This window comes from Amycolatopsis rubida, from assembly GCF_900115345.1.
Classification (GTDB): domain Bacteria; phylum Actinomycetota; class Actinomycetes; order Mycobacteriales; family Pseudonocardiaceae; genus Amycolatopsis; species Amycolatopsis rubida.
Genome location: NZ_FOWC01000001.1, coordinates 568,374 through 791,332, shown reverse-complemented (window position 1 = coordinate 791,332; position 222,959 = coordinate 568,374). Strand labels below are relative to the sequence as shown.

The following is a 222,959-nucleotide window of genomic DNA, read 5'->3' as shown; positions in this document are numbered from 1 at the left end:
CTGCTGGCCGACAGCCGAGGACAGCACCTGATCACGCCGGATGCGATAGTCGTCCGCGGAGAGTCGCCCTGACGCGAGCTCCTCGTCCAGCCGGCGCAGCTCCTCCTGCCAGGACACCAGGGCCCCCCTTATCTGTCGGCATGGCGACGGTCAATGCGTCGTCGCTACCCGATTGTGTGTGACGACGTGGACATTGTGCACGGGTGCGACCCCGCGTGACCTGGCGGGTCGCCTTGGGCGCCGGGTGCGTTCAGCCGGCGGGCAGCGCGGCCGCGACCTTCGCGCGGATCTCTTCCATCCGCGACCGCAGCGCCGCCGGATCCTGGCCGACCGGGCCCGACACGCCGATGCCGACCGACACGCCGCCGGAGGTGTACCAGAAGGCCATGACGCGTCCGGCCGGGCTGCTCCCGGTGTAGAGCAGGTCGGTGGCCGCCGGGCCGAGCGGGCTGCTGTCGAACCCGCCGGTGACGAGGTTCTGCCGCAGTCCCTGGACGAGCTGACCGGCCTGCGCCTTGGACGGCGCCGGGACGGCGATGAGCGTCGTGCCGCCGTCGGTGCCGGCGTAGGCGTGGTAGACGAGCTGGTCTGCGCCCGCCGCGCGCATGAGGTTCGCGTCGGCGTCGGAGACGGCCTTGGCCTGGACCGCCTTGTCCAGAGCCATGGTCGAGTTCTCCGGGTTCGGCGTGCCCGCCAATGTGGGCAGCTTGTCCTCGAGCGAGGCCGGCTGGGTGTTCGGCGCGGACGAGGTGGCCGGCGGCGGGGTGGCGGTGTCGTTCGGGTCGTTCCTGTTGCCGAGGAACCAGATGCCGCCGACGACCAGCGCCAGCACCACGAGCACGGCCAGCGAGAGGAACAGCCAGGTCGGCTTCCCTCGGCGAGGTTTGGCGTCGTCCTCCCAGAGCCGGCGCGGCTCCGGCTGGCTGCCGTTCGCCGGGATCGCGCCGAAGACCGCGGTGGGCCGGTCGTCGGCGGGGCTCGGCGCGGTGGTCTGCCGGTCGGTGGAGAACGGGGTGCCCGGGGTGTGCGGGAAGGCGGGCTGGGGCTTTTCCGCCGACGGGACCGCGGCCCCGGAGTTCAGGAACGATTCGACCGCGGGCGGTTCCGGCGCGGGCATCGCCGGGTTGGTGCTGGCCCATCCGACGACCGGCTGGCTCGGCTGTTGCTGCTGGCTCGGTTGCTGCTGCGGGCCAGGGGTGTGCCACTGCACGGGAGCGACGCCCGGCCAGGTTCCCGGCTGCGCGGGCATCTGCGGCTGCGGCTGGTGCGGCGGGGGCGGGGTCGCCTGGCTTGGCGGAGCGGGCGGCGGCGTTGCCGGGGTCTGCGGTGGCGAGAAGAAGGGTGCGGCCGGGTTGGCAGCGGGCTGCTCCGGTGCCACGGTGCCTCCGGGCGGGGTGGTGTCCAGCCGGAGCGTGGTCGTCGGGTCCTGCTCCGCCATGGTCGCCACGACCTGCGTAGTGCTCGCGCTGCTGTCGGCGGAGGCGCTCGGCTCCGCTGCTGGCTGGCTGTCCGATTCGGCAGGCGGTGCAGTCGCCTGGGCGGCCGGTGTGCTCCAGGTGGGTGACTCGCTGGCCGAAGGCGCGTCCTGCCGCAACGGCGACGCCACTGGCGAAGCCGCCCCGCCGCCCGACGCCTCGGCGAGCAGTTCGTCGCGCTGGCGGCGGTGTTCGGCGTGGCCGAGGCGGCCGGCGGCCAACTCCGCGTCCAAGCGCCGGAGCTCTTCCTGCCAGCTCATCACGCAACCCCCTGTCACCGGTTCGGGCGACAGTGTTCCACGCGCCCCGGCTCCGTGGGGCTCAGGTGCACAAGATCAGCCCAGATCTGCCCAGATCAGGCACCCGCTTCGCGCGTCCGCCGGGAAAACGCGACGTCTCCTACGATCGGGAGCATGTCCTCCGCGCGCGGTGCGCTCGCCGCCCTTGCCGTGGATCGGCTCGCCGGTCTCGACATCACCGCTGCCGAACTCGTCGAGGCCGGGGCGCGGGCCGTCGGCGCGGGTCTCGACGCGCCCTCCCTTCCCGGACTGGCCGCTCTCGACCACCGGAACCACCAGGCGGTTTCCGACGCGTTCTCGCACGTGGTCGAGGAGCTGGGCATCGAACTGCCGGCCGACGCCACCGCGGCCCAATGGCAGCTGCTCGGCGACCATCTCGGCGAGATGGTGCGCGGCGACGTCCGGCTCGCGGAGGCCGCGAAGAGCGTCAAAGCCCTCGACGGACGGCTCGGCCACCCGGCCGCGCTCGCCGAGCTGCGTCAGTGGCTGGCGATGCTCGCGACCTGGATTCCGACCGACGTCACGCCGGTCAGCTACTGCGAGCAACAGGTTCTGCAGCAGGCGCGCGCGGTACTGGCGGGTCCGTGGCCGCCGGTCACCCGTTAAGCGGCAAAAACTGTCGTACATATGTTCTAAAATTGGCCGGGTACTGGGGAAACCATCCACCGGAAGGCGGCCGCCCATGACCAGTTCTCAGTCGGCATACGTCACGCTGCCCACGTTCGTCGGGTACAGCGCCAGCAAGGGCCCGTCGCGCTCCTCGTTCGTCCGCAGGCAGCGCCGGTTGTACGAGGACCCGGCCCGGGCGGCGTTCAACTACTACCGGCGCGCGGCGAACGCGGTCCGGGCGGGCCGGGCGGCGCGGCAGGACGAGGTGGCCATGCGCGCGCTGGTCAACAACGCCGACGAGCGCACGCGTCCGCATTACGCCGCCATCGCCGAGGGCTGGCTGCGCTACCTCGGCAGGCGCGATCCGAAGCTGATCGAGGTCGGGCGGGCGAGGTTCGCGCTCGGCGAGCTGGAGATCGGCGTCAGCCCGCAGCTGGGGCTGCGGAAGTCGAACGGCCGCCGGTTCGCCACCTGGCTGTACTTCAAGGAGGAGCCGCTCACCCGGGATGCCGCGCAGCTCGCGTTGTGGCTGCTCACCGAGGGCATGCCGGATCTGCTTCCGGGCGGGGAGGCGCTGGTCGTGGACGTGCGCCGGGCGAAGGAGTTCACCTTGTCGGCGCGCGACCGGGAGCGGCTGCGGCCGTGGGCGTTCAGCGAGGCGTCGGCGTTCGTCACGCTGTGGCGCGCCGCATAACTGCTCCGTGCATGACTGGCGGGGGTCTCGGGTAAGGAACCTGCGGACCGGGCGCTGTTTTCCCGGTCCGCGGGCCACCCGGTCGAGTGACAGCTTGGCGCTCGGCTCCGGTGGACTGGACAATCCCGGCCCCGGACACGAAGCTTTCGGCAGTTTCGAGCCCGGTCGATGACTTCGAGGTCGACAAGTGAACGCTGCTGCAGCCTGGGAGCCGCTCTCGCGAGTGGCCGACGAACCCGCTTGGTATTGGGTGCACGACAAGCTCAGGTTCTGGCCGAGCACCTTCGCGCACGATTGGCCCGGCTTCCATGAGCCGCGTCCCTCGGCTGCCTGGGATCTGTCCACCGGCGAGTACGACCGCGCCTCGGCGGAGTTCCGCCTCGGCCCGTACGCGGTGGAAGAGCACGACGTGGCCCGCGCAGTGCTGGCCGCCCTCCAAGAGACGACCGCCGAAGACGACTGGCTGTGGGTCCTGCACTGGCAGCACCAGTCGTTCAAGTTCTGGCCGCATCGCATGCGGCAAAACGCGCCGTGGCCGGTCTCAGTCTTCCCGCGCGGCGACTACCACCTGTTCCTCGCCGCGGACTTCAGCTACGGCACGCTCGGCCACCCGTGGGAACGCACTCTGTGCGTCTTCGGCGAAAACTTGCTCCCCGCAGTCGAAAAGCACGCCGACGGCATTCTCACGACCAAGCTCCGCCGAGACGGCCAGCCCTCTGCGCTGACCCGCTGAACACGGCCGCTGCTACCGTCTCGCACGTGTTCGAATACCACGGCTGGGTGACCATCGCCGCCACCGCGACCGGCGACGACGACGCAGCTCTGCTGGAGCGCCTGGTCGAGCGCGTCGGCCGGTCACTGCGCGACGTGGGCATGCTGGACCTGGTCGATCTGCGCTGGAGCGCCGGGCTGCCGATGCTCCATCTGGGTGGTCTGGACAAGCACGGCGGCGCGATCGGGCCGCAGTTGCTGGAAACGTTCGCGCGGGTCGGCGAACTGGCCCCCGGTTCCTATGGGCTGCTGCACGTCTGGGACGACCAGGACGCCGAGCACGACAACGATTTCCGCGTGTACCGGATGGCGCGCGGCCAGGTGAGCGACCATAGCGATCCGCATCTTTCCCCGGTCGCGCCGACGTTACTGGACGGCTACGAGCTGTGAGCCCCTGCCCGTGGACAGGGGCTCACTCGGCAGGTCAGTGCGGCGGGGTCTGCGGGCGGTGCCCGCGCTCCTGACGCGGCGGTTTCTGGTCGGTGCCGGGGAATTTCGGAGCGGGCAGGTGCGCGGCCTCGTAACGGGAGAGCGTCAGCGGCCCGGAGGTGTCGGGCAGGGTCGGCGGTTTCGCCCTGTGGTCGCGGAACCGGAACGCTGAGGTCAGGTCGCCGAAGGTGGCGCGCCGCCAGCCGGAGATGTTGGGCTCGGCCACACCGGTGACTTTTTCCAGGAACCGCAGGGTCGAGGTGTGGTCGAAGGGCTCGGTCGCGACCCATCCGCCCGCGGTCCACGGCGAAACGATGACGCAGGGCACCCGGTAGCCGGCTCCGACGGACAGGCCGTTGCCTTTGGTGCCGCCGGGCGAGGTTTTGGTGACGAACTCGTGCGGGGTGCCGGGGTTCGGCGTGGGCGGGATGACGTGGTCGAAGAGCCCGTCGTTCTCGTCGTAGTTGAGGATGAACGCGGTTTTGGCCCAGACGTCGGGGTTGGCGGCGATCGCGTCGATCTTGGACGCGACGAACGCGGCACCCTCGGCGGGGGTGTAGTCGGGGTGCTCGGACGCGGTCGAGGTGCAGATGATCCACGAGACGGTGGGCAGTTTGTCGTTGCGCGCGTCGTACTCGAACTGGCCTTCGGCTCCGTGGGTGGTGCCGTTGAGCACGAGCGGGGAGTCGGCGGCCGCGTTTTTGAAGTTCGCGAAGTTTTCGAGCATGTTGCAGCCGTAGGTGTCGTTCTGCTCGTACACCTTCCAGCTCACCCCCGCCGCCTGGAGCCGCTCGGCGTAGGTCGTCCAGGTGTAGCCGCCCGCCGGGGCTTTGTTGTCGAGGATGGGCCCGCCGTGTTCCCCGTCGGGGTCGATGGTGCCGGTCATCCACATCATCCGGTTGGGCCAGGTGGGCCCGAGCACTGAGCAGTGGTAGGCGTCGCAGATCGTGAACGCCTCCGCCAGCGCGAACTGAAACGGCAGGTCAGCCCGGGTGTGGTAGCCCATCACGTAGGGCCCGTTCTTACCGTCCGCCTTGCGGTGCGCGGGCAGCCAGTTGTCCATTTTGCCGCCGTTGAGGGCGTCGTGCTGGACCTGCCAGGCGTGCGAGGTGGACGGGATCTTCTGTGCGTTGGTCGCATGGGTGTCCAGATGGAACGGCAAGGCGTACCCGGCCGGGTTCTGCGGGTCGGGCTGATAGAACACCGACCGTCCATTGGGCAACCGAGCCGCCTCGGGGTCCGCGAATCCCCGGACCCCGGACAACGTCCCGAAGTAGTGGTCGAACGACCGGTTCTCCTGCATCAGCAACACCACGTGCTCGACATCTGCCAGCGACCCCCGCCCCGGCACCCCCCGAGCCAACGCCTCCCGCACACTGCCCGGCAACAACGAAGCCGAAGCCGCGGCGGCCCCAGCCCCGGCAACCCCAAGAACCCGCCGACGAGTCAACTCAGTCATGCGGCCACGTTCCCCCGCCACTCGCGCGTCAAGAACCAACCGAACCGGAACAACTCATGAACGAGTCCAGCAAGTCAGACACACCCCGCCAAAGCCCCCCTCCGGGCGCCTCTCCCGCTCCGCCCCCACGCCCTCTCCGCTTGCTCCGCGCGCTACGAAGCCCCCCACCCACCCAACCGCCACCGATGGCACCGCGGGGGTCCGGGGGCTCGGCCCCCGGGGCAACACAACGAAGGCCCTGTATCCACGCTTTCCGTGGATACAGGGCCTTCAGGACTGAGCGGATGACGGGATTCGAACCCGCGACCCTCACCTTGGCAAGGTGATGCGCTACCAGCTGCGCTACATCCGCGTTAACCGCTTGGTGCTCGGTGTTGTGGACACTCTATACCGTCGGCCCGGTGACACTTTTGGGGGCCCCGTTAATTGGCGTGGACCTGCTGAGATGTGGTGCTTGCGCGTCACGTCGAGCGCACAAGGGGTGACGACGGGCGCTCTGCTCCGTATGGTGTCCCCCATCGACTTCAGTGGTGAGTCCTTCGGGGGAGGAGGTGCCTTGCCGGATGACCGAGCTGGGCACGGCGCCGCCACCAGCGGCCTCGGAATCCGACGAGCAGGCACTTTTGAAGCGGCTGCGCGATGGCGAGGATGCCGCGTTCGGGGAGTTGTTCGAGCTGCATGCCGCAGCCGTGCGCAGATTGGCGCAGAGCCTCGCGTCGGATCGCTCCGAAGCTGAAGACATCACCGCGGAGACCTTCTTCCGCGTGCTGCAGGCGTTGCGCCGCGGTGCGGGTCCGCGGGATTACGTGCGGGCTTATTTGCTGACGGTCGCGCGCCGGGTGTCGTGGGAGTGGCACGGGGCGCGGCGCGATGTCCCGGTGACTGACGACGAGCTGACGTTCCGCGCGGGAGCCGGGGTGGACACGCCTGCCCGGACGGCCGAGCACACGTTGATCACGACGGCGTTCACGAGTTTGCCGGAGCGGTGGCGGACGGTTCTGTGGCAGACCGAGGTCGAGGGCGAGCAGCCGGCGATGGTGGCTCCGCATTTCGGGTTGTCGGCGAATGCGACGGCGGCGTTGGCGCGGCGGGCGCGGCAGGGGTTGCGGGCGGCGTATCTGCAGGCGCATTTGTCGGTGAACCGGGGTCCGGAGACGTGCCGCGCGGTGGTGGAGAAGCTCGGCGGGTTCACCGCGGGCAGTGTCACGGGCGCTGAGGCGGAGCGGATCAAGGCGCATTTGCTGGGATGTCCGCCGTGCCGGGCGACGCAGGACGAGCTGCGGGATGTGTGTTCGTCGTTGCGGGCGCATGCCGGGGTGCTGGTGCTCGCGGTTCCGGCGCTGGCCGGGGCCGGGAAGGTCGCCGGTGCGGTCGCGACGGTGAAGAGCGTGGTGTTCGGCTCGAAGGTGAAGGTCGGGCTGGCGCTTGCGTCGACCGCGGCGGCGGGCGCGGTGAGCTTGACCGCTGGTCCGCTGGTGTTCGGGTCGCATCCGGTGCAGAACGTCGGGTTGGGCGGTGGTGCGCCGGAGCTGGCGTTGCAGCCGCCGGAGCAACCTCCGCCGCCGGCGCAGCAGGGTCCGCGGGTCATCTCCGGGAAGCTGTACGGCAGCGCGCGGCCCGCGCATGCGGCGGTCCGGCCGGGCGCCTCGCAGCATTTGGGGGTGGCCGAGGTGCCGCATTTGCCGCCGGTGGGTCAGGCGGCGTCCGGGGAGCAGTCGTCGTCGACGTCGGACTCGGCTGGTTCGACGCCGCGGGATGATCTTCCCGGCCAGGACGGCGACCATTCGGAGTCGCCGATGACGAGCCGGTCGTCCAGCACCGAGTCGCGGTCGGATCTGGATACGTCCACGTACTCGTCGAGCCCGAGCGTGCTGAGCACGACGGCGGACGACACCACTCCGTCGTATGTTCCGCCGCCCTCGTCGTATGTGCCCTCGCCGGATTCGTACGTGCCGCCGTCGGTCACGACCGCTCCGCGGTCTTCCAGCTCGGCTGAGTCGTCCGGCTGCCCGAAGTCCGCCAAGTCTTCCAAGCCCGTTGAGCCGGCCAAGTCGTCGAGGTCCGCCGAGCCCGCGACGTCGGCCAGAACGGACTCCACGTCCGGGAACGATGTCACCGGTTCGGCCGATTCCTCAACGGACGCAAGCTCTCGAACAGCCAAAACCCGGCAAACCGCCAGTAACTCTCAGTGAGCACCTCGCGCTCGACGGCACGGTCACGGTAACGTTGACCGAGCTCGACGTCGCCCGGGAGGCAACAGGATGAACCGGCTGGTGCGCGGCGAAGACGGTCGCCATTGGGTGGTCCGTGCCCAGATGGAGTGGCGGGCTCCCGCCACCGCTGACGATTTCGAACACGACGTCGCAGGCAGTTACGGACCTGGCATCGCGATGATCGTGGTCATGGTGTTCCTGGTGATCGCGCTGGTGGTCTGGACGCCGGATGTCGTGAAGGTGCCCGCGTGGGTGCTGCTGGCGTTGCTGCTGGTGGTGTTGTTCTTCCCGCTGCGGTGGATCCTGCGCCGTCCGTGGACGGTGGTCGCCGAGACCGAGGGCGACGTCGCGGGCGACCGGCCGTCGGAGCGCTGGGTCGGCACGATCCGCGGCATGTTCACCGTGTCCGGCGAGGTGAAGCGGATCTCGAAGACGATCCAGAAGCACTCGCTGCCGGACTTCGACGGTCCGCTGCACCCGGTCGAATAGACCTGGCCGGAACCGGGCCGGCGCGCGAGACTGGTGCCATGCCCGAGTTGCCCGAGGTCGAAGCACTGGCCCATCACCTGCGCGAACACGCCGTGGGGAGCACTGTTTTCCGGCTTGACGTCGCCTCGTTGAGCGTGCTGAAGACCGCGGTGCCGCCGTATACCGAGCTGCATGGCCGCGAAATCACCGACGCGACTCGGCACGGCAAGCATCTGGATGTCGTGCTGGGAGATCTGCATCTGGTGGTCCATTTGGCGCGCGCTGGCTGGCTGCGCTGGTCGGACGCGCTGTCCCCGGCTCCGTTGAAGCCGGGGAAGGGGCCGATCTCGCTGCGGGTGCATCTGGAGTCGGCTTCCGGTCCTGGCTTCGATCTCACTGAGGCGGGGACGAAGAAGGGGCTGGCGGTGTGGATCGTCGCGGATCCCTCCGAGGTGGCGAGCGTGGCCCGGCTGGGGCCGGATGCGCTGGCGATCGATGCTTCGCAGTTGCGGGAGTTGTTCCGGGGGAAGGGAACCCGGCTGAAGTGGGCGTTGACTGATCAGTCGTTGATCGCGGGGATCGGGAACGCTTATTCGGACGAGATCATGCATCGGGCGAAGCTGTCGCCTTATGCGACTGTGGGGAAGCTCGACGAGGGGGCGTTGGAGGTTTTGGCCGAGGCGATCCGTGCGGTGGAGACGGACGCTGTTTCGCGGTCAGTGGGGCAGAAGGCTGCGCGGTTGAAGGGGGAGAAGCGGTCTGGGCTGCGGGTGCATGCTCGGACCGGGCTGCCTTGTCCGGTTTGCGGGGATACTGTTCGGGAGATTTCGTTCGCGGACAAGTCGTTTCAGTATTGTGCGACCTGCCAGACCGGGGGGAAGCCGTTGGCTGATCGGCGGATGTCTCGGTTGTTGAAGTAGTTCGGCTCGCCGCCTGGCGGCGACATTGCTCCCCGGTGCTGGGGCGGCCCCGAAGCTTGATTGTGCAGTCGGGCTTCGTATCGGGGTGTGGGTGGGTTGGCTGCGGGTGGCTCTCTGATTTGCCGACGTCCGCATCGCGGACCGTGGCCATCGCTTTGCGGAAAATCTGAACGCTGTCGGCGCTGCACCGGCCTCGTTGGGGGACCTCAGCGGGGATTCTCGGTTGCACGGTGTGCGGTGGCTCCGCGTGCGAGAGTGGCTCCTCTCCCTTCACGGACCTCGCCACCGCGCGCCGGCCGGGGCGAGAACCCCGCGTGCCCACTGCGCGAAGCTGCCGCTGCCCGCTGGCCCCAGTCGGGCTGGGGTGAACGTCTGTGAGGGGAACCCGGAGCGAATCAGACTCCCTCAGGGTTCCCCTCACAGCACTTGGTCTAGCCCCGCTGGCGGGCGGGCAGGACCGGTCTTGCCGGGAGCGGTCCGGGTCGCGGGTGCCAAGAACCCTCATCCGCACTAGCCAAGCAATGAAGGGTCCCGTCACCCTTAACCGTCCGTAGTAATGAAGGGTCCCTTCACGCCATCCATTGGCGACTCACAGCCACCGCTACCACCCGAATGGCGCAAGATTCTCACGCTCACCGGGAGTGACGGCAGGGTTTGCCCACTCTCGGCGTCGCTACTGGACAGAAAGTGGGGAGCAGACCTTGCACCCGGTCGGTCGAGCGCAGAGCATGGACGTCGTGTCCGACTTCCCCTATGCGCTGGTCGTCCCGTGGGTTCTGGTCGGCATCCTGGTGATCGTGGTGCTGGTCCTCGCCTTCCGGGCGCGCCGGCCCAAGGGGGTCATCCAGGACGCCGTGCTCCAGGCCGTCCACCGGATGTCCAAGGCCACGCCCAACTTGCGGGCGGGGCTCGACGAGGAGGCCGCCAACCGGATGACGGCGGAGCTGCTTGAGGTGCTCGACTGTCTCGCCGTCGGCATTACCGACAGTGAAGGTACGCTGCTGTCCTGGGCGGGCGAGGCCACCGACCATTATCTGGACGTCGTCGAGGACATCGGGACCGCGTTGCGCAAACACCGTCGCGCCGTTGCCGATCACAACAAGATGCCGTGCAATCACCGTGGCACTTGCAAAATGAAGACCGCCGCGATTGTTCCCATTCTCGTTGAGGGCGAGGCCGAAGCGACGCTGATCGTCGTCGGGCGCACGCGCGGCAAGTTGGTGCAGATGGCTGAGGCGGTGGGCCAGTTCGTCTGCACGCAGTTCGAGCTCGCGCGGCTCGAAGAATCGCGCAATCAGCTGCAGCAGGCGGAAATCAAAGCACTGCGCGCGCAGATCTCGCCGCACTTCGTTTACAACGCGCTCAACACGATCTCCGCGCTCATCCGCACCGACCCGGAGGAAGCGCGCGAACTGCTTCAAGACTTCGCGGACTTCACGCGCTACTCGTTCCGCACGTCCGGCATGTACACCACGCTCGCCGAGGAACTGCGCAACATCGACCGGTACCTGACCATCGAAAACGCTCGTTTCGGGGGCAGGCTCGAGGTGCGGATGAAGATCGCGCCCGAGGTGTTGAGCGTCGTGGTGCCGTTCCTGATCATTCAGCCGCTCGTCGAGAACGCCGTCAAACACGGGCTGGCCAGCAAGCCGAGCGGCGGCTGCGTCACGGTGATCGCGCGGGACGACGGGCACGAAGCGCTGATCACGGTCGAGGACGACGGCATCGGCATGGACCCGCGGCAGCTCACGGACCTGCGCAACGCGCACCGCACTGGTGCGCACGTCGGGCTCGGCAACATCAACCAGCGCATGCGGCAGGTCTTCGGCGAGGACTACGCGCTCACCGTCGAAACCGCGCCGGGTGCGGGCATGAAGGTCGCGTTGCGGGTGCCGAAGTTCAAGCTCGGCGTGCGGCCGAACATGCCGGACTACTCCGCCGATGTCCCGCAGCAGCCGCTGGCTCCGGTCGAGCCGGAACCGGAACCCGACGGAGTGCACGGCTCGCGTTCGGGGATGCTGCCCGCGCACTGAACTGGTTAGCCTGGGCAGATGAGCGTGACCGACAAGCTGACTTCCCGCCTTCCCGTGCTCGGCGACCGGGGCGACCGCAAGGACGTGGTCGCCGTCGTGAAGCTGCACGGCGTGATCACGCCGACGCCGTCGCCGCTGGCCCGCGGCGCGATCAACCTCGGTGCCGTCGAATCCGCGCTCACCAGGGCGTTCGCGCACGACCGGCTCAAGGCCGTCGCGTTGCAGATCAACTCGCCCGGCGGCGCGCCGACGCAGTCCGGTCTCGTCGCGGAGCGGATCCGGCAGCTGGCCGACGAGAAAGGCGTGCCGGTCCTGGCGTTCGCCGAGGACGTCGCCGCGTCCGGCGGGTACTGGCTGGCCTGTGCGGCCGACGAGATCTACGCGCACCGGACGTCCATGGTCGGCTCGATCGGCGTCATCAGCGGCGGCTTCGGGTTCACCGGGCTGCTCGAACGCTTCGGCATCGAGCGCAGGCTGCACACCGCGGGCGCGAACAAATCGCGGCTCGACCCGTTCAGCCCGGAGAAGCCCGAGGACGTCGAGTGGCTGAAAAACATGCACAGCCAGTTGCACGAACTGTTCGTCGAATGGGTCAAGGAACGTCGCGGCGACCGGCTGACCGATTCCGCCGATCTGTTCACCGGGGACGTCTGGCTCGGGCAAAAAGCCGTCGACCTCGGACTGGTCGACGGGCTCGGTTCGCTGCGCGAGATTGTCCGCGAGCGATACCCGGAAGCCGAGATTTCCGTGGCGGAGCCGAAGAAACCGCTGCTCGCCCGGCTCGGGATCGGGGCGCCCGCGGCGGCGAGCGCGCTGCTGGACGCGGTGACCACGAAGGCGGCCTGGTCGCGCTTCGGACTCTGACCCCGAGGTGAGCGGCGACTCCGGTACGCCACTCACAAGCGGTACTCTCGGCTGGGGTCTGGACAATGCACCTCGCAATCGGCAGGATGCGTCTCACTGTGAGTGCTCACGACGACACCCGGAAACTCATCGTCCTTGCCGTGGACGACGAGCTGGCCGGGCTGGACGAACTCAGCCACGGACTCCAGAACAACCCGCACATCCACCGCGTTTTCCAGGCCTCGGACGCCTCCGACGCGCTGCGGCTGTTCTCGCACGACGACCCGGAACTTGCTGCCCGGCGGGCAAACGGCCTGCCGACGGTCGACGCCGTGTTCGCCGACATCGACATGCCCGGCCTGTCCGGCATGGAGATGTCGCGCGTGATCGCGGCGATGAACCCGTCGCCGGTGCTGGTGTTCGTCACCGGGCACGCCGAGGAAGCGGTGAACGCGTTCGACCTCGGCGCGGTCGACTACGTCCTGAAGCCGTTCCAGCAGGACCGGCTCGACCGGTCGGTCGCGCGGGTGCGCGAAAAGCTGGCCACGGCCGCGAGCCCGCCCGCCGGCCAGGGCGGGGCCGAGCCGGTGAAGAACGACGACGAGGTCATCCCGGTCGAACTGGCGGGTACCACGAAACTGATCCCGCGCTCGTCGGTGCGCTGGGTGGAAGCGCAGGGCGACTACGCGCGGCTGTTCACCACCGAGGGCAGCCACCTCGTCCGGATTCCGCTCGCCCAGCTGGAAGAACGCTGGGAGAAGGCCGGATTCGTGCGGATCCACCGGTCGTTCCTGGTCGCGCTGCCGCTGATCACCGAAATGCGGATGGGCCAGGGCGGCTACCAGGTCGTGATCGGCAACGAGGAGAAAGTGCTGCCGGTCAGCCGGCGGCACACCCGGGCGCTGAAGGACCGCATCGTCGGCTCCGGCCGGGGCGGCTAGCCGTCGATGTCCTCGCCCGAAGACCCCTACCACCGGCTCGAGAACGGAGTCCGCAAACCGGACCCGACGCTGGGCGTGCGGCCGGAGGACCGCGCGGTGGTCGAACCGGTGCCGCCCGCCCCCGAACCGGTCCCGCGTTCCAGCGAACCCGCGCACGTGCGGCCGAAACGGGAACGCGTGGTGCTCGCCGATTCGCGGCAGTCGTCGGCGCGGATGCGCGGGCGGGTCGAACTGGAGGAACAGACCAGCTGGGGAAAACTGCTGGTCCGCGACCTGGTGAAGGTCCAGCTGCGCACGTCGGTGTGGCTGGCGGTGCTCGTGCTGGTCGTGCTCGGGATACTGCCCGCGCTGTTCTATTTCCTCCCGGCGGTCGCGCGGTTCACCGTGATCGGCATCCCGATCCCGTGGCTCGTGCTCGGCCTGCTTCCGTTTCCGTTCCTCTTCGCCGTCGGCCTCTGGTACAACCGGCTCGCCGAGCGGCACGAACGCGACTTCGTCGACATGATCGAGAACTGACCCGCGCGGGGGATGCGTTCGCTGGTGGCGGCGCATCCCGGAAGCGTGTGGTCGTGCGAGGATGCACGCCGTGCAGCTGACCCCGTGGACGTTGACCGGCCTCGCGCTGGTCGCCTTCGCGACTTACTACCTTGGCTTCCGTTCGTCGCGCGGGGCCACCAGCACGCACGACTTCCTCGTCGCCCGCCGAACCGTGCGCTCCAGCCGCAACGCCGCGGCGATCTCCGGCGAATACCTGTCCGCGGCGTCGTTCCTCGGTGTCGCGGGCATGGTGCTCAAACAGGGTGCCGACGCGACCTGGTATCCGATCGGCTTCACCGCCGGGTATCTCGCGCTGATGCTGTTCGTCGCCGCGCCGTTGCGCCGATCCGGTGCGTACACGCTGCCGGACTTCGTGGAAGCCCGGCTCGGTTCGCGAGGCCTGCGCCGCTTCGCGACCGCGGGAGCGGTGTTCATCGGGATTCTTTACATGGTCCCGCAGCTGCAGGCCGCCGGTTTGACGCTCGCGCAGATCGTTCCGGTACCGGCGTGGGCGGGCGCGCTGCTCGTCATCGTCCTGGTCGCGGTCAACGTGGTCTCCGGCGGGATGCGCGCGATCACCGTGGTTCAGGCGTTCCAGTACTGGCTGAAACTGTTCGCGATCGCTGTACCGACTTTTGTGCTGTGCATGGTTTTCTTCGCCGGCGGTGGCCCGGGCGGCGTGCGCGCGCTCGGTGCGCCCGCACCGCCGGTGTTCCCGGCGGACACCAAGGTGACGGTGCAAACCGACGTGACCGTGAAGGTCACCACCGAGACGTTCTTCTACGCGCACGGCCGCATCGACGACGGTCCCGCGGGCGGTATGGCGCGTTGGTCGCCGCTCATTCCGCACAAGGTGTCCTCGGGGACCACGCTGGAGTTCGCCGCGGGTACGCCGGTGCCGATCGTGAGCGACGCGCCCACGTCGAACGACGCGTGGCTGCATCCGGCGTCGAGCGGCATCAGCGATCTGCTGCAGACGTACTCGCTGATTTTCGCGCTGTTCCTCGGCACCATGGGCCTGCCGCACGTGCTGGTCCGCTTCTACACCAACCCCGACGGCAAGGCCGCGCGCCGCACCACCGTGCACGTCCTACTGCTGCTCGGGCTGTTCTATTTGTTCCCGACGATGCTGGGCGCGCTCTCGCGGATGTACGTGCCGCAGTTGCTGCTCACCGGCAACACCGACGCGGCCGTGCTGCTGCTGCCGACCGCGGTGTTGCCGGGCTGGCCAGGGCAGATCCTCGCCGCGGTGACGGCCGCGGGTGCGTTCGCGGCGTTCCTGTCCAGCTGCTCGGGGCTGCTGGTGAGCGTGGCCGGGGTGGTGTCGACGGATCTGCTGCCGGGCCGGGTCAAGGACTTCCGGGTCGCGACGCTGCTCGTCGCGATATGCCCGATGGCGCTCACACTGATCTTCCGTACCGAGGACATCTCGCTCTCGATCGGGATGACCTTCGCGCTCGCCGCGTCCACGTTCAGCCCGCTGCTGCTGCTCGGCATCTGGTGGCGCAAGCTCAGCTGGCCGGGCGCGCTGGCGGGGATGGTCGTCGGCGGCGGGATGGTGCTCGGCGCACTGGCGTACAACATCGTGTGCGAGTACACCGGAGACAAGATGCCGTGGTTCACCGTGCAGCCCGCGCTGATCTCGGTGCCCTCGGCGTTCCTGGCGACCTATGTGGTGAGCCGGCTGACCAGGTCCGGCCGCCCGGACCTGGTGAACGACATCATGCTGCGCCTGCACGCCCCCGACCCGCTCGGCCTGATGCGCGACCGCGCGGTCGCCCGGTTCGGCCAGGCCGACGAGAAGCTGCGGGCCGGCCGGGGACGCCACCGCAAGGCCTAGCGGTTAGCGTTCCTCACACGCGTACAACGTCATGACATGGGAGCATGGAACCTGTGGTGAGCCCAGCTGAAATTCCGACCGCTGAAGTCCGCGACCTGCCTGCGGACGTCGCACTGCTCGACGTCCGCGAGGACGACGAGTGGGCCGCCGGGCACGCCCCCGCCGCGGTGCACATCCCGCTCGGCGAACTGCCCGCGCGGGTCGGCGAACTCGCCGAATTCCCCGAGGACAACCCGGTCTACGTCATCTGCCGCTCCGGCGGCCGCTCGGCGCGCGCCGCGGCCTGGCTGAACGCGAGCGGCTGGGACGCGGTCAACGTCGCGGGCGGAATGGGAGCCTGGGCTCGCGAAGGCCGCCGCATGGTGAGCGAAAACCCCGACGCTGAACCCGAGGTTCTCTGACGGATGCCTGCCCAGTCTGTTCCCGAGCCGCCGGAATCCTCGGATCCGGCGTCGTTCGTTCCTGGCTTCGGCCGGGGCGAAGGGGACGGTTCCCGGCCGGTCGGCGCTGAGCGGGATTCGAGTGGGCCGGGGCCTGCTGATGCCGGGACCGGGGCGTCCGGTCCGGGCCACCCCGGATCGGCTGGGGTGCCGCCGGTGAATGGGCCTGTTCCAGGCTGGGCTCCGCAGACTGGAGCGCAGTCGTATGCCGGGCCACAGCCTGGCGCGCAGCCCTATCCCGCGCAGCCGGGCATGCCGCCGCCTGGCCACTGGGCACCGCCGCAAGCCGGGCCGGTACATCCTGACCAGCAGTTCGCCAATCCGAACCAGCCGCAGTACCCGGCGCAGGCCTACCCGCACCCGGCGTACGCGCGTCCGTTCACTGCCGCTCCGCAAGGCGCGATCCATCGGCCCGCTCCCCAGCAACCGCAGCCGAGTCCGCCGAAGCGAGCGGCCAAGCTGCGCTGGGTCGCGTCCCCGCCGCCGAGCGCCGTCCGCCGTCGTCGTGCCGTGCCCGCGACGCCCTATTCCGGCCCGCCGTCCTATCCGGTGCCGCCGCGCTGGGGCTTCCCGAATCTGACCTGGCGCCGGCCGACGAACGTGCCCGGCACCGCGTCCGGAGAAATCCGGCCGATCGACCGGATCCCGGTGCTCGCGCGGAGTCTCACCACCATCCTCTGGACGTTCGCCGTCCTCGCCGTGATCGCGGCGGGGGCGGAGAGCTGGCGGTACGCGCTCCTCGTGGAGAGCCGCGATTCCGCGCTGAACAGCAGCGTCGTCGGGTTCTCCGACGCGTTCGTCATGCTCGCCGGCCTGCTCACCACGATCTTTTCGCTGCTGCCCGCCGGACTCTCGATCTGGTGGCTGCTGGTCGCGCGGCAAGCGGCCGCCGACGAAGCCGAGGTAGCGCCGCCGCGGCCGGTCTGGCAGGTGCTCGTGGGCGTGCTGGTGCCGATCGCGAATCTGCCGCTCGCGTTGTCCGTGGTCAGCGAGCTGGAGCACGCCGTGCTTCGCCGTCCCCGGGACGAGCGGCCGAAGCCGTCGCGACTCGTGCTCGGCTGGTGGGGCGCGTGGGTGGCGAACTGGGTCCTGCTGAGCGTCACGATCATCTGGCGGATCCGGCCGGGCGTGCAGGCGATGGCGGACAGCGTCCTGCTGGTCGCGCTCACCGACCTCGCCGCGGCCGCGCTCGCGATCGTTACCGCACTGGTGATCCGGCGGTTCTCGCATCTGCTGATGCCGATCGCTCCGGGACGCCTGCGCGACTTCCGCGTGCTCAGGATCGAGGGTGCGCCGGAGCCGGAGCTGCGGACCGCGCGTCCGGTCGGCGCCGCGCGCTAAAGGTCGCCGAGCGCCGGTTCCAGCTGGCCGAACGCGACTGCCGCGGAATCCCGGATCTGCTCCACCAGATCGGCCAGCTTGACGTCCCGCCAGGTCAGCTGCCAGACGTCGTCGAGAAGCAGCCGCAGTACTGACGTGAGGTGCGCCCCGGCCGTCCGCGACAGCATTTCCCGGTCCGGATGCCGGTCGAGCAGCGCGGCGACGAGCTCGAATTCCCGGTCGACGTGCATGTCCCGGAGCGCGGACGTGAGGCGTTCGCTTTGGCGCACCATCCGCACGAAGGACACGTCCGCGAACCCGAGCATCGCGCTCGCCTTGTCCAGCTCCGCGAAGCACCCGTCCCGCACGGCGACCAGCGCCGGAGTCTCCGGATTGGCCCGGACGAGGTTCGCCGGCCAGTCCACGAAGTCATTCCGGATGTCGAAGACCAGGTCTTCCTTCCGGCTGAAGTGATTCGTGACGGTCATCTTGGCGACCCGCGCCGCCTCCGCGACCTCGGCGATCGTCACCTGGTCGAACCCGCGCTGGATGAACAGCCGCGTCGCCACCGCCGAGATCGTCTGCCGCGTCTCCAGCTTCTTCTGCTCCCTGAGGCTCACCCCGGCCAGTGTACTAGGTCCGACCTAAATTTGTGCTTGACCCATTAACTAGGTTCGACCTAATCTCAGGTCCGACCTAACGAAGGGGGTGATGCGATGACCACGCGGCTTCCCGAGGTTCCGGTCTCCGATTCCGGGCTTCGCCGGCTCGGCGGAGTGCTGATCCTGGGCGCGGTGCTGTCGATCCTCGACGCGACGATCGTGTCGGTCGGGATCGGCGTGATGGCGCGTGACCTGGACAGTTCGCTGCCGACCGTGCAGTGGGTGGCCAGCGCGTACCTGCTGGCCGCGTCGCTCACCATTCCGCTGTCCGGCTGGCTTGCCGACCGGTTCGGCGGCGCTCAGGTGTGGATCGCGGCCGTCGGGCTGTTCACGCTGGGGACGGTGTTGTGCGGGTTCGCCTGGTCAGCTCCGGCGTTGATCGCGTTCCGCGTGCTGCACGGCCTCGGCGGCGGTCTCATGCAACCGATCGGCCAGGCGATTTTCGCGCAGGCGGCCGGTCCTCGGCTCGGCCGGATGATCGGTGTCGTCACGCTGCCCGCGACCGTCGCGCCGGTACTCGGCCCGATGCTCGGCGGCGTGCTCGTCCAGGACCTCGGCTGGCGCTGGCTGTTCTTCGGGATCGTGCCGTTCGGCGTCGCCACTTTGCTGCTCGCCGTCCGGGTGCTGCCGCGCGAGGAACCCGCTGGCACGCGCGATCCGCTCGACGTCCGCGGCCTGCTGCTGCTCCCGCCGGGGCTCGGCGCGCTCGGCTACGGCCTAGGCGAAGGTTCCAACACGTTCGCCATCGCCGGTGCCGTGCTGCTGATCGCGTACGCCGGGCACGCTCGTCGCGCGCAAGCGCCGCTGCTTGACCTGAAATTGTTCGCGCACAAGGCTTTCACTGTCGCGAGCGCGAGTACTTTCTTGCTGGGCGCGTCGCTGTACAGTTCGATGCTGTTGCTTCCGCTTTACTACCAGCAGATTCAGCACACGTCCGCTCTCGCCGCCGGACTTCTGCTCGCGCCACAGGCCCTCGGGTCCGCCGTCGTCCTCATCGCAGGCGGAAAACTGCTGGACCGCTTCGGCTCGCGAACAGTCATGCTCACCGGCATCGCGTTGTCGCTCGGAGGCACGATCGCCTTCACCCAACTCGGCGGTTCCCCCAGCCCGACCCTGTTGACAGTTTCGCTGCTGATTCGTGGGTTCGGCCTAGGCGCGACCACCACGCCCGGTATGACGATGCTCTACACCTCGTTGGAGCGCAGCCAAATCCCGCGTGCGGCGAGCGCGATCAACGTCGTCAACCGCATCGGCGGCTCGCTGGGTACGGCGCTTCTGGTGGCTGTCCTGCACGCGCAACCTCCGGGTGCAGCTGCGTTCGGCACTACGTTCACCTGGGCACTCGGCCTTTCCCTGCTGAGCTTTGTCCCCGCTCTCTTCTTCCCGAAAGGAAGCCGCGCATGACGCTCCGCCTCTTGGCCGTACACGCCCATCCCGACGACGAATCGAGCAAGGGCGCCGCGACTCTGGCCCGCTACGCAGCCGAGGGCGTCGACGTCCTGGTAGCCACCTGCACCGGCGGCGAACGCGGCGATGTGCTCAACCCCACTTTGGACCGAGAGGACGTCCGACGGGATCTGCCTGCCATCCGTCGCCGGGAAATGGCCGACGCGGCAAGGATTCTCGGCATCCGGCAGACGTTCCTCGGCCACGTCGACTCGGGTTTGGCGACGCCTTCGCCAGCTGGCAGCTTCGCGGAGATTCCGTTGGCTGAAGCGGCAAAGCCGTTGCTGGAGCTGATGCGGGAATTCCGTCCACAGGTGGTGGTCACCTATGACGAGACCGGCGGTTATCCACACCCCGACCACATCCGCACACATGAGGTCACCACCGCGGCGTTCGACGAATCCGACGACGGCAGCCCGCGCAAGCTCTACTACCTGGCCACGCTCAGCCGATCCTGGTTCGAAGCCATGCACGAGGCGACCATCGCCGCTGGTGAAGAGTCGTTGATGGGTCCGGTTTTGGAGGAATTGCCGCCTGCCGACGTGCTCACCGTCACCGCCCGCATCCGCTGCGAGGAACACTTCGCGACCCGGGATGCGGCGTTGCGCGCGCATGCCACGCAGATGGACCCGGGGCATCCGTTCTTCGCCCACTCGCGCGAGATCGAGCGAAAGGCCTGGCCATGGGAGGACTACCAGCTGGCCCGCACGAACGGTCCCGTCGCGCCAGGTGCTGGAGTGGAGGACGACTTGTTCGCGGGGTTGCGCTGATGCGGCGGCTCGTTGCTGGGCGGTGCGCGGGTTTCGCGGTGAGGTGGGCTAGCGGCGGAGTTGCGGTGCGGGCACGGCGGCCAGTGCTCCTAACGTCGTGAGTGGCGTTGCCGGTGAGAACCGCAACGCCACTCACGAGTCCCCCCGGGCGGGTTGCGGGCGATGCGCGGGGTTGCGGCTCGTTCCTGGGCGGCGGTCGCAGATGTGCGACGGGCTGCCGTTCGTCCCCCAGCGGCTAGCTCCCCGGTGGTTCCTCGGGCTATTCGCGGAATTCCAGTGAAACCGCAGCGCACTCCCACGCGACACGGCGGGCGGTCCTGCGAACCAGCCAGGCACCCCGCTTGGTTCCGGGCGGTCGGCCCTGTCCGCCGACCAGCGCCGCCCTGTTCTCGGCCGTGCGTGATTGTGGGGCGCTTGCCACCTGGCTTGGTTCCGGGTATCGGCCCTTCCGGCCGACCAGCGCCGCCCTGTTCTCGGCCGTGCGTGATTGTGCGGCGCTTGCCACCCGGTTTGGTTCCGGGTATCGGCCCTTCCGGCCGACCAGCGCCGCCCCTGCCCTCGGCCGTGCGCGATTGTGCAGCACCCACCACCCGGCTTGGTTCTCTTCCGGCCGACCAGCGCCGCCCTGTTCTCGGCCGTGCGCGATTGTGCGGCACTCGCCACCCGGTTTGGTTCCGGGTATCGGCGCTTCTCGCCGACCAACGCCGCCCCTGCCCTCGGCCGTGCGCGATTGTGCGGCACCCACCACCCGGCTTGGCTCCGGGTATCGGCCCCCCGGATCAACCCCGCCCCTGCCCGCGACCGCGCGATTATGCAGCACTCACCACCCGACCCCGCAGGACTCAGGCAGTCACCGGCAGAGTGCGCAATCCCCGGATCACGAACTCCGGCCTCCGCTCCGGCTGCGCGGCCAGCCGCAACGCCGGGAGCCGGTTTGTCAACGCCGTCAACGCGGCCGCGATCTCCACTCGGGCCAGCGGTGCCCCGACGCAGTAATGGATCCCCATCCCGAACCCGAGGTGCGCGTTCGGCGAGCGGCCCACGTCCAGGGTGTCCGGGGCGTCGAACACCTTCGGGTCGCGTGCCGCGGCACCCAGCAGCGCACCGATCTTCGAGCCCTTCGCTACCCGGTGACCAGCGATTTCCACCTCCTCAGTCGCCGTGCGTTCGAACAACTGCAACGGGGAGTCGAAGCGGATCAGTTCTTCCACAGCCGAGTCCAGCAACGTTGGGTCGGACCTAAGCCGCTCCCATTCCGTGCGGTGGGTGAGCAGCGCGGTCACCCCGTTGCCGAGCACGTTCACCGTCGCCTCGTGGCCGGCCATCAACAACAGCACCGCGGTGGCGACGACCTCGTCGGGAGTCAGTTCGCTCGCGGACAGGTCCCGGACGATCCCGCGCGGCGAGCCCGCGACGACCTCGCGCAGGTACGCCACGAAATCGGCCGCGGCCTGTTCGGCGGCGTCGCGGCCGTCCTCGGACAGGCCGTATTCGTACATCTTCACGATCGCGTTGCTCCACGTCACCAGCTGCGCGCCGTCCGACGTCGGGACGCCGAGCAGTTCGGCGATGACCGCGACCGGCAGCGGTTGCGCGAGGTGTTCGAGCAGGTCCGCGCTGCCGTCGGCGGCGATCTTCGCGGCCAGGGTGTCCACCATGGACTCCGCGAGTTCCGCGACCATCGGACGCAGCCGCTGCACGTGGCCCCGGCCGAATTCGCCCGCGATGACGCGGCGCAGGCGGGTGTGCGCGGGCGGCTCGTTCTCCAGCAACGAGTTGCGGTGCAGCAGGTTGAACGACGCGAACCGTTCGAGCGGCTGCGCGTCGGTCCAGATGCGGCCGAGTCCGCGGTGCCGGAGCACGGCGGCGGACGCGGCGTGCGAAACCGTGATCGCGATGCCTAGGTCGTCGTGCTGGTGCACCTCGCCTTCGGCGCGCAGCGCGGCGAACGCGGGATACGGGTCGGCGAGGAAGGCGGGATCGCGAGGGTCGAACACGAGCCGACTCTAACCCGCGAGCCCGGACGGCCAGTCCCTTCGATAGCGTCTGACCTTGATTTCGCTAGGAGGCTGAAATGGGTAAGGGCGCGCGTAAGAAGGGTCCCAAGCCGGACCGCAAGCCGAAGGTGCGCGACGTCTTCGTCGGGCAGCCGTTCGAGGGGCTGGCGGCGGAGCCGGAGCTGATCGCGCTGCGCGAGTTCGTCCCGTCCGCCACGGCGAAACTGACACTCGCCGACGGCGGCGACGTCACGCTCGGCACGGTGCTGCCCATGGCCGCCGCGGCGTTCGTCCGCTCGGACGGCGAGCGCTTCCTCGGCCTTCAGGTGCAGACGCGGTCTTCCGACATCAGCCGCGACCTCGGCCGCGCGCTGCGCTGGCTGCTCGACGCCGAACCGGGCGACGTGCTGTCGGTGCCGGACACGACGTCGCCCACCGACCCGGACGAGCACAACCGGCTCCAGGATCTGCTCGTGCCGAGCGCGGAGCTGGAGGTCGCCCTCCACACCGACTTCGCGTGGTGGCTGCCCGAGGACGCGGACGCGACCGGCGACGTCGCGGTCTCCCTCGAGCGCGCGAACGCCGCGATCATGCCCACCGACCGGCTCGGCTCCGGCGCGTACTGGGTGCTCGCCGGCGAGAAGGCGCACCTGCGCTGGGTCCGCCCGGAACCGGAGAACCTGCTGCTGCAAGCGCTTGCGCGACTGTCCGCGGCTGGCACGCTCGGGCTCGGCGAGGGCACCCGGTACGCCGGGTCGTTCCGTGCGCACGGCCTGCTCGTCCCGGTGTGGGACCTCGACCCCGAGGCGCACGCGCGGGAGTGGGCCGAGCCCAAGGACCAGCTCGGCTCCCGGCTGGACGACGCGCTCAAGTCGCTCGACTCCGAGCCGCTCAACGCCACCGAGCGGCGTGCCCGCGACGGGCTGATCGGACGTCAGCTCACCATCCGCTGAGTTGTCCACCTGTGGACAAGTCGACCTGAGTTGTCCACAGGTGGATGATCACCAGGTGATCCTCCACATCTGCACCCGCGACGAGTGGGCCGCGGTGCCCGCCGACGGCGAATACCGCGCGTCCTCGCTCGACGACGCCGGATTCATCCACTGCTCGGACCCGGGCACGGTCGCCCTGCCCGCCAACGCGCTCTACCGCGGCCAACCCGGCCTGGTCCTGCTCGAAATCGACCCCAAGCTGGTCGACGCGCCCGTTCGCTGGGAGGACGGCGACCCGCCGGACCCGCGCGGAATCCAGTTCCCGCACATCTACGGCCCGCTCCCGCGAAACGCCGTGGTCGCGGTACACGATTTCCCCCCTGACGCGGATGGCGCCTTGAAGCTGCCCGAGTCGCTTTCCGTGCGCTGACCTCAGTTGTCCACAGCTACGGAAAGTAGCGATGGAGACGGGACAACCCTCGGGGGCGCTCATGCGTGGTGGGGATGACGAGGAATCGTCGCTGGACGCGGTCATCCGGGGAGGGGGCGATACGGTGACGGCAGCCGCATTGCCCCTGACGAGCGGGGATCCGTCCTGGGCCGGCCAGCAGGCAGAAGCCGTCACCACCAGCACGGACTTCGGCGACTTCGTACGCGAGGCCCTGCCCGGGCTGCTCCGTTACGGCCACGTGCTCACCGGAAACCCGCACGACGCCGCGGACCTCGTCCAGACCGTGCTCGAAAAGATCGGCGCACGCTGGTCGTATGTGCGGCAGAAGACCGGCGACCCGCTGGCGTACGTGCGGCGTTCGATGGCGAACGCGCACGTCAGCCGCTGGCGCCGGACGCGCCGGGAGAATTTGGTCGCGGACCTGCCCGACACCAGCCCGAGTCCGGCGAAGGATCCGTTCGAGCACGAGCCGCTGTGGCAGGCGCTGCGCGACCTCCCGCCGCGGCAGCGCACGGTGATGGTGCTGCGGTACTACGAAGGACTTTCCGAAGCGGAGATCGCCAAGGCGCTGGACATCAGCCAGGGGACGGTGAAAAGCCAAGCGAGCAAGGCGATCGCGTCCCTGCGGGCGAAACTGAGGAACCAGGAAGGAGGCGACGCCGGGTGAGTCAGCCCGACGATCTGGAACAGCGGCTCCGCGCCCTCCTCGCCGACGATCGGCTAGCCGTCGAACCAGCCGAGGATGCCACGTCGGCCATCGTGGCGGGCGCGCGCAGGCGGCGGCGTCGGCAACGGATCCTGACGTCCGGGGCCGGGGCGGCGTGCGTCCTCGCGGTGGCGTCGGCCGGACTGGTGGCGATCCAGCTGCGCGCCCAGCCCGCCGGGACCGATGTCGCCGCCCGGCAGGTCGCTTCGGCTCGGCCCACGCCGCCTTCTGCGGTGCCCGAGCCCCCGTCGAGCGCCGAATCGACGCAGGCGCAGGCACCGTCCGTGCCGATGGAGACCAGCGTGGCCGACCCGCCGGTGCCGCCCGCGCATCCGCACCACACGAAGCCTGCGCCGCCGCGGACGTCACCGGCGAAAGCCGCGTCCGGAGCGTTGGTGACCGCGGACGGCCTGGGCGCGGTGAAGCTCGGCATGACCGAGCAGCAGCTCACGGACCAGGGCATGAAGCTCACGACGGTGAAAGAGTCGGCGGGCTGCACTTACTACGACGTCAGCGGTGCCGGGGTGCCCGCCGCGACGGCTGTCGTGTCGGCGGAGAACGGCGTGGTCGCGGTGAAACCCGACGGTGCCGCGCACACCCCGGAAGGCGTGGGCGACGGGTCGCCGAAGGCCCAGGTCACCGCGACCTATCCGGGCACGTCGGAGTCGGGGAGCGCGCTCGTGTCGCCGACCGGTGACCAGGGCGCGTATCACTTCACGCTGAACTCGGACGGCGCGGTCCAGGACATCGAGGTCCGGGCGAAGACACAGGACTGCGCCGGCTGAAAAATTTCGCGAGCCGATGTCGATCTGGCGCCGCGCCGCTCGTGTAGCGGGTGACGGGCCGGCCGGCGGCCCGCGGAAGCGGAAGGACCTCCCCGATGCGTTCGATCAGCGTCACCCTGAGCGTCACCCTCGACGGCGTCACCCAAGGCCCCGGCCGCAAGGACGAGGACCCCCTCGGTGGGTTCGACCTAGGCGGATGGGCGATCGGATACTCCGACGAAGTCATGACGCGCGAGATGGGCAAGGGCCTGAGCCGGCCGGGGGACATGCTGTTCGGCCGGCGCACCTGGGAGGACTTCGCCGCTGTCTGGGGGCCTCAGACGGACGGGAATCCCTACACCGCGCACCTGAACGCGGCCACGAAGTACGTCGTCTCCACCACGCTGGACAACGCGGACGCCTGGCAGAATTCGGTGTTGCTGCGCGGCTCCGCGGTGGAGACCGTGGCTGAGCTGAAAGCCTTGCCGGGCAAGGATCTTGCGATTATCGGCAGCGTTTCGCTCGTGCGTGCGCTGCACGCCGCCGGGCTGGTCGACAGCTATACCTTGCTGATCCACCCGCTGACGCTCGGCCGCGGCGCGCGGCTGTTCGAGGGACCGGCTCCGCTGACCGAGTTTTTGCTCGTCAGCAGCGTCGCGACCACCACCGGCGTGCTCATCGCGCAGTACGAGCGGCGCTGAAGTTATCCACAGGGGGAAGCCCGGTTGTCCACAGTGGGGACAACCGGGCTTCCGGGCCTGCTTCGAGCGTTACAGCGCGCCACCCGCGACCGGGGGCATGCCGGAGTCCGCGCCGGCGTCGCCGACGGACTCGCGGTGCAGGAACTTCTCGATCTCGTAAACGCTGTCGCCTGCCCGGCGCGCGACCGTGACGAGCGTCGACATCTGGGAGATCTCCTCGACCTGCTCCTTGAGGAACCACTGCGTGAACTGCTCGCTGATGTAGTCCTCCTCGGCCCGCGCGGCCTTCGCCATCGCGGAGATGTCGGCAGCGACCTCCTTCTCCTGCTCCAGCGCGAGCTCAAGCAGCTCAAGCGGGGCGGAGAACTCGTTGCGGACTTCGCCGGTGCCGGGGACCTCGACGTGGTGGTCCCGGTCGAGCATGTACTGGAGAAGCGCCATCGCGTGATTGCGCTCCTCGACGGACTGCTTGTAGAAGTGCTTCGCGAGCTGCGGCAGGTCCTCGTTGTCGAACCAGACCGCGAGCGCGATGTACTGCTGGGAGGCGTTGAACTCGTTGTGGATCTGCGCCTGCAGCAGTTCGTAGAACTTGGAGCGCGGTTCTTTCTTCGTAGCGGCCATGTTCATCACGGTACGTCAATATCGGATTGTTTTCCACTTTTAGCTGGTGATCTCCACCCCATTAGGGTTACCATTCCTTAAGAAGGAAACACTTATTTCGGTTAGCCTTCCCTTAATGTGTTTACCCTTATTAAGGGAAGGCTAACTTCACCTCGGTGGGGTTTCTCGGCAGCGCGGTGTGCGGCGGGTTCCTGCGGAAGTCCGTGTGGACAACCCCGAGGGAATCAGACTTGTCAGGGTTCCCCGCACGACTGCGGCATCGCGCGGCGAGGGGGTGAGAACCCCCGGGCGCTCTTGAGAAAAGCTCAGCGGGTCAGTGCCGCCTGGCCGGCGGATCGCGGCGCACGGGGCACGACATGCAGCGCGGGCCGCCGCGGCCGGACCCCAGTTCGGACCCGGTGATCGCCAGCACCTCGATGCCCGCCGCGGCGAGCCGCTCGTTGGTCTCCGCGTTCCGTTCGTACCCCACGACCACGCCCGGGGCCAGTGCCAGCGTGTTGTTGCCGTCGTCCCATTGCTCACGCTCCGCGGTGACCGGGTCGAGACCGGTGTCGATCACCCGCAGCCGGTCGATCTCCATCGCTTCCGCGGCCGCTTCGAGGAAAGGCGTCGGGCCGGCCACTTTCACGCCGCTGTCGCCGGTCGGCTTGAGGGTGAACGCGGTCAGGGAATCGCGGGCGAGCGGATACATCACGACTGCATCGACATCGACCATCGTGCATACGGTGTCGAGATGCATGGTCGCGCGTGATTGTTCGATCGGCACCGCGACGACGGTATGCGCGAGCCCGTCGGCGAATACGGAGCGCGCGAGCGATTCGGCACCGGCCGGAGTCGTCCGTTCGCCGACGCCGATCGCGACGACGCCGGGAGCCAGCAGCATCACGTCGCCGCCTTCGATCGGCGCGGAATGCGCGCCGTAAGCGCGGGCGGCGTGGCGGAATCGCGGATGGTAGGCGTAAACGAGGTCGAGCAGCGCCGTTTCCCGCCGCCGTGCGGGCATGGTCAGCGACGAGATCGCGACGCGGTCGCCGATCCACGCCGACGAATCGCGGGTGAAGAGCAGATTGGGCAACGGATCGACGGCGAAGTCGCGCGGATGGTGCATCATCCGCACCAGCGACGCGCCTTCGGCGGACGGCAGCTCCTCGAACGTCATGCCCGCCATCAGCACCTCGGCGAGCGTGGGCGCGTCGACGCTCGTCAGGTGCGACCTCAGCGAATCCGCGAGGTCGCTGCCGAGCCGCCGGTCGTCGACGGCGGCGTGGACCCCGGCGGCGTGCGCGCGCTGATCTTCCAGCGCGGCGCGGAGAACGTCGGCCAGCAGCAGCACTTCGACGCCGCGGCCGCGCAGAACGTCGGCGAACGCGTCGTGTTCCTGCTGCGCCCGGCTCACCCACGGGACGGAGTCGAAAAGAAGCTTGTCGTTGTTGCGGGGCGTGAGCCGTTTCAGCTCGTTTCCCGGCCGGTGCAGCAGTACTGCCCGAAGCGGCCCGACTTCGCTGTCCACCCTGGGAGGTGCGGTCATCTCGCTCGTCTCGCTCACGAAGTGCGAGCCTAATGAGCGGGCATCACGGGAGCCAGGAAAGACGGCCTTTCAGCAACGAATAGCCGACGAAGGACACCACATCGAACAAAGTATGCGCGGCGATGAGCGGCCACAGCCGGTTGGTCCGCTGCCACACGCGGCCGAACACCAGCCCCATCACGAAGTTGCCGACGAACCCGCCGAACCCTTGGTACAGGTGATAGGAACCGCGAAGCACCGCGGCGCCGAACAGCGATGCGTTCTCGCGCACGCCGAGTTGCCGCAGCCGCGTGAGCAGATAGCCGATCACGAGCACTTCCTCGGCGAAAGCGTTGCCGAACGCGGAAAGCGTCAGTGCGATCGGCCGCCACCAGGTGTCGCCCAGAGCGGACGGTTGCACCGCGAGGCTGAACCCGAGGTGATACGAGAGGAAATACAGCGCGAGCCCGGGAACGCCGATCAGCGCGGCGAGTCCGATGGTGACGAGCGCGTCGGAACGGATGCGCAGGCTCAGTCCGATTTCGCGCAGTTTCATCCCGGCCCGCCACAGCAGGTACAGCCCGAGCCCGCCCCAGCCGATCAGCTGCGCGGCGCTCAGCAACTGCTGGAGCAGGTCCAGCAGGCTCGCGGCGGCCTGCGGAACGTTGAGCTGCACCTGCTGCTGCGCCAACGGGGTCGGGCGCAGCAGAGAGTCCACAAGGGACAACAGGCTGCGCGCGCCGGACAACCCGAGCGTGATGCCGAAAACGAGGACCAGTTCGATCTTGGCCGCTCGCCGCCGCACGGGATCGGTGAGCTGAGCCGGGAACGCCGGAAGTGCCGGGTTGAGCCAGGATCGCAGGCCCGAGGGCCTCCCGGAACGCTCTGTGGTGCGCATGAACGCACGCTACCGTCGGGGTATGCCGAGGACTATCGCCACCAACACGAAGGTCGAGCGCGCCGAACTGGTCGCGTTCCTGAAGCCGCGTCACCGCGCGATCCTGGTGACCACCCGCGCCGACGGGCGGCCGCAGCTGTCCCCGAACAGCTGCGGTGTCGACGACGAGGGCCGCATCGTCATCGCGACCTACCCGAAGCGGGCGAAGGCGGTCAACCTCCGGCGCGACCCGAAGGTGTCGGTGTGCGTGCTGTCGGACGAGTGGAACGGCCCGTGGGTGCAGGTCGACGGGACCGCGGAGGTGATCGACCTGCCGGACTCGGTCGAGCCGCTGGTCGACTACTTCCGCAGCATCTCCGGCGAGCACCCGGACTGGGACGAGTACCGCGCGGCGATGCGCAAGCAGGGCAAGAGCCTGATCCGGATCACGATCGACCGGTGGGGGCCGATCGCGACCGGCGGCTTTCCTCCGGAGCTGGCCGAGGACTGAGGTCCTTCGCGGCCGGTCAGTCCTCGCCATGCTGGTGGCGCAGGAACGGGCAGCCGAGCAAACGGCGCAGTTCCGCGGCCAGCTGCGGCGGGCTGTCGACGGTGCGGGAGAAGGCGAGGCGGACGTCGTGGTCGCCCGCCGTTGATTCGACGCGCAGGCGCAGGCCGTACCGGTCGAGGCCGAGCGGGCGGATCCGGCCGCCGCGCAGGTCCGCGGGCAGGTGCCGGGCCAGCTGTTCCACCACGTCCGGATGGTCGCTTTCCAGGTGCCGCAGCCATTCGGCCTCGTAGTCGTGGAACGGGTCCGGCGGGGCCGCGCTGAACATGTGCGGCCGGAGCGAATGCGTGCCCTCCGCGTCGGCCAGCACCAGCGACGCCGGGGTCAGCCGGAGCAGCGTGAGGCCGTGGCCGACGTCGAGGAGCCGGTGGTCCGGCCGATGTTCGGCGATCGACACCGCGCGGGCGCGGGCCGACACCTCGGTCAGCGGCCGGAGCCATCCGGTGATCCACAGCAGGCCGCGGACCGGTTCCCGCAGCGCCACTGGGGCGTGGTCGGCGAGCTCGACCATAACGGCGAGCTCGCCGCGTTGAGCCTGCCGGGACGCGCGCACCATCGGGTGCTCGTCCGGCAGAAGAATGCTGACGCTTCCGCTGTGGTGCACGTGATGCAGGACTGGCTCGACGCGTTCGGCTTCGCAGCCGGCGCTCTCGACGGTCGGCATGATCGTCGCCGGGCCGCCGCGCGTCGCGATCGTCTTGGCGCGTTCGGCGGGGTTCGGCGCGGGCGGGCGGCGCACGGATACGGGTGCCTCGGTCACGGCTCACCTCCTACTTAGGTGAGCCTAACCTGAATTGGCACGCTAAGGGAAGAGCGCGCGGGAAGATCACCCATGGGGCGGGAAACTGCTGGTCAACGGATCGGCTGAAGGGCGGGACCGGGTGGATTCGGTCCATGGGGCCGGGTGATCTCCTCTGGGGAGGGCCGCGAAAGGCGTCCGCAGAGCGAACGATTTTGTCCCCTTGCCGTACGCTACTAGCGTGTCAGTCGTGTCAAGCGCTGTGGAACTCACGCCACCCGGCCCCCGTGGAATTCCTCCCCTGTTCGCGCGGCTCGTCGACGACTCGGCGCTCTTCCCGCCCGCGGACGTCGCGATGCCGGAGGCGCTGCGCGCGCACTTCGAATCGCGCGGCGGGGAACACGCCGGGGTGCTCGGGGTTTTCCTGTGCCAGGCCTCGCGGCTGCCGGAGCTGATCACCGAGCTGATCAAGATCAAGCCCAAGGAGCCGCTGCCGCTGTCGCTGATCATCGACACCGGGCTCGGCGGCGTTCCGAAGGCGATCTCGATCGTCGAATCGCGCAGCGAGCTGCTGTCGCTGCGGATGGTGGAGATGCCTGCCCCGTCCGACGTCGACGAGGTGTGGCTGGAACGCGTTTCGGAGTTCGTGCCCGAGGACGTCATCCGGGTCGTCGAACCGCGCCGCGGCGTCGGCTGGCTCGACGGCGTCCGCAACGTGATCGAGCACGGCAGCTGGCCGAAGATCCGCTGCGGCGGCAAGGCGGGGGAGAACTTCCCCAGCGTGGACGAGGTGGCCGACTTCCTGTCCGTGGTCAGCGGCTCGCCGGGGGCGTCGTTCAAGGCGACGAACAGCCTGCACCGCGCGGTCCGGCACGTCGACCCGGAGACCGGCTTCACGCATCACGGCTTCCTGAACCTGCTCGTCGCGTCGGCGCGCTGCCTCTCCGGCGGAGACGTCCGTGCGGCGCTGGAATCGACCGACGGCAAGGCGCTCGCGGACGAAGCACGCGCGTTGCCGGAGCCTGCCGCGAAAGCGGTCCGGGAGCTTTTCGGTTCGTACGCGGCGGCGTCGTTCGCCGAGCCGGTGGCCGACCTGGGTGAACTCGAGTTGCTGTGAGCACGGAGGGGTCACTGACCCTCGACCGCGGTCTGGCGCTGCTGCAAGCGGTGGCCGATTCGGGCGAGCAGGCGGCGACCATCTCCGAACTCGCGGTGACCATCGGTGCCAGCCGCGCGGCGGTCTACCGGCTGCTGGTGCCGTTGGCCGAACGCGGCCTGGTCTGGCGAGACGGCACGAAGGTGCGGCTCGGCGTCGGAGTGCTGCGGCTGGCCGGTCAGGTGCTGCCACAGCTGCGCGAGGCCGCGCGGCCGGTGCTGCGCGAACTGGCCGAGAAGGTCGGCGCTACGGCGCATCTGACGGTGGCGCAGGGCGATCACGCGCAGGCGGTCGCGGTGGCGGAGCCGTCGTGGACGAGCTACCACGTGGCGTACCGGGTCGGCAGCAGGCACGCGCTCGCCGCGGGTGCCGCTGGGCGGGCGATGGCGTTGCGGCCGGGCGGCACTGACCGATGGGTCGTCTCGACCGGTGAGATCGAGGCTGGTGCTTCAGGCGTCGCTGCGCCGGTGCGCGGGGTTCCTGGGCTCAAGGCGAGCGTCGGGGTGATCTCGTTGGAGCCGTTGGTTTCGGACGAAGCCGGGCCGTTGACAGTGGCGGCGGCTTTAAAACTTGCCGAGGTGCTGCGGACCTAGCGGCGGGACGCGGCGACCAGCGGCCGGACCATGGTCAGCAGCAGCGCCAGGTCGACCGTGAACAGCAGCCGCTCGAACAGCCCGAGCGTCACTTCCTGCTGCGCGGGCCCGGTGACCAAGGTGAACACGAAGCCGCCCAGAACTACCGCCACGCTGGCAAAGCTCGCGACGGCCAGCCAGCGGATGGTCGTGCGGCGCGGCTCCCACGGGCACGATCGGCCGCCGCGGCGGGTCAGCAGCCAAGCGGCTGTGGGGAGCGCGAGGAAAGCGGTGAGGGCGGCGGCGTTGTGCAGCTGGCCGTCGAAGGACCGGGCTTCGCCATGGGGGTCGACCGGGACCGTCGCGCAGATCGTGAGGCCGGCGCACCACCCGCCGAGCAGGATGACGACCGCGGGCGAGCGGCGGGCTTTGACGAGCCCGGCCAGCAACGCCAGCGAGCCCAGCGCGAGCGCGAGGCACATGACGGTGAACAGCCGCGCGGCCGAGTGGCCGCCGAGCCTGCCGTAGACGTACTCCGACAGCGTCTGCCAGATCGGGCTGATTTGCGCGGAGAGCCGCAGATGCAGGTCCGTGGCGATAAGCACGGCCGCCCCGATGCCGACCAGCGCGAGCCTGCCGTGCACCGGCGACACCGGAGACACGGCGGCGCGGGAGGTGGTCGGCACGGGCGCTCCTCGGCGGTCATGGCGGAGGCCATGGCGTCACCGGGGGTTCACCTGGTCCTCGTTCGGGGGTTCCGAAGAGGTTACCTGGCGTTCCTGTGAAGCGGCGGTTACCAGAGCAGCTGGGCCAGCGCGAACGCGGCGAACCCGGCGAACACGAACCCGGCGACCCGCTGGATCAGCTTCGGCCGGATCCGGTCGCGGATCTTCGCGCCGATGAACACCGCCAGCCCGGCGACCGACACCAGCGCGACGAACGCGCCGACCCCGACCGCGAACGGGTTGCCGAGGCGCGCGACGAGGCCAGCCGTCGCCAGCTGCGAGGCGTCGCCCCACTCCGCGGCGAAGAGCACGCCGAACGATGTGAGCGCGGAGCGCAGGAACGAAACCGGCGTGGGACCGGACCGCGACGCGTCCTCGCCCGCCTCGCTGCCTTCGCTGAAGCCCTCGCGCAGCAGCAGGAACGCGCCGACGCCGAACATCGCGGCGACGAGCACCGAAACAAGGGTTTCCGGCAAGAGGGTGAGCAGGCTTCCGAAAGCGACCGCGATCACGCATTGCACGGCGAACGCCACGCATACTCCGGCGAATACCGGCCAGGCGCGGAAACGGGTGGTGAGCACGAGGGTCGCGACGAGCGTCTTGTCCGGCAGTTCAACGGCCAGTACCAGGCCGAACGCGCTGAACAGAGCGATCAATGCGGGAGACATGGGTTCGTGCTCACCCCTTTCGCTGCAACGATAAAGGGGAGATTCAGAAAATCGCAAGCTGATGGGTTTCGCGAATTGCCTGATAAGGGCGACAGAATGCTTGTCGCCGGTCTGCCGGATAATTTTTTTCGGTGCGCCGAATTCTGTTTTCCGGCTGCGGTACGGTTCGGGTCATGTCTGCTGACCATGTCGTCGTGACCACCACCGTCGACTCCGAGGCCGCCGCGCGCACCATCGCCGCGAGCGCCATCGAGGCCCGGCTCGCCGCGTGCGCCCAGATCGTCGGGCCGATCACCAGCGTTTTCCGGTGGGAGGACGAGGTGCAGACGGCGGCCGAATGGCGGGTCGAGTGCAAGACGGCCGCGGACCGGTCCGGCGCGCTGGAGGAGTTCCTGAACGTGCGGCATCCCTACGACCTGCCCGAGGTCATCGTCACGCCGATCGTCGGCGGCAGCCCGCGGTACCTGTCGTGGCTCGTGGAGGAGACCCGCTAGCCGCCACCTGATCGGGGGTAGCTCCGGCGTCGTGCGGCACCGGGTTTCAGCAGGTCGGCGGGACGTTGGTCCCGGCTGGTTCAGGACGTGTTGAACTAGCCGGAGCCGGGGCGCGCGCGGAGGATCGAACCCGTGGATGTCCTTGAGCTCGCGCGGTGGCAGTTCGGCATCACCACCGTCTACCACTTCCTGATGGTCCCGCTGACCATCGGACTTTCGGTGCTGGTCGCGGCCATGCAGACGGCATGGGTGCGCACCGGCAAGCTGCGGCACCTCAAGATGACGAAGTTCTGGGGCAAGCTGCTGCTCGTCAACTTCGCCATGGGCGTGGTGACCGGGATCGTGCAGGAGTTCCAGTTCGGGATGAGCTGGAGCGCCTACTCCCGGTTCGTCGGCGACGTGTTCGGCGCGCCGCTCGCGATGGAAGGCCTCCTCGCGTTCTTCGTCGAGTCGGTCTTCCTCGGCCTGTGGATCTTCGGCTGGGACCGGCTGCCCAAGAAGATCCACCTGGCGTGTGCGTGGGCGTTTTCGCTGGCCACGATGGCCTCGGCGTATTTCATTCTCGCCGCGAACTCGTGGATGCAGCACCCGGTGGGCGTCGAGTTCGTGAACGGCAAGCCGACGATGAACTCCATCGGCGCGGTGCTCACGAACAACACGGCGCTCGCCGCGATCCCGCACACGCTCGCCGGCGCGTTCTCGGTGGCGGCGGCGTTCCTGGTCGGCGTGGCCGGATGGCACCTGTGGCGGCGGCGGTCGTCGTCGGACGCACACCGCGAGGTCTGGCGCTCGTCGCTGCGCCTCGGCGGCTGGGTCGGCGTGGTGGCGTTCGCGGTACTGGCGATCACCGGCGACATGCAGGGCAAGCTGATGTTCGAGCAGCAGCCGATGAAGATGGCGTCGGCGGAAGCGTTGTGCCACACGGAAAAGCCGGCGAGCTTCTCGATCATCGCGGTCGGCGACGTGGCCAACGCGAACTGCGAGGACGTCAAGACGTTCAACGTGCCCGCGCTGCTGTCCTTCCTTGCGCACAACGACTTCTCCACCGAGGTCAAGGGCGTGGAGAACCTGGTTTCGGGATACCAGGCGAAATACGGCACGAACTACCCGGACGACCCGGCGCTCGGTTCGCTTGCCGGCAAACCGATCGACTACGTGCCCAGCCTGCCGGTGACGTACTGGGGCTTCCGGATCATGATCGGCTTCGGCGCGATTTCCGCGGGCATCGGCCTGCTGGCCCTGTGGCTCACCCGGCGCGGCCGGATTCCCGGCGGACGCTGGTTCCCGCTGATGGTGCTCGGCGGCATCGCGACCCCGTTCATCGGCAACAGCGCGGGCTGGATCTTCACCGAGATGGGCCGGCAGCCGTTCGTGGTGGCCCCCAACCCGACCGGCGTCGAGGGCATGTGGATGTTCACAGCGCAGGCGGTGTCGAAGCTGACGGTCGGCGAGGTGCTGACGTCGCTGATCTCGTTGACAGTGCTGTACGCGGTGCTGGGCGTGGTGGAGCTGTACCTGATGCGCAAGTACATCCGAGGCGGGGTGGACGCGGTGCTGCCGCCCGCTGCCTCTTCAGCCAAGGATTCGGACGGTTCGGATGATTCCGATGACCAGGCGCTTTCGTTCGCCTACTGACCCGGTGGAGCGGGCCGGGGTGCCGCCAGAGGACCCGGAGGGCCGGGTCTGGGCGCGGCCCGCTCCACTGGCCTGGACCGCCGGTGCTCCCGCTGCGATGGCCATGACGGAGGTGGAGATGAACGCGACGCTGAGCAGGCCCGGCGCGGCCCCGGCGGAGTCGGACGGAGCCGTCGTGCTGGATCGTTCCGCCGGCGCGGTGCGGGACCTCGCGTCTTTGGTTGTGCTGGGCGGGCGGGCCGTCGTGCCGGATCGTTCCGTGGTGGCGCACGCCCTGACGTCCTTGGTTGTGCTGGGCGGGCGGGCCGTCGCCCCGGATAGCTCCGCCGCGACGAACAACCTCACGTCCTCGGCTGCGAGCGACCTCACCCCAGCTCACCCGAACCCGCCGCACCAGCCGACGCGAACCTTTGCCCCAACCCCCTCCCGCGCGTACGCAGCCCCCACCCTCACCGGGGGGACGCCCCGTACCCAGCGTAATCGTGTGGTGGCTCTCGCGGGTTACCCACAGCAAATCTGTGGACAACTCGACGGGTTGTGGATAACTCAGGGCCATCGTGGGGACAACCCGGTGGCCGACCGGATGACGCAGGCAGGTGCCGGACGAGGTGAGTGGGCATGACACTCGAAACGCTGTGGTTCGCGATCGTCGCGTTGTTCTGGCTGGGGTATCTCTTCCTCGAAGGATTCGACTTCGGCGTCGGGATGCTGCTGCCGGTGCTCGGGAAGACGAACACCGAGCGGCGCGTCCTCGTCAACACGATCGGGCCGGTCTGGGACGGCAACGAGGTCTGGCTGATCGTCGCGGCCGGTGCGACCTTCGCGGCGTTCCCCGGCTGGTACGCGTCGCTTTTCTCCGGCGCGTACCTCCCGTTGCTGCTCGTCCTCATCGCGCTCATCGGACGCGGCGTCGCGTTCGAGTACCGCGGCAAAGTCGACTCCGAACGCTGGCGGCGCGTCTGGGACCGCGTGATCATCATCGGTTCCTGGATCCCGCCGCTGGGCGTCGGGCTGCTGCTCGCGACCACCGTGCTCGGCCTGCCGCTCGACGCACAAGGCAACCGCGTCGGATCGCCGTTCGAGTCGGTCCGGTGGGACACGTTGCTGGGCGCGGTGGCGATCGTCGGGTTCTCGCTCGTGCACGGCGCGGCGTTCCTTGCCCTGAAAACGACCGGTGACCTGCGGGAACGTGCGCGCACCATCGCGCTGCGCTTCCTCCCGGTCGGGCTGCTGCCGTTGGTCGCGTTCCTGGTGGTCGTCCAGGTCCGCGAAGGCAAACTGTGGACGCTCATCTCGCTGGCGATCGTCGTCCTCGCCGCGGCGGTGGCGTGGCTGCGGCTCTACGTCGACCGCGACGGGCAGGCGTTCGCCGCGCTCGCGGTAGTCATCACGGCCGCGGCGGTGACCTTCTTCGGCGCGCTCTACCCGAACGTCCTGCCCTCCACCCTCGACCCGGCGCACTCGCTGACCATCATGAACAGCGCGGTCAGCCACTACACGCTGACGGTGATGACCTGGGTCGGCGCGTTCGGGGCGCCAGCTGTGCTGATCTATCAAGGCTGGACCTACTGGGTGTTCCGCAAGCGGATCGGCGTCCAGCACATCCCGGCGGTGCACGCACCATGACCGAGCTTCCCGGCCGCGCACCCCTTTCCGCCACCGGGTCCCCCATGGACCCTGTGCGGCCGGGCAAGGGTCCGCTCGGCGCGCTCTCGGCCTTGGGGCCGGCCGCGCGCCGAGCGCTGATCCTGGTCGCGGTGCTGTCGTTCGGGAACGCGGTTTTCCTTGTCGGACAAGCTTTTCTGCTGGCGGACATCCTCGCGGACGTAGTCTCCCGGGGGCTGGGGGAAGGGGGCCGCACCGTCCAGCTGACTGTTCTGTTCGCGCTCGTCGTGGGCCGCGCAGGCACCAGCTGGGCGGTGCGGGTGGTCTCCGCCCGCGCCGCCGCGACCGCGCAACGCGACCTGCGCGCCCGCGTCGTCGACCACGCGTTGCGCCTCGGCCCGGAATGGCTCGCCCGCCGCGGCCACGGCGAACTCACGACCCTCGTGACACGCGGCCTCGACGCACTCGATTCCTATTTCCGCGAGTACCTGCCCGCGCTTGTCACTGCCGCGGTCGTCCCGGTCGCGGCAGGCGCGGCGATCCTGTGGACAGATTGGCCGTCGGCGGTGATCATCGCCGCGACGGTCCCGTTGCTGCCGATGTTCGCGGTCCTGGTCGGAAAATTCACCGCCGACCGCGTTTCCGGCGCCACGGACGCGGTGCACCGGATGTCCGGCCTGCTGCTTGAACTGGTGCGGGCGTTGCCAGTGCTCACCGCGTTCCGGCGGGCTGAGGCACAGGCCGAAACCGTGCGGAAACTGTCGGACCGGCATCGTCGCGCGACACTCAAGACGTTGCGAGTCGCGTTCTCCTCGGCGTTCGTGCTCGAACTCGCGGCGACGCTGTCGGTCGCCTTGGTGGCTGTCGTCATCGGCGTCCGGCTGGTGTCGGGATCGCTCCCGCTGGCGATCGGGCTTGGCGTGCTGATCCTCGCTCCCGAGTGCTACCAGCCGATTCGCGCGGTCGGCGCGGCATTCCACGCGAGCGAGGACGGCGTGGAAGCGGTCCGCCGGGTGAGCGCGGTGCTCGCGGAGCCAGTCCCGACCGAAGGAACGCGGACCGCGCCTTGTGGATCGTTGGTTGTGTCTGACCTAAAAGTCGCCCGACGCGGCGGATTCGCTCCCGACGGCGAGAGTTTCTCCGTCCGGCGCGGCCAGATCGTGTGGCTGCGCGCGCCGAGCGGTGGCGGCAAATCGACCACGCTCGCGACTCTGCTGGGCTTCGTGCCGTCCTACGATGGGTCGGTGCGGGCCGGTGACGTGCCGCTCGCCGAAGCCGACCTCGAACGGTGGCGTGCTGGTATCGCATGGGTCCCGCAGTCGCCGGTTTTCAGCGGCGGCACAGTGCGGGAAGAGCTTGCCGTCGCTGGATCGGACATCGACACCGTGCTCGGCGAACTGGGCCTGCACGGCCTCGCCGACCGTCCGGTCGACCGGCTTTCCCAGGGACAACGCCAGCGCGTCGCCGTGGCTCGCGCGTTGCTGCGCGTTCAGTCGGGCGCGTGGTTGCTGCTGCTGGACGAGCCGACCGCGCACCTGGACGACGTCAACGCGCGGCGGGTCATCGACGCCGTCGAGCGGGCCGTCGAAAACGGTGCGGCGGCGGTAATCGCTGCGCACGAACGTTCTGCCGCAGTTACTGTTTCGGACTCGTCTCCCGCGGCGGTAGTTGAGTCCACCTCGGACACTGTCGATGCCCGACCGCTTCCCTGGCGGATGTTGCTCGACCGACGGCTGTTCTCCGGTGCCCTGCTAGGCGCATTGGCGCTCTTGGCAGGGATTGCGCTCACCGCGACCTCTGGCTGGCTGATCGCCAAAGCGTCGTCGCAGCCGCCGATTCTGACCTTGACGGTCGCGGTCGTCGGGGTGCGCGCGTTCGGGCTTGGCCGGGCCGGACTCCGGTATGTCGAACGGCTCGTGACGCACGACGCCGCCTTCCGGATCGCCGGACGGTTGCGGGTCCGGCTGTGGAATGCGTTGGTGCGCTTGGGTCCAGCACGAAGCCTCGAAGCCGGAGAGAGCCAGCGCCGGTTGGTGACGGACGTCGACACGGTGCGGGATCTGTTGCCGCGGGTCGTGTCGCCGCCGATCGTGGTCGGGTTGGTCGCGGCCGGGGCTATCGCGGTACAGACGTTAGTGCTGCAGTCGGCCGGTTTGGTGCTGGCCTTGACTGTGCTGGTCGGCTTGGCAGCGCCGGCGGTCGCGTTGCGTTTGGAGCGCCGGGCGACTTCGGCCCTCGCGGCTGGACGGCGTGACGTCGCGGCTCAGGTGCTGGTGCTGTTCTCGTCGGCGGCGGAACTGCTCGCTTATGGCCGGGCGGCTTCGCGTCGCCGTGACCTGGCCTCGACGGACACGCAACTGGCTGCCGACACTCGACGGCAGGCCTTCGGAGCGGGCGCGGCGGATGCGCTGATCACGCTGGCGACCGGGGCAGCCGCGGTGGTCAGCACGATGCTGGCTGCGAGCGCGGTCGGCCGTGGGGAGCTGGCGGGAGTGATGGCTCCGCTGCTGGCGTTGGTGCCGTTGGCTCTGGCCGAGGTGTTGGCGCTGTTGCCGCAGGCGGCGGTGCATGGGGACACGCTGCGAGCGGCTCGGGTTCGGCTCGGCGCGGTGGTCGGCGAGTCGACGGCGGAGAACTCGCAGGGTGCGGCTGGTTCTGCCGGGGGCTCGTACGAAGCAGCTGGCAGCGTGCTTGTTGAGTCGGAAGCGGGGCGTTCGCGCGGTGTGTATGAAGCAGCGGGCAGTGTGATTGTTGAGTCGGAAGCGGGGCGTTCGCGCGGTGTGTATGAAGCAGCTGGCCGCGTGATTGCTAAGCCGGTGGTGGGGCGTCCGCGTGGTGCGGCTGGTTCTGCCGGGGGCGCGTACGAAGCAGTACGCCGCGCGAGTGCTGAACCGGTGGACGAGGCGGGCCACGTTGTCGCTCGGTCCACAGGCGAGCCGGACCGCAATCTCGCGGACGCGGTCCGGTTGCGGGGTGCCGAGCTGGGGTGGCCCGGCGGCGAGGCGGTGCTGAAGGACGTCGAGTTGAGCGTGCCGACCGGGGCTTATGTGGCGGTCGTCGGGCCGAGTGGGGCTGGGAAGTCGACGTTGGTGGCGGCCTTGCTGGGGTTCCTTCAGCCTCGCCGCGGGGAGATCGTCGTGCCGGGGAAGGTGGCTTGGGCACCGCAGGAGCCGATGCTCGTGTCGACCACTGTGGCGGAGAATTTGCGGCTCGCGGATCCGATGGCGGAGACGTCCGATTTGCGGCGGGCGCTTGATCAGGCGCAGTTGCCGGAGCTGGATTTGGCGACGGTGCTCGACAGCGCCGGGGCCGGATTGTCCGGCGGACAGGCGCAGCGGGTGGCGTTGGCACGGGCGTTGCTGGCGGCTCCCTCGGCGGAGTTGGTGTTGCTTGACGAGCCGACGTCGCATCTCGACGAGCCGACGGCGCGGGCGCTGCGCGCGATGTTGCGTACAGAACTCGCTGGACGGACGGTTGTGCACGTCACGCACAATGCGGATGAAGAGCTGCAAGCGGACATCGTTTTCGAGGTCCGGGACGGGCACGTCGTGCGGCGGGCGTTGCCGCGGGTGGCGGCGTGACGGGGGGTTGTTGGTGACGGTCACGATTTCGGGTCTGGGGCAGGGCTCCGCGCTAAGGTCGGAGTTGCTCATGGACCCGACACTCGCCGCGCGTGCCCTTTCCGCGGCCACGGAGATCACCAGCACCGCGCTGTCCGGGGACGAACCGGAGGGGGTGCTGGAAACAGTCGTGGCCAGAGCCGTCGAACTGGCGGACGCCGACCTCGGCCTGGCGATGGTCAGTGCCGATGACGGGCGCGTCGTGGTCGAGGCGGCGTATGGGGTCGACGGCTTTCTCGCCGAGGTGCCGACGGGCGACGGTGAAGGCGGCCCGGTCGGCGAGCTGCGCGGGCTGACGCTCGAAATGGATTCCGCGGCAGGCCAGGTCGCGCGCGGCAGCGAGCCGATCGCGGCGGAGGACTTCATCGTCGATCCGCGCACGGCACCGTACGTGCCGGACGAACTGCGCGGGTACGGACCGTTCGCGGCCGCGCCGTTCGGCTCCGGCGGGCGAGTGCTTGGCGCGCTCACCGTGTACCGACGGCAAGGTCGCGAGCCGTTTTCCGCGGGCACGGTCGAGATGCTCGCGGCGTTCGCGGCGCAGGCCGGGGTGGTGCTCGCGCTGGCGGAGGGCGCGAACGCGCGGCATCGCGTGACCCTCTACCAAGAGCGCGAACGCATCGCCCGCGAGCTGCACGACGTGATCGTGCAACGGCTCTACGGCACCGGCATGCAGCTGGACCGGGTCCGCCGCAACATGCGCAAACGCTTCGCCCAGGCCGATGGGGCCCGGCTGTCCGACGCGATCGACCAGCTGGACCAGACCATCGAGGAAATCCGCGGCACCGTGCGCGCACTGCGCTCGCCGGAGCCACGCCACGACCCGGGAGCCCCGACCGACCTCGCCGAATCCGCGCGCGGCGAAGTGCGCATCGCAGGCGAGCTGCTCGGGTATCCGCCGACCCTGGAGCTGTCGGGCGAGTTCGCCGACATCCCGGCCGAGCGGGCCGACCACATCCGCGCCGCACTGCGCGAGGCACTGTCCAATGTGGTCCGCCACTCCGGCGCAAGCGAGACCCGCGTGACGCTGACCCGCGACGCCGAGGGCGTGAAGCTTCGCGTGCGCGACAACGGATCCGGGGTGCCGCAAGGGGTCGCGACCCGGGGGCTGCGGCATCTGGCCGAACGTGCTGATGCCGCTGGTGGCCGGTTTTTCCTCAATTCTTCGCCGAGTTTGGGGACTTTGGTCGCGTTTGATCTGCCGCTTGAGTGAGCGTTTCGGTGGTCGTGGTGCTGCGCAAGGGTTTCGGTAGCTGCGTTGTGGTGGCGAGTGATGCAGTCCAAGCGCGTCGCGGTGAGCGACGGTAAGACGGCCATGCCGCAACGTTGATACTGCGGCGCGACGGCTCTCATTGCAGTGGTGACGGGACTTCCGCCACGACGAGGCCGCAGTGGTAGTGCGATGATGCCGCGCTGCGACGCGACCACATTGCGCAGTGGCGCACGCCGCCGCACCGCACTGTGCCACGGCGACGCCGCCGCATCGTCGCCGACGCGACTGTGCCGCGCCGCCGCAGCGGGATGCGACCGCACTGCCGACGTCGCCGCACTGTGCCGCCGCGACGCCGCGACGCCGCACTGTGCTGCGACGCCGTAACACCACACCACGACGCCGCGGCCACGCCACACTGAGCTGCGCCGTCGCCCCGCGCCGTCGCCACGCCACAGCCACAGCGCGATGCCGCCGCATTGCGCCGCGCCTCCGCCACGCGACCGCACTGCGACACCGCCACGTTTGCGACGACGCTGCGCCGATGCCGCATCGCGAAACCGCATCGCCGATGCCGCCGCCGCACCGCCGCAACGTCTAAACGCTGCCGCTAGGTCGCAACGCCGCCGTGCCGCAACGTCGCAACGCCGCCGCAACGCCGCCGTGCCGCAACGTCGCAACGCCGCCGTGCCGCGACGCCGCCGTGCCGCAACGCCGCCGTGCCGCAACGCCGCCGTGCCGCAACACTTCGCGTTACACCGACCGCGGTAACAGCATTGCCATGGCATGCAAGGCAATAGCCCACTCAGCCGCGAGCCGAAGCGGCAGTTACCGTGCCGCGCGCACGTCGCGGTAACCGCATCGCATCAAGCTGACATTGCATCGGACTCGTCACGTCAGCCGCGTGGCATTGCTTCGTTCTGCACTGTGTCGTCGACCCCGCGTTGCGGCGACCTAGTGTCGTGAAACAGCGCCACGTTGGCCTTGTGCCATTTCGGGATTGCCGCCTCGAACCCGTCGCTACGCCACCGTCGCCTCGAACCCGCCGCCTTGGATCGCAGTGAACGTGCTGCCTCTGCGTTGCCCTGAATCGTTGCCCTGAATCGCGTTCGTCCCGAATCGCTCGCAGCAAACACGCTGCATCAACCTCGCGCCGCTGTGAACCCACCGCTGTGAACCCACCGCTGTGAACACACTGCGCACCAAGAGATTCAGCCTTCACGAGTCATCGAACACGCTCCTTCCTCGAATTCTCTCGTCTGCCACCGAGCTGTTCCCCATGGTAGCGAAGAATCGAACATCCATTCGGCACTCAATTGGGTGAACCAATCCACGCAAGTCGGCTACCCACAGCTCTGTCCTGGATGCCGAGAACCCCGTCCGCAGCAACGCGGGCGGGGTTGGGACGCGGATTCAGCAGGGGTCAGTCGCGGTTAGCGAAGAAAGCGCGAATATCGCCGGCGAGGAGGCCGGGGCGTTCCATCGCCGCGAAGTGTCCGCCTTCCTCGAAGCGGCTCCAGTGCACGATGGTGGTGTTGTCGCGTTCGGCGAAGGTTCTGATGGTCTGGAAGTCGTCCTTGAACACCGCCACCCCGGTGCGCGCGTCGCTCACCCGCGGCTCGGCCTGCGCGCGGGCGTTCTCCAGGTAGCTGCGGCTCATCCCGGAAGCGGCGTTGGCGAACCAGTTCACGCTCACCTCCAGCAGGATCGTTTCCAGCGGCACGAGCGAGGTCCCGTTGCCGAAGGAGTTGAACAGCTCGCTGTAGGCGAGTAATCCGATCGGGGAGTCGCTGAGGCCAACGGAAACCGTCTGCGGGCGCGAGGCGTTCATCGTGTTGTAGCCACCGACTGATTGAAACCATTGCATGTGCGCGAGGCCGGCGTGGTCGGCCGGTTCGAGGCGTTCGAACTCCGCCGGGTCGCCGGAGGGGAACGAGAACAGCTGCAGAACGTGCAGGCCGAGGAAACCGTCCGGGTTCAGCAGGCCTAGTTCCCTGGCGACCATCGCGCCGTTGTCCGAGCCGTGGATCCCGTAGCTGCCGTACCCGAGGCCGCGCATCAAGCGGTCGTACGCGGCGGCGACGCGGGCGACTGTCCAGCCCGGCTCGGCGACGGGCTGGGAGAAGCCGTAGCCGGGCGCGTCGGGGATGACGACGTCGAAGGCGTCCTCGGCGCGGCCGCCGTGCGCGACCGGGTCGACGAGGCGGTCGATCAGATCTAAGTAATCGACCGACGAGCCGGGGTAGGTGTGCGCGAGCAGCAGCGGTGTCGCGCCGGGGTGGGCGGAGCGGAGGTGGATGAAGTGGAACGTCTGGCCGTCGATCTCGGTGGTGAAGTGCGGGACGGAGTTGATCCGCGCTTCGGCGGCGCGCCAGTCGAAGGCCCGCCACGCTTCGAGCGCTGTCCGCAGGTAGGCGTTCGGGGTGCCGGCGTCCCAGTCGTCGGTCGGCGACGGCTGCGGCAGGCGGGTGCGGGCGAGGCGGTCGTGCAGGTCCGCGAGTTCGGCGTCGGTGATCTCGACGGTGAAGGGGCGGAGGGCGAGGGAGGCGGTCGCGTTCGTCATGAGAAGAACACTAGGAGGCTATTAGGTAGGATTAGTTCCTAATAGAACAGGGAGTTTCGATGGCCGATCCGACGGCGCGGTTGCTGGCGCTTCTCGCTCTCCTGCAGACCGCCGCTGGGCGGAGCGGCAGGGAACTGTCGGAGCGCCTGGGCGTTTCGGCCCGCACGATCCGGAACGACGTCGAACGGCTGCGTGACCTGGGTTATCCCGTCGAGGCGACGCGCGGGAACGTCGGCGGCTACCGGCTCGGCTCGGGCGGGAAGCTGCCGCCGCTCCTGCTGGACGACGAGGAGGCGGTGGCGGTCGCCGTCGGGCTGCGGGCCGCGGCGGGCGTCTCCGGGATCGAGGAGGCCGGCACGCGAGCGCTCGCGAAGCTCGAACGGGTCCTGCCGTCGAGACTGCGTCCGACGGTCGCCGCCCTGCGCTCGACCATCGACCGCGGTCCGGAGAACACTGGCACCGATGCGCCCGATCCGGAGGTCGACGGTGGCGTGCTGCAGGAGGTCGCGCGGGCGATCCGGCACGTCGAATGGCTCCGGTTCGCCTACGCGGACGAGTTGCGGCTGGTCGAGCCGTACCGGTTGCTGAGCTGGCAACGGCGGTGGTACCTGGTCGCTCGCGACCCGCGGGACGGCGACTGGGCGACTTACCGCGTCGACCTGATGCAGCCGCGGATGCCGACCCGTCGCCGGTTCGAGCCGAATCCCCTGCCCGGCGGGGATTACACCGCCTTCGCGATGCGCACGATCGCGGCGAGCGGCTGGCTCGTGCACGCGCGCCTGCGCATCGACGCCCCGGCGGACCAGGTGCTGGCTCGGATCAATCCGACGGTCGGCGTCGTCGAACCCATCGACGAACACCACTGCGTGCTCGTCACCGGCGCGGACAGTTTGGACACCGTGGCTGTCTACATTGGAATGCTAATGATGGACTTCACCGTCGAATCGCCGCCGGAGCTGATCTCGCGGCTGCAACAGCTGTCCGAACGCTACGGCCGCGCCGTCGCGGGCAGCTGATTCACTTGCCGCGCCGGGCAATCCACGCCGCGGCCTGGGTGCGGCGCTGCATGCCGAGCTTCGCGAGCACGGACGTCACGTAGTTCTTCACCGTTTTCTCGGCGAGGAAAAGACGTTCGGCGATTTCGCGGTTCGACAGTCCCTGTCCGATCAGCTCCAGGACGTCGCGCTCGCGGTCGGTGAGGGCGGCCAGCTCGTCGGTCGGTGGATGGCGCAGTTTGTCGAGCACACGAGCGGTGCTGACCGGGTCGAGCAGCGACCGGCCGGCGGCGACCTCGCGGACCGCGTTCACTACGTCCTGGCCGCGAACCTGCTTGAGCAGATAGCCCGAAGCACCCGCCATGATCGCGCCGACCATGGCTTCCTCGTCGTCGAACGCGGTGAGCATGAGGCAGGCCGGCGGATTCGGTTTGGACCGCAGCTCGCGGCAGAGCGTGATGCCGTCGCCGTCCCCGAGCCGAACATCGACGACCGCGACGTCCGGCTCGACGTGCATGGCCACCGCGAGCGCCTCCTCGACGCTCCCGGCCTCGGCGACCACTTCCAGGTCGGCCTCGTCGCTGAGCAGGTCGCGCAGGCCCCGCCGGACGAGTTCGTGGTCGTCTACTAGCAGCACCTGGATCGGCATATCTCCAGGTTACGGGCTGTGCGGCGGTTCGTCTGCCGGTGGTGCCGCAGGACACCAGGAGTTACCGCTCGCAGGCCACGCCGTCGCCGTCGCGGTCCAGTCCGGGACGGTAGCCCGGTTCGCCGCGGTGGAGCGGAGCCGCGTGTGCAGCTTTCGCTGCCGCACAGTTCTTGTAATACACATTGCTCGGCTGCTCAGGTTCCGGCTCGTCCTCGACCGGTGGCGGGGCGGCTTGTTCAGACGTGCGCGGCGGCGGCGGAGGAGCGGGCGTTTCCTTCTGCGGAGTAAAAGTCGGCACCGGCGTCGGCGCAGTGATCATGCCTTTGCACGGTTCCGCCCACACTCCGGTCGCAGCTTGCTGGGCCGTGTCCGCCGCGTTGCGCAGCGAATCGGAGACGACATTGCCGGACAGCCGGGCGTATCCGGCCGAGAGCGCCGCGGTCGCGTAGTCGGTGCCGTCGCTCAAGGCCAATGCGACGCCGTCAGTGGTGTCCGTGGTGATCTTCACCGCCGTACTGGCAAGCTTGTTGTTGGCCCAGACAGTCGTTTCACTTGCGTAGCAGTTGTTTCCGGTCGCCACCTCGATGCCGAGGATGTGCACGGTGCGATGGCTGCCGTCGGAACCGGTCAATTCGACATTGGCCGCGTCGGTGATTTTGTCCACGGTGTAGGTCACCGGCACCGGGCTGGCCGACGTGGTTGCCGGAGCCGAGGTCGGGAACGAGGCGGCTGGTGCGGCGACCGGCTTCGGCGTCGGTGCCGGCTTTCCGAAAACCGCGCCGAGAATGAAGAGAACCGCGAAGACGCTGAGGACGACCGCCAGCCAGGTCGGGGGCTTCAGCTTGGGCCGCGACGGCGGCGCGGGCGTGGAGTGCATTCGGAATTCCTCTTCCTGAGGCGGGTGCCGAATGGTGTTCGCAAAAACGATGGCAAGTGTTACGCGGCAGGGCGGCCAGATTGTCCAGAGCCAAGAAAGAGTCACGGATCTGTCACAAAGACAGCGTTTTCCGTCCGGCCTGTGACGATTCGCCGGCTTCTCGCGATGGTCAGGGGAACTGTCCAGGAGAAAGCGCATCCACGATGGCCGAGCTGATCGAACGACTGTCCCTGTCCTCGACCGGGCAGGTGCCCGCGCGCGACACGGAATTCACCGCACTCGACGTGAAGACGACCGGACTGCACACCGGCCGTGTCCTGGAGGTCGCCGCGATCCGGTTCCGCGGGGACGGGACGTTCCTCGGCGAGTTCGCGACGGTCGTCGCCGCGGACGCGAACCGGCGCAACCCGCACCGCATCACCGCGGCGGAACTGGCTGACGCGCCGGCCTTGGGAGACATCCTCGGCCAGCTGTTCGACCTGTGCCGGGGCGCGGTCGTCGTGGCGCTCGACCTGTCCTCGGTGGAAGGACTCCTGGTCGAGATCAGCCAGTCAGGCGTCCGGCTGCCTCGGCTGCCGGGGATCTCGCTCAAGGACACGGCGAGGGCGGTATTGCCGCTGCCCAACTACCGTCTCGCCACCGTCGCCCGCGCCTTCGACATCGAGGACTTCCCCGGTTACCTCGCCGAACCGGCCGCCCGGGCGTGCGCGCAGGCGATGATCGCGCTCGTCGGTACGCACGGCTTGCGGTTCGCGCAGCCGGTGCGTTTTCCGGAACTGCCGCGGTACGCGTCCCAAACGGCAGCTCTGCGCCGGTCGGCGGCAGGCGCGGAGAAGGGCTGGATGGCCGAGGCCGTGGACCGGGTTCCCGCGGCAGACGGCGGACCGGTCGCGCAGGCTTACCTCGACCTGCTCGCCGAAGCGGTCGGGGACCAGTTCCTGACCGACGAGGAGATCTGGGCGCTCGCTGCTCTCGCGGCCGAAGCCGGGATGGCCGCGGCAGAGGTACAGCGCATCCACACCGGCTTCGTCGCCGAGCTGCGCCGGGTCGCGGAGGCCGACGGAGTGGTGACCTCCGCCGAGTACCGCGAACTGCGTCAGGTCGCGGACGCACTCGGGGCGCTGGAAGTGGTGGTGGACCTCAAGGTCACCGCGACCGGCGACAAGCCGACGAGGGTACTGGTGCTCGGCACGACGGCGGACGCGGACCAGTTGCGCGCGCGGGTGCTGTCGGAAGGGTTCCAGCTCGCGAAAAAGCTGACGGGTTCGGTCACACACCTGGTGTACGACGCGGGGGTGCGCGAGTCCGAACCGCGGCTCTCCCGGGCGCTCGAACTCGGTGCGCACGTCGTCCGGCTGGACCAGGCCGCGGCGCTGTGGGGATTCGTTCCGGCCCCGGAGCCGAGGCGCCCGAAAACGCCGTCGAGCCGTGACCGGCTGATCGGGCGGGTGCTGATGGGGGCCGGACTGATCCTGATGATCATCACGGTGATCGCGATGTTCGGCGGCACCGGGGTGGGTCCGGGGATCGTGCTGGCTGTTCTCGCGGCCGGTGCGCTGGTCGGCGGGTGGTACCTCGACGAGACGAAGCGGGCGACGGCCGGGTCAGCGGGCTAGCGGAGGGAACCTCTTCTCGTTCCGGTCCACCTTCGCGTTCGCTGCTTCCAGCAGGTCGATCCCCAGCACATCCGCCAGCCGGACCAGGTACAGCATTACGTCGGCGATTTCGTCTTGGACGTTGAACTCCCGGACCGGGTCCGCGCGCCAGTCCGCGGCTTCCTCCGGGGTCAGCCACTGGAACAGGGCGATCAGCTCGCCTGCTTCGCCGGACAGGGCCATCGTCAGGTTTTTCGGGGTGTGGAACGGTTCCCAGTCCCGGGCGGCGGCGAAGTCGCGGAGGCGCTGGGTGAGCTCGTCTAGGGTCACTGGACCTGACTATCACGCGGTGCTCACCTGGGGTGTCCGGGTTGGGCCGAAAAGAGTACGCCGTTGGCCCACACGCTGGTTACGGGCCATACGGCAGACTGTTCGCGTGAGCGTCCCCGACCCGGTCGAGTACACCGCCAAAATCGGTGCGGTTCTCGATACTGTGCGGCGGCTGCTCGACTCCGGCAGCCGCGCTGATCTCGCGCCGCTCGCCCGGCGGGCGGTGGATGACATCGTGGGCATGCTTGAGCAGCACGGTGCGCTCGCGGCGGACCTCGAGGTGCGGCTTGACCAGGCTGTCGCGTTGTACGCGCGGGCTTGTGCGGCTCGGCCGCCGGATCCGGAGCAGCTCGCGGACTGGGTGCTGGAGGCGGCGTTCAGCGGGCGGGCGGTCGCGGTGGCCGACTTCGCGGCGGCACTCGGGGACGCCGGGCTCGCGCGGATGAAGTCCATGGTGGACGAAATAGCTGGCGCGCCGGGAGAAAAGCTTGAGATCGCGGAGCGGCTGCGGGAGGAGATCGCCGAGGCCAGCGGGGACGTGGACGGGCTGGTCGCCATTCTCGCGGCCAAACCGCCGCGAGTGGACGTCAGCCTCAGGATCGTCCGGGTGTTGCGGGCGGCTGGGCGGCACAGCGAGGCGATCGCGTACGCGGCGCGGATGTTGACTCCACAGCGGACAGCGGCCCCGCGAGAAGAAGAGTCCATTCCGGAATACCGCGACCGCATCGAGCAGCTGATCGCGCACAAAGAAGCCAGCGCGTACCGGGAAGCGGCGCAGTGCCTCAAAAAACTGCGCACCCTGCACAAGCAAGCGGGCACGGCGGAGGAGTTCACCGGCTACGTCGCCGAGCTGGTGAACGTCCACCGCCGCAAGACCCGGTTGCTCGCGGAGATCCGGTCGGCCCGGATCGCGCTTCCGAAGGGCTAGAGTTCGGCCAAGGCGGCACGGTAGGCGTCCAGGTCGTAGTCGAGCTGGTTTTCTTCCTCGGTTTCGGTCAACTGTCCTTCGAGGACGGTTACCAGGCGGTCGAGGACGTCGGTGCGGGAAAGGTCCTGCTGCAGCAGGTTCTGCGCGGCGGTCCACACTTCGGCGGGCTCGTCGTCCCACAGCTGGTCCACAATGGACGTCTCAAGGGCGAGGCGGAGGCCGTCCGCGCCGTCGAATTCTTCCGCGGCCAGCGATTCGTGGTACTCCGGGTGTGCGCCGATCACCAGCAGCCGACGCTGTTCCGGGTCGCCGGGGTCGAGGTCGGCCAGTTCCTCGTCACCGATCACTGTGGACAGTTCGGGCACCGCGAACTGGCGGCGGGCCACCACTTCCAGTGCCTCGTCGGCGGATTCAGTGCCGTCGAGGTAGTCGCTGAAGTCCTCTTCCTCGTCGTCGTCCGAGAGGTACTCGCCAAGATACTCGGTGACTTCTTCCAGCAGCGCGGCCGTGGCGACTTCGGACAGTCCGGCGCGAGCCGCGGCCCAGCCTGCCCAGGACAGCACCACCGGGGCGACGGCGTCCTCGTCTTCCAGCTCGTACTCGCCCTCCAGCAAGGATTCGAGGAACCGCGCCAGCTTTTCCGGGCCGACGCGCAGCGGGTTCGCCGGTTCGGTGCGGCAGCCGTGCTCGACCAGCAGGTTGGCGATTTCGCGGGCGGCGTCGGCGTCGGGCAGGTTCGTGCCGGCGAGGAACCGGGTGACCGCTTCCTCGCGTTGCGCGGCAGTCCATTCGGCGACCGGCGGAACCTCGGCCGGGTCCGGCAGTGAACGCGCCCAGGCCAGCGCGATGGCGTGGAACCGCGGGTAGTCCTCGCCGACGTCCGGCTCGTCCAGCGCGTCCGTGGCCGCGATCCCGGACACCAGCAGCCGGTGCGCGTCGGCGGGCTCGATTTTCTCCAGTACGACCAGTTCGCCGTCATCCTCGACCTGCGAGCGCATTTCGGCGAGCACCTCGTGCGGCTCCTCGATGACCACCAGGTCGCGCACCCGGCCGCCCTCGGTGAAGTCCAGCAGCGCGAGCAGGCCGAGCGCGTGGTCGCCGCGGGAAAAGACGCACAGCAGCGACGACTCGTCGCCGTAGACATCCCCGGTGCGCCAGCATTCCCCGACGCTGACCTGCCCGACCTCGGCGGCCCACTCCGGCTCCGGGATGCCCCGGCCGAGCACGACGCCGAGCGCCTCGGCCGCCGCCGAACGCTCCTCTTCGGACTCGGCCAGCACCTTCAGCGCGGCCAGCAGCGCCGCCGCGCCGGGCGTGATCTTGCGCTGCGCGAACGCGATCAGCTCCAGTCCGAGCTGGCTTTCCGGTTCGTCCGCCACGACGACGTCCCGCCACTGCCCGACGACCTCGGAACCGAGCAGGTCGATGTCGAACGGACCGGGCTCGGCCGCGACCGCGGAGAAGTCCCGCAGCACGTCCTTGAACAGACCGTTGACGCTGGGGGCGGTGGGTAGGGAACTCTTCTTGCGCGCGCGGCTCACCGGACTCATGCCGCACATCTTGCCTGGACCCGAAGCTCGGGCCTCAGCTGGTCGGCTCCGCCGTGCCGCGTGCCTTCACGCGCCGTTCGCGCAGTGCGTCGTCGAAGTCGACGACGAACGCCCCCGCGGCCATCGCGACCAGCAGCGTCAATCCCAATACCGCGCCGACCCAGGTCAGGACGATAGTCAACATCGTGGCCTCCTTCGCAGGTCAAGTGCGACTTCCTGCTGCTTTCAGGGTCGCTTGCGGACCGAGGCGCTGGTATCGGCCAAGTGGTTACGAAGACTCTGGCTGATTGGTCAATTACTCCGGCCGCTGTGCAGAACGAGGCCGGAGAGACGCGTGTGGGTGAAAGTCAGAGTTTCCGCAATCGAACACGGTTGATGGCGTGGTCGGCGTCCTTGCGGAGCACGAGAGTCGCACGGGGCCGAGTCGGCTTGATGTTCTCCATCAGATTCGGCTCGTTGATGGTGCGCCACAGGTGCCGCGCCTCTTCGCGGGCCTCGTCGTCGGGCAGGCCGGCGAAGTGGTGGAAGTGCGAGGCGGGATCGGCGAACGCGGTGTGCCGCAGCTTCAGGAATCGCTCGACGTACCAGTGCTCGATGTCGTCGATGTGCGCGTCGACGTAAATCGAGAAGTCGAACAGATCCGAGACGGTCAGGCTCGGGCCGGGCTGCAGGACGTTCAGCCCCTCGATGATGAGGATGTCCGGCCGCTCCACGACCTGTTCCTGGTCCGGGAGGATGTCGTAGGCCAGGTGCGAGTACACCGGCGCGGACACCCGCTCGGCCCCGGACTTCACCTCGGTGACGAACCGCAGCAGCGCGCGCCGGTCGTAGCTTTCCGGGAAACCCTTGCGGTGCATGATCCCGCGCCGGGTCAGCTCGGTACGCGAGTAGAGGAACCCGTCGGTCGTCACGAGGTCGACGCGCGGGTGGTCGGGCCAGCGGGCGAGCAGGGTGCGCAGGATCCGGGCGGTGGTCGATTTGCCGACCGCGACGCTGCCCGCGATGCCGATCACGAACGGCGCCTTGGTGCCCCGGCAGTCCTCGCCGAGAAATGTCGTGGTGGCCTCGTACAGCTGCTGCCGGGCCTTCACCTGGAGATTGATCAGCCGCGAAAGCGGCAGGTACACGTCGGCGACCTCGGCGAGATCGATCTGCTCCCCGAGCCCGCGGAGCCGGACCAGCTCGTCCGCGGTCAGCGGCAGCGGAGTGGAGCTGCGCAGCTCCCGCCACTGTTCCCGATGCAGCTCTACATAAGGGCTGAGTTCACGGACCCGTGTGGGCATCGCACACTCCTCGGCCGTCGCCTGCGCTGGCTCCGTCTGCGCTACTTCCGTAACGCCGTATCAACGGTAGGGCTTACCGCGCGTGAACGCGCTGTGATGTGATGCACGCACCCTTGAGCCGGCAGATATTCGGTCACCGAAGGTGACCGTCGGCCCCGAAAACCTCCTGCCACGCGGCGGCGACCTGCCGGGCGCACGTGGCCGGGGCCACGCCGCCGACGCCGGTGCCGAGCCCGGGCATCGCGATCGTCCGCACGGCCGAGGCGACCGGGCCGGAATCCAGCTGTCCGCGCTGCCATTGCAGGAACACCGCGCGCGCCGCGAGATACGGGTGGACGGTGTCGGCGGGCAGCCGTTCGCCGGGTTCGCGCATGGTCGGCGCGCTGATCAGCCACGCCGGTTCGGATTCGCCGGTCGGGACGATCACCGACTCGCCGATCGGCAGCTCACCGCCGTAGGAAGCCAGTACCGCGCTGCGCACGCTCTGCTCGATGCCGGGGAACGCCCGCGCGTAGACGGCGTCGATCCCGCCGCGCATCCAGCCGTAGGAGTTGGCCGGGCTGACCACCGCCTGGGCGGAGATGTCGAGCACCGAACCGCGGTGCACCCGGACGGAGCCGCCGAAACCCGCCACGGCGGAGGTCCACGCCGCGGCCAGCGGTTCATCGACGGCGCACAGCACTAATTCCGGCGTTCGGGGAGAACCCGGCGAAACGGCTTCCCCGTGCCCGGCGTGTGTGCCTGAGTCGGCGGTCACCCTTCCAGCATGGCAAAAAACGCCACCCGGCGTAACTGGTTTAGCCACCGGCTGTCCGAGTGAAAAGCGCCACGCGCGCGGTCGCTAGCCTGACCTTCGTGTTGCGGATCGCGTATTTCGGCCCTCAGGGCACGTTCACCGAGCAGGCCGCCCGCGCGCTCGCGCCGGGCGAGGACCTGACCCCCTACGAGACCGTCCGGCTGGCGTTGCAGGCCGTCCGCGACGGAGCCGCGGACGCCGCGTGCGTGCCCATCGAGAATTCCGTCGAGGGCGTGGTGCCCACGACACTCGACGGGCTCAGCGACGGGGACCCGCTCGTCGCCACGGCCGAGACGATCCTGCCCATCCACTTCAGCGTGCTCAAACGGCCGGGCAGCGGCGAAATCCGCACCGTCGCGAGCCATCCGCACGCGCTCGCACAGGTGCGCGAGTGGCTGGAGGCGAACCTGCCGGACGCCACCCCGGTCGCCTCGTCGTCCACCGCGGCGGCGGCGGTCGGCGTGGTCGAGGGCGATTTCGACGCGGCGGTGTCCGCGCCGGTCGCGATCGAGCACTACCCGCTGGAGGAGCTGGCGACCGGCGTCGCCGACGTCCGCGACGCGCAGACCCGGTTCCTGATGGTGCGCCGCCCCGGCGAACTGCCCGCGCCCACCGGCGCCGACCGCACCTCGATCGTCGCGGCCGCGGTCAACCGCACCGGGACGCTGTCGGATCTGCTGGTCGAACTGGCCGGCCGCGGGATCAACCTGACCCGGATCGACGCCCGGCCGACCCGCAGCAACTTCGGCGAATACCGGTTCTTCATCGACTTCGAAGGCCACGTCGCCGAACCCCGGATCATCGACGCGATGACCGCCCTGCGCCGCCGCTGTCACCTGCGGTTTCTTGGCTCGCACCCGCGGGCGGACGAGGTCGCGGCCACCATCGAGGAGGGCGCGGGGAACCAGGATTTCCTCGACGCGCAGGCGTGGGTCGACGCGGTTTTGAAGGGAGAGGGCGCATGAGCGCAGCTTGCCAGCGAATCATCGCTGTTCATGCCGTTGGCTCCAGGCTTGCCAGCGTGAAACTCCTCAAGAAGGCGACGGCATGAGGCTGCTGCTGGTCCGGCATGGACAGACCGAGGGCAACGTCCGCCGCGCGCTGGACACCGCGTTGCCCGGTCCGCCGCTCACCGAACTCGGCCGCGAGCAGGCTGCGGCGCTCGCTGAGCAGCTGCGAGCCGAGCCGATCGTGGCGGTGTACGCGTCGGAAGCAGTGCGTGCGCAGCAGACCGCGGCTCCGCTGGCCGAGGCGTTCGGGTTCGAGGTGCAGGTGATCGAAGGTGTCAAGGAGGTCGACGCCGGCGATCTAGAGGGCAACACCGATACAGACTCGATCGGCGTCTACCTGCGCGTGGTGAAGGCGTGGACCGAAGGCGACTTCGACGTCCCGATCCCCGGTGGGGAGACCGGCACGCAGGTGCGCGAGCGGATGCTCGGCGCGGCGAACGAGCTGCGGGCCAAGCACGAGCAAACTTCGCCGGATGGGGTGATCGTGCTGGTCAGCCACGGTGGGGCGATCCGGCTCGCGGGGGAGTGGCTGGCCTCGAATGTGCCTGTTGAGCTGGCGAACGAGGCTTTGATACCGAATACGAAGTTCGTTGAGCTGGAGGCGACGGAGAGCGGGTGGGAGTGCCGTCGCTGGGTGGACACGCGGCTCTCGTGAGGGCTTGATCACTCGTGCGGGGAAACGCTGAGTGAAGCCGGGCCGGGCGGGGAAGTCATCCGAGGCGGGGCAACCTGACCTGGACGTGAAACGTCCACCGGATGAGGTTCCACCTAGTTCGGCGTTCACCAGCACAGCGAGGCGAGTGAGATGGCAAACACGAAGAAACCGTGGTTTTCCCTGGTCTTCCTGTCCGCAGTGGGCGCGTCGGGGGCGCTGCTGCTTTCCGCGTGCGGCCAAGGTTCCCCCGCCGCGAGCGGGCCGGCGAGTTCGGACACCCCGTCCAGCGCCCCGATGTCGTCGGCACCGTCCGCCGCGTCGTCCGCTCCTTCTTCCGCGTCGTCCGCCCCGAGCGGAGGTACGGCGCCCGTGGAGAAGCCGCCAGCCGACAACGGCCTGTGCAAGGCCGGGGACGTGTCCCTGTCGCTGGGCGGCGGCGACGCCGGCGCGGGCTCGGAGTACCGGTCGCTGCTGATCAAGAACACCAGCGGCAAGCCGTGCACCATCCAGGGCTTCCCGGGCGTGTCCTACGTCGGCGGCGAAAACGGCACCCAGATCGGTCCGGCCGCCGAGCGCGACGGCACCAAGGGCGCGCCGGTGAAACTGGCTCCCGGCCAGGCCGCCGCGGCCGACGTGCAGTTCGCACAGGTGCGCAATTTCGACCCAGGCGTCTGCAAGCCGACGCAGGTCAAGGGCCTTCGCGTGTACCTGCCGCAGGAGACCGCGTCGAAGTTCGTGCCGCTCGACGGCCTTGGCTGCGCGGGCACGAGCATCCCGGGCAAGCAGCTCGGCGTGAAGACCGTGCACAAGGCCTGACCGGGTGCTCTGCGCGTGGGGTCAGCCCCGCGCGCAGAGTTGTTCCGCCTGGACGACGGCGGCCTGCCCGTCGCGGTTGTCGAAACGGCTGCTGAGCACCATCTTGTTCACCGCGTCGAGGGCTTTGGCCAGCGGCTGGTAGTTGCCGTCGAAGGTCGCCGCCGCTGTGGCCAGCTCCATCGAGCCGGTGACCCGGTGCACCGCGTCGTCGGACATGCGGGTGAACTGCGCGGCGTCGACGCCGCCGGTGGTGTCCGGGATGTGCCCGGCGCGGGCGAACGCGGCGCAGGCGGCCGCGGCGTCGACATTCGCTCCGGCGCGCTGGCCGGACAGCCCCCACAACAGCCCGAGCACGCATCCGCCGAGCACGAATCCGGCGACCGCGGCGAGGACGAGCGGCCGACGGGAGGCGGGCGGGGGCGAGTCCAGCTCGGTGTCGCGGTCATCGTCCGGCAGCGGCGGGGTGTCGAGCGCGGTCATCACGTACCTCCGGCGGCCGGGGTGAGGTGTTATTTCAGCACCAAAACCGTGCCGGATCACTGCTGCGAACGGACTCCGTCGCCGGTCGAGGCCGTTTTGTCATCGAGCGGGTGCCCGCGCAGCGCGAACAGTGCATAACCGGTCACGAACAGCAGCAGCAGGCCGGACGCGGCGAAAGTGTCGCCCGCCGAACCGAGCAGCTTGGTGAGCAACCCGCCGAGCAGCGCGCCGAGCGGGATCGCGCCCCAGACGACGGTGCGCCAGACCCCGAGCACACGGCCAAGCAGTTCGCCCGGCACGAGGGTGTGGCGCGCGGTCGCGAGCACGACGTTGACCGCCACCACCGCCGCCGCGAACACGCCGAACAGCACCGCGGACACCGCCGGCTGGCGCACCAGGCCCATGCCGCCGAAGCCGAGCGCGCAGAACAGCACCCCGCCGACCAGAACCGCCCGCCGTCCGACGCGCCGGACCAGCCGCGGCGTCAGCCCAGCACCGAGCAACCCGCCCGCACCGCCGACGAACGCGAAAGCGCCGAAGGTCGCGTCGGACAAATGCAGGTCTTCCAGCGCGTACAGCACCAGCTGCGCCTGGGCCAGCTCGCTGATCAGGCTGAGCAGACCGGCGATCGCGAGCAGCCGCGGCAGCAGCGAATGCCGTCGCAGCCAGCGGAAGCCGTCCGCGAAATCCGCCCGGATGTGCGACTTGGTTTCCTGCCGCGGCCGGTAGCTGCCCGCCATGCCCAGCAGCACCGCGGCGCCGACCGCGAACCCGGCCGACGAGAGCAGGAACGGGAAGACCGCGAACATCGCGAAGGTAGCGCTGCCGACCGGGCCGCCGAGGAACGTCTGGCCGACGATCTCGCACGCCTGCAGCTTGCTGTTCGCGCTCTCCAGCCGGTCCGCCTCGACCAGCGCGGGCGGCAGCACGTTCGCCGCGCTCTCCGCGACCGTCTCCGCGATGCCGACGAGCAGCGACGCGACGTAGATCGTCCAGATCTCCACCGAACCGAACGCGAGCAGCGCGGTGACCGCGGCGACCACGAGCGCGCGCATCGCGTTCGCGGCGATCATCGCCTTCTTGCGGTCGATCCGGTCGACGAGCGTGCCCGCCGGGATGGCGAACAGCAGCCACGGCAGGAACTGCACTGCCGACAGCGCGGCGATCTCCACCGGATCGCGGGTCAGCGTGGTGGCCAACAGCGGGAAAGCGACCTTGGCGATGCCGTCGGCGAGGTTCGACGTGCCGCTTGAGGCGAGCAGCCAGCGAAGCCGGCTGTCCGTCTGGCGATGCGACACGAACCACCTCACAAGGAAAGGAAACGCCCTGGTGAGGCCAGTCTAGGGAGATCGGCCGCGTTCTGTGATGCTTCGGTGACCTTCGGTGGTTTCCGCAGTTGCGGCGCGGTGTCGATCAGGGAACAGCAACGGGTTGGCGGGGTGCCGCCGGAATCAGCCCCAGCCGAGCTCGTGCAGCCGCTCGTCGTCGATGCCGAAGTGGTGGCCGAGTTCGTGCATCACCGTGATCAGCACTTCCTCGACGACGTCGTCCTCGGTGTCGCAGATGTCGAGGATCGGCTCGCGGTAGATCGAGATCCGGTCCGGCAGCGCCCCGCTGTAGTGGCTGGTGCGCTCGGTGAGCGCGATGCCGTGATAGAGCCCGAGGATGTCCGGTGCTTCCTCGTTGAAGTCCTCGACCAGCACCACGACGTTGTCCATCGCCGCGGCGAACTCCGCGGGCACCTGGTCGAGCGCGTCGGAGACCAGTTCCTCGAACCGCGCCTGGCTCATCTCGGCGGGCACGGCTCAGTTGCCTCCGCCGGAACCGGAGCTGGAACTGGGCGGCGGGCTCTGCTGCTGGCCGGAAGAGTTCGACGCCCCGCTCTTCACGCTTCCGGTGACGGCCTGGAATCCGCTGCCGTCCTGCAGCGTGGCCGCGACCTTGCAGTTGACCTTGGTGGACCCGGCGTCCCAGCTCTCCTGCTCGCGCGAGTCCCAGCCCAGCGTGAGCTTCTTCGCGGAAAGGTCGGCGCTGCCGGTGTAGTCCTTCGCGGCCTTGTTGCATTCGGTGTCGAGCCAGGACTTCTGGTCGTCCAGCTTGGGGTAGCCGTCCTTGAAGTGCGCGGCGAGGTCGAGCGTCGCGATGATCTCGTACGAGTGCGGCTTGCCGCAGTCGATCGGGTCGCCGACGCCCTTGCCCGCGAGCGCGAGACAGGTGCCCGGGGCCCACACCATCGACTGGTCCTGAGTCTTCGCCGCGCCGGTGGTGAGCTGCAGCGTTCCGCCCGGACCGGCGAACTGCAGGCCGCAGCGCAGCTGGCGGTCGCCGTCTGACCACTGCGCCGACGTGGGCCGCAGCAGGTTGGTGGTGAGCTTGCCGTACGGGTCGAGCGGGTGGCCGAGATACGGCCGCACATCGGCGTTGCACTGCTGCTGCGCGATGTCCTGCCACTGGTCGAGGCTCGGGAACGGAGCCTGCTGCGGGTACTTCGCGCCGATGTCGACCACGGTCGTGACCTCGAACAGGTGCGGCTGCGTGCACGGCACCTGGTGCGCGTCGGAGGCGTCCTTGGCGCTCCAGGTCAGGCAGGTGCCCGGCGGCGAGTGGAACGCCTGCTGGGCGGCTTCGCTGAGCTTGCCCTCGCCGCCGCCCGCGCCGCCGGCGAGCGTGTCGGTCCAGGAGAAGGCGACGCTCAAGGCCAGCGCGATGACCGCGCCGAAGAACACCCCGGCCATCACCACGCGGGTGGTCAGGGTCTGCATGCGCGAAGGGAACCGCTCGGAGCCTGGGGACATCAATACCCATGATGCCCGCGCCGCATGAACCGCGCGTGTGCCGGGTCGATTAGGGTGGAACGCGGGGTATGCAGTGCTGGGGGATTACGGAGCGCACATGACGCAGGACGACAACAGCGGCGTGCAGCCGCCCGAGGAGCCGAAGAAGCCGGGTTCGATGCGGTTCCAGGACGCGAACACGCAACCGCGGCAGCCCTCGGTGGCCGAACAACGGGCCCGCAAGCAGGCCATCGCCGACCAGGAACGCGAACGGCAGGCAGCGGTCGCGGCACGGGAGGCGGCGGATGCGAAGGCGGCCACCAAACGCAAGATCCTGATCGGCAGCGGGGTCACCGTCGGTCTCGTCGGGCTGGTCGCGACGTTCTACACGATCGCGAAGCCCGCCGAGGTCACCGCGTCCTGCGTCACGTCCGACGGGGTCATCCAGGACGACAAGTACTGCGACGAGAGCTACGCGAGCAGCCACGGCGGGCACTACAGCGGCGGGTTCTGGTTCATCCCGATCCCGGGTGGCGGGTACACCCAGTACCGCTACAACTACGGCGGTACCGGCACGCTCGGGCAGCGCGTCTCCGGCGGCAGTTACACCGCGCCGTCGGGCAACACCAACGTTTCGACCAAGTCGGGCACCAGCGTCCAGCGCGGCGGGTTCGGCATCAGCGGCAAGAGCGGCACCTCCGGAGGCACCGGCGGGACCGGCAAGAGCGGAGGCTCGTAGGTGTATCGGGATCGGCGGGAACCGCGCCGCGACTGGCAGCGGATCGTCGAAGAGCAGGGCCTGGTCTACGGCACCCCGGCGCGCGACGGCACCGGCAAACCGCGGCCGTACTGGGACGAGTCGGTGCACTACGTCTTCGACATGGACGAGGTGCTCTCGCTTGAGGCGGACGTCGAACTGCTGCATTCGATGTGCCTGGAGGCCGTCGACAACGTCGTGACCACCGAGCAGTACCAGCGCTTCGGCATTCCGGAGTGGGTGTGGCCGCACATCGCGGAGTCGTGGAAGCGGCAGGACCCGCACGTCTACGGCCGCTTCGACCTGCGCTACGACGGCAAATCGCCCGCCAAGCTGCTGGAGTACAACGCGGACACGCCGACCACGCTGCTGGAGGCGTCGCTGCTGCAGTGGCACTGGAAGACCGACGTCTTCCCGGAAGACGACCAGTGGAACTCCATCCACGAGAAGCTGGTGGAGCGCTGGGCGGAGATCGGCGGCAAGCTGCCGTCGAACGAACTGCATTTCACCTGGTCCGCGGCCGATCCGAGCGGCGAGGACCACGTGACCACGGCGTACCTGCAAGAGACCGCGGCCGAGGCCGGGCTCGACACGGTCGGGCTCGCGATCGAGGAGATCGGCTGGGACCCGGTGCTCAAGCGGTTCGTCGACCTCGCCGAGGGACAGATGTCCACGGTGGTGAAGCTGTACCCCTGGGAATGGGTGGTCGACGAGGAGTTCGGCAAGTTCGCGATCGAGACCATGCCGCGCACGCTGTGGGTCGAACCGCTGTGGAAGATGCTGCTGTCGAACAAGACGCTGCTCGCCGTGCTGTGGGAGAACTACCCCGGGCATCCGAACCTGCTGCCCGCCTTCGCCGACGACCCCGGCCTGCTCACCGAGTACGTGCGCAAGCCGAAGCTCGGCCGCGAGGGTGCGAACGTGCAGATCGTGGCGACCGGGTACGAGACGCAGACGGACGGCGTCTACGGCGCGGAAGGCTACGTCTACCAGGCGTTCGACCCGCTGCCGGAGTTCGACGGGTACCGGCCCGCGCTCGGCGCGTGGATCGTCGGGGACTCCTCGGCGGGCCTTGGCATCCGCGAGACCAGCGGACTCGTTACCGACGACGGCGCGGCGTTTGTGCCGCACCGGATCCCGGAGTCGTGATACAACCCTGGATGTCCGATTCAACAGGCTGAATTGGCCATTCAGGGAGACCCCGTGACCTCGACGCTCGCGTTGCCCGCAACGTTTGGTTCCGACCTCGTGCGCGGAATCGGCGCGATCCTGCTGTACGGCATCGTCGGCCTGCTGCTGATGTTCGCCGGCTTCTACGCGATCGACTTCACCACGCCGGGCAAGCTGTCGAAGCTGGTCACCCGCGGGCTGCCGAACGCGGTGATCGTGACCGCGTCCGGGCTGCTGTCCATGGCGTTCATCGTGGTCGTGGCGATCTACAACTCCGCGAGCGACCTGACCGCCGGGCTGATCACCTCGCTGGTCTACGGCCTGATCGGGGTCATCGTGCAGGTGCTGGCCGTGCGGCTGCTGGAGTGGGCGACCCGGATCGACGTCGGGTCCACGATCCAGAGCGAGACCTTCGCGCCGGCGAGCGTCGTCGTCGCGGCGGCACACCTCGGCCTCGGGCTGGTCGTCGCGGTGGCGATTTCGTAGCGTTCGCGCACTGCCGCGCGGTCCCGTTCCCACTAACGTGGGAAGCGTGCGACTCCTCAGGACGCCGGAAGACCGGTTTGCGGACCTGCCCGACTTCGCCTTCGAACCTCAGTACACCGATCTGTCCGACCCGGACGGCGGGCTGATCAGGGTCGGCTACGTCGAGGCCGGGCCCGCGGACGGCCCGCCCGTCCTGCTGCTGCACGGCGAGCCGAGCTGGTCGTTCCTCTACCGGAAGATGCTTCCGGTGCTGGCCGACGCCGGGCTGCGGGCGATCGCCCCGGACCTGGTCGGATTCGGCCGGTCGGACAAGCCCGCGGAGATCGTCGACCACACGTACGCGCGGCACGTCGAATGGACGCGGCGGTTCGCGTTCGACGTGCTCGGGCTCGAAGGGGTCACGCTGGTCGGACAGGACTGGGGCGGGTTGATCGGGCTGCGCCTGGTCGCCGAGAATCCGGGCCGGTTCGCCGGGGTGGTGGCGGCCAACACCGGATTGCCGACCGGGGACGCGGACATGCCGTCGGTGTGGCACAAGTTCCGGGAAGCTGTGGAGGGCGCGCAGATTCTCGATGTCGGGCGGTGTGTGCAGGCCGGCTGTCAGACGCCGCTGTCGGAAGACGTCCGGGCTGCTTACGACGCGCCGTTCCCGAACGAGATGTACAAGGCCGGGCCGCGGGCTATGCCCGGGCTGGTGCCTACGCGGCCGGATGATCCGGCGTCGGAAGCCAATCGGGCGGCTTGGGCGACTTTGACGGAATTGGATGTGCCGTTCTTGTGCGCATTCTCGGACGGGGACCCGATTACCGGGGCGATGGGGCCGATTCTGCGGCGGTCGATGCGTGGGGCGGCTGGTCTGGACCATCCGACGGTGGCGGGGGCTGGGCACTTTGTGCAGGAGGATGCGGGGGAGGAACTCGCCGAGCACGTGGCGCGGTTGGTGCGGCGGTGACTCTCGCCTTGAGCGCCCCACTATGGCATTGGGTGCGCCGCACCGAATGCCATAGTGGGGTTTCTCGGTAGCGAGACGCGCGGGGCGGCTTCCGCTGAGGTTCGCAGGCGCAGTTGCGTGCGAAGCTGGTCCTGATCACAGACGTCAGCGGGGGCGGAGAAGCTTGCGCGTCGCACCACGTGGCATTGGGGCGCAAGCAGGTTCAGGACAGGGCGGCCAGCGAGTCGAGCAGGATCTGCAGTCCTTCGGCCGCCTCGGCTTTGGTCAGCGTCATCGGCGGGCCGATGCGCAGCACGTTTTTGTGCAGCCCGCCCTTTCCGATGAGCAGCCCGCGCTTTTTCGTTTCTTCCAGCATTTGCTTGGCGGCAGCGGTATTCGGCGTCGTGGTGCCTGGTTCGATCAGTTCGACGCCGATCATCAGCCCCTTGCCGCGTACTTCGCCGACAACGGGGCTGTTGGCCGCACGCAGGCCTCGCATCAGCTGGTCGCCGCGGGCTTTGCAGTTGGCTTGCAGGTCGTGCTCGTCGATGTAGTCGAGGACGGCCAGCGCGCCCTGCATGGACACCGGGTTGCCGCCGAAGGTGGAGAAGGACTCCGCCTGAAAGCAATCCATGACGTCGCCCCGAGCGACCACGCCGCCTACCGCCAGGCCGTTGCCCAGTCCCTTGGCGAAGGTCATCATGTCCGGCACCACGTCGTGGGCCTGGATGCCCCAGTAGTGGTCGCCGGTGCGGCCCCAGCCGGTCTGGACCTCATCGGAAACGAAGAGGATGCCGTGGTCGTCCAGGACTTCCTTCATCGCCTTGAACAGGCCGTCCGGCGGGGAACTGAAGCCGCCTACACCCTGGATCGGCTCCGCGATCAGGCAAGCCACGTCGCCTGCGGTGGCGGTTTCCAGCAGTTCCACCAGATCGGCGACGCAGGCGTCGATGTAAGCGGTGTCGGGCAGGTCGCGGAAGGGGCTGCGGTAGCGGTAGCCGCCGTGGACGTAGTTGACCTTGATCGGGCTCAGCGAGGACGCTGACCAGCCGCGGTTGCCGGTGATCGCGACCGTGCCGAAGGACCGGCCGTGGTAGGAGTTCCGCATCGCCAGCACCTGGTTGCTGCGGCGGTACTGGGTGGCGAGCATCAGCGCGGTGTCGTTGGCCTCGCTGCCGGAGTTGGTGAAGAACACCTTGGCGTCCGGGATGCCGGAGCGTTCCGCGATCCGTTCGGCCAGTTCGACCTGCGAACGGATCAGATACAGCGTCGAGGTGTGCAGGACGCCGGTGTCCAGCTGCTTGCGGACCGCGTCGCTGATCGCGGGGACGTCGTAGCCCATGGCGTTGGTGAGCACGCCCGCGAAGAAGTCGAGGTAGGTGCGGCCGGTGGAATCGGTCAGACGGCGATCCTGCGCGTGCACGATTTCGATCGGCTCGTCGTACAGCAGGGACATCCAGGACGGGAGCACCGCGCGGTGGCGCGCGAGCAGGTCGTCGGTCATGTGAGTTCCCTCCGCTCCGGGTTCTAGCGAGTATGGGGAGCGCGGGAAACGGGCGACAACGATCAGACTGTCGGGTTGTCTTCAGCGCGCCGCACAGTGTGTACGGGAAACCGCGTCGAAGTCGTGGCTGGCCTGCGACTACCCTTCTGTCCGTGATTGACCCCAGGACTCTGCGCGAAGACCCGGAAGCCGTGCGCGCGTCGCAGCGTGCCCGTGGCGAGGACGAGGGAGTGGTCGACAAGCTGCTCGATCTCGATCAGCGCCGCCGCTCTGCGATCGCGACCGCCGACAAGCTGCGGGCCGAGCAGAAGTCCGTGTCCAAGCAGGTGCCGAAGGCCTCCGCCGAGGACAAGCCCGCCCTGCTCGCCCGCGCCAAGGATCTGTCGGCGCAGGTCAAGGCCGCCGAGGTCGAGCAGAACGAGGCGTCGGAAGAGTTCGACAAGCTGTTCCGGATCCTGCCGAACCTGGTGCACCCGGACGCGCCGATCGGCGGCGAGGACGACTTCGCGGTGCTGAAGACCGTCGGCGAGGTGCCGTCGTTCGACTTCGCCCCGCGCGATCATCTCGACCTGATGGAAGGCCTCGGCGCGCTCGACATGGAGCGCGGCGCGAAGGTGTCGGGCTCGCGGTTCTACTTCCTGTCCGGTGTCGGCGCGCAGCTGCAGCTCGCGCTGCTGAACATGGCCGTGGCACGCGCGACGGCGAACGGCTTCACGCCGATGATCACGCCGTCGCTGGTCCGCCCGGAGATCATGGCCGGCACCGGCTTCCTCGGCGCGCACTCGTCGGAGGTCTACCGGCTGCGCGACGACGACCTGTACCTGGTTGGCACGTCGGAGGTCCCGCTCGCGGGTTACCACTCGGACGAGATCCTCGACCTCGCCGCCGGTCCGCGCCGCTACGCCGGCTGGTCGTCGTGCTACCGCCGCGAGGCCGGGTCGTACGGCAAGGACACCCGCGGCATCATCCGGGTGCACCAGTTCGACAAGGTCGAGATGTTCGTCTTCGCCAAGCCGGAGGATGCCGAGGCCGAACACGAGCGGCTGCTGGGCTGGGAAGAGGACATGCTCGCCGCGATCGAGGTCCCGTACCGGGTGATCGACACCGCGACCGGCGACCTCGGCACGTCCGCCTACCGCAAGTACGACTGCGAGGCGTGGGTCCCGACGCAGGAGACCTACCGCGAGCTGACGTCGACGTCCAACTGCACCACCTTCCAGGCCCGCCGGCTGTCCGTCCGCTACCGCGACGACAACGGCAAACCGCAGACGGCGGCCACCCTGAACGGCACGCTGGCGACCACGCGCTGGATCGTCGCGATCGTGGAGAACCACCAGCAGCCCGACGGTTCGGTCCGGGTGCCGGTGGCGCTGCGGCCGTTCCTCGGCGGGCTTGAGGTGCTGGAGCCGGTCAAGCGCTGAACTTCGCGAAGGCGAGACAACCTCAGATGGAATCCGGCAGAGCCCTGTTCCCTGCGCAAGGCGGGCCTGCTGGCAGCTGCGGACTACGTGCGGGCCTTCGCGGCCGCTTGCTGGTTGCTGGTCACCGCGAAGCCGCGCACGCATCCGTCGTTCCAGTTCGGGCTGATGCTGATCGCCGCAGCGGCGATCAGCGGGGTCATGCTGCTTCGAGGACGGACCGGCGACCGTTTTTTCCGTTCTGCTGACGCGAAATTCAGCACCACGCTTCGCCAGGGCTCGCTGCCGAACTCGTACCCGAACCGGCCGCAGGTGAGCGGGGCCACGATGGCGATCGTGCTCGTCGCGGCGGCAGCGGTCGCTTCCGGGGTGAGGGCGGCCGTCCTGCGCCGCGCCGCGGGCGAACCGTGATTGCCGGGTTCTTCCTTCCGGTTCCGCAGGTGCGGAACCGGACTGGTCAGTAGGGTGCGGAGCGGAGGAGGCAGCTGATGAGGTTCAACGGAGCGGCGCTCGCCCTGGCGGCGGCCGCGATGCTGCTCGCCGGGTGCACGCAGCAGGTGAGCGGCGTGGCTTCGCCGGTGCCGGGCCAGGGACCGGTCACGCCGGTCGTCGAACCGTGCAAGCTTCTCGACGCGAAGCAGCTCGCCGGGCTCGGCTACAAGCCGCAGGGCAGGTCAGTGCAGGCGCGCAAGGAACAGCGCGCGCCCGCGATGTGCTTGTGGACCGCGACGGACACCGAGCACACGGTGGTCATGTCCGTCGGCTGGTCGGTGGACCTGAGCCTCGACGACTACCTCCAGGGCGCCCTCAAGAAGGCCGGCCCGGTGCAGCTCGGCGGGTTCCCGTGGACGCGCTACGCCGGGTTCATGGGCGGCAGCTGCGACCTGTACACGACGCTCGGGCCGAAATCGTTCGCCTTCGTGAGCGTGTCCTATCCGGACGACGCGCAGGCGTGCGAGCGGGCGAAGAAGGTCATCCCGCAGGTCGCCGCGCATCTGCCGGGCGGGCAGCCCGCGCCGCCGATCGCGCCGAGCACGCCGCCGGAGGGCACCGCGCCGACCGGGCCGCTCGCGTCGGTCAACCCGTGCCAGCTGCTGAAGCCGGAGCAGGCGCAGCAGCTGACCATGGTGCCGAACGGCGAACTGGACAGCTCCAAGGTCATCTCGCCGAACGTGACCTACTGCCTGTGGAAGGACACCGACGGCGACGGCGGGCAGAAACCGTTCGAGGTCTGGCTCGGCCCGGACGTGCCGTTGAAACGCTGGCCCGGCATGGACGTCGCGCCGACCGAGCAGATCGACGTGAACGGCCGGAAGTGGTCGCTGTTCCCGAACTTCAACGATTCCGGCGGCGTGATCTGCGCGGCCGGGCTCCCGGTTTCCGACACCGCCTCGATCCAGATCGTCAGCGGGCAGCTGGCCGACAAGACCAAGGCGTGCGACGCGATCAAGGCCGGAATCCCGATGGTGTCGGGGAATCTGCCTTCCTGAACCGGCCGCATCGGACTGCACGGCACTTGGCCGGGCGTCAGTCGGTCACCCGGTCGGCGATGTACTTGGCGATCTCCAGCGCGCTCGTCGCCGCCGGGCTCGGTGCGTTGAGCACGTGCACCTGGTCCTTTGTGGACTCGATGAGGAAGTCGTCCACCAGCGAACCGTCCGGGCGCAGCGCCTGTGCCCGCACGCCGGAACCGTGGCGCACGATGTCGTCCTCGGTCACCGCGGGCACGAGCTGCGCGAGGCTGGCGGCGAACCGCTTCTTCGAGAACGACCGCAGCACCTCTTCCAGGCCGGTCGGGTACGCGTATTTGCGCGCGAGCTTCCAGGCACCGGGGAAGCGGGCGACGTCGGCGAGGTCCTTCACCGACACGTCCGCCCAGCGGTAACCCTCACGGCGCAGCGCGAGCACGGCGTTCGGGCCCGCGTGGACGCTGCCGTCCAGCATCCGGGTCAGGTGCACGCCCAGGAACGGCAGCGTCGGGTCGGGCACCGGGTAGATCAGGCCGCGCACGAGGTGGCGGCGCTCCGGCTTCAGCTCGTAGTACTCGCCGCGGAACGGCACGATGCGCGCGCTCGGCGTGATGCCGGCCATTTCGGCGACCCGGTCCGCGTGCAGACCGGCGCAGTTGACCAGCGCGTCCGCGTGCAGCACCGCAGAGCCGGTGGCCACCTCGACACCGCCGCCGCGAGCCGGGCGGATGCCCAGCGCGGGCGTGTTCAGCCGCAGGTCCGCGTCCGCCTCGTCGAGCAGTCGCACGAGCGCCGCGCACACCGCGGGGAAGTCGATGATCCCGGTCGACTCGACGCGCAGCGCGGCGACGCAGGACACCTCCGGCTCGTACTCGCGGGCCTCCGCGGGGGTGATCCGCTTGGCCGGCACGCCGTTGGCCTCGGCTCGTTCGGCGAGCGTGTCCAGCGCGGGGATCTCCTCCTCGCGAGTCGCCACGACGAGCTTGCCGCACACCTGCACCGGCACCCCGTACTGCCTGGCGAAATCCACAATGGACCGGTTGCCGCCGACCGACATCCGCGCCTTGAACGAGCCGGGCTTGTAGTAGAGCCCGGCGTGCACGACATTGGAGTTGTGCCCGGTCTGGTGCGCCGCCCAGCGAGCTTCCTTTTCGAGCACCGTCACGTCCTGGCCGCGCTGGGACAGCTCCCAAGCGACCGACAGCCCGACGATTCCCCCACCGATCACAACTACGTTCCGCACGGCAGGGAAGGCTACGCGCTCCGGTGCGGCGCTGCGTACCCCCCGACGGCGTGGTAGCTGTTCACTGAACCGGGGACAATCCGGCCAACGCGAGGCGTCGATGCGGTTCCAGCTGCTGACCGGCGGTGTACGCGGCGGTGAACCCGTCCGGTCCGAGAGCCTTCTCCGCGGCCGCGGTGACCTGCGCGACATCGTGCTGGCCGGGCACGGCGGTCCCGCGCACCGCGGCCGCCGCGCCGAGCAGGGCGGCGGCGTCGGCGAAGCGGCCCTCCTCGGCCAAGACCCCGGCGACGCCCTCGAACGCGGTGGCCAGTGACCCGTGGTCATGCCAGCGGTGCGCGGTTTCGACGCCGAGTCGCATCCGCCGGTGAGCGTCCTCCGGGCGGTGTTCGGCCACGTCGATCCAGCCGAGCGCGATCGACGCGGCTGCTCGCACGATGGCGGCCGAGAACGAGTCCGCCGCGCATTCGGCGAGCGCCTGCTCGGCGAGAGCCCGCGCGCCGGCCAGATCTCCAGAGCGGCGGGCGAGACCGGACAGGCCGACGTGACCGCTGCCTCGCGTCTCGGGCATCCCGGTGCGGTGGGCCAGCTCGACGGTCCGCTCGTAGTCGGCCTTCGCGCCGTCGAGGTCGCCGCGCAACGCTCGGCTGTCGCCGCGACGGCACAGCAGGTCCGCGTAGTCGTCGGTCGCCCCGAGCGTCTGCATGAGCGACAGGGACTCGGTCATCACGGCGAGCGCTTCCTCGTGACGGCCGCGCAAAACCAGCAGCTGCGACAGGTGGTCGAGCGCCATCGACAGCCCCCAGCGTTCGCCGAGCGCCCGGTAGCGCGCCTCGCCTTCGCGCAGACCGCGTTCGGCTTCGTCGAGTTCCCCGGCGAGCATCGAGCGCAGACCGTCGCCCGTCGGCACGAGTGCGGTGAGCCATGGGTCGGCATGCTTTTCGAGCCCGGACAGGCGGAGCCGCGCGTCGTCGTCCTCCGGCGGCCCGAGCACAACGCCCGACAGCATGAGCATCATCGGATGCTCCGGGGTCCAGGAGCTGTCTACTAGGTACTGCTCCACATAGGACCGATAGTTCGCTGTCTCGGCGGCTTCCGGGGCACCGGCCATCGCGGTCAGCAGGCACATGAGGAATTGCTCGCGGTGCCCTTCCGGTGGCTCCGCTTGGCAGTGGCGCACGATTTCCATCGACAGCGCCGCGCCTTCGTAGCGTCGTCCGCGCAACCACCAGTACATCGACAGCGCGGTGGCGATCCGCAAGGCGGTCGACGGATCTGCCCCGGCCGACCACCGGAGCGCGGCCACGATGTTGTCGTACTCAGCGTCGATTTTTCGCAGCCAGTCCAGCTGATCCGCAGTACGCAGCTTCGGGTCGGCTTCCTCGACGAGCCGCAGAAACGCCTGCGCGTGGGCGTGCCGGAAGCGTTCGGTCTCGCCTGCGGCGTCGAGCTTTTCCGCACAGAAAGCACGGATTGTCTCCAGCATTCGGTAGCGTCCGTTCGACGGTTCGGCGAGCGACTTGTCGGCGAGTTCGGGGAGCAGGTCGACGGGCACGTCGCACACCTGCTCGGCGTACGCGAGCGTCGCGCCGCCGGTGAAGACGGTGAGCCGACGGGCGAGGCGGCGTTCGTCGTCATCGAGGAGATCCCAGCTCCATTCGACGACGCCGCGGAGCGACCGGTGCCGCTCGTCGGCGGTGCGGCTGCCGCGGGCCAGCAGCTGGAAACGGTCGCCGAGCCGCGCGGCGATGTCGGCGACCGGCAGCGTGCGCACGCGGGCGGCGGCCAGTTCCAGCGCGAGCGGAAGGCCGTCGAGCGCGGTGCAGATCCGGACGACGTCGGCCGCCGTTTCGTCGGTCAGCCGGAACGCGGGGTCGCTCGCCCGGGCACGGTCGAGGAACAGCCGGACCGCGGGGTAGGTCTCGACGGTCTCGGCACCCGGCGGCGGAACGGCGAGGCGGGGGATCGGCGCGAGCTGTTCGCCGGTGATGCCGAGCGGTTCCCGGCTCGTCGCCAGCACCCGCAGACCGGGGCAGGCGGGCAGCAGCCGCGCGACCAGCCTCGCGGCTGCGGCGATGACGTGTTCGCAGTTGTCCAGCACCAGCAACGTCGCCTGGTCGTGCAAGGCCGAGACAAGGCGGTCGACCGGGTCCTGGCGACCGCGGGCCCCCTCGCGCAGGCCGAGCGCGGTGAGAACGGCCTGCGGAACGTCGTCGGCGACGTGCGGGGCCAGCTCCACGAAGACGCACGGTCCCGCGTCCGCCGCGGCTTCGACGGCCAGCCGGGTCTTCCCGGTCCCGCCCGGACCGAGCAGCGTGACGAGCCGGGCCTGCCGCAGGAGATCCGCGACCTGCCGCAGCTCGCCGTCCCGGCCGACGAAGCTGGTGAGCTGTGCGGGCAACGGCGTCGCTGCGTCCGCCGGCTCGCCGCGCAAGGCGGCCAGATGCGCCTCGGTCAGGTCTGGACCAGGGTCCGTGCCGAGTTCGTCGGCGAGCGTGCGACGGGCGTCCTCGAACGCGGCCAGCGCCTCGGCGGTCCGGCCAGCCGCGTGCAACGCCCGCACCAGCTGGGCGCGCGGCCGCTCGCGCAGCGGGTGCTCGGCGATAGTGGCGCGCAACTCGTCGAGGACACCAGCGGCGCGGCCGAGCGAGATCTCCGCGTCGATCCGGTCGGCGGCTGCCTCGGCGCGCAGTTCGGTCAGCCGGGTGGCCTGGACCGCTGCGGCCGGGATGTCGGCGAACGCTGGTCCGCGCCACAGCGCGAGCGCCTCGCCGAGCAGATCGCTGGCCCGCGTCGGGTCGCCCTCGGCCCGTTCGCGACTGCCCTCGCCGGCCAGCCGTTCGAACCGGTGTGCGTCCACTTCGTCCGGTTCGATCCGGAGGCGGTACCCCGCCGAGGTGAGTTCGATCGGGAGTTTCAGCGCGCTGCGCAGCCGCGAGACCTGCGATTGGAGCGCGTTGGCCGCGCCGTCCGGCGGTTCCTCGCCGTAGAGCCCGTCGATGAGCCGCTCGGCGGACACGAACCGTCCGGCGTCCGCCGCGAGCAACGCCAGCAGCGCCCGGCCTCGCGGGCCGCCCACGGCGACCGTCCCGCCCGCGCCGTCCCACGCGACGACGGCCCCCAGCACCCCGATCCGCATCCCGTGAGCCTATGCCCGGAACGGGTGCTTACCCGTGGGTTCTGTCCCCGAAACAGGAGGCGAACGCGACTTCTATACACTTTGGCGCGACCCCGCGCAATGCGGGACACCCCGATGCACAGGAGATCTACAGTGGGCGAACCCGTCCTGCTCGGGAAGCCGACCGTCGGCGACGAAGAGCTCGCAGCCGTCGCCGAAGTGTTCCGTTCTGGCTGGCTGGCCGGCGCGGGCCCGGCGTGCCGTCGCTTCGAGGAGCGCTTCGCGCAGCTGACCGGCACCGCGCACGCGTTGACCACCAGCAACTGCGGATCCGCCCTGTTCCTGGGCTTGAAGGTGCTCGGCGTCCAGCCCGGCGACGAGGTGATCGTCGGCGACTACACCTTCCCGGCGACCGGCCACGCCGTGCTGCAGGCCGGCGCGAAGCCGGTCTTCGCCGACATCCGCCCGGACATCTTCAGCGCCGACCCGGCCGCGATCGAAGCGCTCATCACGCCGCGCACGGTCGGCATCCTGGCCGTCGACGTCGCGGGCCAGCCCGGCGACTTCGACGAGTACCGCGCCATCGCCGACAAGCACGGCCTGTGGCTGTTCGAGGACGCCGCCTGCTCCGCGGGCGCGACCTACCGCAACCGCCCGGCGGGCAGCCTCGCCGACCTGGCCGCGTTCTCCTTCCACGGCCGCAAGGGCATCACCGCGGGCGAGGGCGGCGCGCTGGTCTCGAACCGCGAGGACCTGATCGCGCACGCGCGCAAGATCCACACCTACGGCATCGAGCCGGCGATCAGCCGCGAAGGCTCGGACACGCTGCCGATCCCGTCCTTCCACGAGCTCGGCTGGAACTTCCGGCTCTCGGACATCCAGGCCGCGATCATGGGCGTCCAGCTCGACCGGCTGCCCGACCTGCTCGCCGCCCGCCGTTCGGTGGCCAAGCGCTACCACGAGGCGTTCGAGGACGTCGACGCGCTGACCGTGCCGGTCGAGGCTCCCGACCGCGAACACCCGTGGCAGGCCTACCTGATGACGGTGGCCCCGGAGATCAGCCGCGACGCGCTGGCCCTGCGGATCCGCGAACAGGGCGTGCAGTGCAACTTCGGCACCTACGCCTCCCACCTGCAGCCGGTGTACGGCGAGCAGCAGCCGCTGCCCGTCTCCGCCGACGCCTTCCGCCGCCAGCTGGCCATTCCGATGCACGCGGAACTCACCGACAGCGAAGTCGAGCGCGTGGTCACCACCGTGCGCGAAGCCGTGTCCGCTCTTTCCTGACCCGCCGAGCTCTCTGAGGAGAACCCATGTCCGACAAGAAAGTTTTCTTCACCGGCGCCGGCGGTTTCATCGCCTCGCACGTGATCCCGATCCTGCTGGAGAAGGACTACACGGTCCGGATCTTCGACAACATGACCCGCGGCGACCGCGACCGCGTCAACGAGTTCGTCGCCACCGGCAAGGTCGAACTGATCGAGAAGGACGTGCGCTACGGCGTCGGCGTCCGCGAGGCCATGCGGGGCTGCACGCACGCGATCCACTTCGCCACCGTGTCGATCAACAAGTCGATCGCGGACCCGGGCGAGTCGATCGACATCAACATGGTCGGCAACAACAACGTCTTCGCGGCCGCGGCCGACGAGGGCGTCGAGCGTCTGGTGTTCGCCTCCAGCGCCTCGGTGTACGGCGAGCCGGAGAAGCTGCCGATGCACGAGGACGACAAGCTGAACCCGCTCACCCCGTACTGCATCTCCAAGCGCGCCGGCGAGGACCTGCTCGGCTTCTACGAGCGCACCAAGGGCCTCTCCTGGAACGCGCTGCGGTTCTTCAACGTGTACGGCCCCGGCCAGAAGATCGAGGCGTACTACACCTCGGTCATCAACCACTTCATCCAGCGCCTGCGCGCCGGCCAGCCGCCGATCATCGACGGCGCGGGCGACCAGTCGATGGACTTCGTGCACGTGACCGACCTCGCCAAGGGCGTCGTCGCCGCGCTGGAGTCGGAGCAGTCGAACCTGCCGATCAACATCGGCACCGGCATCGACACCTCGATCGCCACCCTGGCGAAGATCCTCATCGAGGCGGTCGGCGTCGACGTCGAGCCGGTGTTCAACAAGCGCGACGTCCTCGTGTCCCGCCGTGCCGCGGACATCACCCGGGCCCGCGAGGTGCTCGGCTGGGAGCCGCAGATCACCGTCGAAGAGGGCATGCGCGCTTTGGTGCGGGACTCCGAGTGAGCCTCGCCGTCGGCGCGTCTTCCGAGGGGAATGCGTAATGAGCACTGCGGGCCCGGCCGAAGGAAAACCCATGCGGATCGTGGTGGTGAACAACTTCTTCCCGCCGCGCGTGGGCGGGAGCGCGCACATGTCGGCCTCACTGGCCGCCGAGTACGCGGCAGCCGGACACGAAGTGCTGGCGATCACCGCTGCCTACGGTGACGCGCCGGCGGAGGAGGAGCGCGACGGATACCGCGTCGTGCGCCTCCCCGCGGTGAAAATGCCGCAGCTCGGCCTGTCGATCGACTTCGACATGACGTTCGCGTCGATGCGGCCGGGCAACTGGCGGCGGCTGTGGAAGCTGCTGAACGAGTTCAAACCGGACGCGGTGCACCTGCACGGGCAGTTCTTCGACCTGTCCTGGATGGTCGGCATCTACGCGCGCCGCCGCGAACTGCCCGTTCTGCTGACCATCCACACGCTGCTGACCAGCGAGAACAAGATGTACGGCCGCGTGTTCCGGGTGCTCGACGCGATGCTGGTGAACCCGGTGCTGAAGTACCTGCGCCCGCGCTTCGTCATCCTCGACAAGCTCGGTGTGGACTACTGCGTCGAGCGCTACGGCACGAGCGACGACAACTCCGAGTACTTCCCGATCGCGGTCGACACCGGGCATTTCGCCAAGCCGGTGACCAAGGACGTGCGCGCGGAACTGGAGATCGGGGACGCGCCGCTGATCGTGTCGCTCGGGCACGTGATCCCGCTGCGCAACCGGCTGCCGCTGATCGAGGCGCTGCCCGCGATCCTGGAGCGGCACCCCGGGCTGCGCGTGGTGATCGTCGGCCGGGTGTATCACGACGCGTTCCAGCAGCGCGCCAAGGAACTGGGCGTGGCCGACGCGCTGATCGTCACCGGCGCGGTGCCGAAGGCGGACGTGCCCGCGTACTTCGCGGCCGCGGACATCGTCACGCACGACCTCAACGGCGGCTGCGGTACCGCGTCGCTTGAGGCGATGCTGTCCGGCACGGCGACCATCGCGTCGGTCGCCGAGGACAACTACCCCGGCATCGAACTGCACAATGGCGAGAACATCCTGCTGGTGCGGCCGAACGATTCCGAAGCGGTCAAGTCCACCGTGCTGTCCCTTTTGGACGATCCGAAGGAGCGCGCGCGGATCGCCGAGCGGGAAGCCTCGATGGTCCGGGACAACTTCGGACTGGACGTAGTGGCCGAGGAACACCTGCGGGTGCTCACGAAACTGGTGGCGGACAACTGATGTTCTTCGACGACGAGCGCAGCAACCGGCTGCGCCCGATGATCCTGAACGACCTCGTTTCGCAGTACCTGAACGACGCCGAGCGGGCCGCGTTCTACGGCCTGCCGGAGTCGTGCCGGGTGCGGGAGCGAGTCAAGATCGTCAGCCCGGGCAACCTCACGATGGGCGAGCACTGCTGGGTCGGCGAGGGCGCGGCCCTCGACGCCAGCGGCGGGCTGGAAATCGGAGAGCACACCAGCATCGGGCTGAACACCCTGGTGTTCACGCATTCGAGCTGGCTGGCGAACATGGCGCTGGAAAATCATTCCGGCAGCGATTTGATCGAACGCAAGCCGGTGAAAATCGGCAAGGGCTGCTTTATCGGCGGCCTCGTGGTGATCATGCCGGGCGTCACGATCGGTGACTTCGCGACGGTGCAGCCGAACTCGGTGGTCGCGAAGGATGTTCCGGCGCGTTCGTTGGTGGCGGGCAACCCGGCGCGGGTGTTCCAGCGCTACGACGAGGAGTACATCGAGGCGGAGGTGAAGCGGGTCCGCGAGGAAAACGCCCGCCGCCGCGCCTTGTCGGACGACTCGTCGGGGTGGGGTTCTCCGTCAGGCGACTTCACGGAGAAGTAATTCGGACACGGTGCGTCACGCGCTGGCGGATGCTGTCCTTGAATGGCCTCATCACCTCCTGACCCTTGCCGGCTGGGCGGACCTTCCGGAGAACCCGAGGGTTCGGATCGAGGTTGTCGAAGGAGTTCCGTCCGTGTCGCCGGGTCCGATGTGGTTCCAGCTCTGCCCGGAGATGAGCGCCGATGCCGGTATCGAGCACTACTGGATCGTAGATCTGGATCCGCCGGTCAGCATGATCGCTGACCGGCTCATGGACGGCGATTACGCGCTCATCGACCCGTGTGCGCAACGCTGACACCAAGCACCTCCCTGAACACCATGCGTCGCGTCATTGAGACAAGACTGACCAGCCATTACGTCGACGCACGTCCCCCGCCCCCGTAACCTGGACCGCAAGGCAACCAGGAAACAGAGGTGGGGATGGTGCGCGGGGACGACGAGTTCGCCGACTTCGTGCGGTCCTGTTCTGCCCGGCTCACCCACGCGGCCTACCTGCTCACCGGCGATCGCCACCAGGCCGAGGACGCCGCGCAGACTGCCTTCACCCGTACCTACGCCGCCTGGCCCCGGGTGCGGCGCAAGAACCCGTACGCCTACGCCCGGCGCGTGCTCGCCAATCACGTGATCGACATCTGGCGCCGCCCGATCCGCGAATACGCCACCGAGGAGATGCCGGAACCGCCGAAGGTGCCGGACATTTCGCACGCCGTCGCCGATCGGGAATGGCTTTCCAGCGCCTTGGCCCGGCTCACCGCGAAGGAGCGGGCCGTGGTCGTTCTCCGGCATTTCTTCGATTTGCCGGAACACCAAGTCGCCGAGGAACTGGGCGTGTCGGTCGGCACGGTCAAGAGCACCAATTCCCGTGCACTGGCGAAGTTGCGCGTGGACGGCGAAGCGCTGGTCGGGGAGGTGAGCGCGTGACTGACGAACTTGACCGGTTGCGCGCCGCGCTTCAGGAAGCGCCTGCGGAACCCTTCGCGGAGCCCGATCTCGACCGGATTTTCAAAGACGGCGCGCGGATCCGGCGTCGACGGCGGTTTCTGACCTCCTCGGGGGCGGCGCTGGCTGTGGTAGCCGTGGTCTTCGGCGCGGCTTGGCTACGGTCGCCGGGCGGCGCGCCGGAGCAGGTGCACGCGGCCGCGTCGCCGCCGATGGTGACGAACGTGTCCTCGTCGACTTCGGTCCCGGCCCCGACGTCGGCGGAATCCCGGCCGCTCGGCGAGGTGATCTCCACCGGCACCTACGCCGACGGCGCGGAACTTGTCTTCTACGCGACGGAAATCGACGATCCGGACAACCTTCCGACTGTCCAATTCGGAGTGATGGCCAGCCTGTACGAGCCGGACGGCGACCTGCGTCCGCTGTACCTCGCCAACGAATCCGAAGGCAAGGACCGCTCTTTCGGCTTCCACGCCACCTCGGGCGGCACCACCGTGTCCGATGTCTGGGTGCCGGTGTACGGCTACTTCAGCGGACCGGCCGCGCGCATCGAGACCACAGTGGACGGTCGCACGATCCCGGCGCACACTGCGCGCTGGAGCGAGGATCCCGACGTGGTCGTCTTCTGGTTCGACCAGGACGACGTACCGTCCGCGGAGAGCGCGACCCCGCTGGTCGCCTACTCCGCGGACGGCAAACGCCTCACCAGGTAATCAGGCGGCTTCGGCCAGCACCTGCGCCACGACCTCGTGCGAGGGCAGGATCAATGCCCGCTCGACGTCCGCGTCGACCTTGCCCTCCAGCAGGTCGACGAACCGGTCCAGCTGGGTCGCCAGCGGTTCGCGCGCGGTGACCAGTTCCGGGATCTCGATGACGGTCTGCTGCCGGTAGCCGAGCCCGTCCGGGGTGACCGAATCGTGCGAGACGTGCCGGTAGATGGTCACGTCGCGGCGCAGCAGGTCGATCTCGATCATCCGGTCCAGTTCGGACACCATCAGCGACCGGACCTTGCGCTGCGCCAGCCGCGAAGCCGACACCGTGGCCAGCCCGGCGGGGAACGACAGCACCGTCTCGATGGTGTCCTCGGCCCCGGTGACCGACTGCGGGTGGAAGTACCCCGCGCTGGAGGTGACCCGGCTCGGGGTCGCCCCGCCGAAGAACTGGATCGCCAGGTCGACGTCGTGCACCAGCAGGTCCCACGCGACGCCGGTCTTGATCCGCGGCGCGTACGGGCCGTGCCGGCGCGCCATCAGGTGCACCGGTTCGTTCACCAGCGCCCGCGCGGTCATCACGGCCGGGTTGTAGCGCTCCAGGAGCCCGCACATCAGCGGGACGTCCTTCTTCGCCGACAGGGCAACGATTTCCTGCGAGAACTCGAGGCTGTCGCACACCGGCTTCTCGACCAGCATCGGCTTGCCCTGGCCGAGAATCTCCTGCGCCAGCTCGTAATGCACCTCGGTGGCCGAGGCGAGCACTACCGCGTCCACATCGGACAGCGAGCCGATTTCCGGTGTCCACTGGGTTTCGTAGCGTTCGGCGGCCGCGCGGCCCGCTTCCTCGCGCGGGTCGATCACGCGGGCCAGGTCCACCCGGTCGTTCTGCGACAGGACGCGCGCGTGCAACGAGCCCATGTTGCCGGTGCCGACGAGTGCGATGCGGTGTGTCATGCGCCCAGTACCTCGCGAACGGCCTCGATGATGCGGTCCAGTTGGGATTCGGTCAGATGCGGGTGCACCGGCAGCGAAAGTGCTTGCGCGGCAACGGCGGACGCCGCTGGGAAGTCCTCGACGCGAGCATCCGGGATCAGCGGGTGCCCGCGGTAGCAGTCGTAGTCGAAGACGATCTTCGGGTAGTAGATCCCGTTGCCGATGCCCTTTTCGGTCAGCGCGGAGGCGAATTCCTCGCGCGAGAGCATCGCGTGCGGGCCGACCAGCACGGTGTACTGGTGCCACACGTGCTCACGGCCGGGCAGCACCTGCGGAATTTCGAGACCCGGCGTGCCGGCGAGCCCCTCGGACAGCCGCTTCGCGTTGGCCTGGCGGGCCGCGGTGAGCTGGTCGAGCTTCTCCAGCTGCGGGATGCCGACCGCGGCGTGCAGGTCGGTCATCCGGTAGTTGTGCCCGGCCATCTCGTACTGGTAACGGGCCTTCATGCCCTGGTTGCGCATCACGCGCAGCTTGTCGGCCAGCGCGTCGTCGTCCGTGGTGATCACGCCGCCCTCGGCGGTGGTCACGTTCTTCGTCGCGTACAGCGAGAAGCAGCCGATGCCGTACGACCCGGCCTGCTTGCCCTCGAAAGACGCGCCGACGGCCTGCGCGGAGTCCTCGATGACCCGCAGCCCGTGCTCGGCGGCGAGCGGCGCGAGCTTGCCCATGTCCGCGGTCTGGCCGTACAGGTGGACCGGCATCAGCACCTTGGTGCGCGGGCCGACCGCGGCGGCGACGGCGTCGGGGTCGAGCGCGAAGTCGTCGCGCCGGATGTCGGCGAACCGGACGGTCGCGCCCGCCTCCAGGATGGCGTTCAGCGTCGCGACGAAGGTGAACGGCGAGGTCACCACCTCGTCCCCGGGCTGAAGGTCCAGCGCCTGCAGCGACGCGACGAGCGCGGTCGTCCCGTTGTTCACGGCGATGGCGTGCTTCGTGCCCGCGACTTGCGCGAAAGCGTCCTCGAAGCGCTTGACCATCGGCCCCTGAGCGATGGCGCCGGATCGCAGCACCTCGACGACCAGGTCCTCCGCGTCTCGGACGTCGACCACGGTAATGGGGATCATCGGCAGTCTCTCTCGGCTGGGGATTTCTATGCGTCCGGTACAGTGCTAGGCGCTCCGGCCGCGAGGCCGGAAAGCCGCCGGTTCTGCGCCCGGCCACCCTGCATGCACGCGGGCCACACGTTACCGGGCGCCGCCGCCAGCCCTTGACCCCAGGCCGTCCAGGCCGGAAGCGACGAAACGGATCACCGACTGTGTCACCTGCGGCACCCAACCGGATTCACCCCACGGCAGTCGTCGGCGAGGGCGTGGAGCTGGGCGAAGGCAACGTCATCGGCCCTTACACGGTCATCGTCGGCCCGGCTCGCATCGGCGACGGGAACTGGATCGGACCGCACGTGACCATCGGCACGCCGGGCGAGGACCGCGGGCGTCCGCATCCGGCGGCCTGGGAGGAAACGCCGACCGGTGATCCGGACCAGGACGGCTACGGCGTCGTGATCGGCGACCGCAACCGCATCCGCGAGTACGTCAGCGTGCACCAGGGCACCTGGCGCACCACCACTCTCGGCAGCGACGGCTACTACCTGCGCGGCAGCCACATCGCGCACGACTGCCTGGTCGGCTCGGGCGTCACCGTCGCATCGAACGTGATCACTGGCGGGCACTGCCACATCTGGGACGGCGCGAACCTCGGCATGGGCACTGTGCTGCACCAGCGTGTCGTGATCGGGCCTGGCGCGATGGTCGGGATGAGCTCGGCGGTCCGCCGAGAAGTGGGCGCTTTCACGATCGCGGTAGGCAACCCGGCAAGGGTGACCGGCGTCAATGTGGTCGGGCTGTCCCGGCGCGGCCTCGACGAGACCATGATCGAGGCGCTCTCGCCGTGGCTGAAGGGCAAGGGCGAACTGCCGGACGACGGGCTGGCCGATCGCCTTCCCGGGGACCTCTCTACCGTGGTCAAGGCGTGGGACGCCCGCCCCCGCGACGAACACTAGGAGCTGTGAATGTCGGAAATCGCCCCCAAGCTGCGAGAGGTCTTCGTCGAGGCGCTGGACCTCGACGGGGACGTTGACGTCGAGAACCTCAAGTACCGCGACATCGAGGCGTGGGACTCGGTCGGCCACATGGCGCTGGTCGCCGCCATCGAGGACGAGTTCGACGTCGAGTTCGACACCGACCAGGTGATCGACATGTCGAGCTTCAAGGTCGCGGTCGACATGGTGACCGAGCTGAAGTCGAAGAATGACTGATCTGTCCGGACGCGTCGCGCTCGTCACCGGCGGGACTCGCGGGATCGGCCTCGCCACGGCGAAGGCCCTGGCCGAGGCCGGGGCCACCGTGGTGCTGACCGGTCGCGACGAATCGCGCGCGAAGGAGGCCGCGGCCGCCGCCGGCGCTTCGGCCGGGCTTGCGCTCGACGTGACCGACGCGAAGGCGGTCTCCACGCTGGTGCGCGGCGTGGCGAAGGAACACGGCAAGCTCGACATCGTCGTGGCCAATGCCGGGATCATGGAGGACGCGCTCCTCGGCATGATCAAGGAAGACCTGGTCGACACCACGCTGAGCACCAACGTCGCCGGCACGCTGCACACCGTGCAGGCCGCCGCGAGGGCGATGATGCGGAAGAAGACCGGCGCGATCGTCGTGCTGGCCAGTATCGTCGGCGAGTACGGAAGCGCTGGTCAGACGGTGTACGCGGCGTCAAAGGCGGCGGTGGCGAACATCGCGCGTTCGGCGGCGAAGGAACTCGGCCGCTCCGGCATCCGCGTGAACGCGGTCGCGCCGGGCGTGATCGACACCGATCTCACCGCGGGTCTCGCCGAGGACGCGAAGGCGGACAACATCGCGCGCACGCCGCTGGCCAGGCTCGGTGCGGCCGAGGACGTGGCGAAGGCGATCCGCTTCCTGGTGAGCGACGAGGCGTCGTTCGTGACCGGTCAGGTGCTTGGCGTCGACGGCGGCTTGGTGCTGTGAAGTGCGCTCGCGAGGGCGAGGAGGTTCGGTGAATCTGGTTGGCGAAGGGTCCCGGCTGGTCGATGTGGCCGGGGGCCGCACGCTGGCGGGCGACGAGCTGACAGCGGAGGTCGAGCAGTCCGCGGCCGCGCTGGCGGAGCTCCCGCCCGGCGTGCTGTTCGCGCGGATGTCGCTGGACCTGGACAGCGTGCTGCGGTACCTCGGCGCGTTCGAGGCGGGACGGGCGATCGCGCTGATCGACCCCGCGCTCGACGCCGAGGTGCTCGAAGGCCTGATCACCCGGTTCCGGCCCGCCGCGGTGCTGGCCGCTCCCGAAGCGGACGCGCCTGAGGGCTACCGGGCCGAAGACGGGCACTGGGTGCGCGCGGCCGCCGACGGCGCCGTCCCGCATCCCGACCTCGCCGTGCTGCTTCCGACCAGCGGTTCCACCGGCAATCCGAAGCTCGTCCGGCTGTCCCGGCAGGGCCTGCTGGCCAACGCCGACGCCATCGCGCAGGTGCTGGCGATCGACGCGGAGGAGGTCGCGCCGACCTGTCTGCCGCTGCACTACAGCTACGGCCTTTCGGTGCTGAATTCGCACCTTTTGCGTGGTGCGACTGTGGTTATCGAATCTTCTGGCGTGCTTGGCCGCGGATTCTGGGACTCGGTGAAGGAATACGGCGTGACTTCGCTGTCCGGCGTGCCCTATCACTACGAAATGCTGCGCCGGCTGAAATTCGACCCGGCGAAGTACCCGACCCTGCGCACCCTCACCCAGGCCGGGGGAAAGCTGCGGGACGAGCTGGTCGCCGAGTTCAACGACAAGATGCTCGCGGTCGGCGGCCGGATGTACGTCATGTACGGCCAGACCGAGGCGTCCCCGCGCATGACCACGGTGCCCGCCGAGCGGCTCGCGGACAAGATCGGCTCGGCCGGTCCGGCGCTGCCCGGCGGTTCGTTCGCCATCCGCCGCGACGACGGCGAGGAGACCACGCATCCCAAAATTGTCGGTGAGGTCCTTTACCGTGGACCTAACGTGATGATGGGTTATGCCGAGGACGAAGCAGGGCTGAGCGCGGGCGACGAATACGGCGGAACGCTGGCCACCGGGGATCTCGGGTACCTCGACGACGAGGGGTACCTGTACATCACCGGCAGGCTCAAGCGGATCGGCAAGGTGTTCGGCAACCGGGTCAGCTTGGACGACCTGGAGCAGGCCGTGCGCACGGCGGCGGTGGGCATCGACGTGGTGGCCGCGGTGCCCGCGGGCGACAAGGTCGTGCTGTTCGCCGAACTGCCCGAGGGCGACGGCGCGAAGGCGATCTGCAAGGACGCGGCGCGGGCGCTGGCCGAGCGGCTGCACCTGCACGCCAGCGGGTTCGACGTGCGTCCGATCGACACAGTGCCGCTGCTGGCCAGCGGGAAGATCGACTACCGGTCGCTGGAAGGACGGGTATGAGTGTGTTCACGCGCTCGCAGGCGGAGCGAGAGGCGGCGCTGCTCCCTGAGCTCGCCGAGCTGACCGCGCACCACCGGGCGAACTCCGCCGGGTACGAGCGCATCCTCGCCTCGCTCGGTTTCGCGCCGGACGCGGCGTTCGCCACGATCGCCGACCTGCCGTGGCTGCCGGTGCGGATGTTCAAAACGCACGATCTGAAGTCCATTCCGGACGCCGAGGTCTTCAAGACCCTCACGTCCTCGGGTACCACCGGGGCCGGTGCCTCGCGGATCTACCTGGACAAGGAGGCGGCGGGCGCGCAGACGAAGCAGCTCGGTGCCACCTTGCAGGAGGTGCTGGGCGGCGAGCGGCTGCCGATGCTGATGGTCGACACCATCGGCATCATCAAGAACCGCCGTTCGTTCTCCGCACGCGGCGCGGGCGTGCTCGGCATGGCGAACTTCGGCCGCAAGCACACCTACGTGCTGGACGAGAACGACAAGCCGGACGTCGAGGCCGTGCGGAAGTTCCTCGCCGAGTACGGGGACAAGCCCTTCCTGATCTTCGGCTTCACCTTCATGGTGTGGCAGTACCTCTACGAGGTCGCCCGCGAGCACAAGCTCGACCTGTCGAACGGCATCCTCATCCACTCCGGCGGCTGGAAGAAGCTGATCGACCGCGCGGTCGACAACAGCGAGTTCCGCAGGCGGTTCAAAGAGGACACCGGGCTCACCCGGATTCACAACTACTACGGGATGATCGAGCAGATCGGCACCGTGTTCCTCGAAGGCCCCTCCGGGAACTCCCTGTACTGCCCCGATTTCGCCGACGTTGTGATCCGCGACCCGGAGACCTGGGAAGAGCAGCCGGTCGGCAAGCCGGGCGTCATCGAGGTGGTGAGCACGCTGCCGCGGTCGTATCCGGGACACGTGCTGCTCACCGAGGATCTGGGCGTCTGCAACGGAATCGACGACGGCGACTGGCCGGGCAAGCACTTCTCCGTGCTGGGCAGGCTGCCGAAGGCCGAGGCCCGCGGGTGCTCGGACACGTTCCAGGGAGCTGCCGCGTGAGTGGTTTGGAACAGCGTTTTCCGCTCGGCGACTCGGTTTCGGCCGGCGCGCTGCTGGACGAGCTGCGCGAGGAACCGCCCGGCGGACGGCTGACGGTCGGCGACCCGCGGGTGGTCGAGTTCGTCACCAAGTTCGCGCGGAAGCTGCTCGCGCCGGCGCTGGCGCGGCGCTTCCCAGAGCTGGCCTCGCTGGGTTTCTTCCTGCGCAAGGGAGAACTCGCGAAGTCACTGTCCACTTTGGAAACCAGCGGTGCCTCGCTGCGGTTCCCGCGCGGGCTCGTTTTCCACGTGCCGCCGGCCAATGTGGACACCATCTTCGTGTACTCGTGGGCGCTGTCGGCGTTGGCGGGCAACAGCAACGTCGTGCGCGTGTCTTCGCGTTCGGCCGGTGCTGCGGAAGCCGTGCTGGAAGCGCTGAACGCGGCGATGGAAGACGTCTCGCCGGAGACCGCGGCGACCATCCGCGCCACCCAGCGCATGGTCACCTACGACCGCAGCGACGAGATCAGCGGCGCGTTGTCGCTGGCCGCGGACCTGCGGGTGATCTGGGGCGGCGACGCTTCCGTGGCCGCGCTGCGGAAGTACCCGCTGGCCCCGCACGCGCGGGACCTCACCTTCCCGGACCGCTCGTCGTTCGCGATCGCGTCGGTGCGCGGCTGGCAGGAGGCAGCGCCGGAGCAGCGCAAAGCGGCCGCCGAGGGCTTCTACAACGACTCGTACTGGTTCGACCAGGCCGCCTGCTCGTCGCCGCGCGCGGTGTTCTGGGTCGGCGAGGAGACGGGTGCGCAGGCCGCCGGACAGGAGTTCCGCGAGTTGCTCGCCGCGGTGCTGGCGGCGAAACAGCACGTCACCGAACCGGCAATGGCCGTGCAGAAGCGGGTGTCGGCGTACGGCGCGGCGGTCGACGGTCTGGTGTCGTCGATCCACTTCGACGGCAACGCGCTGGCGACGCTCGAGCTGGCCGACGCCACGGTGATGCCGCGCGAATGGCTGGGCGCGGGCACGTTCGCGAACGCCTCGGTGGCGTCGCTGGACGAGCTGGTGCCGATCGTGCAGCGCAAGGACCAGACGGTGAGCCAGTTCGGGTTCACCCGCGAGGAACTGACCGGATTCGTGACGGCGCTCGGCGGACGCGGGGTGGACCGGGTCGTGCCCTTCGGCTCGGCCCTCACGTTCGCCGGGGTCTGGGACGGCTACGATCTGCTGTCCGAGTTCAGCCGGCTGGTCACGGTACAGGCCTGAGGAGCTGAGAGGCAGTGACGACCGTTCGTACGCAGAGCCCGGGGGACGACACCCCGTCCACTGAGGACGCCCCGACCACCGGAAAAGCCCCCAAGTCCACCAAGGCGCGGGTGCTCGACGTCGTGCGCTGGGTCGCCATCCTCCTGGTGATCGGCTTCGCGGCGAAGAGCCTGGCGTCCAACTGGGACGAGTTCTGGCACACGCTGTCCGACGTCGCCTGGCAGTCCTCGGCCCTGAGCCTGGTGGCGCTGATCCTGGCGATCATGGTGTCCACCTGGGGCTGGCAGGTCCTGGTCGACCACCTAGGCAAGCCGATCGGCTACGCCCGCGGCGCGCAGATCTGCTTGGTCGGCTCGCTCGGCAAATACGTGCCGGGTTCGGTGTGGGCCTACCTGCTGCAGATGGAACTGGGCCGCAAGGCGGGCCTGGCGAGGGCCCGGATTTTCACCGGCTCGCTGATCCAGCTGGGCGTGAGCGTGGTTTCCGCGCTGGTCGTGTCGCTGCTCGCGGCACCGGCGGTGTTCAGCAACAGCCCGCGCGCGATGTGGCTGTTCGTGCTGATCCCGGTCGGTCTCGCGCTGCTGCACCCGCGCATCCTGACCTGGGGCACGTCGCTGGTTCTGAAGCTCCTGCGCCGTCCACCGCTCGCCGAATCGCTGGGCTGGGGCGTGGTGCTCAAGGCGTTCGGCGCCTCCACCGGCGCGTGGGCCCTGCAGGGTGTGCACCTGTGGCTGCTGGCAAACTCGGTCGGCGCGCCGGGCTTCAACGGTTTCATCCTGTGCGTGGGCGCGATGGCCGTCGCGATGACGGTCGGCACGTTCGCCTTCATCTTGCCCAGCGGGGTCGGCGTCCGCGAGGTCGCGCAGGTCGCGGTTCTCACGGCAAGCGGACTGACGGTCGGCCAGGCGACGGCGTTCGCGGTGGCGTCGCGGGTCATGTTCACCGTGGCGGACCTGCTCACAGCCGGTTTCGCCGCGCTGGGCGCGAAGATGGCGGCCCGGCGGCCGGTTCCGGTCGACGCCGCCTGAGTTCTCGCGTACTGAGGGGGCCGCCCGGGTTCGGGTGGCCCCCTCAGTCGTTGAAAGAGAGCTCAGCTCACGGAACGAGCCGGCACGAGTCCGGTGCGGCCGTCGCGTGGAGGTCGGTGTTCCAACCGGAACCGACGCTCGTGCCGCTGGTGCCTACCGGCAGCCAGGTGTCGGTGTTCGCGGAGTATCGGTACCAGCGCAGAACCGGGCCGTCCTTGCCGTCCCACGGGCCCGGACCGTAGGCCCCGCGGCCGTACAGGATGTCAGCTCCAGGCGAGAAGATGCCGCTGAAGATATTCCATCCGGTGCCAACCAGCTTCTCCCCGCTGAGTCCACTTCGCCGCGCCGAAGTCGTACTGGAAGCGGTACAGATTGCCGTTCGGCGTCCGGGCGTAGAGCACGCCGTCGCCGGCAGCGGTGATCGAGTCGTACTTCGTCCAGCCGGTGTCGACGAGCTGGCCGTTGCCGTCGCCCCACTTGTCGGCAGCGTCGTCCCAAAAGTAGGCGCGCAGCTCGCCCTGGTCGTTGACCATGAAAATGCGACCGGACTGGTCGACGGTGATGCGATCCTTGAACTCCGGCGTGAGGTACCGGGCCCAGCCGTCGCCGACCGCCTTGCCGCCGGTCAGGTTCGCGCCGTCCCACTTCCAGAGCTTGAGCACGCCGTCGCCGTACGGATCGCCCGCGCCGTACGAACGGTGGACGTCCCACATCGCGCCGTTCTTGCCCGCGACCGGTCGCCCGAACCAGCCGTTGCCGCTCGATTTGGTCGGTTCGGTCCAGCTCGCTGTGCCGTTCACCGGTCCATTGTGGATGTGCCGCCACAGGCTGCCGTCTGCCATGTCGTCCCAGACGACCGCGCCGTTCGGGCAGCTCACCGGCGTCGGGACGGTGTTCTGCCGGACCCAGTCGGCGAGGTCGTCGACCCGGGCTTCGGTGTCGCCCTGCTGGGTTTCGGTGACCGCGAGACAACCGTGCTGCCAGGACCGGCTGTTGACCGCCACGACCTCGACCTTGTCGCCCGCCGTGCGCAAGGCGGGGCCGCCAGCGTCGCCGAGGCAGGTGTCCGAGCCGCTGGCCGAGGTCACCGCCACCTCGGTGGCGTTCACCGACGAGACAGCGAACGAGGCGACGGACGGCCGGGCAGGCACCCATTCGGTCGCGGTACGGCCAAACCCGGCCAGTTGGAGGGTCTCCCCGCTTGTCGGAGCGGTCGTGGCCAGCGCGACCGGCGTGATCCCGGTTGCGGGCTTGTCGAGTTTGGCCAGCGCGACGTCGCGGTCGTTTCGTCCGATCACCTTGACGACCTTGGCGTTCGTCCCTGCTCCGGTGCTGACGTCGACCGCACCGACGCTCACCGTCGCATTCTCCGTGGGAGCACCGGTGGCGCTCGCGGTCAGGCAGTTCGCCGAGGTGATCACCCACGACGGATCGATCAGTGCGGCTGAGCAGGCTTTGGTGGGCGTCGTGATGCGAGCAAGGTAGCCCGACGTTCCGGAGGGCACGACAGTACCGCCGGAAATCGCGTGCGCTGGGACTGCGGTGAGCACGCCACCGGTGACCAGAGTGGCGGAGAGAGCCAGGATTCTGCGGGTTTTTCGAGGCACGGACGTTCTTCCGTCGAGATCCGGCGGAGTGCTGGCCTTTCGCTGGCTCAAGGGCTGACCGTGAGCTGGAGGAGCGTGGTGGGAGCGTTGTTCGGATTGCTGCCGATGCCGACCGGGGTGCTGCCGTAACCGGCGACGTCGACCGTCGAGTGCTGGCCGGCGTCGGTGGTGAGGTCGGCCTTCATCTTGTGGCCGGAGCCGGAGACCCGGCCGTCGCCGCGGATCTCGAAGACCGCGGGGATCCGAAGCTCGAGGCGTCCGGTGGCCGCGAGAACCTTGAAGCAGACAAGCCCGTCCTTGCCTACGTTTTCCGTAGAACGGACCTGGAGCACGCCGACGTTTCCGTCGGGCGGGGTCGCACAGTCGGCGAAAACAATGTGTCCGTCGCCGGAGGTGAGGACCACGTTGTACTTCTGCTGAATTAAGGCGGCACCCGGGTACGAATAGTCCTCCACGAGAGAACCTGGTTCGTCGGCCGCAGCCTGCGGAGTATCAGTAGAAGCTTCCGCGGTCCATAGGCTGAATGAAGTAATTGCTGCCGCCGCGGCGACAGTGCTGATCCCCAGTTTCCTGATGTGCATGTCAATCCGTTCGATTGATCGCTACCGCTCGTCTGCATTGCTATCGCTGGTGAAATGCGGGTATTACTGGGCATTGCTGTGAGGAGAGTCACAGCTATCTCGGTTCCTGTTGATTGCTAACCTGACGTGGCCGCGTCTTGTTCGCGGCTTATCTGTGGTTTAGTGCCAGGCTTTCGCAGACTTGTTCGCCGATCTCGATTCTGCTGACTCGGCTTTCTTTGTCATGTCCTTTTGACAAAACAAGACATTCTCGAGAAGAGGGTCATGAAACTGGTTCGAAGAACGTGGCGGGCATGGCGCGCCAGCCTGATCGCCATCCTCGTGATGGCCCTGACCATGCAACTCGGCGTCCGGCAGGCAGCGGCCGAACCGGCGCGGCAAGCCGCACCCGCGGCCACCGGCTCGGCCAGCCCGATCTTGAGCCCGCGGGGCAAGGTCCTGATCATCTGGCGGGACGCCGGATCCCAGACGAAAGCGGCCGCAGAGCGTGCGTTGACCGGATCGGACGCCGAGGTCAACGCGTTCCTGACGGACAATCTAGACCGGCTGACCACTCTGGACGACCGGATCGCGGTCGACCAGCTTCTCGCTTCCGGCGGACCCGCCGTGAAGAGTGCCGCTCAGCGGGCACTCGACGCCGCGGACACGGATCCCAAGGCGTTGCGGAATTTCCTGGACGCGGGCTGGGGCACCGCGTCGACCACCGACCTTCGGGTCAGGGTCAACCAGGTCCTCGCGGCCGGCGGTCCGCAGGTGCGCAAGGCCGCCCAGACCGCCTTGGACGACGGCAGTTCAGACGCACTGCACGAGTTCCTGAACACCACCGCGGCGAAGGCGGAGGCGGTCGATCTGCGGCTGCGGGTCAACCAGATCCTGGCCGTCGGCGGAAAGGAAGTGCAGGCCGCCGCACAGACCGCTCTCGGTGACAGTTCCCCGAACGCACTGCGGATCTTCCTCGACCGCGAGTGGGAAATCGCGGCAGCTCGGGACCAGGAGACCGACAGCATCCAGCAACTGCTGGACTCGGCGAAGATCGCGGGGCAGCAGGCCGCGGAGAAGACGCAGGCCGCCAAGGACTCCGCGGCCCGTGCGCTGGAAGAAGCCGACAAGGCCCGGCAAGCGAGCGAACTCGCGGAGAAGGCCGCTGAAGCGGCCAAGGACAACGCAGCCGGTGCAGCGGATGCGGCTGGTCGCGCGGCGACGGCAGCGAATCGGGCAGCGAGCGCGGCGCAGGCCGCTATGGGCGCGGCCAATGCGGCTACCGCTGCGGCGCGGGTAGCCGCACAAGCTGCTTCACGTGCGGCTGCTGCGGCCTCGAAGGCCGGTAACGCCTCGGCTGCGGCGTGGAATGCGGCCGCCGCAGCGCGGGTGGATCGCGGCAAGGCTGGGGACGCGTCGAAGGCAGCGAAGGACGCGGCGTCCGCGTCGATCGAGGCGAAGAAGGCCCAGGACGCGATCGACCTGGCCCGGGTGGCTCTCGGCCATGCCCGGGAAGCGGTCGACGCGGCAGGTTCGGCCGGGCAGAACGCGGAGAAGTCGGCCGCGTCCGCGCGGGCAGCGGTCAAATGGGCGCAGCATGCCGGTGCGGATGCTCGCCAGGCAGAGGCAGCGGCCGCGAAGGCGGCACGGGAGGCCGACCGGGCCAATCGTTCGGCTGCCGCTGCTCGGGCCTTCGCGGACGAGGCTGATGCCGCTGCGGCGCAGGCTCGCGAACTCGCCGCCCGGGCTGTGGTGGACGCGGCGTTGGCCGCGGCTGCCGCGGACGACGCGGCGCAGCATGCGGGCGAGGCTGAGCACGCTGCTCAGCTGGCAACGGACCACGCGAACGCGGCAACGGCTGCCGCGAAGATCGCCAGTGACGCGGCGGCGCAGGCCAAACGTATTTACGACGCTGCCCGGAAGGCCGACGCCGATCGTCTCGCTGTCCAGGCAGACCAGGCTACGGACGCGGCGCACCAGGCGATCGAGGTCCAGGACCAGCTCGGGCTGACTCGCAAGTGGAACGCCGCGCAAGAGGCACAGCGCGACGCTGAAACGAACCGCCTGCTCGCTGAGGCGACTGCGCCGGGAACAGATCCCGCGCTAGTCGTGACCGATGGTCGCAAGGTCGCGTTGCGGCTGCTGGAGACCGGCGGCCCGTGGACCAAATCGGCGGCCGAAGGCGCGCTTTCCGGTGCCGATCGCGAGGTGCTCGAGTTCGTCCAGACCGGGATCGCCCGTGCCGCGGGGCAGGACGACCGGGAGACGCTGCAGGAACTGGTCGCCGACGCGGTGCCCGCCAAGAAGACGGCAGCGGAAAAGGCGTTGGCCGGAAGCGACGCCGACGTCAAGCAGTTCCTGGCGGCTCCGGATTACCCGGGCGAGAACAACGACTTCCGGATCCAGGTCGACCAGGTGCTGGCTGCGGCGCGCGCGTCCGGTGACGCCGTCGTCGTTTCCGAAGCGCAGAAGGCGCTCGACGCCGGAACGGTTGAGGCGTACCGGAAGTTCCTGGATACCGGGCAGAACATCGCCCGGGAAAAAGACGACCGGATCGCGCTGAATCAGCTCATCGCGAACCAGGACACCGGTCCGGAAGCGCGGATGCTCGCGCAGGCCGCGCTGGCGGGTTCGCCGGACATCGTGCGGCAGTACCGGCTCAACGGCCAGTACATCGCGGCCCGGCATGACCGGGAGTCCGCCGCACACAACGCCGCCGTCGCCGGATTGGTCTCGGAAGCTACGTCGATCGCGGCCAAGGCGGCGGAAAACGCGGCTACCGCGCAATCTGTCGCGGCGACCGCGCGCAACGCGGCCAAGGACGCGGAAGCCTACGCCGCGCAGGCTCGTGGCTACGCCAAAGACGCTGTGGCGTCGGCAACTCAGGCTGTCCAGTCCGCACGCGACGCGCAGGAGTCCGCGCGGCAAGCCAATCAGTCCGCCGCGCAAGCCGCTGACGCGGCGAAGCGAGCATCGCAAGCGGCTGTTCGGGCTTCGCAGTCGGCGGCTTCGGCGCGGCACTCGGCGAACATCGCGACGCGGTACGCGCAGAGTGCCATCGCCGCGGCGCATCAGGCGTACCAGGACGCGATCGATGCCGGTAAGGACGCGAACGACGCGGTCAAGGCCGCGAACGAAGCGCGCGACAAGGCGATAGCCAAGGCGAATCAAGAAATCGCCGATGCCAAGAAGAAGTTCTCCGACGACGTCAACAACGCCTGCGGCGCCGTTCCCAGCGGCCCGGATCACGATGACTGCGTTGCCAGGGCTTCGCGGATGGTCAACGACCCGAAGGGCGAGTCGGAGCGGAACGTCGCGGTCTGCAATCAGCTCAAGCAGTACAGCGAGCAGACGTTCAACGACTGCCTCAAGGGCGCGTACAACCCGGCGCTGACGTACCTGATCAACAAGGCGATCTCGGACGCGAAGGAAAAGGCCGAGGACGAGGCGGACACGGACCGCTGGTGGGGGATCGCGGGTGCGATCGTCGCCGGAGTCGCCGTCGGCGTGGGGATCATCTGTGCCGAGACGTGCACCGCCCCGCTGGTAGGCGCGCTGGCGGGTGCTTCGGCCGGAGCCTTCGCGGAAGCGGCCGGGGTGGGTCTTGAGATCACCATCGGAGCGGACCTCCTGACCGGGGTGGCGGCCGATTCCCTGCTCGCGACCAGATTGGGCGCGCTGACCGAGGAGGGATTCCTCCAGGGGATCACGGTCCGCAACAAGCTGGGCGACCTCGCGCTGAATTTCATCCGCAACTCCGCGGGATCGTGCCTCACCTTCGCGGCGGCGGGCCGGGCCGTAGCGGCCGGTGTTCCTTGCCTGATCATCAAGCCGGTTTTGTACGCACGTGCCACTGCGGACCCGAACGATCTCGCCAACCTGGCTTTCCGCTACCGGATGGAGCTGGGGTTTCGCTTCAAAGGCGACATGAAAAGGAACATCGCGATTGCCAAGGTTCCCGGATACAAGGATCCGACGGGAATCCTTCCGGACGGGTACATCGGCGCGATCAGCGGAGCCGCCGGGCACTCCGAAGAGGTGATCATCAATACGCTGCGCAAGGCGAAGATCGATCCCAAGACTATTGAAAGATTGTTTACCGAGCGGTCGCCCTGCGCGGATGTCTGCGGCCCGCTCCTGAGTAATGAGCTCAGCCCGGGCACGATTGTCGAATATGCGGTAACTTATCTGAAAGATCGAGACTGGGAGACGTTGCTCGCTCTTCTCAAAGAGCGGGTAGTCAGATATTAGAATTCTCGGCGCTGGCGGTCGAGGTGCCGCTACAGTGCCGGTTGAGGTATTCTCCCGAGGTGTCGTGGCGGTCCAGCCGTACTGCTGGGCCGCCACTTCCCCGAGCGGGCCTGCGGTGACGAGGAACCAACATGACTGACCCTTTTCAATTCTCCAAGAAGAACCTCCTTGACGAGCATCAGGTGGTCGAAGTCCGAGCTCCGGACGACGCGGTCGCGACGTGGTTCGAATTGGCGGGCCTGGCTTGCGCTGAACTGCGGCGAATGGGGGTTCCCGCGTCGGTGGAGGCGCCTGATGAACCTCTTGCGCTGGAAAGCCCTCCGGGAGCGCGGATTCACGTAGCCGACCGGTATCCCTACGGGGTGCTGTTCAGCTGGAATTCGCCCATCGTCGATTCGGAGAGCTTCCAGGCGAAGCTGATCGCGCAGAAGGTGGACGATCCGCTGGTGGTCCGGGTGTTCGAGGTAGCCAGGATGATGGAGCGCGCGGTGCACCGCTTGCTGGACAAGGCCGGCTTCCGGGTGCTCATCGACAATTCCGCGCACATGAACTACGAGTACCGGATTTTGGCCGCGCCGGCTCGGTTGAGGGGGACCAAGAGTGTCTGATCCGCTTCGGTTGATGGAAACGTGGTCCAGCGAGGGCGGCCCGGCCGTCCAGGCGTCGGCGGAAGCGGTCGAGGTGTGGACTGAATTGGCGAATGTCGCCCGCGACGAGTTGGTGCGGACCGGGATTCCGACTGTCGTGCACGCCCATGGCGAGTCGTGGGCCGAAGCGAGCCCGGGCGCGGTGCTGGAGGTGAACGCGGGGCCGCCGTACGGCGTTGTCGTCAGGTGGATGCCCGCGGTCGCCGAACCGGACGATGCCGCCGAGCAGTACCTGACCGCCGCGAAAGATCTCCTCGAGGAGACGATGTACTCGGTGCTGAGTGCGGCGAACTTCCAGACTCTGATCGAGAAGGTGGGGTCTGACAGTTATATTTTCCGAGTGTTGAAGAGGCCGTACTTGATCCTGGAATAACTGGATTGCGGCCAGCCCCTCAGCGATTCAGCTGGTAAATCACCGAGTCCTCGTTGCGGTACACCTCTTTCAGGAACGGCAGCCCGGCCAGCCCGTTCAAGCCCGGATCCGCGTACGCGCGTTTCGGCGGGGCCGCCGGGCGGCCCAGGATCACCCAGCGGATGTTCAGTCGCTGTACCGCGGCGCGGACCGCTGGGTCTGTTTCGTAGTCGCGGAATTTCGCGGCGAGCAGCACGGCGTCCGACGGCGGTTTCGTACCGTCGTCGTGGGCGGCGACGGTACGGACGCCGCTGAGCGCGTAGGTCCACGGCGTGCCGTCCCAGCGGTCGTTCATCGCCCATTGACCCGGCTTCGCGAGCTTGCCCAGTTCCGTCATCGCGCGTTCCTCGCCGGGAGTGATTTCCTGGGTGCGTGGATCGGGGCGGTGGTATCCCTTCGCGACTACCTCGCTGTTGGTCCGGGTGTACAGGCCTTTCGTGGCTCCCACGAAGGCGATCAGTACCACCGCGGCGAGCGCTGCCGGCGGCACCCGCGCTGGCAGCCGTTCCTTCAGCCACTCGTGCAGCGCCGCGATTCCGTGGCCCGCGATGAACGACAGCGGCACGGTCGCCATCGTGATGAACCGGTACGGGTCGTCCCACCACGGCCGTGCCAGCGCCATGACCAGCGGTGCGTCCGAGGACGAGACCGCCATGTAGAACACGCCGGTGATCAGTGCGGTCAAGCCGATCCAACGCAGCGCGCCAAGCCTGCGGAAGAAGATGAAACCGGCCAGCAGCGCCACTGACAGGAAGATCTGCGGCTGTGGTTGGAAATGCTGGAACCCGAGCAACGCGCCGAGCGCGGTCGTCGCGCGCCATTCGCTGGGCCAGCCGAGATACTGCACCGTTGAGCTGTTCGCCAGCCCGAGCGCGCCGAACAGCTGCAGCCACGCCACGAGCATCGCCAGCACCGCGATCGGCAGCAGCGCCAGCAGGTCCTTGCCGATCGAGCGCCACCGCTCGATCCAGCGTTGCACCAGCAGCGGGCCGGCGAACAGGATCGCGCCGAACAGCGTGGACGAGTGAATGCACAGCAGTCCGACCGCCGAGACCAGCAGCACGAAGCCGGTGTCCGGTGCGACCCGGTCGAGGTACCGGCGCAGCACTACGGCGGCCAACGGGGTGAGCGCCATGCCCAGCAGGAACGGGTACAGCGGCCCCCGGTCCATCGACTCGTACATGCCCATCACCGGCGCGGCCGAGGCGAGCGCGACGGCTCCGGCCAGCACAGCGCGACCGCGGAACGCCCGCACCAGCACCACGAGGGAAAGCGCCAGCAAGCCCGGCAGCAACGCCGTGTTCACGTCCAGGGTGAGCGGGATCGAACCGCCGCTGAGCGTGTACTGCACGGAGGCGAGCAGGTGATACGCGTTGGGGTAGAAAGGCGGTGCACCGTCGCCGTACCAGTTCACCGTGCCCATGCCGAAAAGGCTGCCGTCGCCGGTTTCGGCGATGTAGCGCACGCCGTTGGCCGCGTACGGCGCGTCTCCGCCCTGCGCGATCGCGCCGAGGTGACCCATGCCGCGCACGGCCGTGTAGAACCCGATGGCGGTTGCGAGGATGACACAGGCACCGACTGCCCAGTTCGCCCGCGGTTCCCAAGCCCGCACCTCTGGCTCGTGCGGCCACCGGCGCACCGTGAACCACCGGAGTCCAAACGCGACAACCGCGAAGAGCACGGTGGCCAGCGCAAAGGTCCAGGCGTTGAAGGGCAGCCCGATCGCCGCTGTCCACGGACCCGCGAGGCCGCCGATGGCGTAGCTCAGCAGCGGGGTCAGGCCGGCCAGTTGCCAGCCGCGCAATCCGGCGGCGGCTCCGGTGACGAGCCCGGGAATCCCGAGCACGAGCAGGCAGCAGGCGATGCTGGCTGCCACGGACAACGATGTGGGATCGCTCGGCACAGTCTTCCTCGCGTCGTAGGCGTCCGCCTGCTCCCCGTGGCGGATGGGAATCGGGCCCTAGGCTAACTGCACCCCATATACACCCGAACGGCTGATGTCCGGGAAGCGCGGCCGCGCGCTTGACTGGAGCTGGTGAGGATCGGTCCGCCAGGGGTCGGCCGGACGGGTGAGGGGCGCGGGAGGCTGGGGGCGCGTGGTTTACGCGGTCGTGGGGGGATGGCTGGCGCTGGCCGCGCTGATCGTCGCCGCTTGGCGGCGGATCGGGCAGGACCGGCGGTGGCGGGTCGGTGTTCTTCTGCTCGTGCTCGGGTTTTCGCTGCTGCATCAGCTGTTGTTCGCCACCGTGACCGAGGACGCGTACGTCAGTTTCCGGTACGCGCAGAACATCGCCGACGGCAACGGCCCGGTATTCAACACGGGTGACCGCAGCGAGACCTACGCGAATTTCCTCTGGCTCGTGGTGATCGCCTTGCCGCGCGGGGCATTCGGAGCGGAAGTGCCGACGGCGGCCGTCGGGTTGAGCGGCGTGGCCGCGCTGGGGTGCGTGTTGATGGCGTATTTCCTCGCCAATCGCCTTGCCGCGCTCGGGTTGCCGGAAGGGGTTGAGCCTCGGCGCGCGGCCGGGGTCGCGGCGGCGTTGCTGACCGCGGGGGCGAACGGGCTCGCGGTGTATGGACTTTCAGGCACTGAGCTGCCGATGTTCGCGTTGCTCATGCTCTGTGTCGCGTACGCGTTGGTGGCTGGCCGGCCGTTGGTCGCCGGCGTGCTCGTGGCCAGTGCGGTGATGACGCGGCCGGAAGGGATTGTGCTCGCGGTCGTCGGCGCGGGGTGGCTCGTTTTCGCCGCGGCGCGCGGGCGGCATACCTGGTGGGCACCGGTCGGGTTTGTGCTGGGTGCGCTGGTATTCCTGGCCCCGTGGACGGCTTGGCGTGTCACCTACTACGACCGTTTCGTGCCGGCCGCGAGTCTGCCGCCCGCACCGGATTGGCCGTATCTGGGCAGCTTCGCCTTGGCGCACTTGGGTTTTCTCGTCCCGGCCGCGGTCGTAGCGGGGTTGGTGGCGTCCCGGGGACGCGCGGCGGAAGCCCGGTCGGCGTTGTGGTTGTTGCTGGCGCTCGCCCTCTGCCATACCGGGATCGTGTTGCTTTTCGAGGAGGATCCGGGACTGTCGTGGCGACTGCTCGTGCCGGTGCCGCCCTTGCTGGCGGTCGCCGCGGTGGCCGGGTGCGGAGTCCTCATTCCGGTGCCGAGGCCGCGTGCGATCTCCCGGGCGGTTCCGATGGTTGCCGCGGCGCTCACCGGGGTCGCGGTGGCGGTCTCGGTGTTCAGCCCCGAAGTGCTGGAGCGCGTGCGGGCCTGGAGCACACAGGGCGCGCAGCTGGCCGAGGTCGGCGACTGGCTCGCCCGCTACCTGCCGCCGGGATCCACCGTGAGCGCCGGGTCGCCGGGGCTGCTCGCGAGCCGGGCCGGTTCGCGAGTGCTGGTGGTCGGGCTGGATTCGGAACGGTCGACGCTCGCCGTGCCCGGCCGGTCGGGGTACGCCGATCGCCAGGATTGTGCCGACGACCTGCCCGCCTGGTACCGCGTCGCGACCTTCCGGCGCACCGGGACGCCGTTCTGGATCTCGGTCTACCCACGCTCCGACGACGCCAGCAGGCTCGTCGGCGAACTCGACCGCGCCCCGGACTTTCACTACGTGTCCTGCCCCTGAAGTGTGGCGGAGCCGACCGCGCGACCTACCGGCGGGAAACCTACGGTCCCGTAGCCTTGGGCGCATGGCTGACTTCGTGTACCCGCCCGTCCTGGTCGCCGCGCGGCTGATGTTCCGGCTGCTCGACAACCGTATCCGGGTGACCGGCGCCGAACACGTGCCCGCCCGCGGCGGTGCGGTGCTCGCCTGCACGCACGTCAGCTACCTGGACTTCATCTACTGCGGCCTCGGCGCCCGTCCGGCGAAGCGGCTGGTGCGGTTCATGGCGAAGCAGGAGATCTTCAGCAACTCGGTCGCCGGCCCGCTGATGCGCGGCATGCACCACATCCCGGTGGACCGCGCCGCCGGGCAGGCGTCCTACGACGAGGCAGTGGCGCGGCTGCGCGCGGGCGAGGTCGTCGGCGTCTTCCCGGAGGCCACGATCAGCCGGTCGTTCACCGTGAAGGACATCAAGACCGGCGCGGTCCGGATGGCCGCCGAGGCGGGGGTGCCGGTGATCCCGATGGCGCTGTGGGGCACGCAGCGGCTGTGGACGAAGGGCCGTCCGAGGGACCTCACCCGCAGGCACGTGCCGATTTCGGTGGTGATCGGCGAGCCGATGCGCGCCGGTCCGGAGGACTCGTGCGAAGCGCTGACGACGGACCTGCGCGCCCGGATGTCGGAGCTGCTGGAGAAGGCCCAGGCGGAGTACCCGGAGGCCCCGGAGAGCGACGCCGAGCGCTGGTGGCTGCCAGCGCACCTCGGCGGCAGCGCGCCGACACCTGAGGAAGCTGCCGCACTCGACCGCCGTTCGTGAGCGCCCCGCGCAGTGCGCGAAAGTACGTGAGGGGAACCCTCATTGACTCTGATTCCCGCAGGGTTCCCCTCACGTACTTCGGCTTAGAACCAGCGTTCCAGCACCTGCGCCACCCCGTCCTCGGCAGCCGGTCCGGTCACCTCGTCGGCCACCGCCAGCACGGTCGGGTGGCCGTTGGCCATCGCGACGCCGTGCCCGGCCCACTGCAGCATCTCGACGTCATTGGGCATGTCGCCGAAGGCGATCACCGACGACTGGGGCACGTCGAAGCGTTCGGCGATGTCCGCGAGACCGGTCGCCTTGGTCACGCCGTGTGCGGACAGTTCGATCAGCCCGCCCGAGGACGAGTACGTGACGTCCACCGCCCCGTCGAGCACCGCGCGCACCGCTACGGCCATCTCCTCCGAGGTCATCCCGCGGCGGCTGACCAGCAGCTTGATCGCCGTTTTGCCGAGCACCTCGGCACGCGGCGCGATCCGGCTCTCCTCGTCGCCCCACGGGTTGTGGTACTCCGGCTCGATCACGAAATTGCGCAGCTCGTGGTCGACCGATCCGGTGCTGATCCGTTCCGCCGCCAGCCGGCAGCCGGGCAGTGCCTTGTCGAGGGCGGAGGCCAGGTCGTGCAGCAGTTTCGGCTCAAGCTCGCCGTGCACCGCGACCACTGAGTCGGTACCGATGTCGAGCAGCACGGCTCCGTTGGCGCACACCGCGTAGCCGGTCAGCCCGAGCGGTCCGGCGATCGGCGCGATCCAGCGCGGCGGGCGGCCGGTGCACAGCACGAACGGCACGTCGTCGGCCAGCACTCGCTGTACGACCGACACTGTGCGCGGCGTCACTTGTTCGCTGGGGCCGAGCAGGGTGCCGTCGACGTCGGACGCGATCAACCGGGGTTTCTCCACGCGTCTCATTCTCCCGGTCGCCGCCCGTTCGAGCGAATGTCAGTGCCGGACGTTACGGTCGGCCTCGTGCGAGCAGGCATCGTAATTCTTCCTGAAGACCGCTGGTGGGCGGCCGAGCCGAAGTGGCGTGCGGCCGAGGAGTACGGCTTCGACCACGCGTGGACCTACGACCATCTCGGCTGGCGATCGCTGGTCGACGGGCCGTGGTTCTCCGCTGTGCCCACCCTCACCGCGGCCGCCATGGTCACCTCCACGATCCGGCTGGGCACCTTCGTCGCCTCGCCGGTCGCGCGGCACCCAGTGCCGTTCGCGCGCGAGCTGATCACCCTTGACGACGTGTCCGACGGGCGGTTCGTGCTGGGCGTCGGAGCCGGCGTGGACAGTTCGCGCTACGACGCGCAGGTGCTCGCCGCGCCGGAGCTGACCGCGCGGCAGCGGGTCGACCGCTTCACCGAGTTCGTCGAGGCGCTCGACGGGCTGCTGATGACCGACAACTTCGACTTCTCCGGCGAGTACTACTCCGCGCGCGGCGCGCGGAACCTGCCCGGCACGGTGCAGCGCCCGCGGCTGCCGTTCCTGGTCGCGGCCAACGGCCCGCGCACCATGACGCTGGCCGCGCGGTTCGGCGCGGGCTGGGTCACCACCGGGCGCGGCGGGGACACCCTCGACGAGTGGTGGACCGGCATCGCCGAACTGGTCCGCACGTTCGACCAGCGGCTCGAAGCGGCCGGCCGCGAACCGGCGGGCATTCAGCGGCACCTGAGCCTCGACGCGGCGCCGGTGTTCTCGCTCAGCAGCGTCGCGGCGTTCCGCGAGGCCACCGAACGGGCCGGTGAGCTGGGCTTCACCGACGTCATCGCGCACTGGCCGCGCTCGAGCGGGCCGTACGAGGGGCACGAATCGGTGCTGGAAAAGGTCGTCGAAGAAGTGCTGCCGGGCCTCAAGGCCGAATGACACCTGATGGCCGCGGCCGGGGAGGTCGCGGCCACCAGGCTCAGTTGATGATCGTGTAGATCTGCGCGCCGGGGTTGCGGTAGACCAGCCGCAGGAAATCTCTGCCCATGAGGTCGCGCAGGCCGGGGGAGATCGGCGCGCCCTTGGCGATCGAACCGCTGCCCACCAGCACGTGGTGCACCTTCAGCCGATGGACCGCCTCGCGCACGCGCACGTCGAGGTCGTAGTCGCGAAAGTGCAGCGACAGGTAGGTCGCGTCCGGCGAGACCGGGCCGCCGCCGTCGTAGTGGCCCGCCACCGGGTGCACGCCGGTCAGCGCGTACATCCACGCGGTGCCGTCCAGCCGGTCGTTCAGCACCTTCTCCTCCGGCGGGATGTGCATCCGGCCGAGGAAATCCATGGCCGCGATCTCGTCCGGGCTGACCGGCGGCGTGACCTCGCCCTCCGGCCCGTTGTAGTACAGGAACGACACCGCGGTGGCGTTCGCGGTGCGGTAGAAACCGCCGGTCAGCACCGCGGTCACGGCCACGACGACCGCCGCCGCCGCGATCCCGAGCCGGGAGACCACCCTCGGCCGCGTCTTCGCCCAGCCGATCGAGCGAATCCGCTGCGCGGTCCAGCGCTGCAGCTCCGCCATGCCGTGCCCGGCGAGCAGGCACAGCGGGATCGCGGCCAGCGCCATCAGCCGGAACCGGTCGTTCCACCACGGCCGCGACATCGAGATGACCAGCGGCGAGGCACCGTACGACGTGACGAGCACGAACAGTCCGGACAGCCCGATCGCGGACAGCATCAGCCAGCGCATCCGGTCGAGCGTGCGGAAGGCCAGCACGCCGACCACGAGCAGCACGGTGAGCCAGAGCTGCGGCGTGTGCAGCACCTGCTGGAACGTGCCGAGCATGTTCAGCGCCGACAGGACCGGCAGGTCAGAGTTCCACGGCTGGTACGGGTACGCGCCGGAGGTGAAGCTGATCGCGCCCAGGATCTGCGGCGCGGCGAAGACGACTGCGGCCGCCATGACCGGCACTGTGCGCACGATGTCGCCGCCGATCACGCGCAGCCCGTTGCGCCCCTCCGGCACACCGTCCACCCGAAGCCCGCGAAGCGAGCGGTACCAGCGCTGCAGCACCAGCGGTGCCGCGAAGAGGACGCCGCCGAACAACGCGCTTGAGTGCGCGGTGAGCAGACCGTCCGCGGCCAACGCGAACACCAGGCCAGTGTCGACGCCCGGGCGTACGAGGAAGCGTTGCAGCGCGACCACCGTAAGCGGCGTGAGAACGATGCCCAGCGCGTACGGGAGCAGGCCGCTCGACACCGACTCGTACGCGCCCGTCGTCGCAGTAGCGGCGATGAGGGCGGTGCAGCCCGCGAAGACCGCACGGCCGCCCATCTGGCGGATCAGGGCGACCATCGACAGCGCGAAAATGCCCGCGACCGGCATGGTGATGGCGTTCAGCGTGACCGGGATGCTCGACCCGGAGATCTGGTACACCAGCGCGCCGACCAGGTGATAGCCGTTTGGATAGAACGATCCGTTCGGATACCAGTTGATCTTGCCCATGCCGATGAGCGAGCCGTCGCCGGTGTCGGCGATGTAGCGGATGCCGTTCGCGTGGAAGACGGTGTCCCAGCGCTGGAAGACCGCCGTCGTCCCGCCGCGCGCGGACAGCACCACGGCGATCGACAGCGCCGTCGCCACCGCGACGCACGCGGCGACCGACCACTGCGCACGCGTGCTCCAGACGGCAGGAGGCTCCTCCACGCCCGGTTTGATCCAGCCGCGGACGACGCAGAGCCGCCGGACCCCCCACGCGACCCCCGCCAGCAGCAGCGTGCAGGCCGCGGCGGTGAAGACGTTGTACGGGAGACCGACAGTCGACAACCAGGGCCCAGCCAAACCGGTGACGGCATAGCTGAGCAGCGGCGCGAGCCCGGCGAGGGCCCACCCGCGCACTCCCGCGGCCCGGCCGATGAGGCCGCCCGGGACTGCCAGCACGGCCAGGTAGCTGGCGACCGCGCCGAGATAGGTCCAGAAGGTGTCTGGTGCAGGCATGCTTCTCACGTGTGTAGTGCGGGTAAAACCTGGCGGGATGCCGAGGTCGGTTCGGGCCGCGGTCGCACGACTGCGTACCCTGAGCGCCCGTGAGCGAGCACACGAACTCCGCCAAGATTACTGAAGACGACTTTCGCGGTTACGACCTCGTCGTCGTCGGGTCCGGTTTCTTCGGCCTGACCATCGCCGAACGGGCCGCGGCCGAGCTGGGCAAGAAGGTCCTGGTCCTCGAACGCCGCCACCACCTCGGGGGCAACGCCTACTCCGAGGTCGAGCCCGAAACGGGTATCGAGGTGCACCGCTACGGCGCGCACCTGTTCCACACGTCCAACAAGCGGGTGTGGGAGTACGTCAACCGCTTCACCGAGTTCACCGGCTACCAGCACCGGGTCTTCGCCAGGGTGGCCGACCAGGTCTATTCGTTCCCGATGAACCTCGGCCTGATCAACCAGTTCTTCGGCAAGTCGCACACGCCGGACGAGGCGCGCGAGCTCATCGCGAAGCAGGCCGCCGAGTTCCGGACCGAGGACGCCCAGAACCTCGAAGAAAAGGCGATCTCCCTGGTCGGCCGCCCCCTCTACGAGGCGTTCATCCGCGGGTACACCGCGAAGCAGTGGGAGAACGACCCGAAGAACCTCGGCACGAACATCATCAACCGGCTGCCGGTCCGCTACACCTTCGACAACCGGTACTTCAACGACACCTACGAGGGTCTGCCGGTCAAGGGCTACACCGCGTGGCTTGAGAAGATGGCCGAGCACGAGAACATCGAGATCCGGCTGAACGTCGACTACTTCGACGTCCGCGAGCACATCCCGGCGGGCACCCCGACCGTCTACACCGGGCCGCTCGACCGCTACTTCGACTACTCGGCGGGCCGGTTCACCTGGCGCACCGTCGACTTCGAGTCCGAGGTCGCGCAGACCGGTGACTTTCAGGGCACCTCGGTCGTCAACTACAACGACGAAGAGGTCCCCTACACCCGGATCATCGAGTTCCGCCACTTCCACCCGGAGCGGGACTACCCGAAGGACAAGACGGTCATCTTCCGCGAGTACTCCCGTTTCGCGAAGGAAGACGACGAGCCGTACTACCCGATCAACACCGCCGAGAACCGCGAGAAGCTGGAAAGCTACCGCGAGCTGGCGAAGACCGAGGCACGCGAGAAGAACGTGCTGTTCGGCGGACGGCTGGGCACGTACAAGTACCTCGACATGCACATGGCGATCGGGTCGGCGCTGTCGATGTTCGACAACAAGATCGCCCCGCACCTGACCGACGGTGCACCGCTGGACGGGTCGATTGATGCTTGAGAAGGACACCCCGCGCGGTGAACTGGCCGTGCTCTCCAGCACCCAGAAGGTGCTGAAGAAGCCGGGCACAGTGCAGGTCGCGCGGGGTATGTCGCTGTTCGGGGAGCACAGCGCGGGATGGTTCGCGCTGGGTTTGCTCGGAGCGGCGGTGGACCGCGACCGGCGCAAGGACTGGCTGGTCGCGTCGGCCGGAGTGGTGGGCGCGCACGCCGCGTCGATCGCCGTGAAACGCGTCGTGCGGCGGCGCCGTCCGGACCATCCCAGCGTGGAGGTTCTGGTCGGCACGCCGAGCAAGCTGAGCTTCCCGTCGTCGCACGCGACGTCGACGACAGCGGCGGCGGTGCTCTACTCCGGATTGACCGGGCGTAACCTGGTCCCCGCCCTGGTACCGCCGATGCTCGCCTCGAGGCTGCTGCTCGGCGTTCACTATCCGACAGACGTTCTGGCCGGAGCCGCCCTGGGAGGCGTCGTCGGCGGTCTGATCCGACGGAAGCTGACCAAGAAGCGATGAGCGAAACGACCGACGAGCGAACCGAAAACGCGTCCGGTACGGCCGAATCCGCGGAAGCGAAGGAATCGGCTGCCGAGAAGACCGACGTGGCCGAGGAGACCGAGAAGGTCGAGAAGACCGAATCCCCGGCTCCGGCCGCCCCGGCGTCGGGCCCGAGCCCCGTGGGTCTCGTGCTCGGGGTGATCAAAACAGCGCGGCCGAAGCAGTGGGTGAAGAACGTCCTCGTCTTCGCGGCGCCGTTCTTCGCCTTCTCCAAGGCGACGAACCGGACCGAGCTGGTCGTTGACGCGCTGATCGCGTTCGTGGCGTTCTCGCTCACCGCCTCGTCGGTCTATCTGATCAACGACGCGGTCGACGTCGAGGCCGACCGGGCCCACCCGACGAAGCGCAACCGCCCGATCGCGGCGGGCATCGTTCCGGTCCCGGTGGCCTACGCCTCGGCTGTCGTGTTCTTCCTCGCCGGGCTCGCCGTGTCGTTCGCGGCGGACTGGCGGCTGGCGATCGTGCTGGCGGTCTACGAAGCCGTGCAGCTCGGCTACTGCTTCGGCCTGAAGCACCAGCCGGTGGTGGACCTAGCGATCGTCGGCTCGGGCTTCCTGATGCGCTCGGTGGCCGGCGGGGTCGCGGGCGGCATCGCGATGTCGCAGTGGTTCCTGCTGGTCACGGCGTTCGGCTCGCTGTTCATGGTGGCGGGCAAGCGGTACGCGGAGATCATGCTGTTCGAGCGCACCGGAGCGAAGATCCGGTCCTCGCTGAAGAAGTACTCGGCGAGCTACCTGCGCTTCGTGTGGGCGACCTCCGCGGCGATCCTGATCATGTCCTACTGCCTGTGGGCGTTCGAGATCCGCCAGGCCGAGCACAACTCGGTGTGGGCGGTCGTGTCGATGGTCCCGTTCGTCATCGCGGTGCTCCGCTACGCGGTCGACGTGGACGGCGGCAACGCCGGCGCGCCCGACGAGATCGCGCTGAAGGACCGCGTGCTGCAGGTGCTCGGCGCGGCCTGGGTCGTGACCCTGTTCCTGTCGTTCTACCTGTGAACGGCGCGCGGATTTAAACAGCTGGGATTCAGCTTCTGCACAGCATCGACGGTCACCCTCGGGGGTGGGAGCCGGGACACCCCGCCTCCCGCCCGCTCAGCCCGGAGGACCGACGATGAACGACGATAAGAACCCCTCGCCCGGCGAGCCTGCCGGGCAGGAGCCGACCGAGCAGTTCGGCCAGGTCGGGGACTCTTCCGGGAAGGGCTCGGCTGGTCAGCCGGGGGCGGCCGGGGAGGCCGCGCGGCCGGGTCAGGCAGTGCCGCCCGCCGAGCGGACCAGCCAACTGGACCAGCCCGCTCCGGCCGTGGAACAGACTGGTCAGCAGGCCGGCCCGGCCGCTCAGCAGCCGAATCCGCCCGGCCACTTCGCTCAACCCGGCCCGTGGGGCATGCCGCTGCCGCCGCCGAAGCAGAGCGGCTTCCGCCGGTTCGTCGCCCACCGGGCCACGCAACTGGTCGCGGTGGGGGTCCTGGGACTGGCGGTGGGCGGCGGCATCGTCGGCGGTGTCATGGCCGCGACACACCACCCCGGCATGAGCCAGCACCAGGGCGGCCACCGCTTCAACGACGGCGGTCCCGGCCAGCGCCACCGCGTTCCGGACGGCCAGAACGGCGGCAACCAGAACAACGGCCCCGGGTTCGGCAACGGCGGCGGCACCAGCTCCGGAACAGGCAACTGAGCGGCTCATTCACGCAGAATCTCTGCCCGCTCGACCTCAGTCGCCCAGCAGTGCCGGGTACAGCACCGTCGGGTGCGCGGACAACCCGGCTTTCGCTGTCGCGCTGTCCGCGTCCGCGATGATCTCGATCTCTCCCGCCTCCACCCCGTCCAATGCGGCGCGGACGACGTCGGCGGGGTCGTTTTTCGGGATGTCGAAGCCCGCCATCATGTCGGTGTCGGTGCTGGCCATGACCAGGCCGCTCACCAGCGTGTGCTGGGCCAGCAGCTCCAGCCGCACCGAGTTGGTCATGCTCCACGCCGCCGATTTGGACGCGGCGTATCCCGCGGAGCCCTGGTAGGTCGCCCAGGACAGGGCGGACAGGACGTTCAGCATCGCGCCATTCTTCAACCCTGGCGCGAATGCACGGATGACCTGCAGCGGGCCGAAGAAATTGGTCTCCATTTCGCGCCGAATCGAGTCCAGGTCGCCGGTCGCCAGGTCGGTGAAGGACGCGATTCCGGCGTTGTTGATCAGCAGGTTGACGTCCGGGGCGGCGGCGGCCGCGGCCGCGATCGAATCGGGATCGGTGACGTCCAGCGGTAGCGACACGGCACCGTCGAGGTCGACCGGACGGCGAGCGGTGGCGTAGACCTTGGCCGCGCCGCGCTCCAGCAGGGCGCGGACGAAGTGGGTGCCGAGCCCGCGTCCGGCACCGGTGACCAGCGCGGTCGAGCCTGCGATCTGCATGGGGTTCTCCTGGAAAGCCGTCGGAAGGGGACAACGGCTATCCTGGATCCTGACGTCAATGTCAGGTTCTCGGGTTTGTGGTGCGGATCACGGAGGCTCGGATGCGGATCGGAGAGGTGGCGGAGCGCGCCGGGGTCAGTGTGCGTTCGCTGCGCTACTACGAGCAGCAAGGCCTGATCGAGTCGACGCGCACGTCCGGCGGGCAGCGCCGGTACGGCGAGGACGCGGTGTCGTGGGTGGGGCTGATCCAGCAGCTTTACGCGGCCGGGCTGTCCAGCGCGACCATCCGCGAGCTGATGCCGTGCCTGCACGCGGGCGTCAGCACGCCGGAGTCGCGCGTTCGGCTGCGCGCGGAGAAGGCCCGGCTCGACGAGTACATCTCCGGGCTCGAACGCACTCGCGAGCGGCTGGAAAAGATGATCGAACTGGCGGAGACGCCGAATCCGCATTGCCCGGTCGTGCTGGGCTGATCAGAGCGCCTCGAAAGCGTCGTTCAGAATCTTGACGATCGCGCGCGGGGTGCCGGAGATGAGTTCGGTCCGGCCGGCGGTGGTCCGGTAGGTCAGGACCCGGCCGGTTCCCAGGTCCACGGCGAAGATCGGGCCGCCGGTGAGGTGCCTGCCGCCGGTCCGGCAACCGACGTACAACTGGTGCACCGCTTCCCGGGGCTGATCCAGTACTGCGTTGAGGTGCTCGGCGCTGGTGCTTTCGTCGAACGGGTCCGGTGTTTCGTCGGATGCGACCGACATCGAGCGCACCGGCGCGCCGGGAAGCTGCGGAAGCGTGTCGAAAAGTGCGGTGGCCAGCCTGTTCGGGGCAGTCGGCCGGAGTTCGACCACGTCGTCCTGTATGGCCGCCACCACCGCGTCCGTCCCGCGCCGCGCTACTAGTGCTCCGCGATCGGTCCCGGTGCTGAATTGCGAGTGCGCGAAGTATTCGCCTTCGGCGGATGCGATCACCTGCAAGGTCGCCCGGAAGCGCGGCGTTGGCGCCTCGTTGCGTGCCAGCCCGAGTTGCGCGAGGTACTCGATGGTCTCGGCATGCAGCCGGCGGTCCGCGCCGTCTCGCACCCAAAGTCGCTTACCGTCGAGCATCGGATGCATTTCACCGAGGTCGAGCATGTCCCACACCACGGACAACACCGCCGTCGGCAGCCGTACCACCGGATCCAGTCCGGTCATGCGCCGAGAGTGGGCGGTGTCGACCGGAGGCCGGTGGCGGGATCGACGGTCGCCTCTTCGCCGGAGAAAATGTCGTCAGTGTCCAGGACGTACTTGCGGCTGTGTTCGGCGTCGTCTTCTTTCTTGCCGCCGCGACCGCCGCCGCTCATCCCGGCCCCGGGCATGCCGCGCTCGCCGGCCGCACCTGCGCGCGGGGCGCCCGTCCCGGCACTGCCACTGCCCCGTGGGCCGAATTCCCCAGTGCCGGCACGGGAACCGCCGCCTGGGCCGCGGGGTGGTGTCGCGCCTTCGCTTCCTCCGCCGGTCGAGCCGAATCCGATGCCGGAGGGATAGCCGAGGCCAGACCCACCGGAATTCGGACCGGCGGCGCCGGGCTGGTACCCGGCGATCGCAGGAGGAGCGAACCGAGACTGGCCGGAACCGGTCGGCTCAAGGTAGCTGGAGGTGCTGGTCGCGTCCGCCGGATTCGGCGAATGCGGGTAGCTGCCCGGATTGCCGTTGCCGCTGTACGGTCCGCGGCCCCCGTTGACCCCGGGAGTCTGGCCGCTCGTCCCGCTCACGCTGGGTACTTGACCGGCCGGTCCAGTCGTGCGTGGGCTGCTGCCTCCTGGCCACTGACCGCCGGGGGCCGACTTGCCAGCCGGCGGATGGGCCGGACCGGGAACGCTCGGCGAATGGTGGACCGTGACGCCGCCGTCGTATGCGCTGATCTTGCCGTAGTCGTACTTCAGTTGCCCCGAGTTGGCCTGGGTCTGGTGGGTGAAGTCCTGATAGAGCTGGAGATTCTTGGCCGAGGCCGCGTTGTGGTCGCGCATCTCGGTCATGACGTCGGAGTCGAACAGGTTTTTCCCGCTCTTCAGCGCGTTCGTGAGCGGTTCGGCCGACATGGGCGTCATCTGGTTGCGCAGATTGTCGAGCATCGACGCCGCGGAGGCGTGTGTGCCGCTGTTGTCGTGGAACGTCTGCTGAGCACTGGTCATCGAGGAGCGCACCGTCCGCAGCCGCTGCGAGACCATGTCCGCCGCGGTGCCGCTCCAGACGGATTCGAGTCCGCCGAGAACCGCCGAGACGTCCTGGCTGACCGCTTCCTGATCACGCGCCAGTTCCTTGGCGATGTCGCTTCCTTCATGCCAGATGCCGGGCTGACCTGCCTGGATCTGCGGGACGATCTCCTCGATCGGCACCGTCATCTCCTGGTACCTGTCGAGCAGCGCTTTGGTGGATTCCACCCAGCCCATTTCAGCGCCCCGCCTTCTTCTTGAGCGTGGTAATCACGTCCCCGGTGACCTCGGCCGCGAGGTCACAGGCGTCAGCTTTGCCGCTGTTGGACAAGCCGAGGTCAAGTCCGACCTCGAATTCGAGAGTGTCGGAAAGCCCGACCGCTACTTGGCACCCATCTGTTCGCGGGCCCGGCTTCGGGTCGTAGGCGACGGCGGGGAAGCCCTGGATGGGCGGAAGCACGTCGAAACGCTTCATCTGCGGCTTGACCTGCTTGTAGATGATGCTCAAGCCTTCTCGTTGCTTGGTCGTGTAGAAGATCGTCAGCATGGAGCCGCCCTGGTGATCCGACCAGGTGCATTTAGGGCCGAGAGCTCCGTCTTCGGGTTTGCCGGTAACGCCTTCGCCGATGTCCTGACGGATCTGCTGGGGGCTGAGCGCGTCGCACGCGCTTCCGGAGAGCACGGAATCGGGCAGCGGGGCCTCGACCTTGGGGGCGCCGCCGTAGGGCGGTACCTCGTTGCCCGGCAATGAACTGCTGCTCGCCACCGGCGTCGGGTGTCCGGCGGTGGTGCCCGAACAAGCGGTGAGCAGGGCTGCGGAGCTGAGCAGGACGATTGGCGTGCGGAGGTTCATTCGGTCGTTTCCTGGGGGTCGACTCGGTTAATGAGGGTCGTCTGCTGGCGATCGTTTGATTTTGTCATGCCGAGCGCTTCCGCGATGCGCTGGATGAATTCATCGACGTAGGCGATCTGAAGGTCGATGTGACCTCCGCCGTAGGAGTAGGCGCCTAGTTCGCTTGTGCCGTCCCCGACCATTGCCACATGTGCGGCGAGCGTCGACGGATCCTGCGCCGGAGCTTTCATTCCGCACAGGTTGATCGCCTTCCGGCGCATCTCCGCCAGCTTCTCTTTGACCCCGATCAGCTTGCTGAGCAGCTGTTTTGCCTCATCTGGCTCCAGGACGAAGCCGTCCGGCGCGGTCGCCTTGGCCTGCCCGCTCGCGACGGTGAACGCCGTGTCCTCCCACACCTGTGCCCCCTCGACGCTGGTGTCGGCAATTGGTTACAGGTAGCACGGTAGCCGATCAATCACCCGCGGTGGACGCGATTCTGAAAGGTGCTCAACGACTAGACATAAATGCTATGGACATAAATACTCTGATTATTTGTGCTCTGGTTTTGCTGGCGCTAGACGTGTGTGATTACCTGACCATGGCCAAGCCCCCGATCTCCGCTGCCGCGCGCATTATCGGCGAGCGCGTGCGCGAGTGCCGGAACAATGCTGGGCTCAATCAGGAACAGCTGGCCGAGGCGGCTGGAGTGCACTGGACGTTCGTGAGCCAGGTCGAGCGCGGCCTGCGCAACATCAACCTGCACAACCTGCTCAAGTTCGCCGACGGGCTCGGGGTGAACCCCGCGAAACTCGTGGACGGCTTGCGTCCGCCTTCGGAACCGGATTAGCCCTTGCCCGGTGAGTAGTCCACTGTGGACGGGCGCATTACCTGCCGCAGCGTGCCCTCGTGGATCAGCAGAATCTGCGTGATCACCTGCAGTCCGACGAAAAACGTGATCGACAGCCCCGCGTCGAGCGCGGGGACGTCGTCGACCGGCAGGGTGTACGCCATCCCGATGCTCAGTCCACTGTGGACCAAACTGCCGACGCCCCACACCACGGTCAGCGTCCGCCACGTCCGGCGGAACGACGGCCGCTCTTCCCAGGCCGAGTCCAGCCGGGAGCCGCGGCCGGGCAGCAGGGCGCGGGCGGCCTGATACGTCGTCGGGTACTGGCCGACGACCAGGCTCGCGAGCAGCCAGACGCCCGCCAGTGTGCTGAACCAGGCTCCGCGCACGAGCATCAGCCGGGCGTCGCCGGTCATCAGCGTGGTGGCCAGGCCGACGGCCAGGAACATCAGGACGAGCAGGCCGATCCCGTCCACGCGTCGCCGGGTGACCAGCGTGTACAGCACGCGCAGCGCGGGCGGCAGGCCGCTCAGCAGCAGCGCCCACACCGGCGGGACGTCGAAGGCCCGAAGCAGGTAATAGCCGCCGACTGGCGCGACGAGATCGGTCAGCAGCGCGGCCAGCGACGAGCGGAATTCGTTACCCATGCCCCGAGTCTCGGCGCGCGGGTGCCCTCCGGGCATCGTCGAGCTGGTCAGCCCGGCATCCACCGAACGGTGGAGGCCGGGCCGGAAAAACGTCAGACCGGCAGCTTGCGGAAGATCGGCCGCGGCACGTGCCGAAGGATCGACATCACCAGCCGGAACTCCGACGGCGACCACACGAGGTCCTTGCCCTTGCGCGCGGCCCCGACCGCGACGTCGGCGACCTGCTCGGCGGTCCGGGTCAGCGGAGCGTCCTTCATCCCGGCGGTCATCTTGGTCTTGACCTGGCCCGACCGGACGACGGTCACCTGCACGCCGTGCGGTGCGAGCGCCTCGCCGAGACCGAGGTAGAAGCCGTCGAATCCGGCCTTGGTCGAGCCGTACACGAAGTTCGACCGGCGGACCCGCTCGCCCGCCACCGACGACAGCGCGATCACCTTGCCGTGGCCCTGGGTCTTCAGCTTCTCCGACAGCGCTACGCCGACCGACACCGCGGCGGTGTAGTTGACCGTCGCCAGCTCAACCGCCTTGCCGTGGTCCTGCCACAGCTCCTCGGCCTCGCCGAGCAGGCCGAAGGCGACCACCGTGACGTCGATGTCGCCGCCGGCGAACGCCTCGTCCAGCACCTTCGGGTGGGACGCGAGGTCGTTGGCGTCAAAGGCCACAGTGGACACTTCGGCGCCGCGATCCTTCAAGCGCTGCGCGGCTTCCTCCAGCCGCGGCGAGGGACGAGCGGCCAGCACGACCCGCAGCGGCTTCTCCGCGAGGTACTTCTCCGCGATCGCCAGCGCGATGTCGGACGTGCCGCCGAGCAGCAGCAGGGACTGGGGGTTACCGACCGCGTCGATCACAGTGCGAGCCTCCGGCTCATGTCAGAGGCGAAAACGCCTTCGGGGTCAACGGAAGCGCGCACCTTGCGCCACTCCTCCAGCCGCGGGTACATCTTCGCGAACGTCTCGGGCGAGGTGCGCGAGTCCTTCGCGGTGTAGAGGCGGCCGTTCGCGTCCAGGACCATCTCGTCCATTTCCTCGCAGAACCGGCTGAGCCCGTTCTTGATCGGGAAATCGACGCTCAGCATCCAGCCCGGCGCCGGCCAGGACATCGGAGCCGGATTCGCGTCGCCCATCCGCTTGAACACGTTCAGGAACGAGTAGTGCCCGGAGCGCGAGATGGCCCGGCAGATGCCCTTGAGCTGGTCTTCCGCGCCGAACGGCACGGAGAACTGGTACTGCAGGAAACCCTTGCTGCCGTAGCCGCGGTTCCACTCGCTCAGCATGTCGAGGGGGTGGTAGAACTGCGTGAGGTTCTGGATCTTGCCGCGTGCGCCCTTCTTGGGCACGGTCTGCTGCCACAGGTTGCCCATCATGGTCGAGGTCAGCTTGTTGACCAGACCGCTGGGGAACACGTCCGGCAGCGTCAGCAGCTGCGGCGCGTCGAAGCGCAGCGGGTCGTTGCGCAGCTTCGGCGGCAGCTGGTCGAGCTTCGCGAGCGAACCGCGCGAGAAGGTGGCGCGGCCGAGGCGGCTGTCGGACGAGATCAGGTCCGGCACCGACATCGAGTAGTCGTAGTTGAGGTCTGAACCGTCGGTGAAGAGCCCGAGGGTCTCGTCGAGGTTCGAGGTGCGGTCGGCGTCCACGTAGAAGTACGCCGTTTCCGTCTTCTTCATCCGCACGGTGGCGCGGACGATGATCCCGGTGAGCCCGATTCCCGCCACGGTCGCCCAGAACAGCTCCGAATCCGGGCCTTCCGGGGTGAGGGTGCGCACAGATCCGTCGGCAGTGAGCAGGTCCATCGACACGACGTGGTTGCCGAAGCTGCCCGCCGAGTGGTGGTTCTTGCCGTGGATGTCGTTGGCGATCGCGCCGCCGATCGTCACCTGGCGGGTGCCCGGCAGGACCGGGACCCACAGGCCGTACGGCAGCGCCTCGCGCATCAGCTTGTCGAGACTGACGCCCGCGTCGAGGTCGACGAGTCCGGAGTCCGGGTCGATCGAGTGGATGCGGTCGAGCACGGTCATGTCGACGACCAGGCCGCCCGCGTTCTGCGCCGGGTCGCCGTAGGAGCGGCCGAGCCCGCGAGCGATGACCCCGCGCGGGCCTGCGGAGGCGACGGCGCGAGCGATCGCGTCGACGTCGCGGGTGCTCAGCACGTCGGCGACGGTCCCGGCGGTGCGGCCCCAGCCGGTGAGCGTGCGGCGCTGTGTCTCGGGTGCTTGGGTCACGCGGACCAGGGTAGCCACGCCGAACACCGCCCGGAACGTGACCCTGAAGTGCTCGCTTCTACACTTTGCGCATCAAGGCACAAGCGTCCGAGCGTCGAAGTGGGTAATACGGACACTGACGCAATAGGCCGAGAAGGTATTCCAAGTGGTGGCTACAGAACCGCAGAGTGACCAAGCGCAGCCGGCGCCCGCGGGCCCCGGTCTGCTGGGCCAGCTGATCCGGTTCGGCGTGATCGGCGGCTTCTGCGCCCTGCTCGACCTGGGCACGTACTCGCTGCTGCGAGCGGTCGGCATGGACGCCACCCCCTGGGTGGACCTCGCGCGCGCGATCAGTTTCGTCGTGGGCACGACGACCGCGTTCTTCCTGAACCGGCGCTTCACCTTCGCCGACGGGCGGCGCGACGGGAACGCCCAGGTCGGCAGCTTCGTTCTGCTGTATGCCGTCACCTTCTTCGTCGCCGTCGGCGTGAACCAGCTCATGCTGCACGTGCTGCCGGAGTCGGGGTGGAAGGCCACGCTGGCCTGGGTGGTGTCCCAGGCAACGGCGACTGTGATCAATTTCGTGATGCTCAAGTGGGTCGTGTTCCGTGTACGGCCGGTAAAGGAGAACTGAGTTCGATGCCCGGTAAAGCAGCCCCGGTCGCGGAGGCGGCCCCCGCAGGCCAGACGCGGTTCGCCGAACACGCCCCCGAAGGCAGGCTCACGGCCCAGCGCGGGCTGTACGCCGGGCCGGCTCCGATCGTCAGCAAGGACATGTACGCCGAGGTCGTGCAGGGCAACGCCCAGCGCGAGCGCGGCAGCGTGGTGCTCGAGCCGTCCGCGAAGGTCACCGGCAACACCTACTTCGGCCGCTTCCCGGCGAGCTACTGGCAGCGCTGGACCACCGCGACCGAGGTGAAGCTGGAGGCCGTCGTCACCGGCGACGGGCTGCTGTCGCTCGGCGCGTCCGACATGCTCGGCGACGCGCGCGTGGTCGACGCCCAGCAGGTGTCCGGCGCGAAGGGCGTCAAGGTCGAGCTGGCCGGCAAGCTGGACAAGTTCTACGACGGCGGCGCGCTGTGGCTCGACCTTGAGACCGAGGGCGGCCAGACGCTACGGGTCGAGCAGGTCCGCTGGACCGTCGACGCGCCGGAGACGATCCGCCCGACCGCGGTCACCATCTGCACGATGAACCGCGCCGACGACTGCCTGAAGAACCTCCAGGCGCTCGCCGCCGACGTGTCCTCGCTCGACACTCTCGACGCCATCTACGTCGCCGACCAGGGCACCGACCTGGTCGAATCGCGCGAGGGCTTCGAGCAGGTCGCGAAGGACCTCGGCGAGAAGCTGCACTACATCAAGCAGCCGAACCTCGGCGGCGCCGGCGGCTTCACCCGCGGTCTCTACGAGGTGGCCGGGCACACCGCCACCGAGCACGCGAACGTGCTGTTCATGGACGACGACGTGCTGCTTGAGCCGGACCTCGTCGTCCGTGTGACGGCCTTCTCCAACCGCTCGGCCAACCCGATCATCGTCGGCGGCCAGATGCTCAACCTGCTGCACCCGAACCAGCTGCACGTCGGCGCCGAGTACGCCCGGCTGAACACGCTGGAGCCGGGCCAGCCGGTGCAGCACTCGCTGTCCACCGCGGACCTGCTCGGCGTCGACGAGGAGGGCAACCCGAACCGCCAGGAACGCCGCCTCGACGCCGGGTACAACGGCTGGTGGTCGTGCCTGATCCCGTACGAGGTCGTCAAGGCGATCGGCTACCCGCTGCCGTTCTTCTTCCAGTGGGACGACGCGGAGTACTCCTATCGGGCCCGCGAGTACGGCTTCCCGACGGTGACCCTGCCAGGTGCGGGCGTGTGGCACGCGGACTTCCACTGGAAGGACTGGGACGAGTGGCACCGGTACTTCAACCTGCGCAACTCGATCATCACCGCCGCGCTGCACTCGCCGTTCAACCTGAACCTGCTCTCGCGCGTGCTCATGGCGCAGCTGGTGCGCTACCTGCTCGGCATGCAGTACGGGCTGTCCGCGACGCTGATCAAGGCCGTCGAGGACTTCCTGGAGGGCCCGGAGGTCCTGCGTGACGGCGGCGTCGAGGCGATGAAGGAGATCCGCCGGATCCGCGACGCCTACCCGGAGACCAAGCGGCACAAGGCCACCGACGTGCCGGGCATCGCGTCCAACGACATCGGCATCATCAACAGCGCGCCGCGGCCGAGCATGCAGCGGCTCGTGCTGATCAAGCGCATCCTCGACAAGGCGCTCGGCCGCAGCCGCTTCGGGCTCGGCGCGGTGCCGATCGACGAGGCGCACTGGTGGCACATCGCGCTGTTCGACACCGCCGTGGTCACCGACGCGTCGCAGGAAGGCGTGCGCGTGCGCAGCTACGACAAGGTCAAGATGTTCGACCTCGCCAAGCGCGGCGCGAAGGTGATCAACCGGCTGCGCAAGGAAGGCGCGGACGTGCAGGAGCAGTACAAGCGCGCGATGCCGGAACTCACCTCGCGGGAAAACTGGAAGCGGCTGTACGAGCTGTGATTGACTGAGCTGGTCCGAAAAGGGCGTCTCGCGTTCGGCGGGACGCCCTTTTTGTCTTTTTGGGTAGCTTGGTTTCATGGCCGACCTGGTTTCCCGCGCGCGGGCTCTTGCCGACGATCTGTTGTTTCCCGCGGCCGCCGAGGTGGACCGGCTGGGCGTGGTGCCGCGGTCGCATTTCGACACGCTGGCCGAGGAGGGTTTCTACGGTCTCGCCGCACCGGATTCCGGGGTGGACCTCGATCAGCTGGTCGGGGTGCTCGAAGCGCTGGCCGGCGGGTGCCTGAGCACCGCGTTCACCTGGCTGCAGCACCACGGTCTCGTCGCCGGGCTGGCCGCGACGGACCGGGAAGACCTGCGCGAGCGATATCTGCCGGACCTGATCAGCGGACGGCTGCGCGCGGGCGTCGCGTACGCGGGTGTGATCCCGACGCCGCCGAAAGTGCGGGTCCAGCGCGTTGACGGCGGCTATCGGTTCGACGGCGAGGCACCGTTCGTGAGCGGCTGGGACGCGATTGACCTGCTGCAGTTGTCCGGCCGCGACGGCGACACGGTGGTCAACGCCCTGGTGTCGCCGATAGTCGGGCACAGTCTGGTCGCCGAGCCGTTGACGCTCATGGCGGCGCAAGGCACCGCGACCGTACGGCTGAAGCTCGACAATCACTTCATTCCGGACGAATCGGTTTTCGCCAAGGTCGGCTACGACAAATTCGTGGCTGGCAATACGTTTGCCTCGCGGCTCAACGGATGTGCGCCGCTTGGCCTCGCCGAGCGCTGTGCCTGCTTGATCGAGGCGGCCGGCGAGGAGGAAACGGCGACGGCGTTGCGGTCCGAGCAGGACGAAATCCGCCGTCGGCTGAACGCGGGTCTCGCCGATCCGGCGACGCTCCCGGCCGCCCGCGCGGCCGGTGCCGATCTGGCGTACCGCTCAGCAGGCGCGCTCGCCGCCGCGACGGGCAGCCGCGCGGTGCTGGCCGGGGCGCACGCCGGCCGGCTGGTCCGCGAGGCGACGTTCCTGCTCGTGGCCGCGAGCAGACCGGAGATCCGCGCCGGACTGCTCGCCCTCGCCCGTCGCTAAACGGACAGGCCGAATTTGCCCTTTCGGCTCAGATCGTCCACGTAAGCGGCGGCCACGTGGACGAAATTTACCGAAACAGTGTTGCCGTCCCGGGTTTCCAGTGAGTGGACGCCGCCGTGTTTCAGGAGGTCGGGGAGCTTTTCCTGAACAGCCGAGGAACTGTCGGCGGTGAGCGGGAAGATCAGCGGCTCGCCGCCCGCGGAGAGGTGCAGGACCAGTGCTGGTTTGGGATCTGCCATGAATCCATGGCAGCAGCGGGTGATCATCGGCGGCAAGAGCGGTTCGCCGACAGCGGATCCGCTCACAGCGGAAGCGGGCTAGGCGGCTTCCGCGAACCGGTCCGCGACGGTGCGGGGTTCGCGGCCGAGAAACTCGGCTGACAGCGGGCCCGATTCGGCGAAATAGCCAGCGCGGGTGGCCTGGCACCAGGTGAGCCAGCTGCTCCGGGACACCGCACTCGCCCTCAAACACCGCGAACCGCCTCCCCAGGACGCCTACGACCGTCGCACCACCTACTTCATGAACGGAATCCGAACACCACGCTCCGGATGACGCGCCCTTGGCGCCGATAGCCGCGACAGTGCGGAGTGGACTACGGTTTCGCCGGGGACAGACCGGATTTAGGGGTGGGTCGTGCCGTACACGTTGACGCTGTCACCGGCAGCGGTGGATCTCCTGCTGGCCGAACTCGGACTCGGCCGCGCGCCAGTGCCGTTCGTGGTGCCGCACATCGGCATCACCGGCGAGGAACGCGCCGCGGTGCGCGACGCCGTCTTCCGCGACCTCGACGGACGTGGCCTGCTGCGGCGCGGAACCGTCGACGACGACGTCCAGATCGCGCTCGCCACATTCGCCCAGCCCGGCCTCGCCGTGTCCGCGGCGGCCAAGCTCGGCGAGGAGCAGCTGTTCGCGCGCGTGGCGTCCAATGGCCAGTTCGCGGTGCTCGTCTGCCAGCGGGACGGGATGTTCACCTTCGAGGAGGTCCGCCCGACCGGCATCGTCCCGGCGATCGTCGACCTGCTGCCGCTCACGCCCGCCGCGCCGGGGCAGTCGGTGACCGTCGCGCGTCCGGCGAAGCAGCCGGTCCGGGGCGACGCGTACGACCCGTTCGCCGGGGTCAGCGGCCCGCGCACGCACAATCCGCAACTGCGGGCGGTCCAGCGGATCTTCGAGAAGCCGAGGCTGGCAGTCGGCCAGTTCACGCCGTACGTAAGCGAGGGCAACGGCCACGAGCGGGCGCTGCCGTCGCTCGTGTGGTTCGACACCGAACTCGGCCGCTACCTGCTCAGCACGCGCGATTCCAGTGACGGCAACCGCTGGCTCACCTACGCGCCGGCAGACAATGCCCGTCTGGCCCAACAACTGTTCACCCAGCTTGAAGGCTATTCGGCAAACGCCTGACCGGAGCGGCTCGCGTCGGTAAACTCCGGCGCATGAGCACTGATCCGCTGGCGGCAGGCGGGCTGAACGCCAAGGGCATCGCCGAAGCCGCTGCCGAAACGCACAAGCTGGCCGGCACCGCGAAAGCCGGCGGGTTCAGCATCGACGGCGACGCGCTCGGTGACCTGCGCAAAGCGCTCACCGACATGGTCACGCGCCTCGAACGGCTCAAGCCGCAGACGCAGGCGCTGACGACCGCGCCGAAGCTCGGCAGCCACCCGTACGGGCACACCGTGGCCGAACACGACCGCAAGAGCGGAGCCGACGCGCCCGGATCGGCGCTGGACGTACTGGACCAGTTCGGCCGGATCCTGAAGGAGGCCGACGAGGCCCTCGCGCGCGCCGGCGGGGTCTACACCGAGAACGAGAGCCAGGCTATCGACTCCCACCGCACCGTGAAGGGCACCGAATGAGCACGCCGCAGCCGGGGCTCGCGCCGTCGGACGCCGACTACCTCGGGCACCCGCACCAGCAGCTGAAGTCGTACGTCGAGGCGAATCTCGACGTGGCGCAGGTTTCCTCGGTGTCGCACGCGTACACCGAGGTGCAGAAGGCATTCGAGGAGTTCGCGACGCAGCTGGGCGAGGCCGTGAAGAAGGCCGCGCACGCCTGGAGCGGCGAGGCAGCGGCCGGTGCGCAGGCGTATTTCGTGAGCCTCGCCGAATGGGCCGAGGCGAATGGCCAGAACGCGAAGCTGGCCGCGCGGATCGTCGAGGAACAGGCGTCCGCCGCGCAGGCGGCGAAGCACTCGATGCCGGACGCGGTCCCGTTCGACTGGTCCGAGGAATTCGACAAATGGTCGCACGCGAGCCCGCTCGAAATGAGCAATGAGATCGACGCGACCCTGAAGAAGCAGCAGGACAGCCGTTCCGCGCACGAGCAGGCCGCGGAGACGATGTCGAAATACGACGCTTCGCTGCACGAGACCGGGTCGAAGCAGCCGACTTTCGGGCATCCGCCGAAGTTCGGGGTCGCCGCTGGCGGCGGTGCCGCGGTGGCGATGCCGACCGGTCCCGAGCACCACGACGCTGCCCCTGCCCCTGCCCCTGCCCCTGCCCCCGCTGTGGCTGACGCTGGTTCGGCTTCCGCGGGTGCCGGTGGCGGCAGTGCTGCGGCTGGGCACACGGCCAGCGCTCCGACGGTCAGCGGCCCGAGCCAGTTCACCGGTGCCGTGCACCAGCAGCTGCCGGACCCCAGCACGACGGCGGCGGGCACCGCGCCGGCCGCGGCGCAGGCCGCCCCGAGCGGCGGCAGCGGCGGTGCCTCCGGCGCGGGCATGGGTGCCATGCCCATGGGCGGCATGCCGATGGGCGGTGGTGGCGGAGGTTTCGGCGCCGACGAGGAACACCAGAGCAAGGTCGGCCGTGGCGGCGGCTCGTTCGGCCCCGGCGACGGCGCGATGGAGCCAGGAGCGGCCGATGTCGCGGCCGGCGGAATGGGCGGCGCTCCGGCCCGTCCGGGCATGGGCTTCGGAGCCCGCCCGTACGACGACAGCCTCAACCAGCCCGCGTTCGTGATGGAAATCGAAGACGAGGACGAGGTGTTCGGCAGCGGGCATCGGTCCGCGCCGCCGGTGATCGGGGAGTAGTCTGGAGGTCCGTTGTGGACGGTGGATGAGCGAACTGTCCACAACGGACTGGCTGGGCTAGTCCGTTGTGGCGACCCAGCTCCGCATCATCCCGAGCGCGCTGTTCACCGCCCTGACTCCGTCGCGGAACCCTTGGATCGAGTTGCGCGGCGGTGCGCTCATCGCTTCCCAGCGGCCGCATCTGCACGAGAAATCGTTCAGTATTCCTTCCGTGGTCGACAGCGGCGCGGTGAACTCCTCGACCGAACCGATGGATTTACGCTCCTCTTCGAGTTGGGCACGCATGATCTGATCGGTCTTGAGGATCGTCGTCTCGAACCTCCGTGCTTGATTCTGGAAGTCGATGCCGAACGGCGGCAGTTCGGCCGCCACCTCCGGCATCGTCTGCTCGACTTCTTGCTGGAAGAGTTCGAGAGCTTCGCCGCCCCGTGCGCGTCGTCGTCGTGTCCGGGGCGGCGTACTGGAGAGCGCCTGCTCGGCGGCGGTGACGGCTTCGACCAGTTGAGTGGCCAGCGCGGTCATCGTTTTGCGCCAGGTTGCCGATCCGGGTCCGTCGGTCCAGGTTTCTTTCATCAGGCCGGTGGCGCGAAGTTGTACCGCCGCGTTGTAGAACGCCAGCAGCTCTCTCCCCAGCCGATCGTCTCGCGATCGGCGAAAGACCAGGTGCCGGAGAGACTCGTGAAAGGCTTGATGAATTCGAGTACAACGTCGTCAGCTTGCGCGTAGCTGAGAAAAACCCGAATGGGAGGTTCGGCCGGTTCCCGCATCCGCGGAACGTATTCCGCAGCCGCTTCGAGACGCAACGAGCCTGAGCTTTGTCCAGGTTCTGTCAAGAAGCCCGGTCAGTACCGGTAAAACTTCTCCGCCCGGCCCTGCCGCACCAGCTTCAGCCACTGCGCGAATGCCTTCGGGTCCCGCTTCACGCCCACGAAATACAGGCCGAAGCGCAGCACTTCCAGCGCCCCGATCTTCCGCATTCCCGGCTGCGACAGCAAATACCCTCGGTTGCGGTAGGTGTAATACCGCTTGACCTCGTTCTCCGGGTCCTGCGCGTGGAACTTCCCGCCCAGCATCGGCTTGAACTCGTCCGAGCCGTCGGGGTGCAGGTAGGTCGTGCGCAGCGACGTGCCGAACGGCAGGCCGCTGCGCACCAGGCGGCGGTGCAGTTCCACCTCGTCGCCGCGGAAGAACAGGCGCAGGTCGGGCACGCCGGTGACGTCCAAAGTGGACGAGCGGAACAACGCGCCGTTCATCAAAGACGCGATGCCCGGCAGGAAATCCGTGCCCAGTTCGGCCGACGAGCGCTTCCAGGTGAGGCCGCGGCGCAGCGGGAACGCCAGTTTCGCCGGTGCGTCGATGTTGGCCACCACCGGGGAAATCTCGGCGAGGCCGCGCTTTTCGGCCTCCTCCAGCAGGATTTCGAGCACGTGCTCGTCCGCCGGACGGCCGTCGTCGTCGGCGAGCCAGACCCAGTCCGCGCCGAGCGACAGTGCGTGCAGCATGCCGAGCGCGAAACCGCCCGCGCCGCCGAGGTTCCGGTGCGACGGGAGGTACGTGCAGGGCAGCGGGTAGGCCTCCACGACATCCCGCGCGGACTTGTCCGGGCCGTTGTCGACCACCACGAGGTGGTCGACCGGGCGGGTCTGGGCGGCGATGATCTTCAGCGAGTCCGCGAGCAGCTCGCGCCGGTGCCGCGTGACCACCACGCCGACGACGGCGCCCTCGGGCAGCTCTCGCGTCTCGCCGGTCATCATTCCCCGCCGTTCGTGGTGGTCGCGGGCTCGATGCCGAGGCGCTCGAGACCTTCCTGGCTCATGTTCTCGAACGGGTCGCGGCCCTTGTACTCGGTGAGCACCTCGCGCAGCGAACCCTGCTTCTTGAGGTGTCCCTCGTCCATCCAGATCGCCGAATCGCACAGTTCGAAGAGGAACTCGTCGGAGTGGCTCGCGAACACCAGGATGCCGGACCGTTTGACCAGGTCCTTGAGCCGGTCGCGGGCCTTGTTGAGGAACGCCGCGTCGACCGCGCCGATGCCCTCGTCGAGGATCAGGATCTCCGGGTCGATCGAGGTCACCACGCCGAGCGCGAGCCGCACCCGCATGCCGGTGGAGTAGGTCCGCAGCGGCATCTGCAGGTAGTCGCCGAGTTCGGTGAACTCCGCGATGTCCTCGACCCGCTTTTCCATTTCCTTGGCGCTCATGCCGAGGAACAGGCCGCGGATGATGATGTTTTCCTCGCCGGAGATCTCCGGGTCCATGCCGATGCCGAGGTCGAACACCGGCGCGATCTTGCCGACGATCCGCGAGGACCCGCGGGTCGGTTCGTAGATCCCGGCGAGCAGCCGCAGCAGCGTGGACTTGCCCGCGCCGTTGTGCCCGACGAGACCGACCCGGTCGCCCTCGCGGAGGCGGACCGACACGTCGTGCAGCGCTTCGATGATCGGCACCTTCTGCTCGGTGCCGATCTTGCCGCCGACCTTGCCGAGCACGCGCTTTTTCATCGAACGCGTCTTCGCGTCGAAAATCGGGAAGTCCACGTACGCGTTGTGGACGTCAATGCTGACCATCTGTCACACCCAATACGAGACGCGGGACCGGTAATTGCGCATAGCGAGGAGTGCGAGCGCCCATCCGACGACGGTGATGCCGCCGACCACGACCCAGCTGGTCCAGCTCACCGCCTGCCCGATGAGCGGCGACCGCACCACCTGCATGTAGTGGTAAAGCGGGTTCAGCTTGATGATCGGCAGCGCCCACGACGCGCCGTCCCGCGCGCCGCCGGACAGCAGCTGGTCGACCGGCCAGACGATCGGGGTGCCGTAGAACATCAGCTGGATCAGCGAGTTGATCAGCTGCGGAATGTCGCGGAACCGGGTCGAGATGATGCCCAGCAGCAGCGCCGCCCAGCCCGCGGTGAGCGCGAGCAGCACGAACCCGGGAATGGCGAGGAAAATGTTCCAGCTCAGGCCAGGATGGCAGAACTTGTCCGGTACGCACACGCCGTCTTTCGTCCCGAGGGAATACGGGGCATCGAGCGCCGAGAAGAAAATGATCAGCAGCACGACGTAGACGATCATGTTGTGCGCCAGCAGCAGCGTCTGCCGCCAGATCGTGCGCAGCACGTACACGCTGATCGGCGCGGGGACCTGTTTGATCAGCCCCTCGTTCGCGATGAACGTCTCCATGCCTTCGGTGAGGCAGCCCTGGATGAAGCCCCAGATGATGAAGCCGGTGGAGAGGTAGGGCAGGAACACCTCGATCGGCGTCCGGAACAGCTGCGAGTACAGCAGGCCGAGACCGAGTGCGATGACGCCCTGGCTGATGGTGATCCAGAACGGCCCGATGATGGACCGCCGGTACCGCTGCTTGATGTCCTGCCAGCCGAGATGGGTCCACAGCTCGCGGGAGGCCAAACCGGTCTTGATGTCGTCGATCGCACGCCCGAACGTCTTGCTGTCCGACGACGGTGGAACCGGAGTCGAGACATCGGGTTCGGCTGCGTGAACCGTGCTGGTGGCATGCACGTGGACGAGGGTACCGATGGGACGCGGCGGGCTAGGCCCGACCCGTCGCGCGGCCGCTCCAGTCCTTCTCACCCGTGCTGACTGACAGAGTGTGCGCGACGTTACGATAAGCCAATGCCGGTCCCCGAAATCAGCACTTCGCACCCGGAGTCTGTTTCTTCGCGTGCGCAGTATCACCTGGTCGCACCTGTGGGCCACCCCAACTACGGTGACGAACTCATCACCGCTGGCTGGCTGGGTTATCTCGCGGAGACAGCCCCGGACGCCGACGTGTGGGTGGACACTCACTCGCCGGGGCCGGCGAGTGTCCTGCTCGACGGCATTCATCCGCGGGCGAAGTTCACCGACACTTTGTGGCGGCTGTGCTGGGAGGCTCCGGACGAGGATCCGTGGCGCGCCGCGGCCTGGGTGCGCGACGCGGTGCACAACCCGGGCATGATGCCGCGCCTGCACCACAGCGTCGAACTGCTGGCGAAGGCCGACGTGGTGCACGTCGTCGGCGGTGGATACATCAACAAACTGTGGCCCAAGCAGATCGGCTTGCTGGCGGGCGCGGTCGCCGCGGTCGAACGTTCCGGCGGCCGGGCGGCGATGACCGGACAGGGCTTGCAGCCCGTCTGCGAAGGTTCGGTCCCGCTGCTGAAGGCGCTCGCCGACCGGTTCGAGGTGGTCGAGGTCCGCGACGGCGCGTCAGCGGATCTGCTGGGCAGGCCGATCGGCCTGGACGACGCCTTTCTCGCCACCGGGCCGGACCGGTACGACCGCTCCGAAGACCTGCCCGAAGTGATGCTGTGCCTGCAGTCCGACCTGGTCGAGGTCGGTATCGGCGCGGTGGCCGGCGCGGTGCTTTCCATGCTGCGCGCATGGAAGACGGACCCGGCGAAGATCGGCGTCGTCGAGGGTGTGCCCCGAGTCGATCGCGAAGTCTTTTCGTTGCTTGAGCGCGAATTGCCGGGTGCGCGGTTTTATCCGTTTTCGCACATTTGGACGCACGGTCTTCCCGTCGGGCCGGAACAAACCTGGATCTCCACCCGATTCCACATTCACATGATGGCGGCCGCGGCCGGGGCCTCCGGCGTCGCGGTGAGCATCCACCCGGACTACTACGCCACGAAGCACCGCTCCCTGGCCGAGCTCGGATCGAACTGGACGCTGCTCGAAGACCTCTCCCAGGTCCCGGACCGCCCGACCGCGGGCGGCTACGCGGCCGAGACGCTGGCTGAGTTCAAGAACAGCAAGCGGAAGATCGCCGAACAGGTTTACGCGCCAGTCGTTCGCCCGGTCGCAGAGGAGCCGGAACCGGAGCCGCAACCGGAGCCGCTGGTGCACGAGGAGCCGCCCGCTCAGCGGCGGCGGTGGGCGCGGCGGATTCGAAACTGAACGGACGGGATGCCGTTCCGAGGACGCGTCGGCGCGGATTGAGGACCCGGACGGTCCTCAATCCCGACTAGCTTTTCCGGATGACCGAGACCCCGTTCCGGATCCGCATCCCGCAGTCCGACCTCGACGACCTCCACCGCCGCCTCGCCGACACCCGCTGGCCCGACGCCTTCGACGACCCGGCATGGGAGCTGGGCATTCCGGTGTCCGAAGTCCACGACCTCGTCGACTACTGGCGCCTAGGCTTCGACTGGCGGGCGCAGGAAGAACGCCTCAACGGCTTCCCGCAGTTCACCACCGCCCTCGACGGCACCAACATCCACTTCCTGCACCTCAAATCCCCCGAACCGGACGCCGTCCCGCTGCTGCTCACCCACGGCTGGCCCGGCTCGATCGTCGAATTCCTCGACCTCATCGGCCCCCTCGCCGACCCCCGGGCGTACGGGGGCGATCCGGCCGTCGCGTTCCACGTCGTCGTTCCCTCCGTGCCCGGGTTCGCCTTCTCCGGTCCGACGCCCGACCGCGGCTGGGGTCCGGCGCGGACGGCGCGTGCGTGGGCGGAGTTGATGACTCGCCTCGGGTACCACAACTTCGGCACGCACGGCGGCGACTGGGGCGCGTTGATCTCCCGCGAACTCTGCGTCCAGTTCCCCGAGCGGATCATCGGCGCGCACGTGACGATGCTGCCCTCCGCGGTAGCGCGCGAAGCGGCGGACATAGCCGGGCTCAGCGGGGACGAGCTGGCGAAAGGGCAGCGCTCGCTGGAGAAATCACAGGCCTTTCAGCGCACAGGCGTCGGCTACGCGATGATCCAGTCCACCAAGCCGCAAACGCTTGCGTACGGTCTCACCGACTCCCCGGCGGGCCAGCTGGCCTGGATCGCCGAGAAGTTCCGGGCTTTCTCGAATGCCGACCACGACCTGATCGACCGCGACGATCTGCTCGCCAACGTCTCCATCTACTGGTTCACCCGCACCGCCGCCTCGTCCTCGCGGATCTACGCCGACCAAGACGTCCAGTGGGGTGCGCCGCTGCCGGAGTCGGCTGTGCCGACTGCCGTCGCGGTGTTTCCGGACGACATCGGGCTTCCGCTCCGGCACCTGGCCGAGCGCACCGACCGGATCGTGCGGTGGACGGAATTCCCGCGCGGCGGGCACTTCCCGGCGCTCGAAGAACCCGACCTGGTGATCGGTGATCTTCGAGCGTTCTTCTCCGCGGAAAGTTAGAGGTACTGCCCAGTCCCGGTGATCCCGTGCCCGTGCCCCTCACCCGGCTGCCCAACAGATCCCGACGAGCCCGCGGGCAGGCCCCGGCGCATCTGCTCCAGCTGCACCCGCGCCGCCATCTGCTGCGCGAACAGTGCGGTCTGGATGCCGTGGAACAGCCCCTCCAGCCAGCCGACCAGCTGGGCCTGCGCGATCCGCAGTTCGGCGTCCGAGGGCGTCTCGTCCTCGGTGAACGGGCGCACCAGGCGCTCCAGCTCCTCGCGCAGTTCGGGCGCGAGGGCCTCCTCCAGTTCGCGCACCGAAGTCTGGTGGATCTCGCGGACCCGGTTGCGGCTGGCGTCGTCCAGCGGTGCGGCGCGGACCTCCTCCAGCAGCTGCTTGATCATGGTGCCGATGCGCATCACCTTGGCCGGTTCTTCGACCAGGTCGCCGACGGACTCGTTTTCCTCGCCCTCGGGTGCGGCGTGCGCGGTGCCGACCGGGACGCCGTCCGGTCCGACGACGACCACGCGCGGCGCGTCCGCGTCCCCGGCTGCGCCCGTTCCCCCGAAGTTCGGCTCGCTCATATGCTCCATCCCCGTCGGTTGGCGGTCCTGCCCCGAGCCTAGCGGCCGTTCGGGCAGTTCTGCCCAACCCCGCGGCAACCGCGAAACCGCACGTCCGTACGGTGTCCCCATGGCGTTCGACGTCGCTCGTATCCGTGGGCTCTTCCCCGCGCTTGGCGACGGCTGGATTCACTTCGACGGCGCCGCCGGAATGCTCGTGCCCGAACAGGTCGCTTCGGCCGTTTCGACGGCTATGCGGGCACCGGTGTCCGGGCCCGGCGGAGCATTTCCGGCCTCCCAGCGGGCGGAAAGCATCGTCACCGCGGCCCGCCGGGCCGTGGCTGATCTGGTCGGGGCGGACCCGGCTGCCGTCGTGCTCGGCCCGAGCGCGCCGGTATTGCTGCGCAGGCTCGTCGACGCGCTCGCCGAACGGTGGACGATCGGCGACGAGGTCGTCGTCTCCCGGCTCGACGAAGAGGCCAACATCGCACCCTGGCGCCGCGCCGCGAAACGCGTCGGCGCGGTCGTGCGCTGGAGCGAGATCGACATCGAGACCTGCGAACTGCCCGCGTGGCAGTACGAGAACCTCGTGTCCGCGCGGACGAAAGCGGTGTCGGTGACGCTGGCGTCCGGGTCCGTCGGGACCCGGCCGGACGTGCCGACGGTGATCGAATTCGCCAAGCGCGTCGGCGCGCTGGTGGTGGTCGACGCGACCTACGCCGCTCCGTTCGTCCCGCTTGACCTGCAAGAACTCGGTGCCGACGTCTTGGTCGTCTCCGCTCCCTCGTGGGGCGGACCGGCAGTCGGCGCGCTCGTGTTCCGCGAGCTGGAACTGCTGGAACGCATTTCGTCGGTGTCGCTCGACCCGGCCGCCACCGGTCCGGCTCGGCTCGAACTCGGCCCGCACGCGTACCCGCTGCTGGCCGGGGTCGTCGCGTCCATCGACTACCTCGCCGGCCTCGACGACGCCGCGACCGGTTCCCGCCGCGAACGTCTCGTGACGTCGCTCGGCTCGGCCAAGTCGTACCACGCGGGCCTGCTCGCGCAGCTGTCCACGGAACTGCGCTCGCTGCGGCACGTGATGGTGATCGGCGACGCGATGCGCCGGATCCCCGCCCTCGCGTTCGCCGTGGCAGGCGCGAAAGCGTCCCAGGTCGCGGAATACCTGGCGTCGCAAGGACTCTGCGCGTTCGCCGACGACGGCACCAGCGGCGTGTTCGCGTCGCTGGGCGTCGGCGAGGTCGGCGGAGCGGTGCGGATCGGGCTCGCGCACTACTCCAACGTGTTCGAGATCAACCAGCTGGTGCGGGTGCTCGAAGAACTGCGCTGACCCCCTCGTGCGCGTTTATCCCGGTGAGAACCGCGACAAACGCGCACGAGTTCAGGACTTCGCGGCCAGCAGAACCTTCCCGAAAATACTGCCCTCCTCGAGCATCCGGTGCGCGGACGCGGCCTCGGCCATCGGCACCACGTCGCCGACGATCGGCTGCACCGAACCCTGTTCCACCAAGGGCCACAACCGTTCCCGGACGTCCGCGACGATCGCCGCTTTCTGGTCCAGCGGGCGGTTCCGCAGCCCGGCCGCGAACACGCTCGCGCGTTTGCCCAGCAGCTTGCCGATGTTCAGCTCGCCCTTGATCCCGCCCTGCATGCCGATGATGACCAGCCGGCCGTCGGCGGCGAGCGCGTCGACGTTGCGGTCAAGGTACTTCGCGCCCATGTTGTCGAGGATGACGTCGGCGCCCTTCGTCTCGGCGCGCAGCACCTCGACGAAATCCTGGTCCTTGTAGTTGATCGTGATGTCCGCGCCGAGCTGGCGGCAGCGTTCGAGCCGCTCGGGCGAACCCGCGGTGACCGCGACGGTCGCGCCGAGCGCCTTGCCCACCTGGATCGCGTGCGTGCCGATGCCGCCCGCGCCGCCGTGCACCAGCAGGACCTGGCCCTCGCCGAGACCGGCGTGCATCACGACGTTCGCCCACACCGTGCAGGCCACCTCGGGCAGCCCGGCCGCGGTGACCGTCTCGATTTCGGCGGGCACCGGCAGCAGCTGTCCGGGCGGGACCGCGACGCGTTCGGCGTACCCGCCGCCGGCGAGCAGCGCGCAGACCTCGTCGCCGACCTGCCAGCCCTCGACGCCCTCGCCGAGTTCGGCGATCGTGCCGGAGCATTCCAGGCCGAGGATGTCGCTGGCGCCTGGCGGCGGCGGGTAGTTGCCTTGCCGCTGCAGCAGGTCGGCGCGGTTGACCGCGCTGGCCGCGACGTCCAGCAGGACCTCGCCGGGACCGGGTTCCGGCTCGGGGACCTCGGTCCATTCGAGCACGTCAGGGGCACCGGGTTCGCGGATAGTGATCGCGTGCATGCGCCCGACTGTATCCCGGGTCAGCCGAGATCGTTGGTGCTGAAGGTGTTGCAGCTCGCGGGCTGGCCGGTGCGGTACCCGGTGGTGAACCACTTCTCGCGCTGCGCCGAGGTGCCGTGCGAGAAGCTCGACTTGTCGACGTGGCCGTTGCCGAGGTTCTTCTGGATGTAGTCGTCGCCGATCCGGGACGCGGTGTCGAGCGCGCGCGAGATGTCGTCCCGCGTGACGTCCTGGACCAGTGGTTTCCCGGAGCTGGTCGGGGTCGTGCTGGCGTGATTGGCCCAGACGCCCGCGTAGCAGTCGGCCTGCAGTTCCAGCCGGACCGAACCGGACGTCGGACCGGTGCCGGTGCCGCGCTGGGACGTGCCGGTGAGGTTCTGCACGTGGTGGCCGTATTCGTGGGCCAGCACGTAGGCCTCGGTGAACAGTCCGCCCTGCGCGCCGAAGCGGGTCTTCAGCTCGTTGAAGAACGACAGGTCGATGTACACGTACGAGTCGGCCGGGCAGTAGAACGGGCCGGTGTCCGACGTCGCACCGCCGCAGCCGGTGCGCACGCCGCCGGTGAAGAAGCGGGTCGTCGCCTTGCGGTAGGTCTGGCCGGAACGGGAGAACTCCTGCGTCCAGTAGTCCTGGATGGAGTTGACGATCGCGACGATCGCGCAGTCGTGGTCGCGGTTCGCGTCGGCTCCGGTCTTGCACTTCTTCGCGAGCGTGCCGACGTCCACCTGCTGCCCGGACTGGACGTCGCTGAGCCCGATCCCGCCCGCCGCGGGCGAGGTCCCGGTGCTGGGAACGCCGCCGAACTGGGAAAACAGGAAGTAGATGACCAGGCCGACGAGACCGAGTCCGCCGCCGCCCATGGCCACGCGGCCGCCGATGCCGCCGCCTCCGCCGCTGCCGCGCATGTCCTGGATCTCAGAGGCGTCCAGATCCGCGTTGTCGTCGAATCGCACGCGGAAAGGGTAGCCGCAAACCTGGAAACGAGGCTGGGTGCGGCCCCGCGCTGGGGGCCGCACCCAGGTACTACCGAGGTTTCGTTGACAGCGGTTGGCCACCGGCGGGCTGGCGTCCGGCGCTGCCTTCGCGGTGCCGAGGCCGCGAAGAGAAGCAGCGGAATGGTGACGCCGGTGCGCGTAGCCGATGGCGGAGCGCACAAGGTGCTCGTGCTGTTCGCAATCGCGACCGAACCGGAACGGGGCCGTGCCGATCGCGGGGTCACAGCGGGCGGTCAACCGCGGGAACTACCTGCCATGCCACCACCTGGCCCTTCCCGGGGGGAGACCGGGGCCGGCGTGCCCTTCGGCGCGCTCCGGGATCCTCGTCGTCCCTCCGCTGTCCCCCGAGGATGCGCTTCTTCGCGCCGAGTCTCAACCTTTTCGTAACCCTCCATTGGGGGAAGTTCGACCGCACATTTCACGGCAGGCCGAAACGGTGGGGGCAAAACCGGCCTTCTACGCTTCCGGACATGAGCGATGACCAGGACGTGCGCTGGCTCGACCCGGCCGAGCAGCGCGCCTGGCGGGCTTACATCGTCGCGTCGCTGCGGCTGCGCCAGAGGCTGCACCGCGAACTGGCTGAAAGACACGGCATCTCGCTCGCCGACTACGAGGTCCTGGTGTGCCTGAACCTGGCCCCCGACCGGTGCACCCGGATGACGGAGCTGGCGGGGCAGCTGGGCTCGACGAAGAGCAGGCTGTCGCACCAGATCGGCAAACTGGAGATCGCCGGGCTGGTCACCCGCCGCCCGGACCCGGAAGACAAACGCGGCGTGCTGACCGAACTGAGCGATGCGGGCCAGCGCGTGCTGGACGAAGCCGCGCCGACGCACGTGCGCGGCGCCCGCGAGCACCTGATCGACCTGCTGACTCCCGCCGAGCAGACCGCGGTGGCCTCGGTGTTCACCCGAGTCCTCGAACACCTGGACGACGTCGAAGGACGGCGCGATACCCTGACCTAGAAGGAAGCGTGGCAGAGCGGCCGAATGCAGACGCCTTGAAAGCGTCCGTAGGGAAACCTACCGGGGGTTCAAATCCCTCCGCTTCCGCTTGACGCCTCGTGTGTCCGGCCCCGGATTCCGCGCATCCCGCGGGAGACCGGGGCCGTTTTCGGGTCCGCGCGGGTATCCTGTCCGTGCTGTGCGCCGGGTTCCCGTGGAGTCTTCCGTCATTCGCGACGTCGGCTACGACGCCGCGAAGTCGGTGCTGGAAATCGGGTTCCGCAACGGCGGTGTCTACCGCTACCACCTCGTGCCCGCGCGGGTGCATCGCGAGCTGATGGCCGCCGAGAGCCCGGGGCGCTACCTCAACCAGGAGATCAAGCCGAGGTTTCCCGGGCAAGAAGTGGAGTGACTGCGGCGTCAGGCTTTTTTCGCCTCGCGCTGGGCGATCCGCGCCTGGACCTCCGGGCGGCGCAGCGGCGGCACGGTCGCCGGCGGCTGGCGGCGCTGCGGGAGTTCTTCCAACAGCCGCGCGGTGATCTGGGCGATTTCGGCGACCGCCGCTTCGAACGGTTCGCGCGTCGCGTCCGAAAGGGACTGCACCCCGGTCACTTTGCGCACGTACTGGCGTGCCGCAGCTTCGATCTCGTCCGTGGTGGCGGCGGGCTGCAGGCCGCGGAGCGTCGTGATGTTTCGGCACATGTGCCCCAGGGTACGTCTCTGCGGCTGACCGCATCACACTCTAGGGCCAACCTCGTTGACGGGGCCGGAGATCGCCCGGCAACCTTGATGAAGTGCCCCTCAGACCGCGTGCTCCCCGGCTCAGCCGCCCCGTTCCGGAAGTTCCCGCCGACACCCCGATTCCCGAGCAGGCCTGGCACCGTGTTCCCGCCGACGAACTGGTCACGCTCGTTTCCGCTGCCCTGATGGCACAAGGCTTTCCCGAGGAGCGTGCGCGTCCGGCCGCGGAAGCGTTGTGCCACGGCGATCTCACCGGCGCGCCCGAAACCGGCGTCGGGGAGTTGACCCGGGTACATCTGCCCGCGATCGAAAGCGGGTTCGTCAGTCCTGGTGCGCAGCCGTTGCTGATTGCCGACCGTGGGGCTGCGGCGCTCATCGATTACCGGCGGGCGTCGGGGCTGTGGGCGGTCGGTGACGCGATGGATCGGGCGGTGCAGCGGGCTGGGCGGTTTGGCGTCGGGCTGCTGTCGCTGCGCGGGGTCGGGCCGTTCGGACGGGTCGGGCATCACGCGGCGCGGGCGTTGCCGCACGGGATGATCGGCATGGTGATGGCGGCTGGGGGGTATGCCGATCAGCCGGTGCATCCGTTGGGGATGGCTGCGCCTGCCGGGGCTTATCCGGAGTTCGTGCTGGATGTTGATCTTGCTGATACTGCTCGGAACCCGCAGTTCGCCGGGTTCGCGTTGATGGTGGACGTGCTGGCCGGGGTGTTGTCCGGGGTCGCGGATCATGAGCATGACACGGGGTTGCTGGTGCTGGCGATCGCGCCTACGACGTTGCGCAGCGCGGATGGGTTCTATCGGGCGGCCAGTGCGGTGTTCGGGAGCATGCTCGGGTGGGAGGGCGGTGCGCCGGTGCGGTACCCCGGGTGGCGGGAGGCTCAGTATTTGGAGCAGTGCCGGGCGTTGGGGGTGCCGTTGCCGGGGGCGGTGCGGAGGCAGTTGGATTCGTTGGCGTTGAAGTTGGGAAGAGCGCCGTTGACGACGGTGGGGTGACGGGTGGCTCGTCGCCTGGGGGCGACATTGCTTGTGGGGGTTGCGTGGGGCACCCCGAAGGTTGAGTGTGCAGGGGGGCTTCGTATCGGGGTGCGGGGGAGGGGCTGGGTGCCTCGATGGTCGGGTGCGTCGGCTGCGGTTTGTGGGTGGGGCTTCTTGCGGGAACCCGCGTTCGTGAAAGGCCCCCTCGCGTTGGGGGCGTGAGGGGAACCCTGAGGGAATCAGAGTCAATGAGGGTGGCCCTCACGCACGAGTCAGGCGGGGGGAGTCAGTGTTCCAGGGAGACGCGGGCGTTCTCAGTGCCGACTGTTACTACGTCGCCGTCCGCTAGCTGGCGGCCTCGGCGGGTTTCCACCTCGCCGTTGACCGTGACCTCTTCCGCATCGATCAGGTCTTTCGCGTGCGAGCCGTTGTCCGCGAGGTCGGCCAGTTTCAGGAATTGGCCCAGCCGGATCGGTTCTCCGGTGATCGGGACGTCGCGCGTGCTCATGCGTCGCATCATGTCACGGCATCGTGGTCGCTCGGTTGTACAGATCGGTGACCTGCTCGTCGAAGTAGCTTGAGTACGAGACGTCGTCGGTGTAGCCGCCTCCCTCGTAACCGCCGATTACGCCTACTACTGTGCCCGTCTTCGTGTCGGGAGACGGGTCGGCTACCAGGGGGCTGCCGCTCGTGCCGGTGGCGAAGCCTGGGCAGTCGACCCGTACCTGGTGTTCGTCCTGCTGCTGGGTGTGCGTTTCGCAGGTGGCGACCTCGTCGACGCCGTCTGGGTAGCCGGCGACGGTCACCGGGCGAGCGAAGGGGCCGTTCGTGGCTAGCTGGTTGGCTCCGGTCACCGCTTCCAGGGGTTCGGGGGAACCGTCTTGGCGTGCGGTCGCGAAACCGACATCGAGGTTCGGATCGGACGAGTCGATCCAGTTTTGTGCGACCAGCTCGTTCCCGACCTGCCAGTACCCGTACGGGGCGACGCCGTCGTGGAAGCCCGGCGCGAAGGTGACATTGGCCAGGTAGCCGCCGCCTTCGCCGTCGTGGATGCAGTGTGCGGCGGTGAGCAGTTCGTCCCCTCGCGGGCTGTGCACGACGCTCGCGGTGCAGTAATGCGAGCCGTCGACGAACAGTGCGCCGATGGACGCTTGGATCGGCTTCGCCGGGGGCGGCGGCGTGCCCGCTGGCTCCGCTGCGTGCTCAGCACAAGCCACGATGGTCCCGCTCGCACTCATTAGTGCGAACAGCCCGATCACCGTGCGCCGCATGCCACCTCCTGTACTGGTCCTCGTCACTAGTATCAGAGAACGCGGTGAGACCAGGGTGGGGAGACGATGAAGGACTTCTCGAACAAAGTCGCAGTGATCACCGGAGCGGGCTCGGGCATCGGCCGGGCGCTGGCGCTTGAGCTGGCGTTGCACGGCGCGCTCCTCGAACTGTCCGATGTCGATGCCGAAGGTCTCGACGGCACCGTGCGCGAAGCCCGCGAGCGTGGGGCCGAGGTGCGGGGGCATTCCCTCGACGTGGCCGACCGGACCGCGGTTTTCGCTCACGCCGAAGACGTCGTCCACGAGCACGGCCGGGTCAACCTCGTCGTCAACAACGCCGGGGTGGCGCTCGGCGCGACCGTCGAGGACATGACGTTCGAGGATTTCGACTGGCTGCTCGGCGTCAACCTCGGCGGCGTCGTGAACGGCACGAAGGCATTCCTGCCGCACCTCATCGACTCCGGTGACGGCTACGTCGTGAATATCTCCAGCGTGTTCGGATTCGTCGGAGTGCCTACGCAGAGTGCCTACAACGCGGCGAAGTTCGCCGTTCGCGGATTCACCGAGTCGCTGCGCGAAGAAATGCTCGCGGCGCGGCATCCGGTCGGCGTCAGCTGCGTGCACCCGGGCGGGATCAAGACCAACATCGCTCGCAACGCGCGCGGCGGAACCGGCGGCGACCAAGCCAAAGCGGCGGCCGGGTTCGACAAAATCGCTCTTACCACACCGAAGAGAGCGGCCGAGACGATCCTGCGCGGCGTGCGCAGGCGGTCCGCACGGATCCTCATCGGACCGGACGCCTACGTGATCGACGCGATCCCGCGCGTCCTCGGTTCGGCATACCAGCGTCCGCTCGCGGTTTTGGCGCGCCAGGGACTCAAACGCGTCGAGCGGAACGGATAACGCGGCGCGACTGTCCGCATTCTTGATCACCCGATGGAGTTGCATTTTCGCCGAACCCCTCGGGAATGTCGCAGAATGCTGCCAGTCCACTCGTGTGTCCGCACCCCGGAGGTAGCCCTCGATGCTGCGCCTTGCCGAGCGCCGATTGGCCGCGCCCGCTGACCGCGCCTCCGGGGAACTGGTCGACCGCACCGGCATCATCGCCGCGAGCCTGCCGCGCGGGCCCCGGCTGCCGGGAGAAGCCGGGCCGGAGACGAGCTGCGAATCGACCCAGCAGATCCCGGTGATCGCCGGGTGCGCGCCCGCCGAGGAACGCCCGCGCGCGGTCGCGTCGCGGCGGCGGGCCCGGGCGTGGGTCGGCGCCGGGGTGGCTGTGGTCCTGGTCGGACTCGGCTGGCTCGCCGGAGGGTTCTTCACCGGTGCGCTGCCCGGACAGCCCGCGGACGACGCCCTCGTGCAGGCCGAGCAGCGCGTTCCGATCGCGGAGCAGCAGATCCCCGTCCCGTCGGCGATCACGCCGCCGGTGACGCAGACCGCTCCGCCGGTCACTGTGTACGTCCCGGTGCCCTCGCAGCAGACTCCGGTGCGGCGGCACAATCCGGTCCGCCCGACCACGCCGCGCGCGACGGCGGTTCCGGAGTCCTCGGAGCAGGCCGATCCGCGCGCGGACCTCGAGACGCCGACGCCGAGCAAGACCCCGGCGCGGGCGGGCATCGACCAGTTCCTCGACTGGAAGCCGTGGCTCGACACGGCGCAGCGGATGGCTGGCGGGCGCTGACCGCGGGGGCTCGTGAGTGTTTATGCCGGTTAGAACCGGCGCAAAAAACTCACGACAGCTTCAGCCGATCCAGCCGTACTCGTGTTCCGGTCGCCCGGTCGCGCCGTAGCGAAGCCGCATCTCCACTGCTCCCGACTCCGCCAGCGCGGTGAGATAACGCTGCGCGGTGGCACGGGCCATGCCGAGTTCTCTGGCCACTTCGGCGGCCGAGAGCGGGGTCGGCGAACCGCGCAGCCGCTCCGACACCAGGCGCGCCGTCGCGCTTGACTGGCCCTTCGGCGTCGCCGCGCGATCTTGGTCGTGGAGGGCGCGGAAGGCTCGGTCCACGTCGTCCTGAGACAGTGGACGTTCGGTCGTGACCAGGCCGCGGTACCGAGTGTAGGACGTGAGCCGTTCCGACAACTGCCGCGTCGTGAACGGTTTGATCAGGTAGTTCAACGCCCCCGCGCGGATCGCGGCGGAGATCGACGCGGCGTCGGTGGCCGCGGACAGCACGATGGTGTCCGTCTTCAGGTCGGGCAGGACGGAAAGACCGGGCTCGTCGGGCAGGTAGACGTCCAGCAGCACCAGGTCCGGGGCCAGTTCGCGCACGCGGGCGCGGGCTTCGGCGGCGGTGTGTGCGACCCCGGCGACGGTGAAGCCCGGTACCTCCGACACGAATCCCGCGTGCACGCCGGCGACGCGGAAGTCGTCGTCCACGATCAGGGTGCGGATCATGCGTCGGTCTCCTCGGGTCGGTCCAGCAGGCCGGGAAGTTTGGCGACGAACAACGCGCCGGTCGTCGCGCCGCCGGGGTCGGCGAGCCACACGTCGCCGTCGCGGGCCCGGGCGGCTTGGCGGGCCAACGCCAGTCCGAGGCCGTGTCCGGGACTGAGCTTTGTGGACACTCCCTCGTCGAAAAGGCTCTCCCGCAACGCCGCGTCGATTCCCGGTCCGCTGTCCACAACGGACACGTGCAAAGCGGAGTCATCGGCGAGCAGGCCGACTTCGACCCACGCGGGGCGGCGCGGGCCCATGCGGGCGGCGTGCAGGGCGTTGTCGACCAGGTTGCCGATTACGGTGCCCGCGGCGATCGGGTCGGTCACCGACGCGGGGACCCAGGCGTCGTCGGCCAGTCGCAGTTCCATGCCTTTCTCTTGCGCCTGCTCGGTTTTCGCGACCAGCAAGGCTTGCAGGTACGGATCGGTGACCCGATCATCGAGCGGTTCCGCGTGCGAGGCAGTGGTTTCGGTGAGGGTTTGCAGGTATTCCTCGGCTTCGGCGTGATGGCCCAGCTGCAACAGACCGGACAGTGTGTGCAAGCGGTTCGCGAACTCGTGTCGTTGCGCGCGGAGGCCGTCGGACAGGGAGCGGATGCCGTCGAGTTCGCGGGTGAGGGTGTCGAGGTCGGTGCGGTCGCGGAAGGTCAGGACGGTGCCCAGTGCGCGTTCATCTCGTTGCACGGCGCGGGAATTGATCACCAGGACCCGGTTTCCGGCTACCGCCAGTAGGTTGTCCACGGGACGTCCTTCGGCGACGGCTTTGTGCACTCGCGGGGACAGGTCCAGTTCCTCCAGCGGTGCGCCGACGGGGAGCGGGGTGCCGAGAAGGCGTTCGGCTTCGTCATTGCCGACGGTGACCCGGTGTTCCGCGTCTACTGCCAGGACGCCTTCGCCGATGCCGTGCAGGACGGCTTCGTGCTCGTAGAGCAGTTCGGTCAGTTCGTGCGGTTCCAGGCCGTGGGTTACACGGCGCAATCGGCGGTTGAGCAGGGCGGACGCACCCGCGCCGAGCAGCAGTGCTCCTCCGCCGAAGACCATCGTCAGAACGAACAGCCGGTTGAAGTCGCCGGTCAGCTCGCCGATGCGGTAGCCGACGCTCACCTCGCCGACGACTCGCGAGCCCTGCTTGATCGGGGTTTTGCTGCGCACCGACGGTCCCAAGGTGCCCGCGTTGAACTCGCTCACCACGTCGTTGCCCGCGATCACTTCCTCCCATGGCGTGCTCACTCGCTTGCCGACCTCGGACAGTGTGGGGTGGGCCAGCCGGATGCCGCGATCGTCGGTGATGACCACGAACAACAGCGCGTCGTCGGTCTGCGTCTCCGCTTCGACTCGCTGCTGGAGGTCCGCGTTGGGTTTCCGGGAGGTCGCACCGGCGATCACCACGGGCTCCGTGGCTACTGATTTCGCGATCGCCAAGGCTCGTTCGCCGTACTGTTCGGTCAGCGTCGTGCGCAGGAGCGAGCTGACCAGCGCGACGCCGAGGCCCACGACGAGGACCACCACGCCGATCTGCAACAGCAGCACCTGACGGGTGAACCGCATCCGCGGAAAGAGCGCCCACTTCGGCATGTCAGGGAACATACCCCCAGCTCAGCGCTGTGCGCTAAACGAGCAAAACGTGGAGAACGCGCAGAGCGCACGCAGAACGTCGACAAGCTTCTCCGCTGCGAAACCCGCTCTTAACCTGCCTCGAGCGAGTCCCCACCGTGACGAAGGAGTCACCTCGATGGCCCCACTCATCGAACTGATCGGCGCCACCAAAAGGTTCCCGAGCGGATCAGGTTCTGTCCACACCGCTGTCCGCGAGCTGACCATGACCGTCGAACCGGGGGAGTTCGTCGCCGTGGTCGGGCCGACCGGGTGCGGCAAATCCACCACATTGTCCCTGGTCTCCGGGTTGCAGCCGCCGTCGGCGGGCCGGGTCGTCGTGCACGGCTCCGACGTCAAGTCGATCCCGGACGGCGTCGGCTACATGTTCCAGACCGACGCGGTGATGCCGTGGCGTTCGGTGCTGGACAACGTCGCGTCCGGGCCGCGATTCCGCGGTGCGTCCAAAGAGGACGCCCGGAAGAAGGCGGCCGACTGGGTCGGCCGGGTCGGACTGGCCGGGTTCGAGAAGTACTATCCGCACCAGCTTTCCGGCGGGATGCGCAAGCGCGTCGCGTTGGCGCAGACCCTGGTCACCGAGCCGAAAATCCTGCTGATGGACGAGCCGTTCTCCGCGCTCGACGTCCAGACTCGCGCGCTGATGCAGGACGAGTTGCTCCGGCTGTGGTCCGGCACCGGTGCCGCGGTGATCTTCGTGACGCACGACCTCGACGAGGCGATCGCGTTGGCGGACAAGGTGGTCGTGCTGACCACGAGCCCGGCGACGGTCAAGGACGTCTTCGAGATTCCGCTGGAGCGGCCGCGCAAGGTGGAAGACCTGCGGCTGACCGAGGAATTCCGCAAGCTCTACTCCGACATCTGGGAATCGCTGCGCGGCGAGGTCGACAAGGCCCGCCAGAAGGGAGCGACCGGTGTCGCTTGAGACTCAGACCGCGCCGACGCCGGTCTTCGAAACCGAACAGGACATTCTCTCCCGCGCGAAGCGCTCCGCCGGACGGCACAAGCGCAACGTCTGGCTGCTGCGGCTGGCGATTCTCGTTGCCTGGCTTGGGTTGTGGGAGCTCGCGGGCCGGTTCTGGATCGACCCGTTCTTCTACTCGATGCCGTCGAAGATCTGGGAACGGCTCACCGAATGGTTCACCACCGGTACCGACTTCGGGACCATTTGGTACCAGATCCTGGTGACCGTCGAGGAGGCCGTGATCGGGTTCGTGCTCGGTGCGGTCGCGGGCGTGATCTGCGGGGTCATTCTCGGCCGCAGCGCGTATCTCGCCGAGGTGCTGGCTCCGTTCATCAAGGCAGCCAACGCAATGCCGCGGATCGTGCTCGCCGCGCTGTTCGTGATCTGGTTCGGTCTCGGGCTGTCCTCGAAGGTCGCGACGGTGTTCGTGCTCGTGTTCTTCGCGGTTTTCTTCAACGCTTTCACCGGTGCCCGCGAGGTGGATCGCAACCTGATCGACAACGCGCGCATCCTCGGTGCGACGCGGTGGCAGGTGCTGCAGTCGATTGTCCTTCCCAGCGCGACGTCGTGGATTCTGTCGTCGCTGCACGTCGCGTTCGGCTTCGCGCTGATCGGTGCGGTCGTTGGCGAGTACACCGGTGCCAAGGCGGGCATGGGCTTCCTGATCGCCAACGCACAGGGCACGTTCGACACCGCCGGGGTTTACGCCGGGATGCTCGTGATCATGGTCGTGGCGCTGTTCGCGGAATGGCTGATCGGTTCGGCCGAGCGCAAACTGCTGCGCTGGCGTCCGCAGATGTCGGCCGACGACGGACGGCGGGACATCTGACATGCGGCTGAAGAGGACACTCGCGGTCGCGGCGGCCGCGCTGGTGACCGTGGCCGGGGTCAGCGCCTGCCGGGATTCCCGGGAGATCGACCTCGGCAACGGCGGACGGCCGCACATCAAGATCATGGTCGGCGGACTGTCCAAAGTGATCTACCTGCCCGGGCAGCTCGCGAAGCAACTTGGCGAGTACGAGAAGCAGGGGCTGGACGTCGAACTGTTCGACCAGCCGTCCGGGGCCAACGCGGAAACCTCACTGCTGGCCGGTGAAGTGCAGGGCGTGGTCGGGTTCTACGACCACACGATCGACTTGCAGGCCAAGGATCAATGCATCACCAGCGTGGTGCAGTTCGCGAATGTGCCGGGCGAAGCGGAGATGGTCGCGACCCCGAAGGCCGGGCACATCAAGTCCGGCGCGGACTTCCGCGGGAAGAACCTCGGCGTGACGTCGCTGGGGTCGTCGACCGACTTCCTCACCAAGGCGCTCGCCAGCCGCGGCGGCGTCGGCAGCAAGGACTACACGCCGGTGAAGGTCGGGGCCGGCCAGACGTTCATCTCCGCCCTGCAACAAGGTTCGATCGACGCGGGCATGACGACCGACCCGACCATCGCGCAGCTGACCAACACCGGACAGGCCAAGGTGCTCTACGACATGCGCACGCCGGAAGGCACGCGTGCGGCGTTGGGCGGGCTGTATCCGGCGAGCTCGCTGTACATGAGCTGCGAAATCGTGAAGCGCTATCCGGACGTCGTGCAGAAACTCGCCAACGCGTATGTGAATTCGCTGAAGTGGCTTTCCACGCACACCGCGGAGCAGGTGGCCGATCTGATGCCGCCGTCGTTCGCGGGCGGGGACAAGGCGTTGTACATCAAGTCCCTCAAGGACAGTCTGCCGATGTTCACCAAGGACGGCCGGATGGACCCGTCCGGCGCGCAGAACGTGCTGCAGGTGCTGGGCGCGTCTTCCAGCAACGTGAAGCCGAAAAAGGACAAGATCGATTTGTCCAAGACGTACACCACCCAGTTCGTGGACGCCGCGCACGCCCGTACGGCGCGGTAGTCCATTTCGGAAGGAGTCCGTGCCTGCCCGCTGCCTCCCCCGGCGGGCGGGCACGGACTTTCGTGTACACAAAGGAGAATCGGGACATTTGGTGAAGATTTCCCGAGATGTGAATACCCTTCGAAAGTAGCTACCAACTCGGGCGGGCGAAATTCAACACTGGTACGTGCAGGCACTCCCGTGACCAGATTGGATGCCCATGAGTTCACGATCTTTCCGTCGTCCCCTCGGATTGCTGGCGGTCGGCGCGTTCGCGGCCGCGACCCTCGTGGCCGGCGCGGGAGCCGGGCCCGTCACGTTCGGCAAGCACTTCCACGGGAACCACTACTCCGGCGGAAACTGGGGCGGCTACGTCAGTTTCGGCAGCTTCACGACCGCGACCGCGGGCTGGACCGAACCGTCGGCGACCTGCAATTCCAGCAACGACCTGTTCGCGCCGTGGGTGGGCATCGACGGCGACGGATCGTCCTCTGTGGAGCAGACCGGCGTCGCGACCGATTGCTCCAGCGGCAGCCCGCAATACCAGGCGTGGTACGAAATGTACCCGGCCGCACCGGTTTACTACTCGGCGAGCGAGGCACCGGTGAAGGCGGGCGACCACATCACCGCGACGGTCACGCGCAGCAACAACAGCTACAAACTCGACCTGAAGAACGACACTCAAGGCTGGACGAAGACGACCACGCAGTCGCTCAACGCGAAGCACTCGTCGGCTGAGGCGATCATCGAATCGCCGTCGGATTCGTACCCGGCGATCAACGGCGGTGTGAAGTTCGACGGGGTCAAGTTCGACGGCAAGAACCTCGCCGACACCAGCCCCCAGGGCCTCAACGCGGACGACGGCGGCAGCGCGACCTGGACCCCCGGCTCGATCGGCTCGGACGGCCAGAGCTTCACCATGACCCGTCAGTAGAAGGTCGTGAAGGGCACCCTGAAGGAATCTGATTCCCTCAGGGTGCCCGCACGGAGATTGGTGTGGCATCCGGCGATGGATTCCTCGTCCGGCCAGTACGACGCGGTGATGCCGAGTCCGGATTCGTCGCGGGCGGAGTTCATGCCGAGGTAGCCCGGCTGTGTCGCGGCAAGCTCGCCATACAGGCGGCGTCGCTGCGGTCGCCATCGGTGCGCCGGGATGAGAAGGTCACCGCGTAGCACGGCGGGTCGGGAAGCTCCAATGGCCGGAGATATACCGGGCGGACGCGGGCGAGGCCAGCGGGGTTCAGCCCTGAAGGCCGTTGACCGCCCAGGCGAACACCATCAGCGCGAGCAGCAGCGAGATCCCGGCCTGGACCATCATGGTCATCTTCGCCCAGATCCGCAGCGGCATGACGTCGGTCGGGCTGAACGCGGTGGCGTTGGTGAACGAGGTGTAGAGGTAGTCCAGGTACCGCGGTTCCCATTCGGCCTTGGCCATCGACGGATCGCTCATCTGCGGGAATTGCAGGTCGGGGAAGTCCGCCCGGCCCGCCGCGCGCCGGGCGGGGCCGCCGCGGTCGAACTCCCAGTACCAGAGCGAGAAGACGACGATGTTGGTCCAATAGACGACCACGCCGCTGATCAGCACCTGCACCGCGTGCCCGCGTTGCGCGCCCTGCGCGATTCCGATCACCAGCTGTACCGCGGACGCGCCGTTGAGCACGCTGACGACAGCGAGCGCGGTCAACGCGACCATGCGCTCGACGATGTTGAACTCGGTGAGCCGTCCCGGATTCAGCAACAGCAGTGCGACGATCAGCACCGCGGTCAGCGAGGGCAGCAGCCACCACGGGTGCAGCACCATCTCGTCGGGCAAGGCGAGTTGCAGGGCGAGCGTCCCGATGACGACGGCCGCTGCGGGCCACCTGGTCTCGCCTTTGGTCGCCCGCCGCCAGGCAGGCACTGATTCGTCAGCCACCTGAACACGGTAGGGCTAGGTGGCGATTATTGCGCAGCTTCAGGTGACGGCAGTTTCCTCGCGACGTCCGTGCGGCTTCGCGCGTCTAGCTTGCGAAGCACCTTCGCCACGTGCTGCTCCACTGTGCGTGGGGACAGGAACAGACCGTCGGCAATCTGACGGTTTGTCCGACCTTTCGCGAGCATCTCTGCGACTTCGCGCTCTCGCGGCGACAGTTCGCGACCGTACCCACGACGGCCGCGCTGTGACGGTGCCCAAGCACCGTGTTCGCGAAGCACGTGATGACAGCGCCCAGCGTCGCGCGTGGCACCTAGTTGCGCATACGCAGCTGCGGCCTGGCTGAGGGCAGCTGTCGCAGCGTCTTGGCCTGCATCGAGTCGACAGCGTGCCGCGCGTTCACGCATACCGGCGGCGAGGTACGGCATCGGCAGCTCTGCGTACGCGTCGGCTGCGGTGTCGAAGAGCGTCGCGGCCGCTAGGTGTTTCGCGCGGGCGTTTGTCAGGACGGCGCGGCCAGCGTGCAGGGCTGCGGTGGCGAGAGGCGCGTCGCGGTCTTCGATGCCGCGCGCGAATTCTTCGACGAATGCGTCGGCGTCGTGCCAACGGTCTGCGCGTGTGTACGCCTCCGCGGCGGCTGGGACGAGCGACGCCGCCCAGACCCACACGCCTTTCCGGCGCGCGGCGTCGACAGCTACATCAGCGGCTTCGCAGGCTGCGGCGACGTCGTCAGTCGACAGGTGCACGCCGATCAACACCGAAGCCGCGCACAACACAACGGGGATAGGGCCTTCGCCCGGACGGTGTGCCGAGGCGTTGGCCAAGTGTCTTCGTGCTGCCGCGAACTCGCCGCGTACCGCGGCCAGCCCGCCCAGCACCAGCGACGTTTCCATGACGATCGCGCCCAGCGCCGGGTGCCGGGTACGGACGTCTTCGGTCGCTTCGGTCAGGCCGTCCCATTTGCCGCGGAACCAGGCGAGCCGCACCTCGGTGCCTTCGATCAGGCCTTTCGGGTACAGCGCGCCGGCTTCGGAAGCCCGCCGCAGGCCCTCGGCGACCAGCTTTTCGGTTCGGCCGAGGTGGCCGGACCACGACTGCGCGTCGGCGAGATTGCACCACAACCGGGCCAGCTGGACGCGCTCGGCGACGCTCGGCGCGGTGTCCGGCATCGCCTGGAATTCCGCCCACGCCGAACCGTCGCCGATGTGCGCGGCGGTCGCGATCCGGTCGCCGGTGAGCGCGAGCCGCAGTTCGGGGTCGGTCAGTCCGGAGTGGACTTCCCGGGCGCGGCGCATCCACTGTTCGTGCCAGGACAGCGGGGTGAGTCCGTCGAACGGCAGCGCGAGCAGGTTGATCCCGCGCGCGGCCAGTTCCGGCCGATCCGCCAATTCGGCGACGGCGCGTTCCACCGCCGCGCGACCCTGCTCCAGCCGTCCGGCGACGCGGACCAGCAGCATGCCCAGCGCGAGCCGGATCGTCTCGTGCACGGCTGGCGGCAGCGGGCGGTCTTCGAGCAGCTTCTCCAGCGTCAGGTGGACATCCGGGCGGAAGACACGCAGCGAGACATCACTGAGCTTCTTCGTCAACCGGCCGACCGCGTCCTCGTCGGCATTCGCGACGATCGCCTGCAGCAAGTCGATCGCACGTGCGGTATCGCCGTGCGCGATCGCTTCGTCGGCCGCTTCTTCCGCGTAGTACCGCCATTCCTCGACGCGTCCGGCGGCGTGCGCATGCTCGGCGAGCAATGACAGCGATTGGCCAGGAAGGTGCATTGCCTTGGTGTGCAACAATTTTCGCTCGGACGCGCTGAGACCAGCATACACGGCCTTGCGTGCGAACGGATGCCTGAAGCCGTAGCGATTGTCGTCGACCTCGTCCACCAGGCCGTCCGGCAAGACGACCTCGTCTTCGGCCAACCCGGTCAGTTCATTCAGGACAGACAGCTCAGCGGGCAGGTCAAGCACGGCGGCGGCTTTGGCGAACTGGACTGCGGTCTTCGGCAGCGCGGACAGCTGCCTGGACACCGATTCCTGAAGCGCGGCAGGGACTTCCAGGCGATCCAACGCCGACTCGGTCAGTTCAACGCCTCGCAACGCACGGAGAGTTTCCTCAGCGACAAAAGGAATCCCCGCGGTGTACTCGTGCAGCTTCGCGGCGAACTCGGCGGTGATCCGGGGTGCCCCGAGGAGGTCGCAAGCCATCGCGGTGACCGCCGCGGCGTCCAATGGCCCGAGCGTCACCTGCGCGCTGGGTACCTCAGGCGCGATGCGAACGCGCGAGTCGCCAGTGTGGCAGGTGGCGACCATGCCCAGCTCCGGCGGCCAGTCGACGGCGAGAAAACGCAGCAGGTCACCGGTTCCCGGGTCGGCGCGGTGCAGATCGTCGATGAGCAGGACGGTCGGACCGCAGGCGATCAGCAGTTCCCGGAACGCGCGGAACACGCGATGCCGCCCGGCACTGGTGTCCGGCAGCGGTTCCGGCGCGGGCGGCAGGACGTCGGCCAGCTCCGGCAGAAGTGGTTTCAGCGCACCGGCAACCGGGCTCAGCGGTCCGAGCCGGTCCCCGGCGGAGCGCAACGCTTCCAGCATCGGCCCGTAGGGAAAGGGCTCGGCCAGTCGCGGGCACGCGCCGCGCAGCACGCGGATCCGGGAAAACTCCGGGTGCGCGGCGAGTTCGGCGAGCAGCCGGGTTTTGCCCATTCCCGGCGCGCCCTCGACCAGTACCGCGGCGGGCCGGTGGCCGAGAACTTCAGCGACGGCGGCGAGTTCGCGGTCCCGGCCGGCGAAAGCCGCCGGACGCGGACGCACGGATACCAACGTCGGAACGGCCGGCCACATCACGACCTCCCCAGCGAGCATCTTGTCCGTTTCGCCCGAAGCTTAAGCAGTGTGCGGAGCCGGGTAAACCGAGTCCCGGCGGGAGCGTAAGCACGCTCCTCACACGTCTGCCTCCGCATGGTCACCACATGGCAGAAGAAAACCCGGCGTGCGGTCACAAAGAGTGCGAAACCTCGTGGAGTTCGCCGGTTCAGCGGAACAACCCACGGACGTCCGCTGTCGCGGTCAACGCTCGGTAGTCGGACAAGTCCCTACTTAAGGATTGCTCCGCTACCTATTCTCGCGCCCCCCTATTGCAGTGGATTGGACCACCGCCGCACCCTTCGAGGCCGGGGGAACCGAACGCGAGGGAGAAGCATGAAAGCCATCAGATTCCTCGGCGCCGCAACCGCTGCCGCGGCGGTGACGGCGATCTTCGCCGGCGTCCCGGCCGCCGGCGCCGCTCCGCTCAACCCCGACCTGGTCCCGGCGATGCAGCGCGACCTAGGCCTCACCCACAGCCAGGCACTCACCCGGCTCGCGAACGAGGAGGCCGCGAACAAGGTCGGCGCGGCATTGGAGAAGTCTCTCGGCGAACGCTTCAGCGGCACGAGCTTCAACGCCTCGACCGGCAAAGCTGTGGTCTCGGTGACCGACGCGGCGCTCGTCGACCAGGTACGTGCGGCTGGCGCCGAGGCCCACGTCGTCCAGTTCAGCGCCCGGCAGCTCGACTCGACCGTGCAGGCGCTCAACGCCCACGAGAAGGCCGCGCCGAAGCCGGTCACCGGCTGGGGCATCGACACCGCGAGCAACCGGATCAGCCTGACTGTCCTCAAGGGACAGCGCGGTGCGGCCGAGCAGTTCGTCCGCCAGTCCGGTGTGGACAGTGCGGCGGTGACCGTGACGGAAACCTCGGCGGTGCCCAAGGCGCACTACAACGTGCTCGGCGGGGACGCGTACTACATCGGCAGTTCGTCTCGCTGCTCTGTCGGATTCTCGGTGAACGGCGGCTTCCTGACGGCAGGCCACTGCGCCGCGCTCACCGGCGGCGGCGCGCTGTCTGGCTACAACCGGGTCGCGATGGGCCAGTTCACCACCTACCGCTTCCCCGGCGCGGACTACGCGGCCGCACGGGTCAACAGCAACTGGACCCCGGTCGGCCAGATCAACAACGGCACCCGCGTCGCCGGTTCCACCGAGGCCGCCGTCGGCGCTTCGGTGTGCAAGTCCGGTTCCACCACCGGCTGGACCTGCGGCACGATCCGCGCCAAGAACCAGACCGTGCGCTACCAGGAAGGCACTGTGACCGGCATGGTGCTCACCAACGCCCGGTCCGACCACGGCGACTCCGGCGGTTCGTTCATCAGCGGAAACCAGGCGCAGGGCGTGGTTTCCGGCGGCGACACCGTCAACAGCTACTACTACCCGGTGAACGTCGCGCTGTCGGCGACGGGCACGACGCTCGTCCGCGGCTGAGCGGTTTTGACAAGGAGTGCCTGCGTCCGGTCGCGGCAGGCACTCCTTTCCGCGTCAGGACGGGTCGGCGGTGATCCCGTCGACCCAGGTGCCCGGGTGCGTCGCGCCGTCCTGGCGAGTGATCGCGATGTTCGACGGCCACGCGGCCTTCAACGCCTTGGTCTGGCCCGGCGGGATGGTGGCGAGGCTTTCCGCGGTCCAGGCCGGAGACTCCGCGGGCGGGTTCGGATCGGACGGGAGCACGGTGATCTTCGCGGTCGCGGTGCGCCCCGGAGCCAGGACGTTGTGCGCCGGGCCGGTCTCCCGCCGCAGCAGCGAATCCACCGGTCCGTAGACGGGGTGGTCCGGCCCGTGCAGGTCGACACCGGGGGTTCCGTGGAGGTCGCAGGTGTGCGACGAAGTGTTCTTGAACGTCAGCGGCAGCTCTAGCTGGCTGCCAGCCGGTTTCGCCGTGCCCAGCGACACCGAGAGGTCGTCGGTGGTGCAGCGCGGCGTCGGCGCGTCAGGCTGCTTCTCCTTGGCGGTGCTCGCCGGAGCACTGGAAGCCGCGGCGGGCGAGGAAGCTGCCGGTGCGGCGGAATTGGCCGGGGAACCGCAGGCCGCGAGGGCGAAGGCGCTCGCGAAGACTGCTGCTCCGACGGTCGCTCGGGTGAGCTTGGTGGACATCCGGGGTCTCTCCTAGGGTGACCGCTCGCGCGGTTCGCGGGCATCGGGTTGATGCCCAAGATCACCAGGATTATGCGTCAGCCGGGGTTCGATTTTCCGGAGCTCGGCGTTCTGGGTCCACCTGCGACAAGGGCGGTTCGAGTGCCTCCAGCGCACTCGAACCGCCCTTGCCCGCATTGCCGCGGGATCGGCAGGTCTAGGTCACACGTTGCTGATCTCCTCGATCAGCCCGTCGATGTCGAAGTGCTCGCTCTCGGCTCCGAGCGGCACCAGTTCGTAGGAGGATTCGAGGAACGCCTCGAGGTCGGCGCGCTCCAGCTCGAACGACGCGTAGCCGTCGGGCGACTCGATTTCCAGCGTCAGCAAGGCCTCGTCCTCGGACAGGTCCGGCCGGATCCGCACGTCGCCGATCCCGGTCGGCTCGTCCAGCCCGGTCACGAGCAGGTCGCGGGCGAAGGTCCACTCGATCCACCGGCCGCGTTCGGTCCGGAACGCCACGGTCACCGCGTAGGGCTCCGCCGCGTGGAAGGAGAGGCGGGACAGCACCGGCGTAGTGCTCTCGTTCAGCAGTACGAACTGGGTCTGGTGTACGGCGTCGGTGGTGTGCACGGCTGCTCCTGGAGTCCTCCGGTCGTTCGCGCCTCGCGAACTGGTCGGCAGGGAGATGATCGGCCCGGGAGCACATGACGTGGTTCCGCCGACGTTCACGCGATCGGTTGCATCGGACCAGATGCGCGTAACGCCGGACACAGAACCCTCGCGGTTCCGCGCAGGTCAGGAAAGCGGCAGCGTGAGGCCCACTTTGACCCGGTCCATCGCCACGCTCGTGGTGAAATGCCGGACGTGAGGGTTGTCGAAGAACATCCGCCGCGCGAAATTCTCGAACGCCGCCATGTCCGGGCAGGTGACCACGAGGACGAAGTCGGCGGTGCCGGTGACGTAGTAGCACTGCTGCACGCAGTCGTCGGCGAGGACCTGGGCGCGGAAGCCGTCGAGCACCGCCATGCTCTCGCGCTCCATCTCGACCATGACGACGAACGTCATGTCCAGCCCGAGCGCGGCCGGGGACAGCACCGCGACCTCTTTCTCGATCACTCCGGCTTCGCGCAGCCGCTTGATCCGCCGTTGCACGGCCGCGGCGGACAGACCGACTTTGGACCCGATGACCTCGGCGATCGTGCGGGCGTCGGTCTGCAGGCAGGAGAGGATGGCGAGGTCAAGCTGGTCCAGGTCGGGAGTGCGCACGCTTCAGGCTAACCGGGCGGACCGACAAAAAGCGCCGGGTTTACCACGCCGCCGAGGCGCGGATCGCAATACCTCCTATCGAGCGAATGTGGAAGAGGTCTCTTAGTGACGTGGAACACAACTGACCGGTTTACCCAGGGGTAGGCCATACAAGGGGAGGCAACCGGCGACGTCCGCCAACAAGCCGGTCTGGGAGGTTCCGCCATGAGCGCTGTCCGGTCGCGCCACCGTGCCGCCGTCGTCGCCGGGATCGGCGGCGCGCTGCCCGAGCGCGTGGTGACGAACCACGAGATCGCGGCCCGGCTGGACACGAGCGACGAGTGGATCCGCACCCGCACCGGAATCAGGGAGCGCCGCCGCGTCGCGCCCGGCCAGTCCACAGTGGACCTCGCAGAGGAGGCGGGACGGGCGGCGCTCGGGCCGGACGGGCACGCGGACGCCGTCGTGCTCGCCACCTCCACCGCCGACCAGCTGTGCCCGGCCACCGCGCCGCAGGTGGCGGCCCGGCTCGGCCTCGGCACGGTGCTGGCCTTCGACGTCAACGCGGTGTGCAGCGGCTTCATCTACGCGCTCGCGACCGCCGCCGGATTCATCGCCGGCGGGATGGCCGAGCGGGTGCTGGTGATCGGCGCGGACGTCTTCACCTCGCTGGTCGACCCGGACGACCGCACCACGGTGCCGATCTTCGGCGACGGCGGCGGAGCGGTGCTGCTGCGCGCGGGGGAGCCCGGCGAACGCGGCGCGCTCGGCCCGTTCGACCTGCACAGCGAGGGAGAACTGGCCAAGCTGCTGTGGGTCGAGGCGGGCGGTGCGGCGCAGCGGGTGCCGGAGAACCCGAAGGACCGGTTCATGGTCATGCAGGGCACGGCCGTGTTCCGGCAGGCGTGCGCGCGGATGGCGGAATCCTCGCGCGCGGTGCTGGAAGAAGCGGGCTGGATGGTCGGCGACATCGACCGGTTCGTCGGGCACCAGGCGAACATCCGCATCCTTCAGGCGACCGCGAAACAGCTCGGCATGCCGGCGGACGCGGTGGTGTCGAACATCGATCGGGTGGGCAACACCAGCGCGGCGTCGATCCCGCTGGCGCTCGCGGACGCGGTCGCCGACGGGACGCTGACGCCGGGCCACCGGGTGCTGCTTACCGCGTTCGGGGCCGGGCTGACCTGGGGGTCGACGGTGCTGACCTGGCCTGAACTGTCGTGAGTGGCGATCGCGGTTAGAACCGGGATCGCCACGCACGAGCTACGCGTACTCCGGCAGCGCGATCGCCTCCGACCGCGTCTTCCCCACCTTCCCCGCGGCCTTGGCCAACCGCCGCGCCAACGGCGTGCTCGCCATTCGCAGCGCGGCGTGGATCGCGATCCGATGTGCCTGCGACCGCGGCATCGTCACCTGCGGCGCGCCGGGGAAAAGCCGCTGCGCCTCGGTGACCAGCGGCCGCATCCGGTGTTCGTACTGACCGAACGCCGTCCGTGGGTCTTCGTTCGCCATGAGCTCTCCGGCAAGGATGTACGCCCCGGTGAGGGCGAGCGTCGTGCCCATGCCGCTGATCGGTGAAGCGCAGTAGGCGGCGTCGCCGAGCAACGCGACCCGGCCTTGGTGCCACGTCGGCAGTTTCGCCTGGCCGACGTCCTCCAGATACAGCGAGCCGTTGTCCATCTCGGCCAGCACGCGCGGTCCTTCCCAGCCGACGTCGGCGTACGTCTTGCGCAGCACGGACACGGTGTCTTCGGGGGTGAGCCGGTCCAGTCCGCGTACGTCGGACAGGAAGAACAGCCCGGCGCGCGTCGTGCCGATGTTGTCCGGACGCAGGAACAACATCCGGCCGCGGCCGCAGAAAATCGTGCGCCACCAAGCGTTATCGGCGGTGCTGCGCGGGATCGCGAGGTGTGCGGTGTAGAGGCCGAGTTCGTGCGGACGCGCGTCCGGCATCAGCATCGCGCGGGTGCGGGAGCGCAGGCCTTCGGCGATGACCACGGCGTCGAAGCGCTGGGTCCGGCCGCTCTGGAAGCCGACGTCCACGCCGGTGCCGTCGTCGTGCAGCGCCTGGATCTGGTCGCCGAATCGGTACGTCGTCTCGTCGGCTGACTGCTCGTACAGCAGTCTCGACAGCTGGCCGCGCAGGATTTCGATCTCGGCCGTCCCGCCGCCGGAATCGCCCTCGCCGGCGCGGAACTCGGCGACCACCCGGCCGTGTCCGTCCACGAACCGCGTGCCGACCTCGCCGGTGTGCGCCGCGCGGACCGCCTCTTCGAGCCCCATTTTGCGCAGCACCTGGCGGCCGACACCGCGGATGTCGACGTTCTGGCCCTCCTCGCGCAGATGATCGAACCGTTCGACGATGGTGACGTCCCAGCCGGAGCGCGCGAGCCGGGAAGCGAGCGCGGGACCGGCGATGCTGGCTCCGGAGACGAGAAGACTGCGCCGGGTCATGGTGCTCCTCCTTGCCGTTGCTCAGGTACGTAGCTAATCTAGCTATTAGCTTACCTACTGACAAGGGGGTCGTGTGGACGAGAACCAGGCAGTGCTCGCGAACGTGGACGAGACGACCTTCGCGGTGCGTGGGGTCATCGAGGCCAGCCGCGACCTGATGGCGCGCATGGCGAAGAGCGTCGAGATGAACGCGAACGACCTCACCGCGATCGCGATCCTCAACCACCACGGGCCGATGGGACCGGTGGAATTGGGCCGCCGCCTCGGGATCAGCGGTCCGTCGGCGACCACACTGGTGGACCGGATGGAAGAGGCCGGTTACCTGGCACGCGTCCGCAGCGACACCGACCGGCGGCGGGTGGCGGTCACGGTCACCGATTCCGCGCGGGAGATCGCGGCGGCGGTGTGGCGGCCGCCGATCGAGAAGCTGGACGCGGTGTCGCGCACGCTCAGCGCGGCGGAAAGCGCGGTGGTGCGGGACTTTCTGGCCCGGATCACGGAGGCGATGAACGAGGGGCGGGAGATCTCGTGAGTGGCGATCGCGGGGAGAACCGGGATTGCCGCTGACGAGCGCTAGGTCGTCCAGGTCCGGGTCTCGCGGTGGCGGCCGCGAAGGTGGAGTTCGCCGTGCAGCCGCCAGTGTTCCCGTTCGCCGCCCAGCGCGGCTTTCACCGTCGTTTCGCTGGCGAGCACCCGCGACGGAACCGCTTTCGCGTGTTCGGTGAGCCGCGCGGCCTCGTTCACCGCGTCGCCGATCACCGTGTATTCCAGGCGGCTCGACGCACCGAGCTGTCCGGCGAACACCTGTCCGGTCGCGACGCCGATCCCCAGGTCGAGCTCGCCTTCCGACAGCACCGCGTCGCGGATCGCGCGGGCCGCGGCGAGCGCCATCGTCGGGCCGTCGGACAGCCGCGTAGGCGCGCCGAAAACGCACAGCGCGGCGTCGCCCTGGAACTTGTTGACCAGCCCGCCCCGAGCGTCCACTGCGGACACCACGCTCGCGAAAAACCGGTTCAGTTTCTCGACCAGTTCCTGCGGCGGAGTGCGCGACGCGAGCGCGGTCGAGTCCACGACGTCCACGAAGAGTGCGGTGACCTCGCGGACGTCGCCGGAAAGCGAAGCACCGTATTCGAGCGCGTGCCGGGCGACATCGGCCCCGACGTGCCTGCCGAAAAGGTCGCGCATCCGGTCCTGTTCGCGCAGACCGGCGACGAGGTCGTTGACCGACGTCTGCACCATCCCGATCTCGCTCGAATCGTCCACGTCGACGCGCACATCCGTGCGTCCGCGCGCGATTCCGTCCAGCGCGATCCGCAGCCGGTGCAGCGGCGCGGCGACGGCTCGGGACAGGAGCGCGGTGCCGATCGCGCCGGTCGTCAGGCCGGTCACGGAAAGCACGATCAGGCTCGCCGTCGGGTTCCCGTTGCGGCCGAGATCAGGAGGCGTGGTCACCAGCAGCACGCCGATCAGCGGCACGCCGCTCGCCAGCACCCAGGTGACGACCAGCCGGGTCAGCACGGTGACCGGCAGCGCGCCGCGCGGCGGCAGCACGTCGAGCGCCATCGTCATCACCGGCCGCGCGACCCATTCCGCGGCCAAGTAGGTGAGGCCGACCGTGGTCAGCCCGCCGAGCCCGATGGTGAGCGCGATGCCCGCCGCGTCGCTGAGCGAACCGAGAACGCCGGCCAGAATGCCCAGCGCGAGCGAGCCGATCAGCCAGAGGGTGCCGCTCACCACAGCCATGTCGAACGGGAGCCGCAGCGCGCGTTTCGCCTCGTCCGCGGTCGGCGGGCGGCCGATCGTGAACCACACCACGGTGCGGCGCTGCAGGTAGGCGGTCCACAGCGTGCCGACGATCAGGGCGAGCGCGACCACCCCGGCCGCGGTGACGCCGAGCACCCAGCCGCGGTCGTCGACGTCCTCCGGCAAACCTTGCAGGAGCAGCAGCAACGCGACGACGCCCGCACCAGCGACACTCGACCCGACGCCGAGCGCGGCGAAGCCCAGACTGGTGCGCAGAACCAGCCGGAACCTCCCCGCGATCACCTTGCGCACCCGCAGATCGTATGGGGTGGCGGGTCCGGGAGCGAAAAAGCCGTCGCCGTCGCGGTGCGGCGATGGTTAGCGTGGCGGTATGCAACCGCTCGACTCCGCCGAGATCCGCGCCTCGTTCGTCAACTGTTCTCGTGGTGAAGCCAAGTCCGTCACGCTGCCGGCGGAAGTCCCGTGGGAGAAGCGCGACTTCCTCGGCTGGCGCGACGTGAAGGCACCCGGCCGGGCGTACCTCGTCGTGTCGCACGGCGACGAGCTGATCGGCCTGTCGCTGCGCGCCGCGCCGCCGCCGAAATCCCGGCTGCGCAGCAACATCTGCGCGTTCTGCACCACGACGCATCCGCTGGCCGACATCACACTGTTCACCGCGCGGCTCGCCGGAAAAGCCGGTCGCGACGGCAACACGGTCGGCACGTATTTGTGCTCCGACCTGGCGTGCAGCGCGTACCTGCGCGGCGAACTCCGGCCCGCGGTGCCGCAGCCGAAGGAGACGATCTCCCAGGAGGAAGCCGTCGAGCGGATGAACGAGAAGATCAGCCGGTTCGTGGCGCGGGTGCTGGAAACCCGGTAACCGCGTGCGGGTGCGGTGTTGCGCCGGGCCGGTCAGGGATTCAGAAATCCCACTCGGCGATCCGGCCCATCTTGCGGATCATCGGGAACAGCGCCGACGCGCGCAAGGCCAGCCGGGAAGCGGTCGGGATCTTCGCGAGGGTTTCGTCGTTCGCCCAGTCGGTCGCGTCCAAACAGGACACCAAGCGAAGGCCGTAGCGCTCCAGTTCGTGCGGATCGTCGATGCCCCAGTGCAAAGTCGCGCCCGAACGGCGGACCACCGGGTTGACCACCTGCGCCCTGACGCCGAGCGAACTGAAGAAATCGGCCACGACCCGGCCGGACCGGAACTTGCCGACGAGCCTGCGGACCAGTTCGGTCCCGGACTCCGCGGTGAGGTACATGGTGAGCCCCTCGGCCACGACCAGCGCCTCGCGGTCGCCGGGAACCTGGTCGAGCCAGCCGAAATCGGTGACCGACGAGCCGATCGCCGTGTACCCGGGCCGTTCCGGGTAAATCCGGCCACGGATGTCGATGACCTCGGGATAGTCCACGTCGAACCAAGCGACCGAGGGCGGCGGGTCGAGCCGGTACGCGCGGGTGTCCATCCCGCAGCCGAGGTGCACGACGATCGCGTCCGGGTGCTCGGCGAGCCACTTGGCGGCCATCTCGTCGATCGCGCGCGCCCGGATCGCGACGGAGACGGCGGAGTTCTCGTTCACGCCGAGCTTGCGGAAGTCGTAGTCGATCTTTTTGACCGCTTCGTCGGCGGCGGTGTCACCGAGGATCGGGTCTTCGCGGCGAGCGTCGAGCGCCCGGCCGTAGAGCGTGCCCAGGTTGGTCGCCTTCTCCTCGGTGAAGTGCACTTTCTCCACGGGCGAGCCCCCTTGATGTCAGAGTTTTCATAAACTTGTGAATACTGTAGCGCTGATCGCTGGATGGGGCATCATCCGTACGCGTGCGCCTTGCAGATCGCGATCGACTGTGCGGAACCGGAGCGGCTGGCGGCCTTGTGGGCTGATGCACTGGGATATGCCGTCGAGAAACCGTCTGCCGGGGCGGCGGGCTGGGCCGAGTTCTCCCGCTCGGCCGGGGACGGCGCGGAGGCGGGGTTCGCGGCAGCCGACCCGGCGGCTCGGCCCGCGATTGCTGTTCCACCGCGTGCCTGAGCCGGAACACGGTAAGAACCGGCTGCACCTGGACGTGCGCACCGGTGCGCACGTCCAGCCGGGACCGCCAGGCTGATCGCGCGCGGTGCCGTGCACTTGCGCACGGTCGAGGACGAGAGCGGGTGTTTCGCCGTACTGCAAGATCCGGAAGGCAACGAGGTCTGCGTGTGCTGATTCAGGAAGACGCGTAGTCGTGGGCGTAGGTTTTCGCGTCCACCAGGTGTTTGAGCGTGATCTCGCGGGCCGCGGCCGCGTCCGACCGGCTGATGGCGTCGAGGATCGCGCGGTGCTCGGCCACGGCCTTGCGGATCTGCCCGGGCAGCCGCAACGCGGCCCGGCGTTCCTCGCCCACCAGGGCGAGTACCGAACGGAGCAAGTCAGCGACGTCGTCGTTGCCCGCGTTGCCCGCGATCACCCGATGGAACTCGGCGTCCGTCGCGATGACGCGCAACATGTCGCCAGCCGCCGCGGCCGCCTCCATCTCCGCGACGTTGTCCGCGAGCCGCTGCACGACGCGCGGCGTGTGCTGCGTCGCGAGCCGCTCGGCCAGCGTCGGCTCGACGGTCGCGCGGAGGTCGAACAGCTTCTCCACCAGTTGCTCGTGTTCGGAAAACCAGCTGCTCAGCGGGCTTTCCGCAGTGCCCTGCTCGCGGACATAGGTCCCTGAGCCAGCGCGGATCTGGACGTAACCGATCGAATCCAGCACGCGCAACGCCTGCCGCAACGATCCGCGGCTGATGCCGAGCTGCTCGCACAGCGCGCGTTCCGCGGGCAGGCGCGAGCCCGGCGGGAGCTCGCCCGAGTCGATCATCGTGCGCAGATGGTCGACCGTGGCGCTCCAGACCTGGTCGGATTCGTGGGCCACGCCGCCCATCCTGGCAGCTGGCGACCCGAGACGCGCGAAATTGTCGGTGGCGGGTGTCACGATCTTTGGCGGGAAAGTGAGGGTTCATGACCGCGAAGTTCAAGGATCTGGCACTGGACGCACTCGACCACCAGGCACAGGCCGACTGGTGGTGTTCGACGCTCGGTTACGTCCGCCGGAGTCCGCCTGGAGAGAGTCCGCCGGACTGGCCGGTCGCCATCGTGGACCCGGCCGGCGAGGGGCCGTTGATCTGGCTGAACCCGGTGCCGGAGCGCAAGACGGTGAAGAACCGGATGCACCTGGACGTGTGGGGAGATCCGGCCGAGCTGGGCGCGGATGGTGGCGGAGCGGGGCGAGGACCGGGAGTGGCACGTCATGGCGGATCCGGAGGGGAATGAGTTTTGCGTTTTCGAGCGATGAGGTGCTGACCAGCCGCTGAGGCGGAACTTGGACGGAAGGAGTGCTGACGGAGAAGCGGTTGCGGACGGACGGCGCGGGTGAAGCGCGGACCCGGCAGCCGAAGCGGGGCACGCACTGGCGGACGTGTCGGCTCGCGGGCGATGCGGTCGGGTGCATGTGCACGGCGGGCGGCGGGTGTGTGTGCACGATGGACCGCCGGTGTGTGTGCGATGGGCGGCGGGTGTGTGCACGGTGAGCAGCCGGTGTGTGTGCACGATGGGCAGCGGGTGCGTGTGCACGGCGGGCGGCGGGTGTGTGTGCACGATGGACCGCCGGTGTGTGCACGATGGGCGGCGGGTGTGTGTGCACGATGGACCGCCGGTGTGTGCACGATGGGCGGCGGGTGTGTGCACGGCGGGCAGCCGGTGTGTGTGCACGGCGGGCAGCGGGTGCGTGTGCACGGCGGGCAGCCAGTGAGCTGACACCGGGTCCATCGCCAGGCTTCGCCGCGCCCCGGGGAGATGCCTTCGAGTGTCTGACCGGACACATCGCGTCGCCGGGTGCCGAGGGTCCTGCTTAGGGTCAGCGGGTGAGTGCTTTATGACCTGGTGGCATGCCGTCGTCATCTTCATTGCCGGGATGTGGGCCGGGACCATCAACACCGTCGTCGGTTCCGGGACGCTCGTGACCTTCCCGGTGCTCGTGGCGCTGGGCTATCCGCCGGTGACCGCTACGACGTCGAACGCGGTCGGGCTCGCGCCGGGGACGATCAGCGGTGCGTACGGCTACCGGCATGAGCTGGTCGGCTATTGGCCGCAGGTGGTGCGGTTCGCGGTCGCCTCGTTCTTCGGGGCTATCGGTGGCACCATTCTCCTTCTGACGCTGCCCAAGGACGCCTTCGAGAAGATCGTTCCGGTGCTCGTCGGGCTCGCCGTCGTGCTCGTGATCGTTCAGCCGAAGGTGTCGAAGTGGGTGCAGAAGCGCCGCGAGGTCAACGGGCGCGAGCATCACGCCGGGCCGTTGCTGTTCGGGCTGCTTTTCGTCATCGGCATCTACGGCGGCTACTTCACCGCCGCGCAGGGCGTGATGATGATGGCCGTCATGGGCATGCTGCTGTCCGAACCGCTGCAGCGGCTCAACGGCGTCAAAAACGTGCTGTCCGCGGTCGTGAACATCGTCGCGGGCACGATTTACGCGTTCGTCGCCCCGGTGAGCTGGCCGGTGATCGGGCTGCTCGCGCTCGGGTCCACGATCGGCGGGCAGATCGGGGCCAAGATCGGCCGCAAGCTGCCGCCCACCGTGTTGCGCGGCGTGATCGTCGTGATCGGGCTCGCCGCGGTCGTGCAGCTGGTGCTCAAATAGCCTGGAATTCCCTGGCCGCGGCCAGCATCAGGTCGTTCTCCTCCGGCGTCCCGATCGTCACGCGCGCGCCCTCGCCGGGGAACGGGCGCACGATCAGCTTCCGGTCCAGCATGTGCTCGGCGAAGGCCGCGGTGGCGTCGCCGAGCGGGAACCACACGAAGTTCGCCTGGGACGGCGGGATCTCGTAGCCCATCTCCAGCAACGCGTCCCGCACGCGGGTGCGTTCGGAGATGATTTCCCGGCATCGGGCCAGCAGTTCGTCCTCCGCGTCGAGCGACGCGATCGCCGCGACCTGCGCGATGCTGTTCACCGAGAACGCCACGTACACCTGCTGCAGTGCCTGCGCGATCGGCTCCGGCGCCACTGCGTACCCGACGCGCAGCCCGGCGAGCCCGTACGCTTTCGAGAACGTGCGCAGCACCGCGACATTGCTGTGCGTCCGGGTGAAGTCGACGCCGTCCGGCACCTCGGGGTCGGTGACGAATTCCTTGTACGCCTCGTCCAGCACCACGAGCACGTGCGGCGGCACCGCTTCGAGGAACCGCTCGATCTCGTCCCGGTGCAGCACGGTGCCGGTCGGGTTGTTGGGGTTGCAGACGAACACCAGCTTGGTGCGGTCGGTGATCCGCGCCAGCATCGCGTCAAGGTCCAGCCCGTGCTCTGGCGTCAGCGGAACCTTCACGCCCGTCGCGAGCGCTACCTGGACCACGATCGGGTAGGCCTCGAACGACCGCCAGCCGAACAGCACCTCGTCGCCGGGACCGCACAGCGCCTGGATCATCTGCTGGCACAGCGAAACCGAACCGCAGCCGATCGCGAGGCGTTCGGCCGGGACGTCCAGCCGCCGCGAAAGCCGCTCGCGCAAAGCCTGGGAACCGTTGTCCGGGTAGCGGTTCACTCCGGTTACCGCAGCCGTGATCGCCGCCTGGACACTCGGCAGCGGACCGCCGGGCACCTCATTGCTCGCGAGCTTGATGGCCCCTTCGATCGTCCGGCCAGGGACGTACTTCGGCAACGAATCGAGGTCAGGGCGGGGGGCGAGGGACGGCATCGTCGGAACTCCTCGGTTTTCACGGGACGACGGAGTCACCGTATCTCGCCCCGGCGGATCCGGAAAGGTTCCCAATGTTCACCCAGAGGTGATTGCATGAGGCGATGACGTCGACGACCACCGTGGATCACCAGCGTACCGACGGCAGCATGCTGCGCCTCACCTTCGCCGAACCCGACGGCGCGCTTCGCGGCGGCCTGGTGGTCCTGCACGAGGGCAACGGGGTCACCGACGGCGTCCTGCTGCTGGTAAAAAGCCTTGCCGGCGAAGGCTGGCTCACCGTTACGCCGCACATCGAGTCCGGCGAACGGCTCACCCAGCGCGACCTGCTTGACGCCACCGACCGCACACTCGAATGGCTCACCGACCGCGGCGTCGACGCGGACCTGCGCGGCGTCGTCGGCTTCGACCTCGGCGGCACGGCGGCGCTGGTAGTCGCCTCGCACCGCAAGTTCGGCGCGGCGGTGAGCGTCGGCGGCCAGGCGGTCGCGGAACTGCCGAAGCTGCTGGAAATCGCCGGCCGCGTGACCAGCCCGTGGCTCGGCATGTACGGCGACGCCGGGGACGAGGCGGGCGAGGCCGAGGTGGAGCAGCTGCGCGACGCCGCGGCGTCGGCGAAAGTCGCGACGAACGTCGTGCACTATCCGGGTGCCAACCACCGCTTCGACGCCGACCCCGGAGCGGCGGAAGAGGCTTGGCAGCGCACCCTCGACTGGTTCAACGCGCACCTCCGCTGATCCTCGGCAGCAGCCTTGACGGGCTGCTGCGCCCTCGAATAACGTTCCGATCCAGATCGGAACGTTAACTGAGAGGAATCACCCGTGAAAGCGGTGCTGGTCGAACCCCGGCAGCGGCTCGTCCTGGCTGAAACAGCTGATCCGGCCCCAGGTCCAGGGCAAGCCGTCGTCGAGGCCGAGGCGATCGGCGTGGGCTACTTCGACGTCATGAATCTGCGGAACGGCACCACTTCGGTGCCTGGCGTCGAGGTCGTCGGCCGGGTACGGGACGGGCGGAGAGTGCTGGCTCTGGTCCTTTCCGGCGGCTACGCCGAGCAGGTCGTCGCCGATGCGGACCAGCTGTACTCCGTCCCCGAAAACCTCGATCCGGCCGACGTGGTCGCCCTGGGCGTGAACGCGATGGTCGCCGAGGGCGCGGTGCATCGGGCCGCGGTGGCCCCCGGCGAGCGGGTGCTCGTCCGCGGCGCGAGCGGCGGGATCGGCGTGCTCGCGACCCAGATCGCTCACGCTCGCGGTGCCGAGGTCACCGCAGTGACGTCCTCGGCGGAGTACGGCGAACGGCTTCTGGCTCTGGGTGCCGCGAAAACCATCGACCGCACTCGCGAGCGTCCGGAGGAGACCTACGACGTCATCATCGACACCGCGGCTGGCCCGCAGGTCCGAGAGCATCTGGAACTGTTGCGCCCCAACGGTCGCTACGTCCTTTGTGGAGGAACTGCGGGAGTCCCGGAACCGGAAGCGTTCGGGCCGCTGATGCGCGATTTCCACAAGTCGCCGACGTTGTTCGCGTTCAGCCTGACCTCGGTGTCGCCGGAAGAACGCCGGAAGTCGTGGGACCGCGTCCTTGAGCTGGTCGTGGCCGGTCAGCTTGCCGCCGTGCGCGACCAGACGTTCCCGCTCGCCGGGGCCGCGGCCGCCCTCCAGCACGTGGAGCACGGGAAATCGTTCGGTAAGGTCGTGCTGCTCAACGGATAGCGGGAGAACTGATGGCGCGCCAACGCGACGAGCGGATCGACCACGCCGTGCTGGTCGCGGTGTGCGAGCTGGTCCGGGAATCCGGCTATTCGGCGCTGACCATGGAGGCCATCGCCCAGCGCGCGGGCACCACCAAACCCGCCATCCGGCGCCGGTGGAAAAGCCAGAAACACGTGGTGGTCGCCGCGCTGGCGGAGGCGCGCACCGGGGTCGCGGAGATCGACACCGGGTGCACCTGCTGCGATCTCGCCGGCCACCTCGACGCCCTCCGGGCCGGCCTGGAGGACCCGGTTTTCGGTCGCGTCCTCCCCGCGCTGGCCGTCGATCTGGCGGACGACCCGGAGCTGCGGGAAGACTTCCTGACCTCGTTCTGGGCCCCGCGCCGGGAGGCCTGCGCCGGGTCCCTGCGCAAGGCGCGGGAGCGCGGGGACCTCCGGCCCGGCCAGGACGTCGACCTGCTGCTGGACCTGTTCGCCGCCCCCGTCGTGTTCCGCGCGCTGTTCGGGCACCAGGAACTGACCCGCGAGTTCGTCCTGGAGGTCGTCCGCGCGCTGCTGTCCGGAGTGGGCACGGTCGAAAAAGGACTTTGCGCGCACGCCGGGGTTAGCATCGGCGAGTGACCGAGAACGCCGCTGTTCCCGAGGTGCTCTGGCGACCCGACCCGAACCGGGTCGCTGACTCGAAGATCGAGGCCTTCCGCCGATGGCTGCGCGAGCAGCGCGGCGTCGACCTCGCCGATTACGACGACCTGTGGCACTACTCGGTCGAGCAAGTTCCGGAGTTCTGGACCGCGGTGGCGGAGTTCTTCGGCGTGCGCTGGCATGAGCAGCCGCGAGAGATCCTGTCCGGCTCGATGCCGGACGCGAAATGGTTCGACGGCGGCACGCTCAACTACGCCGAACACTCGCTGAGCCCGGATACCGGCGGCGCCACGAAGGCCGACGACGAACTCGCGGTGATTTTCCACCGCGAGGACGGGCTTGCCGAGCAGTTCACCTACGGCGACCTCCGCGCGCACGTCGCCGCCGCACAGGCCGCGTTACGTGCTTTCGGTGTCGGCAAAGGAGATCGCGTCGTCGCGCTCGCGCCGAACTGCCCGCAAACGCTCATCGCTTTCCTCGCCGCCGCCAGCCTCGGCGCGATCTGGTCGTCGTGTTCCCCGGACTTCGGGATCCGCGCGATCGCCGACCGGTTCACCCAGATCGAGCCGAAGGTGCTCATCGCGGTGAACGGATATGCTTACGGCGGCCGGAAATTCGACATCCGCGACACCGTCCAGCAGCTGCGCGAACAGATTCCGTCGCTGGAAGCCACCGTTTTGGTGAAATACCTGGGAGACGGGACGCTGGACGGCGTCATCGACTGGAACGCGATGCTCGCCGAGCACGCGGGCAGCGAGCTGGCCTACGAGCCGGTGGACTTCGCGCATCCGTTGTGGATCCTGTATTCCTCGGGCACGACCGGGCTCCCGAAGGGGATCGTGCAGGGACACGGCGGCATCGTCGTCGAACACTTCAAGGCGCTGGGACTGCAGAGCGGGCTCGAACCGGGCGACCGGTTCTTCTGGTTCACCACCACCGGCTGGATGATGTGGAACCTCATCGTCTCCGGGCTCCTCGTCGGCACCACGATCGTGCTGTACGACGGCAGTCCCGGCCATCCGGACCTGAACGCGCTGTGGCATCTGGCGGAGCAGCACCGCGTCACCTACTTCGGCACGTCCGCCCCCTTCGTCCAAAGCTGCCTCAAGGCAGGCCTCGCCCCGGCCGAAAGCTACGACCTCAGCGCGCTGCGCGTGGTCGGCTCGACCGGTTCGCCGTTGTCTTCCGAGGGTTTCCGCTGGATCGCCGACGCGATCGGCCGGGACGTGCAGATCTGCTCGGTCTCCGGCGGCACCGACCTGTGTGCGGCGATCGTCGCGGCCGCACCGGACGTGCCGGTGTGGCTCGGCGAACTGTCCTGCCGCGCGCTCGGTGTGGCCGCGGCGGCGTTCGACGACCACGGCGAGCCGGTGGTCGAGGAGGTCGGCGAGCTGGTGATCACCGAACCGATGCCGTCGATGCCGGTCTCGTTCTGGAACGACCCGGACGGCTCCCGGCTGCGCGAGGCGTACTTCGACACGTACCCGGGTATCTGGCGGCACGGCGACTGGGTCAAGATCACCCGCCGCGGTTCGGCGGTGGTCTACGGCCGCAGCGATTCGACGCTCAACCGCGGCGGCGTCCGGATGGGCACCGCCGAGTTCTACCGGGTCGCGGAAGGGTTCGCCGAGGTCGCCGACTCGCTGGTCATCGACACGTCGGCGGCGGGCAACGACGACGGGCAGCTGCTGTGTTTTCTCGTACTCTCGGCTGGTGCGAGGCTCGAAGAAGTAGAGCCTGACCTGCGGAGAGAGATTCGCAACGTGCTGTCGCCACGACACGTACCCGATCGGTTCCTGGTCGTTTCCGAGATTCCCCGTACGTTGAACGGTAAGAAGTGCGAAGTACCAGTGAAGCGGATTCTCTCCGGAGTCGCGCCGGAGAGGGCGGTGAGCAGGGACGCGCTGGCCAACCCGGCCGCGCTGGCTCCCTTTGTGAAACTCGCCGCGGATTGAACGCGCCGACGGGGGGAAGCATGGCAGGGCCGTGCGTGTTGCACGCGTGGTGACGGGGACGCGCGCGCAGCACACTTGGCAGGCGGCAGGCGTCACGTCGGTCGTCGCGATCACGTGGGTGACCAGGCTGGCCGGCCTGGTCGCCATCGTGTCCACCGTCGTACCAGTGGGCCGCGACGTGCGCGGGCACGTGGCCAAATGGCTGGAACTGCCGAGCGAAGCGACCACTGCGGCGGCCGCTGTGGCGCTGGTCACCGGTGTGTTGCTGATCATGCTCGCCGCCGGACTCCGGCGCCGCAAACGCCGCGCCTGGCAGCTGGCGGTCGGCTTCGCCGCGCTGCTGGCGTTGTCGCATCTCGGGCTGCGGCACGTTTTCGGTGCCGGGGTGGTGTCGATGGTGCTGCTGGCCGGACTCATCGGTACCCGGCGGTACTTCATCGCCCGCCCGGACCCGACGGTCGGCCGCTGGCGCGCGCTGCGGGTGTTGCTGCAACTGGTGCTGGCCGGGTTCGTGCTCAACTTCGCGCTGCTGTCGGTCGCGCCCGCCCGGATGCTCGACCCGCTGAGCTTCGCCGACCGGCTGTCCCAGTCCGCGCTCGCGCTCACCGGCGTCAGCGGGCCCGCGGTGTTCCACGAGATGTGGTTCGAGGACCTGTCCGCGTCGATCGGGCTGATCTTCAGCATCACCGGTGTGCTGGTGTCGGCGTACTTCCTGCTGCGCTCGGCCGAACCCGCGCCGGAGCTGTCCGACGACGAACTCGCGCGGCTGCACGAGTTGCTGAAGCAGCACGGGGAACGAGACTCGCTGGGCTACTTCGCGCTGCGCCGCGACAAGTTCGCGGTCTTCTCCAAGACCGGCAAGGCGGCCGTCACCTTCCGCGTGATCGCCGGCGTCGCGTTGACCTCAGCCGACCCGCTCGGCGACCACGAGGCCTGGCCCGGCGCGATCGAGGAGTACCTGGACATCTGCCAGCGCAACGCCTGGGTGCCCGCCGCGATGGGTGCGTCCGAGCTGGGCGCGACGGTGTGGGCCCGGTTCGGCCTGGAGGTACTGGAAATCGGCGACGAGGCGGTCGTCGACACCAAGACGTTCACCCTCGATGGCCGCGTGATGCGCGGCGTACGGCAGGCGGCGTCGCGGACGAAGCGGGCCGGCTACAAGGTCCTGGTGCGCCGGGCCGAGGACCTGCGTCCGGGCGAACTGCCCGAACTGGTGCACCTGGCCGCCACCTGGCGCGGCACCGAAACCGAACGCGGGTTCTCGATGGCGCTGGGCCGCATGGGCGATCCCGGTTCGGTGATCGTCACCGCGGAACAGGGCGGTCGCGTCCGAGGCGTGCTGCAGTTCGTGCCGTGGGGCGAGCGAGGCCTGTCGCTGGACGTGATGCGCCGGGACCGCACCGTCGACAACGGCGTGAACGAGCTGATGATCTCGGAGCTGCTGCTGTACTCCCGGGAACACGGCATCGACCACGTGTCGCTGAACTTCGCCGCCTTCCGCGCCCTGATGGAACAGGGCCAGCGCATCGGCGCGGGCCCGGTCGCGCGGCTTTCGGCGAAAGTCCTGCACTTCTTCTCGCGCTGGATCCAGATCGAAAGCCTCTACCGGTTCAATGCCAAGTTCCAGCCCCGGTGGGTCCCGCGGTATCTCGTCTACCCAGGCGTCGGATCCCTCCCGCGCGTCGGCATCGCGACCTTCGAAGCCGAAGGCCTCGGCGGCCGTTCTCCCTGGTTGCGCCGGGTGCTGCACCGTTGAGGGGGGTGCCTTCCGGAGGGGCTGGAGGGGTGTGTAACCTATCTGAGCAGTGGTCGTTGGGACCCAGGAGGCTTCGCCTAGTCTGGTCTATGGCGCCGCACTGCTAATGCGGTTGGGGGTAACCCCCCCTCCCGGGTTCAAATCCCGGAGCCTCCGCTGGTGCCTGTTTCGGCAGGTGCTAGGTTAATAACTGAACACGCGCCCGTAGCTCAGCTGGATAGAGCATCTGACTACGGATCAGAAGGTCAGGGGTTCGAATCCCTTCGGGCGCACTGTCTGGTCGAGACAGTAAAGCAGAAAACCCCCTGGTGACAGGGGGTTTTCTGCTGTCTGGCTTCCGGCTTCCGGGAAGTCGGCAGGTCAGCCGGTTGCCGATTTATTGCCAGTTTTCCCGAGGGCCATCGACCCGAGTGCTTCCGCGCCGGCGCGTGATTTCTGTCCTCGCCCCATGTAGACGTCCTGCGTCATCGACGGGTGCGCGTGCCCGAGGATGTCGGCGATCTGGCGCGCTGTGAGACCCGCTTCGTCCAGGATGGTCGCGAGTGTCTTGCGGAGCGTCTTGAACGTGACCCACTCGTACCCGGCCCGCCGGCGGAACGGCAGCCAATGCCGGTTGGTCAGGTTCTGGAAGTTCAGGTACCCGCCCCGGCTGTTGCGGTAGATCGGCCCGGTCGGGTTCGGCACTCCGAGCTTCTCCCGCCGCTCGGCCAGCATTGCCACGCACCAGTCAGGCAGTGCGATCGGCCGTTTCGCGTTGTCGGTCTTCCCGTCGTTCTTGACCGTCCCCTTGCCGCGGGCCTGGATGAGCCCGCCGCTGACCCGGATTTCCTTTGCCTCTTCATCGAAGTCCGGCCAGTCGGCTCCGAGCAGTTCGCCCCGTCGCTCCCCGGTGGCGAGGAAGCCTCGAACGAGGTCCGGCAGGTCCGCGGCGACCGCTTCTTCGTCTGCGTCGAGCTTTGCGAGGAAGTCGAACAGCTCCTCGGCTGTCAGGGCGCGCGGGGCCGCCTTCTTCGTCTTCGCGCGGCGCTCTAGCAGCGGAGCAACTTCCCGGACCGGGTTGGCGTCGATCAGCCCTTCATTGACCGCCCACGTCATCACGTTGGTGATCACCGCGCGGACCTGATGCGCCAGGCTTCGGCTGTGCGCCTTGAGCTTCGCTTGCAGGAGCCGGTTGATGACAGGGGTGGTGACCTCCATCAGCTCGTGCTTGCCGAACACAGGAAGGACGTGGTTCTTGAGGTTGTAGGAGTGGTTGTCCACCGAGGTGTGCGAGAACACACCGTCGTCCGCGTCCTTGCTGTACTCCGCAAGCCACGCCGTTGCCACCTCGGGGAACAGGCTGTGCGCGGTGAGTTCAGCACCCGGCGTGCGCTTGACCCGGTTCTTCACTGCCTCTCGGACAGCGTCGCGAGCGTCTTCCTTCATGCGCCGGGTCCGGCGGATGTCGTAGTACTCCCCGTCGTGGTCGCGGTACTGGCACCGAGCAATCCAGCCACGACCGGACTTCCTGACCTTGATCTCGCCGGCCGTGCCGAGCGGAAGTCGGTGCCGGCCCATCAGGCGAGGCCCTGTGCTTCGATCCAAGCTTCGACGTCGGCGGGGCGGTAGCGGACGTATTTGCCGACGCGGCGGCCTGCGGGGCCGTAGCCCTTGGTGCGCCACTTGTAGAGGGTGTTGACGGGGACTCCGAGGTGTTCGGAGAGGTCTTCGATGGTCATCAGCTTCGCGCTCATGGTTGTGCCTCCTTGTCGAGTTTTTCCTTGCGTTGCTGGCGTTTTCCTTCGTAGATGGCGGCGGCGATGTCGCGGTCTTCGTGGTGGCGGTAGCCGTTGCCGGTGTGTTTCCAGTGGTTGACCACGAGCACGGTGCCGGGGGTCGCGCCAGCGGCTTGGAGGGTGGCGAGGTGCTGGTGGGTGCGGCGGTCGCCGCGGATGGCGGTGAAGGTGATCGAGTAGGCGATCGATTTGGTGAGGAAGTGGCCGCGGAATCCGAGCATGTGCGCCCATTTCCGCAGGAACCCGAGGTCTCCGTTGGCTCCCAGTGCCCACGCGGTGGTGATCATGCGCCGGTGGTGGGGGTGGACGTCGAGTGCGTCGATGGCTTTCTCGGACCGGATGGGCCGGTCGGGGACCTCGCTGGTGGAGGTGCCTTTGGTGGCGTACTTGGCGATGTAACCGGCGAGCGCCCGGTCGGTGATCTCGCCGTCGTCGGGTTCGTGGGCGTGGGCGGGGCGGATGGGGCGGATGTCGGCTTGCTGGCCCCAGGCGAACACGTGCTTCGCGGTGTCGCCGTCGACGGTGAGGGTGCGGGTGACGCGGGTGTTCTCCACCGCTGCCCGGGTCGCGTGCTCCAGCAGAGCGTTGTCGGCCCACGCGGGCGCGGGGTCCTCGGGACCGGCGGGGCCGTCGAGGCGGATGACGGCGTGGAAGTGGACGAGTCCGCGGCGCTGGTATTCGGCGACTTTGGCGTAGGAGAGGCGGGCGTGGTCGGCGAAGTCTTGGGCGCGGATGCCGGCGGCGACGGCGATTTCCCGGCGGAGCCGGACGGTGAAGGCGTGCCAGAGTTCCCCGGCGTGGCCCTGCCATAGCACCGCGCCGCGGTAGTCGTAGTGCTCGGGGTCGGTCGCGGTGCCGATGCGGGTGTCGGCTTCGTGGTGGTATTCGCCGCAGCGGCAGGGCAGGTGGCGGCCGGTGCGGGTGGCGGGTCGGTTGTGGACGGTGCCGAAGCTGGGGGCGGTGACGGTGAGGAACAGCCGCGGTTTGTCGGCGACGGTTTCGGGGACGGTTTTGCCGCCGGTCATGCCGGCGCGGAGGAGGTGGAACGCGTCGGCGGCGTAGCGGTCGGAGCAGGCGGGGCAGACGCTTTCGCGGCGGTTGCCGCACGGGGCGTAGACGACGCCGGAGGTGTGGTCGAGGACGCGGCCGGCGTGGTCGGTGACGGTGCGGAAGCCGGTGAGGTGGACCGGTTGCAGGCAGCCGCCGGTGGCTTCGGCGCGGGCGCGCACGGCCTGGATGACGGCGGGGGTCATGCGGTGGGCGATGCGGGTAGCCAGTGAGGACCCGTCGTGCTCGGTGATCATGCTGGCCTCTTTCGTGCGGGCGCACGCAGGGGCCGGGACGTCGCACCGCGGCCGGGGACGTCCCGGCCGCGGTGCACAAGTGTTGCTGATTAGGGGCTGTCGCTATGTCAGCGACGATCGATGCGTCGAAGTTCACCGAGGGGGAGTGGTTGCATCCACCTGTCGTCATCGAGCTGAACCACGACGTGTCCCGGCTGCGTGTGCCGGGTGATCACCTCGCCAGGCCACCAGGTTCCCACCGGGGTTCGCCATTCGATTCGGCAGCCGTTAGGGAACTCGTCGTCTTCGGCAGTCCACGGACGTGCGGGTCCTGCGTAATCGTCGGGCATGATCCGGGCTTCCTTCCTCAGGTGGTGACCGGGTGGTGGTTCACGGTGGCGTTCAGCTCGTCCGCGAGCGCGGTGAGCATCCCGGCGGGGAGGGTGACGCGGGCGGTGAGGTCGTCGGCGGTGACCGGGCGGCCGGTCGCGTGGACGTCGGCGGTCACGCCGGTGACGGTGGCGCGGATGCTTGCCGGGAGCTTCCCGAGGACACTTCCGGTCGCCGGTGCCGGTACGACAGGTTTCGGCGCGGGTGCAGGTGCGGGAGCAGGCTGGGGCGCAACGGGTTCCGGTGCCGATGGTGCGGCGGCGGGCGGCGAGGCGGCGAGTGCGTCGTCACGGGCGCGGATGCAGCGTTGCTGGATGATCGGCATGACTTCGGCGAGGAGGTAGACCACGAGCGGGATGACGACGTGGAAGAACACGCTGCCCTGGGAGATCCCGCCGGCGGTGGGGGTGAAGGCGGCCCAGACGTTCGCGGCGAACGTGGCGGCGAGCAGGACCCGTTTCAGGTGCTTGACGGGCTTGTCGCCGGCGGGGATGCCGGCGGCGAGCATGGCGGCTTCCCAGCGGAGCAGGGTGACCAGGATGCCGGCGAGGGCGGGTTCGGCCAGCCATGCGCCCCACCACAGCGGGTCGGTGGTCGGGAGGTGTCCGGCGAGGAAGTCGTGGACGCCGGTGGTGGTGAACCCGAGCCCGACGGCGAGGAAAAACCACATGGTGCGGGTGATCGAAGCGCGGAAGCGGTCCGCGGCGACCGCCCCGAGGAGCGGGTCGGCGGCGAGGCGGTGCACGTCGCGGGCTTCGGCCAGTTGGTCGGTGAGGGTGCGGACCCGGCGCGAGACCGGGCGGCCCTCGCTCTTCGGGGCGGACTTGCGGAACACGGCAGGCACCTCCTTTCCGGTGAGGCGTTGCGGGGCGGGTCAGTTGCGGCCGGAGCGGAAGAGACCGGCGTTGCGGCGGAACACGACGGCGTAGTACTCCATCCACTTGCTGATCTCTTCGGCGAGGTCGGCGAGGTCGTCGTGGACGAACCACTCCGCACCGTCGCGTTTGGCCATTTCGCGCTTGTGGAGGTCGAAGTACTCGTTCATCAGCGGACGCATGACCTTGGTGACTTCGTCGAAGTTCATCTGGGACACGCTCGCTCCTGTCTGCTCAGGCTTCTTGGATCTCTTGGACCGCTTGCGGAGCAAGGTTTTCCTTCCCTGGTTGTCAGGCCGCGGCCAGGACCGGGGCGGCGAGGCGGTTGAGGAGTTGGGTGCCGATGTGGCGGGTGTAGGCGGGCGGGATGGCTTCGGCGAGTTCGCGGCGGACGTCGGTGTGGTGGATGCCCATGGCGTTCTGCCACTCTGCGACGGTGCCTTTCCCACCGCCTTCGCCGTAGACCGCGACCATGTCGCCGTCGTGGCGGATGCCGTGCCGCCAGCCGGCGACGCGGTGCCCGCGGTGGGACGGGTGCGCGGGCGAGTTGACGCTGAATCCGTCGATCTCGAAGTAGCGGTGCCGGAACACCTTGAGCCCGAAGGACAGTCCGCAGAGCACGAGGTCCCGGCGCAGCTTCGAGCCTTGGACGTTCTCCATCACGGTCGGGATGCCGGCACGGTCGCGGACATGTTCGAGGGCGTCGCGGGTGGGTGGGATGAGGTCGATGTGGTTGTCTGTCCAGCCGGTACGGCGGCGGTTGCCCGCGGTGAGCGCGCTGGCGTTCTGACACGGCGGTGAAGCGTGGACGGCGTCGAATTCGTGGCCGTGGGCCAGGATGAACTCGATCGCGTCGCCCTGGTGGAACTCGTAGGGGTAGTTCGGTTGCGGGGCGATGTCGATGCCGACGACGTCGAAGCCGGCGTCGTGGTAGCCCTTGGCGGCACCGCCGGCGCAGCAGAACGCGTCCAGGATTCGTTTGCGGGGCATCGGTTCTGGTCTTTCTCGTTCGAGGGGCGGACACGCGGGGCGCGTGTGGCACGCCGTGAGATCTCGTGCGGCAAGCGTCACGAGGACTCAAGACATGCCGAAGGACGGATTACTTGCCGGTGGCCAGGTCGTACGCCTGGTTGGCCGCTCGGCACGCCAGTGCGGCCTCTTCCTCGTAGACAGTGACCATGCGGGCGGCGAGTTCGGACAAGCGGAGCAGGGCTTCGCGGTTGCGGGTGCCGTCCGGGTTGATGGCCTGCCGGTATTCGGAGTCAAATTCGCCTTGCAGGCGGGCAAGTTTGACCACGTTGGACGCGCGCATTACAGGGTTCCTTCCGGGCTGGTCTGGACGTAGCGGGCGGTGGAATCAAGCAGGGCGGCGAGGTAGCGGGCGAACGCGGGCGGCATTTCCACTTCGCTGACCTCGGGGCGGCCGTGGCGATGGCGGGTGACCCGCAGGAGCACGGTGGAAGAGGTGGCGACCACGGCGGTGTTGTCGACGCTCGCGCCCTCGTAGCGGACGCCGTCGATCGAGCGGAGCGGGTAGATCCCGAGCCCGTCTTCGAGCGTGGCCACCGCGCTCTGCCATACCTCAGCGTCCGCCGGCGGCACCGGATCGGGGGCGGTCACGGCCGTCACTCCTGCTCGTAGCGGATGTAGGAGTAGCTGTAGGCACCGTCGCCGCGGCGGACGGAGCGCCATTCCCGCCACATCGCCGCCGACAAGCCGAGGAACAGCAGCACGGTCGGGACGATGACCAGGAGACCCAGCCACAGCGAGGAGATGAGCGCGACTTCGATCACGAACGCGACCGCCGCGACCGCCGCGAGTTTCAGCCAGGCACTCAGGAACTTCAAGGTGATCATTTCATCTGTCCTTTCAGGGCGCGACGGCCGCGGTGAGCCTTCATCGCGGCCGCAACAGGGGCGGTGACCAGAACGAGCACCATCAGCAGTAAGAAGACGAACGGTTCGAGGAGCACGGGAAGAAACAGGAACAGCAGGCGCAGTAGCGACACGCCCACCACTGCAGCCGCGACAAGGGCGAGCACTGTGGTCATTTCGTCTGTCCTTTCACGACAGTCAGGCAGCGATGGAGTACACGTTGGAATCGGCTGGCGGGTCGTCGTGCGGAGTGCACAGGCGAACGAGTTCGTCGATGTCGTCGTCGGTGCTGTAGCCGGCACGCACGCGGACGGGCTGGCGGGAGGTTTCGGTGGTGCGGAAGCCGATGCCCTCGGCCCCGGTTTCCGGGATCTCGTCGGCGAGCGCGCCGCGGTCGCGGGCACCTTCGCCCAGCACCATGTCCACGAAGGACGCGGCACCGGTGCGCAGCGAGACCCGGCGGGTGAACAGATCCCGCACGGGAACGATGTCCTTGGTGGGTTCCTGCACGTAGGCGATCACCGCGAACCCGGCGGCGCGGCCCTGAGTGAGGATCTCGGCCAGGAGCTTGTTGACCTCGCCGATCATCCGACGGCCGGCGAGCGCGGTCAGCATCATGAGTTCGTCGATCATCAGGACCTCGAACGGAGTCTCGACCGCCGGCGTGAACTTCCGCTTCCCCTCCCGGCGCAACAGGTCCTGGCGTTCGCGCATCCGGTCGCGGAACTCGTACAGGAGCGCGAGCATCGGATCGATGTCCTCGGGGCCGTCGCCGTCGTCGTACTCGACGTCCTCGTCGGCGGGACTGGCGTGCCGGTAGAACAGCGGCTTGCCGCGTTCGGTCTCCATCCCGCCCTTCGGGTCGATCACCGAGACCCGGACGATGCGCTCGCGGATCATCGGCCCCATGGCGCGCAGCGGGTTCCACAACAGCGAGCCCTTGCCCGAACCGGTGCCGCCGGAGATCAGCCAGTGCTGTCCGAGCAGGGGTTCGGTCCAGACCTCGCCGTACTCGGTGTCCCCGAGTTCCAGCGCGGTCAGGTCGACCTCGCTCGGGTCGCCGGGGATGTCGGCGGGCGGCACGATGTCGTCGAACGGATTGCCGAACACCAGCGTGATCCGCAGGACCCGCGGCTTCTCCTTCTCGATCGAGATCGCGTCGGCACCCAGCGCGGACGCGAACTCCTCCTGAGCGTCGCGGAAGGTCGTGACCGACTGCCCTTTGCGGATCGCGACCCGGAGCACGTCGATCGAGGGGGTGGGGCTGGCGACCCTGAGCAGGCGGGGCACGAGGATTTCCCCGGTGCGCCGGTCGTCCACGGTCAGGTTGCAGAAGTCCAGGCTGGTCTTCCAGGACCGGCCGATGTAGCGGGTCCAGCGGCGGCGGGTCGCACGCAGGCGGGGCGCGGCGATGCGGGAGAAGGAGCCCGGGTGCGCCCGGTACCAGCCGAGACCAGCAGCCAGGGTGCCGGCGGCGATACCACCGGTGGTGGTCGCGCCCAGCTCGATCATGCTGGTGGCCAGGGCGCTCGGGGCGGCGATGAAGCCGGGATGGCGGGCCAGCCACAGCGCGCAGCGGGCTTCCGGGCGGATCTTGTGGGCGTTGCGACGGGTCGGGGCGGTTTTGTTCTTGCGGCTCATGGCGGTGGTGCTCCCTGGTCAGGAGCGACACCAGGGCCGCGACCCGCATCGACATCGACGGGCAGCGGCCCTGACGTCGCCCATCGAGATGGGTCATGCGGTCGATATTCGGTTGTCGCGATCCGGGATCAGCGGCGACGGCTCCGGGGACGGCGCTTGCCGCCGGTGTTGAACAGCGGCTTCGCGGCTTCCACGGTGGTGGTCATGGTGGCGACCTTGCGGGCGGCTTCGTCGTGTTCCTTCTTGAAACCGCCCACCCGGTTCGACAGCGAACCCATGGCGTCACGAAGCTTGATCATCGCTTTGTCGAGATCGGCGACCTTGCTTTCGAGCTGGCTCGTCATCGGTGTATCTCCTTCGCGGTCAGGTGTCGCGTTCGGACAGTCGTTTGCAGTCGGGGCACATCGGCAGGAACGAGAAGAAATGGACCCTCTGGTACTCGCCGTATTCCGCGGTCGCCCCGCACAGGGCTGTGATCCGGCCGGACCAGAAGAACCGTTCATCCGTCTTGTGCCGGAGGCCCGGGTCGTCGCTCACACCCGCCACCCCCGCGAGATCAGCTCCGCCTTCCGCTTCGTGGCGGCGGTACGCAGGGTGTCCAGCGCGGACGATGCGGCCCGGAGGTCGGACTGGACCTCCCCCTTGCTCGGGACCTGCCAGCCCTCGAACCGGTCGGCCGTGCCGTTGTCGTCCAACGTCTTGCCCAGCTTCGCGAGTTCATCGAACGCGGTCCGAACAGCGTCCAGGGCGTGCTCGAACTCATCGAACCGGGCCTTGTTGTGGTTGTTGATCGCTTGCGACGTCATCAGCTTGCCTTTCGCTCTCGTTCACGACTGGTGCTCGGACGGCCGGCCAGCGCGCGCCAGTGCCGGGCCTTCTCCTTCGTCGCACGCGGCACCAGCACCGAATTGCCGGGACCGCTGTGCCCGTGACAGGTGTAGAAGTGGCTCCCTCCCTTCGTCAGCCATTTGGCGTCCAGCAGTTGATGCACCGCGTCAGCCTCGTTCGCGGGGGCGCTCTCGATCGCCAGCCGGGCATACAGCCGGTAGACCCGCTCAGCCGGGCCGACCAGCACATACCCCGTGTTCTCCGCAACGTCGAGCACCTTCTCAATCAAGTTCATGTCGTTCACCGGCATCCGGTCGCGTTCCGTCGAGACGGGATCGCCCACCGCGTTGCCGAACAGGTCTAGGGATTCGCCCGCCACAGCGGCTCACCTGCCCGTGGCGCGGCGGGAACGGCCGACTACCAGGCCCACCACCACGATCGCCAGGACGGTGCCGGCAGCGGCCGGGAAAGCAAACGCCAGCGCAATCAGCGCCATCGCCCACACCAGCATCGGAATCGCGCCGTGAATCAAGAAGTCGGGTCCCATTACATCCTCCATTGGCGACCGCACACATTGCAGGTCGCGATACGCGTCGGAGACAGCCAGAAATTTGCGGAGCACACGTGACTAGCCATCACGCGCCTCGTTTCGGGCCGTCCGGGTCGAACGTCGACAGACCGTCAGCAGGGACGAAAAGGTCAGTCTTCATCGGGGGTCACCTCGTTCAATTTGTTGTAAGCACTGCCGATTGCCGCGCACACGTCGTTCACGTCGTTGATCAACTTTGACGAGATGCGGGTGAATTCGGGTCCTGCGCTGGAAATGCTCACCGACGCGTATTCCAGCGTCGCCGCCGCCTTGTCCATCAGGTTCGCGGCCGTCCGGTAGTCGTTGAGCAGGACGTCCAGCCCGTGTTTGCTGATCACCAGTCCGCCCCTTCGGTCTCGGCCAGGTGAAGCCACGGCCACGCGCTCAACTGAGCCGCATAGAAGTCGAACTCGTCCATTTCTGCACTCGCTTTCACTGGTACGGACACTCCCGAAGATCCCCGAAGAAATGATTTCGGGAATCAACGCGAACAGCCGTAACAGGCTTGTTTTTGGGCGCAGTCAGGCACACTCTGAATTTGTCAATGAACGCGAAGCGCCCTCGCCCGACTCGAAACGGGCCGCTAACCAGGAATAGGGAGGGCTGGTGTGACCGGATTAAAAGGAGGCACCGACCGGCTTCAGGCCGACCGCGGCGAACGACACGCCCGACACCGTCTCGCCGTTGCCGTTCTTGAACGAGTACGGCGACATCCGCGGGGCGACCAGCTCGACCACCATGCCCTCCTCGAAGCCCTCGCCCGGGTCAGCGTCCAGCGTGAACCGGACCTCCTCGCCCTTCTCGCCCCGGACCTTCGCCTTCAGGAACAGCGACGCCACGAACTTCTTCTCGCCCGTCTGCCTGTCCGTCACCTCGAACTCGCGGCCCTGGTCGTCCTTGCCCATCTTCACGCCCGGCACCTCCGCGACACGGGCGGTGTAGTTGCTCAGGTCGCACGGGATGTTCCGCATGGTCTGTCTCCTCTTGTCGGGTTGTAAACCGGACTAGCTTGGCTAGTCATGCTTAATGTAGACCAGCATGGCTAGCCAAGTCAACAGACGTGTCTAGGTTGGCTAGAAATCTTGGGCAAGTACCTCTAACCTGCATATATGGACGCTCTTGACCCGGACGACCCTCGCCCGCCGTACCAGCAGGTCGCGAACAACCTTCGTGCCGCGATCCTGACGCGGAAGTTCGAGCCGGGGGAGAAGCTGCCGTCAGGCCCGGACCTTTCTAAGCGCTATGGGGTGGCTCGGATGACCATCCAGCAGGCGATTCGGATCCTTCGGGATGAGGGCTTGGTGGTCTCCCGCCAGGGGAGCGGTGTCTTCGTCCGCGAACGAACCGAACGGCCAGTTGGCTTGCGTCCGCATCTTGAACGGGCCTTCGAGGAAGCGCACGTCTCCGTCGACTTCGCCGGCTTCTCAGGTGAGACCTTGCACGGCGCAATCGCTGAGCCGTTGGACAAGATCCGTGCTGGTCGATTGCGTCCGGCATCCGTGTCTGTCCGGTTGCTGGTGCCCGACCCAGACGTGCCGTGGACCCTGCCGGCGACTGTCAACGGTATGGAGGACAGTCCGGCGTTTCGGAAGCGTGCCCATGGGATCATGCAGAGGCACACAGAGGCCATTGTGGACACTGTGAACGAACTGGGGGAGCTTGGTCTTGTCGAGGACGCGCGGGCAGAGATCCGTTCGTGTCCCACAGTCCCGCTGTTCAAGCTGTACCTGATCAATGATGCTGAAGTGTTCTTCGGGTACTACCCGGTGCAAGAGCACACAGTCACGTTGGACGGGTCTCCGACGGCGATCTGGGACCTGATGGGGAAAGACACGATCCTCTTTCACCACAGTGCTGATGCCAACGATGACACCATCGCATCGCAGTACGTCAAGCAGTCCCGCATGTGGTTCGACAGCATCTGGAACACGGTCTCTGGCGAGATGAACCGGTGAAGCCTGCCGAGATTGTCGCGCGTTCGAGCCACGTCCTGCTGGACTTCGACGGTCCGGTCTGCGCCGTCTTCGGTGCAGTCACGGACCGAGCTATTGCCGAAGAGCTACGCCGCAAGGGTGCTGGGTGGGGGCTCGAATTCCCGTCAGAAGTGCTGGACACGAGCGACCCGTTCGACGTGCTGAAGTTCGCGGCGAGGGTGGACAGTCAAGCTGCTGTGAGGCTGGAAGAGCTGTTCCGAGAGTGCGAGGTTGCCGCCGTCGAGACTGCTCCGGCTACCCCTGGCACCTCTGACCTTCTACGGCGCGTCAGGACTGCCGGCGGAGTGATCACCATCGTGAGCAACAACAGCGCCGCGGCAGTCCGCTCTTATCTTCAGCGCGTCGGGCTTGAGGATCTTGTTCACGGGATCTCAGCGCGTGACGATGCCGAGATTCAGCATCTCAAGCCGTCGCCTTACTTGCTTCAGCAAGTCATCTCTGCCGGTGAGGTGCAGCCTAGCGCGTACGTCATGATCGGCGATTCGACATCCGACATCGAAGCGGCCCGCGCAGCAGGGACGGCCGTCATCGCCTTTGCCAACAAGCCGGGGAAGCATGAGCGTTTCGCAGCCCTGGCACCGGATGGCATCGTGACGTCAATGGCTGATCTCTAACCGTTCCTTCGGCGGCCGTGACCAGCGTGCAGCTCTCGTGTTCAGAGTTTCCTTACTTGTTCAAGGCGGCCCCTCCGGGGCCGCTGGGCACGGTGTTTGATCCGCGGGCAAGATCGACGGGGCGTGCGGGCTGGCGCCCGGTCCCCGCCGATCGCCCGCGGAAAAGCCAGCCCAGCGGCCACCCGCCGGAGGGGCCGCGAGCAGTCGCGCTGAAAAGAGATGTCCTCGCCGGACGGGCAGGCCACCAGGATGGTCGAGCCGGGCGCATCGGTTGCGTCCGTGTGTGCCTCACGTCCATCCCGGAGACCTCCCATGGGCTATCAAGCCTGTCAAGGGGGCAGTTCCGCGGTACGCTCGCCAGCAGTGGAAAGGTGCCCCCTTGACAGGCTTGATCGGGCTAAAGCCAGGTCGCCGGGATGGACGAAGAGGCCCCCACTTGTAGGTGGAGATACAGAAGGTCTCACCCGGGTGTAGAATGTAACGAAGCGGTAACTGACCAGGTTACTCCTGAGGCAAGTTGTCAAGTTGACCCTACCTGATTTAGTAACATCGCAAATAGCGAGACCGCTGTTTTGGCAGGTCAGGCGGGGTGTACGCAGTCAGTGTGATCCACGTCACTCAATCTCTGAAATGAAGGCTAAAGAGCGGCTGTGTCGTCCAGGACCCAAGCTGGCTGGTACCTCATGTAGCGTCGGCCTGTCGTTGGGTCGACCGCGGCGACCAGTCCGGCGTTCACAGCATCCCTGATCAGATTGCTGATCGTCGGCACGCTCACGGAGTCGCTGGCGAAGCGCTCCTTGAGGGACGAGTTGGTCAAGGTCTTGCCTTCCACGTACCGCAAACAAGCGTGCAGGTAGACAGCACGAAGGCGCTCTTCTTTATCCATTTCAGAAAAGGGTTTTGGCCCATAAAGGATAACGCGGGTGCTGGTTCCCGGAAGTAAGATCAAGGGGGCCGGGAGTTGTTTTAATTCAACTTCAAATGCAACCTTGTCCCAACCGCTTCCTCGTTCTTCGCATATCTTTGCGCGACGCATCATTGAAGCGATCTTCTCGTTTCTTGACTGAGGGGGAGCGTCGATGAAACGAGAAGGGTCGACGAGTGGTCGACCAGGGCTGGTTATCTCAACCCGGCTGTCAAATACCTCAACCATTGGACCGTTTCCGGTTTGTGTGAAATCCTGATGGATAAGGGCATTCGCTAGAAGCTCCCTGATGGCAAGTTCAGGGAACATTCGACCGTCGTTCCTGAGTGCTTGACCAATAATTTCATTTGCTGGGAGCATGTCATTCAAGTATTGAACTGCGCCTTGGAATCCTGTCGCGTAGCCATGTACGCCATCGGTCTCTCGAACGGTATTTATTCGGTTGTCGCCCCGGAACTGGACAATCCTCAGGGCCTTACGGCTCAAAGGCGGAAAGTTGGCTATGTCCCGGGCAAAGAGCATGGCTCCAAAGTTTGTAACATCCCAGCCCTCGGTGTCCGACTCGCGAATGATGTCGTCCGAAGCTAAGTTGTTCAAGATTTGGCTTAGTTGTTCGGCGTGGGGCCTATTGAGCAGTCTGTGATAGCTAGAGTAGTCGATCAGGTCGACTACCTCTTGGGCGCTGACTGATGAGGCTGCGACGTTGTCCTCGAAGGACGTCTGGTCAAATACTCGCCACAAGCGCCTCTGATGATCGGGGTAATCCCTCAGCTTCTTCTTGTAAGACCCGACTCGGATGTACTCAAAGTCCTTGAATCTGACCGGTGCCGTGTGTGTTGCCGCGACCTCTAGAAGAACTAGTCGCTGCCCGTCCATTTCAAATGGGTGAAATGCTATGTGAACTTGTGGAAATAGGAGTCGGATTATCCACGCAAGAAAATCTTCATTTCCGGAAGCCTTGGCTGTCGCCGGGTTAAACGAGGTTCCAACGACGGCGTGGTCGGAATCTCGGATTCCCCAGACAAGGTACCCATGCGTCTGCCCGTTCAAGGCCGCGCCATTAGAAAGCGCTGAGATGTACTCGCCGATCTCATCCGGCTTGACGTTGTTCTCCTTGAATTCCACCCACTCGGTCTCGTTGGGCAGTGCCACGAGTCGACGCACGAGGGCCACAAGACGGCTGGGCTGCGATTGAGCGGTCGGAACCATCTTAGCCCTGCCTAACTGACCGAGGTTGGTGCGCCGAGTGAAGTCATCGCTGTAAGGCTACCCTGCGCGGGTCTAGCCGAGAGGGGACACTGCCTGAGGCAGCACACTGAGGAGATGTGTCCCGGACTCACGGCGCACGTTGGCGGGCTTGCGCTTGCCAGTCTATTGCCAGTAATCAACGACAAGGAACGCTGGCCAACCCCCACCGTCCCTCAACGGGGCACGGCGCTAGAACGCTCTTTGGCCAGGTACTGCCCCTTATCGCGAACTTTCGGCAAACGACGATCGTTGTCGACGCCAGACCAGAAGGTCAGGGGTTCGAATCCCTTCGGGCGCACGTCTGGTCGAGACAGTAAAGCAAGAAACCCTCTGGAAACAGGGGGTTTCTTGCTTTTTCGGCTCCCGGATTGTTTCCGGTCGCAGCCCCTCCGATGCCCGCCGCCGCGGATCTCCCTTGCCGCTTGCCGCCGAACCGAGCGCGTCGTCATCTGGCACCACGTCCGCTGCGGGCAACTGGTACTTGCGAGCCCTGGCGAGCCGGTGATATCAATCACGGCACTAAGTGTCTTAGAGGTAAGGAACTTTTCCGTGACTTCGGACCATGAGCTTCGGGCCGCGCCGTCGGCGACAGCCCGTGATCGGACCTTCCCGGAGGTTTCCGCGCGCATCGACCGGCTGCCGAGCTCCCGGTGGCATGCCGCGCGGCGGCTGCTGCTGGGTTCGGTGACCTTCATCGCGGGCTTCGACCAGCTGCTGATCGCCTACGCGTTGCCGCTGATGCGGGCGGAATGGCAGCTGGGGCCGGGCGAACTCACCGCCTGCGTCATGTCCGGGGCGATCGGCGGACTGATCGGCGGTCCGTTGATCGGGATGCTCGCCGACCGCTTCGGCCGGACGAGGCTGGTGCTGGTCACGACGACGCTGACCGGCCTGTCGAGCCTGCTGATCGCGTTGTCGCCGGGCGTCGGCGTGTTCTGCGCCCTGCGCGCGATCCAGGGGATCGGCATCGGCGGCGAGATCCGTTCGGCCGCGATTCTGATGGCCGAACTGGCCGGACGGGGCAAGCGCGGCCGGGCCGTCCTGCTCTACGAACTCGCGTTCCCCGCCGGGCTCACGTTCGCCGCCGTCGCGTCGATCGCGCTCCCGGTGATCGGCTGGCGGCCGCTGTACCTGATCGGCGCCATTCCGCTGTTCCTGATCTATCCGATCTACCGGCTGATGCCCGAGTCGCCGCGGTGGCTGGCCGTGCACGGCCAGTCCGAGCGGGCACTGGCGGTCGTCGAACGCATCGAGCGGGCTGTCGCCGAATCGACCGGCCGTCCGCTCGACCCTCCCCAGTTCGACGGCACGGCCGCGCCGACCGGGCGGGCCCGCGCACGCGATCTCTTCAGCCGCCGGTACCTCCGCCGATCGGTGACGACCTCGGTGATGTGGTTCGGCGGATTCTTCGTCAATTACGGGCTGACGACGTGGCTGCCGACCATCTACCTCAACGTCTACCACCTGAGCCTGTCCCAGGCGCTCTGGTACACCTTGATCACGAGCGCGGCCGGGCTGTGCGGATCCTTCGCGGCCGCGGCGTACGTCGATCGGATCGGCCGGAAGAAAACATTGCTCGCCGGATTCGCCATCGGCGGGGCGCTTCTGGTCCCGCTCGCGCTCATCGCCGGTTCGGGCGCGGTGCAGGTCTTGATCTGGTCCACGCTCTCCGCGGCGTTCATCTTCGCGGCCAACATCACGATGTACGTCTATTCGGCCGAAGTCTTTCCCGCTCGGTTCCGGGCCGCGGCGTCCTCGGTGGTGGGCACCTGGTCGGCGGTCGGGATCCTGCTCGGCCCGGTCGTGGTGTCGGGACTGCTCGGGCTGGGAGCGACCACAGCTGTGGTGTTCGGCGTGCTGGCGCTGGTCGGCCTGGGCACGGCCGCGATTGCCTTGCTGTGCGAGGAGACCGCGGGCAGGCCGCTGGAAGAGGCGGCCGGCTGATGACTGACGACGAGCTGATCTACCTGACCGCGAGCGATGCGCTGGAGCAGTTCTCCTCGGGCGCGCTCTCGCCCGTCGAGTTGATGCGCGCGGTGCTCGCCCGGGCCGATGCGGCCGAACCGCGGATCAACGCGTTCGCCGCCAGGTTCGACGAACAGGCGCTGGCGCGAGCGAAAGCGGCAGAGCACGCCTACCGAGACGGGACCGCGCCGCCGCTGGCCGGACTGCCGATCGCGGCGAAACTGGACCTGCGCATCGCCGGACACCCCGCCGATCAGGCCAGCCTGCACTTCAAAGGAGCCCTCGCCGAGGAAACCGACGTTGTCCCGCGGCGGATCGCGCAGGCAGGCGGCATCGTGCACGCTCGCACGACGATGCCCGAGTTCGGCGTCGCCAGTTTCACCCACAGCGCCCTCTACGGCACGACCCGGAATCCGTGGAACACGGAGTTTTCTCCCGGCGGTTCCTCCGGCGGGTCCGCCGCCAGCCTCGCGGCAGGCACCAGCGTGCTGGCGACCGGAAGCGATTCCGCCGGGTCGATCAGGATGCCTGCCGGATATTGCGGAGTCGTCGGCTACAAACCGACCAGGGGGCGGATTCCCAGTCCCCCGGCCAAATGGGCCAACCCGCTTTACTCGCAGGGCGTCCTGGCCCGCACGGTCGCCGACTGCGCGTTGTTCGCCAATGTGCTTTCCGGACCGGACCCGGCCGACCCCTCGTCCTTGCCCGCCGCGCCGCTGCTTCGCGCCGCGCCGGAGGTCGACGGTCTTCGTGTCGCGGTCAGCCAGACTCTGGGCGGGTTCGCGGTCGAGCCGGCGATCCGGCGGGCGACCGCGGCCGCCGCGATGTCGCTCCGGAGCGCGGGTGCCGAGGTCGGCTTGACCGAGCCGGCCTGGGACGCGGCCAGCGTGCAGTGGGCGGCCCGAGTACTGCTCGAAATGCACGCGGGCCCGGCCGAGCAGCTGGATCGGCAGCTCATGATGCCTTACGCGGCCGTTGTGCTCGACGGATTCCGCGAACGGACCGCGGCCGACTACGCCGAGGCGGTCAAGCACCAAGCGGCCGCGTGGCATGCGCTCCGGGATGTGCTGACGGAGGCGGACGTGCTCATCTGTCCAACGCAAGGACTGTTCGGCTTCCTCGCGGGGGAGGACTACGTCACCACCCAGCCGGTCATCGACGGCAAGGAAGTCAAGTACCCCTACGACACTCATCTGTGCCTACCGTTCAACCTGCTCAACAGTTGCCCGGTGCTGTCCGTGCCGTCGGGTTTCGGGCCTGGCAACGTGCCGCTCAGCGTGCAGATAGTCGGCAAACCGCATTGCGACAGCGATGTTTTCGCGGTCGGCGCGGCGATCGAGCGGTACCACCGCGGCTATCCGGGGTTTGCCTCCGTCCGTCCGGAGCTAGGGCTTCCGGAGCCGGTCCAGCACAGCCCGGGCCTGTGATCGCGCGATCGACGACAGCTCATCCATCTTCAGCGGCGTCTCGCCGGGTGCGCGGTGGACGGCGACCTGGATCTCCACCGTCACGTTGCTGTCCTCCACTCCCACGATGTAACTCGCGCCCGGGCCCGGTTCCGTGGTGCTGCCCGCGCGCCAGTAGTTGCGAGTGCCGAGACCGGGGGTTGTGCCGGAGGTCCAGCCCGGCGACGGCTTGGTGTTCCACTGCTCGTAAGCCGGTGGCCGGTCCGCGGAGGCGAACTCGGCGCGGACGGCGATCCCCGCCTCGTTGGTGGCGACGCCGTCGGTCGCGGAGGTGCTGGTGTAGCGGAGGCTGCAGCTCAGGTCGCCGCCGTAGCCCTCGCTTGGCCGGCCTTCCCGGTGGACCGGCGGGATCGGGGTGGCGGACCATTTCGCCAGCGGTTTCGGGTCCAGCAGGGCACAGGCATCGGAGATCCCGCTCATCGAGTACTTGCCCGGCGGCGCGGCGGGAGAGGCCGTGGTGGACGGGGCCGGGCTCGGGGCGGCCGGGGCCGGCTTGGCTTCCGGAGCGGACGAGCCGCCGCTGAGGGACAGGCCGATCGCGATCCCGACGCCGAGAATCACGACCAGTCCGATCGCGCCCGCCACGATCAGTCCCGTCCTGGGGCCGGGCGGTTTCGCGGGCGGGGGATAGCCGAAACCCTGGCCGGGCGGCGGATATGGTTGCCCGGCAACGGGATAGGAATGCCGGCCGTCGCCAGGCGAGTCAGTCATCGAATCCCTTTCAGCCCGTTCAACGCCTTCCGGGCCTGTGCTTCGGCGATCGGCTGGACCTCGGTGCGGTGCATCTGCGCGACCTCGCGGGTACGGCTGAAGTTGAGCCGGACCCGGACCGAGACGTTCTCGTCCACCGCGCAGAGGACGTAGCGGGTGTCCGCGACCAGCTCGCCGAAGACCTCGGAGTGCCAGAAGCCCTCGGTGCCGACTCCGGTGATGGGCCCGGACGCCTTGCCCTCGCCGGTTTTCGCGAGGGTGCCGCGTTTCCAGCTCGCGTAGGAGGACGGCGCGGTGCCCTCGGTGAAATCGACGTCGAGGAGGATTTCGGCGGTGTTCAGGATATCGCTGCCGGTGTAGCGCAGCTGGCAGCTCAGACTGCCGGCGTCGTGCTCGCTCGGGCGGACTTCCTCGTGCTTGGGCGGGCCCTTGGGCGTGGGCGACCACTTCTGCAACGGAGCGGGATCGACGAGATCGCAGGCGTTGCCGACGTGGTCCATCGAATAACCCGGCACGGCGGCCCGTTCTGGCGGACGCTCGGCAGGCTGCCCGGCCACAACGCCGACGGCGATCCCGATCCCCAGTACGACGACCAGCGCGACGGCTCCGCCGATGATCCAGCCGGTCCGCCGGGGTTTCGCGGGCGGCTGTGCGTAACCGGCCGCGGGGAAGGGGTTCGTCGGCGGCTCATCGCGCCTGTAGTCGGTCATCCCCCACAGCCCTCCACGTGACCTGGCTCCGCCTGACTATATCTTTCCGCTTCCCGCCGAGGCGAGACACTGATCACCCTGGACCCGGGACTGATGCAACGCTGTCGAGGCGACCGGGGACATGGGGTTGTGACGATAGTTTCGGATCAGGGGCGGGGGATGCCGGCCGAGCACGACGCCGACGTCCCGGATGTCCCCGGTGGCGACCAGGAGCTGTGGGCGAGGGCCGCGGCGGGCGAGGTCGCGGCGTTCGGCGAGCTGTTCGGCCGGCATGCCAGCGCCGTGTGGAATTACGCCTACCGGCTGACGGGTTCCTGGGCCACCGCCGAGGACCTGGCCTCGCTGACCTTCCTCACCGCGTGGCGGCGGCTCGGCGAGGTGACGCTGGTGAACGACAGCGCCCGGCCGTGGCTCTACACCGTGACCGCCAATCTGGCCCGCCGGGAACAGCGCCGCCTCGGCCGTTTCGCGGCCGTGCTGACCCGGTTGCCGCGCAATCCCGTGGTCCGCGATCACGCCGAGGAGGTGGCCGGCCAGATCGACGCGGACCGACAGCTGAAGGTCGTGCTGAGCGCGGTCGCGAAGCTGCCTCGGGCCGAACGGCGGGCTGTTGAGCTTTGTCTGCTGGGCGGTTTGTCGACCGCGGAGGCGTCCGCGGTGCTCGGGATCGCCGAACCGAGCGTGCGCGCGCGGATTTCGCGCGCGCGAACCCGGTTGCGCGAGCTGCTGCGGGACATCGGCGCACGCGTCGGAGAGGAGTTCTGATGGCCGACGATCTCAACCTACCGCCTGACCGGCCGATGCCTGATCTCCTGAAGGAATCTCTGTGGAACCGGCTCGTTCCGGAACTGCGCGCACGGCGGCGCCGGAAGCTGGGCTTGCCGCTGGCGGTCGCCGCGGGAGTCGGCGCGCTGGCCTTGGGCGCGACGCTGGTGTTCTCCCCGGTGTACGACGCCAGTCCGGACTCGACGCGGGTTCCGGCCGGTGCCAGGCCGGACTCCGGGGACACGCAACTGCTCAAGGCCTGCCTCGACAGCGCCCCCTCTTTCGGAGCCGTGTTGCCTGATCGGGGAAGTTGGCGCTCGACGCTGAAGATCGATCAGGACGAGAAGCGGAGTTACCTCGTCATCCGCAACGCCTCGCTCGCGGCGGTCTGCGTTCTCGATCACGGCCAGGGTTCCGGCCCTGACGACCAGAACGCCGGCCTGATGGTCACCGACGCCAGGGACTGGATCCACGGGCGAGAGGGCTACGCCTGCCTCAACGCGACCCGCCCGATCTGCGGTTTCGCCAGCGTCGTCAATCCCGGCCAGCCGAGCGTCGTGTTCGGGGTTGTCAGCCCCGACGTGGCCGAAGTGGAGCTGTACGGGCCGGACGACTCGGTGACTCCCGCCGTGCTGAACGACGGCACTTTCGTCGTGAAATTCGTCGAGGACGATTCTCCGCATGACGAATACAACCGAAAATTCCGAGTTACCATGCGCGACGGGCAGGTCCACGACTTTCCGGGGAGATAGCACCGGACAGATCGGTCTTCCGAAGACTGCTGCTGGGGGAAACGTAATAATGGCACTGGGTTTGACGACGCCTCGATCGGGTTGTGAACAGCCGGTTTCCGTCCGAAGACGGGTGGATTGGCTGTTGCTCGGAGCGGCGGTCGCGTCGGCATTGTTCTTTGTGGTGGCGCACGGTCATCTGATCGACGACACCTATATCACCTTGAGCTACGCGCGCAATCTCGCGTTTCACGGAAATTGGGGATTGCTGGCCGGCAGCACCTCGAATACGGCGACCTCGCCGTTGAACGTGCTTTCCCTGGCGGCGTTGACATTCGTGCTGCGGGACGCGGTTCTCGCCGCGGGCGTGCTGTACGTGGCCTGCCAGGTGCTGCTGGTGCTGGCGCTGCGGAGGGTGGGCGCGGTCGCCGGGCTGCCACGCTGGTTCCCGGTTCTCGCGACCGCCGCGTTGACGGTGAACCCGCTGCTGGTGTCGTCGATCGGCATGGAGGTCGAACTCGGCGCGGCCGGACTTGGCTGGCTGCTGGTCTTTTCGGTGGAGCGACGGCCGTTCGCGTTCGGACTGGCGGCCGGTGCGCTGACCTTGGTCCGGGTCGATCTGCTGCTCTTCGCGGGCGTGGTTTTCCTGGTGCGGAACCGATTCTGGGTCGAGGGCCTGCGCAGCGTGCAAGGCGCGGCGCTGGTCGCGGTGCCGTGGTTCGCGTTCAGCTGGGTCGTATTGGGCGCCGCCGTTCCGGACACTCTTGTCATCAAGACCTTGCAGGGCGCGCGACAGGCTTGGGGGAAGTGGGAATTCGGCAATGGCATCGGACTGTACTGGCAGAACATGCCGGGGCAGACGGTGCTCGCGTTCTTGTGCGCCGGTTTGGCGGCGTTGGCCGGGTTGCGCTGGCTGGTCCTGGCGTTGCGCGGCGACGCGGCCTGCCGCAGGCTGCTCCCGTTCGCGGCGCTCGCGGTGGCCGGAGCGGGACACAGCCTGGCCTACGTTCAGCTGAAAGTTCCGCCGTACCACTGGTATTACGGCCCCGGAATCGTCGCGGCGACGCTGTTCGGCTGCGCGGTAGCGGCCGGTTCCGCGCACCGAATCGAGCGTGCGGCCGGGACGGCTGTCATCGCGGCTTTGGTCGGTGCCAGTGTGGTCGGTTATGCCGGGACCGGTCTGCCACGCGACTTCGCGCCGTTCACATCGAACTACACCACGAGTGCGCAGTACGCCGAAATCGGCCGGGAGGTGGGAAGACTGGCTGCGGGACGCACGGTCGCCAGCGCCGAGGAGATCGGAGTATTGGCCTACACCTGCGACTGCGCGATCATCGACGTCTTTTCCGACCGCGGCCGCATGCCCGGGGCGATCGCCGAACTGGAAGCACGGGCCGGACGTCTGTCGCGCGGACTGCTTCGGGTGAACTTCGCGTTCTTCGACTACACCGTGCGGCCGCGGAAAGTTGACCTCGCGTTGCGCCGGGTTTGGGGACCGCCGCCGCCGGATTATCTTGCCCACTGGACGATTTCCGCGCCGCTCTACGGACGTGCTGAGTTGTACCTGGTCAATGCGCGGTAGAAGCCATGGCTCCCTTGCGTGGCGAACGGCTCGACGGCACCGCGCAGGAAGCTGCCGCGGCGCGAGGCGAGATTTTCGACATCGAATGGCCGGAGCCGCACCGGAAATGGATTGCGACGGTCGAGGACACCTCGCAGTCGGGGTTTACTGGCTGGGGCACCGGACAGACGCGGGCGACCAGGCGGTGCTCGTCGGGAGGATCGCCGAGGTTCTCGACGGTCCGCTCGGAAAGTTGACGAACATCGTCGAGCCGGTCGCCGCGATGCCGGATCGCAGCCGGGCCGGGGCGGAGGTGTGGCAGTTGACGCGGCAGTCCCGCACTTCGCCGGGTCGTGGCTCACCGTGCGCGATCAGGCGCAGCTCGTCGCGGTCGGGAGCGGGTTTTCCCCGGCGGGGCCGCGGTTCAGCAGCATCAGCGGCGAAGAGTGCGGAGTGGACTTCACCGCGCCGTTGCGTCGGTCGCCGGTCTGGCAGATGCCGCGGCCGGAGACGGCGCACGAGGACCTGCGGAAGTTCTGAGACACCTCCCGTTCACCTGCCCTGCTTAAAGTCGGCCGCATGTTGCGGGACGTGCGGGAGTACATCGATCGGCTTGAGATCGACGGGCATTCGGTCGGAGAGGATCACGATGACGATCCCGTGTTGATCGACGCGTTCGGCAAGGCCGTCGACACCTGGCGGGAGAACTATCCCTACGACGAGCGCATGCCGCGCGAGGAGTACGACGAGACCAAGTATCTGCTGCAGGTCGAACTGCTCAAGCTGCAGAACTCGATCAGCGAGACCGGCAGCCGGCACGTCATTCTCTTCGAGGGACGCGACGCCGCGGGCAAGGGCGGCACCATCAAGCGGTTCATGGAACACCTCAACCCGCGGCACGCTCGTACGGTCGCGCTCGCCAAGCCCAGCGACCGGGAAGCGCACCAGTGGTACTTCCAGCGTTACGTCCAGCATCTGCCGACCGCAGGCGAGATGGTGTTGTTCGACCGGTCCTGGTACAACCGGGCCGGGGTTGAGCGGGTGATGGGGTTTTGCTCGCCCGAGCAGTACGAGCAGTTCATGCACCAGGTGCCGCTGTTCGAGGAAATGCTGGTGGAGAGCGGGATCACGGTCACGAAGTTCTGGTTTTCGGTGACCCAGGCCGAGCAGCGCACCCGGTTCATCATCCGGCAGGTCGACCCGGTGCGGCAGTGGAAACTGTCCCCGATGGATTTGCGGTCGCTCGGCAAATGGGACGACTACACCGCGGCCAAGGAGGCGATGTTCCTCCGCACGGACAGCGATCTCGCGCCGTGGATCACGATCAAGAGCAACGACAAGAAGCGCGCCCGGATCAACGCGATGCGCTACTTCCTGTCCCGGTTCGAGTATGCGGGCAAGAACGAAAAGATAGTCGGGGAACCGGATCCGCTGATCGTGAAGCGCGGGCGGGACGCGGTCGGCGACTGAACCTCGTCAGTCCAGCACGTCGGGTTCCTGCTCGACAATCAGGTCCTCCAGCAGGCGGAAGTTGTTGCGCGCCATGTTCGCGCTGCCGAATTGCCGGGCGGCGAGCGCGGCTTCTTCGGCGGTCATCACGCGAGGAGTGCCGGCGGCTTCGGCGAGGAGTTGCATCTGGCAGGCGCGTTCCATCGTGATGAACCACCACGCCGCCTCGCCGACGCTTCGGCCGACGGTCAGCAATCCGTGGTGGCGAAGGATCGCGGCGCGTTTCGAACCGAGCCGGGCGGCGATGCGCACGCCCTCGTCGCGTTCCAGGACCAGGCCCTTGTACTCGTCGAAAAGCACGTGATTTTCGTAGAACGCACAGGATTCCTGGACAATCGGGTCCAGCACACGATTCAACGCCGACCAGGCGCGGCCGTGGATCGTGTGTGCGTGCGCGACGGCGACGACGTCCTCGCGGGCTTCGTGGATGGTCGAGTGGATGGCGAAGGCGGCCTTGTTCGTGCGCCGCGTTCCCTCGACCACTTTTCCGTTCTCGTCGAGGAGAAGCAGATCGCTGACTTTGATCCGGGAGAAGTGCACCGCGTACGGGTTGACCCAGAACCGGTTCGGGAATTCCGGGTCGCGCGCGGTGAGGTGCCCGGCGATGCCCTCGTCGAAGCCGTACCGGGCGAACAGCCGGAAGGCGACGGCGAGCTGGCGTTTGCGGTGCGCGCGTTCGGCGGCGGCGGACTCCAGGTGTTCGGGCAGGGTGTCGAGGTCGAGTTCGGCTACCGGGGCGTCGGTCATCAGCATCTCCCAATATTGCCTGTCTGGCAAACAGGGTGCCTCGTAGGCACAATGAGAGTCAAGCGATCACGACGAGGACTTCCGCGTCCGGCGCGCCGCGCAGGGTGTGGTCGGTGCTGCCGGGGAACTGCGCGGAGTCACCGGCGGCCAGGAGGTGGGTTTCGCCGGCCAGGGTCAGTTCGAGTTGACCGCTGACGACGTGCAGCCACTCTTCGCCGCGATGCCGGGTCGGCCGCGGTGGGACGGACTTGCCCCGCAGCGTCACCAGTGTCGCCTCAAGAGCAGACGACGGCGGGGACAGATGGGTCATGGAAGCGCCGCGAGTGCCGTACGTGACGGCGTCCTCGCGCTTGACGATCGGCGAGCGGCGTTCCTCGGAAGCGACGAGATCGGCGACGCTGACGTCGAGCGCCCGCGCGAGAACCACCAGCGTGCCGAGACTGGGCACCCGCTGGCCGCTTTCGACCCGGGACAGATAGCCCGGCGTGAGGTCCGCGGCGGCGGCGACCTTGTCCAAGGTGAGGCCGCGTTCCAGGCGAAGCTCACGCAATCGTCGCGTGATCCGCTGCTCGGCTTCTTCCGCCTCCTGGCTCATCCCCACACTGTAAGCGGGCTCAGCCCTCCAGGAACTCCAGCCGGTTGCCGGCCGGGTCGAAGGCGTGGAACCGTCGCCTGCCCGGGATTTCCGCGGGATCGGCCCACGTCACGGGCCGTCCGGAGGCTTCGATCGCGGCGGCGACGGTGTCCACGTCGACCACGAACGCCGGGTGGGCCTTGAGCGCCGGCCGGAAATCCGCCTCGACGCCGACGTGCAGTTCGCCGTCCGGGCCGCCGACGCCGGGCACCTGGAACCAGCAGCCGCCGCGAGCTGCCAGCAGCGGCGGTTTCGGCAGTTCCCTCCAGCCGAGCACGCCGGTGTAGAACGCGCGTTCGTCGTCCTCCGCGCCCGCTGGGCAGGCGACCTGCACGTGATGGATCATGCCTCGAAACCTACGCCAGCTCAGCGGGTTTTGGTTCCGGGAAAGCGTAGAACCGCACCGCCAGATCACGCGCCTCGCCGGACGGGCCGGGTTTGCGAGCGGCGTAGCGGTGCACCAGTTCCAGGTACTCCGCTTCGAACTCCTTCAAGTCCTTGTGACTCAGCCGGATGCCGGCGCGGCTGCCGGCGGTCCAGCCGTCGAAGGTGTCGCGGCGTTCAGCGGCCCAGGCCATCAGGCGCACCTCGCGGTCGTACTTCGCGTCGAGGTAGGCGGCCAGCTTCGGCCGGTCCTCCTCCGGGAAATCCTCCGGCTTCGCTTCGTTCGTGCTCTGCGGGACGGAGTGCCAGCGGCCGTCGCGGGTGCGGCGCGTGTATCCGGCGTGGGTGAGCGTCAGCAGCGCGGCCGGGACGTCGATCGACGGGATGTGCGCGCGCAGTTCGGCCGAGGTGGCGGGCATCAGCCGGAGCAACCGCTGGTAGTTCGGGTTCGTGTGCACGGCGATGTCGCGCATGGTCAGCGGCCGCGGTCGCGCGTTGCCGGCGAGCAGAGCGCGCGCTCGCAACATCAGGAACACCGCGATCGGCACTTCCGCGAGCAGCGCGGTGCCGAGGCTGGCCCACTGGTCGGGACCGCCCCAGTCGAGGACGACGTCGAACCAGGCGTCGCAGCACAGCAGCGCGGCGGTCGCGGCCAGCATCGGCACCGAGGCGCGGCTGCGGCGCATCCCGAGCAGCACGGACGCGGCGAAACACAGCAGCAGGACGAGGTCGAAGCCGACCCAGGCGACTCGCCACTGGCTCGTGTCGAAGTGCTCGGGCAGGGTCAGCCCGAGGTAGACAGTCCACGGAACCAGGAACACCGCGATACCGGCGAGGATGGCGAGAAGCACGCGTCGGAACACTCGATCGACGCTAGCCGTGCCGGGGGCGGGCGGCATCCGGGATGATCCCGGAGATCAACCCCGGGAAACTGTCTACTGTGGCCGGTCGGCGGCGAGGGCCTGCCAGTGGTCGGCCTCGGCGGTCGCGCCGCGGGCGCGCAGCATCCGGGTCAGGCTCAGCATGCCCTGGACGTCGCCGGTTTCCGCGGCGACCCGGAAGCAGCGTTCGGCCTGTGCCAGGTCGCTGCGGGCTTCGGCGAGATGTCCCAGGTTGGTGAGCGCGGGGATGCTGCCGTGCTCGGCGGCCTTGCGGTACCAGGCCGCGGCCTCGCCGTCGTCGCGGCGATTGCGGGCGAGGACCCCGAGGTTGGTCATCGCCGCCGCGTCGCCCGCCTCGGCGGCTTCGAGGTACCAGTTCTCCGCTTCTTCGAGGTCGCCCCGGCGATGCAGCAGCAGCCCCAGCCGGACCTTCGCCTCGACGTGCCCGCCCTTCGCGCCGCGACGGAACCATCGCTCGGCGTCGCCTTCCCGGTGGGCTCGTTCCGCTTCCCGGCCCAGCAAACAGGTCGCGGAGAGTTCGCCCGCGTCCGCCGCGGCTCGCCACCAGTGCGCCATCTCCTCGGGTGCACCGAGTTCGCGCAGGACAGCGCCGAGGTCCAGCATCGCTGTCGCGTCGCCCGCCTCGGCGGCCGCGCGGCACCAGCCCTCGGCGTCGGAGAACCGGCCGTCTTGGACCAGCAGGTGGCCCAGCAGTCCGGCCGCCTCCGTCGCGCCGGCTTGGAACGCGGCGGCGTACCAGTGCTCGGCGTCGCCGAGGTGACCCTGGTTTTCGCAGGTGCGGGCATATCCGAGCATCCCGTGCGGCTCGCCGGCCTGCGCGGCTTCGTGATACCAGCGGGCGGCTTCGTCCTCGGCTCCGCGTTCGGCCAGCAGGTGGGCCAGCGCGGTCATGGCGATCCGGTCACCGCCGGAGGCGGCCCGCCGGTACCACTCCTCGGCCTCCGCCGCATCCCCGCGTTCGCGCAGGTCAGCAGCGACCCGCGTCATCGCTACGACGTTGCCGCCCTCCGCCGCTTTCCGGCGCAGGTAGTCATCGACGCGGGTGTTCCACTTCCGCAGCCGCCCGGGCATCTCGCACCCGCTCCTTTCCGGCTCCCCACTGAAGTCAATCGTTTCGCAACGCGCGTGCGTGACACCTTCGCGAGCGTTATCCACCCCCGCTGATCTGGGCTTTTTCGTTGGCGGGCAACAACTGGTCCGACGTGGTCCTTGCCACGGCTCGGGCGCTGCCGAGAGTGTCTGCGCGATTACCGGCCCGGTGACAGGCATACTCCGGCTCCCCGAAGTCCCCGCCCGAGAGGATCCCGCGCACCATGGCCCGGCCGTTCCCCACCAAGCGCACCGTGCTGCTCGCGGTCGTGCTGCTCATCGCTGTCGTCGGGTTTTGGTACGGCCAGCGAGAAGTCGGCGACACCCAGTCCGAGGCAGCGCCGGCGTCCGCCGCGGACGCGACCAAGCAGCTGTCCGAGCTGAAGATCGGCGCGCGCGGCACCATGACCGGCTATTCGCGCGACAAGTTCAAGCACTGGGACAGCCAGGGCGACAACTGCGACACCCGCGAGGCCGTTCTCAAGCGTGCGGGCAAGGACGTCAAGGCGGGCAGCGACTGCAAGCCGACCTCAGGCACCTGGCTCAGCGTGTACGACGGTCAGACCTGGACCAAGGCGACCCAGCTCGACATCGACCACATGGTCCCGCTCGGCCAGGCCTGGGTGAGCGGCGCGCGCGACTGGACGCAGGAGAAGCGCGAGCAGTTCGCGAACGACCTCACCCGGCCGCAGCTGTTCGCGGTGACGGCGAGCGTGAACCGGCAGAAGAGCGACAAGGCTCCGGACGAGTGGAAGCCGCCGCTGGTGTCGTTCTGGTGCACGTACGCGACCGACTGGGTCACGGTGAAGCACTACTACGGGCTGACGATCACTGACATGGAGAAGAACGCGCTGCAGGACATGCTGAAGCACTGCTGAGCCACGACGAGCGGCGGCGGCTGGCACCTGGTCGGCGCGCGGCTGCCGGACGTGCCGACGAAGGTCCTGCTCTTCCGCGACGACCAGTTCTTCTCCGCGGACCTGCTGCGCCGGGTCGCGCGAACGCCTCGGGGGCGGACGAGATGGCCGGTTCCCATCGCTGTTGAGCCGTCCGGACGAACTCGCTGACCGCCTAATGGCGTATTACGCGACAGTGGCTGGCTAACCAGGCGCTGTCCCAGTTGCGACATGTCACAACCGCGACACCGCGAGCTAGTGACGTGAACCCCGGCTCGCCCCGAATCTTGTGCGATGACGTGGAGATCACGAGCTATCACTCTCGGCTGCACGGGCGCACTGGTCGCGGCACTCGGCCACGCGGCGCCCGCGGCGGCCGAGCCTGCGAGCGGTTCACCGGCGCCTGGCCCCGGTGAGCGGCACACGGTCACCTTGCTCACCGGTGACGTCGTGCAAGTCGAAAGCGTCCAAGGCGGCAGGCAGATCGCGACGGTCCGGCCGGGCGAGGGGCGGGAGAACATCCGCTTCACCCAATCCGAAGTGGACGGCAAACTGCAGGTCATCCCGGCCGACGCGGTGTCGCTCGTGGCGGACCACCGCCTCGACAAAGCCCTGTTCAACGTCACCGACCTGATCGCGCAGGGGTACGCCGACGAGTCGAGCCCGACGGTGCCGATGATCGCGCACTACGCGAAGGGCGTCTCGATCGCTGCCGCGCCGACGCTCGCCGCCACTACGCTGGGCGCTGAACTGCCCAGCGTGAACGGCCGTGCGGTGCGGGAAGACAAGAAGCGCGCCGGCGAGTTCTGGCAGTCCTTCACCGGTCCGCACGCGGCTTCCGGTGCGGTGGAACGGATTACGCTGGACCGCAAGGTGCACGCGTCGCTCGACCGCAGTGTCCCGCAGATCGGGGCGCCGGAGGCGTGGGCGGCCGGATTCGACGGATCCGGCGTCGCGGTGGCCGTGCTCGACACCGGCTACGACCCCAACCACCCGGACCTCGCGGGCAAGGTCGCCAAGTCGGCCAACTTCTCCACCAGCCCGGACGTCGTCGACCGGTTCGGCCACGGCACGCACGTCGCGGCGACCATCGCGGGCAGCGGCGCGGCCGCGGGCGGCACGCGCAAGGGCGCGGCTCCCGGCGCGAAGCTGTACGTCGGCAAGGTGCTCGGCGACGACGGCACGGCCTCGGCTTCCGAAGTCCTGCAAGGGATGGAGTGGGCCGCGACGTCCGGTGCCAAGGTGATCAACATGAGCCTTGGCGGCGGCGCGACCGACGGCACCGACGATCTCAGCGCCGGCCTCAACGAACTCACCGCCCGCACCGGCGCGCTGTTCGTGGTCGCCGCGGGCAACGACGGCCAGGATGGCGCGTCGACCATCGGCACGCCTGGTACCGCGGACTCCGCGCTGACCGTCGGCGCGGTTGACCGCAAGGATGAGCTGGCCCCGTTCTCCAGCATGGGCCCGCGCCAAGGCGACCAGGCCGTGAAGCCGGACATCACCGCGCCTGGCGTGGGAATTGTCGCGGCGCGCGCGGCTGGCACCTCGCTCGGTGAAGTAGTGGATCAGTACTACACCGCGGCGTCCGGCACGTCGATGGCGACGCCGCATGTCGCTGGTGCGGCGGCGATTCTGGCGCAGCGGTATCCACAATGGACGGCTCAGCAGCTCAAGGATGGTTTGGCCAGTACGTCGAAGCCCTCCGCGGGACTCAACGCGTTCCAGCAGGGCGGCGGACGGGTGGCCGTCGCGGCCGCGGCGGTGCGTCCCGGGGTCTTCGCGACCGGTACGCTGAACCTCGGCCCGGTCACCAACGACAGCGGACCGGTGCGCAAGGAAATCACTTACACCAACACGACTTCCGCGCCGATCACCATCACCCCGAAGCTCGACCTGCGCCGCGGTGACGGTGCCACGCCAGGCGACGCGGTGAAGCTCGAAAAGTCCACTGTGGAGGTTCCGGCCAGCGGGACCGCGACGATGGCGATCACCGTCGACTCGGCCGCGCTGGTGCCCGGCAACTACACCGGCAGCGTTCTCGTCGGCGCGGTGCACACGACGGTCGGTCTGGTGAAGGAACCGCCGAAGCACAAGGTGACCGTCACCGGCATCGGCCGCGACGGCAAGGCGCACCCGATGGACCTCCAGATCTTCGGCGACGACATGCGCTACGACATCGTCCGGGACGTCGTCAGCGACCATCCGTTCGTCACCGAGCTTCCGGAGGGCACCTACTACGCCCGCGCGATGTTCCACACCGGCCTGGCTCCGGACGAGGAACTCGCGATCGTGCTCAAGCCCGAGTTCACCATCACCAAGGACCTGAACCTGGTGATGGACGCGCGGAGCGCGGTGCCGGTGGAGATCAAGACACCGCGGCCGTCGACGCTGGAAAACATCATCAGCAGCTACGCGCACCGCGAATTCGGCTCGCGCAAGATCTCGAACTACGTCATGGAATTCCCCGGCGTCCGGCACATCTACGTGACGCCGACGCAGAAGGTCAAGAACGGAACCTTCGAATTCGGCACCCGGTGGCAGCTCACCGCGCCGATGCTGACCGCGACCACGTTGCCGTGGGTCGCCGTCAAGACCGAGCTGTTCTACTACGCGTCTTCTCCGGCGATTTCCGGGTTCAAGTGGCTCGGCGTCGTTCCGGTCGACGGCGGCAAACCGGAGCAGTTCGCCAAGGCGCGCGGGAAAATCGCACTGGTGACCCCCGCGAAGGACGGCACCAATCCGGATACCGCGGCCAAGCAGGCGGCCGCCGCGGGCGCCGCGATGGCGATGGTTGTCAGCCTTCCCGGCGAGCACACGTACGCACACTGGCAGCCGCGCGGCAATCGCCTGCCGATTCCCACCGTGCGGATCACGAACGAACAGGGCATGAACCTGGCCGACCGCGCCAGATTCGGTTTCACCAGCATGTTCCTCCAGGGCACGCCGGTGAGTCCGTACCTGTACGACATCATGCAGGTGACACACGACCAGATTCCGCAGAAGATCGTCTACCAGGTCAGCGAACGCAACAGTGCGACGGTCACCGCGAATTACCACGCGACCGGCAAGGACGAGTGGCTTTCCGAGCAGCGGTTCGGCTGGCGGCCGTGGGAAAAGACCGCGATCAACCAGTACCAGCGGTACGCGCACACCGGAACGGCTCGCGAGGAAATCGTTTCGACCGACGAAACGATCTGGCAGCACCGAGTGAACAACAAGCTCAGCTGGGACACTTTCCAGCCGCTGGCGGTCGGCATGCTCGACCAGCCGCACACGCTCAGCCCGGGACAGCGGGCGACGGAGAACTGGTACGCCCCAGTGGTCCGCCCGGCGATCCCGCGCGGAGCCGGACTGGAAACCTCGCGCACCGGCGACACTTTCGCCTTCCGCATCCCGGAGTTCGCCGATCCGGAAACCTCGCACTACGCGTTTTCCGAGTCGGGGATCGGCGAGGAGCCGGATCAGGTGAGCGCGAAGCTTTATCAGGACGGAAAACTCGTCAAGGAAGGCCCGGCGGCGTGGGGCAAGTTCCCCGCTTCGGCGGACCCGGCGAAGTACCGGCTCGACCTGTCGCTGACCAAGTCCACGCCGGACTGGGCCTACGGCACGCACACCGAAACGTCGTGGACCTTCGGGTCGAAGCGGCCCGCCGAAGGCGCAACGGACCTGCTTCCGTTGCTGCAGGTGGATTACGGTGTGCAGACCGATCTGACGCAGAAGGCGCGCGCCGGGCGTTCGCTGCCGGTCGAGTTCACCGTCCGCAACCAGGACGGCATGGCCGCGCCGAAGAATCCGCAGCTGACCGTCGAAGTGTCCTATGACGACGGTCGCACGTGGACGAACGTCAGGCGGATGGACAGCCTCGGCGGCGGCCGCTTCCGCGCCGTGGTCGACCAGCCGCGGCTGGACCGGACCAACGGATTCGTCGCGTTGCGCGTGCACGGCTCCGACGGTGACGGGAACGCGGTGCGGCAGACGGTGCTCCGCGCCTACGGGCTCTCCTGAGAAAGAGGCAGCCGGATAGCCCCTCGCGGCTATCCGGCTGCCGCGGGCTCGTCGAGCCAGCCCTGCCTGCTGACCTCCCACGCCAGCTGCATCCGGGTCTGCACGTTCATCCGGGACATCAGGTCGTGGATCCGCCGCTGCACGGTCCGCTGGCTCACCGCGAGCCGCGTCGCGATCGCCTTGTCGGTGACCCCCGCGACCAGCAACGACAACAGGTGCAACTCGTCCCGGTCCGGACCGGCGCCGCCGGCAGCGTCCTGCGGAGTCCCGTCCGCACGAAGCGGCCACGCGCGTTCCCAATAGCTTTCGAACAACGCGATCAGCGCGGCCAGCAGACTGCTCTCGCGGATCAACGCGGCGGTCGGTTCGCCGGAGCCGTCGAGATTCTGCACCAGCGGGCACAACGCGATGGTGCCGTCGGCGATCGCCAGCCGCACCGGAACCACGGTCGAGGACCGTGCCTCCTCGCCGTGCCGGATCCCGTGCGCGACGTTCTCGATCATTCCGGGCTCTTCCAGCATCGCCCGCTCGTAGACGACCCGGTACCGCACGCCGCGAGCGAGCGCGTCGTACTCGTCGGCGTTCTCGCCCGACGCCATCGCGATGTGCCCGGCCCGGCAGAACCACAGCAACTCGTGCCGGGCGCCGACCTGGATGTTCGTCAGCTGCTGCCGGATCGCCGCGCTGCCGGTGATCACCTCGACCAGCTGGGTCGCGTCGCGGCGCCGCGCACCGCCGCGGTACTCCTCGGCCATCCGGCTGACCGCGGTGCGCGCCCATTCCAGGGATTCCTGCCCGCGCATCAGCAACGGCCCGAACGCGACGTCCGGCGGCGACGGCGCGTACCTCGGCTCGTCCCCGGCGACCAGGCTGACCAGCCCCTTGGCGTGCAGCGAACGGAGGATCGCCGACACCTCTGCCGCGCTCAGCCCCAGCTGCTCGGCCACCTGACGCGGTCCGGCGTCGAACATCCCCACGAGGAGCCGGTAGACCCGCTCCTCGTCCCCAGTCACCCCGATTGCGTCCAGCATCCGGCGAGCGTAAGGCAGCCGCAATGCGGCGAACGGGATAGAGCGGAACAATGCCAGTTCGGACGCGGCCCGGACACACCGAACTACGCTGCCGCCTCGGCAACTCGATCAGGAGGTACGACGATGGCTGACGGCCCGGTTCCCCCGGCCTCCCCCGACCCGCGCGATCAGGAGTTCGTTGACCGGCTTTATCCGCGGCGCAGTTCCGCTCAGCGGCTCACGCTGGTGGCCTGGCTCGCGGCCGCGGCGGTCTTCGTCACCGGAATCGTCTTCTTTGTGCTGCCGGTGACGACTGTCTACTACCTCGACCGCGGCGAACGTCCCATCGATGTCCGAACGATCTACGGCACCCGAAGCGATCAGGCGTTGCTGCTGCCCGCGAATATGTTCGGCGAAGGCAACCCGCCCAGGACCGGTACAAGTTACCGAATCGGCTGCGGCACGGCGCTCAACTCCCCGGACAGCAAGCTGGCCGCGGAGTCGCGCGGAGCGGAAGCCTGCTCGATCGCTGAACGACCGCGGATGATCGTGGGCTGGCTCGGGGTCGGAGCAGGGGTGCTCGGCGCGGCCGGGCTCGTGGTGGGCCGACGTCGTCAGCTGAGGGCGAACGCCGCCCAGACGCACTTCCCGCCCTCAGCCGGGTCATAACCCCAGCGGCGGGACAACGCGCGCACCAGCTGAAGTCCCCGGCTGCGCGCCGCGGACGGGGCGACCGGTTCCTTCAGCTGCGGAATGGCGGCAGACGTGTCGAAGACCCGCACCATCAGTTCGCCGTTCTCCAGCCGCAGTTCCAGCCGGTCCGGCCGGTCGCCGTGCTCGAAGGCGTTCGTGACCAGCTCGGAGGTCGCCAGCAGCACGTCGTCGCGCAGCTGGGCGGGAACGTCGAGCTGCGCGAGCGCGGCGCGAACCTGGGCCCGCGCGATGGCGGGCGCGGTGACGTCGTCCGGAAGCTCCAGCAGCACGGTGGCGGCAGTCGCCCCGGTGCTCCTGGTCGGCATCCTCGACGTCGTCATGGCTTCTGCACCTCCCGGCCGCTGTGCTCGCATGTGGTGTTTACCCAACTCGGCCGAAGGCGAATCAGGTGCCCTCGGTGATGTCAGTCTCGGCCAGTCCGGTCCGGAGTTTTTTCAGCGTCGCCGCGAGCAGCCGCGACACCTGCATCTGGGAAACCCCGACGCGGCGCGCGATGTCTGACTGGCTCATCCCGGACCCGAAACGCAACGCCACGATCTTGCGCTCGCGCTCGGGCAAACTGTCCAGCATCGGCCGCAGCGCCTCGCGCAGTTCCGCCTGGCCGAGGTTCGCGTCCGGCGCGCCGAAGCGCGTGTGCGCGGAGTTCTCCAGCAGGTTGTCCAGCGAGGCTCCGTAACGGCCTTGACCGGCCCGCAGGCCCTCGTAGACGTCCTCGATCGGCACGCCGAGATGACGCGCGATCTCACTGGGCTTCGGCGCGCGCGAGAGCCGCACGGTCAGTTCTTCGCGGGCGGCCGAGATCGTGGCGTTGAGTTCCTTGAGCCGCCTCGGCACCCGGACCGACCAGCTGTTGTCCCGGAAGTGGTGGCGCAGTTCGCCGGAGATCGTCGGCACCGCGAAGGCCAGGAAGTCCGTGCCCTGTGTGGGGTCGTAACGGTCCACCGCGTGGATCAGGCCGACGGTCGCGATCTGCACGAGGTCGTCCATCGCCTCGTCGCGGTTGCGGAACTTCCGGGCGAGGTTGCGTGCCAGTTCGAGATGCTCGCGCACCAGCCGGTCCCGGATCTCGTCGCGGCGGGGCGCGTGCTCGGGCAGCTGCGTGAGCTCGTGGAACAGTGCTGCCACGTCGGTGGGCTTGTCGCCGCCGGCGGGGATCGTCACGAGCTGGCCGCCTCACTCTCCCGGACCAGTTGCACCCGGGAGAGATACCGGCCGTTGGCCGGGGTCACGGTGCGTCGCGCGGAGGTAGCGAGCGCGGTCAGCAGCTGCCAGGACAGGCCGGTCTCGTCGCCGTGCTCGGCGCGGTCGGAGACGACCGACACCGTGACCTCGATCCGGCCTTCCAGCCAGGAGAACACACAGGTCAGTTTGCCGTCGGCGGCCGAGGGCAGCAGCATCGAACAGGCCTCGTCCACGGCCATCCGCAGGTCCTCCACCGCGTCCAGGTCGAAGTCCTGGCGCATGGCGATGTCGGCCACGATGGTGCGCAGGGTGGGCACCACGTGCGGGATAGCCGCCGTCCGCACCTCGATGAGCTGTGCGTCCTCGCGCTCAAGCGGGGCGTTCTCCTCCACGTGCTGTCCTCTCTCCGGCGTCCCACGCCAGTCTTTCGTGCCCGATCTGCCACATGCCCGGGGGGTGAGCAAACCAAACCCGGGTTTGACCGCCGCGACCGGCGGGCATGTAGCGGTCGAGCGCTGATCCCGGGAAAGGTGGGGACGACATGGCTGACGTGAGCCGACTGCCGAACGTGGTGGCCGAGGAGTGGGAGTGGCAGCTTCAAGGCTCGTGCCGCGGCGCGGACAGCAGCCTGTTCTTTCATACCGACAATGAGCGAGGCTCCGCGCGCGAGCGCCGCGAGTCCCGTGCCAAGGCGATCTGCCACACCTGCCCGGTGCTGGCCCAGTGCCGCAAGCACGCGATGACCGTCGAAGAGCCGTACGGGATCTGGGGCGGGCTCGGCGAGATCGAGCGCCGCGAGCTGTTCATGCGCGAACGGCGCGCGAAGCGCAAGACAGTGTCCGCCTGAGCTGACTGGCCCCCGCGACCCGCGCGCCCACCTGCGGTGCGCGGGGTGCTGTGTGTCCGCCGTCGCCCGCGCGCCAAGGCGTAGCCGTGTGCCGACGCGGACTCAGTCACCCACTGGGTTAGGGTTGAGTCTCCAGATGCTTGGGACCGTGACACGGTTGCCGCTTGAGACTACAGGCGCGTACCGGCGCAGGAGCAGCGCCTGACGAGGAGAAACTGCATGCCCGCAGCCGACCAGAACGCCACTCCGCCCGGATTCGGCATCACGCTGGACACCGCGGCCGCCGAGCCGAGGGTGGTGGTCACGGGTGAGCTCGATCTGCTCACCAGCCCGCAGCTGCAGGAAGCTCTTGCCGGATTGATCGCGGACAAGAATTCCCGTCGCGTGGTGGCCGACCTCACCGGGGTGACCTTCTTCGACTCATCGGCGCTGAACGTCGTCCTGCACGCCCAGCGGCAGGCCGGGGAGCAGGACGTCGAACTCGAGGTCGTGCCGAGCCCGGCGGTCAGCCGGGTGATCGAGCTCACCGGCGTGGCCGAACACCTGAGCGTGTCGGAGGAACCTCCGGCCTGATCTCCCGATACGGTCGCGCGGACTGACTGTGCCGATCGTTACTGATCCGACCACAGTCACGGCCTAATGGCTTCGTAGCAACGGTTACGTGCCGTGCGGGGTCGGCCTGCTTGTGGCCGGATTAGTAACCTGGTCCGCGACCTGGGGGATAACCATCATGATGGGGCGCACGCACGCCCTGACCGGCTGGTGCGCGGGGCTCGCCCTCGCGCCCGCGGTCGGCGTCGGCTCGGTGCACCAGGCGGTGGTCTTCGCGGCCACCACGGCCGGATTCGCGCTGCTGCCGGACCTGGACCATCCCAGCGCCAGCGCGACCCGCCTGTTCGGCTGGCTGACCGGGGCGCTGTCGTGGCTGCTGCGCCGGGTGTCCGCGGCTGTATACGCCCTGACGAAGGGCCCACGCGACGAGAAGGTGACCGGCACGCACCGGCACCTCTCCCACACCCTCTTGTTCGCCGTCGCCCTCGGCGCGGCTACCTCCGCCGGCTGTACCGCCGGTGGGGCTTGGGCCGTGCTGGGCGTGCTGCTGTTCGGCTTGCTGCTCGCGGTCGCGGCACTGGGCGACTGGCTGCTGCTGCCGTATGGCGGCGCGGTGGTCTGGTGGTACTTCACCGCGCCGGACGACCGAGTAGCCCAGCTGGCGGACATCTCCGGCTGGCTCGGCGTCGCTGTCGCCGCCGGCTGTTTCGTGCACTGCCTCGGCGATTCGCTGACCGAGTCGGGCTGCCCGTTCCTGTTCCCGCTGCCGATCGCGGGGGAGACCTGGTACGAACTCCGCCCGCCGAAGCCGCTGCGGCTGCACACCGGGAAGAAGGTGGAGGCGCGGCTGGTGTTCCCGGTGTTCGTGCTGGTGGGGATCTTGCTGGTGCCGGGGGTGTGGGACTGGACGGTGGCGACGGTGGAGCACCTGTTCGCGCCCCCGGCTTCGCAGACCGCGACTCAGTAGCGGCTCATTCCGGCTCGGAAAACACCGGTGCCCCGGAGTAGTCGCGGGAGTGCGCGATCCGCCCCTCGCGCACCGTCAGCACCATCACGTATGTCGACACGTACGGCTTGCCTTCGTACTCCCCGTGCAGGTCGTATTCGGCTACCAGCACTTCCGGATCGCTGGTCTCGTGCACCACGACCCGGTCCGCCTTGGTGATCCGGCGGCGCTCCCCGGCCTGGTGAAAGCGTTTGCGCAGCTCCTCCCGGTCACGCGTCACCTTCGGCACTCCGGCCGGGGCGAACGGGATTTCGACCACGACGTCGTCGGAGTACAGGTCGGCGAGATCGTCCCAGCGGTTGTCGACGGCCGCGTCGAGGAAGCGCTGGAAGACCTCCTTCGTCCCGCGCAGTGCGGTTGCCGCGCCGGTGTTCGGGTAGTCGCGGTACCGGGTGACCTCGCCGTTCCGCACGGTCAGCAGTCCGGCGGACGACGGGAGCCGGTAGCTGTGCCCGGTGTGCGGGTTGCGGCCCTCGGCGACGAGCTCGACAGCGAACCCGGCCGCGGTTTCCGTGGTCGTGACCTCGACTTTCTCCAGGCCGATCCGGGTCGCGACGGTGCTGCCCGCGCCGAGCGTGGCCAGTACGGCGTCCCGGCCGGTCGAGCGGTGGCCGGTGAACGGGATTTCGTAGACGGCGTCCTCGGCGAGAACATCGGCGAGCGACGCGGCGTCGAAGGCGCTCAGCGCGTTCGCGACGATCTCAGCTACTTCGGACACGGTGCGGGGCATCAGAAACCTCATGAGGGAAGACCAGCGGATAATCGGAACGGGGCACCCGCTTCCGAAGATACGGAGTATCAACTCCGGTTGTCAACGACGGCCTGGAGATCTGAGACACGGTCAGAAGCGGCGGAGATCGTTCCAAGGAAGAATCGGACGACCGCACCACTTTGAGATCAGAGGAGATAGCCGGTGGAGAAGCCTGCGCTCCGCGCGGACGCGCGCCGGAACCGCGCCCGTGTGCTGGCTGCCGCCGAAGCAGCGTTCGCCGTCGACGGGCTCTCGGTGCCCCTCGACGACATCGCGCGATTGGCTGGCGTAGGCGCGGGCACTGTCTACCGGCACTTCCCCAGCAAGGAAGCACTGTTCCAGGCCGTCGTCGTGGAGCGGCTGGAGCAGTACGGCGTCGAGGCACAGGAGTTGATCGACTCCGACGAGCCAGGCGAAGCGTTCTACGACTACTTCACGCGCGTCATCGAGCAGGCGTCGCGTAACCGTGCGATCTGCGAAGCGCTCGGTGAGACAAGCGGTTCTGCGTACAAGGCCGAAGCAGCGGAGCGGTTTCGCGTGAACCTCACTGCGCTTCTGGAACGCGCGCAAGCCGCAGGCGCTGTACGCACGGACATCGACGGCGAAGACCTTCGCGCGCTCATCGTCGGCGCGCTCGCGGTGGAGCGCTTTACGCCGGACAGTCGACACCTGGTGCGCGTACTGCTGGACGGTCTGCGCAAGGTCTAGCGGCGGCCGGTGCGCAGGTGGATGCGTTCGCCGGACTTGCTGAAGAGGCTGAGGATTTCGACGTCGCCCTTGCCCGCGGCACCGAACCAATGCGGGATGTGGCAGTCGAACTCGGCCGCTTCGCCGTGTCCCATGATGAAGTCGTGCTCGCTCAGGCGTACGCGTAGGCGTCCGCGGAGAACGTAGAGCCATTCGTGTCCGTCGTGGGTACGCAGGTGGGGCTCTTCGTCGTGCGCCGGGATGAGTTGTTTGTAGGCGCGGATTTCGCCCTGGTGCCGGGACAACGCGATCAGCACGCGCCCGTCCTTCTTGGCCGGTTGCTGGGGCACGCGCGGGTCGACGATCCGAGGCGCGGCGACGATCTCGTCGAACGGTACGCCCAGCGCCGCGGTGATCGGCAACAGCAGTTCGAGGCTCGGCTTGCGCTGCCCGGATTCCAGCCGGGACAACGTGCTCGTCGAGATGCCGGTGGCTCGTGCGAGGTCGGCCAGGCTGACGCCCTGGTTGTCCCGCGCCTGCCGCAGCCGGGGCGCGATCTGTTCGAGCACGCTGTCGACGGTGGGGTGGTCGCTCATGCGGCGCAGTCAACCAATGCGTCCCGGAAACGGCAACGTTTCTTGCCGCTTCCGGTGGTGGCTTCCGATCCTGGTCGCGGAGGTGCTTGTTTGATGAGCAAGACCATCGAAACGTCCGCACGCCTGCCCGTCGGCGTCTATCTGCTCTCCTTCAGCCTGTTCGCGATGGGCAGCGCGGAGTTTCTCCTGGCGGGCGTGCTGCCCGCGGTGGCCGGCGATCTCCAGGTTTCGTTGTCCTCCGCCGGTTTTCTCATCACCGCGTTCGCGCTCGGCGTCGTCATCGGCGGGCCGCCGTTCGCCGTGCTCAGCCTGCGCTGGCCCCGCCGCACCGCACTGATGGCCACTCAAGGAGTGTTCGCCGCCAGCGTCGCCGCCGGGCTGCTGGGCGACTACCCGGTCTTGCTGGTGAGCCGGGTCGTCTCGGGCGTGGCCTACGCCGGTTTCTTCGCCGTCGCGTCGGTGACCGCGATCAGCCTCGTCACCCCGGACCGCAACGCCCGCGCCTCCGGGGTCGTGGTCAGCGGCCTGAGCGTGGCCATGGTCGCCGGCGGACCGGCAGGCACGTTGCTCAGCCATTTCACCCAGTGGCGCAGCGGATTCTGGGCCGTGGTCGCACTGACGCTCGCCGCGGTCTTCGCCGGTTCGCTCGGGATCCCCGCGGCGACCCGGCCGGCGGCTCGGCCAAGCGTGGCGGGAGAGCTGGCCACGATCGGCAAACCGCGGCTCTGGGGCATTTACGGGATCACGATCCTCACGACAGCGGCGTACATGATCACGTTCAACTACCTCTCCGCCATGCTCGCCGAGATCACCGGCGTCCCCACGGTCTGGATCCCCGCGGTCCTCGCCCTTTTCGGTATCGGCGCTTTCGTCGGCCTGTCCGTCGGCGGACGCATCTCCGACCGGCGACCCCACCCCGCGCTCCTCTCCGGAGCTGTGGCGATCGCGGTTCTTTCGGTCGTCATGATCATCGCGATCCACCACACGTGGGCGATGCTTCCCACGGTGTTCCTGCTCGGAGTAGCGGCTTTCGTGCTGAATCCCGCGATCTACGGCCGGGTCTTCGCCATCGCCGCCGACGCTCCGGCACTCGCCGGGGCGACCACGGTTTCGGCTTTCCAGTTGGGGATCAGTGCCACTCCCGTTCTGGCGGCAGCCGCGCTTACCCAAGGCACTGCCCTCGCCTGGGTCAGCCTCATCGGAGCCGTCCTAGCCGCGCTTGCTGTCCCCCTAATCGTTCTTGACCGCACCCTCAGCTAGCGGCAGATCGCGCATCTTGCGAAGCGGCGAAGCGATGAGAATCGCTGACGCGGCAAGGATTCCGATGCCGCACACGTACAGCGTGACCCGGGTCGAGGCGAGTTCGGCGATGAAGCCGCCGAGCAGGCTGCCGAGCGGGACAATGCCGAAAACGACCGTCTGCGACACCGACGAGACACGGCCCAACAGTTCGTGCGGGGTGACCGCCTGCCGGAAGCTCGTCTCGAACACGCCGAGCACGATGATCCCGAAACTCGACCCGAAACCGCCCGCTACCCACCAAGCGAGACCCCAGCCTTGGGTCGCGAAGGCGTTGAGCAGGAACGAAACGCTGTACACGGCGGCACCGAAATACAACGCCCGCGCGGCGCCGAAGCGCGCGCCGAGCCGTCGCGCGATTCCGCTCGCGAGCAGGGCTCCGATCAGCGAGATCGTGCCGAGCAAGCCGATCATGAATGGTGCGACGTGCAGGTCGCGGACCATGAACACCGTCGACACCGCCATGAACATCGACTGGAACAGGCTCGACACGGCACCGTGCAGGGCGATCGCCCGCAGGAGCGGATTGTGCACAACCGTCCGCAGTCCCTCGCCGATCTCGCGGCGGAGGTTCCGCTCCGCGGGCTCGGGCCGCGCGTCCGGCATGCGAATCCGGCGCAGCCAGGCGGCGGACCACAGGTAGGTCACCGCGTCGACAGCCATCGCGCCCGCACCGCCGACGAACTGCACGATCATCCCGCCGAGACCCGGCCCGGCGATCGCGGCGACGGACAGGTTCGTCTGCAGCCGGGCGTTCGCGTCGGGCAGTTCGCCGCGTTCGACGAGGTTCGGCAGGTAGGTCTGGTGCGCGACGTTGAAGAAGACGGTGAACCCGCCGGCCAGCAGCACGACGACGTACAGATGGCCCAGCGTCAGCGATCCGAAGACCGCGGCGAGCGGCACCGAGCCGATGAGTGCCGCACGGGCGAGGTCGGCGGTGATCAGCACCGGCCGGTTGCGCATCCGGTCGCACCACGCGCCCACCTGCAGTCCGAGCAGCAGGTACGGGAGTGTGCTCAGCGTCCGCAGCAGCGAAACCTCGGCCACGGACGCGGCGAGTGTCGTGGTCGCCAGCAGCGGGATCACCAGGAAGTCGATGCGGTTGCCGACCTGGCTGAGGACGTCGGCGAGCAAGAGCCGCCGGAAGTCCGGCGAGCGGAGAATCCCCCTCACGCGGACAGTGTTACATAAGTTGAGTCTGTATATGTCAAGTTGCACAGTGCGTAACGAGGCCTATGATCAACGCGACGAAACCCTCGTAGCCGAGTGACCGTGCGGCGAGGAGGTGCCGGATGTCGGACACCGCTCCCACCTGGGGTTATGTCGTCGTGACCGGTCTTGCCGGGCTGGCGGGCGGGCTGCTCGTCGCCGCGCTGCTGGTCGCCGGTCGCACTCCGCGTCCGGCCGGAGAGTCGTCGCCGCCCACCCCGCCGCCCGTGCAGCAGGTGACGGTCACGGTGACCGGCCTCCCTCTGCCGCCGATCACCGTGACCCATCGCCCGCCGGCACCCCCGGCCCCGCCGCCGCGCACGACCACGGCCACGGTGTCGGTCACCCCGGCTCAGCCGAGCCCGTCGGCACCCCCGCCGACCACGCTGCGCCCGTTCTTCCGCGACGAACGCTGACCTCAGCCGACGTCGCGCCGCCGCCAGCCGGTCAGGCCCACCGCGAGCACCACCGCCGAAACCGCCAGCAAGACGACCAGCGGCAAAGCGGTGAACACCTCGCCGGGCACCTTCGGCGGATGCTGGAACGGCGAGACGTCCAGCAGCACCTGCGGCGCGTTGACGACCGGCCCGAACATGCTGATCAGCAACGCCAGCGCCGCCACGCCCCAAGCGGCGGTCGCCAGTTTCGGCAGCAGCCCGAAGATCAGCGCGGCCACCGCGACGATCACCCACGCCGCGGGCACCTGCACCGCGACGGCCGCCACCATGTTCCCGACCGAGCGGCCGACGTCACCGCTGCGCAGCCCGTTCGACAGCCCGAGCAGCACGCCTCCGACGAGCACCAGCAACGCACTGCCGACGAACGCGAACACCAGATGGCTCGCGGCCCAGCGCAGCCGTCCAACCCGCGTGGCCAGCAGCGGTTCCAGCCGGATCGAGGTTTCCTCGGCGCGCATCCGCAGCGTCGCCTGCACGCCGTAGAGCGAAGCGAGCATCGCGAACAGGCTGACCATCGTGGCGAGGAAAGCGTCGACCAGTCCATGCGATCCGCCGAGCCGTTCGAAGATCTGCCTGCTCTGCTCGGTGCCGCCGACCAGGCCGGAAATGCCCTGCGCGATCGTCCCGAACAACGCGCCGCCGACCGCGAGCCCGACCAGCCAGCCGAACAACGGACCGCGCTGCAGCCGCCAGGCCAGCGAGAACGGAGACCGCAGCGACGGCACGGCTTCGCTGGGGCCGAGCCGCGGCGGAAGCAGGCCGACGCCGACGTCACGACGCGGCAGCAGCGCGTAGGCCACGGCACACAGCACGAGCGTGGTCGCGACGGGCAAGATCAGTACCCACCAACGTTCCTCGGCGAACGGCCGGATCTGCTGCGCCCAGCCGAGCGGCGACAGCCACGACAGCCAGTGCGCGTCGGTGGTCGAATCACCCGCGCCACGCAACAGAAACGCGGCGCCGAGCACGGCCGTGCCGATGCCGTTCGCGGTGCGCGAGTACTCGCCGAGTTGCGCGGCGACCGCGGCGACGCCGGTGAAAACCAGCCCGGCGAGCGCAGTGCTCGCGCCGAGCGCGACGGAACCCGCCGCGGGAACCTTCGCCGCCAGCGTGATCGCTTGCAGCACCCCGATGAGCACGCTCGCCCCGCCGGTCACCGCGAGCGCGGCGGTGAGCGGCGCGTATCGACCGACCACAGTGGACGCCAGCAGTTCGGCGCGGCCGGTGTCCTCCTCCGCGCGGGTGTGCCGGGTGAGCGTGAAGACCGCCATCAGGCCGGTCAGCAGCGCCAGGAATCCGCCCATCCGCCAGGCGATGAACCCGCCCGCCGTGGCGAGATTGAACGCCGGGCCGTAGAGCAGCGCGAACGACGGGTTCGCGGCGGCCGACGCGACGAGCCCCGCCCGGCTCGCCGCGGTCGGATAAAACTGGTCGTAACTGCTGATCGTGGCCACCGGGATGAGGCTGAGCAGGACGATCCAGATCGGCAGGATGATCCGGTCGCGGCGAAGGGCGAGCCGGATGAGCGGCCCGGTGCCGTTGAGCGCGCCGCTCATTTCCCGGCCTCGAGTTCGTCCGCGTAGTGGCGCAGGAAGAGTTCCTCAAGCGTCGGCGGACGGCTCTCCAGGCTGCGCACTCCGATCTGGGTCAGCTGGCGCAGCGCGTCCTCTAGCGAGCGTGTTTCCACGTCGAAGCGGACGCGGGTGCCCTCCATTTTGAGGTCGTGCACGTCGGCGAGTTTGGCGAGGCCGTTCGGCGGTCCGGCCAGCTCCGCGGTGATCGACGTGCGGGTCAGATGGCGCAGTTCGGCGAGCGTGCCGGATTCGACGGTGCGGCCGCCCCGGATGATGCTCACCTTGTCGCACAAGGCTTCCACCTCGGCGAGGATGTGGCTGGACAGCAAAACGGTGCGGCCCTGCGCGCGTTCCTCCTGGATGACCTCCTGGAAGGTGGCCTCCATCAACGGGTCGAGGCCCGAGGTGGGCTCGTCGAGCAGCAGCAAGTCCACAGTGGATGCGAGCGCCGCGACGATGGCGACCTTCTGCCGGTTGCCCTTCGAGTACGTGCGGCCCTTTTTGCGCGGGTCGAGGTCGAAGCGCTCGACCAGTTCCTCGCGGCGCTTCTGGTCGAGCCCGCCGCGCAGCCTGCCGAGCAGGTCGATGACCTCGCCGCCGGACAGGTTGGGCCAGAGGTTGACGTCGCCGGGCACGTAGGCGAGCCGGTGGTGCAGGCTCGCCGCGTCGCGCCACGGGTCGCCGCCGAGCAGCCGGACCTCGCCTGCGTCGGCGCGCAGCAGTCCGAGCAGGACCCGGATCGTGGTGGACTTCCCGGCGCCGTTCGGGCCGAGGAATCCGTGTACTTCCCCCGCGGGAACCTGAAGATCAAGGCCGTCGAGGGCCTTTACCCGGCCGAATGCCTTGTGCAGGCCGGAGATCGCAATGGCGTTTCCCATGGTTCGGAAGCTACACTCTTTTCATGAAGTTGTGAAGTTAAGAAAACGTCTGGACCGAGTGATCATCCAGACGCTCGTGGGAGAGGATGGACGGATGACGACGCCTGAGACGAAGAGAGACGAGGACGCCGTCCGCCGCTACGTCGAAAGCCTGGGTCTGGTGATGTCCCAGATCGGCATGCAGCGCATGTCAGCGCGGGTGTTCGCGGCCCTGATGACGACCGACTCGGGGCAGCTGACGGCTGCCGAACTGGCGGAACAGCTGTCGGTGAGCCCGGCCGCGATCTCCGGCGCGGTGCGGTACCTGGACCAGATCGGCCTGGTGCGGAAGGTGCGCGAACCCGGCGAGCGCCGCGACCACTACCAGCTCTACGACGACCTCTGGTACGCGACTTTCCTCAAACGCGACCGCTTCCTGATCATGTGGCGCGACGCGGCCACCGACGGCGTCGACGCGCTCGGCCCGGACACTCCCGCCGGGAAACGGCTGGCCGAGATGCGGGACTTCCTGGCGTTCATGCTGGTCGAGGTCAACAACCTGTACGACCGGTGGCACGAGCTGCGGAAGAACCGCGACTAGCCGAGCTGTTCCAGGGTCGCGCCGAGCCGGTGGGTGAGGTCTGGTCGCGGCGGGCGTTCCTCGAAGGACGCGAGGAACGCTTCCTGGAAACACGCGCCGAGCAGCAGCCTGGCCGCGGCCTCGACGTCGAGATCGGCCCGCAGCCTGCCCAGCTTGACCTCGGCGGCGAGATAGCCTGCGACGTGCTGGATCGGCAGGTCGGGCCCGTTTTCGAGGCTGTCCCGGTGGGTGCGGAGCAGGTCGCGCGAGGAGAAGAGCGAAACGGAGATCGGGAAGCTCGCGCAGTAGAAGGCCAGCGCCGTGGCAGTCAGCTCGGCGAGATTGTCGCCGAGCTCGGCCTTCCCGGGATGCTCGGTGAGTCTCGCCGCCGTGGCGGCAAGGTCGGGCAGCTCCTCTTTCAGCACCGCGAGGAAGAGTGCGGTCTTGTCGCGGAAGTGCTTGTACAGCAAGGCTTCCGAGTAACCCGAGGCCTGCGCGATCGCCTTGGTCGTGGCGTGCGCGTACCCCTGCTCCCGCATGACCGCCGCTGCTGCGGCGACGATCTCCTCGCGGCTTCCCATGCGTGCTCCCTGAGGCCCTTCTCAGTGCGGTGAGTGTTCACTTACCCTAGCCGGTAAGTGAACACTCACCCCTCCTTGGAGGTCTCTCATGAAGATCACCGTCCTGGGCGCGAGCGGCCGGATCGGCGGCCTGGCGGTGCGGGAAGCGCTGGCGCGCGGATGGCACGTCACCGCCGTGGTCCGCGACCCCGCGCGGTTGACCGTCCCCGCGCATCCCCGATTGGACGTCGCGGTTCACTCCCTGACCGATGCCGGCCTGGCTCATGCGGTGACCGGCCGTGACGCGGTCGTCCTGGCCCTCGGCCCGTCGGATCTCAAGCCGACGACGGTCAACTCCGACGGCACCCGCTCCGTGGTCTCCGCGCTGCGCGGTTCCCGGACGCGGTTCGTGGTGGTGAGCGCGTCCGGCCTGCCCGCGAAGGGCGACAGCCTGTTCTCGAAGCTGGTGCTGAAGCCGTTGCTGGGTGCGGTGTTGCGCAATGGATACGCCGACCTGCAACGGATGGAGTCGATCCTGCACGCCGCTCCGGACGTGCGGTGGACGATCGTGCGCCCGACGAGGCTGACGGACAAGCCCGCTCGGGAGCACGTGCGCAGCGAGGTGGGGCGTGATGTGCGGCGGAGATTCCAGATCCCGCGCGCGAACGTGGCGCGGTTCTTGCTGGATGCGGCCGAGGACGATTCTCTGACCGGGAAGACGGTGTCGATCGCTCAGTGACGCGGGTGTCTGCGGTTGCCGACACCCGCGGGGGCCTGCGGATAGTGGCGGGTGTGGCGGGGTTGCCTGCGGATGCTGACGGGTGTGGCGGGGTTGCTCGCCCTGCTGCCCGCGATGGGGTTGTCCGCCGACTCTGCCACCTGCGGGGGTGTGCCCGCGCCCCCTGCCATCTGCGGGGGTGTGCCCCCGCCGCCCGCCGACACGGTTGCCTGCGAACCCTGCCGTCTGCGGACCTTGCCGTCTGCGGTGGGCTCACCTGTCGGACCCTGCCGTCTGCGGTGGGTTTGCCTGCGGACTCTGCCATCTGCGGGGGTGTGCCCCCGCCGCCCGCCGACACGGTTGCCTGCGGACTCTGCCGTCTGCGGTGGGCTTGCCCGCGGACCCTGCCACCTGCAGCGGGTTGCCCGCAGCCCCTGCTGCCCGCGTCTGACGGTTCTGTCGGCAGTTGCAGACATGCTGCTGGCGGAGGGTTTCCCCAAGCTGTCCCCAGGGTTGTCCACAACTCACATCCCCTGTGGACAACTCCCCTCGACGCCCCGGATCTGTCGTAGCCCCTCGTTACTGTCGGAGGCATGGCAGTTCTTCGGCTGTTCCTCCTTTTCCTGATGGCACCCGTGCTCGTCGCGCAGGCTGTTCGGGTGCGTCGGGCGACTCCGCGGCTTCCCGGAGCCACGGGTCCGATCGAGGGCACTCTCGGCACCGGGCGTCCATTGCGGCTCACCGTCATCGGCGAATCGACGGTGGACGGCGTCGGCGCGCTCACCCACGCCGACGCGCTCACCGGCCAGCTCGCGGTGGGGCTCGCCCGCGCGTATCCGGACCGGGAGGTGCGGTGGCACGCGCTGGGCATCACCGGCGCGTCGGCACGAGTGGTTCTCGACGAGCTGGTTCCGCGTGTCCGGGAGGCGGACGTCGTGGTCGTCGTCCTCGGCGTGAACGACACCCTGGAGCTGCACTCGGCAGCGCGGTACCGGCGCGATCTGCTGGCGATCATCGTCGAGGTGCGGCGAAGGGTCGGCGATGTCCCGGTCGTTCTCGCGGGCGTGCCTCCAATGGCGAGTTTCCCGTCCTTGCCCCGGCCGCTCCGCGACTTGCTGGGCGCGCGGTCGGTCGCGCTCGACCAGGCGGCGCGAGGGTTGACCCGGCTTCCCGGGGTCACGCACATCCCGCTGGCACCGGGATTGCTCCGTCCGGGAATGTTCGCTGCTGACCGTTTTCATCCTGGCCCGATCGGTTACCGCGCGTGGGCCGCCGCGCTCTCGGAGGGGTTACCGATCGTCACTGACGGTTGGCATCCGGGGGAGGTGGCGCGGCCATCCTGACCGGCAGGTTCACAAAATTCCCAAAAACTTTGGCGCTCCGTGTATCTAGGCGCACTCTGGATGCGTCCTATGGGGCGAACCAAGGAAAGGGAGGGCCACATGCCTGCGGATCAGAAGGACGAGCGGCAGCCGCGAACCACCGTTCCGCCCGTCAAGACGAGCCCCGCGCCTGGGGCGAACCGGGGAGTGCAGCCGGACGGCAACCACGAGCCGCTCGACGACACCGGTACTGCCAAGTAGCGAGACGGGCGGCGCCCGGGAGCCGAGGGGGCTGCCGGACGTCGTCAGCCGGAGGGGTTCGGGGAGGAATCCCCTCCGGCGGGGCCCGAAAGGGGAGCGGGCTCCCCTGGGGGCGGGAAGCACCGGTCGGCACGAGCGAACACTTCACGCCGGCCGGTGCGCACCCGCACGAACGCACGAGACCCGGCGACCTGCTCGGCACAAGGGGGGCGAGCAGGCCATCGGCCAGTGCGAAGCGACCGACGCACATGACGACAGGGACTGGCCACGCCGCCGGTCCGGTTCCGCTCGGCCCGGGTCTGGGGGACCCGGCCCGGCCGGACGGGTTCTGAGGGGACCCGACCGGCTGCCGAGCCCACCGGAACAGCGGCAACGGCCACACCCAGGCGGACCGGCTCGCGGGCTGGCGCGGCGGGACGGGTCTGGGGAGGACTTGTCCGGCTGGCGGGTTTCGCGGGCTGGTTCGGCAGGAATGGCGGGTTGGCCCTGCTGACCTGTCCGGCTGAACGGATCTCGCGAGGGGTTCGTGGAGCTGGCGGGTCACGCGGGCTGGTCCGGCGGAAGTGGCGGACCGGCTTGCGGGCTGGCGCGGCGGGACAGATCCGGGGAGGGATTTGTCCGGCTGGCGGGCTTCGCGGGCTGGTCCGGTGGGACTGACGGGTTGGCTTGCCAATCCTGTCCGACCGAGTGGACTTCGGGGAGGGGGTTCGCGCGGTCGGCGGGTTGTGCGGGCTGGCCCGGCTGGGGGTCGGGCTTGCGGCTCGGTCCGGTCAGGCGGTTCGGGGAGGAATCCGCTCGGCCGGACCGGGTCGGTGAGCTGACCTGATCCGATCCGGGGGAGGGGTCCGCTTGTCGGCAGGGTGGCGAGCAAGGACCGGCGAGCCGGAGGGATCCGGGGAGGGATCGGTCCGGCGGGGCTGGTGAAACAGTTTCCGGGCTGGTGCGGGCGGGCGGATTCAGGGGAGGGATTCGTCCGGCTGACCCCAGCCCGGCGGGGCGCGATGGGTCGTTGGGGGACCCGTCGGGTCCGGCGGAGCTGCCGGGACACGGCCGTGCTGGAGGGGGAGCCCAGCCGGTCGGGTCCTGGGGTCTGGCCGGTGACCTGCGCGAACCTGCCGCCGACCCGCAATCGAACGGCATGAAAACCGCCCCAACCGGCTCCGCGAAAAAACTTACCCGGAAAAGTCAGAGATCGATGTATCCCAGAGCCAGTTGTTCGCTCCTCAACCAAGAGCCCACCCACGGGGCACCCACCGTGCCCCTGGACATCATCCGCATCACCGACACCACTGAAAGAGCGCGCACTAATCACGATCGATCCGGTACCCGACCGGAGAGGCGACCCGCGACGGGTCCGGACGTGCCGACACGACCGGAGGCTTGCTCGCCCAGGTCGGCCCACCTCCGGAGTGAGGCAGCTACGGTGACCGACGTGCACACCACCGAGGTAGACCCGCCCTGGGAAGGCTTGACCGGCGCCGACTTGCACGCCGCGTGCATGGAAGCGGCGCGGGGCGGCGATCGGCGCGCCATGGCGAAACTCGTCGACGAGCTGACGCCGCTCGTGTGGCACGTCGCGCGCGCCAACGGGCTCGACCGGCAACTGGCCGAGGATGTGGTCCAGACCGTGTGGCTCGCTCTGTTCAGTCAGCTCGCGAAGCTGCGCGACCCCCGCGCGCTCGCTGCTTGGCTGATCACCACGACTCGCCGGGAGGCGACCCGTCCCTACGGCAGGCGCGCCCAGCCGGTGCCGCTGTCGGACGAGGTCGCCGCGACGCTGGAAAGCGATCATCCCGCGCCTGAGGAGGAAGCCGTCCGCGCCGACCGGGATCGCCGGGTCTGGCGCGCCTTTCTCCGGCTGCCCGCACGCTGCCAGGAGCTGCTGCGGCTGACCGTTCTCGCCGGCCGCGCCGAGTACCGGGCGGTGGCCGAGGCTATGCAGATGCCGCGCGGCAGCGTCGGGCCCACCAGGGGCCGCTGCCTCGACTCGATGCGCGATCTGCTCGCAGGAGAAGGGGGTGCCCGGTGAGCGACGACATCGGCAGGCCGGGACACGGCCACGCGGTTCCGGACGACGAGGCCATCCTGGCCGATATCGGCCGGTTCCTCGACGAACTCGACCCGCCGCCGGACGATCTGGTGCAGCGGGTCCAGTTCGCGCTCGAACTCGAGAACCTCGACGTCGAGGTCGCACGCTGGGAACGGCTCGACGAACTGGCAGGCGTGCGCAGCACGGCGACCGGCACGATCACGTTCACCGTCAGCGATCTGACCGTGATGATCAACCTGACCAAAATCGGGAAGGTGCACCGGATCGACGGCTGGCTCGCGCCCGCCGGCGAGTACGACGTGGAGGTCCGCGTCGCCGATCACGGCACGTTCGCGACGGCGACCGACGAAGGCGGCCGGTTCGTGCTCGAACGCGTCCCCTGCGGAACCACGCAGATCCTCGTGCACCTCGGCGCCGGCCCGCACCGCCGCACCGTCGTCACGCCGACCGTCGTGCTCTGAGAAACCCGGACGGGCGTTATGGACAGTGGCGGAGGTGTGCTCCCATAGAGTCCGTGTCCGCGCCCGTCCATGATCGAACGATCGCGGCGGCGTCCGATCTGTACGCGCGCGGCCGGGCCGCCGCGTCCGACCAGCGGCCCGGTATCGCGGTGCGGTTGTTCCGCAGCGCGATCACGCGGCTGGCGCGCGTTGCCGAACCGCTGCCCGAACACCGGGAACTGCAGGTCCGCGTCCTGGTGAGCCTCGGCGCGGCCGAGGCCGAGGTCGCCTCCACCGACGCCGGTCTCGTGCACCTGGAGACCGCGCGCCAGCTTCGCGACCAGCTCCCGGAGAGCAAGGTCGCCCGCGAGCTGGGCTTGCTGGTCACCGGCCAGCGCGCGGTGGTGCTGATGCGCGGCGGCCGGTCCAGCGAATCGCTTTCGGTGTACGACGCCGTCATCCCCGGAATCGAGGCCGAGTTCGACGACAGCCGCCGGACGCTGGTCGTCATGCTCCTGAACCGCGCTCTGGTGCAGATGGCGTTGAACCATCCGAACGCCGCGCAAGCCGACTTGGAGCGCGCGCTCGGCTTCGCCCGCGAGAACGGGCACACTCTGCTGGAGGGCAAGATCCGGCAAAACCTCGGCGATCACGCGCAGCTCATCGGCGACGTCCCGCAAGCCTTGTCCAGCTACGAACAAGCCGCGCGGATCCTCGTCACCGAATCGCCCGGTTCGATCCCGTTGATCCGGCTCGACCAGGCTCGCGCGCTGCTCACCGCGGGTCTCGCCGACGAGGCGGGCAGGCACCTCGACGAGGCGCTGCCGGAGTTGCACGCCAACGGATCCGGCCAGCACATCGCGGAAGCCGAGGTGGCCCGGGCCGCGGCCGCGTTGCTGGAGGGCGATTTCGCGCTGGCGCGAAAGTCCGCGTCGGACGCGCGGCGCCGATTTCTCCGCCGCGGCAATCGAACGTGGGCCGAGATCGCCGGCCTGGCACGGTTCCGGGCGGAAGCGCAGCAGGTCCTGTCGGACCGCAAAGGGCGCTCTACCTCGCGGTTGCCTGCCGAACTCGTCTCGATCGCCGAACGCTTGGCCGCACTCGGGCTGCGGGACGAGGCGGCGGTCGCGCGGCTCTTCGCGGTGCGATTGTTGATCCGCCGCAAGGAAATCTCCGAAGCCTCGCTCGTTCTCACGCACGTCCCGGCACCGCGGGCGACGTCGCCGGTCGACCACCGGATGCTGTTCCGGTTGTGCCGGGCGGAATTGGCGGTGGCCGAGGACCGACCGCGCGCGGCGCTCGCGCAGGCTCGCACCGGACTGCGCGAACTCGGCACGATCCGCGACCGGATGGGCGGGCTCGACCTGCTGTGCGGCACGGCCGTGCACGGCGAGGAACTCGGCAGGCTGGCAATGCGGCTCGTGCTGCGGCGCGCGCGGCGGAACGCGGCCGGCGCGCGCCGGATGTTCGCCTGGCTCGAACGCACCCGGGCGCAGGTTTACCGGTACGAACCGCTGCCGGTGATCGAGGATCCGGTGCTGGCCAAGCACATCAACGAAATGCGGCACGTCCAGCGCACCATTCAGCGCGCCCGGCTGGAAGGCGAGCCGGTGAAGGCGCTGGAGCAGCGGTACGCCGAACTGCAGCGCGAGGCGAGCAGGCTCGGCTGGTACACCAGCCAGTGGGGCCGTCCGCGGCCGGTCGCGACGCCGGACGAGGTCGTCGCCGCGCTCGGCGATCGCGTGCTGGTGAGTTTGGTGCCCTACAACAATCAGCTGTACTCGGTGGTCGTCGACCGCGGGACGTTCCGGCTGCTCAAACTGGGTCCGCTGGACGACATCGTGGAGACCGCGACCCAGCTGCACGCCGACCTCGACGCGCTCGCGCCGGACCATCTGCCGCCGATGCTGGCCGAGACGGTGTCCGCGTCCGCGCGGCGGCGGGCGGAGAAGCTCGACGCGCTGATTTCCGCGTCGCTGGTCAAAACGCTCGATGACCGCGAGCTGGTGATCGTTCCGATCGGCCAGCTGTACGCGATGCCATGGGGCGCGTTGCCGTCGCTGCGCGGGCACCCGGTGTCGATCGTGCCGTCGGCGACCGCGTGGATCACCGCGAAGCGTCCGGCCGAGGACGGCCCAGTGCTGCTGGCGGGTGGTCCTGGCGTGCCGGGCGCGGTCGGCGAGGTGAGCAAGCTGCGCTCGGTGTACCCGGACGCGCAGCTGGTCGAGGGCGACGCCGCGACGAGTGCGACGGTCCTGACCGCGTTGGACGGAACCCGCTTGGCGCACCTGGTCGCGCACGGCGCGCACGAGCCGGCGAACGCGCTGTTCTCCCGCGTCGAGCTGGTGGACGGCCCGCTGTTCGCGCACGAGACGACCCGGCTCGCGAACCCGCCGGAGCGCGTGGTGCTGGCCGCGTGCGAGCTGGCGATGAGCCACATCCGGCCGGGCGAGGAGGCACTGGGTTTCGCCGGAACGCTGCTGGCGAGCGGTTCGAAGACGGTCATCGGCGCGGTGGCGCGGGTCGGGGACAGGGCGGCGGCGGACACGATGGCGGACCTGCACCGGCGGCTCGCCGAGGGGACTTCACCCGCGCTGGCCCTGGCCGAAGCGGTGGCGGTGGACCCGATGCGGCGGCCGTTCGTGTGCCTCGGGGCTGGCTGAGCGCGGCAGGGGCGGCGGCAGCCTGCGTCGTGAGTGTTTAGCCCGGTTCTAACCGTGATCGCCACGCACGACGCTGGCGAAGCAGCGAGGCGGCACCTTCGCGATGCGCGGTGGCACGAGGGGCGTGGCGGGTCAGCCTAGGAAGTCGGCCAGCGGAACCGGCGTCAGGCCGTCCTTCTTGGCCTGCGCGATGAACGCTTCGTAGTCTTCCTTGAAGGTCTTGCGGAAGTGCATCAGCACGATGTCGCCGGGGCGGAGCTTGTCTCCGGACTGGAACTGGACAACGCCGTCGTTCACCGAGGCGGTCCACAGGACACTCGCGCGCATGCCGCACATCGCGGCGGCCTTCAGCGTGTTCTGGTCGTAGTTGCCGAACGGCGGGCGGAACAGGGTCGGGCGGATGCCGAGCGAGGACTGGAAGTCGTCGGCGTCGTCGCAGATTTCCTTCTTCTGGAAGTCCAGCGGTTTGCCCTTGAGGTTCGGGTGGTTCACCGTGTGGTCGCCGAGCACCGCGCCGGTCGAGTCGAGGATGGCCTTGAAGTACGCCTCGTGCCCCTTCACGTACCGGTTGTTCAGGAACAGCACCGGATGGCCGCCGGACTGCTGGATCAGGCTCTGCGCAGACGGGTCCTTCACCGCGCCGTCGTCCATGGTGATGAAGACGTACGGTTTGTCGGTCTTGATGCGGCGGATCAGCGGAACCTTGCCGTCCTCGATCGCCGGTGCCTTCTGCTGCACGGTGCCGAACGGGTACGGCCCGGGTGGCGGACCCGGTTTCTGCGCGCCCGGCGCGGGGTTCGGCTGTTCCGGGGGTTGACTCGAGTCCGGGCTGGAGCACGCCGACAGCACCAGCAAACCGGCCAGCGCCGCCGCCAGCCACCGTTTCGCCATGCCGCTTCCTTTCCCTCGGGGTCACCCGAGGGGATGACGTCTGTACTCCGGCATGAGTTGATCGCTGTGGTGCAGCGCACCCGGTCAGGCAGCGTGAGTGCCCGCTTTGGCCAGCTGTGTGGCCAAAAATCCGATCACGCTGCGCAACGCTGAGAGGGCTGCCAGACCCGTTCCGGGGATGCGTTCGGCGAACGAACCCGACCACCTGAGGTCCGTGCCGCCGGCGGCGTTCGGCGTGAACGTCACCTCCGCACGATAGTCGCGGACCGGGCTGAAACCGTCGAAGGTGTAGACGTGCCGCCGATCCGGTACGTATTCGAGAGTCCGTTCGCGGACCCGAACCGGCCACAACCCGACTTCCCGGACAGCGCCGACCCGGCCGTCGTCGCCGAGCGTCGCCCAGCGGGCCTGCCAGACGAGCGGCCGCGCCCACGTCGACCACTGAGTCCCGTCGCTTTCCAGCCGGAACAGCACCGGCGGAGCGGCGGCGCTCACCCGGTTCACCTCGAACGAGTACCTGCGACCCGGCATGAAAGCTCCCTGAAGACGTTGTTGACCGCGCGACAAATCAATCCCGGACGGCCCCGGTAGGTCAAGATGGTGCGGTGAGCCGCCCCGACTTCGCCGCGCCGCACTGGCTGACGCAGCTTCTCCGTTCCAAACCGGTTCCCATTCCGTGGAACATGGTCGCTCGCGCGGTGGTCGCGTTGGCCGCGCCGCTGGCGGTCGCGTACGCGGCGGGCGACATCGCGGTGGGCGCACTGATCTCCACCGGCGCGCTGCCGACCGTGCTGTCCGAAGCGGCCGGGGCCTACCGCTATCGCGCGCGCCGGCTGGGCGGCGCGACGTTCGCGGCCGGGCTCGGGTATCTCGTCGGGCTGCTGACCGGCGGCATGCCCGCCTGGTCGATCCCGGCGATCGTGGTCATAGCGGCGATTTCCGCGCTCATCAGTGCCGCGGGCAGCAACGCGTCGGTCGCCGGGCTGCAGATGTTCGTCTTCTGCGTGCTCGGCACCGCGCAACACGCGACCGGCGTACGCACTGAAGTGCTCTTCGGCTACTTCTGCGCGGGCGCTGGCTGGGGACTGCTGGTCGCGCTCGGCACCTGGACGCTCCGCGCGACGAGCCCCGAACGCACCGCCGTCGCACAGGTCTACATCGAACTCGCGGCGATGCTGTCAGCCGAGGACGAACCGACTTCGCGGGTCGCGCGCCACCAGCTGACCACCGCGATGAGCACGGCGTATGACCGGTTGCTGGTCGCGCGCTCGTGGCTGTCCGGCCGAGACGCGGCGTATCGCCGGCTGCTGAACCGGTTGTCCGCGACGACGCCAGCGGTCGAAGCGTCGGTGGCGATGGTCAACGCCGGGCAGCGCGCGCCAGACGAGGTGATCGACTACCTGACCCGCGTGGCCGCGTCAGTGCTGGCGAGCCAGCCGCTGCCGCCCGCGCCCGAGCTGTCGGACGAGAACGCCGACGCGGTGGTCAGCGCGCTTTACGCCGGGCTGGCGCGGATCGGGAAGCTCGACGACCGCAAGCGCCGCAAGAAGGTCTCGCTGCTGCGTCGTGTGCGCGAGTGGGCGAGCGGTCTCTCCGGGCCGTTGACGTGGCTGGCGACGCTGCGGCTCACGGTGTGCGTCGCGGTGGCCGAAGTGGTGGCGCTGATGGTGCCGTTCGAGCGGTCGTACTGGATCACGCTCACTGTCGGCGTGGTGCTGAAACCGGACTTCGGCTCGGTATTCGGCCGCGCGGTGCTGCGCGGGATGGGGACGGTCGCGGGCGTCGGGATCGGCGCGGTGGTGCTCGCGTTCGGCGCGCGCGGCTGGGTGCTGGTGGTGCTGATCGCGGTGTTCGCCGGTGGGGCCGCAGTCGGGAAGGTGCGCAACTACGGGATGCTCGGCACGTTCGTGACGCCGCTGATCATCCTGCAGATGGACCTCGCCAACACCGGCAGCTGGACCGTCGTGCTGGCGCGGCTGGTCGACACCGTGATCGGCTGTGTGATCGTGCTCGTCGTCGGCTATCTGCTGTGGCCGGGTTCGCGGCGGCCGACCGTCGGCGGACGGCTGGCGGACAGTTTTGACACGGTCGCCGAGTACGTCCGCACCGCGATGGTGCTGAACTCGACCAGCGAATCGCGGCTCGCCCGGTCGCGGGCCCGGCGCGGGGCGTACCGCGCGCTCGCGGACCTGCGGACGGCGTTTCAGCAGGTGATCGTGGAGCCGTCGCCCGCGGGCAGGCAGGCGGTGGCGTGGTGGCCGGTGATCGCGGGGCTGGAGCGGGTGACCGACGCGGTGACCGAGGTCGGCGTGACCATCGGCGAGGGTGCGCCCGCTCCGTCGCCCGCGGACATCGAGCTGCTCACGGACGCGTTGGCGGAGCTGGCTTCCGCGATCCGTGAGCAGCGGGACCCGGATTCAGTGCCGATGCCGGACAACCCTCGGCTCGCCGGGGTGGTGGACCAGCTCGGCTCGACGTTCGACGCGGTACGCGGACCGGACCTGGTGGAACGATCGCCGCTGCGGCTGGTGCGCCGGTTCCTGCCGTACCACCGGCGCACCTGAGCCGCGCGCTTATGCCGAGAGCGCACCCAATGCCGCATCGGGTGCCTGGGATGCACCGAATGTGGCGTTGGGTGCGCCGGATGCATCCAATGTGGCATTGGGGTGCAGCGGATGCGCCGAACGTGGCGCCGGATGCAGCGGATGCGCCGAACGCGGTGCTGGGCGGAGCGGATGCGCCGAACGCGGTGCCGGGTGCAGCGGATGCGCCGAATGCCGCATCAGGTGCTCCGCTCTTGCCCCCACCGCCTCCCCAAGCGGAGGCGCTGCACCGCACGGCTAATTCGTGCAGCCAATGCCGCAGTGGGGCGCGACCCAGGCCCAACCTGGAGGCGGAGGGATTACTGCTGTCCGCCGGGCTGGCCGCCCTCGGGCTTCGGGCCGTCCTCCGGCTTCTCGCCGCCTTCTTCGTTCTTGCCGGTGACCTTGCCGAGCAGGTCCTTGGCCTTGCCGACGCCGCCGTCGATCTGCGAGTCGTGGCCGCTGACCTTGGACTTCGCGAATTCGGCCGCCTTTTCGAGACCCTGCTCCAGCTTGCCGCTGTTCTCGCGCAGCGCCTCGGTCGCCTTGTTCTTGAGCTCGTCGAAGTTGATGCCCATCGAATGCCTCCCCGGGGTTGGGATTGAGAGGATTCAATCGTCACACACCAGGCGTTCCAGGCAAGTCAAGACACTTCGCCGAGTGCGACGGCTCCGTCCAGTCCGGTGATCCGGCCGCCGCGTTCGCCGAGTGCGACGAGCCCCTCGCGAGCGTCGGCGGCGGTGAGGTCGACGCGGACGCCGGACAGCGCCGCGTCGCGGGCCGCTTCCAACGCCAACGCACCCTCGTGACCTGCGTTGATGGTCGCGGCGAGGCCGCCGGTGGAGGCGAGTGAACCGCGGGCCGCGCCGAGGCGGCCGAGGGCGTCGTCGACGATCGGGAGCAGGGCGTCGCGGTTGCCTTCGGTCATCGCGCGCACCAGGTCCGGCGACGATCCGGCGACGCGGGTGCCGTCGCGGAACGAACCGGCGGCCAGCGACATCGCGAGCGGGCCGCCCTGTGCGCCGACCGAGGCGAGGATCGCGGCGAACAGATGCGGCAGGTGCGAGATCCGGGCGACCGTCTCGTCGTGCGAATCGGCGGGCAGTGGCACGGCGTGCGCGCCGACGTCCAGTACGAGCCGGGTGACCTCGGCCCACGCCGTGAGGTCGGTTTCCTCTTCGACACCGACGACCCAGGCCGCGTCGCGGAAGAGCATGGTGTCGCCGGCGAGCCAGCCGGAGTGCGAGGTGCCCGCCATCGGGTGTCCGCCGACATAGCGTGTGTATGGCGCGCGCCTGCGGACCGCGTCGAGCATCGGGCCCTTCACGCTGACCACGTCGGTGAGGATGCAGTGCGACGCGTGTTGCGCGACCAGTCGCAGCAGGTTCTCCACCGCGGGCAGCGGCACGGCGATGACCACGATCGCGTCCGCGGCCGCCGCGCGGTGCAGGGCGGCTTCGGCGTCGGTGGTGACGTCGTAGCCGCCGCGGCTCGCCGCGTCAGCGTCCACTTCGGACACGGTGGTTCCCCACACGGTCCTGCCGCTCGCCGCGGCGGCTCGCAGCAGGGAACCGCCGATGAGCCCGAGCCCGATTACGCATACGTCTCGCACGGGGCCATCCTGCCAGTGCGCGCAAGCGGCTACAGGACGGCGGCCAGCCGGGTGCCCTGGTCGATCGCCCGTTTGGCGTCCAGTTCCCGTGCTTGGTCAGCCCCGCCGACGAGGTGCACCGGCACGTCGCCGAGCGCGCCGGCGAGCTCGCGCACGGATTCCTGGCCAGCGCAGACGACCACGGTGTCGACTTCCAGCAGCCGCGGTTTCCCGTCGACCGTGACGTGCAGACCGGCGTCGTCGATCCGGTCGTAGGAAACTCCGCTGATCTTTTCCACGTCCTTGGCGCGCAGGGCCGCGCGGTGCACCCAGCCGGACGTCTTGCCGAGCCCGGCCCCGATCGGCGACTTCTTGCGCTGCAGCAGGTAGACCTGCCGCGGCGACGGTTCCGGCTTCGGCTTGGCGAGTCCGCCGGGCGCGAGCGCGGGGTCGGTGACGCCCCATTCGGCCATCCAGGCGTCGCGATCCAACGCGGGCGACGAACTGTGCGCGAGGAATTCGCT

The 222,959-nt window shown here is 68.6% G+C and carries 231 protein-coding genes, 4 tRNA genes and 2 pseudogenes (2 of these 237 cut by a window edge); 129 read left to right on the top strand and 108 right to left on the bottom strand.

Annotated elements, in window-relative coordinates:
* On the bottom strand, positions 1-117 hold the 5' end (the start) of the coding sequence (locus BM362_RS03940; RefSeq protein ID WP_067578502.1) for a flagellar basal body-associated FliL family protein. 1,062 nt of this gene lie to the left of the window's left edge; 117 of the gene's 1,179 nt are visible here — the first part of the coding sequence; the start codon lies at positions 115-117; its stop codon lies beyond the left edge, outside the window.
* Between the two features lie 133 nt (positions 118-250).
* Positions 251-1,735: a hypothetical protein gene (locus BM362_RS03935; RefSeq protein WP_093572222.1), complete on the bottom strand. Its 1,485-nt coding sequence runs from the start codon at positions 1,733-1,735 to the stop codon at positions 251-253.
* 153 nt (positions 1,736-1,888) lie between these two features.
* Between BM362_RS03935 and BM362_RS03930 the strand changes: the two genes are divergently transcribed.
* From BM362_RS03930 to BM362_RS03915, 4 genes are all read left to right on the top strand, one after another.
* Positions 1,889-2,380: a hypothetical protein gene (locus BM362_RS03930; protein WP_093572221.1), complete on the top strand. Its 492-nt coding sequence runs from the start codon at positions 1,889-1,891 to the stop codon at positions 2,378-2,380.
* Positions 2,381-2,456: 76 nt separating this feature from the next.
* Entirely contained in the window at positions 2,457-3,077 is a 621-nt protein-coding gene (locus BM362_RS03925) for a hypothetical protein (protein ID WP_093572220.1), read from the top strand.
* A gap of 223 nt (positions 3,078-3,300) precedes the next feature.
* A complete protein-coding gene (locus BM362_RS03920; RefSeq protein ID WP_093572219.1) occupies positions 3,301-3,810 on the top strand; it encodes a DUF2716 domain-containing protein in 510 nt (169 codons plus the stop codon).
* Positions 3,811-3,836: 26 nt separating this feature from the next.
* On the top strand, positions 3,837-4,238 hold the full coding sequence (locus BM362_RS03915) for an Imm7 family immunity protein (protein ID WP_093572218.1): 402 nt from the start codon (positions 3,837-3,839) through the stop codon (positions 4,236-4,238).
* 34 nt (positions 4,239-4,272) lie between these two features.
* On the opposite strand, the gene BM362_RS03910 is transcribed toward BM362_RS03915, so the two are convergent.
* A complete protein-coding gene (locus BM362_RS03910; protein ID WP_093572217.1) occupies positions 4,273-5,736 on the bottom strand; it encodes an alkaline phosphatase family protein in 1,464 nt (487 codons plus the stop codon).
* A 279-nt stretch (positions 5,737-6,015) separates the two neighbouring features.
* Positions 6,016-6,088: transfer RNA gene (locus tag BM362_RS03905), tRNA-Gly, on the bottom strand.
* A 211-nt stretch (positions 6,089-6,299) separates the two neighbouring features.
* Here BM362_RS03905 and BM362_RS03900 point away from each other — a divergent pair.
* The 10 genes from BM362_RS03900 to BM362_RS03855 all read left to right on the top strand — a co-directional run bounded on the left by BM362_RS03900 (position 6,300) and on the right by BM362_RS03855 (position 17,312).
* Positions 6,300-7,928 carry a zf-HC2 domain-containing protein gene (locus BM362_RS03900; RefSeq protein WP_093572216.1) on the top strand — a complete coding sequence of 543 codons (1,629 nt, stop codon included), beginning with the start codon at positions 6,300-6,302 and terminating at the stop codon, positions 7,926-7,928.
* 69 nt (positions 7,929-7,997) lie between these two features.
* A complete protein-coding gene (locus tag BM362_RS03895; protein ID WP_067578516.1) occupies positions 7,998-8,438 on the top strand; it encodes a DUF983 domain-containing protein in 441 nt (146 codons plus the stop codon).
* 38 nt (positions 8,439-8,476) lie between these two features.
* Positions 8,477-9,337: an Fpg/Nei family DNA glycosylase gene (locus BM362_RS03890; protein WP_093572215.1), complete on the top strand. Its 861-nt coding sequence runs from the start codon at positions 8,477-8,479 to the stop codon at positions 9,335-9,337.
* 728 nt (positions 9,338-10,065) lie between these two features.
* Positions 10,066-11,370, top strand: coding sequence for a sensor histidine kinase (locus tag BM362_RS03885; RefSeq protein WP_067578518.1), 1,305 nt, complete (start codon positions 10,066-10,068; stop codon positions 11,368-11,370).
* Between the two features lie 18 nt (positions 11,371-11,388).
* Positions 11,389-12,234 carry a S49 family peptidase gene (locus tag BM362_RS03880; protein WP_093572214.1) on the top strand — a complete coding sequence of 282 codons (846 nt, stop codon included), beginning with the start codon at positions 11,389-11,391 and terminating at the stop codon, positions 12,232-12,234.
* Positions 12,235-12,320: 86 nt separating this feature from the next.
* Entirely contained in the window at positions 12,321-13,154 is an 834-nt protein-coding gene (locus BM362_RS03875; protein ID WP_067578768.1) for a LytR/AlgR family response regulator transcription factor, read from the top strand.
* Positions 13,155-13,160: 6 nt separating this feature from the next.
* Entirely contained in the window at positions 13,161-13,670 is a 510-nt protein-coding gene (locus tag BM362_RS03870) for a hypothetical protein (RefSeq protein WP_067578522.1), read from the top strand.
* A 70-nt stretch (positions 13,671-13,740) separates the two neighbouring features.
* Positions 13,741-15,531: a sodium/solute symporter gene (locus BM362_RS03865; protein WP_093572727.1), complete on the top strand. Its 1,791-nt coding sequence runs from the start codon at positions 13,741-13,743 to the stop codon at positions 15,529-15,531.
* Between the two features lie 44 nt (positions 15,532-15,575).
* Positions 15,576-15,932, top strand: coding sequence for a rhodanese-like domain-containing protein (locus tag BM362_RS03860; protein ID WP_037806963.1), 357 nt, complete (start codon positions 15,576-15,578; stop codon positions 15,930-15,932).
* Positions 15,933-16,223: 291 nt separating this feature from the next.
* A complete protein-coding gene (locus BM362_RS03855; protein ID WP_167545197.1) occupies positions 16,224-17,312 on the top strand; it encodes a DUF4328 domain-containing protein in 1,089 nt (362 codons plus the stop codon).
* Here BM362_RS03855 and BM362_RS03850 read toward each other — a convergent pair.
* Entirely contained in the window at positions 17,309-17,911 is a 603-nt protein-coding gene (locus BM362_RS03850) for a TetR/AcrR family transcriptional regulator (protein WP_067578526.1), read from the bottom strand. The genes BM362_RS03855 and BM362_RS03850 overlap by 4 nt on opposite strands.
* Positions 17,912-18,007: 96 nt before the next feature.
* Between BM362_RS03850 and BM362_RS03845 the strand changes: the two genes are divergently transcribed.
* Complete coding sequence (locus BM362_RS03845) at positions 18,008-19,357, top strand: DHA2 family efflux MFS transporter permease subunit (RefSeq protein ID WP_093572213.1); 1,350 nt, start codon at positions 18,008-18,010, stop codon at positions 19,355-19,357.
* Positions 19,354-20,169, top strand: coding sequence for a mycothiol conjugate amidase Mca (gene mca, locus BM362_RS03840; RefSeq protein ID WP_093572212.1), 816 nt, complete (start codon positions 19,354-19,356; stop codon positions 20,167-20,169). The genes BM362_RS03845 and mca overlap by 4 nt, the downstream gene beginning before the upstream one ends.
* A gap of 842 nt (positions 20,170-21,011) precedes the next feature.
* On the opposite strand, the gene BM362_RS03835 is transcribed toward mca, so the two are convergent.
* Complete coding sequence (locus BM362_RS03835) at positions 21,012-22,166, bottom strand: cytochrome P450 (RefSeq protein ID WP_093572211.1); 1,155 nt, start codon at positions 22,164-22,166, stop codon at positions 21,012-21,014.
* 77 nt (positions 22,167-22,243) lie between these two features.
* Between BM362_RS03835 and BM362_RS03830 the strand changes: the two genes are divergently transcribed.
* The 5 genes from BM362_RS03830 to BM362_RS03810 all read left to right on the top strand — a co-directional run bounded on the left by BM362_RS03830 (position 22,244) and on the right by BM362_RS03810 (position 25,720).
* Positions 22,244-23,119 carry a DUF5926 family protein gene (locus tag BM362_RS03830; protein ID WP_067578534.1) on the top strand — a complete coding sequence of 292 codons (876 nt, stop codon included), beginning with the start codon at positions 22,244-22,246 and terminating at the stop codon, positions 23,117-23,119.
* 55 nt (positions 23,120-23,174) lie between these two features.
* The gene (locus BM362_RS03825; protein WP_093572210.1) at positions 23,175-23,528 is read left to right on the top strand and encodes a DUF952 domain-containing protein; all 354 of its coding nucleotides are present in this window, start codon (positions 23,175-23,177) and stop codon (positions 23,526-23,528) included.
* 124 nt (positions 23,529-23,652) lie between these two features.
* A complete protein-coding gene (locus BM362_RS03820) occupies positions 23,653-24,216 on the top strand; it encodes a SigE family RNA polymerase sigma factor (protein WP_232791557.1) in 564 nt (187 codons plus the stop codon).
* Positions 24,213-25,040, top strand: a complete 828-nt coding sequence (locus tag BM362_RS03815; RefSeq protein ID WP_093572209.1) for a hypothetical protein — start codon at positions 24,213-24,215, stop codon at positions 25,038-25,040. Before BM362_RS03820 ends, BM362_RS03815 begins: the two co-directional genes overlap by 4 nt.
* A 95-nt stretch (positions 25,041-25,135) precedes the next feature.
* A complete protein-coding gene (locus tag BM362_RS03810) occupies positions 25,136-25,720 on the top strand; it encodes a dihydrofolate reductase family protein (protein WP_067578541.1) in 585 nt (194 codons plus the stop codon).
* Positions 25,721-25,789: 69 nt separating this feature from the next.
* Here the strand turns inward: BM362_RS03810 and BM362_RS03805 are convergent, their stop codons facing one another.
* The 3 genes from BM362_RS03805 to BM362_RS03795 all read right to left on the bottom strand — a co-directional run bounded on the left by BM362_RS03805 (position 25,790) and on the right by BM362_RS03795 (position 28,746).
* Positions 25,790-26,341 (bottom strand): ferritin, encoded by a 552-nt coding sequence (locus BM362_RS03805; protein ID WP_067578772.1) that lies wholly within the window; start codon positions 26,339-26,341, stop codon positions 25,790-25,792.
* Positions 26,342-26,654: 313 nt separating this feature from the next.
* Positions 26,655-27,851, bottom strand: coding sequence for an arginine deiminase (locus BM362_RS03800; protein ID WP_208865129.1), 1,197 nt, complete (start codon positions 27,849-27,851; stop codon positions 26,655-26,657).
* 61 nt (positions 27,852-27,912) lie between these two features.
* A complete protein-coding gene (locus tag BM362_RS03795) occupies positions 27,913-28,746 on the bottom strand; it encodes a CPBP family intramembrane glutamic endopeptidase (RefSeq protein ID WP_093572206.1) in 834 nt (277 codons plus the stop codon).
* 22 nt (positions 28,747-28,768) lie between these two features.
* On the opposite strand from BM362_RS03795, the gene BM362_RS03790 reads away from it, so the two are divergent.
* Positions 28,769-29,236, top strand: coding sequence for a PPOX class F420-dependent oxidoreductase (locus BM362_RS03790; RefSeq protein WP_067578547.1), 468 nt, complete (start codon positions 28,769-28,771; stop codon positions 29,234-29,236).
* 16 nt (positions 29,237-29,252) lie between these two features.
* Here the strand turns inward: BM362_RS03790 and BM362_RS03785 are convergent, their stop codons facing one another.
* Complete coding sequence (locus tag BM362_RS03785) at positions 29,253-30,053, bottom strand: DUF2470 domain-containing protein (protein WP_067578549.1); 801 nt, start codon at positions 30,051-30,053, stop codon at positions 29,253-29,255.
* Positions 30,054-30,294: 241 nt separating this feature from the next.
* Between BM362_RS03785 and BM362_RS03780 the strand changes: the two genes are divergently transcribed.
* A complete protein-coding gene (locus BM362_RS03780; RefSeq protein WP_280142717.1) occupies positions 30,295-31,149 on the top strand; it encodes a hypothetical protein in 855 nt (284 codons plus the stop codon).
* The gene (locus BM362_RS03775; protein ID WP_067578551.1) at positions 31,146-31,781 is read left to right on the top strand and encodes a helix-turn-helix domain-containing protein; all 636 of its coding nucleotides are present in this window, start codon (positions 31,146-31,148) and stop codon (positions 31,779-31,781) included. The genes BM362_RS03780 and BM362_RS03775 overlap by 4 nt, the downstream gene beginning before the upstream one ends.
* Here BM362_RS03775 and BM362_RS03770 read toward each other — a convergent pair.
* Together BM362_RS03770 and BM362_RS03765 are read right to left on the bottom strand one after the other, a co-directional pair.
* Entirely contained in the window at positions 31,778-32,446 is a 669-nt protein-coding gene (locus BM362_RS03770; RefSeq protein ID WP_093572205.1) for a DUF998 domain-containing protein, read from the bottom strand. The two genes, BM362_RS03775 and BM362_RS03770, sit on opposite strands and share 4 nt — an antisense overlap.
* A gap of 107 nt (positions 32,447-32,553) precedes the next feature.
* Positions 32,554-33,153, bottom strand: coding sequence for a TMEM165/GDT1 family protein (locus BM362_RS03765; RefSeq protein ID WP_161269780.1), 600 nt, complete (start codon positions 33,151-33,153; stop codon positions 32,554-32,556).
* A gap of 173 nt (positions 33,154-33,326) precedes the next feature.
* Between BM362_RS03765 and cutA the strand changes: the two genes are divergently transcribed.
* The 5 genes from cutA (at position 33,327) to BM362_RS03740 (ending at position 41,720) form a co-directional block, all read left to right on the top strand.
* The gene (cutA, locus tag BM362_RS03760; RefSeq protein ID WP_037718964.1) at positions 33,327-33,647 is read left to right on the top strand and encodes a divalent-cation tolerance protein CutA; all 321 of its coding nucleotides are present in this window, start codon (positions 33,327-33,329) and stop codon (positions 33,645-33,647) included.
* A gap of 132 nt (positions 33,648-33,779) precedes the next feature.
* Positions 33,780-35,282 (top strand): cytochrome ubiquinol oxidase subunit I, encoded by a 1,503-nt coding sequence (locus BM362_RS03755; RefSeq protein WP_093572204.1) that lies wholly within the window; start codon positions 33,780-33,782, stop codon positions 35,280-35,282.
* A gap of 618 nt (positions 35,283-35,900) precedes the next feature.
* Positions 35,901-36,908 (top strand): cytochrome d ubiquinol oxidase subunit II, encoded by a 1,008-nt coding sequence (gene cydB / locus BM362_RS03750; protein ID WP_093572203.1) that lies wholly within the window; start codon positions 35,901-35,903, stop codon positions 36,906-36,908.
* A gap of 44 nt (positions 36,909-36,952) precedes the next feature.
* Entirely contained in the window at positions 36,953-40,468 is a 3,516-nt protein-coding gene (cydD, locus tag BM362_RS03745) for a thiol reductant ABC exporter subunit CydD (protein ID WP_093572724.1), read from the top strand.
* A gap of 70 nt (positions 40,469-40,538) precedes the next feature.
* Complete coding sequence (locus tag BM362_RS03740; RefSeq protein WP_093572202.1) at positions 40,539-41,720, top strand: GAF domain-containing sensor histidine kinase; 1,182 nt, start codon at positions 40,539-40,541, stop codon at positions 41,718-41,720.
* A 1,420-nt stretch (positions 41,721-43,140) separates the two neighbouring features.
* Here BM362_RS03740 and BM362_RS03735 read toward each other — a convergent pair.
* On the bottom strand, positions 43,141-44,280 hold the full coding sequence (locus BM362_RS03735; RefSeq protein ID WP_067578559.1) for an epoxide hydrolase family protein: 1,140 nt from the start codon (positions 44,278-44,280) through the stop codon (positions 43,141-43,143).
* Positions 44,281-44,339: 59 nt separating this feature from the next.
* Between BM362_RS03735 and BM362_RS03730 the strand changes: the two genes are divergently transcribed.
* Entirely contained in the window at positions 44,340-45,296 is a 957-nt protein-coding gene (locus BM362_RS03730; RefSeq protein WP_093572201.1) for a helix-turn-helix transcriptional regulator, read from the top strand.
* Position 45,297: 1 nt separating this feature from the next.
* Here the strand turns inward: BM362_RS03730 and BM362_RS03725 are convergent, their stop codons facing one another.
* A complete protein-coding gene (locus BM362_RS03725) occupies positions 45,298-45,924 on the bottom strand; it encodes a response regulator (protein WP_009085782.1) in 627 nt (208 codons plus the stop codon).
* Positions 45,925-45,985: 61 nt separating this feature from the next.
* Positions 45,986-46,801, bottom strand: coding sequence for an excalibur calcium-binding domain-containing protein (locus BM362_RS03720; RefSeq protein WP_093572200.1), 816 nt, complete (start codon positions 46,799-46,801; stop codon positions 45,986-45,988).
* Between the two features lie 203 nt (positions 46,802-47,004).
* Here BM362_RS03720 and BM362_RS03715 point away from each other — a divergent pair, with 203 nt between their 5' ends.
* On the top strand, positions 47,005-48,417 hold the full coding sequence (locus tag BM362_RS03715) for a 3'-5' exonuclease (protein WP_244287034.1): 1,413 nt from the start codon (positions 47,005-47,007) through the stop codon (positions 48,415-48,417).
* Here the strand turns inward: BM362_RS03715 and BM362_RS03710 are convergent.
* Positions 48,406-48,726 (bottom strand): nucleotide pyrophosphohydrolase, encoded by a 321-nt coding sequence (locus tag BM362_RS03710; protein WP_067578566.1) that lies wholly within the window; start codon positions 48,724-48,726, stop codon positions 48,406-48,408. The genes BM362_RS03715 and BM362_RS03710 overlap by 12 nt on opposite strands.
* 106 nt (positions 48,727-48,832) lie before the next feature.
* Between BM362_RS03710 and BM362_RS03705 the strand changes: the two genes are divergently transcribed.
* Positions 48,833-49,654, top strand: a complete 822-nt coding sequence (locus tag BM362_RS03705) for a hypothetical protein (protein ID WP_244287033.1) — start codon at positions 48,833-48,835, stop codon at positions 49,652-49,654.
* Here BM362_RS03705 and BM362_RS03700 read toward each other — a convergent pair.
* The 4 genes from BM362_RS03700 to BM362_RS03690 form a co-directional block, all read right to left on the bottom strand.
* On the bottom strand, positions 49,651-51,204 hold the full coding sequence (locus BM362_RS03700; RefSeq protein ID WP_167545196.1) for a DUF1841 family protein: 1,554 nt from the start codon (positions 51,202-51,204) through the stop codon (positions 49,651-49,653). The genes BM362_RS03705 and BM362_RS03700 overlap by 4 nt on opposite strands.
* Before the next feature lie 34 nt (positions 51,205-51,238).
* On the bottom strand, positions 51,239-51,388 hold the full coding sequence (locus BM362_RS47260; RefSeq protein ID WP_009085794.1) for a hypothetical protein: 150 nt from the start codon (positions 51,386-51,388) through the stop codon (positions 51,239-51,241).
* Between the two features lie 163 nt (positions 51,389-51,551).
* Positions 51,552-52,487: a type I pantothenate kinase gene (gene coaA / locus BM362_RS03695; protein ID WP_093572197.1), complete on the bottom strand. Its 936-nt coding sequence runs from the start codon at positions 52,485-52,487 to the stop codon at positions 51,552-51,554.
* A 133-nt stretch (positions 52,488-52,620) separates the two neighbouring features.
* Entirely contained in the window at positions 52,621-53,244 is a 624-nt protein-coding gene (locus BM362_RS03690; protein ID WP_067578574.1) for a macro domain-containing protein, read from the bottom strand.
* A 98-nt stretch (positions 53,245-53,342) separates the two neighbouring features.
* Between BM362_RS03690 and pheA the strand changes: the two genes are divergently transcribed.
* The 3 genes from pheA (at position 53,343) to BM362_RS03675 (ending at position 55,764) form a co-directional block, all read left to right on the top strand.
* On the top strand, positions 53,343-54,248 hold the full coding sequence (gene pheA / locus BM362_RS03685; protein ID WP_067578785.1) for a prephenate dehydratase: 906 nt from the start codon (positions 53,343-53,345) through the stop codon (positions 54,246-54,248).
* Positions 54,249-54,330: 82 nt separating this feature from the next.
* On the top strand, positions 54,331-54,948 hold the full coding sequence (locus BM362_RS03680) for a histidine phosphatase family protein (RefSeq protein WP_067578576.1): 618 nt from the start codon (positions 54,331-54,333) through the stop codon (positions 54,946-54,948).
* Between the two features lie 150 nt (positions 54,949-55,098).
* Positions 55,099-55,764, top strand: coding sequence for a DUF4232 domain-containing protein (locus tag BM362_RS03675; RefSeq protein WP_093572196.1), 666 nt, complete (start codon positions 55,099-55,101; stop codon positions 55,762-55,764).
* A gap of 21 nt (positions 55,765-55,785) precedes the next feature.
* Here the strand turns inward: BM362_RS03675 and BM362_RS03670 are convergent, their stop codons facing one another.
* The 4 genes from BM362_RS03670 to BM362_RS03655 form a co-directional block, all read right to left on the bottom strand.
* Positions 55,786-56,244 (bottom strand): hypothetical protein, encoded by a 459-nt coding sequence (locus BM362_RS03670; RefSeq protein ID WP_067578580.1) that lies wholly within the window; start codon positions 56,242-56,244, stop codon positions 55,786-55,788.
* 56 nt (positions 56,245-56,300) lie between these two features.
* Complete coding sequence (locus tag BM362_RS03665; protein ID WP_208865098.1) at positions 56,301-57,542, bottom strand: MFS transporter; 1,242 nt, start codon at positions 57,540-57,542, stop codon at positions 56,301-56,303.
* 153 nt (positions 57,543-57,695) lie between these two features.
* Entirely contained in the window at positions 57,696-58,046 is a 351-nt protein-coding gene (locus BM362_RS03660) for a metallopeptidase family protein (RefSeq protein ID WP_093572193.1), read from the bottom strand.
* Positions 58,047-58,049: 3 nt separating this feature from the next.
* The gene (locus tag BM362_RS03655) at positions 58,050-59,039 is read right to left on the bottom strand and encodes a septum formation family protein (RefSeq protein WP_093572192.1); all 990 of its coding nucleotides are present in this window, start codon (positions 59,037-59,039) and stop codon (positions 58,050-58,052) included.
* Between the two features lie 97 nt (positions 59,040-59,136).
* Between BM362_RS03655 and BM362_RS03650 the strand changes: the two genes are divergently transcribed.
* The 4 genes from BM362_RS03650 to BM362_RS03635 are packed head-to-tail and all read left to right on the top strand — an operon-like array spanning position 59,137 to position 62,383.
* The gene (locus BM362_RS03650) at positions 59,137-59,757 is read left to right on the top strand and encodes a hypothetical protein (protein WP_093572191.1); all 621 of its coding nucleotides are present in this window, start codon (positions 59,137-59,139) and stop codon (positions 59,755-59,757) included.
* A complete protein-coding gene (locus BM362_RS03645; RefSeq protein ID WP_093572190.1) occupies positions 59,758-60,924 on the top strand; it encodes a glutathionylspermidine synthase family protein in 1,167 nt (388 codons plus the stop codon).
* 54 nt (positions 60,925-60,978) lie between these two features.
* Positions 60,979-61,431 (top strand): DUF350 domain-containing protein, encoded by a 453-nt coding sequence (locus BM362_RS03640; protein WP_067578586.1) that lies wholly within the window; start codon positions 60,979-60,981, stop codon positions 61,429-61,431.
* A 37-nt stretch (positions 61,432-61,468) separates the two neighbouring features.
* A complete protein-coding gene (locus BM362_RS03635) occupies positions 61,469-62,383 on the top strand; it encodes a haloalkane dehalogenase (protein WP_093572189.1) in 915 nt (304 codons plus the stop codon).
* Between the two features lie 202 nt (positions 62,384-62,585).
* Here the strand turns inward: BM362_RS03635 and BM362_RS03630 are convergent, their stop codons facing one another.
* A complete protein-coding gene (locus tag BM362_RS03630; protein ID WP_093572188.1) occupies positions 62,586-63,866 on the bottom strand; it encodes an aspartate aminotransferase family protein in 1,281 nt (426 codons plus the stop codon).
* 152 nt (positions 63,867-64,018) lie between these two features.
* On the opposite strand from BM362_RS03630, the gene serS reads away from it, so the two are divergent.
* From serS to BM362_RS03615, 3 genes are all read left to right on the top strand, one after another.
* Positions 64,019-65,287, top strand: a complete 1,269-nt coding sequence (gene serS / locus BM362_RS03625; RefSeq protein ID WP_078870231.1) for a serine--tRNA ligase — start codon at positions 64,019-64,021, stop codon at positions 65,285-65,287.
* A gap of 87 nt (positions 65,288-65,374) precedes the next feature.
* Positions 65,375-65,695: a hypothetical protein gene (locus tag BM362_RS03620; RefSeq protein ID WP_093572187.1), complete on the top strand. Its 321-nt coding sequence runs from the start codon at positions 65,375-65,377 to the stop codon at positions 65,693-65,695.
* Between the two features lie 77 nt (positions 65,696-65,772).
* Positions 65,773-66,774 carry a DUF3558 family protein gene (locus BM362_RS03615; protein WP_067578594.1) on the top strand — a complete coding sequence of 334 codons (1,002 nt, stop codon included), beginning with the start codon at positions 65,773-65,775 and terminating at the stop codon, positions 66,772-66,774.
* 37 nt (positions 66,775-66,811) lie between these two features.
* Here BM362_RS03615 and lhgO read toward each other — a convergent pair whose 3' ends face one another.
* Together lhgO and BM362_RS03605 are read right to left on the bottom strand one after the other, a co-directional pair.
* On the bottom strand, positions 66,812-68,098 hold the full coding sequence (gene lhgO, locus BM362_RS03610) for an L-2-hydroxyglutarate oxidase (protein ID WP_342029790.1): 1,287 nt from the start codon (positions 68,096-68,098) through the stop codon (positions 66,812-66,814).
* On the bottom strand, positions 68,058-71,135 hold the full coding sequence (locus BM362_RS03605) for an AfsR/SARP family transcriptional regulator (RefSeq protein ID WP_093572186.1): 3,078 nt from the start codon (positions 71,133-71,135) through the stop codon (positions 68,058-68,060). Before BM362_RS03605 ends, lhgO begins: the two co-directional genes overlap by 41 nt.
* A 114-nt stretch (positions 71,136-71,249) precedes the next feature.
* Between BM362_RS03605 and BM362_RS03600 the strand changes: the two genes are divergently transcribed.
* The 7 genes from BM362_RS03600 to BM362_RS03575 all read left to right on the top strand — a co-directional run bounded on the left by BM362_RS03600 (position 71,250) and on the right by BM362_RS03575 (position 76,878).
* Positions 71,250-72,398, top strand: a complete 1,149-nt coding sequence (locus tag BM362_RS03600; protein ID WP_093572722.1) for a DegT/DnrJ/EryC1/StrS family aminotransferase — start codon at positions 71,250-71,252, stop codon at positions 72,396-72,398.
* A gap of 26 nt (positions 72,399-72,424) precedes the next feature.
* On the top strand, positions 72,425-73,354 hold the full coding sequence (locus tag BM362_RS03595; protein WP_093572185.1) for an NAD-dependent epimerase/dehydratase family protein: 930 nt from the start codon (positions 72,425-72,427) through the stop codon (positions 73,352-73,354).
* A 37-nt stretch (positions 73,355-73,391) separates the two neighbouring features.
* The gene (locus tag BM362_RS03590; RefSeq protein ID WP_232791560.1) at positions 73,392-74,609 is read left to right on the top strand and encodes a glycosyltransferase family 4 protein; all 1,218 of its coding nucleotides are present in this window, start codon (positions 73,392-73,394) and stop codon (positions 74,607-74,609) included.
* Positions 74,609-75,226, top strand: coding sequence for an acyltransferase (locus BM362_RS03585; RefSeq protein WP_067578607.1), 618 nt, complete (start codon positions 74,609-74,611; stop codon positions 75,224-75,226). The genes BM362_RS03590 and BM362_RS03585 overlap by 1 nt, the downstream gene beginning before the upstream one ends.
* Positions 75,227-75,236: 10 nt before the next feature.
* A complete protein-coding gene (locus BM362_RS46770) occupies positions 75,237-75,521 on the top strand; it encodes a hypothetical protein (RefSeq protein WP_143132375.1) in 285 nt (94 codons plus the stop codon).
* Between the two features lie 125 nt (positions 75,522-75,646).
* Complete coding sequence (locus BM362_RS03580; protein WP_067578612.1) at positions 75,647-76,147, top strand: SigE family RNA polymerase sigma factor; 501 nt, start codon at positions 75,647-75,649, stop codon at positions 76,145-76,147.
* Complete coding sequence (locus BM362_RS03575; RefSeq protein WP_067578615.1) at positions 76,144-76,878, top strand: hypothetical protein; 735 nt, start codon at positions 76,144-76,146, stop codon at positions 76,876-76,878. The genes BM362_RS03580 and BM362_RS03575 overlap by 4 nt, the downstream gene beginning before the upstream one ends.
* Here BM362_RS03575 and BM362_RS03570 read toward each other — a convergent pair whose 3' ends face one another.
* The gene (locus BM362_RS03570) at positions 76,879-77,832 is read right to left on the bottom strand and encodes a Gfo/Idh/MocA family protein (protein ID WP_067578618.1); all 954 of its coding nucleotides are present in this window, start codon (positions 77,830-77,832) and stop codon (positions 76,879-76,881) included.
* Positions 77,829-78,935 (bottom strand): DegT/DnrJ/EryC1/StrS family aminotransferase, encoded by a 1,107-nt coding sequence (locus BM362_RS03565; protein WP_067578620.1) that lies wholly within the window; start codon positions 78,933-78,935, stop codon positions 77,829-77,831. Before BM362_RS03565 ends, BM362_RS03570 begins: the two co-directional genes overlap by 4 nt.
* Before the next feature lie 191 nt (positions 78,936-79,126).
* On the opposite strand from BM362_RS03565, the gene BM362_RS03560 reads away from it, so the two are divergent.
* From BM362_RS03560 to BM362_RS03530, 7 genes are read left to right on the top strand one after another with little or no spacing between them, the layout of a single operon-like run.
* Positions 79,127-79,870, top strand: coding sequence for an acyl-ACP--UDP-N-acetylglucosamine O-acyltransferase family protein (locus BM362_RS03560; RefSeq protein ID WP_093572184.1), 744 nt, complete (start codon positions 79,127-79,129; stop codon positions 79,868-79,870).
* A 9-nt stretch (positions 79,871-79,879) separates the two neighbouring features.
* Positions 79,880-80,125 (top strand): acyl carrier protein, encoded by a 246-nt coding sequence (locus BM362_RS03555; RefSeq protein ID WP_067578624.1) that lies wholly within the window; start codon positions 79,880-79,882, stop codon positions 80,123-80,125.
* Positions 80,118-80,849, top strand: coding sequence for an SDR family NAD(P)-dependent oxidoreductase (locus tag BM362_RS03550; RefSeq protein ID WP_093572183.1), 732 nt, complete (start codon positions 80,118-80,120; stop codon positions 80,847-80,849). Before BM362_RS03555 ends, BM362_RS03550 begins: the two co-directional genes overlap by 8 nt.
* A gap of 28 nt (positions 80,850-80,877) precedes the next feature.
* A complete protein-coding gene (locus BM362_RS03545) occupies positions 80,878-82,287 on the top strand; it encodes an AMP-binding protein (protein WP_093572182.1) in 1,410 nt (469 codons plus the stop codon).
* Complete coding sequence (locus BM362_RS03540; RefSeq protein ID WP_067578630.1) at positions 82,284-83,336, top strand: LuxE/PaaK family acyltransferase; 1,053 nt, start codon at positions 82,284-82,286, stop codon at positions 83,334-83,336. The genes BM362_RS03545 and BM362_RS03540 overlap by 4 nt, the downstream gene beginning before the upstream one ends.
* Complete coding sequence (locus BM362_RS03535; protein WP_093572181.1) at positions 83,333-84,577, top strand: acyl-CoA reductase; 1,245 nt, start codon at positions 83,333-83,335, stop codon at positions 84,575-84,577. The genes BM362_RS03540 and BM362_RS03535 overlap by 4 nt, the downstream gene beginning before the upstream one ends.
* 14 nt (positions 84,578-84,591) lie before the next feature.
* Positions 84,592-85,605 carry a lysylphosphatidylglycerol synthase transmembrane domain-containing protein gene (locus tag BM362_RS03530; protein WP_067578632.1) on the top strand — a complete coding sequence of 338 codons (1,014 nt, stop codon included), beginning with the start codon at positions 84,592-84,594 and terminating at the stop codon, positions 85,603-85,605.
* 263 nt (positions 85,606-85,868) lie between these two features.
* On the opposite strand, the gene BM362_RS03525 is transcribed toward BM362_RS03530, so the two are convergent.
* Together BM362_RS03525 and BM362_RS03520 are read right to left on the bottom strand one after the other, a co-directional pair.
* Positions 85,869-87,212, bottom strand: a complete 1,344-nt coding sequence (locus tag BM362_RS03525; RefSeq protein ID WP_143132374.1) for a tachylectin-related carbohydrate-binding protein — start codon at positions 87,210-87,212, stop codon at positions 85,869-85,871.
* Positions 87,213-87,259: 47 nt separating this feature from the next.
* Positions 87,260-87,793 (bottom strand): hypothetical protein, encoded by a 534-nt coding sequence (locus tag BM362_RS03520; protein ID WP_143132373.1) that lies wholly within the window; start codon positions 87,791-87,793, stop codon positions 87,260-87,262.
* Positions 87,794-88,057: 264 nt separating this feature from the next.
* Between BM362_RS03520 and BM362_RS03515 the strand changes: the two genes are divergently transcribed.
* The 3 genes from BM362_RS03515 (at position 88,058) to BM362_RS03505 (ending at position 93,043) form a co-directional block, all read left to right on the top strand.
* On the top strand, positions 88,058-92,023 hold the full coding sequence (locus BM362_RS03515) for a nucleic acid/nucleotide deaminase domain-containing protein (protein WP_093572179.1): 3,966 nt from the start codon (positions 88,058-88,060) through the stop codon (positions 92,021-92,023).
* Positions 92,024-92,154: 131 nt separating this feature from the next.
* Positions 92,155-92,631, top strand: coding sequence for a hypothetical protein (locus BM362_RS03510; RefSeq protein ID WP_093572178.1), 477 nt, complete (start codon positions 92,155-92,157; stop codon positions 92,629-92,631).
* The gene (locus BM362_RS03505; RefSeq protein ID WP_143132372.1) at positions 92,624-93,043 is read left to right on the top strand and encodes a hypothetical protein; all 420 of its coding nucleotides are present in this window, start codon (positions 92,624-92,626) and stop codon (positions 93,041-93,043) included. Before BM362_RS03510 ends, BM362_RS03505 begins: the two co-directional genes overlap by 8 nt.
* A 19-nt stretch (positions 93,044-93,062) precedes the next feature.
* Here the strand turns inward: BM362_RS03505 and BM362_RS03500 are convergent, their stop codons facing one another.
* Positions 93,063-94,958 carry a DUF6541 family protein gene (locus BM362_RS03500; protein ID WP_232791561.1) on the bottom strand — a complete coding sequence of 632 codons (1,896 nt, stop codon included), beginning with the start codon at positions 94,956-94,958 and terminating at the stop codon, positions 93,063-93,065.
* A 220-nt stretch (positions 94,959-95,178) separates the two neighbouring features.
* On the opposite strand from BM362_RS03500, the gene BM362_RS03495 reads away from it, so the two are divergent.
* Together BM362_RS03495 and BM362_RS03490 are read left to right on the top strand one after the other, a co-directional pair.
* On the top strand, positions 95,179-96,696 hold the full coding sequence (locus tag BM362_RS03495) for a hypothetical protein (protein WP_067578645.1): 1,518 nt from the start codon (positions 95,179-95,181) through the stop codon (positions 96,694-96,696).
* Positions 96,697-96,760: 64 nt separating this feature from the next.
* Positions 96,761-97,492, top strand: coding sequence for a lysophospholipid acyltransferase family protein (locus tag BM362_RS03490; RefSeq protein ID WP_093572177.1), 732 nt, complete (start codon positions 96,761-96,763; stop codon positions 97,490-97,492).
* A gap of 83 nt (positions 97,493-97,575) precedes the next feature.
* Here the strand turns inward: BM362_RS03490 and BM362_RS03485 are convergent, their stop codons facing one another.
* The gene (locus tag BM362_RS03485; RefSeq protein ID WP_198545236.1) at positions 97,576-98,400 is read right to left on the bottom strand and encodes an HAD family hydrolase; all 825 of its coding nucleotides are present in this window, start codon (positions 98,398-98,400) and stop codon (positions 97,576-97,578) included.
* Positions 98,401-98,457: 57 nt separating this feature from the next.
* On the opposite strand from BM362_RS03485, the gene BM362_RS03480 reads away from it, so the two are divergent.
* Complete coding sequence (locus BM362_RS03480) at positions 98,458-99,345, top strand: LLM class flavin-dependent oxidoreductase (RefSeq protein WP_093572719.1); 888 nt, start codon at positions 98,458-98,460, stop codon at positions 99,343-99,345.
* A gap of 40 nt (positions 99,346-99,385) precedes the next feature.
* Here BM362_RS03480 and BM362_RS03475 read toward each other — a convergent pair whose 3' ends face one another.
* Entirely contained in the window at positions 99,386-101,398 is a 2,013-nt protein-coding gene (locus BM362_RS03475) for a DUF6541 family protein (protein ID WP_067578646.1), read from the bottom strand.
* 89 nt (positions 101,399-101,487) lie between these two features.
* Between BM362_RS03475 and glf the strand changes: the two genes are divergently transcribed.
* The 4 genes from glf (at position 101,488) to BM362_RS03455 (ending at position 104,941) form a co-directional block, all read left to right on the top strand.
* Positions 101,488-102,711 (top strand): UDP-galactopyranose mutase, encoded by a 1,224-nt coding sequence (gene glf, locus BM362_RS03470; RefSeq protein ID WP_067578648.1) that lies wholly within the window; start codon positions 101,488-101,490, stop codon positions 102,709-102,711.
* Positions 102,704-103,222, top strand: coding sequence for a phosphatase PAP2 family protein (locus BM362_RS03465; protein ID WP_067578650.1), 519 nt, complete (start codon positions 102,704-102,706; stop codon positions 103,220-103,222). The genes glf and BM362_RS03465 overlap by 8 nt, the downstream gene beginning before the upstream one ends.
* A gap of 86 nt (positions 103,223-103,308) precedes the next feature.
* A complete protein-coding gene (locus BM362_RS03460; protein WP_067578797.1) occupies positions 103,309-104,259 on the top strand; it encodes a decaprenyl-phosphate phosphoribosyltransferase in 951 nt (316 codons plus the stop codon).
* A 115-nt stretch (positions 104,260-104,374) separates the two neighbouring features.
* Complete coding sequence (locus tag BM362_RS03455; protein WP_093572176.1) at positions 104,375-104,941, top strand: hypothetical protein; 567 nt, start codon at positions 104,375-104,377, stop codon at positions 104,939-104,941.
* 36 nt (positions 104,942-104,977) lie between these two features.
* Here the strand turns inward: BM362_RS03455 and BM362_RS03450 are convergent, their stop codons facing one another.
* The gene (locus BM362_RS03450) at positions 104,978-105,670 is read right to left on the bottom strand and encodes an SDR family oxidoreductase (RefSeq protein ID WP_067578655.1); all 693 of its coding nucleotides are present in this window, start codon (positions 105,668-105,670) and stop codon (positions 104,978-104,980) included.
* 101 nt (positions 105,671-105,771) lie between these two features.
* Between BM362_RS03450 and BM362_RS03445 the strand changes: the two genes are divergently transcribed.
* The gene (locus BM362_RS03445; protein WP_067578657.1) at positions 105,772-106,140 is read left to right on the top strand and encodes a MerR family transcriptional regulator; all 369 of its coding nucleotides are present in this window, start codon (positions 105,772-105,774) and stop codon (positions 106,138-106,140) included.
* Here the strand turns inward: BM362_RS03445 and BM362_RS03440 are convergent, their stop codons facing one another.
* From BM362_RS03440 to BM362_RS03425, 4 genes are read right to left on the bottom strand one after another with little or no spacing between them, the layout of a single operon-like run.
* Complete coding sequence (locus tag BM362_RS03440; RefSeq protein WP_093572175.1) at positions 106,141-106,851, bottom strand: ESX secretion-associated protein EspG; 711 nt, start codon at positions 106,849-106,851, stop codon at positions 106,141-106,143.
* Positions 106,848-108,080: a hypothetical protein gene (locus BM362_RS03435; RefSeq protein ID WP_143132371.1), complete on the bottom strand. Its 1,233-nt coding sequence runs from the start codon at positions 108,078-108,080 to the stop codon at positions 106,848-106,850. Before BM362_RS03435 ends, BM362_RS03440 begins: the two co-directional genes overlap by 4 nt.
* Positions 108,081-108,090: 10 nt before the next feature.
* Positions 108,091-108,705 carry a DUF3558 domain-containing protein gene (locus BM362_RS03430; protein WP_067578662.1) on the bottom strand — a complete coding sequence of 205 codons (615 nt, stop codon included), beginning with the start codon at positions 108,703-108,705 and terminating at the stop codon, positions 108,091-108,093.
* Positions 108,702-109,100 carry a hypothetical protein gene (locus BM362_RS03425; RefSeq protein WP_067578665.1) on the bottom strand — a complete coding sequence of 133 codons (399 nt, stop codon included), beginning with the start codon at positions 109,098-109,100 and terminating at the stop codon, positions 108,702-108,704. Before BM362_RS03425 ends, BM362_RS03430 begins: the two co-directional genes overlap by 4 nt.
* A 182-nt stretch (positions 109,101-109,282) precedes the next feature.
* Between BM362_RS03425 and BM362_RS03420 the strand changes: the two genes are divergently transcribed.
* Complete coding sequence (locus BM362_RS03420; RefSeq protein ID WP_067578667.1) at positions 109,283-109,531, top strand: helix-turn-helix domain-containing protein; 249 nt, start codon at positions 109,283-109,285, stop codon at positions 109,529-109,531.
* On the opposite strand, the gene BM362_RS03415 is transcribed toward BM362_RS03420, so the two are convergent.
* The 3 genes from BM362_RS03415 to dprE1 all read right to left on the bottom strand — a co-directional run bounded on the left by BM362_RS03415 (position 109,528) and on the right by dprE1 (position 112,396).
* Positions 109,528-110,178: a VC0807 family protein gene (locus BM362_RS03415; protein ID WP_093572174.1), complete on the bottom strand. Its 651-nt coding sequence runs from the start codon at positions 110,176-110,178 to the stop codon at positions 109,528-109,530. The genes BM362_RS03420 and BM362_RS03415 overlap by 4 nt on opposite strands.
* A gap of 92 nt (positions 110,179-110,270) precedes the next feature.
* Positions 110,271-111,026: a decaprenylphospho-beta-D-erythro-pentofuranosid-2-ulose 2-reductase gene (dprE2, locus tag BM362_RS03410; protein WP_067578669.1), complete on the bottom strand. Its 756-nt coding sequence runs from the start codon at positions 111,024-111,026 to the stop codon at positions 110,271-110,273.
* Positions 111,023-112,396 carry a decaprenylphosphoryl-beta-D-ribose oxidase gene (gene dprE1, locus BM362_RS03405; RefSeq protein ID WP_093572718.1) on the bottom strand — a complete coding sequence of 458 codons (1,374 nt, stop codon included), beginning with the start codon at positions 112,394-112,396 and terminating at the stop codon, positions 111,023-111,025. The genes dprE2 and dprE1 overlap by 4 nt, the downstream gene beginning before the upstream one ends.
* A 145-nt stretch (positions 112,397-112,541) precedes the next feature.
* Between dprE1 and BM362_RS03400 the strand changes: the two genes are divergently transcribed.
* The 3 genes from BM362_RS03400 to BM362_RS03390 all read left to right on the top strand — a co-directional run bounded on the left by BM362_RS03400 (position 112,542) and on the right by BM362_RS03390 (position 115,997).
* The gene (locus BM362_RS03400) at positions 112,542-113,009 is read left to right on the top strand and encodes a GtrA family protein (RefSeq protein WP_067578670.1); all 468 of its coding nucleotides are present in this window, start codon (positions 112,542-112,544) and stop codon (positions 113,007-113,009) included.
* 5 nt (positions 113,010-113,014) lie between these two features.
* Positions 113,015-114,922 (top strand): glycosyltransferase, encoded by a 1,908-nt coding sequence (locus tag BM362_RS03395; RefSeq protein ID WP_067578677.1) that lies wholly within the window; start codon positions 113,015-113,017, stop codon positions 114,920-114,922.
* Between the two features lie 76 nt (positions 114,923-114,998).
* Positions 114,999-115,997: an acyl-CoA dehydrogenase family protein gene (locus BM362_RS03390; RefSeq protein WP_067578678.1), complete on the top strand. Its 999-nt coding sequence runs from the start codon at positions 114,999-115,001 to the stop codon at positions 115,995-115,997.
* Here BM362_RS03390 and BM362_RS03385 read toward each other — a convergent pair.
* Both BM362_RS03385 and BM362_RS49845 read right to left on the bottom strand, forming a co-directional pair.
* Positions 115,994-116,236 carry a hypothetical protein gene (locus BM362_RS03385; RefSeq protein ID WP_067578803.1) on the bottom strand — a complete coding sequence of 81 codons (243 nt, stop codon included), beginning with the start codon at positions 116,234-116,236 and terminating at the stop codon, positions 115,994-115,996. The genes BM362_RS03390 and BM362_RS03385 overlap by 4 nt on opposite strands.
* A 78-nt stretch (positions 116,237-116,314) precedes the next feature.
* Positions 116,315-116,449: a hypothetical protein gene (locus BM362_RS49845; protein ID WP_280142706.1), complete on the bottom strand. Its 135-nt coding sequence runs from the start codon at positions 116,447-116,449 to the stop codon at positions 116,315-116,317.
* 181 nt (positions 116,450-116,630) lie between these two features.
* Between BM362_RS49845 and BM362_RS03380 the strand changes: the two genes are divergently transcribed.
* From BM362_RS03380 to BM362_RS03370, 3 genes are read left to right on the top strand one after another with little or no spacing between them, the layout of a single operon-like run.
* A complete protein-coding gene (locus BM362_RS03380; RefSeq protein ID WP_067578680.1) occupies positions 116,631-117,398 on the top strand; it encodes an ESX secretion-associated protein EspG in 768 nt (255 codons plus the stop codon).
* 32 nt (positions 117,399-117,430) lie between these two features.
* A complete protein-coding gene (locus tag BM362_RS03375) occupies positions 117,431-117,850 on the top strand; it encodes a hypothetical protein (RefSeq protein WP_067578681.1) in 420 nt (139 codons plus the stop codon).
* The gene (locus BM362_RS03370) at positions 117,847-119,025 is read left to right on the top strand and encodes a hypothetical protein (protein WP_093572173.1); all 1,179 of its coding nucleotides are present in this window, start codon (positions 117,847-117,849) and stop codon (positions 119,023-119,025) included. The genes BM362_RS03375 and BM362_RS03370 overlap by 4 nt, the downstream gene beginning before the upstream one ends.
* Positions 119,026-119,082: 57 nt before the next feature.
* On the opposite strand, the gene BM362_RS03365 is transcribed toward BM362_RS03370, so the two are convergent.
* The 4 genes from BM362_RS03365 to wzm form a co-directional block, all read right to left on the bottom strand.
* A complete protein-coding gene (locus BM362_RS03365) occupies positions 119,083-119,547 on the bottom strand; it encodes a hypothetical protein (protein ID WP_143132370.1) in 465 nt (154 codons plus the stop codon).
* Positions 119,548-119,867: 320 nt separating this feature from the next.
* Positions 119,868-120,776, bottom strand: coding sequence for a galactofuranosyltransferase GlfT1 (gene glfT1 / locus BM362_RS03360; protein ID WP_067578687.1), 909 nt, complete (start codon positions 120,774-120,776; stop codon positions 119,868-119,870).
* Positions 120,776-121,591 (bottom strand): galactan export ABC transporter ATP-binding subunit Wzt/RfbE, encoded by an 816-nt coding sequence (wzt, locus tag BM362_RS03355; protein WP_067578689.1) that lies wholly within the window; start codon positions 121,589-121,591, stop codon positions 120,776-120,778. The genes glfT1 and wzt overlap by 1 nt, the downstream gene beginning before the upstream one ends.
* 3 nt (positions 121,592-121,594) lie before the next feature.
* A complete protein-coding gene (gene wzm, locus BM362_RS03350; RefSeq protein ID WP_067578690.1) occupies positions 121,595-122,548 on the bottom strand; it encodes a galactan export ABC transporter permease subunit Wzm/RfbD in 954 nt (317 codons plus the stop codon).
* A 114-nt stretch (positions 122,549-122,662) separates the two neighbouring features.
* Between wzm and BM362_RS03345 the strand changes: the two genes are divergently transcribed.
* Positions 122,663-123,928: a polysaccharide pyruvyl transferase family protein gene (locus tag BM362_RS03345; protein WP_067578692.1), complete on the top strand. Its 1,266-nt coding sequence runs from the start codon at positions 122,663-122,665 to the stop codon at positions 123,926-123,928.
* 80 nt (positions 123,929-124,008) lie between these two features.
* Positions 124,009-125,154 (top strand): epoxide hydrolase family protein, encoded by a 1,146-nt coding sequence (locus BM362_RS03340; RefSeq protein ID WP_067578694.1) that lies wholly within the window; start codon positions 124,009-124,011, stop codon positions 125,152-125,154.
* Here BM362_RS03340 and BM362_RS03335 read toward each other — a convergent pair.
* Positions 125,151-125,729: a bacterial proteasome activator family protein gene (locus BM362_RS03335; RefSeq protein ID WP_067578696.1), complete on the bottom strand. Its 579-nt coding sequence runs from the start codon at positions 125,727-125,729 to the stop codon at positions 125,151-125,153. The genes BM362_RS03340 and BM362_RS03335 overlap by 4 nt on opposite strands.
* 100 nt (positions 125,730-125,829) lie before the next feature.
* On the opposite strand from BM362_RS03335, the gene BM362_RS03330 reads away from it, so the two are divergent.
* Positions 125,830-127,029, top strand: a complete 1,200-nt coding sequence (locus tag BM362_RS03330; RefSeq protein WP_093572170.1) for a cysteine desulfurase-like protein — start codon at positions 125,830-125,832, stop codon at positions 127,027-127,029.
* A 51-nt stretch (positions 127,030-127,080) separates the two neighbouring features.
* On the opposite strand, the gene BM362_RS03325 is transcribed toward BM362_RS03330, so the two are convergent.
* Entirely contained in the window at positions 127,081-128,058 is a 978-nt protein-coding gene (locus BM362_RS03325; protein WP_093572169.1) for an NAD(P)H-quinone oxidoreductase, read from the bottom strand.
* Positions 128,059-128,078: 20 nt separating this feature from the next.
* Entirely contained in the window at positions 128,079-129,011 is a 933-nt protein-coding gene (gene ypfJ, locus BM362_RS03320) for a KPN_02809 family neutral zinc metallopeptidase (RefSeq protein WP_093572168.1), read from the bottom strand.
* 512 nt (positions 129,012-129,523) lie between these two features.
* Between ypfJ and BM362_RS03315 the strand changes: the two genes are divergently transcribed.
* The 3 genes from BM362_RS03315 to BM362_RS03305 all read left to right on the top strand — a co-directional run bounded on the left by BM362_RS03315 (position 129,524) and on the right by BM362_RS03305 (position 130,406).
* Positions 129,524-130,015 (top strand): MarR family winged helix-turn-helix transcriptional regulator, encoded by a 492-nt coding sequence (locus BM362_RS03315; RefSeq protein ID WP_093572167.1) that lies wholly within the window; start codon positions 129,524-129,526, stop codon positions 130,013-130,015.
* A gap of 2 nt (positions 130,016-130,017) precedes the next feature.
* Positions 130,018-130,102: transfer RNA gene (locus BM362_RS03310), tRNA-Ser, on the top strand.
* Between the two features lie 106 nt (positions 130,103-130,208).
* Positions 130,209-130,406, top strand: a complete 198-nt coding sequence (locus BM362_RS03305) for a KTSC domain-containing protein (RefSeq protein ID WP_198545237.1) — start codon at positions 130,209-130,211, stop codon at positions 130,404-130,406.
* 8 nt (positions 130,407-130,414) lie between these two features.
* On the opposite strand, the gene BM362_RS03300 is transcribed toward BM362_RS03305, so the two are convergent.
* Positions 130,415-130,696 carry a DUF2277 domain-containing protein gene (locus BM362_RS03300; protein ID WP_037807183.1) on the bottom strand — a complete coding sequence of 94 codons (282 nt, stop codon included), beginning with the start codon at positions 130,694-130,696 and terminating at the stop codon, positions 130,415-130,417.
* Between the two features lie 92 nt (positions 130,697-130,788).
* Here BM362_RS03300 and BM362_RS03295 point away from each other — a divergent pair, with 92 nt between their 5' ends.
* Positions 130,789-131,730, top strand: coding sequence for an Ldh family oxidoreductase (locus BM362_RS03295; protein ID WP_067578704.1), 942 nt, complete (start codon positions 130,789-130,791; stop codon positions 131,728-131,730).
* 268 nt (positions 131,731-131,998) lie between these two features.
* On the opposite strand, the gene BM362_RS03290 is transcribed toward BM362_RS03295, so the two are convergent.
* Entirely contained in the window at positions 131,999-132,220 is a 222-nt protein-coding gene (locus tag BM362_RS03290; protein ID WP_037807659.1) for an RNA-binding S4 domain-containing protein, read from the bottom strand.
* Positions 132,221-132,233: 13 nt separating this feature from the next.
* Complete coding sequence (locus BM362_RS03285) at positions 132,234-132,983, bottom strand: trypsin-like serine peptidase (RefSeq protein ID WP_067583698.1); 750 nt, start codon at positions 132,981-132,983, stop codon at positions 132,234-132,236.
* A gap of 66 nt (positions 132,984-133,049) precedes the next feature.
* On the opposite strand from BM362_RS03285, the gene BM362_RS03280 reads away from it, so the two are divergent.
* Entirely contained in the window at positions 133,050-133,886 is an 837-nt protein-coding gene (locus BM362_RS03280) for an SDR family NAD(P)-dependent oxidoreductase (RefSeq protein WP_093572166.1), read from the top strand.
* Positions 133,887-134,007: 121 nt separating this feature from the next.
* Entirely contained in the window at positions 134,008-134,664 is a 657-nt protein-coding gene (locus tag BM362_RS03275) for a hypothetical protein (RefSeq protein WP_093572165.1), read from the top strand.
* 60 nt (positions 134,665-134,724) lie between these two features.
* Here the strand turns inward: BM362_RS03275 and BM362_RS03270 are convergent, their stop codons facing one another.
* Together BM362_RS03270 and BM362_RS03265 are read right to left on the bottom strand one after the other, a co-directional pair.
* Complete coding sequence (locus BM362_RS03270; RefSeq protein ID WP_067583707.1) at positions 134,725-135,381, bottom strand: response regulator; 657 nt, start codon at positions 135,379-135,381, stop codon at positions 134,725-134,727.
* Positions 135,378-136,970, bottom strand: a complete 1,593-nt coding sequence (locus BM362_RS03265) for a sensor histidine kinase (RefSeq protein ID WP_093572716.1) — start codon at positions 136,968-136,970, stop codon at positions 135,378-135,380. The genes BM362_RS03270 and BM362_RS03265 overlap by 4 nt, the downstream gene beginning before the upstream one ends.
* 184 nt (positions 136,971-137,154) lie before the next feature.
* Between BM362_RS03265 and BM362_RS03260 the strand changes: the two genes are divergently transcribed.
* From BM362_RS03260 to BM362_RS03245, 4 genes are all read left to right on the top strand, one after another.
* Complete coding sequence (locus tag BM362_RS03260; RefSeq protein ID WP_067583710.1) at positions 137,155-137,958, top strand: ABC transporter ATP-binding protein; 804 nt, start codon at positions 137,155-137,157, stop codon at positions 137,956-137,958.
* The gene (locus BM362_RS03255) at positions 137,948-138,826 is read left to right on the top strand and encodes an ABC transporter permease (RefSeq protein ID WP_067583713.1); all 879 of its coding nucleotides are present in this window, start codon (positions 137,948-137,950) and stop codon (positions 138,824-138,826) included. Before BM362_RS03260 ends, BM362_RS03255 begins: the two co-directional genes overlap by 11 nt.
* A gap of 1 nt (position 138,827) precedes the next feature.
* A complete protein-coding gene (locus BM362_RS03250) occupies positions 138,828-139,883 on the top strand; it encodes an ABC transporter substrate-binding protein (RefSeq protein ID WP_093572164.1) in 1,056 nt (351 codons plus the stop codon).
* 199 nt (positions 139,884-140,082) lie between these two features.
* On the top strand, positions 140,083-140,796 hold the full coding sequence (locus tag BM362_RS03245) for a G1 family glutamic endopeptidase (RefSeq protein ID WP_067583717.1): 714 nt from the start codon (positions 140,083-140,085) through the stop codon (positions 140,794-140,796).
* On the opposite strand, the gene BM362_RS48680 is transcribed toward BM362_RS03245, so the two are convergent.
* The 3 genes from BM362_RS48680 to BM362_RS03230 form a co-directional block, all read right to left on the bottom strand.
* Positions 140,790-140,939, bottom strand: coding sequence for a hypothetical protein (locus tag BM362_RS48680; protein WP_244287032.1), 150 nt, complete (start codon positions 140,937-140,939; stop codon positions 140,790-140,792). The genes BM362_RS03245 and BM362_RS48680 overlap by 7 nt on opposite strands.
* A gap of 163 nt (positions 140,940-141,102) precedes the next feature.
* A complete protein-coding gene (locus tag BM362_RS03235) occupies positions 141,103-141,777 on the bottom strand; it encodes a DUF1345 domain-containing protein (RefSeq protein ID WP_093572163.1) in 675 nt (224 codons plus the stop codon).
* Between the two features lie 26 nt (positions 141,778-141,803).
* Positions 141,804-144,581: an ATP-binding protein gene (locus BM362_RS03230; RefSeq protein WP_342029779.1), complete on the bottom strand. Its 2,778-nt coding sequence runs from the start codon at positions 144,579-144,581 to the stop codon at positions 141,804-141,806.
* Positions 144,582-144,968: 387 nt separating this feature from the next.
* On the opposite strand from BM362_RS03230, the gene BM362_RS03225 reads away from it, so the two are divergent.
* On the top strand, positions 144,969-146,066 hold the full coding sequence (locus BM362_RS03225; RefSeq protein WP_093572161.1) for a S1 family peptidase: 1,098 nt from the start codon (positions 144,969-144,971) through the stop codon (positions 146,064-146,066).
* Positions 146,067-146,120: 54 nt separating this feature from the next.
* Here BM362_RS03225 and BM362_RS03220 read toward each other — a convergent pair whose 3' ends face one another.
* The 3 genes from BM362_RS03220 to BM362_RS03210 form a co-directional block, all read right to left on the bottom strand.
* Entirely contained in the window at positions 146,121-146,732 is a 612-nt protein-coding gene (locus BM362_RS03220; RefSeq protein ID WP_067583723.1) for a DUF4232 domain-containing protein, read from the bottom strand.
* Between the two features lie 201 nt (positions 146,733-146,933).
* The gene (locus BM362_RS03215) at positions 146,934-147,341 is read right to left on the bottom strand and encodes an SsgA family sporulation/cell division regulator (protein WP_067583726.1); all 408 of its coding nucleotides are present in this window, start codon (positions 147,339-147,341) and stop codon (positions 146,934-146,936) included.
* 165 nt (positions 147,342-147,506) lie between these two features.
* Complete coding sequence (locus BM362_RS03210) at positions 147,507-147,977, bottom strand: Lrp/AsnC family transcriptional regulator (RefSeq protein ID WP_067583728.1); 471 nt, start codon at positions 147,975-147,977, stop codon at positions 147,507-147,509.
* 204 nt (positions 147,978-148,181) lie between these two features.
* Here BM362_RS03210 and BM362_RS03205 point away from each other — a divergent pair, with 204 nt between their 5' ends.
* Entirely contained in the window at positions 148,182-149,180 is a 999-nt protein-coding gene (locus BM362_RS03205) for a beta-ketoacyl-ACP synthase III (protein WP_067583731.1), read from the top strand.
* A gap of 39 nt (positions 149,181-149,219) precedes the next feature.
* Here BM362_RS03205 and BM362_RS03200 read toward each other — a convergent pair whose 3' ends face one another.
* Entirely contained in the window at positions 149,220-150,410 is a 1,191-nt protein-coding gene (locus BM362_RS03200; protein WP_093572160.1) for an FAD-dependent monooxygenase, read from the bottom strand.
* 73 nt (positions 150,411-150,483) lie between these two features.
* On the opposite strand from BM362_RS03200, the gene BM362_RS03195 reads away from it, so the two are divergent.
* Complete coding sequence (locus tag BM362_RS03195; RefSeq protein ID WP_067583737.1) at positions 150,484-150,942, top strand: MarR family winged helix-turn-helix transcriptional regulator; 459 nt, start codon at positions 150,484-150,486, stop codon at positions 150,940-150,942.
* 41 nt (positions 150,943-150,983) lie between these two features.
* Here the strand turns inward: BM362_RS03195 and BM362_RS03190 are convergent, their stop codons facing one another.
* Positions 150,984-152,465, bottom strand: a complete 1,482-nt coding sequence (locus tag BM362_RS03190) for an adenylate/guanylate cyclase domain-containing protein (protein WP_093572159.1) — start codon at positions 152,463-152,465, stop codon at positions 150,984-150,986.
* A gap of 79 nt (positions 152,466-152,544) precedes the next feature.
* Between BM362_RS03190 and BM362_RS03185 the strand changes: the two genes are divergently transcribed.
* Positions 152,545-153,033: an FBP domain-containing protein gene (locus BM362_RS03185; RefSeq protein WP_093572158.1), complete on the top strand. Its 489-nt coding sequence runs from the start codon at positions 152,545-152,547 to the stop codon at positions 153,031-153,033.
* 40 nt (positions 153,034-153,073) lie between these two features.
* On the opposite strand, the gene BM362_RS03180 is transcribed toward BM362_RS03185, so the two are convergent.
* Positions 153,074-153,886: a class I SAM-dependent methyltransferase gene (locus BM362_RS03180; protein WP_093572157.1), complete on the bottom strand. Its 813-nt coding sequence runs from the start codon at positions 153,884-153,886 to the stop codon at positions 153,074-153,076.
* A gap of 63 nt (positions 153,887-153,949) precedes the next feature.
* Here BM362_RS03180 and BM362_RS50440 point away from each other — a divergent pair.
* Positions 153,950-154,354, top strand: a pseudogene (locus tag BM362_RS50440) (VOC family protein).
* Between the two features lies 1 nt (position 154,355).
* Here the strand turns inward: BM362_RS50440 and BM362_RS03170 are convergent.
* Positions 154,356-155,054, bottom strand: a complete 699-nt coding sequence (locus tag BM362_RS03170) for a FadR/GntR family transcriptional regulator (protein WP_067583747.1) — start codon at positions 155,052-155,054, stop codon at positions 154,356-154,358.
* A gap of 77 nt (positions 155,055-155,131) precedes the next feature.
* On the opposite strand from BM362_RS03170, the pseudogene BM362_RS50205 reads away from it, so the two are divergent.
* The 3 genes and pseudogenes from BM362_RS50205 to BM362_RS03160 form a co-directional block, all read left to right on the top strand.
* Positions 155,132-155,305: pseudogene (locus BM362_RS50205) on the top strand (VOC family protein); the annotation flags it as partial.
* 76 nt (positions 155,306-155,381) lie between these two features.
* Positions 155,382-155,465, top strand: coding sequence for a VOC family protein (locus BM362_RS50200; RefSeq protein ID WP_342029789.1), 84 nt, complete (start codon positions 155,382-155,384; stop codon positions 155,463-155,465).
* Positions 155,466-156,044: 579 nt separating this feature from the next.
* Entirely contained in the window at positions 156,045-156,806 is a 762-nt protein-coding gene (locus BM362_RS03160) for a sulfite exporter TauE/SafE family protein (protein ID WP_093572156.1), read from the top strand.
* On the opposite strand, the gene hisC is transcribed toward BM362_RS03160, so the two are convergent.
* Complete coding sequence (gene hisC / locus BM362_RS03155) at positions 156,799-157,857, bottom strand: histidinol-phosphate transaminase (protein WP_093572155.1); 1,059 nt, start codon at positions 157,855-157,857, stop codon at positions 156,799-156,801. The genes BM362_RS03160 and hisC overlap by 8 nt on opposite strands.
* 104 nt (positions 157,858-157,961) lie before the next feature.
* On the opposite strand from hisC, the gene BM362_RS03150 reads away from it, so the two are divergent.
* The 7 genes from BM362_RS03150 to BM362_RS03120 all read left to right on the top strand — a co-directional run bounded on the left by BM362_RS03150 (position 157,962) and on the right by BM362_RS03120 (position 164,193).
* Complete coding sequence (locus BM362_RS03150) at positions 157,962-158,594, top strand: dienelactone hydrolase family protein (RefSeq protein ID WP_093572154.1); 633 nt, start codon at positions 157,962-157,964, stop codon at positions 158,592-158,594.
* An 84-nt stretch (positions 158,595-158,678) separates the two neighbouring features.
* Entirely contained in the window at positions 158,679-159,569 is an 891-nt protein-coding gene (locus BM362_RS03145; RefSeq protein WP_067583758.1) for a quinone oxidoreductase family protein, read from the top strand.
* A gap of 11 nt (positions 159,570-159,580) precedes the next feature.
* Positions 159,581-160,189 (top strand): TetR/AcrR family transcriptional regulator, encoded by a 609-nt coding sequence (locus BM362_RS03140; protein WP_093572153.1) that lies wholly within the window; start codon positions 159,581-159,583, stop codon positions 160,187-160,189.
* On the top strand, positions 160,186-162,165 hold the full coding sequence (locus tag BM362_RS03135; RefSeq protein ID WP_093572152.1) for an acetoacetate--CoA ligase: 1,980 nt from the start codon (positions 160,186-160,188) through the stop codon (positions 162,163-162,165). Before BM362_RS03140 ends, BM362_RS03135 begins: the two co-directional genes overlap by 4 nt.
* Before the next feature lie 46 nt (positions 162,166-162,211).
* The gene (locus BM362_RS03130; protein ID WP_067583764.1) at positions 162,212-163,921 is read left to right on the top strand and encodes a phosphatidylglycerol lysyltransferase domain-containing protein; all 1,710 of its coding nucleotides are present in this window, start codon (positions 162,212-162,214) and stop codon (positions 163,919-163,921) included.
* 66 nt (positions 163,922-163,987) lie between these two features.
* A tRNA-Ser gene (locus BM362_RS03125) sits at positions 163,988-164,077 on the top strand.
* A gap of 42 nt (positions 164,078-164,119) precedes the next feature.
* Positions 164,120-164,193: transfer RNA gene (locus BM362_RS03120), tRNA-Arg, on the top strand.
* Between the two features lie 88 nt (positions 164,194-164,281).
* On the opposite strand, the gene BM362_RS03115 is transcribed toward BM362_RS03120, so the two are convergent.
* The 18 genes from BM362_RS03115 to BM362_RS03040 all read right to left on the bottom strand — a co-directional run bounded on the left by BM362_RS03115 (position 164,282) and on the right by BM362_RS03040 (position 174,147).
* Positions 164,282-165,478: a tyrosine-type recombinase/integrase gene (locus BM362_RS03115; protein WP_093572151.1), complete on the bottom strand. Its 1,197-nt coding sequence runs from the start codon at positions 165,476-165,478 to the stop codon at positions 164,282-164,284.
* Positions 165,478-165,654, bottom strand: a complete 177-nt coding sequence (locus BM362_RS03110; protein ID WP_093572150.1) for a helix-turn-helix transcriptional regulator — start codon at positions 165,652-165,654, stop codon at positions 165,478-165,480. Before BM362_RS03110 ends, BM362_RS03115 begins: the two co-directional genes overlap by 1 nt.
* A complete protein-coding gene (locus BM362_RS03105; protein ID WP_093572149.1) occupies positions 165,651-167,000 on the bottom strand; it encodes a replication initiator in 1,350 nt (449 codons plus the stop codon). Before BM362_RS03105 ends, BM362_RS03110 begins: the two co-directional genes overlap by 4 nt.
* A 346-nt stretch (positions 167,001-167,346) precedes the next feature.
* Positions 167,347-168,204, bottom strand: a complete 858-nt coding sequence (locus BM362_RS03100) for a hypothetical protein (protein WP_093572148.1) — start codon at positions 168,202-168,204, stop codon at positions 167,347-167,349.
* A 39-nt stretch (positions 168,205-168,243) separates the two neighbouring features.
* The gene (locus BM362_RS03095; protein WP_093572147.1) at positions 168,244-168,453 is read right to left on the bottom strand and encodes a hypothetical protein; all 210 of its coding nucleotides are present in this window, start codon (positions 168,451-168,453) and stop codon (positions 168,244-168,246) included.
* 82 nt (positions 168,454-168,535) lie between these two features.
* Positions 168,536-169,234 (bottom strand): DNA cytosine methyltransferase, encoded by a 699-nt coding sequence (locus tag BM362_RS03090; RefSeq protein WP_093572146.1) that lies wholly within the window; start codon positions 169,232-169,234, stop codon positions 168,536-168,538.
* Between the two features lie 109 nt (positions 169,235-169,343).
* Complete coding sequence (locus BM362_RS03085) at positions 169,344-169,556, bottom strand: hypothetical protein (RefSeq protein ID WP_093572145.1); 213 nt, start codon at positions 169,554-169,556, stop codon at positions 169,344-169,346.
* Positions 169,556-169,864, bottom strand: coding sequence for a hypothetical protein (locus BM362_RS03080; RefSeq protein WP_244287031.1), 309 nt, complete (start codon positions 169,862-169,864; stop codon positions 169,556-169,558). Before BM362_RS03080 ends, BM362_RS03085 begins: the two co-directional genes overlap by 1 nt.
* Before the next feature lie 5 nt (positions 169,865-169,869).
* Positions 169,870-170,100 carry a hypothetical protein gene (locus BM362_RS03075; RefSeq protein WP_093572144.1) on the bottom strand — a complete coding sequence of 77 codons (231 nt, stop codon included), beginning with the start codon at positions 170,098-170,100 and terminating at the stop codon, positions 169,870-169,872.
* Positions 170,097-170,294 carry a hypothetical protein gene (locus BM362_RS03070; protein ID WP_093572143.1) on the bottom strand — a complete coding sequence of 66 codons (198 nt, stop codon included), beginning with the start codon at positions 170,292-170,294 and terminating at the stop codon, positions 170,097-170,099. The genes BM362_RS03075 and BM362_RS03070 overlap by 4 nt, the downstream gene beginning before the upstream one ends.
* A 22-nt stretch (positions 170,295-170,316) precedes the next feature.
* Positions 170,317-171,759, bottom strand: coding sequence for an FtsK/SpoIIIE domain-containing protein (locus BM362_RS03065; protein WP_093572142.1), 1,443 nt, complete (start codon positions 171,757-171,759; stop codon positions 170,317-170,319).
* A gap of 128 nt (positions 171,760-171,887) precedes the next feature.
* Positions 171,888-172,103 (bottom strand): hypothetical protein, encoded by a 216-nt coding sequence (locus BM362_RS03060; RefSeq protein WP_093572141.1) that lies wholly within the window; start codon positions 172,101-172,103, stop codon positions 171,888-171,890.
* Positions 172,104-172,122: 19 nt separating this feature from the next.
* Complete coding sequence (locus tag BM362_RS47255; protein ID WP_167545194.1) at positions 172,123-172,296, bottom strand: hypothetical protein; 174 nt, start codon at positions 172,294-172,296, stop codon at positions 172,123-172,125.
* A complete protein-coding gene (locus tag BM362_RS03055) occupies positions 172,293-172,565 on the bottom strand; it encodes a hypothetical protein (protein WP_244287030.1) in 273 nt (90 codons plus the stop codon). Before BM362_RS03055 ends, BM362_RS47255 begins: the two co-directional genes overlap by 4 nt.
* Positions 172,565-172,966 carry a hypothetical protein gene (locus BM362_RS03050; RefSeq protein WP_093572139.1) on the bottom strand — a complete coding sequence of 134 codons (402 nt, stop codon included), beginning with the start codon at positions 172,964-172,966 and terminating at the stop codon, positions 172,565-172,567. The genes BM362_RS03055 and BM362_RS03050 overlap by 1 nt, the downstream gene beginning before the upstream one ends.
* A 6-nt stretch (positions 172,967-172,972) precedes the next feature.
* Complete coding sequence (locus BM362_RS47250) at positions 172,973-173,134, bottom strand: hypothetical protein (RefSeq protein ID WP_167545193.1); 162 nt, start codon at positions 173,132-173,134, stop codon at positions 172,973-172,975.
* A gap of 152 nt (positions 173,135-173,286) precedes the next feature.
* Entirely contained in the window at positions 173,287-173,514 is a 228-nt protein-coding gene (locus BM362_RS03045; RefSeq protein ID WP_093572138.1) for a hypothetical protein, read from the bottom strand.
* A 279-nt stretch (positions 173,515-173,793) separates the two neighbouring features.
* Complete coding sequence (locus BM362_RS03040; protein WP_093572137.1) at positions 173,794-174,147, bottom strand: hypothetical protein; 354 nt, start codon at positions 174,145-174,147, stop codon at positions 173,794-173,796.
* 138 nt (positions 174,148-174,285) lie between these two features.
* Between BM362_RS03040 and BM362_RS03035 the strand changes: the two genes are divergently transcribed.
* The gene (locus BM362_RS03035) at positions 174,286-175,131 is read left to right on the top strand and encodes a GntR family transcriptional regulator (RefSeq protein ID WP_093572136.1); all 846 of its coding nucleotides are present in this window, start codon (positions 174,286-174,288) and stop codon (positions 175,129-175,131) included.
* Positions 175,128-175,784 carry an HAD family hydrolase gene (locus tag BM362_RS03030; RefSeq protein ID WP_167545192.1) on the top strand — a complete coding sequence of 219 codons (657 nt, stop codon included), beginning with the start codon at positions 175,128-175,130 and terminating at the stop codon, positions 175,782-175,784. The genes BM362_RS03035 and BM362_RS03030 overlap by 4 nt, the downstream gene beginning before the upstream one ends.
* A gap of 637 nt (positions 175,785-176,421) precedes the next feature.
* On the opposite strand, the gene BM362_RS03025 is transcribed toward BM362_RS03030, so the two are convergent.
* Positions 176,422-177,834 carry an ATP-binding protein gene (locus BM362_RS03025; protein ID WP_244287029.1) on the bottom strand — a complete coding sequence of 471 codons (1,413 nt, stop codon included), beginning with the start codon at positions 177,832-177,834 and terminating at the stop codon, positions 176,422-176,424.
* A 672-nt stretch (positions 177,835-178,506) separates the two neighbouring features.
* Between BM362_RS03025 and BM362_RS03020 the strand changes: the two genes are divergently transcribed.
* Both BM362_RS03020 and BM362_RS03015 read left to right on the top strand, forming a co-directional pair.
* On the top strand, positions 178,507-179,901 hold the full coding sequence (locus BM362_RS03020; RefSeq protein WP_167545191.1) for an MFS transporter: 1,395 nt from the start codon (positions 178,507-178,509) through the stop codon (positions 179,899-179,901).
* On the top strand, positions 179,901-181,349 hold the full coding sequence (locus tag BM362_RS03015) for an amidase (protein WP_093572132.1): 1,449 nt from the start codon (positions 179,901-179,903) through the stop codon (positions 181,347-181,349). Before BM362_RS03020 ends, BM362_RS03015 begins: the two co-directional genes overlap by 1 nt.
* Here BM362_RS03015 and BM362_RS03010 read toward each other — a convergent pair.
* Together BM362_RS03010 and BM362_RS03005 are read right to left on the bottom strand one after the other, a co-directional pair.
* On the bottom strand, positions 181,308-182,099 hold the full coding sequence (locus BM362_RS03010) for a hypothetical protein (RefSeq protein ID WP_143132369.1): 792 nt from the start codon (positions 182,097-182,099) through the stop codon (positions 181,308-181,310). The two genes, BM362_RS03015 and BM362_RS03010, sit on opposite strands and share 42 nt — an antisense overlap.
* The gene (locus tag BM362_RS03005) at positions 182,096-182,809 is read right to left on the bottom strand and encodes a hypothetical protein (RefSeq protein ID WP_093572130.1); all 714 of its coding nucleotides are present in this window, start codon (positions 182,807-182,809) and stop codon (positions 182,096-182,098) included. Before BM362_RS03005 ends, BM362_RS03010 begins: the two co-directional genes overlap by 4 nt.
* 159 nt (positions 182,810-182,968) lie before the next feature.
* On the opposite strand from BM362_RS03005, the gene BM362_RS03000 reads away from it, so the two are divergent.
* The 6 genes from BM362_RS03000 to ppk2 are packed head-to-tail and all read left to right on the top strand — an operon-like array spanning position 182,969 to position 187,336.
* Positions 182,969-183,574, top strand: coding sequence for an RNA polymerase sigma factor (locus tag BM362_RS03000; protein ID WP_093572129.1), 606 nt, complete (start codon positions 182,969-182,971; stop codon positions 183,572-183,574).
* Entirely contained in the window at positions 183,574-184,326 is a 753-nt protein-coding gene (locus tag BM362_RS02995; protein ID WP_093572128.1) for a hypothetical protein, read from the top strand. Before BM362_RS03000 ends, BM362_RS02995 begins: the two co-directional genes overlap by 1 nt.
* The gene (locus BM362_RS02990; RefSeq protein ID WP_244287028.1) at positions 184,256-185,887 is read left to right on the top strand and encodes a hypothetical protein; all 1,632 of its coding nucleotides are present in this window, start codon (positions 184,256-184,258) and stop codon (positions 185,885-185,887) included. The genes BM362_RS02995 and BM362_RS02990 overlap by 71 nt, the downstream gene beginning before the upstream one ends.
* Before the next feature lie 5 nt (positions 185,888-185,892).
* Positions 185,893-186,123: a hypothetical protein gene (locus BM362_RS02985; protein ID WP_067583831.1), complete on the top strand. Its 231-nt coding sequence runs from the start codon at positions 185,893-185,895 to the stop codon at positions 186,121-186,123.
* A gap of 58 nt (positions 186,124-186,181) precedes the next feature.
* Positions 186,182-186,406, top strand: coding sequence for a hypothetical protein (locus BM362_RS02980; RefSeq protein ID WP_067583834.1), 225 nt, complete (start codon positions 186,182-186,184; stop codon positions 186,404-186,406).
* 39 nt (positions 186,407-186,445) lie between these two features.
* Entirely contained in the window at positions 186,446-187,336 is an 891-nt protein-coding gene (gene ppk2, locus BM362_RS02975; RefSeq protein WP_093572127.1) for a polyphosphate kinase 2, read from the top strand.
* A 6-nt stretch (positions 187,337-187,342) separates the two neighbouring features.
* Here the strand turns inward: ppk2 and BM362_RS02970 are convergent, their stop codons facing one another.
* From BM362_RS02970 to BM362_RS02950, 5 genes are all read right to left on the bottom strand, one after another.
* Positions 187,343-188,122, bottom strand: coding sequence for a class II aldolase/adducin family protein (locus BM362_RS02970; RefSeq protein ID WP_067584078.1), 780 nt, complete (start codon positions 188,120-188,122; stop codon positions 187,343-187,345).
* Positions 188,123-188,180: 58 nt separating this feature from the next.
* Positions 188,181-188,717, bottom strand: a complete 537-nt coding sequence (locus tag BM362_RS02965) for a helix-turn-helix domain-containing protein (protein ID WP_067583840.1) — start codon at positions 188,715-188,717, stop codon at positions 188,181-188,183.
* Positions 188,718-188,736: 19 nt separating this feature from the next.
* The gene (locus tag BM362_RS02960) at positions 188,737-189,102 is read right to left on the bottom strand and encodes a VOC family protein (RefSeq protein ID WP_067583843.1); all 366 of its coding nucleotides are present in this window, start codon (positions 189,100-189,102) and stop codon (positions 188,737-188,739) included.
* A gap of 10 nt (positions 189,103-189,112) precedes the next feature.
* Positions 189,113-190,003, bottom strand: a complete 891-nt coding sequence (locus tag BM362_RS02955) for a hypothetical protein (protein WP_232791715.1) — start codon at positions 190,001-190,003, stop codon at positions 189,113-189,115.
* 72 nt (positions 190,004-190,075) lie between these two features.
* Positions 190,076-191,113 (bottom strand): tetratricopeptide repeat protein, encoded by a 1,038-nt coding sequence (locus tag BM362_RS02950; protein ID WP_067583848.1) that lies wholly within the window; start codon positions 191,111-191,113, stop codon positions 190,076-190,078.
* A 242-nt stretch (positions 191,114-191,355) separates the two neighbouring features.
* Here BM362_RS02950 and BM362_RS02945 point away from each other — a divergent pair, with 242 nt between their 5' ends.
* Together BM362_RS02945 and BM362_RS02935 are read left to right on the top strand one after the other, a co-directional pair.
* Positions 191,356-192,009, top strand: coding sequence for an HNH endonuclease family protein (locus tag BM362_RS02945; RefSeq protein ID WP_067583850.1), 654 nt, complete (start codon positions 191,356-191,358; stop codon positions 192,007-192,009).
* A 468-nt stretch (positions 192,010-192,477) separates the two neighbouring features.
* Entirely contained in the window at positions 192,478-196,035 is a 3,558-nt protein-coding gene (locus BM362_RS02935) for a S8 family peptidase (protein ID WP_244287027.1), read from the top strand.
* A gap of 29 nt (positions 196,036-196,064) precedes the next feature.
* On the opposite strand, the gene BM362_RS02930 is transcribed toward BM362_RS02935, so the two are convergent.
* The gene (locus tag BM362_RS02930; RefSeq protein ID WP_067583852.1) at positions 196,065-197,066 is read right to left on the bottom strand and encodes a helix-turn-helix transcriptional regulator; all 1,002 of its coding nucleotides are present in this window, start codon (positions 197,064-197,066) and stop codon (positions 196,065-196,067) included.
* A 123-nt stretch (positions 197,067-197,189) separates the two neighbouring features.
* Here BM362_RS02930 and BM362_RS02925 point away from each other — a divergent pair, with 123 nt between their 5' ends.
* Positions 197,190-197,714: a hypothetical protein gene (locus tag BM362_RS02925; RefSeq protein WP_067583853.1), complete on the top strand. Its 525-nt coding sequence runs from the start codon at positions 197,190-197,192 to the stop codon at positions 197,712-197,714.
* Here the strand turns inward: BM362_RS02925 and BM362_RS02920 are convergent.
* The 3 genes from BM362_RS02920 to BM362_RS02910 form a co-directional block, all read right to left on the bottom strand.
* On the bottom strand, positions 197,660-198,079 hold the full coding sequence (locus BM362_RS02920; RefSeq protein ID WP_067583855.1) for an ATP-binding protein: 420 nt from the start codon (positions 198,077-198,079) through the stop codon (positions 197,660-197,662). The two genes, BM362_RS02925 and BM362_RS02920, sit on opposite strands and share 55 nt — an antisense overlap.
* Before the next feature lie 64 nt (positions 198,080-198,143).
* A complete protein-coding gene (locus BM362_RS02915; protein WP_067583858.1) occupies positions 198,144-198,920 on the bottom strand; it encodes a SigB/SigF/SigG family RNA polymerase sigma factor in 777 nt (258 codons plus the stop codon).
* The gene (locus BM362_RS02910) at positions 198,917-199,333 is read right to left on the bottom strand and encodes an ATP-binding protein (protein WP_067583860.1); all 417 of its coding nucleotides are present in this window, start codon (positions 199,331-199,333) and stop codon (positions 198,917-198,919) included. The genes BM362_RS02915 and BM362_RS02910 overlap by 4 nt, the downstream gene beginning before the upstream one ends.
* Before the next feature lie 149 nt (positions 199,334-199,482).
* On the opposite strand from BM362_RS02910, the gene BM362_RS02905 reads away from it, so the two are divergent.
* From BM362_RS02905 to BM362_RS02895, 3 genes are all read left to right on the top strand, one after another.
* Positions 199,483-199,788 carry a WhiB family transcriptional regulator gene (locus tag BM362_RS02905; RefSeq protein ID WP_009086013.1) on the top strand — a complete coding sequence of 102 codons (306 nt, stop codon included), beginning with the start codon at positions 199,483-199,485 and terminating at the stop codon, positions 199,786-199,788.
* Positions 199,789-200,007: 219 nt separating this feature from the next.
* A complete protein-coding gene (locus BM362_RS02900) occupies positions 200,008-200,361 on the top strand; it encodes an STAS domain-containing protein (protein ID WP_009086015.1) in 354 nt (117 codons plus the stop codon).
* Positions 200,362-200,521: 160 nt separating this feature from the next.
* The gene (locus tag BM362_RS02895; protein WP_067584081.1) at positions 200,522-201,307 is read left to right on the top strand and encodes a metal-dependent hydrolase; all 786 of its coding nucleotides are present in this window, start codon (positions 200,522-200,524) and stop codon (positions 201,305-201,307) included.
* A gap of 4 nt (positions 201,308-201,311) precedes the next feature.
* Here the strand turns inward: BM362_RS02895 and BM362_RS02890 are convergent, their stop codons facing one another.
* The gene (locus BM362_RS02890) at positions 201,312-202,064 is read right to left on the bottom strand and encodes a nuclear transport factor 2 family protein (protein ID WP_244287026.1); all 753 of its coding nucleotides are present in this window, start codon (positions 202,062-202,064) and stop codon (positions 201,312-201,314) included.
* 195 nt (positions 202,065-202,259) lie between these two features.
* Between BM362_RS02890 and BM362_RS02885 the strand changes: the two genes are divergently transcribed.
* Entirely contained in the window at positions 202,260-202,805 is a 546-nt protein-coding gene (locus BM362_RS02885; RefSeq protein ID WP_067583868.1) for a TetR/AcrR family transcriptional regulator, read from the top strand.
* Here the strand turns inward: BM362_RS02885 and BM362_RS02880 are convergent.
* Positions 202,802-203,380, bottom strand: coding sequence for a helix-turn-helix domain-containing protein (locus tag BM362_RS02880; RefSeq protein WP_067583871.1), 579 nt, complete (start codon positions 203,378-203,380; stop codon positions 202,802-202,804). The two genes, BM362_RS02885 and BM362_RS02880, sit on opposite strands and share 4 nt — an antisense overlap.
* Before the next feature lie 93 nt (positions 203,381-203,473).
* On the opposite strand from BM362_RS02880, the gene BM362_RS02875 reads away from it, so the two are divergent.
* The gene (locus BM362_RS02875) at positions 203,474-204,640 is read left to right on the top strand and encodes an MFS transporter (RefSeq protein ID WP_093572123.1); all 1,167 of its coding nucleotides are present in this window, start codon (positions 203,474-203,476) and stop codon (positions 204,638-204,640) included.
* On the opposite strand, the gene BM362_RS02870 is transcribed toward BM362_RS02875, so the two are convergent.
* Complete coding sequence (locus BM362_RS02870) at positions 204,611-205,852, bottom strand: MFS transporter (RefSeq protein ID WP_093572122.1); 1,242 nt, start codon at positions 205,850-205,852, stop codon at positions 204,611-204,613. The genes BM362_RS02875 and BM362_RS02870 overlap by 30 nt on opposite strands.
* Positions 205,853-205,971: 119 nt before the next feature.
* Between BM362_RS02870 and BM362_RS02865 the strand changes: the two genes are divergently transcribed.
* Positions 205,972-206,304, top strand: a complete 333-nt coding sequence (locus BM362_RS02865) for a hypothetical protein (RefSeq protein WP_067583879.1) — start codon at positions 205,972-205,974, stop codon at positions 206,302-206,304.
* A gap of 2 nt (positions 206,305-206,306) precedes the next feature.
* On the opposite strand, the gene BM362_RS02860 is transcribed toward BM362_RS02865, so the two are convergent.
* Both BM362_RS02860 and BM362_RS02855 read right to left on the bottom strand, forming a co-directional pair.
* On the bottom strand, positions 206,307-207,902 hold the full coding sequence (locus BM362_RS02860; RefSeq protein ID WP_067583882.1) for an ABC transporter permease: 1,596 nt from the start codon (positions 207,900-207,902) through the stop codon (positions 206,307-206,309).
* Complete coding sequence (locus tag BM362_RS02855; RefSeq protein WP_093572121.1) at positions 207,899-208,798, bottom strand: ABC transporter ATP-binding protein; 900 nt, start codon at positions 208,796-208,798, stop codon at positions 207,899-207,901. The genes BM362_RS02860 and BM362_RS02855 overlap by 4 nt, the downstream gene beginning before the upstream one ends.
* A gap of 94 nt (positions 208,799-208,892) precedes the next feature.
* On the opposite strand from BM362_RS02855, the gene BM362_RS02850 reads away from it, so the two are divergent.
* Complete coding sequence (locus BM362_RS02850; RefSeq protein WP_067583888.1) at positions 208,893-209,378, top strand: GbsR/MarR family transcriptional regulator; 486 nt, start codon at positions 208,893-208,895, stop codon at positions 209,376-209,378.
* Here the strand turns inward: BM362_RS02850 and BM362_RS02845 are convergent.
* Complete coding sequence (locus BM362_RS02845) at positions 209,375-209,938, bottom strand: TetR/AcrR family transcriptional regulator (protein ID WP_067583890.1); 564 nt, start codon at positions 209,936-209,938, stop codon at positions 209,375-209,377. The two genes, BM362_RS02850 and BM362_RS02845, sit on opposite strands and share 4 nt — an antisense overlap.
* A gap of 88 nt (positions 209,939-210,026) precedes the next feature.
* Here BM362_RS02845 and BM362_RS02840 point away from each other — a divergent pair, with 88 nt between their 5' ends.
* The 6 genes from BM362_RS02840 to BM362_RS02825 all read left to right on the top strand — a co-directional run bounded on the left by BM362_RS02840 (position 210,027) and on the right by BM362_RS02825 (position 217,371).
* Positions 210,027-210,656, top strand: coding sequence for an NAD(P)-dependent oxidoreductase (locus tag BM362_RS02840; protein WP_093572120.1), 630 nt, complete (start codon positions 210,027-210,029; stop codon positions 210,654-210,656).
* Positions 210,657-211,228: 572 nt separating this feature from the next.
* Positions 211,229-211,978 (top strand): SGNH/GDSL hydrolase family protein, encoded by a 750-nt coding sequence (locus BM362_RS02835; protein ID WP_093572119.1) that lies wholly within the window; start codon positions 211,229-211,231, stop codon positions 211,976-211,978.
* A gap of 99 nt (positions 211,979-212,077) precedes the next feature.
* Positions 212,078-212,218: a hypothetical protein gene (locus BM362_RS47245; RefSeq protein ID WP_157904962.1), complete on the top strand. Its 141-nt coding sequence runs from the start codon at positions 212,078-212,080 to the stop codon at positions 212,216-212,218.
* Positions 212,219-213,641: 1,423 nt separating this feature from the next.
* Complete coding sequence (locus BM362_RS02830; protein WP_067583896.1) at positions 213,642-214,247, top strand: RNA polymerase sigma factor; 606 nt, start codon at positions 213,642-213,644, stop codon at positions 214,245-214,247.
* Positions 214,244-214,729, top strand: a complete 486-nt coding sequence (locus BM362_RS47240; RefSeq protein ID WP_067583898.1) for a hypothetical protein — start codon at positions 214,244-214,246, stop codon at positions 214,727-214,729. Before BM362_RS02830 ends, BM362_RS47240 begins: the two co-directional genes overlap by 4 nt.
* 53 nt (positions 214,730-214,782) lie before the next feature.
* A complete protein-coding gene (locus BM362_RS02825; RefSeq protein WP_167545190.1) occupies positions 214,783-217,371 on the top strand; it encodes a CHAT domain-containing protein in 2,589 nt (862 codons plus the stop codon).
* A gap of 132 nt (positions 217,372-217,503) precedes the next feature.
* Here BM362_RS02825 and BM362_RS02820 read toward each other — a convergent pair whose 3' ends face one another.
* Both BM362_RS02820 and BM362_RS02815 read right to left on the bottom strand, forming a co-directional pair.
* A complete protein-coding gene (locus BM362_RS02820) occupies positions 217,504-218,262 on the bottom strand; it encodes a polysaccharide deacetylase family protein (RefSeq protein WP_067583904.1) in 759 nt (252 codons plus the stop codon).
* 84 nt (positions 218,263-218,346) lie between these two features.
* Positions 218,347-218,793 carry an SRPBCC family protein gene (locus BM362_RS02815; RefSeq protein WP_067583907.1) on the bottom strand — a complete coding sequence of 149 codons (447 nt, stop codon included), beginning with the start codon at positions 218,791-218,793 and terminating at the stop codon, positions 218,347-218,349.
* Between the two features lie 74 nt (positions 218,794-218,867).
* Here BM362_RS02815 and BM362_RS02810 point away from each other — a divergent pair, with 74 nt between their 5' ends.
* Entirely contained in the window at positions 218,868-220,826 is a 1,959-nt protein-coding gene (locus tag BM362_RS02810) for an FUSC family protein (RefSeq protein WP_093572117.1), read from the top strand.
* A gap of 338 nt (positions 220,827-221,164) precedes the next feature.
* Here the strand turns inward: BM362_RS02810 and BM362_RS02805 are convergent, their stop codons facing one another.
* The 3 genes from BM362_RS02805 to BM362_RS02795 all read right to left on the bottom strand — a co-directional run.
* Positions 221,165-221,422 carry an antitoxin gene (locus BM362_RS02805; protein ID WP_067583912.1) on the bottom strand — a complete coding sequence of 86 codons (258 nt, stop codon included), beginning with the start codon at positions 221,420-221,422 and terminating at the stop codon, positions 221,165-221,167.
* A 65-nt stretch (positions 221,423-221,487) separates the two neighbouring features.
* Positions 221,488-222,456, bottom strand: coding sequence for a prephenate dehydrogenase (locus tag BM362_RS02800; protein ID WP_093572116.1), 969 nt, complete (start codon positions 222,454-222,456; stop codon positions 221,488-221,490).
* Positions 222,457-222,485: 29 nt separating this feature from the next.
* Positions 222,486-222,959, bottom strand: partial view of an NADPH-dependent 2,4-dienoyl-CoA reductase gene (locus BM362_RS02795; RefSeq protein ID WP_093572115.1) — the 3' portion only. 1,533 nt of this gene lie beyond the right edge of the window; the window shows 474 of its 2,007 coding nt (coding positions 1,534-2,007); its start codon lies off the right edge, out of view; it ends in the stop codon at positions 222,486-222,488.

What these genes read in the sequence shown, in the direction of transcription:
- BM362_RS03485 (WP_198545236.1), bottom strand. Translation starts at nt 98,400, where the DNA reads ATGAGACGCGTGGAGAAACCCCGGTTGATCGCGTCCGACGTCGACGGC.
- BM362_RS03895 (WP_067578516.1), top strand. Translation starts at nt 7,998, where the DNA reads ATGAACCGGCTGGTGCGCGGCGAAGACGGTCGCCATTGGGTGGTCCGT.
- BM362_RS03220 (WP_067583723.1), bottom strand. Translation starts at nt 146,732, where the DNA reads ATGTCCACCAAGCTCACCCGAGCGACCGTCGGAGCAGCAGTCTTCGCG.
- BM362_RS03085 (WP_093572145.1), bottom strand. Translation starts at nt 169,556, where the DNA reads ATGCGCGCGTCCAACGTGGTCAAACTTGCCCGCCTGCAAGGCGAATTT.
- BM362_RS03845 (WP_093572213.1), top strand. Translation starts at nt 18,008, where the DNA reads ATGACCACGCGGCTTCCCGAGGTTCCGGTCTCCGATTCCGGGCTTCGC.
- BM362_RS03595 (WP_093572185.1), top strand. Translation starts at nt 72,425, where the DNA reads ATGTCCGACAAGAAAGTTTTCTTCACCGGCGCCGGCGGTTTCATCGCC.
- BM362_RS03200 (WP_093572160.1), bottom strand. Translation starts at nt 150,410, where the DNA reads ATGACCCGGCGCAGTCTTCTCGTCTCCGGAGCCAGCATCGCCGGTCCC.
- BM362_RS02840 (WP_093572120.1), top strand. Translation starts at nt 210,027, where the DNA reads ATGAAGATCACCGTCCTGGGCGCGAGCGGCCGGATCGGCGGCCTGGCG.
- BM362_RS03790 (WP_067578547.1), top strand. Translation starts at nt 28,769, where the DNA reads ATGCCGAGGACTATCGCCACCAACACGAAGGTCGAGCGCGCCGAACTG.
- BM362_RS03370 (WP_093572173.1), top strand. Translation starts at nt 117,847, where the DNA reads ATGAGCACGCCGCAGCCGGGGCTCGCGCCGTCGGACGCCGACTACCTC.
- glfT1 (WP_067578687.1), bottom strand. Translation starts at nt 120,776, where the DNA reads ATGACCGGCGAGACGCGAGAGCTGCCCGAGGGCGCCGTCGTCGGCGTG.
- BM362_RS03450 (WP_067578655.1), bottom strand. Translation starts at nt 105,670, where the DNA reads ATGCAGATCGCAGGCTCGACCGCGCTGGTCACCGGTGCCGGACGCGGG.
- BM362_RS03390 (WP_067578678.1), top strand. Translation starts at nt 114,999, where the DNA reads ATGGCCGACCTGGTTTCCCGCGCGCGGGCTCTTGCCGACGATCTGTTG.
- BM362_RS03440 (WP_093572175.1), bottom strand. Translation starts at nt 106,851, where the DNA reads ATGACCGGACTGGATCCGGTGGTACGGCTGCCGACGGCGGTGTTGTCC.
- BM362_RS02950 (WP_067583848.1), bottom strand. Translation starts at nt 191,113, where the DNA reads ATGCCCGGGCGGCTGCGGAAGTGGAACACCCGCGTCGATGACTACCTG.
- BM362_RS02905 (WP_009086013.1), top strand. Translation starts at nt 199,483, where the DNA reads ATGGCTGACGTGAGCCGACTGCCGAACGTGGTGGCCGAGGAGTGGGAG.
- cydB (WP_093572203.1), top strand. Translation starts at nt 35,901, where the DNA reads ATGACACTCGAAACGCTGTGGTTCGCGATCGTCGCGTTGTTCTGGCTG.
- BM362_RS03290 (WP_037807659.1), bottom strand. Translation starts at nt 132,220, where the DNA reads ATGAGCACGCGCGACGTCCCGATCACCGGAGAACCGATCCGGCTGGGC.
- BM362_RS03605 (WP_093572186.1), bottom strand. Translation starts at nt 71,135, where the DNA reads ATGCGGATCGGGGTGCTGGGGGCCGTCGTCGCGTGGGACGGCGCGGGC.
- BM362_RS03890 (WP_093572215.1), top strand. Translation starts at nt 8,477, where the DNA reads ATGCCCGAGTTGCCCGAGGTCGAAGCACTGGCCCATCACCTGCGCGAA.
- BM362_RS03875 (WP_067578768.1), top strand. Translation starts at nt 12,321, where the DNA reads ATGCGTCTCACTGTGAGTGCTCACGACGACACCCGGAAACTCATCGTC.
- BM362_RS02995 (WP_093572128.1), top strand. Translation starts at nt 183,574, where the DNA reads ATGGCCGACGATCTCAACCTACCGCCTGACCGGCCGATGCCTGATCTC.
- BM362_RS03015 (WP_093572132.1), top strand. Translation starts at nt 179,901, where the DNA reads ATGACTGACGACGAGCTGATCTACCTGACCGCGAGCGATGCGCTGGAG.
- BM362_RS03340 (WP_067578694.1), top strand. Translation starts at nt 124,009, where the DNA reads ATGACCGAGACCCCGTTCCGGATCCGCATCCCGCAGTCCGACCTCGAC.
- BM362_RS03170 (WP_067583747.1), bottom strand. Translation starts at nt 155,054, where the DNA reads ATGGGCGGCGTGGCCCACGAATCCGACCAGGTCTGGAGCGCCACGGTC.
- BM362_RS47250 (WP_167545193.1), bottom strand. Translation starts at nt 173,134, where the DNA reads ATGGGACCCGACTTCTTGATTCACGGCGCGATTCCGATGCTGGTGTGG.
- BM362_RS03245 (WP_067583717.1), top strand. Translation starts at nt 140,083, where the DNA reads ATGAGTTCACGATCTTTCCGTCGTCCCCTCGGATTGCTGGCGGTCGGC.
- BM362_RS03930 (WP_093572221.1), top strand. Translation starts at nt 1,889, where the DNA reads ATGTCCTCCGCGCGCGGTGCGCTCGCCGCCCTTGCCGTGGATCGGCTC.
- BM362_RS03795 (WP_093572206.1), bottom strand. Translation starts at nt 28,746, where the DNA reads ATGCGCACCACAGAGCGTTCCGGGAGGCCCTCGGGCCTGCGATCCTGG.
- BM362_RS03740 (WP_093572202.1), top strand. Translation starts at nt 40,539, where the DNA reads ATGGACCCGACACTCGCCGCGCGTGCCCTTTCCGCGGCCACGGAGATC.
- BM362_RS02920 (WP_067583855.1), bottom strand. Translation starts at nt 198,079, where the DNA reads ATGACGACGTCGAGGATGCCGACCAGGAGCACCGGGGCGACTGCCGCC.
- BM362_RS03205 (WP_067583731.1), top strand. Translation starts at nt 148,182, where the DNA reads ATGAGCGCTGTCCGGTCGCGCCACCGTGCCGCCGTCGTCGCCGGGATC.
- BM362_RS02970 (WP_067584078.1), bottom strand. Translation starts at nt 188,122, where the DNA reads ATGACCGACGCCCCGGTAGCCGAACTCGACCTCGACACCCTGCCCGAA.
- BM362_RS02930 (WP_067583852.1), bottom strand. Translation starts at nt 197,066, where the DNA reads ATGCTGGACGCAATCGGGGTGACTGGGGACGAGGAGCGGGTCTACCGG.
- BM362_RS03650 (WP_093572191.1), top strand. Translation starts at nt 59,137, where the DNA reads ATGACGCAGGACGACAACAGCGGCGTGCAGCCGCCCGAGGAGCCGAAG.
- BM362_RS03010 (WP_143132369.1), bottom strand. Translation starts at nt 182,099, where the DNA reads ATGACTGACTCGCCTGGCGACGGCCGGCATTCCTATCCCGTTGCCGGG.
- cydD (WP_093572724.1), top strand. Translation starts at nt 36,953, where the DNA reads ATGGACCCTGTGCGGCCGGGCAAGGGTCCGCTCGGCGCGCTCTCGGCC.
- BM362_RS03070 (WP_093572143.1), bottom strand. Translation starts at nt 170,294, where the DNA reads ATGACCACAGTGCTCGCCCTTGTCGCGGCTGCAGTGGTGGGCGTGTCG.
- BM362_RS03225 (WP_093572161.1), top strand. Translation starts at nt 144,969, where the DNA reads ATGAAAGCCATCAGATTCCTCGGCGCCGCAACCGCTGCCGCGGCGGTG.
- BM362_RS03805 (WP_067578772.1), bottom strand. Translation starts at nt 26,341, where the DNA reads ATGGCCGCTACGAAGAAAGAACCGCGCTCCAAGTTCTACGAACTGCTG.
- BM362_RS02845 (WP_067583890.1), bottom strand. Translation starts at nt 209,938, where the DNA reads ATGGGAAGCCGCGAGGAGATCGTCGCCGCAGCAGCGGCGGTCATGCGG.
- BM362_RS02900 (WP_009086015.1), top strand. Translation starts at nt 200,008, where the DNA reads ATGCCCGCAGCCGACCAGAACGCCACTCCGCCCGGATTCGGCATCACG.
- BM362_RS02960 (WP_067583843.1), bottom strand. Translation starts at nt 189,102, where the DNA reads ATGATCCATCACGTGCAGGTCGCCTGCCCAGCGGGCGCGGAGGACGAC.
- BM362_RS03385 (WP_067578803.1), bottom strand. Translation starts at nt 116,236, where the DNA reads ATGGCAGATCCCAAACCAGCACTGGTCCTGCACCTCTCCGCGGGCGGC.
- BM362_RS03160 (WP_093572156.1), top strand. Translation starts at nt 156,045, where the DNA reads ATGACCTGGTGGCATGCCGTCGTCATCTTCATTGCCGGGATGTGGGCC.
- BM362_RS03670 (WP_067578580.1), bottom strand. Translation starts at nt 56,244, where the DNA reads ATGACCGCGCTCGACACCCCGCCGCTGCCGGACGATGACCGCGACACC.
- BM362_RS03735 (WP_067578559.1), bottom strand. Translation starts at nt 44,280, where the DNA reads ATGACGAACGCGACCGCCTCCCTCGCCCTCCGCCCCTTCACCGTCGAG.
- BM362_RS03855 (WP_167545197.1), top strand. Translation starts at nt 16,224, where the DNA reads ATGCCGCCGCCTGGCCACTGGGCACCGCCGCAAGCCGGGCCGGTACAT.
- BM362_RS03095 (WP_093572147.1), bottom strand. Translation starts at nt 168,453, where the DNA reads ATGAACTTCGACGAAGTCACCAAGGTCATGCGTCCGCTGATGAACGAG.
- BM362_RS02865 (WP_067583879.1), top strand. Translation starts at nt 205,972, where the DNA reads ATGTCGGACACCGCTCCCACCTGGGGTTATGTCGTCGTGACCGGTCTT.
- BM362_RS03725 (WP_009085782.1), bottom strand. Translation starts at nt 45,924, where the DNA reads ATGCCGATCCAGGTGCTGCTAGTAGACGACCACGAACTCGTCCGGCGG.
- BM362_RS03765 (WP_161269780.1), bottom strand. Translation starts at nt 33,153, where the DNA reads ATGTCTCCCGCATTGATCGCTCTGTTCAGCGCGTTCGGCCTGGTACTG.
- BM362_RS02855 (WP_093572121.1), bottom strand. Translation starts at nt 208,798, where the DNA reads ATGGGAAACGCCATTGCGATCTCCGGCCTGCACAAGGCATTCGGCCGG.
- BM362_RS48680 (WP_244287032.1), bottom strand. Translation starts at nt 140,939, where the DNA reads ATGAACTCCGCCCGCGACGAATCCGGACTCGGCATCACCGCGTCGTAC.
- BM362_RS03300 (WP_037807183.1), bottom strand. Translation starts at nt 130,696, where the DNA reads ATGTGCCGAAACATCACGACGCTCCGCGGCCTGCAGCCCGCCGCCACC.
- BM362_RS03040 (WP_093572137.1), bottom strand. Translation starts at nt 174,147, where the DNA reads ATGCGGAACATCCCGTGCGACCTGAGCAACTACACCGCCCGTGTCGCG.
- BM362_RS02805 (WP_067583912.1), bottom strand. Translation starts at nt 221,422, where the DNA reads ATGGGCATCAACTTCGACGAGCTCAAGAACAAGGCGACCGAGGCGCTG.
- BM362_RS03035 (WP_093572136.1), top strand. Translation starts at nt 174,286, where the DNA reads ATGGACGCTCTTGACCCGGACGACCCTCGCCCGCCGTACCAGCAGGTC.
- BM362_RS03700 (WP_167545196.1), bottom strand. Translation starts at nt 51,204, where the DNA reads ATGAGTCCGGTGAGCCGCGCGCGCAAGAAGAGTTCCCTACCCACCGCC.
- BM362_RS03150 (WP_093572154.1), top strand. Translation starts at nt 157,962, where the DNA reads ATGACGTCGACGACCACCGTGGATCACCAGCGTACCGACGGCAGCATG.
- BM362_RS03565 (WP_067578620.1), bottom strand. Translation starts at nt 78,935, where the DNA reads ATGATCCCCATTACCGTGGTCGACGTCCGAGACGCGGAGGACCTGGTC.
- BM362_RS03555 (WP_067578624.1), top strand. Translation starts at nt 79,880, where the DNA reads ATGTCGGAAATCGCCCCCAAGCTGCGAGAGGTCTTCGTCGAGGCGCTG.
- BM362_RS03925 (WP_093572220.1), top strand. Translation starts at nt 2,457, where the DNA reads ATGACCAGTTCTCAGTCGGCATACGTCACGCTGCCCACGTTCGTCGGG.
- BM362_RS02965 (WP_067583840.1), bottom strand. Translation starts at nt 188,717, where the DNA reads ATGAGCCAGGAGGCGGAAGAAGCCGAGCAGCGGATCACGCGACGATTG.
- BM362_RS03810 (WP_067578541.1), top strand. Translation starts at nt 25,136, where the DNA reads ATGCGTTCGATCAGCGTCACCCTGAGCGTCACCCTCGACGGCGTCACC.
- BM362_RS03345 (WP_067578692.1), top strand. Translation starts at nt 122,663, where the DNA reads ATGCCGGTCCCCGAAATCAGCACTTCGCACCCGGAGTCTGTTTCTTCG.
- coaA (WP_093572197.1), bottom strand. Translation starts at nt 52,487, where the DNA reads ATGCCCACACGGGTCCGTGAACTCAGCCCTTATGTAGAGCTGCATCGG.
- BM362_RS02895 (WP_067584081.1), top strand. Translation starts at nt 200,522, where the DNA reads ATGGGGCGCACGCACGCCCTGACCGGCTGGTGCGCGGGGCTCGCCCTC.
- BM362_RS03115 (WP_093572151.1), bottom strand. Translation starts at nt 165,478, where the DNA reads ATGGGCCGGCACCGACTTCCGCTCGGCACGGCCGGCGAGATCAAGGTC.
- BM362_RS03140 (WP_093572153.1), top strand. Translation starts at nt 159,581, where the DNA reads ATGGCGCGCCAACGCGACGAGCGGATCGACCACGCCGTGCTGGTCGCG.
- BM362_RS03630 (WP_093572188.1), bottom strand. Translation starts at nt 63,866, where the DNA reads ATGACCGACGACCTGCTCGCGCGCCACCGCGCGGTGCTCCCGTCCTGG.
- mca (WP_093572212.1), top strand. Translation starts at nt 19,354, where the DNA reads ATGACGCTCCGCCTCTTGGCCGTACACGCCCATCCCGACGACGAATCG.
- BM362_RS03075 (WP_093572144.1), bottom strand. Translation starts at nt 170,100, where the DNA reads ATGATCACCTTGAAGTTCCTGAGTGCCTGGCTGAAACTCGCGGCGGTC.
- BM362_RS03270 (WP_067583707.1), bottom strand. Translation starts at nt 135,381, where the DNA reads ATGATCCGCACCCTGATCGTGGACGACGACTTCCGCGTCGCCGGCGTG.
- BM362_RS03655 (WP_093572192.1), bottom strand. Translation starts at nt 59,039, where the DNA reads ATGTCCCCAGGCTCCGAGCGGTTCCCTTCGCGCATGCAGACCCTGACC.
- BM362_RS03475 (WP_067578646.1), bottom strand. Translation starts at nt 101,398, where the DNA reads ATGCCTGCACCAGACACCTTCTGGACCTATCTCGGCGCGGTCGCCAGC.
- BM362_RS03680 (WP_067578576.1), top strand. Translation starts at nt 54,331, where the DNA reads ATGAGGCTGCTGCTGGTCCGGCATGGACAGACCGAGGGCAACGTCCGC.
- BM362_RS03465 (WP_067578650.1), top strand. Translation starts at nt 102,704, where the DNA reads ATGCTTGAGAAGGACACCCCGCGCGGTGAACTGGCCGTGCTCTCCAGC.
- BM362_RS03935 (WP_093572222.1), bottom strand. Translation starts at nt 1,735, where the DNA reads ATGAGCTGGCAGGAAGAGCTCCGGCGCTTGGACGCGGAGTTGGCCGCC.
- BM362_RS03615 (WP_067578594.1), top strand. Translation starts at nt 65,773, where the DNA reads ATGAGGTTCAACGGAGCGGCGCTCGCCCTGGCGGCGGCCGCGATGCTG.
- BM362_RS03445 (WP_067578657.1), top strand. Translation starts at nt 105,772, where the DNA reads ATGCGGATCGGAGAGGTGGCGGAGCGCGCCGGGGTCAGTGTGCGTTCG.
- BM362_RS03325 (WP_093572169.1), bottom strand. Translation starts at nt 128,058, where the DNA reads ATGCACGCGATCACTATCCGCGAACCCGGTGCCCCTGACGTGCTCGAA.
- BM362_RS03550 (WP_093572183.1), top strand. Translation starts at nt 80,118, where the DNA reads ATGACTGATCTGTCCGGACGCGTCGCGCTCGTCACCGGCGGGACTCGC.
- BM362_RS03415 (WP_093572174.1), bottom strand. Translation starts at nt 110,178, where the DNA reads ATGGGTAACGAATTCCGCTCGTCGCTGGCCGCGCTGCTGACCGATCTC.
- BM362_RS03335 (WP_067578696.1), bottom strand. Translation starts at nt 125,729, where the DNA reads ATGGAGCATATGAGCGAGCCGAACTTCGGGGGAACGGGCGCAGCCGGG.
- BM362_RS03060 (WP_093572141.1), bottom strand. Translation starts at nt 172,103, where the DNA reads ATGACGAGCCAGCTCGAAAGCAAGGTCGCCGATCTCGACAAAGCGATG.
- BM362_RS03540 (WP_067578630.1), top strand. Translation starts at nt 82,284, where the DNA reads ATGAGTGTGTTCACGCGCTCGCAGGCGGAGCGAGAGGCGGCGCTGCTC.
- BM362_RS50200 (WP_342029789.1), top strand. Translation starts at nt 155,382, where the DNA reads ATGGTGGCGGAGCGGGGCGAGGACCGGGAGTGGCACGTCATGGCGGAT.
- BM362_RS03275 (WP_093572165.1), top strand. Translation starts at nt 134,008, where the DNA reads ATGCTGCGCCTTGCCGAGCGCCGATTGGCCGCGCCCGCTGACCGCGCC.
- BM362_RS03600 (WP_093572722.1), top strand. Translation starts at nt 71,250, where the DNA reads ATGCACAGGAGATCTACAGTGGGCGAACCCGTCCTGCTCGGGAAGCCG.
- BM362_RS03515 (WP_093572179.1), top strand. Translation starts at nt 88,058, where the DNA reads ATGAAACTGGTTCGAAGAACGTGGCGGGCATGGCGCGCCAGCCTGATC.
- BM362_RS03250 (WP_093572164.1), top strand. Translation starts at nt 138,828, where the DNA reads ATGCGGCTGAAGAGGACACTCGCGGTCGCGGCGGCCGCGCTGGTGACC.
- BM362_RS03420 (WP_067578667.1), top strand. Translation starts at nt 109,283, where the DNA reads ATGGCCAAGCCCCCGATCTCCGCTGCCGCGCGCATTATCGGCGAGCGC.
- BM362_RS03265 (WP_093572716.1), bottom strand. Translation starts at nt 136,970, where the DNA reads ATGCGGTTCACCCGTCAGGTGCTGCTGTTGCAGATCGGCGTGGTGGTC.
- BM362_RS03900 (WP_093572216.1), top strand. Translation starts at nt 6,300, where the DNA reads ATGACCGAGCTGGGCACGGCGCCGCCACCAGCGGCCTCGGAATCCGAC.
- ppk2 (WP_093572127.1), top strand. Translation starts at nt 186,446, where the DNA reads ATGTTGCGGGACGTGCGGGAGTACATCGATCGGCTTGAGATCGACGGG.
- BM362_RS03430 (WP_067578662.1), bottom strand. Translation starts at nt 108,705, where the DNA reads ATGAACCTCCGCACGCCAATCGTCCTGCTCAGCTCCGCAGCCCTGCTC.
- BM362_RS03510 (WP_093572178.1), top strand. Translation starts at nt 92,155, where the DNA reads ATGACTGACCCTTTTCAATTCTCCAAGAAGAACCTCCTTGACGAGCAT.
- BM362_RS03885 (WP_067578518.1), top strand. Translation starts at nt 10,066, where the DNA reads ATGGACGTCGTGTCCGACTTCCCCTATGCGCTGGTCGTCCCGTGGGTT.
- BM362_RS02990 (WP_244287028.1), top strand. Translation starts at nt 184,256, where the DNA reads ATGACGAATACAACCGAAAATTCCGAGTTACCATGCGCGACGGGCAGG.
- BM362_RS03570 (WP_067578618.1), bottom strand. Translation starts at nt 77,832, where the DNA reads ATGACACACCGCATCGCACTCGTCGGCACCGGCAACATGGGCTCGTTG.
- BM362_RS03110 (WP_093572150.1), bottom strand. Translation starts at nt 165,654, where the DNA reads ATGAGCGCGAAGCTGATGACCATCGAAGACCTCTCCGAACACCTCGGA.
- BM362_RS03285 (WP_067583698.1), bottom strand. Translation starts at nt 132,983, where the DNA reads ATGCGGCGCACGGTGATCGGGCTGTTCGCACTAATGAGTGCGAGCGGG.
- BM362_RS03880 (WP_093572214.1), top strand. Translation starts at nt 11,389, where the DNA reads ATGAGCGTGACCGACAAGCTGACTTCCCGCCTTCCCGTGCTCGGCGAC.
- BM362_RS03585 (WP_067578607.1), top strand. Translation starts at nt 74,609, where the DNA reads ATGTTCTTCGACGACGAGCGCAGCAACCGGCTGCGCCCGATGATCCTG.
- BM362_RS03395 (WP_067578677.1), top strand. Translation starts at nt 113,015, where the DNA reads ATGCCCGGTAAAGCAGCCCCGGTCGCGGAGGCGGCCCCCGCAGGCCAG.
- BM362_RS02860 (WP_067583882.1), bottom strand. Translation starts at nt 207,902, where the DNA reads ATGAGCGGCGCGCTCAACGGCACCGGGCCGCTCATCCGGCTCGCCCTT.
- BM362_RS03375 (WP_067578681.1), top strand. Translation starts at nt 117,431, where the DNA reads ATGAGCACTGATCCGCTGGCGGCAGGCGGGCTGAACGCCAAGGGCATC.
- BM362_RS47260 (WP_009085794.1), bottom strand. Translation starts at nt 51,388, where the DNA reads ATGTTGACTATCGTCCTGACCTGGGTCGGCGCGGTATTGGGATTGACG.
- BM362_RS03005 (WP_093572130.1), bottom strand. Translation starts at nt 182,809, where the DNA reads ATGACCGACTACAGGCGCGATGAGCCGCCGACGAACCCCTTCCCCGCG.
- BM362_RS03715 (WP_244287034.1), top strand. Translation starts at nt 47,005, where the DNA reads ATGGCCGAGCTGATCGAACGACTGTCCCTGTCCTCGACCGGGCAGGTG.
- BM362_RS03090 (WP_093572146.1), bottom strand. Translation starts at nt 169,234, where the DNA reads ATGCCCCGCAAACGAATCCTGGACGCGTTCTGCTGCGCCGGCGGTGCC.
- BM362_RS03580 (WP_067578612.1), top strand. Translation starts at nt 75,647, where the DNA reads ATGGTGCGCGGGGACGACGAGTTCGCCGACTTCGTGCGGTCCTGTTCT.
- BM362_RS03830 (WP_067578534.1), top strand. Translation starts at nt 22,244, where the DNA reads ATGGGTAAGGGCGCGCGTAAGAAGGGTCCCAAGCCGGACCGCAAGCCG.
- BM362_RS02985 (WP_067583831.1), top strand. Translation starts at nt 185,893, where the DNA reads ATGGCTCCCTTGCGTGGCGAACGGCTCGACGGCACCGCGCAGGAAGCT.
- BM362_RS02880 (WP_067583871.1), bottom strand. Translation starts at nt 203,380, where the DNA reads ATGAGCGACCACCCCACCGTCGACAGCGTGCTCGAACAGATCGCGCCC.
- BM362_RS02815 (WP_067583907.1), bottom strand. Translation starts at nt 218,793, where the DNA reads ATGCCGGGTCGCAGGTACTCGTTCGAGGTGAACCGGGTGAGCGCCGCC.
- wzt (WP_067578689.1), bottom strand. Translation starts at nt 121,591, where the DNA reads ATGGTCAGCATTGACGTCCACAACGCGTACGTGGACTTCCCGATTTTC.
- BM362_RS03490 (WP_093572177.1), top strand. Translation starts at nt 96,761, where the DNA reads ATGGCTGACTTCGTGTACCCGCCCGTCCTGGTCGCCGCGCGGCTGATG.
- BM362_RS03365 (WP_143132370.1), bottom strand. Translation starts at nt 119,547, where the DNA reads ATGACCGCGCTGGCCACTCAACTGGTCGAAGCCGTCACCGCCGCCGAG.
- BM362_RS03730 (WP_093572201.1), top strand. Translation starts at nt 44,340, where the DNA reads ATGGCCGATCCGACGGCGCGGTTGCTGGCGCTTCTCGCTCTCCTGCAG.
- BM362_RS03000 (WP_093572129.1), top strand. Translation starts at nt 182,969, where the DNA reads ATGCCGGCCGAGCACGACGCCGACGTCCCGGATGTCCCCGGTGGCGAC.
- BM362_RS03280 (WP_093572166.1), top strand. Translation starts at nt 133,050, where the DNA reads ATGAAGGACTTCTCGAACAAAGTCGCAGTGATCACCGGAGCGGGCTCG.
- BM362_RS03590 (WP_232791560.1), top strand. Translation starts at nt 73,392, where the DNA reads ATGAGCACTGCGGGCCCGGCCGAAGGAAAACCCATGCGGATCGTGGTG.
- BM362_RS02875 (WP_093572123.1), top strand. Translation starts at nt 203,474, where the DNA reads ATGAGCAAGACCATCGAAACGTCCGCACGCCTGCCCGTCGGCGTCTAT.
- BM362_RS02925 (WP_067583853.1), top strand. Translation starts at nt 197,190, where the DNA reads ATGGCTGACGGCCCGGTTCCCCCGGCCTCCCCCGACCCGCGCGATCAG.
- BM362_RS03910 (WP_093572217.1), bottom strand. Translation starts at nt 5,736, where the DNA reads ATGACTGAGTTGACTCGTCGGCGGGTTCTTGGGGTTGCCGGGGCTGGG.
- BM362_RS02820 (WP_067583904.1), bottom strand. Translation starts at nt 218,262, where the DNA reads ATGGCGAAACGGTGGCTGGCGGCGGCGCTGGCCGGTTTGCTGGTGCTG.
- hisC (WP_093572155.1), bottom strand. Translation starts at nt 157,857, where the DNA reads ATGCCGTCCCTCGCCCCCCGCCCTGACCTCGATTCGTTGCCGAAGTAC.
- BM362_RS03870 (WP_067578522.1), top strand. Translation starts at nt 13,161, where the DNA reads ATGTCCTCGCCCGAAGACCCCTACCACCGGCTCGAGAACGGAGTCCGC.
- BM362_RS03520 (WP_143132373.1), bottom strand. Translation starts at nt 87,793, where the DNA reads ATGCACATCAGGAAACTGGGGATCAGCACTGTCGCCGCGGCGGCAGCA.
- BM362_RS03675 (WP_093572196.1), top strand. Translation starts at nt 55,099, where the DNA reads ATGGCAAACACGAAGAAACCGTGGTTTTCCCTGGTCTTCCTGTCCGCA.
- BM362_RS03315 (WP_093572167.1), top strand. Translation starts at nt 129,524, where the DNA reads ATGAGCGATGACCAGGACGTGCGCTGGCTCGACCCGGCCGAGCAGCGC.
- BM362_RS03330 (WP_093572170.1), top strand. Translation starts at nt 125,830, where the DNA reads ATGGCGTTCGACGTCGCTCGTATCCGTGGGCTCTTCCCCGCGCTTGGC.
- BM362_RS03055 (WP_244287030.1), bottom strand. Translation starts at nt 172,565, where the DNA reads ATGACGTCGCAAGCGATCAACAACCACAACAAGGCCCGGTTCGATGAG.
- BM362_RS03185 (WP_093572158.1), top strand. Translation starts at nt 152,545, where the DNA reads ATGCAACCGCTCGACTCCGCCGAGATCCGCGCCTCGTTCGTCAACTGT.
- BM362_RS03105 (WP_093572149.1), bottom strand. Translation starts at nt 167,000, where the DNA reads ATGATCACCGAGCACGACGGGTCCTCACTGGCTACCCGCATCGCCCAC.
- BM362_RS03065 (WP_093572142.1), bottom strand. Translation starts at nt 171,759, where the DNA reads ATGAGCCGCAAGAACAAAACCGCCCCGACCCGTCGCAACGCCCACAAG.
- cutA (WP_037718964.1), top strand. Translation starts at nt 33,327, where the DNA reads ATGTCTGCTGACCATGTCGTCGTGACCACCACCGTCGACTCCGAGGCC.
- BM362_RS03860 (WP_037806963.1), top strand. Translation starts at nt 15,576, where the DNA reads ATGGAACCTGTGGTGAGCCCAGCTGAAATTCCGACCGCTGAAGTCCGC.
- BM362_RS03720 (WP_093572200.1), bottom strand. Translation starts at nt 46,801, where the DNA reads ATGCACTCCACGCCCGCGCCGCCGTCGCGGCCCAAGCTGAAGCCCCCG.
- BM362_RS02835 (WP_093572119.1), top strand. Translation starts at nt 211,229, where the DNA reads ATGGCAGTTCTTCGGCTGTTCCTCCTTTTCCTGATGGCACCCGTGCTC.
- BM362_RS02850 (WP_067583888.1), top strand. Translation starts at nt 208,893, where the DNA reads ATGACGACGCCTGAGACGAAGAGAGACGAGGACGCCGTCCGCCGCTAC.
- BM362_RS03260 (WP_067583710.1), top strand. Translation starts at nt 137,155, where the DNA reads ATGGCCCCACTCATCGAACTGATCGGCGCCACCAAAAGGTTCCCGAGC.
- BM362_RS47245 (WP_157904962.1), top strand. Translation starts at nt 212,078, where the DNA reads ATGCCTGCGGATCAGAAGGACGAGCGGCAGCCGCGAACCACCGTTCCG.
- BM362_RS03455 (WP_093572176.1), top strand. Translation starts at nt 104,375, where the DNA reads ATGAACGACGATAAGAACCCCTCGCCCGGCGAGCCTGCCGGGCAGGAG.
- BM362_RS02945 (WP_067583850.1), top strand. Translation starts at nt 191,356, where the DNA reads ATGGCCCGGCCGTTCCCCACCAAGCGCACCGTGCTGCTCGCGGTCGTG.